Raw genomic sequence first — 230,686 nt, 5'->3', positions numbered from 1 at the left:
CGGGGAACAGGCCGAAAATCACTGCGCGCGGCCCGATTTCGTGGAAGATCTGACCGACGGGCTGCTGGTGGCGGAGCTGCTGGCCCAGCTTCCGGCGGCCCAGCGGGATGCCGTCGTGCAGGTCATCCTGCGCGATCGCGCCTACCAGGATGTGGCCGCCGAACTGGGAATTCCGGTGGGCACGGTCAAGACTCGCGTGCACTACGCGCTGCGGTCGCTGCGCCGATTGCCGGTGTGCGCCTGAACCGGTAGCGCCTCCCGCACGTCCAACAACTGTGACCGAGCCGCACCGGCTCGGCCCCGAGCGAGGAGTTACCGATGACCGACACCTTCCCGGGCCCCGGCGGATTCGCCGTGGACCGCCGCACCGCCCTGGCCGCCACCGCGGTCGCCGCCACCGCGCTCACGGTGGCCGGATGCAGCAGCACCTCCAGCCAACCGGCCTCGGCCGCGCCCACCGCCACCTCGGCCAAGGCCCCGGTTCCGGCCAAGAAGCAGGGCGGCGACGCGCTCGCCAATACCGCGGACGTGCCGGTCGGCGGCGGCGTCATCAGCGGCGACACGGTCATCACCCAGCCGACCGCGGGCTCGTTCCAAGGGTTCTCCTCGACCTGTACCCACCTGGGCTGCAAGGTGAACGAGGTGACCAACGGGTTGATCAAGTGCCCGTGCCATGGCAGCAGCTACCACCTGGACGGGACGGTCGCCAGCGGGCCCGCGCCGCGCGCGCTGGATTCGAAGGCCATCAAGGTCGACGGGGACAAGATCGTTTCGGCCTGATTCGTCACGTATTCGTCGGATCACCCCGGCGAGTTTCTGAGGGTTTCTCGGGCGCGTCGCCTCGGACCCAGCGGTCGCTTGCGAGATAGTGGGCGCGGTGGTCGTTTGCCCGCTGCGTGCGGCGGTGCCCTGAGCAGCGGGTTTGGGCGTCTGACCACAAGTAACGGTTCCATCACGGAGCTTGCCAGAAGGTAACTGATGTTGCCAGAGTGCTGTGTGAGCTCGAAGTGAATAGCTGGGTCTGGTGTTACTAGTGGGAAGGGAGGGGCGCTCCGCCCCGAGCGCCGTCCGCTTATGAAGCCAAGCATCACTAAGGCCGGAATCTGTACCGCCGTCACCGCGGCGGCCATCACGACCGTGACCGGGCTCGTCCCGGTCGCCGCCCTGGCCGCGCCCGCGCTGCCGGAACTGCCGCAGAAACTCGCCGGGAAGACCGTCTTCCTGGACCCGGGCCACCAGGGCCCCAACCACACTCAGGATGTGAACAAGCAGGTCAGCGATGGCCGCGGTGGCACCAAGGCGTGCCAGACCACGGGCATGACCAGCCTGCACGGCATGGCCGAACACACCATCAACTGGAATGTCGCGCAGCTGGTGCGCACCTCGCTCGAGGGGCTCGGCGCGAAGGTCGTCCTGAGCCGCCCCGACGACACCGGCTGGGGCGGCTGCATCGACGATCGTGCCAAGGCCGCCAATGCCTCCGGCGCGGATGTCGCCGTGAGCATCCACGCCGACAGCGGGCCCGCCGACGGGCACGGCTTCCACCTCATCGTGCCGCAGCTGCCGGTGCCCGACGCCAAGGTCAACGAGGTGCAGTCCGGTGCCGGGCTGATCGCCACCAAGGCCATGCGCGACGCCTACGTGCAGGGCGGATATCAGGCCGCCACCTACAACGGTGCCGTCGACGGACTGCAGACCCGCTCCGATATCGCCGGTCCCGCACTGACTTCCGTGCCGGACGTGTTCCTCGAAATGGGCAATGGCGCCAATGCCGAGGACGCGGCGCAGCTGGAGTCGCCGGAGGGACAGCTCAAGCACGCGGTCACCATTGTGACCGGGCTGGCGTCGTACCTGCTCGGCGTGCCGGTGCCCGCCGAGAGCGCGTCGGAGCCGGGAACTCAACCGGGACAGCAGGTTCCGGCCGAGCCCGCACAGGCGCAGGTGCCCGCGCCGAACCCGGCGCAGCCCGCACCGGCGGCTCCGGCCCAGCCCGCTCCGGCGCAGACTCCGCAGACGCCGCAGGCGGCGGTTCCGGCTCCGCAGGTGCAGCCGCAGGCTCAGGCCCCGCAGTCCCAGCCGCAGGCTCAGGCCCCGCAGGTGCAACCGCAGGCCCAGGTTCCGGGGCAGGACCGGACGCCCGCGCAGCCGGGACAGGTTCCGGCACAACCGGGTTCGGCTCCGGCGCAGCCCGCGCAGGCCCCGCAGCTTCCGACTCCCGCCGAGGTGAGTCCGGAGCGGGCGGGTACGCCGCAGACCGCGGACGGACTGCAGGTCTTCCAGCAGCTGGCCGATCAGTTCCTGAACTGGGAGCAGCAGGCCCAGCAGGGCGGCCCGGCCGCGCCGCAAGCCGCGGTGCCGCAACCCGCTGCGCCGCAGGCGGTTCCGGCGCAGCCCGGCAAGGAGCCCGCGAAACCCGGTGCGGCACCGGCGGTGAAGCCCATCGCCGATCAGCGCGCGCCGCGGCAATCGCCCGGCACTCCGGCTGCTCCGCAGACGCCGTCCCCGGCCGCGCCCGGCGCGCAGTCGAATCCGGGCGCGCAGGCGAATCCGGGGGCGCAGGCGAATCCGGGCGCGCAGTCCCCGTCGACCGACAAGAACTCCAAGTCCGACGGTTTCGACGTGGACACCATGAGCACGCTCGTGCAGTCGGCCCTCAAGTTCTTCGGCCCGCTGGCCAAGATGCTCATGGGCAATACGGGTATCGCCCCGGACCTGATCAATCTGGCCTACAGCGTGGTGTCGGTGCTCAGCTCGAACATGTTGAAGACGCCCACCACCGTCAACTGAACCCGCGAGGTCCGATCGCCCCCGCCCCGAATCCCTCGGGGCGGGGGCGATTGTCGTCGGCAGTCACATCCGAACCGTTCGGCACCTTCCGTCCCGTATCCGGCGAACCGACGAAGCCAGGCAAACATTGCGCGATCCGAACGCGCGCGGTCTATATCGCCCTCGTCTGCCTGGACAGCATGGTTGTAAGGACAAGGCGGCGCACGAGCGGACAACCTCGTGTCCGGTGGTTGGCAAGCATTCGGCGCAGGAGTTGCATGAATTGGGGTCGGGTCGGATGGCTGGCGACAGCGGTCATTTCACAGCGGGCTCGACCCGATGAGGGACTGGTAGATCGAGGTGGATGATGGCGTTCGGTGTGGGCTTGTCTATCGGCACGGTCAATACGGTTTGCTCCACGGCGGCCGATCGATCGGCGAAACATCCGCCCGGTCGCCGCGGCGGCGTCGGCGCTCCGCCGACCACTTGGCGCACCACCCTCACCTTCGATAGTTCGGGCACCGCGCGCGTCGGGCGGATTCCCCGGCACGGGCGGGTGATCACCGAATTCGCCGATCTCACCCAGCGTGGCGCACCGGTCGCCCGGGTCGGGCACCGCGCGCTCTCGGCCGCCGATCTGGTGGCGACCGTCGCCCACAGCGTGGTCTCGGAGGTGCTCGGGCAACCTCCGGCCGGACCGCTCGATGCCGGTGACGTCGGTATCGCGGTGACCCATCCGGCGGGTTACTCCGCCAATCTGGTCGCCGATCTACGCACCGCCCTCGACGGTGTCGGTCTGACTCACGCCGCCCTGTTGGCCGAGCCGATCGCCGCCGCCACCTGGTTGGCCGCCGAACGCGGGCCGCTCACACCGGGTTTGGCGCTGGTCTACGACCTCGGTGGGTCCGGGCTGGACATCACCCTGCTCCGGGTGGGCATGGGCGCGCCGAGCAATCCGGTCGTCGGATTGCCGCTGCACTCGGTCGAATACGGTGGCCGCGCCTTCGGTGACATGGTGGCGCGCAAGCTGCGGCGCACGGCCGGATCGCAGGTGGTGCCGCGCGGACTTTCGGACGCGGATTCGGGTGAGCTGCGCAGCGAGCACATTCGCCGCTCGCTGGGCTTGGTCTACAAATGCCTGCGCATCGCGGACGTGACCATGGCCGATGTGGATCGCATCCTGGTGGTCGGCGGCGCGGCCCGCCCGCCCGAGGTGGCGCAGGTCCTGGCCAAGGAACTCGCCCGCCCGGTGGTGGTGGCCTCCGATCCCGAACGCACCATCGCCGACGGCGCGGCCATCGCGGCCAAGCAGTCCCTGCTCGAGCACGATTCCTCGAACCACCGCCATCACTCGCTCTCCGGCCTGTTCCGGCGTGTCACCCGGGTGGCCGCGCTCTGAACTGATCATTTGCCCTGCTACCGGCGGGTTGGCATGGATTCGTGTGCTGACCCGCGCTAGCTCGTGCAAGCATTCTGCGAGCACGTTGTTGACGACTCTTCAGTTTGGTGTAACCATGGGGCACAGATAAAAGCTTTTCTACTGAAGAGGTGACGACGATGTCTCCGACCACGACGCCCGTTGACGACCCCGTGGTTGCCGAAGCTCAGGAGTACGCCAACAAGCTGCTGCTCCTCTCGGAGGGGTCGGTGAACAAGCACTTCGACCCCTACGAGGACATCGACTGGGAGAACCCCGATTTCGACGCCGATGCCCGCCCCGAACGCTGGATCCTGCCCGAGTCTGCCGACCCGCTCGGCCGTCATCCCTGGTACCAGGGCCTGAGCGACGAGCAGAAGATCGCGATCGGCAAGTACCGCCAGGCCAATATCGCCAAGGTCGGCCTGCAGTTCGAATCCATCCTGATCAGCGGCATGGTGAACCACACCTTCGGACTCGCCAACGGTGACCCGGAGTTCCGGTATTGCACCCACGAGATGTCCGAGGAACTCAACCACACCCTGATGTTCCAGGAGATGGTCAACCGCATCGGCGCGGATGTGCCGGGCATGGGTCCGCTGGTGCGCCAGCTGCGCTTCCTCGGTGTGCCCGTCGCGATCATGTTCCCGAATCTGTTCTTCATGGCGGTGCTCGCCGGTGAGGAGCCGATCGACCACATTCAGAAGCAGATCCTGCGCTCGGGTGAGGAGGTGCACCCGATCATGCGCGGCGTCATGTCGATTCACGTCGCCGAGGAGGCGCGCCACATCTCCTTCGCGCACGAGTTCCTCAAGCAGCATGTGCCGGAGGGGAACGTGGCCAATCGCTTCGTGCTCTCCCTCGCCATGCCGATCGTCATGTTCATTCTGGGCCGCTCCATCGCGACTCCGCCCCGGAAGTTCTTCCGCGAGTTCGACATTCCCGAGACGGTGCGCAAGGAGCTGTTCTACGGCTCCAAGGAGGCCAAGCAGGTCTTCAGCGACTACTTCATCGACGTGCGCGCGCTGGCCACCGAGATCGGGCTGATGAACCCGATCGCCAAGCAGGTGTGGAAGCTCTTCCGCATCGACGGCCCGGCCTCGCGCTACCGCTCGGAGCCGATTCGCTCCGGCAAGGCCGCGTAGGAAGGGGGAACGTCCAGTGCCGTACGTTGTCACCCAATCCTGTTGCAGCGACGCCTCGTGCGTCTACGCCTGCCCGGTCAACTGCATTCATCCGACGCCGGACGAGCCGGACTTCCTGACTGCGGAGATGCTCTACGTCGATCCGCAGGCCTGCGTGGACTGCGGGGCGTGCGCCACCGCGTGCCCGGTGGACGCCATTACGTCGTCGAAAAAGCTGACCTCGGAACAGCTTCCGTTCATCGAGATCAATGCCGACTTCTACCGGCAGGAGCGGCCGCGGCCGCTGCTGGCCAAGCCGGTTCCGGCCGCGGCCGTCAAGCCGGGGCGGGAACCGTTGCGGGTGGCCATTATTGGGTCCGGGCCCTCGGCCATGTACGCGGCCGACGAATTGCTCACGCAGCCGGGCGTTTCCGTGACGGTGTTCGACAAGGTGACCACGCCCTACGGGCTGGCCCGGTTCGGTGTCGCGCCCGATCACACCAAGACCCGCAAGGTGGGGCAGCTCTTCGATGTGATCTCGGCGCAGCCGGGGTTCGGGTCCTATCTGAATGTGAATGTGGGCGAACATGTTTCGCACGAGGAGTTGCTGGCGCACTACCACGCGGTGATCTACGCCGTCGGCGCGTCCTCGGATCGCAAGCTCGGGATCGCGGGGGAGGGGTTGCCGGGCAGCGCCTCGGCGACCGACTTCGTGGCCTGGTACAACGGGCACCCGGAGCAGGCGGGACGATATTTCGACCTGTCAGGGCGGCGCGCGGTGATCGTGGGCAATGGCAATGTGGCCCTCGATGTGGCGCGCATGCTGACCACCGATCCGGAGCTGCTCGTCGGTACCGAGATGTCGCAGCGGGCGCTGAATGCCTTGCGGCGCAGCGCTATCGAGGAGGTCGTGATCCTCGGGCGGCGCGGTCCGGCCGAATCCGCCTTCACCGTGCCGGAATTCGTGGGCCTGCTGGGCGCGGATGTCGACATTGTGGTGGAGGGTGAGATTCCCGAACCGGTCGAGGGCATGTCGCAGAAGGTCGAGCACAAGCTGAAGCTGTTGCGGGGCTTGGCGGATCGTCCCGTTCTCGGGCGCAAGCGCATTGTCTTCCGGTATCTGTCCGCGCCCACGGCCATCCTCGGCGTGGATCGGGTCACCGGGGTCGAGGTGGTGCGCAATGAGCTCGTCACCGGAGACGACGGCAGCGTGCACGCGGTCGCGACCGAGGATGTCGAGACGATCGAGACCGGGCTGGTGCTGGCCTCGGTCGGCTATCGCGGTGTCGCGCTGGCGGGGCTGCCCTTCGACGAGCGGGCCGGGATCATCCCGAACGCGGACGGCCGGGTGACCGAGGAGTCCGGCGGTGCGGTGGTGCCCGGTACCTATGTCACCGGCTGGATCAAGCGCGGGCCGACCGGGTTCATCGGCACCAACAAGTCGTGCGCGCAGCAGACGGTGCGTCAGCTGGTGGACGACTTCAATGCCGGTCGGTTGGCTCAACCCGTCCGCAGCGCAGGAGATTTCGACCGACTGGTCGGTGAGCGTCAGCCGCATGCCATTCGTGGCGGCGCGGTGAACCGCCCCCGACGGAAGCTACCCCTATTGGTGCGTCGCTGATCCACCCCCTCGGCGATGCCCACCGGAGGCCGCCGTACGCGAACCCCCTGCGCGTACGGCGGCCTTCGTCGTTCCGGTGCGTTTCTGGCCGGATTCCACCTCGGTGGCAGGGGACCCGGCCACAAGCATGCCGCGATGACCGGGTCGGGTAGCGCCGCTCCTGTGCCGCGGGGCTGACTTTTTGTGCCGGGCAACGTATCCGGTGGAGGGTCGGCTGCGAATCTTCGTCGCCCGTGCGTACGCAACGTACCGATGCTGTTGTGTGAGTTGTAATGCCGCGTTTGCTCGCGACGACATGATCGGTAGTAGAGAAGATTTCGTCGCGAATCACGGACGGTGCAGCGGCCCGCGTGGGGGATTCCCGGGTAGCTACCGACCAGTGATCGGTAATCCGCACTCCCAAACTGACGATGCGGTTTGGTTTTTCGGACACTCTTTGCCTACCGGTTGGTATGAATATTTTGTTCGCTGTGCTGTAGCCACCGAGAAAGACTGTTCGGTTGCTTTTGTCGCACAGTCGGATTCGATCTTGCTTGGAACATTGCCTGACCAGTAGATTCGCCACCTTCGCTACTGGACGCGAAATCTTTTCTCCCAATTCGATATTCATCCCCCGCTAACGCCAGCTAACCTGAACGCGCTGTTTGGAAAACGACCGCGACCACATGGTTGGTACGCCCGTGGAGGCCGTGGTCTCGGTGCGTTGACGGGATAGCGATGACAGTTGGCTTTGGCATGAGCATCGGCACAGTGAACTCCGTATGGGCGACCACGGCCGGTGATCGGAACCGGCCCGCGGTGCGCGTTCGCCGGACCGCCGTCACCTTCGACAGCGCCGGTGGGCCGCATATCGGGGGAATTCCCCGCTTCGCCCCGGTGGTCACCGACTTCGCCGATCTCACGGCCGAGCCGGACCCGGTGGTCATCAACGGTCGCATCTGGTCCCCGGCGGATCTGGTGGCGGCCGTGGTGAACGGGCTCATCGAGACCAATGCGCCCGAAGCGCCCGCCGTAAGCACCTATCCGGCTTGCTATTCGGACAAACACGTCACGCGATTGCGGCGGGCGCTGGACTGGTCCGGGGCCGCGGACGTCACCCTCATGCCCGAGCCGGTCGCCGCGGTGGAATGGCTCGACAGCGAATACGGCATCTCCGAATCCGGGCTGACCCTGGTCTACGACCTCGGGGGCAACAGTCTCGACATCGCGGTGGTGCGCACCGAGGCGGACCGCGAGGAACGCGGCATCCTCGGGCGGGCCGAGCGCTCCCACGACTACGGTGGCCGCCCGCTCGGCACCCTGCTGGCCCGGTACGCGCGCAGCATCGCACCCGGTGCGGCACAACCGGTTTCGGCCGTGGTGCCCGCTTCCGATACGAATCGGCTGCGCAGCTGGCACATTCGCAATTCGCTACGACTCGTGCGCTCGGTGGTGCACCGGGCCGGTCTGCACATGGAGGAGATCGATCGGGTCCTGCTCATCGGCGGTGCGGCCCGGCCCGCGGAGGTGGCGCGGGTGCTGGCCGATCTCGGTCGCCCGGTCATCATGTCGCCGGACCCTGCGCACACCGTGTCCGTGGGCGCGGCCATCGCCGCCTTTCGCAGCATCGACGCCGGATCGGCCATTGGACGCTATGCCCCTCGCGCCGCCGTGATCTCCGGTGCCGCGGTGGCTTCCGCGCTGGCCATGTCCGCGGCCACCGTGCTGGGCGGGCCGGTTGCCGGACCACCCGGCCTGCAAGCCGCACCGGAACCGACCGACCAGCCGGTGGGGACCGCCGCGCTCGGCACGGGGGACGTCATCGTCTACGAGGACGCGGGCGCGCCGCCCGGCACCCACACCCACGCCATCGCCACCGTGGCCGCGGTCCGCGCCTACGCCCCGATCGCCCCGACCGTCACCCAGACCTGGGTCCACGGCCGCCCGGTCGACACCACCAGCGGCGGCACCCACTGCGAAACCCGCATGCTCTCGGACACGGTCGTCACCTACGCCAACCCGGCCCAGTTCACCAACCCGCTGCCCTTCCAGAACCCGGCCCTCACCGGCTGGAACGTCGGCTCCTTCAGCGGCCAGGTCCCCACGGTCAGCGTCCCCGGCAATACCGCCCAACCGATCTCGGCCACCCTCCCCGGCGGCACCGGAACCATCCCCGGCGCAACCCAACCCGGCACGGGCCAGCCCGGCGCTACGCCGCCCGGCGGCAGCCAGCCCGGCACGACTCCCGGAAGCGCCACGGGCGGAACCCAACCGGGCACCCCCGGTGGCACGACTCCCGGCACCGGAACCCCGGCGGCGGGCGACCCGGGTTCCTCGGCCCCCGGCGGCAGCACCCCCGGAACCGGAACCGGCGGAACCGCCACCGGCGGAACACCATCCGGCGGATCGGACCCGGGCAGCGCAACCCCCGCGGGCGGCGGTTCGACGCCCGGCGGCACAACCGGCGACCCGGCCGGAGCGAACACCGGTGGCCAGGCACCCGGCGGATCCACCTCGGGCGGTTCGACGTCCGGCGGTACGGGCACCGGTGGCGGTACCGACACAGGGGGTGGAACGGGTACCGGCGCCGGAACAGGTACCGGAGGTACGGGTGCCGGAGGAACTGGTGCCGGTGCAGGTACCGGTGGAGGTACCGGAACAGGCGGCGGCGCAACATCTCCCGGCAGTTCCACCCCCGGCGGTGGTAGCCCCGGCGGCGCGAGCACAGGCGGCGGCACCCCATCGGGCGGAACCGGCGGTGGAACGCCCGGCGGTGGAACGCCCGGCGGTGGAACCGCGACCGGCGGTGGCTCTCCCTCCGGCGGTACCGCCACCGGCGGCGGTTCCACGGGCGGCGGCAACCCCGGTGGCTCCTCACCCGGCGGCGGCACCCACACCGGCGGCGGCATGGGCGGCGGCTCCATGGGTGGCGGGGGAATGGGTGGTGGCGGCATGGGCGGCGGCGGTGGAGCCGGAGGCGGCGGCAAGGGCGGAGGTGGCGGCGGTGCCCACCACTGAGAACCGAACCGTGTGCCGGGTAATGAGTTTCGGCTTGACCCGTAGGCGGCGTGCTGTCCCACACGCCGGTGCGGGTGGCGGGGGAGGCGGGGCGGTGGAGTCCCACCATCTGTCCCCTCCCCACGGCGACGCAGGTGGTCGGCGGGACTGACCACCCCGCCCCACCTCGTCCCCGATTCCGAGCGCGCCGGTCGCGGCGCGCTCCACGGTCCGGCGGCGGAAGCGTGAGGGACCTGCAACCCTCACCCTTCCGTCGTCGAAAGTGACCGGCCCACCCCGCGTTTCCAGTGCCCGGGCGCGGTGGTGGGCCTGTCGCGACTTCGCGATCGGGTGGGAGTCAGCGGGCGGTGAAGCCGCCGTCGATGGCCAGGGCCGCGCCGGTAATGAAACTCGCCTCGTCGCTGAGCAGGTAGGCGCAGAAGGCGGCGATCTCGTCGGGCCGGGAGATGCGGCCGAGCGGGTGCAAGGCGGCGATGGCGGCCTCGCCCTCGGGCGTCGCGCCCATGGAGTTGCGGAAGGCGGGGGTGTCGACCGCGCCGGAGACCAGCGCATTCACCCGCACCGACCGGTTGGCAGCCTCCAGCGCCACGGCCCGGGTCAGGCCCACCACACCGTGTTTGGCGGCCACATACGGCGCGACCTGCGCCATACCGACCACGCCCAGGTTCGAGGCATTATTGAGAATCGCCCCGCCCCCGCTCGCGGCCAACGCCGGAACCTGGTGGCGCAGACCGTAATAGACCGCCGTCAGATTGAGTTCGAGATCGGCGCGCCACCCGGCCTCGTCGATCTCCTCCACCGAGCCGAAGGCATTGACTGCCCCCGCATTGTTGAAAGCCGCGTCCAGCCGCCCGAATTCGGTGACCGCCGCGTCGGTCAGGCGCGCGACCTCGGCCTCGACCGTCACATCGGTGGGCACGAAGACCGCCCGGCCACCCGCGGCGCGAATCTCTTCGACCATCCGGTCCCCGGCCTCCTTGCCGCGCGCGCCGAGCACCACGCTCCCGTCCTCGGCGGCAATGCGCCGGGCCGCGGCCGCCCCGACCCCCGAGGTGGCTCCGGTGATCAGAACGACCTTGCCTGTGAAGCGAGCATCCATGACTGCATTCCCCTTGCGGTAGAGCCGATTTCGTTGACATGTCATAGTCAACGCCGCGCGGGGTGTGGTCGCTGGCGGAAAACCGCCGTCACATTTGATGCGTCATGTATTGGTGAATTCAGGCGGGCGACAGCAGATCCGGCAGTTCGTCGAGCCCGTCGATAATCCTCGCCTGAGCCGCCTCGGGCAGCTCGGCGGTCAGATAACCCCACGGCCCGCGCCGAATCAACACCGGCACCATGCCCGCCGCCACCACCGGCACCACATCGTTGTCGACCCGATCACCGACGTAGGCGATCTCCTCGGGTTCGACACCGGCCACCTCGATCACCCGCGTGAAGAACTTCGGATCCGGCTTCTCCAGATCCCATTCGGCCGAGGTGTACACCGCGTCCACCGGCAGCCGCAACCGTTCGAGGGCCGACTTCGCCTGCGGCGGTTGGTTCCCGGCGATGATGACGGTGATGCCCCGGCGCCGCAGTTCGCTCAGCGCCCGCCGCACATCCGGGTACAGGTCGTCCCCGTCGAAGTTGTTGCGCAGGCTTTCCGGCTCCTCGGCGGCCCACGCGGACTGCTCGGCCTCGAGATCCAGGCCCGGCCGCACCAGTTCGAAGGCGTCGGTGAGCGGTCGCCCGGTGGCGGCCATGCCGCCGATGACGCCCAGGAACGCGAAGCGCGGGATATCGAGCCGGTCGGCCCACCGGCACCAGATGCGCGTCTCGTCGATCAGCGTCTCGCCCACATCGAATACCGCAGCCTTGATCATTCGCCCAGCGTATCGGGCGGTCGATCGGGCGCGGGGATCAGCGCTGCGCGTTGAGGAAGCCGATGACCGTCGCGCCCCACCAGCACAGCTGCGACACCAATCCGGTGGCCGCGCCCCAGGCCAGCAGGCGACCGGTGAGCGGTGTGTCGCCGCGGGCGCGCAGTCGGCGGTTCAGTGCGCAGGCCTGAATCCCATTGAGCGTCAGCATCAGGACCAGGGCCAGCTTGGTGCGCGTCATGGTCGAGGCCAGGTTCGGTTCCAGCACGCAGCCGCTGGCCACCAGTCCGGCCAGTCCCAGCCAGATGGGGGCGTGCAATCGGCCCACGGCGCGCAGGGTCTCGGTCAGGGTGAGACGCCCTGCGGCCCAGCGCAAGACGAAGGAATCGGCCATGAGCACCCCGCCGAAACCCACCACCAGCGAGGCGAGGTGCACGAACAGTCCGCCGGTGTGCACGGCCGGACTGGCGGTGACGTGGGCGGCGATCCAGACGGCCGCGGTGAGGGTGCCGGTGGCCAGCAGGGCGTAGGCGGACACGATTCCCCAGGAATCGTGGGGTATTCCCGCGGTCCCGGTGCGATACCGGGCGCTGCTGGTCTGGAGCATGGTCGAGCCTTCTGTTAGGTAAGGGAATCCTAAATTACTAGGAAGGTCGGGCCGGTGGCAAGCCGGTGACGATCACATCGCGATCGGCGGCGGGGCACACTGGTGTGAGTCGCGAACCACGGGAGGGGAAACCTGATGGACGCCAGAATCCGGGGAACCGTCATGCCGGTCCTCGAGGTCGCCCTCGAACCGGGTGACAGTCTCATCGCCGAAGCCGGGCAGCTGTCGTGGATGACCGACTCGATCCGGCTCAATACCTCGACCCGGGGCGCGGCCGGTGGCATGTTCGGGGCGGTGCGGCGGGCGCTGGCCGGTGCCGGGCTGTTCATGACCGAATACACCGCCCACCGCGTGCCCGGCCGGGTGTCCTTCGCCGCCAAGCTGCCCGGCCAGATCATGCCCGTACAGATCGCGAAGGACCGTGAATACCTGGTTCATCGGCACGGATTCCTCTGTGCCGCAGGTGATGTGCGAGTGGCGCTCAGCTTCCAGCGCCGCCTCGGCGCGGGCATCTTCGGCGGTACCGGCTTCACCCTGCAGCGGCTCTCCGGCGACGGCTACGCCTGGGTGGAACTCTCCGGCGAGGTCGTCCCCTACGACCTCGCGCCGGGCGAGACATTACGCGTACACCCCGGCCACGTCGGATTGTTCGAAGGCTCGGTCAATTTCGACATCACCATGGTGAAGGGCATTCGCAATGTCCTCTTCGGCGGCGACGGCCTCTTCCTCGCCGCCCTCACCGGCCCCGGCCGAGTCTGGCTGCAATCCCTCACCATCACCAACCTCGCCCACTCCCTGATCCCCTACCTCCCCTTCCCCGAACCCGGCTCCCAAAACCGCTGAGGCGACCCGATGTTCACCGGCTTCCAAGAATTCGACATCCCAACAACGGCCGGGCACATTCACGGTCGGGTGAAGGGCACCGGCCCGCCGGTGCTCCTGCTGCACGGTATTCCCGAGACACACCTGATGTGGCATCACGTCGCATCGGAGCTGGCCGAGACATTCACCGTGGTCGCAACGGACCTGCGCGGATACGGCGACAGCGGCACACCACCGAGCGCACCGGATCACGGCCCGTACAGCATGCGGGAGATTGCCCGGGAGCAGGTGGAAGTGATGGTGGCACTGGGGCATCGGCGGTTCGCCGTCGTCGGGCACGATCGGGGCGCGCGGTGCGCCTACCGGATGGCGCTCGACCATTCCGGGGTGGTCGAGCGGCTGGCGGTCCTGGATGTGATCCCCACGGGCGACGTCTTCCGGGCCGAGCTCGGTAGCGGGTTCTGGGTGTGGTCGTTCCTCGCGGCTCCGGAACCCGTTCCGGAGCAGTTGATTTCGGGATCACCCGGGGTGCTGGTCGATCACATGCTCGACTCGTGGTCGAGCACCCCGGGAGTGTTCTCGGACGAGGTGCGCGACGCGTATCGGGCACAGTTCCAGGACCCGAAGCGAGTGCACGCCATCTGCGAGGAGTATCGGGCCGCCGCGACACTCGATCGCGAGCACGATGAAAACGACCGGGGCATCCGGAAGATCGAGTGTCCGACCCTCGTGCTCTGGGGTGAGACCGGCGGGATCGCCGACGGGGCAACAGATCCACTGCGGGTATGGGGAAAATGGTGTGACACGGTGACCGGGACGGCCTTACCCTGCGGACACTTCCTCCCCGAGGAAGCCCCACGCCTCACCACGGATGTGCTGTCGCGTTTTCTGCAGGCTTGACCGGTTCAACTCGGAGGTTCACCATGTCTCGACCGATTCGCGTGCTGGTCTGCGGGGGCGGCATCGCGGGCAATGCGGTCGCGCTCCAACTGCTGCGGGCCGGAATCGACACCACCGTCGTCGAACGCGCGCCCGCGCCGCGGCCGGGCGGGCAGGCCGTCGACCTGCGCGGGCCCAGCCGCAAGGTGGCCGAGCGAATGGGCCTCATGCCCGGCATCCGCAAGCGGCAACTCGACGAGCGCGGCATGGTCTTCATCGACGAGCGCGGGCGGAGCCGCGCACGCATGCCCGCCGAGATGTTCGGTGGCGAGGGGTTCGTCGCCGAGATCGAGATCGCGCGGGGTGAGCTGAACCAGGTCCTGCTCGACGAAATCGCCGGGCTCCCGGCCGAATCCGGAACGCTCGACTATCGCTACGGCGACTGGGTCGAGGACATCGATCAGGACGCCGAGACGGTGAAGGTCCGTTTCGCCTCCGGTGCGGTCGCCGAGTTCGATGTCGTGATCGGCGCCGACGGACTGAATTCCGCGTTGCGCGAGAAGGTCTTCGGGCCGCGCGAGCAATTCGTCGAATACCTCGGCGCGTATATCGGCTTCTTCACCATCCCCACCCCGCCCGGCACCACCCTCGAAACCGGTTGGGTCGGTGTCTATCCCGTTCCCGGCAGCACCGTCGCGCTGCGCCCGGACCCGGATCCGGCGACCTCCATGGCCATCGTCACCACCCGTATTCCCGCCGACCCCGCGCTGCGCGGCGATCTCGAAGCGCAGCAGCGGCTCATCCGCGAACGGCTGACCGGCTACGGCTGGGTGATCCCGGACATCCTGAACGCCATGGCCGACGCCCCCGATTTCTACTTCGACGAGGTGGCCCGCGTCCGCATGCCGCACTGGTCGAAGGGCCGGATCGTCCTGCTCGGCGACGCCGCCTGCTGCGGTTCGCCCATGACGGGCATGGGCACCGCGCTCGCCATTATCGGTGCGTACCTGCTGGCTGGTGAAATCGCCGCCACCCCAAACGATCTCACGCGGGCCTTCGACCGCTACGAGGAACTCCTGCGTCCCTTGGTCACCGAAATCCAGAAGGGCACCGAAACCCAGGTTCGCCTGCGTCACCCCGAAACGCGCTGCGGTGTCGCCATCATGCACATCCTTATCGAGACCTTGACGTCGCGGCCCTTGTCACCCTTGCGCGCCTTGCTGACTCGCCTGATCGGCAAGCAGGCCGAATACCCGCTGCCGGACTATCCCACCGCCGAAAGCTGATGCGAACTCAGGCCGAGAGCTCGAGTGGCAGGGCGGCCGTGGTGTAGCGGTCGAGGGCGACCTCGGCCAGCAGCGGGTGCGCGCCAATGGTTTCGGCATGCGTGACACCCGGAAGCGAGTCGCGCAACCGGTCGGTAAGCAGTCCCGGAGCCAGGAACCAGGGCGCGACCAGAATCCGCTCCGCACCCCGGGCCCTCAGGCGTGTGAACGCCTTGTCGAGCGTGGGATCGGTGGTGGCGAAGCAGATCTCGGTGTCCCAGCCCGTCAGTGCCGTGAGCAGGCGTGCGACATCGCCGGTGCGAGCGTTCGCGGCGGGGGAGGAGGAACCGACCGCGGCGACCGCGATGCCCAACCTCCTTGCCATGCCGGGATGGAAAGGAGAAGCGTCGCCGCGCAGCGCTTCCAGCACCCGATCGCGCAGGGCGAAGATCAGATGTGGATCGGGGCCCAAGACATCGGCCTGGGTCAGGCACAGGCGCGGATGCCGAGAGCGGGCCTCGTCCAGCAGACCGGGGAGGTCCACTCGCGCGTGGAATGCGCTGCCCAGCAGCAGCGGAACGACGATGGCGTGCGTATGCCCGTCGGCGGCAACGGCATCCACGACCTGATCCACCGAGGGCGTGCTCAGGTCCAGGAAGGCCAGGCGCACATCGAGATCCGGTCGCTGGGCCGCGATCAGCTCGACCACGGCCCGCATGGTGGCGGCCGAGCGTGGATCCCGGCTGCCGTGCGCCACGGCGATGAGCGCGGGTGCGTTCTGCCGCCGCGCGGGCCGGGGCGGGCCGCTGTATTTGGTCGTTATCGACCCGAAGGCCGGGCCGGGCAGGGGGCGGGCGGGCGCTCCGCCCGGCGGGACGGCCGGAAATGCGCCGTTGCCGGGCGGATTCATCGTCAGACCCCGGCTTCGGTGGCGAATTCGGTTTCGGTGCCGACCTCGACCGCGGTGAGGGCGTCGCCGACCAGGCCCGCGGCCAGGGTGTTGCCGCCCGCGGGATCGATGAGCAGGAACGAGCCGGTGTGGCGGTTGACGCTGTAGTCGTCGGCCACGATCGGGTCGGCCACGCGCACCGAGATGCGGCCGATGTCATTGAGCGACAGCGACTCCGGGTTCGGGTCCGCCGACAGGTGCTGCTCGTCGAAACGCTCGAGCAGCGCGCCCACGATCGCCTGGGTGGTGCGGGTGCCGTGCTTGAGCAGCAGGCGCGCGCCCGGGCGCAGCGGCTTGTCGCCGAGCCAGCAGACGGTGGCGTCGAAGGAGTCGATGGGCTCGGGGGCGCCCTTGGCGGCGGCGATCACATCGCCGCGTGAGACATCGACATCGTCGGCCAGGATCAGCGTGACGCTGCGGCCCGGCTGTGCCGACACCAGCTCACCGTTCGGGGTGTCGATGCGCTCGACGGTGGTGCGCGTGCCCGACGGCAACACCACGACCTCGTCGCCCTTCGAAACCACGCCCGCCGCAACCTGTCCCGCGTAACCCCGGTAGTCCGGGTACTCGGCGGTGCGCGGCCGGATCACGTACTGCACCGGGAAGCGCAGGCCGACCTGGTGGCGGCCGTGCGCGTCCGCGTCCACCGGCACCGACTCCAGGTGCTCGATGAGCGACGGCCCGCTGTAGTACGGGGTATTCTCCGACCGCGAGGCGACATTGTCACCGTGCAGCGCGGAAACCGGGATCTCCTGCACATCCTCGGCCGCCCAGCCGAGTTTGGTTGTCAGCTCCGCGAATTCGGACTTGATCTTCTCGAACACGCCCGCCGGATCATCGACCAGGTCGATCTTGTTCACGGCCAGCACCAGCTTCGGCACGCCCAGCAGCGCCATGACGGCGGCGTGGCGGCGAGTCTGCTCGATGACACCCTTGCGGGCATCCACCAGCAGGATCACCAGCTGCGCGGTCGACGCGCCGGACACCGTGTTGCGGGTGTACTGCACGTGCCCCGGGGTGTCGGCGAGCACGAAAGACCGCTTGGGCGTGGCGAAGTAGCGGTACGCCACATCGATGGTGATGCCCTGCTCGCGCTCCGCGCGCAGGCCGTCCACCAGCAGCGACAGGTCCGGGGTGGACAGACCCTTGTCGACCGACGCGCGGGTGACCGCGTCGATCTGGTCCGCCAGCACGGACTTCGTGTCGTAGAGCAGCCGCCCGACCAGGGTGGACTTGCCGTCGTCGACCGATCCGGCGGTGGCCAGTCTCAATAGGTCGGACATCAGAAGTAACCCTCTCGCTTGCGGTCTTCCATGGCGGCCTCGGAGACGCGGTCGTCGCCGCGGGTCGCGCCACGTTCGGTGAGCCGGGACGCGGCGACCTCGGCGAGGATCGCGTCATTGTCGGCGGCGTCGGAAATGATTGCGCCGGTAGTGGATCCGTCGCCGACGGTGCGGTAGCGCACCGACTTGATCAGCAGCTCCTCGCCCTCGGCCGGGCCGCCCCAGACGCCGGGGGTCATCCACATGCCGTCGCGCTGGTAGACCGGGCGCTCATGGGCGTAGTAGATGCTGGCCAGCTCCACGTCCTCGCGGGCGATGTAGCGCCAGATGTCCAGCTCGGTCCAGTTGGAGATGGGGAACACGCGCACGTGCTCGCCGGGCGCGTGGCGGCCGTTGTACAGGTTCCACAGCTCCGGGCGCTGCCGCTTGGGATCCCAACGCCCGAACGCGTCACGCAGCGAGAAGATCCGCTCCTTGGCGCGCGAACGCTCCTCGTCGCGGCGGCCGCCACCGAAGACCGCGTCGAAGCGGTTCTCGTTGATGGCGTCCAGCAGCGGCACGGTCTGCAGCGGGTTGCGGATGCCGTCCGGCCGCTCCTGTAGTCGCCCGTCGGCGAGGTAGTCCTCCACCGACGCGACATGCAAACGCAGCCCGTACTTCTCGACCACCTTGTCGCGGAAGGCGAGCACCTCGGGCAGGTTGTGCCCGGTGTCCACGTGCAGCAGCGCGAACGGCAGCGGCGCGGGCCAGAACGCCTTGATCGCCAGGTGCAGCAGGACGGTGGAGTCCTTGCCGCCGGAGAACAGGATCACCGGCCGCTCGAACTCGCCCGCCACCTCGCGGAAGATGTGGATGGACTCGGACTCGAGAGCCGCGAGAGTGTCGAATTCTGTCTCGAGAGAGGTCATGACGCGTGCAACCCGCATTCGGTCTTGGCGAGCCCGGCCCAGCGGCCGGATCGCGGATCGGATCCCGGTTCCGGCTTCCGCGTGCACGGAGCGCAACCGATGGAGGGATAGCCCTCTTCCACAAGGGGATTGACGAGAATGCCATTGGCCTCGATGTAGGCGGCCATCTCGTCATCCGACCAGGCGGCGATCGGATTGATCTTCACCAGGCCGAAGCCCTCGTCGTAGGAGATGAGGGGTGCGTTGGCGCGAGTCGGCGCCTCCACTCGACGGATGCCGGTCACCCAGGCGTTGTATCCGACGAGGGACTTCTTCAGGGGGACCACCTTGCGCAGGCGGCAGCATTCACCGGCGTCGCGGGCGAACAGATCCTTGCCCAGCAGCTGATCCTGTTCGGCCACAGTGTGTTCCGGCGTCACGTTCACGATGTTCACGCCGTAGACCAGCTCGACCGCGTCACGGGTGCCGATGGTCTCGGCGAAGTGGTAGCCGGTGTCGAGGAACAGCACGTCCACGCCGGGGCGGACCTGGGCGGCCAGCTGCACCAGCACCGCGTCCTGCATGTTGGACGCCACAATGTAATTCGAGCCGAAGGTGTCGTCGGTCCACTGCAGCAGTTCCTGCGCGGTGGCGTTCGGGCCGAGCTCGGCCGCGCCCTTCTCCGCGATGGCCCGCAGCTCGGATTCCGCGAGTTTCGTTGTGGTCATTGGTGCTTTTTCCATTGTTCCAGCCCCTACCTACCGCAGATCTGCTTCATCGGCACGAACAGCCCACTGCGCGAATCGCTCGCCCTCGTCCCGGTTCTTGACGAAATTGCGCACGACGCGCTCGATGTAGTCGCCGACCTCTTCGCCGGTCACCTTGTGCTGGCGCAACTTCCGGCCGAAGGCGGCATCGAAACCGAGGCTGCCCCCGAGGTGAACCTGGAAGCCCTCGATCTGATTCCCGTTGCCGTCGTCGACCAGCTGGCCCTTGAAGCCGATATCGGCGATCTGCGACCGACCGCAGGAGTTCGGGCAGCCGTTGATATTGATCGTGATCGGCACGTCCAGCTCGGCATTGATGTCGGCCAGCCGCTGCTCCAGCTCCGGCGCGAGTGCCTGCGAGCGCTTGCGGGTCTCGGTGAACGACAGCTTGCAGAACTCGATGCCACTGCAGGCCAGCAGGTTTCGCCGCCAGTGCGACGGACGCGCGTGCAGGCCCAGCGGTTCCAGCTCGGCGATCAGGTCTTCGACCTTGTCGTCGGGCACGTCGAGCACGATGAGCTTCTGGTACGGCGTGAAGCGCACCCGGTCCGAACCGGCTCGCTCGATGGCCTCGGCGGCCTTGGTCAGGATGGTGCCCGACACGCGACCGGCGATGGGGGAGAAGCCGATCGCGTTGAGGCCGTTGCGCAGCTTCTGCACGCCGATGTGGTCGATGGGCCGCTTCGGCTGCTCGGGGGCCGGGCCGTCGATCAGCTTGCGCTTCAGGTACTCGGTCTCGAGCACCTCGCGGAACTTCTCGATGCCCCAGTCCTTCACCAGGAACTTCAGGCGCGCCTTGGTACGCAGGCGGCGGTAGCCGTAGTCGCGGAACAGCGACACGACCGCTTCCCATACATCGGGCACCTCCTCGAGCGGCACCCACGCGCCGACGCGCTGGGCCAGCATCGGATTGGTGGACAGGCCGCCACCGACCCAAAGATCAAGGCCCGGACCGTGTTCGGGATGCACGACGCCGACGAAGGCGACGTCGTTGATCTCGTGCACCACGTCCTGCTGGCCGGAGATGGCGGTCTTGAACTTGCGCGGCAGGTTGGAGTACTCCTTCTTGCCGATGTAGCGCTTGACGATCTCCTCGATGGCCCAGGTGGGATCGATGATCTCGGTGAGCGATTCACCGGCCAGCGGGGAACCCAGCACCACGCGCGGGCAGTCGCCGCACGCCTCGGTGGTCTGCAGGCCGACCGACTCCAGCCGCCGCCAGATCTCCGGCACGTTCTCGATCTCGATCCAGTGGTACTGGATGTTCTCGCGGTCCGACAGGTCCGCGGTGTCGCGCGCGAATTCGGTGGAGATCTGCGCGAGCGTGCGCAGCTGCTTCAGGTTCAGGGCACCGGCATCGCAGCGCACCCGCATCATGAAGTAACGGGCCTCGAGGATGTCGATGTTCTCGTCGCCGGTCCAGGTGCCGTCGTAGCCCTGCTCGCGCTGGGTGTAGAGACCCCACCAGCGCATGCGGCCGCGCAGATCGCTCTTGTCGATGGAGTCGAATCCGGCCTTGGAGTAGATGTTCTCGATGCGCGCCCGCACATTGAGCGGGTTGTCGTCCTTCTTGCTCTGCTCATTGGCATTGAGCGGCTCGCGGTAGCCGAGCGCCCACTGCCCCTCCGACTTGCGCTTGACCGGACGGGCCGTGCGCTCGCGCGGGGCGACGGGCGCGTCCGAGCGCGGACGGTCCGGACGCACGCGTCGCTCCGAGGCGGGCTTTTCGGGCCGGGCGGAGTGAGCGTTATCGGAAGTGGCGTCGGTGCTCGACGTCATGGGGGTCGCTCCTGAAGGTCTTGCGGGCAGGCGGGAGGGGCTGGCTCACGCCTCCGATATCAGAGAACCGGCTCTTACAGCGTCAGAAGGACGCTGGATTCCGGGGAATGGGAGCCGATCTACCGGAGGCTTCCCGGCAGACAGCTCGCGCTGCAGACGCGCTTGAAGTCGACATGGCGACGCGCCACGAGTCGTACTCCAAGTCCAGTCATGTGGCTTATTGTGCCACGTCAGAAGGGTCGTTCCGACTGCCGGATCGAATTTTCCTCAGTTTCCCGGGAAATCCCCTGGATATATGTTCTGTTTTGTGACAGGTGTCATAGATCGCTGGTGCTGGACGTGAGTCGCGCCTTGGCGGATTCGATTCGGTTCAGTTCGTCCGCCAACTCGGGGGAGTACATCCAGTCCGGGCGATCGATGAATCCGGCCGGTAGGTACTCGGAGCGGACGGCCGTGCGATAGCCCAGATCCCGCGCCCAGCAGGACAGGGCCAGCAGCGGCAGCGAGAAGACGCCCTCCGGATCGTGTCCCCAGGTCGCGGTATCGAAGAACTCGCGATGCGAGCGCAGCGCCTGGGCCAGCTGGCGGTCGAACCCGTCGGAATCGCCCTCGGCCAACCGCACGAACACCTCGATGGCCGGGCGCAACAACAGATCCGTCACCCGCTGCGCCCCCACCCGGCTGCGGGTGTCCAACCCCCACGCCGCCTCCGCCACGCTGCGCGGCCCGAACCGCCAGGCGCTCTGCAACAGCCGAACCCACTCGTACTGGAAGTCGTCGAACGCCCCGTCGCCATACTCCCGGAGTCGATCGACGGGGTACTCGATCAACTCCCGCATGGCCTCCGCGTCCCGCGCGATCAGCGTCCACCAGAACGCCGCCCGCCACCCCGCCACCCGATCATGTCGATCGAACCCGTACTCGATCCCGCTGGCCCGAAACCGCCGCGTGATCGTCCGCTCCGTCGACCGTGCGAAATACCAGGTCCGCGACCGCAGCGCGGCCGGATCCGCCATCAGCATCCGAGCCAGCAGCGTCCCGTCCATCGACCGCGAGAAATTCGGCCCCTCCGGCCGGGGAGGCACCCGCACCCGCCCGACAACCGCCGCCACCGACCCCTCGTCCACCTCCCGAATCGACCTCGGGTCAATGGCATGCCGCGGTATCTCGATCATCGGACCGTCCCCAATCCGCCTGCGGAGCCTCCACCCGGCCCCTCGAAACCCCTTGGAATGTACTCGGATTCGAGCCGGTGCGCCGCGTGAGCGGGCGGCCCGCGCAGGCGGGTGAGCTGTGACGGGGGCAACCGGTCACACTGGAGGGGTGACCTCGACTGTTCCCGATCGGACCTCCGGCACCGCCGCGGCGGACGAATCGCCCGTGCCGGTGCTGCGTGATTTCGGGGGCGGGGCGTTCGGGATCTATGTGCACGTGCCGTTCTGTGCGACGCGGTGCGGGTACTGCGACTTCAACACCTATACGGCGGGGGAGTTGGGGAGTTCGTCCTCGCCGCAGTCCTGGTTCGAGGCGTTGAAGGGTGAACTCGCTACGGCGGCACGGGAATTCGATGCGTTGCCGTCGGAGACACCGGCGGTGGAGACGGTGTTCGTCGGGGGCGGGACGCCCTCGCTGTTGGGTGGTGACGGGCTGGCCGGGGTGCTGGACGCCATTCGCGACAACTTCACGCTCGCGTCGGGGGCGGAGGTGACCACCGAGTCCAATCCGGAGTCGACCTCGCCGGAGTTCTTCGAGCGGCTGCGGGGTGCGGGGTATACGCGGATTTCGCTGGGTATGCAGTCCGCCGCCCAGCATGTGCTGAAGATCTTGGACCGCACGCACACTCCGGGACGGGCGGTGGCCGCTGCCCGGGAGGCACGGGCGGCGGGGTTCGACCATGTGAACCTCGATCTCATCTATGGGACGCCGGGGGAGACCGACGCCGATCTCGATGCGAGCCTCGACGCCGTGCTTTCGGCGGGTGTGGATCACGTGTCCGCGTATTCGCTGATCGTCGAGGACGGCACGGCCCTGGCCCGCCGCGTGCGTCGCGGCGAGTTGCCCGCCCCCGACGACGATGTGCTCGCCGCCCGCTACGAACGCATCGACACCCGCCTCGAAGCCGCGGGCCTGCACTGGTACGAGGTCTCCAACTGGGCCGCCTCCGACGCCGGACGCTGCCGCCACAACCTCGGCTACTGGGACGGCGGCGACTGGCTCGGCGCGGGCCCGGGCGCACACAGCCACGTCGGCGGCGTCCGCTGGTGGAACCTGAAACACCCGGCGCGCTACGCGGATCGGGTCACCACCGGCCTCCTCCCCGCCGCCGGTTGGGAGTCCCTCACCCCCGAAGAGCGCTACACCGAACGAGTCATGCTCACCGTCCGCCTCCGCACCGGCCTCCCCCTCCCCGACCTGGACCCCTCCGGCCGCCGCGCCGCAGATCGAGTCATCGCCGACGGCCTCGCCGAACTAATGGATGACCACCTCATCCTCACCGATCGCGGCCGCCTCCTCGCCGACGGCGTGGTCCGCACCCTCCTCAGCTGAGTCGTATGGAGATTCCGAACGCCCTTTCCATGGTTGCGGACGTCCTGAAGAATTGACCTCCATGTTCCGGTTGGTGCGTGCCGCCGTCGTGACGGTGGCTCTCGTCCTTGGATCCCTGGTGGCCGCTGTACCCGCAACTGCCGCACCACTTCCCACAATCGTGCTGGTGCACGGCGCTTTTGCCGATTCCAGCAGCTGGGATGGGGTGGTCTCGCGGCTGCGTGACGACGGGTATCACGTTGTCACACTGGAGAATCCGCTGCGCGGCCCGGCATATGACGCGGCGGCGATCCAGCGCACGATCGATGGCATCGCCGGTCCCGTTGTGCTGGTGGGGCATTCGTACGGCGGCACGGTGATCAGCAATGTGCACGATGCGAAGGTCGAATCCCTGGTCTATATCGCGGCTTTCGCGCCTACGCAGGGTGAGTTCGCTTTGGAGGAGCTGAATCCGATCCAGTACCCGGGTTCTCAGCTGACATTGGCGTTGCGGCCCAAGATTGTCGACGACTCGCACGGCATCGCCGGGAAGAACCTCGACGCGTATGTCGATCCCGCGAGCTTCCACGATGTGTTCGCCCAGGACGTCGACCCGGCCACCGCCGCCGATATGGCCGCGCGCCAGCACTCCCTCGCCCTCACCGCGAATCTCGAACCCTCCGGCGCGCCCTCGTGGTCGGGCACCCCGAGCTGGTATCTCGTCTCCACCGCCGACCGCGTGATTCCCCCTGCCTCGCAATGGGATATGGCCAGGCGGATGGGTGCGCGCATCTCCTCGATCGACGCCTCGCACGCCGGGCTGGTGTCGCATCCGGCCGAGGTCGCCGCGGTGGTGGAGGCGGCCGCCGGTCGGTGAGAATGGGGTATGGCGCTCGCATCGTTCATGGTTCCGATCGGTACGCCCGCACCGGAATTCACCTTGCCCGCGGTGGACGGGTCCGAAGTCTCACTAGAGACTTTCGGCAAGGAGCCCGCGCTCTTGGTGGTGTTCCTGTCGAATCACTGTCCCTACGTGCGACGGATCGAGCATGGGCTGGCGGCGGTCACCGCGGAGTTGGCCGAGCGCGGGTTGGCCACGGTCGCCATCTGCAGCAATGACACGGCCAACTATCCCGACGACGACGCCGCGCATTTGCGAGATCAAGTGCGGCGGGCCGGTTTCCGCTTCCCGTACCTGATCGACGAGTCGCAGGCGGTGGCCCGGGCCTATCAGGCGGCCTGCACCCCGGACCTGTTCTTGTTCGACGCCGAACGGCGACTGGCCTACCGCGGCCGGTTCGACGCGGCCACACCCGGAAACCAAGAACCGGTCGATGGCTCGTCCCTGCGCGCCGCGGTCGAGTTGGTGCTCGCGGGGCAACCGGTCCCCGAGCCGCACACTCCGAGCGTCGGATGCGGCATCAAGTGGAAACCGGGCGCGGCGCCCGGCGGCTGGGTCACCTCGCGCGGCTGACCGGGCGGTCGCACAGCAACTTGCTAACGGGCCACTAAACTTGAGTGAATTGCTCCGGTAACCCGAAGGCGAGTAAGGAGGTGGGGCCATGTCGAGCACCGAACAGCGACGTCTAGAGGTCCTGCGGGCCATCGTGGCGGACTACATCGCGACCAAGGAGCCCATCGGTTCCAAAACCCTGGTAGAGCGGCACAACCTGGGCGTTTCCAGTGCCACCGTCCGCAATGACATGGCGGTGCTGGAAGCCGAGGGCTATATCGCCCAGCCGCACACCTCCTCGGGTCGCATTCCCACCGACAAGGGCTACCGCCAGTTCGTCGACCACATCTCCGAAGTGAAGCCGCTCTCCAACGCCGAGCGCCGCGCCATCATGGAATTCCTGGAGAGCGGTGTCGATCTCGACGATGTGCTGCGCCGCGGCGTCCGACTACTCGCCCAGCTGACCCGGCAGGTCGCCATGGTCCAGTACCCGACGGTGTCGGCCTCGACCGTGCGTCACATCGAGGTGGTGGCCCTGAACCAGGCGCGGCTGCTGCTGGTCGTGATCACCGACACCGGACGCGTCGATCAGCGCCTGGTCGATCTGGGCAATGTGATCAGCGAGGACGACCTGGCCGCCCTGCGCGGCATGCTGGGCAAGGCCATGGAGGGCAAGCGCCTGGCCGCCGCCTCCGCCTCGGTCGCCGAACTGCCCGAGCATGCCCCACCCAAACTCCGCGACGTCCTCATCCGGGTCTCGACCGTACTGGTCGAGACCCTGGTCGAGCATCCGGAGGAACGCCTCGTCCTCGGCGGCACCGCCAACCTCACCCGCAACGCGGCCGACTTCGCCGGGAATGGATTCCCCGGCTCGCTGCGTTCGGTTCTGGAGGCCCTCGAGGAGCAGGTGATCGTGCTGAAGCTGCTGGCCGCCGCGCAGGTGCCGGGTACGGTGACGGTGCAGATCGGCGAGGAGACCAAGCTCGAGCAGATGCGGGGGACGGCCGTGGTGTCCACCGGATACGGGATGCCCGGTACGGTGCTCGGAGGTATGGGGGTATTGGGGCCGACCCGCATGGACTACCCGGGGACGATCGCCTCGGTGGCGGCCGTCGCCCGATACATCGGTGAAGTACTCGCCGAACGATGAGCAAGTACGAGACGAAACAGGACTAGAGAGCGCACGTGGCACGGGACTACTACGCACTGCTCGGCGTCGCACGCAATGCGACCGACCAGGAGATCAAGCGCGCCTACCGCAAGTTGGCGCGTGAACTGCATCCCGACGTCAACCCGGACCCATCGGCCCAGGAGAAGTTCCGCGAGGTCTCCAGCGCCTACGAGGTGCTGTCGGACCCGGAGAAGCGACGCATCGTCGACCTCGGCGGCGACCCGCTGGAGTCCGGCGGCGGCATGGGCGGCGGGTTCTCCGGAGCCGGTTTCGGCGGCCTCGGCGACGTGTTCGAGGCGTTCTTCGGTGGCATGAACGCCTCCGGCGGCGGCGCCCGCAAGCCGCGCGGACGCGTGCAGCCCGGCGCGGATTCGCTGCTGCGCACGCGACTGTCGTTGCAGGAGTGCGCGGTCGGCGTCACCAAGCATCTGACCGTCGACACCGCCATCCTGTGTGATCTGTGCCAGGGCGCGGGCACCAATGGCAACTCCAAGCCGGTGCGGTGTGAAACCTGTGGCGGTGCGGGCGAAGTGCAGACCGTGCAGCGCTCCTTCCTCGGGCAGGTCATGACCTCGCGGCCCTGCCCCACCTGCCGCGGCGCGGGCGAGACCATTCCCGACCCCTGCCGCAAGTGTGGCGGCGACGGCCGCGTGCGTTCGCGCCGCGAGATCGCCGCGCCGATTCCGGCCGGTGTCGCCAATGGCATGCGGGTGCGCCTGGCCGCGCAGGGTGAGGTCGGCCCGGGCGGCGGTCCCGCCGGTGACCTGTACGTCGAGATCGTCGAACAGCCGCACGACACCTTCGTGCGCGACGGCGACGATCTGCACTGCACGATTCGCGTCCCCATGGTCGACGCCGCGCTCGGCACGACCGTCGTCATCGATACCATCCTCGATGGCCCGGTCGAGCTCACCATTCCCGCGGGCACCCAGCCCGGCGAGGCGTCGGTGCTGCGCGGCCACGGCATGCCCAAGCTGCGCGCCAGCTCGCGCGGCGATCTGATCGCGCACCTCGACATCGTGGTGCCGACCAAGCTCGACGCCAAGCAGTCCGATCTGCTGCGCAAGTACAAGGGCCTGCGCGCGGGCGAGCACACCGAGGTGATGACCGCTCAGTCCGAGCACAACTCGGGCCTGTTCGCGCGCCTGCGCGCGTCCTTCAGCGGACGCTGATCCCTTGGCCGCCACCGTCTTCTACCTCGACGACATCCCCGAGCCGGGCGCGACCGCGGTGCTCGACGGCCCCGAGGGCCGCCATGCCGCCACGGTCCGCCGCATCCGAGTGGGTGAACCCATCACCCTCTCCGACGGCCACGGCATCCTCGCCGACTCGGAAGTGGTTGCGGCCGCAAAGGATCGCCTCGACCTGAAGGTCCTGACCAAACGCATGGCGGAGCCCTGGACCCCGCAGGTCACGGTGGTCCAGGCCCTCCCCAAATCCGACCGCTCCGAACTAGCGGTCGAGCTCATGACCGAAGCAGGCGCCGACGCCATCGTCCCCTGGCAGGCCCTGCGCTGCGTTTCCAACTGGGAAGCCAAGGCCCGCAAGGGCGTCGAAAAATGGCGCGCCGCCGCGAAACAGGCCGCCCGCCAATCCCGCCGCGCCTACATCCCCGACGTAGCCGACCTCCACACCACCCGCGACCTCCTGGATCTGGTGCGTACGGCCAAGTCTCACGGCGCGATCGTCGCGGCCCTGCACGAGTCCGGCGAATCCCGTTTGACCGAACTGTCTTTCGACGGCGTCCCCGAAATCATCCTCATCGTCGGCCCCGAAGGCGGCCTCGACGACTCCGAACTGAAGTCCCTGGCCGACGCCGGTGCCGACATCGTGCTGCTCGGCCCGACCGTGCTGCGCACCTCCACCGCCGCGGCGGTCGCGCTCGGCGCGCTCGGCGCGCTCACCCCGCGCTGGTAGTCGCGCCTCACCCGGTTGCGGCACGGAATGGATTCGGGGGTGCGGCAGTTGCATAGCGTCGGGGTGTTTCGCCTGCTGGTAGCGGCTTATTCACTGGGCGGTGTCGGTGGGCGGCGGTAAACTTCTGTCAACGACGGCGGCATCGAGACCGGAAAGCAGGCCATAGGCACTTTTGAGAAACCCAGGCGAAATCGGCGATCAGAGCATCCCTACTGCCGCCATCGGGGGCGGCGGCAACGGTTCCGGACCAGCGGGGCGGACCGTTCGTTCCAGCATCGAATTGGCACCGGAGTCGGTATTCGGATTCCTGGGTTCGGCTGACGAGAACCTGCGTGAACTCGAGCGCCTCCTCGATGCCGACATCCATGTCCGCGGCAACTCCGTCACGCTGACCGGCAAGCCCGCCGATGTCGCGCTGGCGGAACGGGTCGTCGCCCAGTTGGTCGCGCTCACCGCGCGCAATCGGGTGGTCTCGCCCGAGGCGGTCCGGCACACCTACTCCATGCTCACCGAGGGCTCCTCGGATTCCCCGGCGGAGGTGCTGAGCCTGGACATCCTGTCCCGGCGCGGCAAGACCATCCGACCCAAGACGCTGAACCAGAAGCGCTATGTCGACGCCATCGACGCGCACACCATCGTCTTCGGCGTCGGCCCGGCCGGTACCGGCAAGACCTATCTGGCCATGGCCAAGGCCGTGCAGGCGTTGCAGACCAAGCAGGTCAATCGCATCATCCTGACCCGGCCCGCGGTCGAGGCGGGTGAGCGGCTGGGCTTCCTGCCGGGCACGCTCAACGAGAAGATCGACCCGTACCTACGCCCGCTCTACGACGCCCTGCACGACATGATGGATCCCGAGGCGATCCCGAAGTTGATGCAGGCCGGTGTCATCGAGGTCGCACCCCTGGCCTACATGCGCGGTCGCACGCTCAACGACTCGTTCATCATTCTCGACGAGGCGCAGAACACCACGGCCGAGCAGATGAAGATGTTCCTCACCCGCCTGGGCTTCGGTTCCAAGATCGTGGTCACCGGTGACATCACCCAGATCGATCTGCCGAACGGCTCGCGGTCGGGTCTGCGGGCGGCCACGGAGATCCTGCACGGCATCGAGGACATCCATATCGCAGAGCTCACCAGCGCGGATGTGGTTCGTCACCGGCTGGTCGGGGCGATCGTCGACGCGTACGACCGGTACGAGGCGGACTCCCGGCCACCGGCCGCGGTCCACTATCCGGGCAATCGCGCGCAGCGACGTGCCGCGAGCCGAGGAGAGCGACACTGAGCTCGCACTCTAGGCTGTTCGGGTGAGTATCGAGATCGCCAACGAATCGGGTATCGAGGTATCCGAAGAAGAACTGGTCAGCGTCGCGCGCTTCGTGATCGGTCAGATGGACGTCCATCCGGCGGCCGAGCTGTCGATGGTGCTGGTCGATCTCGACACCATGGCGGATCTGCACATGCGCTGGATGGACCTGCCCGGTCCGACCGACGTCATGAGCTTCCCCATGGACGAGCTGGAACCGGGCGGGCGGCCCGACGCCGCCGAGCCCGGTCCCTCCATGCTCGGTGACATCGTGCTCTGCCCGGAGTTCGCGGCCCAGCAGGCCGAGAAGGCCGGGCACTCCATGGATCACGAGCTGGCGCTGCTGACCGTGCACGGCGTCCTGCACCTGCTCGGCTACGACCACGCCGAGCCGGAGGAGGAGAAGGAGATGTTCGCGCTCCAGGCATCCCTGCTCGAGGGCTGGTACGAGCATGTCCGCCAGGAGATGCGCCGCGCCGAGCTGGCCGACCGCGATCAGCAGCTGCTGGGCAAGACCGGATTCACCGATTCGACCGGTGATCCGCTGGGCCCGGCGTGAATTCACTCGTTCTGCTCCTGCTGGCGATCGTCCTGGTCCCGGCGGGCGGTGTCTTCGCGGCGCTGGATTCGGCGCTGAACACCATTTCGCCCGCGCGCGTGGAGGATCTGGTGCGTGCCGATCGCACCGGGGCCGCGCGGCTGGCGCGCATCATCGCCGACCGGCCGCGCTATGTGAATCTCATGGTGCTGCTGCGGCTCACGTGCGAGATCACCGCGACCGTCCTGCTGGCGGCGGTGCTCATGGACTGGCTCGACGAGGCACCCGCGCTGCTCGTCACCGCGGCGGTCATGGTGCTGGTCGACTATCTGGTGATCGGTGTCGGCCCGCGCACGCTGGGCCGCCAGCACGCGTATTCGCTGGCGCTGGGCGCTTCGCTGCCGCTGCAGGCGATCGGCTCGCTGCTCGGCCCGATCAGTCGGCTGCTGATCCTGGTCGGCAATGCGATCACCCCCGGTAAGGGATTCCGCAACGGCCCCTTCGCCTCCGAGATCGAGTTGCGCGAGGTGGTGGATCTGGCGGGCGAGCGCGGTGTCGTGGACGCCGACGAGCGCCGCATGATCCAGTCGGTCTTCGAACTCGACACCACCCCCGCGCGCGAGGTCATGGTGCCGCGCACCGAGATGGTGTGGATCGAGGCGGAAAAGAGCGCCGCGCAAGCGATGTCGCTGGCCGTGCGGTCCGGGCACTCGCGAATTCCGGTGGTGGGGGAGAACGTCGACGACATTCTCGGCGTCGTCTACCTGAAAGACCTGGTGCCGTACGCGGATCGGAGCCGGAAGGTGAAGGTCCGGCAGGTCATGCGGCCCGCCGTGTTCATGCCGGACTCCAAGCCGCTGGACGCGCTGCTGGACGAGATGCAGCGCCGCCGCAATCACATGTCGCTGCTGGTCGACGAGTACGGCGGTATTGCCGGGCTGGTCACCATCGAGGACATTCTCGAGGAGATCGTGGGCGAGATCGCCGACGAGTACGACAAGGACGAGATCGCGCCGATCGAGCAGATCGGCAGCGGCCGCTACCGGGTCTCGGCCCGGCTGCCGGTGGACGACCTGGGCGAGCTGTTCGGCATGCAGATCGAGGACGAGGACGTCGACACCGTCGGCGGCCTGCTCGCGCATGCGCTGGGCCGCGTTCCGCTGCCCGGCTCCAAGGCCGTCATTCACGGCCTGCAATTGAAGGGGGAGGGCGGGGCCGACGCCCGGGGCCGCATGCGCATCCACACCGTGGTGGTGCGCAAGGCCCCCGAGAAGGCGAGAAGCGAACCCGCGGAACATGAGCCGGTCGGCGGCGCACACGAAGATGGAGAGACCGATGATTGAGTTGGATGCCGAGGACAACAAGCTGGCGGTCCTCGCTCGTGGCGCCATGGGACGCACCGGTGGCGTGGGCGGCGCGGCCGTGCGCGATACCGATGGGCGCACCTACGCGGCCGGGGCGGTGGAGCTGGCGGCCCTGAAGCTGACCGCCCTGCAGGCGGCCGTGGCGGCCGCGATCTCCAGCGGCGCCGAGGGTTTCGAGGCGGCCGTGGTGGTCGCGGGCAAGCTGTCGGATCTGGGTATTTCGGCGGTGCGCGAGGTATCGCCTTCCGCGCGAATCATTTTCACCGATGCCAAGGGCGCGGTGTTCGACGTGTTGGACGCGGCCGACACCTACGGCGTCGAGAATCCCATCTCGGCCCTGCGGCCCGAGGCCGACAATGCGGCAGGGGAACGTGATGTCCCGGCGGGGTTCGACCTCGACACCGAATCGGAGGTTTTCGAATGAGCGCTCAGGGCAAGGGTTCCGATCAGGGCCAGGTCGAATTCCGTTCCGGCTTCGTCTGTTTCGTGGGTCGGCCGAACACCGGCAAGTCCACGCTGACCAATGCCATGGTGGGGCAGAAGATCGCCATCACCTCCTCGCGTCCGCAGACCACGCGCCACACCATTCGCGGCATCGTGCACCGCGAGCACGCGCAGCTGATCCTCGTCGACACCCCCGGCCTGCACCGCCCGCGCACCCTGCTCGGCCAGCGGCTCAATGACCTGGTGCGCGATACGTATTCCGAGGTCGACGTGATCGCGGTGTGCATTCCGGCCGACGAGAAGATCGGCCCCGGCGACCGCTGGATCGTCGAGCAGGTCAAGACCATGGCGCCCAAGACCACCCTGCTGGGTGTGGTCACCAAGATCGACAAGGTGAGCCGCGACCAGGTGGCCCACCAGCTCATGGCCGTCTCCCAGCTGCTGGGCCCCGAGGCCGAGGTGGTCCCGGTCTCCGCGGTCAAGGGCGAACAGGTCGAGGTTCTCATCGACGTCATCGCCTCCCAGATGCCCGAAGGCCCGGCCTTCTACCCGGACGGCGAGCTCACCGATGAGCCCGAGGAAGTCCTCATGGCCGAGCTCATTCGCGAGGCGGCCCTCGAGGGCGTGCGCGACGAACTCCCGCACTCCCTCGCCGTGGTCATCGAGGAGGTCCTCGAACGCGAGGAGAACGAGGACACCGACACCGACGGCCGCCGCTCCACCGAGGGCATGCTCGACGTCCACGCCCTGCTGTATGTGGAACGCCCGAGCCAGAAGGCCATCATCATCGGCAAGGGCGGTGCCCGCCTGAAGGAGGTAGGCACCAACGCCCGCAAGCAAATCGAACACATCCTGGGCACCCGCATCTACCTTCACCTGCACGTCAAGGTGGCCAAGGACTGGCAGCGCGATCCCAAGCAGCTCGGCAAGCTCGGCTTCTAGCCCGCGGTCACCACCAGGCGGCGGGGCGGGTCTTGTGCCACTCCAGCTCTGATTCGAGTTGGGCGGCAACGGAAACCAGGAGGGGCTCGGAGTTGGCCGGGCCCATCAGTTGGGAGCCGACGGGGAGGCCGGTGGCGGTGAAGCCGGACGGGACGTTCACCGCGGGCCAGCCGAGGACGTTCCACGGCCACGTGTAAGGGCATGCGGCGGTGATGAGTTCGTCGGTGGCCCAGTTGCCGATGCCGTCGATCTCGGTGACGCCCGGGGGCGGGGTGGCCGTGGTGGGGGCGATTACCAGGTCGAAGTCGTCGAAGATGCGGCCGATTCGCATGCGCAGCAACGGTTCTGCCTGTCGGGCCGCGAACAGCAGTGGGGAGAGCAGGCGGCCGACGGCGGCATTGTGGGTGGTGCGGGGGTCCACCTGTGCGCCGGGGAGGCGTTTGAGAGCCTGGTCGACGCCGGTCAGGGACCGCGGGAGAAAGCTCACGCCCGCGAGGATTCCGTAGTGGACGTCGGCGATGGTGACCTGGTGGCCGAGGCGGCGCAGCGTGTTCGCGGTGGCGTGGACGCGGGCCTCGACCTCGCGATCGAGCCGGGTCTTGGTGGCGGTGAAGGGGATTCGCAGTGAGAGCGCGATGCGTAGACGGCCCGGATCGCGGCCGATGGCATCGGAGACGCGCAGGGCGGGCGGGGTGTGCAGGTCGCCCGGATGGGGTCCGGCGGCCGCGTCCAGCAGCAGCGCGGCGTCGGCGACGGTGCGGGCGAGCGGTCCGTTCACGGTGAGGCCGTAGAACGCCTCCGGCAGCGGCCAGGTCGAGATGCGGCCGCGCTGGGGCTTGATGCCGACCAGGTTGTTCCACGCGGCCGGAATGCGCACCGAGCCCGCGCCGTCGGAACCCAGTGCGGCGGGTACCAATCCGGCGGCCACGGCCGCGCCGGAACCGCCCGAGGAGCCGCCGGGGGTGTGGTCGGCACTCCACGGATTCCTGGTGTGGCCGAAGGCTTCTCCGCTGGTGAACGGCAGCTGGCCGAGCTCGCAGGTATTGGTCTTGCCGACGATGACGGCCCCGGCTGCGCGCAGCCGCCGAACCGCCTCGGCGTCTTCGGTTTTCACCGGGAACTCGCCGCCGCAGCCGAAAGCGGTTGGGGTACCGGCCAAGTCGGTGTCGTCCTTGATGGCCAGCGGCACGCCGAGCAGCGGGGCCCGTTCGCCCGCCGCGAGTTTCCGGTCCGCGTCCGCCGCCTCGGCGAGCGCCTCGGCGCGGCGCACGATCCGGAAGGCATTGAGCCCCTGCTGACTTGCCTCGATCCGGTCGAGGACGGCCGTCGTCGCCTCGACCGAGGTGAGCGTGCCGTCCGCCAGTGCCGCCGCGAGTTCCGCCAGCCCGAGCTCGCCAACCGACGCCAATGTCATGTGAACCCCGTCTCTTTCGTACCCGTGGGTAACGTAGCGCGATTCTGGTCACACGTCCAATGTTGGTCGGGTGGGGTGCACCGCCGTGAGATCCGGTGTTGGGCCCACCCCTCCGGGGTCGAACACCGGACCTCGGCACGGCTCATTCGCGATGGCGGTCGACGCACGCCGGAATCGGGCTCGCGTGCGCGAAGCCATCCGAACCGCGTGTGCCAGGCGGCGGCGTCGGACAGGGGCCGCCCGGTCGGCACGCCAGCCGGGCAGAGCGTGGCGCGGACGGGGCGGCCGCCCAGCGCGAACCGGCCCCCGGAGTGTGGCGAGTCATGAGTCCTCCTCCGAGGCGGTGCGCGGGCTTCCTGTTCGACGAGGTGAGCATGGAATCCCCCGCCAATCACCCACCAACGAACTTCTAATCGCCACACGCCCGCCGACTCGTCGCCACCCGGTCGGTCCCGCGTGCGAGACTGTTGCGGTGCGGTTGTATCGGGATCATGCGGTGGTGCTGCGCCAGCACAAGCTGGGCGAGGCGGATCGCATTGTCACGTTGCTGACCCGGCAGCACGGTTTGGTTCGGGCGGTGGCCAAGGGGGTTCGGCGGACTCGGTCGAAATTCGGTGCCCGGCTGGAGCCTTTCGCGTACGTGGATGTGCAGTTGCATCCGGGGCGGAATCTCGACACCGTCACCCAGGTTCACACCGTCGAGACCTTCGCCGCCGATATCGTCGCCGACTACGGCCGCTACACGACCGCCTGCGCGGTGCTCGAGACCGCCGAACGCTTGGCGGGCGAGGAGGGCGCACCGGCCCCTCGCCTGCACACCCTCACCGCCGGAGCCCTGCGTGCCATCGCCCTCGGCCGTCGCCCGCACGAGTTGATCCTCGACGCATTCCTGTTGCGCGCCATGGGTTTCGCCGGATGGGCCCCCGCCCTCGACGACTGCGCCCGCTGCGCCACTCCCGGCCCGCACCGCGCCTTCCACGTGGCCGCGGGCGGCGCGGTCTGCGTCCACTGCCGCCCGCCCGGCGCCGCCACCCCCATGCTCGGCGTCCTAGACCACATGAGCGCCCTCAACCGCGGTGACTGGACCGGCGTCGACGCCATCCCCACCACCCTCCGCCGCCAAGCCAGCGGCCTCATCGCCGCCCACCTCCAATGGCACCTCGAACGCCAACTCCGCACCCTCCCTTTGATCGAACGCACCCGCCCCCACGCGACCGTCGAACGTGTGGAGGCCGTCGACCCCGCCGCGGTCGCCGAGAGGCCCCGAGCCGCCATCGGTTGACGGTATGGCGAGGGTCGCTGATCCGGCCGTGAGCTCGGCGCGGACCGGTGGGGCGTGCGGCCGCGTCAATGCCCGCGGCGCTTGGCCTTTCGCTTGCGAATCGCCTCCGCGCGCTGCTGTTCCGCCGCCTCGGCGCGGCGGCGTTTGGCGGCGGCGCGATTTTCGTGTCCGGCCTGCTCGTGGGCGAGGCGCAGGGCATCCTGGGCGGCCGAGGTGAGGGGGCGGGCCGCCTGTTCGCGGGCGGCCATGCGGGCCAGGCGTTTCGGATTCACCGTCGCGGTGGGCCGGGTCCCGGCGGGGACGGCGGGTGCGGCCAGGGCGCGGTCGAACAGGGCACCCGAGTGCTTGACCGCGAACTCCTCGAGTTCGGCATTGGTCGGCTCCGCCCCGAAGACGTGGCGGGCCGCGCGCACGGATGAGCCGTCGGTGATCTCCAGGACCCCGACCCAGAATTGGCCGTCGTAGAACACGCTGAACGTGCTCGGCATCTGTACCTCCCATGGTTGTGGTGCGGCGTATGTCGCGATGAGAGGACGAACCGGACACCCTGGGAGGGAGGTTACTGACTCGCGCAGCGAGCGCCCGGACTACCGACCGGACCGTGTTTTCGCTCGTCCGGCAGGGAAGCCTAGTCAGGTTCGGTGCGATCCGAAACCGAGTTTTCGCCACCCGGGTGCGCGGTGGAGGAAGTGTGGAGGTTCCGGGGGAATGCCGTGGGGGGCGTTCGGGGGTTGGGGGCGTCGGGCAGGATGGTGGGCGTGATCGGTACTCGGAAGTCCTCCACTGAGCAGCTCGAGACTTTGACGGGGCAGCGTGTTGTGCGGCCGCCGTCGCCGCATCCGTCGGGGGCGCGGCCGCCCGCCATTCCGGCGGAGTTCGTGCCCAAGCATGTGGCGCTGGTGATGGATGGGAACGGGCGCTGGGCGCAGGAGCGTGGGCTGCCGCGCACCGCCGGGCACGAGCGCGGCGAGGCGGTGCTCATGGACACCGTCGAGGGCTGCATCGAGATGGGCGTGAAGTGGCTGTCGGCGTACGCGTTCTCGACCGAGAACTGGAAGCGCAGTCCGGAGGAGGTGCGCTTCCTCATGGGCTTCAACCGCGATGTGATCCGCCGCCGCCGCGACGAGATGCACGAGATGGGTGTGCGGGTGCGCTGGGCCGGGCGTCGACCGCGCCTGTGGCGCAGCGTGATCAAGGAATTGGAAGTCGCCGAGGAGCTCACCAAGGACAATACGGTGATGACCCTCACCATGTGCGTCAACTATGGTGGCCGCGCCGAGATCGCCGATGCCGCACGGGAAATCGCGCGCCGGGTGGCGGCCGGTGAACTCGATCCGGAGAAGGTGACCGAGGCGACCGTCGCCCGCTACCTCGACGAACCCGATATGCCGGACGTGGATCTGTTCCTGCGCCCCTCCGGTGAGCTGCGCAGCTCCAACTTCCTGATCTGGCAGGCCGCCTACGCCGAATTCGTCTTCCAGGAAACCCTTTTCCCCGACTTCGATCGCCGCAACCTGTGGGACGCGTGCCTCGAATACGCCAAGCGCGACCGCCGATTCGGAGGCGTGAAGTGACCGATCAGCTCACACCGGCCGAGGAACTCCAGGCCCGCGCCCGCGCGCTGCTGCTGCGCTACGGCGTGGAAGTGCGCGAGGAGGAGGGCGGTCTCGGCTTCGAATACGAGGGCGCGCTGTGCTCGCTGCGCGGTGTCAACCTCTCGCCCGGACTGGATGTGCTGGCGCTCATGTGCATCCTCGCCTGGGACCGTCCGCTGAAACCCCAGTTGCACAAGCGCGTCGCCGAGCGCAACGCCGCCCTCCAGTTCGGCACCCTCACCGTCGTGTCCCGCGAGAAGACCGCCGACGTCATCCTGCGCTACACCTTCCCCGCCGCCGGTCTCGAGGACGAGCCCCTGGCCACCATCCTGCTGCTGACCCTCTCCGGCGCGGGCCGCGCCCGCCAGGGCCTGCTGCCCTAGCCGATTCGACCCGCCCGCGCCGAGTCGCGTTCAGGCTCGGGCGGATTCGGCCCCGGTCGCCGCCGCGGCCGGGGTGTCGACCCGGATGCCCGGGGTGAGCAGCTGGACGCCGCGGTAGAGGGTGTCGGGGTCGATGTCGCCCATGATGAGGTGCTGCAGGATGAAGCCGGGCAGGATGCCGAGCATGGTCTTGGCGGCCGCGTCGGTATCGGAATCCGGTGGGAGCCAGCCGACTTCGCGCATGCGGACGGCGTAGTCGAACCAGAGGCGGCGGATGCCGCCCATGGTGGTGCGGACGTAGTCGGCGATATTGGGGTCGGTGAGGGCCAGCGACCACGCCTGGGGGATGAGGTGGACCGGGCCGCCGGGCACGCTCAGCCGGACGATGGCCTCCGCGACCGTGTGGATCAGTTCGGCGGGCGTGGGTAGTGGATTGGTGTGCACGGCCTCGTAGAGGGCGGCGTGTAGCTCGGTGCTCGCCTCGGTGGTGAGGGCGGCGATGATGTCGTCCTTGGACTTGAAGTAGCGGTAGACCGCACCGGCGGAGAGCCCGGATTCGGCGAAGACGTCCTGCATGGTGGTGGCGTGCAGGCCCTTGCGGGCGAAGCAGGATTGGGCGGCGTCGAGGATCTGCTGCCTGCGGCGTTCCAGGTGTTCCTCGCTGACTCTGGGCATGCGCCCAAAGTAAAACGAATATCCGTTCTTGACAAGGTGACAGCTGGATGTCAGCCTTGTCCCAACTTAAAAGAACGAACCTTCGCTTTCTTTGGGATTCGCCATGAACACAGTGCAGCGCGCCCTTGCGCTCGGTCTGGCCGCGGCCGCCATTCAAGCCCTCATGCTCATCGCGTTCGCGTGGCCCGCCGCGCGCATCGCGCCCCGCGATCTGCCCATTGCCGTCACCGGACCGCAGGCCACCGCGGTCGCCCAGCAGTTGACTGCTCGCGAGCCCGGCGGCTTCGATATCCGCACCGTCGCAGACGAATCCGCGGCTCGGGACGCCATCACGCACCGAGATGTCTACGGGGCCATCGTGACCGGTGGGCAGCCTCGGGTGTTGATCGCCTCGGCCGCGAGCCCGATTGTGGCCCAGCAGCTTTCGGGGTTCGCGCAGCAGTTGGGTGGGGTGCAGGCCGCTCCGGCGCAGGATGTGGTCGCGGCCGATCCGCATGATCCGCGCGGGACCGGGTTCGGCGCGATGGTGCTGCCGCTGGTCATGTCCGGGATTGCCGGGGGAGTGCTGCTCACGCTGTTGGTGCCGTCGGTCCGGGCTCGGGTGCTCGGGCTGGTCACCTTCGCGATTGTCGGTGGGCTGCTGAGCATGTCGGTCGTGCAGGGCTGGCTGCATCTGCTGCCGGGCTCGTATGTGACCATGGCGGCGATCAGCGGCCTGGTGTCGTTCGCGGTCGCCGGGACCGTGGCGGGCTTGGCCGCCGCCATCGGACCGGCGGGGATCGGCGTGGCCGCGCTGACCATGCTGCTGATCGGAAACCCGTTCTCCGGGGCCACTTCCGCGCCCGAGCTGCTGCCCAAGCCGTGGGGCGCCATCGGCCAGCTGCTCCCGCCCGGTGCCGCCGCGACCCTGCTCCGCTCGGCCGCCTTCTTCGGCGACGCCTCGATCGCGGGACCGCTGACGGTCCTGCTGTGCTGGGCCGCGGCCGCTCTCGCGCTGTTCGGCATCGGCATCGCGCGCACCTCGCGCCCGGCCGCAGCCGCGGCCGCTTCCGACCCGGTCCCGGCCGTGTGATCCCGAGGGTCATTCCGGCGAAACAGAGCGCGCCCCTGCGTATTACGCAGGGGCGCGCGGGTCGTTGCCAGCGATGTCAGCTCTTGCCGTGGCAGCAGTCCTTGCAGGTGCCGAAGATCTCCATGGTGTGGGAGATGTCGGTGAACCCGTGTTCGGCGGCGATCGAGTCGGCCCAGGCTTCGACGGTCGGGCCCTCCACCTCCACGGTGCTCCCGCACTGACGGCAGACCAGGTGATGGTGATGTCCGGTGGAGCACTGCCGGTACACCGATTCGCCGGTGTCGGTGCGCAGCACGTCGACCAGTCCGGCGTCGGCCAGCGATTGCAGGGTGCGGTAGACCGTGGTCAGGCCGATGCCCTCACCGCGCTTGCGGAGCTCGTCGTGCAGCTCTTGCGCGGAGCGGAATTCGTCGACGTCGGCGAGCAGGGCGGCGATGGCGCTGCGCTGCCGCGTGCTGCGGACTCCGACGGTCTTCTCGCTAGTTCCCACGGATCACCCTTCCTCGGCGTGCGCGACCGCGTCGATCACGATATGCGCCAGATGCTCGTCGACCAGTTCGTAGATGACCTCGCGCCCGGTGCGCTCACCGCGCACCACGCCCGCGGACTTGAGAATCCGTAGGTGCTGGGAGATCAGCGGCTGGGTCACCCCGAGGGTGTCTACCAGTTCGTGGACGCAGCGCGGCGATTCGCGGAGCTGCAACACAATGGCGATGCGTACCGGCGCGGCCAATGCGCGCAGGAGCTCTCCGGCGGAGTCGAGAATGGTGCGCGAGGGCACGGCCGGTGGCTGGGGTGACCGGTAGGGATACGGGTCGTGCGGGATCGCGGCCGGGGTCTCCGTCGCGATCTGCGAGCGCCGCAGGGGCGCACCGCTCTCGGTGGTCATCGAACCAACTCCTTATTGGAAACCGATGCCATTCTTATATGCATGCTTGCGCATGTCAAACACGACACGACCCAACTCTCCGGGACCTCTCAGGGCTTCGCCCCGAACCCCACGAATACCCCGCCCCGCCGCACCCTGCGGCGGGGCGGGGTTGTCGCACCGGGCATCGGTGTAAATCGGCTCGCACCGTGCAGATAGTCTTGACTCAATCCTTTGCAATCTTCCGGACACGGATGGAGAACTGTTCAGTGGCACCCAAGTCGAAGGTGGACACCGTCGCCAATCTCGCCAAGCGTCGGGGTCTCGTGTACCCGAGCGGTGAGATCTATGGCGGAACGAAGTCGGCCTGGGATTACGGTCCGCTGGGCGTGGAGCTCAAGGAGAACATCAAGCGGCAGTGGTGGCGGTCCATGGTGACCAGCCGCGACGACGTGGTCGGCCTGGACTCGTCGATCATCCTGCCGCGTCAGGTGTGGGTGGCCTCGGGCCACGTCGCGGTGTTCAACGACCCGCTGGTGGAGTGCCTCAACTGCCACAAGCGGCACCGGCAGGACCACCTGCAGGAGGCGTACGCCGAGAAGAACAAGATCGACGACCCGGATTCGGTCCCGATGGACAAGATCGTGTGCCCGGACTGCGGCACCGTCGGCCAGTGGACCGAGCCCAAGGACTTCAACATGATGCTGAAGACCTACCTGGGCCCGGTCGAGTCCGAGGACGGCATGCACTACCTGCGCCCGGAGACCGCGCAGGGCATCTTCGTCAACTACAAGAACGTCGAGACCACCGCGCGCAAGAAGCCCCCGTTCGGCATCGCGCAGATCGGTAAGTCGTTCCGCAACGAGATCACCCCGGGCAACTTCATCTTCCGCACCCGCGAGTTCGAGCAGATGGAGATGGAGTTCTTCGTCAAGCCGGGCGAGGACGAGCAGTGGCATCAGTACTGGATCGACACCCGCATGGCCTGGTACACCGACCTCGGCATCGACCCGGAGAACCTGCGCCTGTACGAGCACCCGAAGGAGAAGCTCTCGCACTACTCCACCCGCACGGTGGACATCGAGTACCGCTTCCAGTTCCAGGGCAGCGAGTGGGGTGAGCTCGAGGGCGTCGCGAACCGCACCGACTTCGACCTGAAGACCCATTCCGAGCATTCCGGAACGGATCTGAGCTTCTTCGACCAGACCACGGGCGAGCGCTTCGTGCCGTACGTGATCGAGCCCGCGGCGGGTCTGACCCGTTCTCTCATGGCCTTTTTGGTCGATGCCTACCACGTCGAGCAGGTGCCGACGGCCAAGGGCGGGGTGGAGGATCGCACCACTTTGCGCCTGGATCCCCGGCTCGCTCCTGTCAAGGCCGCTGTCCTTCCGTTGTCCCGAAACGCGGACCTCTCGCCGAAGGCGAAGGACCTCGCCGCGCAGTTGCGCAAGAACTGGAACGTGGACTTCGACGACGCCGGGGCAATCGGCCGCCGCTACCGTCGCCAGGACGAGATCGGCACCCCGTACTGCATCACGGTCGACTTCGACACGCTGGAAGACCAGGCTGTCACCGTGCGTGAACGGGACTCGATGGCCCAGGAGCGCGTCGCTCTTGATCAAGTAGAGGGCTACCTGGCTACGCGCCTCATCGGCGCCTGATACCGCCCCCACTGGAAAGACCGGTCAACACCTGACCGGTCTTTTCTTTATTCCATTGCCCCCGAAATTCGGGGCGCTGTAGAGAAATTGGGTACATCACTACTCGTGTTAACGGCCCATGACCGGGGGAGTATTTAGGTGTATGGGCAACGGCGCCTTCTTCTGCCGTAGCTCGATCATCCGAGGTGAGTCATGAGCGAGCGTGTTATCGGCCCCCGCTCGGGGCTGCAATGGGTCTCATTGGGGGACACCGGATCATCGTGCCCCGCCGCCAAGTCCACGGTGGCGGCTTTTCGATCTTGGGCTGATTCCTTTCTGACCCAACCCAGTGATGAACTGGGTCGAGACGGGCCGGTGTGCCCGTATGTCCGACCATCCATGCGACGCGATCTGCTGTGGCTGGCGCAGGTGCCCGCCGCGGAGCCGCGTCCGATGTGGGTGCGTGCCATCATCAAGGACGCATTGGAGGTTTATCCCGAACTGCCCACGGGGAACGGCAGTTCCACTTCCGTGTTGCGCGCGATGATCACCGTATTTCCTAATTTGAAGGATTATACGCTGATCGACGAAATGCACGCGGAATTCAAGAGCAAGTTCGTCGAACGCGGCACCATGCTCGGGCAGTTTTATCCGGGCTGTGACCAACCGGGCTTGTGGAACAAGGATTTTCGGCCATTGGACGCGCCGCTGCCAATGTTGGTGGTGCGCAGCATGATGACGACCGATTTCGCGTTCCTGCTCGACAAGCCGGAATGGGCCGACGCGTACGTGCGCAAGTTCGCACCGACGCTGCCCGCGCACGTGCGCTCGGTCATGGTGGGGCGCTTGACGTCTCGCCCCGCGTCCTGGTTGCCCGCCTACGAGGCGGTACCCGACGAATCCTGCTCGACCAGCAGTTAGGCAGTGCGTGATGACGCGCGAACTCTCGGCGGAATCGACCGCCGTCTCGAAGGAAACCTTCCCGCTCTCCCCGGCGCAGCTGGGGATGTGGTATGCGCAGCAACTGGATCCGGCGGTGCCGCTGTCGGAGGCCCAGTACATCGAGATGCGCGGACCACTGGACGTGGCGGCACTGCGCCGGGCGGCCGCGCGGGCGGGGCGTGAATTCGGTTCCGGCGTGCTGCGATTCGTCGAGCTCGAGCATCGGCCGTATCAGGTGGTCGATCCCGAGATCGAACCGGCCATCGGGTTCCTGGATTTCCGGGACCGACCCGACCCGGTTTCACACGCGCTGGAGTGGATGCGCGCGGATGTGGCGGCACCGATCGACATGCTCGGTGCGAAAGCTGGAGTATCTACGGTGATCCGGGTCGGGGAGTTCCATCACCTGTGGTACACCAGAGCACACCACATCCTCATCGATGGATTCGGTTCGGTGACCATGCTGTATCGGGTCGCCGAGCTGTACAACGCCGCGGTGCGCGGGCAAACGGCGCCTCCCGGCACCGCGGCCTCGCTGTTGGAAGTGCACGAGGCGGAGATGGCGTACCGGGAGTCCTCCCGGTACGCCACCGACGAGCACTACTGGCGCGAGGCCACCGCGGGCATGCCCGACCGGTGCAGCCTGGTCGCGGCCACCGCGCCCGCGAGCGCGCTGGGTCGCGAGGCCCGCGCGCAATTGGGTGAGGCGACGGCCGCGCGCCTGGCGGACGCGGCCCGCCGCTTCGACACCAGTTCGGCGACCGTGGTCATGGCCGCGGTCGCGCTCTACTACGCCCGGCTGACCGCCACCGAGGACGTGGTGCTGAGTCTGCCCGTCTCCGGCCGCACCACCGCCGTGCTGCGGCGTTCCGGCGGCATGATCGCCAATGTGGTGCCGCTGCGCGTGCCGGTGCCGCGTGCCGGGCGGGTGGGGGAGGTGCTCGATGCCGTGCGGGTGGCCGCGTCGGGGGCCCTGCGGCATCAGCGCTTCCGCCACGAGGACATGCGGAGCGAGAGCGAGCGGTCGGAATTCGGCCGGGGCATGATCGGGCCGGTCATCAACATCATGCTGTTTCCGGCCGGGATCGATTTCGAGGGCGTGGAATCGAGCCTGCACGTGCTGACGTCGGGGCCGATCGAGGACCTGTTCGTCAACTTCTACCAGCATGGTTCGGACGCACCGATTCACGTCGACTTCGCGGCGAATCCGCGCCTGTACGACGAGGATTCGCTGAGCAGACATCATCGGAGATTCCTCACGCTGCTGGATTCGCTGCTCGACGCGGATGCCGAGACCCCGGTCGGGGCGTTGGAATACGCGGTGGCGGACGAGAAATCGCTGCTCGCGGGCGTGCACGGCGCGCCCGCGCCCGAAGCGCGGTTACTTCCGGAGATTCTCGCGGACGGTCTGCGCCGCGCCGGGCCCGACACCCTCGCCGTCATGGGCGGAGAGCGTCGCCTGACCTACGGGCAACTCGATGCCGCGTCGAATCGACTGGCGCGCAGGCTCTTGAGCGCCACGGCCGTGCGAGACGATGCCGGATCCGATTCCGCAACCCCGGAGCTTGCGGCCATCGGACCGGAATCGACCGTGCTGCTGGCGCTTCCCCGCTCGATCGAGGCCATGGTCGCGCTATGGGCCGTGGCCAAGACCGGAGCCGCCTTCGTGCCGCTGGGCACCGCGCTGCCCGCCGATCGAGTCGCGCGGATCGCGGCCGAATCCGGGGCCGCGGTGGGGCTGTGCTTCGCGGAAACCGCGGCGGTGCTACCGAATTCGGTCCACTGGATCACCCTCGACGATCTGTTCTCCGACGCGGCCGAGATCCGCCAGGTGTCCGATGCGGCGCTGACGGCTGGCGAGTTGCGTGGGCGGCCGCGCATCGAGAATCCGGCCTACGTGGTCTTCACGTCCGGGTCGACGGGTGTCCCCAAGGGCGTGGTGGTGACGCATGCCGGTTTGTCGGGGCTGGCCGCCGCGATCGTGGACGCCTATCGGGTCGAACCCGGCGCGCGGGTATTGCAGTGCCTGAACCCGAGTTTCGACGCCTCGGTGCTGGAATGGCTGATGGCGTTCGCCTCGGGGACGACGCTGGTGGTGGCCGAATCCGACCCGGTGGTGGGCGCGGAATTGGCCGCGCTGGTGCGGGAGTACGGCATTACGCAGGTGTGCTCGACCCCGGCGGTGCTGTCCACGCTGGAACCGGATGCGCTGAACGGTGTGCGGGCGGTGTCGTCGGGCGGGGAGCCGACGCCGCCGGATATCGTGGCGCGCTTCGGAATCGGGCGGGATCTGCTGAATTCGTACGGTCCCAGCGAGACCACGGTGGCGGTCACCTACACCAAGGGCTTGGTGCCGGGCGTGAATGCCGGGATCGGTGATCCGATTCCGGGTGCGGGCATGCTGGTGCTGGATCGCTGGCTGCGGCCGGTGCCGATCGGGATGGCCGGGGAGCTGTATGTGACCGGGCCCGGGGTGGCGCGCGGCTATGTGGGTCGGCCGGGTTTGACGGCCGAACGCTTCGTGCCCGCGCCCGATGGTCCGGCCGGTAGTCGCATGTACCGCACCGGTGATCTGGTGCGCTGGACCGAATCCGGAGTGCTCGAGTACGTCGGGCGCGGTGACTTCCAGGTCAAGTTGCGCGGCATGCGCATCGAGCTGGGTGAGATCGACGCGGTGTTGAACGCGCACCCGGCCGTCGAGATCGCGGTGACCGTGGCGCGCCCGGGTCCCGGTGGCAGCACGGTGCTGGCCGCCTATGTGGTCCCGCACGCCGGGTACGACATCACCGAGCCCGAGCTGCTCGACCACGCCACCCACCGGCTGCCCCCGTACATGGTGCCAGGCACCGTCACCGTGCTGGGCGCGCTGCCGCTGACCGCGAATGGCAAGGTCGATCGCCGCGCCCTGCCCGAACCGGTAGTGGCGCAACCGATCCACCGCGCCGCGGCGTCGGAGACCGAGCGGCTGCTGTGCACCCTGTTCGCCGACGTGCTGGGTACCGCGGAGGTCGGACCCGACACCGCCTTCTTCGCCCTCGGTGGCGACTCGATCATGGCCATCACGCTGGTCTCGCGCGCTCGTGCCGCCGGTCTGGTCTTCTCCGCGCGTGAGGTTTTCGATCATCGGACCCCCGCCGCCCTGGCCGCGGTGGTGACCCGGGTCGAGGACCGCCCGCAGCGGCTGGCCGAGCTACCCGGCGGTGGCGTCGGTCGCATGCCGTTGACCCCGATCGCGGCCTGGCTGTTGAGCCGTCCGGGGTGGACGCACTTCGCCCAGTCCATGGTGGTGCAGGTCCCGGTCGGCGCGGAGTCGGCGGCGCTGGTGCGCACCGTGCAGGCACTGCTCGACGGGCACGATATGCTCCGCGCCCGGGTGGTCGAGACCGACGAGGGACTGCAATTGGAGGTGCCACCAGCGGGTTTCACCGATGCGACGCAGCTCTTGACCCGGATCGACTGCGCCGCAACCGAAATCTCGGACGAGGCGATCGACCGCGCCCTGAACGCGGCAGTGGACAGGTTGGATCCGCGTGCGGGCGTGATGCTCACCCTGACCTGGCTGGACGCCGGTCCGGGGCGCTCGGGCCGTTTGGCCATCGCCTTGCACCACCTCGCCTGTGATGCCGTGTCCTGGCGAATCCTGCTGCCCGACTTCATGTCCGCCTGGGCGCAGGCTTCGACCGGTGCGGAGCCGACGGTGCGGGAAACCGGAACCTCCATGCGTACGTGGGCTTACGCCCTGGCCGACCTGGCGAACCAGGGTGGTGCCGCGACCTGGCCGGTGCGCGAGCTGCCGTACTGGCGCGGGGTGCTGCGGGAGGACGCGTTGGTCGGGCGGCGCAGGCTCGACCATGCGGTGGATACGCGGCGGACCGCTCGGACTGTCGATATCGAAGTGCCGGAGCAGGTTTCGGCGGCACTGGTTGGCCGGATCGCCGCGACCTATCGCTGCGGTGTCGAGGATGCGCTGCTGGCCGTGCTCACGCTGGCGCTGGCTCGCTGGCGGGCTCGGCGCGGCGAGGCGGCCGGGAGCACGGTGGTCGCGGTGGAGCGGCATGGGCGTGATGAGGCCGCGGTGGCGGGAGCCGATCTGTCGCGAACCGTGGGGTGGTTCACGGCGCAGGTGCCCGTGCGACTCGAACCCGTTGCGGTGGCCGAGGATTCCGATGACGACCAGCTCATCGACGCGGTGCTGAAGGCGACCAAGGAGCGGCTGCGCGCCGTGCCGCGCGGCGGATTCGGGTTCGGGTTGCTGCGCTACCTGAATGCGCGAACGGCCGCCGAACTGGCGGCGCTGCCCGAACCGCAGGTCGGGTTCAACTATCTCGGCCAGATCCCCGATGTGGTGGCTGAAGGGGAATGGCTGCCGGTGTCGATGGCGGATCGGCTGGGCGGACACGCGGACCCGGATATGCCCTTGGCGGCCGTGGTTTCGATCGACGCGGTCGTGCTGGAATCCGAGAGCGGGCCGCGGATCAAGGCCGTGTGGCAGTTCGCCGCCGAGGCCATCGAAGCCGCCGATGTGGAAGCGCTGGCGCGGGAATGGCTTTCGGCCGTCTCGGAGCTCGCGGAGCTGGTTCGGCGTCCCGATGCCGGTGGGCTCACACCCTCCGATCTGCCATTGCTGAATACCTCGCAGAATGAAATCGACTCGTGGGAGCAGAATTTCGGCGCGCTCACGGATGCTTGGCCGCTGACGCCGTTGCAGCGTGGACTGCTGTTCCAGGCTCAGCTCGCCGAAGGCGGACCCGATGGCTATTCGGTGCAGGCGATCATCGACGTAGAAGCGGATCTGGATTTCGAGCGGCTGTCTGCGGCCGCCGAGGCGCTGGTCCGTCGTCACGATGTCCTGCGTGCCGGGTTCGTCCCCTTGGATACCGGTGCGGCGCAGGTGATTCCGGATCGAGTGATGGTCCCGTGCGCCTACCGCGAGGCTTTCGGTGCGACGTCCGAGGAACTCGACGCGATCGCGGCCGACGAGTTCCGCACCCCGTTCTCGGTCGATGCCCCACCCCTCATCCGATTCCTCTGCGTCGCGGCCGGGGAGCGGCGGTTCCGGCTGATCATCACCAATCACCACCTGATCCTCGACGGCTGGTCCATGCCGCTGCTGTTCGCGGAGCTGATCGGCCTCTACGAAACCTCCGGTGACGACACCGGATTCGCGCCGCCGGTCCCGTTCCGCACGCACCTGGAATGGTTGGCATCCCGCGATGCCGACCGTGCCCGCGCGGCGTGGTCGGAATCCCTCGCCGGACTCGACGGCCCGACCCTCATCGCGCCAAACGCCCCGCGCGCCGACGCCCCGGCCACCCCGGTCGCCCACGCGGTGCCGCTCCCGGAGGAGCTGCCCGACGCGCTGCGCCGCACGGCCGCGACCTGCCAGGTCACCGTCAACACCCTGGTCCAGGTGGCGTGGGCGCTGCTGCTGGCCGAGCAGACCGGCTCGACCGATATCGTCTTCGGCGCAACGGTTTCCGGCCGCCCGCCGGAGCTCCCCGGCTCCGATCGCATGGTCGGCATGCTGGTGAACACCGTCCCGGTCCGCATCACCCTCGATCCGGCCGAATCTGTCGCCGACCTCCTGTCCCGCATCCAACGCGAACAGGCCGCCCTCGCCGAACACCAGCACGTGGGCCTCGACGAGATCCAGGCGACCACCGGCCTCGGCCCCCTCTTCGACACGGCCACCGTCTTCGAGTCCTACCCGGTTGACGCCGCCACCCTCACCGCCGCCACCCGCCAGGCCGACCTCACCATCACCGGCCTCCGCGCCAATGACGGCACCCACTACCCCCTCTCCCTGGCCGCCTACGCCAATAACGGCCTCCGCCTCGAACTCACCCGCTCCCCACGCCATTTCGACGCCGAGCAGGCCGATGCGCTCGCCGCATCGCTGTCCCGCCTCCTGGTGGCCCTGACCGGCGACCCCACCCGCCGAACCGTCCACCTGCACGGCACCGACGACCGCGACACCGCCGCAATGCTGCACGGGCCCGCCGCCCGGAAGGTCCGCCTGCTCCCGGACCTCCTCTCCGCCGAAGGCTCGCCAGAGGCGTTCGCGGTGATCGGTTCCATGCTCTCGCGGCGAGGTGTCTCCGAATCCCCGTCCACCGTGGCTCCCTACGGCCAGGCGGCCCGCGTTGCTGGCGCGGTGCCGGACGGGCTGACCTACGCCGAGCTCGAGATTCTCTCGAATCGGCTGGCGCGCAGGTTGATCCAAGCCGGTGCGGGGCCGGAGCGAGCCGTACTGGTGGCGCTGCCGCGGTCGGTGGAGGCCATGGTGGCGGTGTGGGCCATCGCCAAGACCGGTGCGGCGTTCGTGCCGGTGGATATTGGCCAACCGGCCGCGCGGACCGCTGCCATCGCGGCGGAATGTGGTGCTGTGCTGGGCATTACCGCAGAATCGACGGCTGCACTCGCGGCCGAGTCGGCGGGTACCACGGCCGACTCGGTGGAATCGATCGACGACGTCGAGTGGCTTCGGATGGACGACCCCGCGCTGGTCGCGGCGTGTGCTCGGCTGTCGTCCGAGCCGGTGACCGATGCGGACCGGTTGGCGCCATTGCGACTCGAGCACGCGGCGTATGTGGTGTTCACCTCGGGTTCCACGGGGACGCCGAAGGGCGTCGTGGTCTCGCACGCTGGGCTCGCGAATATGGTTGCGGCCACGGCGGAACGCGGGCGGATCGATCGCGAGTCGCGGGTGATGCACTGTCTCAACCCGGCTTTCGACGCGGCCATGTTGGTGTGGATGTCCGCCTTCGCGGCGGGGGCGACCTTGGTTGTCGCGCCGCCGGAGGCGAGTGCCGGGGCGGAACTGGCGCGCGCGATTCTGGCCGGGGGTGCCACGCATCTGACCTGCACCCCGAGCGTTCTCGCCACGCTCGACGAGAGCGATCTGCGAGATGTGCGCGCGGTCGTCCTCGGCGGTGAGCCCTGCCCGCCCGCACTGGTGGCGCGGCTGAGTGAGGGCCGGACGCTGGTGAATTCGTATGGTCCGGCCGAGACCACGATCGCGGCGAGCTTCGGTGACCCGATGACCACCGAGACCTCCGCGCTACTGGGCGAGCCCGTACCGGGGGCGAGTCTGGTGGTGCTGGACGGCTGGCTGCGGCCGGTGCCGCCGGGCGCGGTGGGCGAGCTGTATGTGCGCGGTGCGGGGTTGGCGCGCGGTTATGCCGGGCGCGCAGCGCTTTCCGCGAGTCGGTTTGTCGCGGATCCCTTCGCGGTCGGCCAGCGCATGTACCGCACTGGCGATCTGATGCGCTGCACCGCAGCCGGTTTCGAATACGCGGGCCGCAGCGACTTCCAGGTGAAGATTCGCGGCATCCGGGTGGAGCCGGGCGAGGTCGACGCGGTGTTGCTCACGCATCCGCACATCGACGCCTCGGTGACCGTCGCGCGCCGCAATCAGGCCGGGGCCATGACGCTGTGCTCGTATGTGGCACTGTCGTCGCCGATTTCGGTATCCGAGCTACTGGACTGGGCATCGGGTCGACTGCCGCGCTACCTGATGCCCTCGAGCCTGCAAATCCTCCCGGAACTGCCTCGGACCGCGAGCGGCAAGGTCGATCTCCGCGCGCTGCCCGAACCGCAACTGGCACAGGCCGAATACGTCGAGCCGACCGGCTCCGAGGTGGTCGTCGCACAGACCTACGCCGAGGTCCTCGGCCTGGACCGGGTCGGTGCACGCGACGACTTCTTCGCCCTCGGCGGCGATTCGCTCATCGCGACCCGCGTCGCGGCCCGCCTCACCGCAGAACTCGGCCGCACGTTTCCTGTGCGCCTACTGTTCGAGGTCCCGGTCGTTGCCGACCTGGCCGCACGCCTGACCGCGAGCGAAGCCGAAGAGTCCGGTCCGGCCCTGGTACGCACCGAGCGCCCCGACCTCGTCCCGCTGTCCCCGGCTCAGCAGCGCATGTGGTTCGTCAACCGCTATGACCCGGCATCCCCGGCCTACAACGTGCCGGTTGCGCTGCGCCTTTCGGGCCACCTGGACCACGTCGCCCTGCATGCCGCCCTGCGCGATGTGATCGACCGGCATGAGACCCTTCGCACCGTCTACCCGGACATCGACGGCGTGGGGATGCAGCGCGTGCTCGCGGCCGTGGACGTCCCGCTCGACCTCGATCCGGTCCCGGTGACCGGCGCTCAGATCCCCGAGGTCATCGCCGAGGTGATCGGCCGTGGGTTCGACGTCACCGCGGCGGTCCCGCTGCGGGTGCGGGTGCTCCGCGTGCGCCGGACGGCTGAGCGCGAATCGACCTCACCCGTCCGGAGTTACGGACCGCGTGCCGCCACGACAGACTCGCGGCCCACCGATCAGGCCGAGCCGTGGACCGCGGTCGGGATCTCGGGCGAGGGCGAGGAGTACGTCGTCGTCCTGGTCGCCCATCACATCGCGACGGACGGTTTCTCCATGGCCCCGCTGACCCGAGACGTGGCCGCCGCCTACGCCACCCGCGCGGCCGGAGCCACACCGAGGTGGGAGCCGCTACCGGTGCAGTACGCGGATTACGCGCTGTGGCAACGGGATCGGCTGGGTTCCGAGGAGGATCCGGAATCGCTGGCCGCCCGGCAGCTCGCGTACTGGGAGCAGGCGCTGGCCGGGGTACCGGATCTTCTGGAGCTGCCGACCGATCGCCCCCGTCCAGCGCGGGCCTCACACCGGGCGGCGGAATGCACCGCGCGAGTGGATCGGCGGCTCGCCGACGCCATCGACCGGTGTGCCCGCGAGCATCGGGCGACGCCGTTCATGGTCGTGCACGCGGCCTTGGCGGTGCTGCTGGCCAGGCTGGCCGGTACCGGCGACGTCGTCATCGGCACCCCGGTGGCGGGACGCGGGGTGCGCGAACTCGACGATCTGGTCGGCATGTTCGTGAATACGCTGGTGCTGCGCACCGACATTCGGTCCGGTGAAGGCTTCGGAGCCCTGCTGGGTCGGGTGCGCGACACCGATGTGGCGGCCTTCGAGCGGGCGGATGTGCCGTTCGAGCGTCTGGTCGAGGTGCTGGCACCGGCCCGTTCGGAGGCACGGCATCCGCTGGTTCAGGTCATGCTGGTGTTCCAGAACCTGGCCATGCCGGAGCTGCGACTGCCCGAGCTGACCGTGTCGCCGCTCGAATTGCCGCAGACGAACAGCCGTTTCGACTTGAGTCTCACGGTCATCGGCGACACCGACGGCATGGAGTTGCGCTGCTGCTACGCCACCGATCTGTTCGATGCCACGACCATGTCGGCCTTCACCGATCGGCTGGTCCGCATCCTGGGCGAGGTCACGGCCGAATCGGCGAAGCCGATAGGCGATCTCGACCTGTTGACGGCCGGGGAGCGGGAGCGGTTGCGGAGTGCGAACGAACCCGTGGCCACCGAGCGCACGCTGGCCGAGCTGATGGCCGAGGCGGTCGCGGCCAACCCGGACGGCGTCGCGGTGGTGTGCGGGGACCGCAGCCTGACCTACCGTGAACTCGATGCCCGAGCCGAAAAGGTGGCGCGACGACTCACCGCCTCGGGTGCCGGACCGGAAACCCTGGTGGCCGTGGGCATTCCGCGATCCATCGAATCCGTGCTGGCGGTGTGGGCCGTGGCGCGCACCGGGGCGGCATTCGTGCCGATCGACCCGGCGTACCCGCCCGATCGTATCGCCCGCATTGTCGATGTCTCCGGAGTATGCCTCGGGCTGACGGTGACCGCGCACCGTGACCGTCTGCCCGCCACGGTCGATTGGTGGTATGTCGACGACGGCGACCACGACGACTACCCGCCCTCGATCCGCGAAATCCCCAGGAACACGGCACATCCGGCCTACGTCATCTTCACCTCGGGTTCGACGGGCGCACCCAAGGGCGTTGTGGTCTCCCACGCGGGACTGGCGAACCTCGCTGCCGCGCAACGGGATAGGGATCGGATCACCTCGGAGTCCCGTGTCCTGCACGTCGCCTCACCGAGTTTCGACGCCTCGGTGGTCGAACTGCTCATGGCGGTGGGCGCGGCCGCCACCTTGGTGATCGCGCCGTCCACCGTGTTCGCCGGACCCGATCTCGGGGAACTCCTGTCCCGCGAACGGGTTTCGCATATCGCGCTGACCCCTTCGGCACTGTCCACGGTGGACCCGACCGGCCTCGACGACCTGCGCGTGATCGTCACCGGCGGCGAACCCTGCCCACCCGAACTGGTCACAGCGTGGGCCGCCGCGGGCCGCGACCACTTCAACGACTACGGCCCGACCGAGGCCACGGTGTGGGCCGCCGGAGCCCGCGTGCGCCCCGGCGAGCCGATCACCATCGGCCACCCCGCCCCCGGCACGCGCGCCCTGGTCCTCGACGACCGGCTGCGACCCGTCCCCGACGGTGTCGTCGGCGAACTGTACCTGGGCGGAATAGCCTTGGCCCGTGGTTATTTCGGCCGCTTCGATCTCACCGCGAGCAGATTCGTCGCCGACCCGTACGGCGAGACCGGGCAACGCATGTACCGCACGGGCGATCTGGTCCGCCGTCGGAATGGAAACCTGGAATACCTGGGCCGCACCGACACCCAGGTCAAATTGCGCGGCCTGCGCATCGAACTCGGCGATGTCGAGGCCGCGCTGACCGCCGAACAGTCGGTCGCCCGCGCCGTCGCGGTGGTCCGTGACGACGGTCGCGGCGGCATGCTGGCCGCGTACGTGGTCGCCGCGCCGGGTGCGGAGCCGGACCCATTGTCGCTGAAGAAGGCGGCGGCACAACGACTCCCGTCCTACATGGTCCCCACCTCGATCATGGTGCTGGACGATCTGCCCCGCACCGCCAACGGCAAGCTGGACCTCGACGCCCTGCCCGCCCCGTGGCCGGTGGCCGGTGCGCAGCAGCCGCCCGAAGGACCCGTCGAGACCGCCGTCGCGCACGCCTTCGCCGAGGTCCTGGGCATCGACCAGGTCTGGCGCGAGGACGACTTCTTCGCCCTCGGCGGCAATTCGCTGATCGCGACCCGCGTCGTGGCCCGACTGGGTGCCGCACTGGACACCGCCGTACCCGTCCGCGCCCTCTTCGACGCCTCGACCGTGGCCGAGCTCGCCGCACTCGTCGCCACCGGTGGCGCCTCGGATCGCCCGCGTCCCGGACCGCGCCCACGTCCCGACCGCATCCCACTGTCGGCCGCACAGCAGCGCATGTGGTTCCTCAACCGCTACGACCCCGGCTCACCGCTCTACAACATCCCCGGTGCCTTCGAAATCACCGGCGCACTGGATGTTTCGGTGCTGCGCGCCGCCATCGACGATGTGGTGGCCCGGCACGAGACCCTGCGCACCGTGTATCCGGCCGGACCCGACGGGCTGCCGTATCAGCGGATTCTGCCCGCCACCGCGGGGTCCGCGCCGATCACCGAAATCGAGGTCGGCGCACCAGAGATCGGCGAGGCAATCCGCACCCAGTTGTCCCGCGGATTCGACATCACTCGCGAAACCCCGCTGCGCGTCGGTATTCTCCGCGTCGAGCCCGAGCGCACGGTCCTGGCGCTGGCCGTGCATCACATCGCCGCCGACGGCTGGTCCATGGCCCCGCTGGCCCGAGATGTCATGTACGCCTTCGCCGCTCGCACCGCGGGCACCGCACCGCAGTGGACCCCGCTCCCGCTGCAATACGCCGATTACGCGCTCTGGCAACACGAATTGCTGGGCTCCGACAACGATCCGGACAGCCTGGCCAACCGTCAACTGGAGTTCTGGCGCACCCACCTCGACGGCATCCCGGAGGTCCACGCCCTACCCACCGACCGCCCCCGCCCCACCACACCGTCGGGCACCGGCGACCGCATCGAATTCACCGTTCCCGCACCGGTTCACGACCGCGTCCAGGTTCTGGCCCGACGCCACGGCGCGAGCCCGTTCATGGTCGTGCACGCCGCCCTGGCGGTCCTGCTCGCCCGGCTGTCCGGTCGCACCGATATCGCCATCGGCTCGGTCGTCGCGGGCCGCGGTGACGGCGAATTCGATGATCTCGTCGGCATGTTCGTCAATACCGTCGTCCTGCGCACTCGGCTCGACCCCGCCGCCGGGTTCGCCGACACCGTCGACGCCGTCCGCCGCTCCGACCTCGCCGTCTACGGAAATATGGATCTTCCCTTCGAACGTCTGGTGGAGGCCCTGGCTCCGACCCGGTCCACGGCGCATCACCCGCTGTTCCAGGTGCTGCTGGCCTTCCAGAACGTCGGCACCGAGGCAACGAAGCTGCCCGGCCTGGAGATTCGCCCGTTGGATGCTCCCGCGCCCGGCTCCAAGTTCGATCTCGAATGGATGCTGGCCGAACAGTTCGGCGCGGCCGGGGAACCGGCGGGCATGACCGGCTCCCTCACCTTCGCCACCGACCTGTTCGACCGTTTCACCGCCGCCGCCATGGTGGACGGTTTCCTCGCGCTGCTGGACGCGGCGAGTGCCGAGCCGCTGGCGGCGGTCGGCAGCCTCGAGGTGCCCGGGGCCGAAGTGCCCGCGCTCACGGTGAATCCCCAGGACGAGGCGACCTCCACGGTGCAGGCCCGCCCGACCCCGGCCAGACGCGTCTACCGGGCACCGCGCACCGACGCCGAACGGACCCTGGTCGCGGCCTTCGAGACCGTCCTGGAAGACCCGCGAATCGGTGTGGACGACAACTTCTTCGACATCGGCGGCAATTCCATGGGCGCGGTGCGCCTGGTCACCCTGGTGCGCGAGCGGACCGGTATCCCTATGCCGCTGCAATGGATGTTCCTCGATCCCACCCCCGCCGCGCTGGCGGTGCGGTTGACCGAGGCCGCCGACCAGCCCGGCATCGACCCGTCGCTGCGGGTCCTGCTGCCCATGCGACCGCAGGGCGACGCACCGGCCCTGTTCTGCGTCCACCCGGCCATTGGATTGGCCTGGTGCTACGGCGGATTGGTGCAGTACATCGACCGGGCGCGCCCGATCTACGGCCTCCAGTCCCCTGGCGTCGCCGACGGCGGCACCGCCGACCGCACCGTGCGGGATCTGGCCGTGCGCTACGTCGAGGAGATCCGGCGCGTGCAGCCGGAGGGTCCGTATCACCTGCTCGGCTACTCGGCGGGCGGCCCGCTCGCGCACGCCATGGCCGTCGAATTGCGCCGCCGCGGTGCCGAAGTGCCCGCATTGATCATGATCGATTCGCGCGCCGATGTGGCCGTGCCCGACGACAGCGCCCTGCCGCCGCTGTCCATGCTGCTGTCGGAGTTCGGCGGCATCGACGTCCCGCCCGAACTCGAACACCTCACCGCCGCGCAGGCCGCCGACCTGCTGGCGGGTTCCGGAATTACCTTCACCGCAACCGAACTGGAGAACTTCTACAGCGACCTGCAACACCTGCTGCGCCAGATCGCCGCGCACGAGCACGAGGTGTTCGATGGCGACCTGCTCTTCTTCGCCGCCGCCTACAATCCGGACCCCAACCCGAACGTCACCACCTGGCGGCCCTATATCGCCGGAACCATCCACGACCGTCCGCTGCCCTACAGCCACAATGAGATGATCACCGCCGAGGCGCTCGCCCTGATCGGTCCGGCTGTCAATGCCTACCTGGCCCGATAGCGGCCTCCCGGGAGCAATGCCGGGTGGTCGCCCCGTCGGGTGAGGAACAATGGGCCCGGAAACCCCGTCGACTACGGAAGGTTCGGGCAAGTGGCGGTGAACGGGCGGGTGTCGGTGGAGAAGAAGCGGCTGTTGGGGTCGGCGGCGGTGGGGCTGGGTGCGCTCGGCGCGGGCGAGTTGCTCGCCGCGGTCCGGGGCGGATCGGTGCTCGACGGGCTGGGGCGGTTGGCGGCCGATTACGCGCCGACGCAGGTGGTCGAGACCATGGTCGCGCGGGCCGGTGAGCACGACAAGGAGATGACGCGGCTCGGCGTCGCCCTGGGCGGGGTCGCGGCGGCGGCCGGAATCGGCTTGCTGCCGCGTAGATTGCGGACACCTGCGGCGGCCGTCTTCGGTGCCGGAGCCGCGTCCGCGGCCCTTCGTAGTACCAACCGGTCGGTACCGGGAGCCTTCGGCGGCATTGCCGCGGCCGCCGTGCTCCGCGCGGGACTGCGTCGCCAGCCCACCGGCCTCGGCGGCGAATTGCTGTGGGCGGCAGCGGGAACCGGCCTGCTGGCCGCGGCCGAGGCGCTGGTCCGCCGCGAAGACCTCCGCCACCGCGAACGCGTCCGCCGCGTCGGCGCGATGGGCGCGCACGCCCCGGTCCCCGAGGACGGCCTGGGCCTCGAGCCGGGCCTGACACCGCTGATCACACCGACCAGCAAATTCTATGTGGCGGACGTGAATTCGCGTCCACCGCGCATCGATCCCACGCAGTGGCGGCTGTCCATCGGCGGCAAGGTCGCCCACCATCTGCGCCTGTCACTGGCCGATCTGGCCGAGCAGGCGGTGGAATTCGACGCCGTCATGGTGTGCGTGCACAATACGGTCGGCTCCGGGCGCTGCGGCAATGCCCGCTGGTTCGGCGTCCCGCTCACCGCGCTGCTCGACCACGCCGTCCCCGAGCGCGGGGCCACCCGCCTGGTCACCCGCGCCGTCGACGGCTACACCATCTCGCTGCCGCTGGAGCCGCTGCGCACCGGCGAATGGCCCGGGTACCTGGTCATCGGCATGAACGGCGAGCCGCTGCCGCCCGAACACGGTTTTCCGGCACGGGTTTTCGTGCCGGGCATCTATGGCCAGTACTCGGGCGCGAAGTGGATCACCGAACTCGAGCTCGCCGACGACTCGCACGTCGACTACTGGTGGAAGCGCGGCTGGCCCGCCGAACCGCTGTGGGTGCGGCCGCAGGCGCGCATCGACGTCGCGAATGGCGGCGGTTCGGGCTCGGGGAAATTCACCGTGGCCGGTGTCGCCTGGGCCCCGCCGCACGGCGTCTCGGGTGTCGATATCCGCATCGACGACACCGAATGGGTCCCGGTCGAACTCGGCTCCGAACTCGCCCCGGCGGCCTGGCGACGCTGGCGCACCATCGTGGATCTGCCGCCGGGCACGCACACCATTGCGGCCCGCGTGACCAGCCGCTCCGGCGAGGTCCAGGACGCCGACGACCGGCCGCCGTTCCCGATCGGGCCGGGCGGGCTGCACACGGTAACCGTCACCGCCTGACCTCGGTTCCATGACATCTGTCATGGCCGAGTGATGACGGACGGGGGAGGTGGCGCGCGCCCGCGCGGCCGACAGTAGGGGTATGAACGCTACCGCCCATGACATCGCCGCGGGTCGGGCCCGGCACGCGGCTGTCCCGGCCATCGAAATACGGAGCCTGGTCAAGACCTTCGGCTCGCCCGGCGGGATCGTGAGGGCCGTGAACGGCCTGGAGTTGACGGTGCGGCCGGGGGAGATCGTCGCCTTCCTCGGCCCGAACGGCGCGGGCAAGACGACCACCATCGACATGCTGCTCGGCCTGACCCGCCCCGACTCCGGAGAGATCCGCGTGTTCGGCGGCACACCGTCGGATGCCATTGCGGCGGGCCGGGTTTCGGCGGTCATGCAATCCGGTGGGCTGCTGCCGGATCTGACCGTCGGCGAGACCGTGCGGCTGATCGCCACCCTGCACCCGAACCCGCGACCGGTCTCGGAAGTCCTGATCCGGGCGGGCATCGACGATATCGCCGACCGACCGGTGGGCAAATGCTCCGGCGGACAACAACAGCGACTGCGCTTCGCCCTGGCCCTGCTGCCCGACCCGGAGCTGCTGGTGCTCGATGAGCCCACTACCGGCATGGATGTCGAAGGGCGGCGCGACTTCTGGCACGCCATTCGCCACGACAGCAGCCGCGGCCGCACCGTGCTGTTCGCCACCCACTACCTCGACGAGGCCGATGCCTACGCCGACCGCATCGTGCTGGTGCGCTCGGGGAAGGTGGTGGCCGACGGCAGCGCCGCGCAGATCAAGAATCTGGCCGCGGGCCGCACGGTCAGCGCCACCCTCCCCGACGCCGATCCCGCGCACTTGTTGACCCTGCCCGGCGTCGATCAGGTCGAGCAGCGGGGCGACCGAATCATTGTGCGGGCCAAGGACTCCGACGTGGTGGCCCGCTACCTGCTGACCGCCACCCCGGCCGTCGACCTGGAGATCTCCGCCCACAATCTCGAGGACGCGTTCCTCGCCCTGACCACCGAGGGGGAGCACCGATGAGCGTTCTCGACACCCGCCCGACGGTCCGTTCCGGCGGTCTGAACGCCGGTTTCCTGCGCATCGAACTGCTGCGCATGCTGCGCAATCGGCGCACGGTGATCTTCTCGCTGATCATGCCGCCGCTGTTCTTCGTCATCTTCGGCACCACGTCCGGCTACCGGAACGAATCCTTCGGATCCGGCAATGTGACCGGCTATGTGATGGTGTCCATGGCCGTGTACGGGGCCATGCTGGCCACCACGAGCGGCGGCGCGATGGTCGCGGTGGAGCGGGCGGTGGGCTGGAGCAGGCAGCTGCGACTGACCCCGCTGCGGCCGCTCGCCTATGTGGCCACCAAGATCATTATCGCCATGGTGCTCGGATTCTTCTCCGTCGCAGTGGTTTTCGCCGTCGGCTCGGTACTCGGCGCGCACCTGTCGGCCTCGGCGTGGGTGGGCTGCTTCCTCATCGCGTGGATCGGCTCACTGGTCTTCGCCGCCTTCGGACTGTTCATGGGCTACCTGCTGCCGTCGGAGAACGTCATGCAGCTGCTCGGTCCGGTGCTGGCGCTGCTGTCGTTCGCGGGCGGGCTGTTCATGCCGCTGCACGGGTGGTTCGAGACGGTGTCGAAGGTGATCCCCACCAATGGCGTCGCGGTGCTGGCGCGCGCTCCGTTCGCCGAGCCGAGCGCCGGGGCGATCCTGCTCGCGATCGTCAATGTGCTGGCCTGGGCGGCGGTCTTCGCGGGCGGTGCCGCGGTGCTGTTCCGCCGGGACACGGCGCGCTGAGGTAGCGTCCGGGTTCGTGAACAGGTGGAACGAGGTCGGGGACCGATGACATCGCCTCTCTCGAACCGGGTGTCGACGGTGCTGGACTCGATCGCGGGCGTCGATTCGGGTGGCAAGAGCCAACTGCGCAGCGGATTGTTCAGCAGCCTCATATCGATCCTGTGGCTGATCTACCTCGTCGGGCCGCTGCACGATGCCTGGGTCGACGGGCAGCGCCTGCGTGCGACCCTGGGCACCGCCGCGGTGGTGGTGTTCGGCGCGCTGATCGTGCTCGCGTTCGTGGCCTTCCGGCAGCCGGATTCCGAGACCGAGCCGGACCGATCGCCCCCGGCGCGATCCCGGGTGTGGCTGCTGCTGGGGACCATGGCGGCCCTGAGCATCGCGATGACGGCGATGCTGCCGGGTGGCAATGGGATTCCGACCTTCATCTATGTGGGTGTGGTCGCCGCCATCGTGCTGCCGAGTCGGCAGTCCGCCGTGGCGGTGCTGTTCGTGGTCGTCACCATGCTGCTCGCCACCTTCGCACTGGTCGGAATGCATGGTCCGCCGTTCTACCTGGCGTTCATCCCGCTGGTGGTGTGGTTCGGCCGCGACCTCGGCCTGCGCGCGCAGCGACTGCAGGCCACCGCCCGGCGACAGCGCGCGGAGTTGGCGATTATCGAGGAACGCAATCGGGTGGCCCGCGACGTGCACGACATCCTCGGGCATTCGCTCACCGTCATCACCGTGAAAACCGAGCTGGCGCAACGGCTCCTGGACATCGACCCGGAGCGGGCGCGCGCCGAGCTGGCCGATATCGAGAAGCTGGCGCGCGAGTCGCTGGCGGGCGTGCGCAGCACCGTCGGCGGCCTGCGCGAGGTGTCGCTGGCGGGCGAGCTGGCCAATGCCCGCACCGCCCTGAGCGCCGCCGAAATCGAGGCCGAGCTACCGGATTCCGACGAACTCCCGATCCGGCACGGCGCGGTGTTCGGCTGGGTGCTGCGCGAGGCCATCACGAATGTGGTGCGGCACAGCGGAGCCCGGCACTGCTGGGTTCGCCTGACGCCCACCAGCATCGAGGTGTCCGACGACGGCGTCGGCATGCGCGGCTCGCCCGACCCCGACGGTTCCGCACCCCGAACCGGCTCCGGCCTGTCCGGACTGCGCGAACGCGTGCAGGCCACCGGCGGCACCCTCACCCTCGCCAATCGCCCGGAGGGCGGATTGCGGGTCCTGGCAAGCTTTCCGGCGACGACCAAGGAGGCGGAATGATCAAACTGCTGCTCGCCGACGACCAGGCCCTGGTCCGCGGTGCCCTCGCCGCCCTGCTGAGCCTGGAACCCGACCTCGACGTGGTGGCCGAGGTCGGCCGCGGCGACGAAGTCCTCGCCGCCGTCGAACGCACGTCGCCCGATGTCATCCTCATGGACGTGGAAATGCCCGGCCTGGACGGCATCTCGGCCGCCGCCCAGGTCCACGCCGCGCATCCCGAGGTTCGCATTTTGGTGGTGACGACGTTCGGCCGCCCCGGCTATCTGCGCCGCGCGATAGACGCCGGAGCCAGCGGCTTCGTCGTGAAGGACACCCCCGCCCGCGAACTCGCCGACGCTGTCCGCCGGGTCCATATGGGTCTGCGCGTAGTCGATCCCGCGCTGGCCACCGAGACTCTTACGGCCGGAACCTCACCCCTGACGGCGAGGGAGCGCGAAGTTCTGGCCGCAGCAGCCGACGGTGCGACCGCGGGCGCGATAGCGAAGAAACTCCACCTGTCCGAGGGCACAGTCCGCAACCACCTCTCCTCGGCTATAGGCAAGACGGGCACCCGCACCCGAGCCGAAGCAGTCCGAGCCGCCGAACGCCAAGGCTGGCTCTAACCACGAGCATGCAATTCAGCAGGGAAACGCCGAGAAGACACCTGCCAGAATGCATGTTCATGGGCTGGAACACCTAGAAGCGGCCGCCGCGGCTGATGCGGCGGGAGCCCTCGGAGCCGCCGTAGGAGCCGGGGCCGTAGCCTCCGCCGAAGCCGCCTCCGCCGCTGCGGTATTGGGTGCCCATGCCGCGGAGCATGCCGTCGATCAGGATGCCGCCGAGGATTGCGCCGGACTGGGAGCCGGAGGGGGCGGTTAGGCGTTGCTGTTGGGCTTGCCAGTCGCGGACGGCGGCTTGGGCGGAGAGGAGGGCTCGGGAGCCGAGTTCGGCTGCGCGCTGGGCGGATTGGAGGGCGGCCGCGGGGTCGGTAGGGGAGAGTTGTTCGGCTTGGTCGAGGCTTCTTTGGGCTTCGGCGAGGCGGGTGCGGGGGTCGGCGTCTATGCCGCCGCGGCGGGTGCTGATGAAGTCGGCGGCGGCGTTTATTTGGCTGCGGGCGGCGGTGAGGGTTTGGGTGAGGCGGCGGCGGAGTTCGTCGGCGGCGCGTTTGCGGTCGGTGGCGTTCGCGATCGCCTGGTCGAGGGCGGTGTCGGCGGCGACGGCCTGGCGGAAGACGCCGAGGGGGTTGGTGGTGGCATTGGCAGTCGCCTGGTCGAGGGCGGTGCGGGCGGCCGCTGTGGCAGTTGGCAATTCGGTGCCGCCGTGTTCGGTGAGTTCGGCCGCCGCGGCGAGGTCGCGGCGCAATTCCTCGACGATTGCGGGCAATCCGGCGCGGGCCTGGTCGATATCGGTGGCGGCGGTGTCCACCGCGTCGAGCAGGGTGCGCGCGGCGTCCACGGCGGATTCGGCCGAGCGGATGTCGGCGACCGCCGCGCCCTGCTGGCCGACCGGTTTGGCGATCGCGTCGCGGCCGCTCTCGATGGTCTGCTCGGCGAAGCCGATGCGCTCCTTGGCCATGGTCACGTTGTCGCGGACCGGTGCCAGCACCGACGCCGGATGCTCGGCGACCAGCCGGGTCAGCGTCTCCTGCGATTTGGGCAGTCGCGCCGTCAATTCCACGACATCCCGGGTGAGCGCGTCGAGTCGGTCACCGGCATTGATGAGCAGATTCCGCATCGCGTCGAACTCGCCGACCTTGGCGTCGAGATCGCGATCGGCGCTGCCGCAGCTGCTGATCAGCTCGATGAGCATGCTCTGCTGCTGGTCGGGCGTCTCGGGAATGTCGTCGTCGAGTTGCTGGCGGATCGAGAACGCCTTGGCGAGCGCCCTTTTCGCGGCCTCGAGCGCGGCGGTGAAGGGCGCGGTGGCGGTCGCCCCGAATTCGTCGGTGGCCAAACGCAATTCCTCGGTGCTGGTGCGGATCGCATTGTCGGTGTCGACCAAGGTCTCCTTAGACAGGGCGTCCAGGACCACCAGGGGCAGGGCTTCGAGTGCGGCGGTATCGGTGGGGTCGGTCTTGCGCGCGGATTCCATGACGGCGCGCTGCCGCCGCATCTTGCGTCGTCGCGTCCACAGCCAGACCGCGAGGGCGATCAGCACGACGATGAGCGCGAGGAGCAGCAGCTTCCCGAGTCCGATACCGCCGGAACCGCTCATGGCCTTCGACAACCCGCTCGCCGTCGCCAGCCCGGCCCCGGCCCAATCCCCGGCCCGCAGCTTCGGTTCGACCTGATCGGTGAGCAGCCGGTCCAATTCCTTGTCGCTGACCGAGGGCGGAACCGTCCCCGTGAACGCGTACGCCCGATCGTCCACGGCCACCGACAGCAGCACGTCCCGATCCCCGAACCCGGACAGGCGCGCGGTCTGCTCACCCCACGAGTTCGAGTCTATCCCACTGAAATTCCGCACGTAGACCACCCACAGCCGCTCGTGCTCGCGCGAATACAGCGCATCGATGGCCTGCTGCAGTTCCGCGGTCTGCCCGCGATCCAGCACGCCCGCGGTGTCGGTGACATAGCTGGGCAGTCGCTGCGGGTCCTCGGCGAGCGCCGGTGCGGCGCGCCCGCCGACCAGGGCCAAGGCCAGGAGCAAGCCGGTCATGAGGAGGCACAGCTGCTTCGGTAGCCGCATGCTCTGAATCTAACGGTGGAATGCGCGGGGTCGGTTTCTTCCGCACACTGTGTCGGCCGCCATGACTACGATCGGTGACGTGATCACGATCGATTCCCCGTACACGGGACACGTCGCCCCCGGCTCCAACCCGCAGCAGCGTGAGGTCCCGGGCGCGCGCATCGTGAAGATGTCCGTCGGCGGCATGGACAACAATGTCTATCTGGTGCAGTGCGCGAACACCGGCGCGACGCTGCTCATCGACGCCGCCAACGAGGCGGACCGGATTCTCGAGCTCATCGGTCAGGAGGCCGACGGTAACGTGGAGCTCATCGTCACCACGCATCAGCACCCCGACCACTGGTGGGCGCTCTCGGATGTGGTGTCGGCGACCGAGATTCCCACCGCCGCGCACACCCTGGACGCCGAGCCACTACCCGTCAAGCCGGACCGGTTGCTCGCCGATGGCGACAAGATCCAGGTCGGCGACCTCGAACTCGAGGCCATCCATCTACGCGGCCACACGCCGGGCTCGGTCGCCCTTGCCCTGACCGACGGCGCGGGCCGCACCCACCTGTTCACCGGTGACTCACTGTTCCCGGGCGGCGTCGGCAAGACCCACTCGCCCGAGCAGTTCACCTCGCTGCTCGGCGATGTCGAGACCAAGCTGTTCGACCGCTACCCGGACGACACCGCGGTGTACCCGGGCCACGGCGACGACACCACCCTCGGCGTCGAGCGCCCGCAGTTGTCCGAGTGGCGGCGACGCGGTTGGTAAACTCCGGAGCCGCCCCACCGAACCGGATTGGCTGGTTCGAGACATGACCGACCGCACCCCCGCGGCCGGATGCGTCAGCGGCACTTGGCGCTGGACACGGCGACTGCTGCTCGGCGCGCTCGTCATGGGCATTCTGGTGGTGGGCGGTACGGCCGTGCGGGTCTGGCAGGTGGCCCGCATCGACGACTACACGCCCGCGGACGCCATCGTGGTGCTGGGCGCGGCCCAGTACGACGGCACCCCGTCGACGGTGTTCCAGGCGCGACTGGACCAGGCGTCCAAGCTGTATCGCAAACAGATCGCGCCCATGATCGTGACCGTCGGCGGCAAACAGGTCGGTGACAACTACACCGAGGCGGCGTCGGGCAAGCTCTACCTGGAAAACCTTGGCGTGCCGGACGATCGGATCCTGGCCGTCGAAACCGGTTCCGACACCCTGCAGAGCGTGGAAGCGGTCTCACACGCCCTGCTGGCGCGCGGCAAGACCTCGGTGGTGTTGGTCAGCGACCCGTGGCATTCGCTACGCACCCGCACCATGGCCCGCGACGCCGGGCTGAAGGCGTGGACCGCCCCGACCCGCACCGGACCGGCCGTCTACACCCGAGAATCACAGGCGCACGGCATCTTCCGCGAAACCTTCGCCCTGCTCTGGTACCAGCTGACCCACTTCTCGGCGGATTTCAAATACACGGCAGATCAGTGAGCTATGAACGCGCGCATCGACTATGACCGGGTCTACTCCGAGGCCGATCGGGAGCGCATGGTGCCCGAAACCGATCGGACCGCCGGACTGAGTTGGTCGCCGTGTCCCGCGCGCCGCAGCGAATTCGCCCGGGACCGGGCGCGCGTGCTGCATTCCGCGGCGCTGCGGCGGCTGGCGGACAAGACGCAGGTCATGGGTCCGCGCGACGGTGACACCCCGCGCACGCGGCTGACCCATTCGCTCGAGGTCGCGCAAATCGGGCGCAGCATCGCCGACAGTCTGGGCTGCGATCCGGATCTGGTGGATCTGGCCGGGCTCGCGCACGATATCGGGCATCCGCCCTACGGGCACAATGGCGAGAAGGCGCTCGACCAATTCGCCGACAAGCACGGGGGTTTCGAGGGCAATGCGCAGAACCTGCGGATTCTGACCCGGCTCGAGCCCAAGGTGATCGACGATCAGGGTCAGAGCTTCGGGCTCAACCCGACCCGGGCCGCGCTGGACGCCGTCATCAAATACCCTTGGGGCAGAACGGGTCCCAGCTCCAAGTTCGGGGCCTACGACGTCGACATGGATCGGCTGGACTGGGTGCGCAAGGGCGCGCCGGACCGTCGCCAATGCCTGGAATCGCAGATCATGGACTGGTCCGACGATGTCGCGTACTCGGTGCACGATGTCGAGGACGGCGTCATCGTGGGCCGCATCGATCTGCGCGCCCTGGCCGATCCGATCGAGCAGGCCGCGCTGGCCGAACTCGGTGCGCGCCAGCATCCCTCGCTGAGCGTGGACGAGTTGGTGGCCGCCGCGCAGCGGCTGTCCGAAATGCCGGTCGTCGCCGAGGTGTTCCGCTACGACGGCTCGCTGCGTGCCTCGGTCGCGCTGAAGCGACTGACCAGTGATCTGGTGGGCCGTTTCGCCACCGCCGCGGTCGAGGCCACCCGCTCGGCCTGGGGTGGTCGCCAATTGTCGCGCTACGCCGCCGATCTGGAGGTGCCGCGGGTCGTGGCCGCCGAGGTCGCGGTGCTCAAGACCATGGCCTTGCGCTACGTGCTCTCCGACCCGATCCACCGGGTGCGCCAGGCCGGGCAGCGCGAACGCATCCTGATGGTCGCCGATCGCCTGCTCTCGATCGCGCCGCGCGGGCTGGACCGGTTGCTGCTGCCGTGGTGGGAGAGTGCGGGCGACGACACCGCCCGCGTCCGCGTGATCGTCGACCAGATCGCGTCCTACACCGAGAGCCGTCTGGAACGCGTCGCCGCCGCGATACCCTGAATCCGGCGAATTCAGCGGCAGGGGGCGCGATGACACGCGAGGTGGACGGCATTGTCAACCTGGACAGATACCCGCTGGACCGGAGATCCGTCGCGCGGCTGCGCGAGGTGATCGAGCGGTCCCAGGCGGACTTTCTGGTCAGCGGTGTCACCGTGCTGCCCGACTTTCTGCGCGCCGCCGCGGTCACCGAGATGGCCGCGGACGTGCTCTCCGACGGGCTCGGCGACGCCATGCGGTTCGAATACACCGTGGCCTGCGACCGGATTCCGGACTCCTCGCCCTTGAAGCAGCTCTATTACTGGGAACCATTGCGGGAGTTCGTGTCCCAGCTGGTGGGGGAGCAGGCCTACCGCTCCGCCGACGAATTGGGCGCGATGACCGTGCAGATCCACGAGAGCGGGGACGTGCAGGACTGGCATTACGACATGTCGGATTACACGGTGATGCTGCACATTGTCGCCCCCGAACGCGGCGGCGGGCTCGAATACATTCCGCTGCCGGGTGCGTTCATCGAGCGCGGCGGCGGGCTGCCGATGCGGCACCGGCACATGGTGAAAATGCTGCCGACCGTGCCGGGGATGATGGTGCTGCACGCCGGGCGGCGGTCCCGGCATCGGGTGACGCCGGTGCAGGGGGAGATTCCGCGGGTGAGTGTGCACATGGCGTTCAACTCGCGGCCGGGGCAGCGGCTGAACGCGCATGTGCGGCGGCATTTGTTCGGGCGTGAGGAGTAGGTCAGTTCTCGTGCAGGGCCACGTACCGCTCGATGCTGGTCGCGGGCGGGCCGTCGGCGATGAGGCGGCCCTCGTCGATGACGAGCACGCGATCGAAATCGGCGATCAGGTCCAGGTCGTGTGAGATGACGATCAGCTGCTGCGGAAGTTCTTGCAGCAGACGCGAAATGCGGCGCTTGTTGCGCAGGTCCAGCAGGGTCGTCGGCTCGTCGAAGACGATGTATTCGGGTCGGACCGACAGCACCGCCGCGATGGCGAGCAGCTGCTTCTGCCCGCCGCTGAGCAGATGCGCGGGGTGATCGCGGAATTCGGCGAGTCCGTAGTCGGTGAGGGTCCGCGTGACCCGGTCCGGGATCTCGGATTTCGCGACGCCGTGGTGTTTGAGGCCGAAGGCCAGGTCCTCGGCGACCGTCGGCATGACGATCTGCACATCCGGATCCTGGAAGACGAATCCGACCAGTTTGCGAACGGCCCTGCCCTGCTTGCGGGTATCCAGGCCGTCGACGGTGACGCGACCGGCGGTGGGCACCTGCAGGCCGTTGAGCAGGCGCGCGAAGGTGGATTTGCCCGAGCCATTGGCCCCGATGACGGCAATCCGCTGCTCGCTCAAGGTCAGATCGAGGTCACGCAGGACCTCGCGGTCACCGAAGCGGTGGGACACGCCCGCGAGTTCGATCATGCGCGCGCCGGAATCATCGGATAGGCCTTGCGGACCGCGACCGCGGCCAGCGAACCGATGACGGTCTTGAGAATATCGCCGGGGATGAAGGCCACCGAGGTGGTGAACGCCTTGGTCAGCGAGATGTGCGCGGCCGCGGCCATCCACGGAATCCCGATGGCGTACAACACGATCGCGCCGCCGAGGAAGTTGATCGCCAGGGCGATGGGCAGGTTGTAATGCCGCCACACCCGCTCGGTGAGCAATCCGATCACCAAGGCGCCGATCGGGTAGGCGAGCACGAACCCACCCGTTGGGCCCATGATCACCGACAGGCCGCCGCGTCCGCCCGGCAGCACCGGCAGACCCACGAAGACCAGGACATCGAACAGCAGAATCGCCAACGCGCCGCGCTTCGCGCCCAGAATCGAACCGGCCAGGATGACGCCGAGAGTTTGCGAGGTGAACGGCGCGAACGCGCCCGGCAGCTGGATCAGTGGAAAGAAGCCCAGAACCACCATGATTGCCGCGAACAGCGCGATCTGCGCCAAATCCCTACTACGCACCGAGGCATCCTAAATGGGTGTGGTTCGCACGGGTCAGTCCAGGCCGCGTGCGTCGAGCGCCTCGCCGACGCCATCGGCCATGCGCAGTGTGCGGATCAGTAGCGGGACCAGGAAGACCGTGCTGCGTTCGATGCCGCGGGCGCGCTGGGCGGCGCGCACGAGTTCGGCCTGTTCGCGAATGACCGGGATGAATCGGATGGTCATGGCGACCAGCAGGCCGACGCGCTCCGGCCGCACACCGAGCGGTCGCAACGGCCGCAGCACCCGCTCGATGGTGTCGATCATGGCCGAGGTGCGTGTGGTCAGCGTCACCAGATTCGCCAGCAAGACCAGCGTGAGCAGTCGCTCGCCGACGAGGATCGCCGAGTGCCAGCCGGTGAAGATCACCTGCGCGACCAGGATCAGCGCGAGGAAGGGCAGCAGCGCGAGTATCTGCCTCGCGGTCGTGCGCCACGGAATCCGAGCCAGCCCATACAGACCCAGCACCACCGCGAGTGCGATCGCCAACCAGGTGATCGACGGCACGAAGAACAGTGCTGTCCCCGCCGCCGCCAGCACCAGCAGCTTCGCCCCGGCGGGCACGGTATGCACCGGCGTCCGGGCGTCGTGGTACAGGCTGAGCACCGATAGATCCTGGCATGCGCTCGAAAGATCATTCGGTCCGGCGTCCAGCCGTGCGTCCCGGTCGAGCGTGTCGGTGTGGCGAGGCTAGACTTCGTGCCGTGGCTGGCCGACTTCCGGACCGCGATATCGCGGCGATTCGTGAACGTGTTCGGATCGAGGATGTCGTGGGTGAGTATGTCGCCCTCAAGCGCGCGGGCGCCGACTCGATGAAGGGGTTGTGCCCCTTCCACGATGAGCGGACCCCGTCCTTCCATGTGCGCCCGAATCATGGCGTCTTCCACTGCTTCGGCTGCGGTGAGGGCGGTGACGCGTTCGCCTTCCTGCAGAAGATCGAGCACGTCGGCTTCGTCGAGGCCGTCGAGCAGTTGGCCGACAAGATCGGCTACAAGATCACCTACGAGGGTGGCGGCACTTCCGTCCAGCGCGACCGCGGCACCCGCTCCCGCCTGGTCGCCGCCAATGCCGCCGCGCACGAGTTCTACATGGCGCAGCTCGGCGAGCCGCAGGCCGAGGCGGCCCGCAAGTACCTCACCGACCGCAATTTCGACCACAATGCAGCCCGCCAGTTCGGCTGCGGCTACGCCCCGAGCGGCTGGGACACGCTCACGAAACACCTGCTGCGCAAGGGCTTCGAATTCAAGGAGCTCGAGGCCGCGGGTCTGTCCAAGCAGGGCCAGCGCGGCCCCATGGACCGCTTCCACCGCCGCCTGCTGTGGCCCATCCGCAATCTCGGCGGCGAGGTCATCGGCTTCGGCGCGCGCCGGTTGTACGACGACGACACCATGACCGCCAAGTACATCAACACCTCGGAAACGTTGCTGTACAAGAAGTCTCAGGTGCTCTTCGGCCTCGACCACGCCAAGCGCGAAATCGCCAAGGGGCATCAGGCCGTCGTCGTCGAGGGCTACACCGACGTCATGGCCATGCATCTCGCGGGCGTGAAGACCGCGGTCGCCTCCTGCGGCACCGCCTTCGGCGACGAGCACCTGGCGATCCTGCGCCGCCTGCTGATGGACGACAACTTCTGGCGCGGCGAGATCATCTACACCTTCGACGGCGACGAAGCGGGCCAGGCCGCCGCCCTCAAGGCCTTCTCCGGCGACCAGAAACTCGCGGGCCAGACCTACATCGCCGTCGCCCCCGACGGCCTCGACCCCTGCGAACTCCGCCAGCGCAGCGGCGACGGCGCGGTCCGCGACCTCGTCGCCCGCCGAGTCCCGTTGTACGAGTTCGTCATTCGCGGCCTGCTCGCCGAACACAACCTGGATTCCCCCGAGGGCCAGGTCGAGGCCCTGCGCCGCGCCGTCCCCGTGGTCGCCCAGATCAAGGACTTCGCCCTCCGCAAGGCCTACGCCACCAAACTGGCGGGCTGGGTCGGTTGGGACGACATCCAACAGGTCGTCCGCCGCGTCGGCGACGAGGCCCGCAAGGGCGCCCGCACCGGCACCAAGCCCGGCATCCCCGAACGCCAAGCGCGCCAGGACGTTTCCGCGGCCCCCGCCCCCCGCCCCAACCCCGCCGACCCGACCCTGCTGCCCCAACGCCAGTCGCTGGCCGCCGCCCTGCAATACCCGGTCTTCGCGGGCCCGGTCTTCGATTCCCTCGAACCGGAAGCCTTCACCCACCCCGCCTTCATCGCCGTCCGCGCCGCCATCGCCGAAGCGGGCGGCGCCGCCGCGGGCCTGACCGGAGCCGAATGGGTCACCGCCGTCGCCGATAACACCGACGACCTCACCCTGCGCGCCCTGGTCTCCGAACTCGCCGCCGAACCCCTCCCCGTCAAGTCCGCCGACGACATCCCCCGCTTCGTCACCGGCGTCCTCGCCCGCACCCAGGAAGCCTGGGTAGGCCGCCAGATCGCCGAACTGAAGTCCAAACTCCAGCGCATCTCCTCCACCGAACAACCCGACGCCTACATGGCATTGTTCGGCGACCTCGTCGCCCTGGAGCAATACCGCAAGAGCCTGCTGACCCAAGCCATGGGCAACTCCGGCGACTTCGCCGGACCCGGCTCAGCCGCCTGATCGAATGGGCAGGCGGCGAAGCCCGCCGCCCAGGGGCAGGGGTCCGGGGGCGCAGCCCCCGAAGGGGGCAAGGGGCGGAGCCCCAATCCCTCAGCGGCGCAGTTGATCCTGCGGCACGAGGATGGTGGTGCGCTCGTCCAGCGGCACCATTGGTTCCAGCTTCGGCTGGGTGCTCAGCTTGTCCGCGAGCTTCTGGCGACCGATCATCACGACCTTGCGTGTGACGGGGCTCTCGCTGATCGCACGGGTCGTCTTGCTGATCTGTTCATACCGAGCCCGTCCGGCCTTGGCGCCCAGCACGTACCCAGCCGCCACACCGATGATCAACCGCAGCATCCCGAGAAGCTCCTCCCATAGGCAAGTCCGCCCCCACATCCTGCCCGACCCCACCCCCGCCTGTCGATCCGGCACCCCGTACGCCCCACCCCACTATTCCCGCAGGTAGGGCCGCGATTTGGGAACTGTACAACCGATACGCTAAAGTTTTCTCCGGCCGGTCCGGAAGGGCCAGCCAGGGAAACAATCCCCTATAGCTCAATTGGCAGAGCAGCCGACTGTTAATCGGCAGGTTTCTGGTTCGAGTCCAGATGGGGGAGCGCAAACCCCCGATCGGTGTAGCCGGTCGGGGGTTTTCTCATTCCATATAGCTGTGCGGAGTTCGATCGTGAATCACATCCCGGCAACCACGCTGTGGCGACCCACCGGCCCGGAGGAACTGGACTTGGTCGCGGCGTCGGGTTGGCGGGAATGGCCGCCTCGTCTGCCGGACCAGCCGATCTTCTACCCGGTCCTCACCGAGGAATACGCGATCATGATCGCCCGTGACTGGAACGTCCCCGCCTCCGGTGCGGGCTTCGTCACCCGCTTCGACGTTGACACCGCCTACCTGAACCAATACGAGGTCCATCAGGTCGGCGGACGCGAGATTCTCGAATACTGGATCCCCGCAGAGGATCTCGAGGAATTCAACGCCCACATCATTGGCAACATCACAGTCGTCCACCGCTTCCCCTGACGAAAGAATCGCTTGCCCTTCGCGATAGCGGCACACGGGGTTGTGCCCGGGCTACTAGCAGACGGCGGCCTGGATGGAATTGGCCGGCGGGAGAAGAGGGCTGGATGCTCCGCCGGTCGCTTCGATCAGGAACACCAGTGGGTAGGAGACGATGGCGCACTGGGGCGAGGCGGGCGGAGGGGTGGCCCCGGCGGTTCCGGCACCGGCGATGATGGCTCCGGTGGTCAGTGTGCCTGCAATGACAGCAAATATCGATCTTCGCGCGGCGAGTATTTCGTCATCGGCTGCCGGGATGACCTATGTCTCGAAGCGAGTCGCGTCGAGTCCTCGATCACACCGATCCCGGAATGAGCCTCGACCGAACACGTACAGGGGCGCGTGCGCGCGCTCGCGCGGGTTAGGATCTCGAGGCCGCATGGTCGTGCGGGGGGATTTTCTCGCCCGGTGTTCCGGGTGTTCGTTTCATATTCGAGGAGAAAGTGATGCCGTACGCGGCGTTTGGATTCATCACGCTGGCCCTGTGGGTGTACAGCCTGATCGACATCATCACCTGCCCGGAGTCCGGTGTCCGCCACCTGCCCAAGGGCGGCTGGCTGCTGATCGTCATCCTGATCCCCACCCTCGGCGCCCTCCTGTGGCTGATCCTCGGCCGCCCCCTCCACGAAGCCCCCCGCCGCCCCACCACCCGCTACTCCGAATACGACCGCCCCGGCCGCTACATCCCCGCCGACCCCGCCGCCGACGAGGCCTTCCTCCGCGGCCTCCGCGAACGCGCCGAACAACAACGCGCCGAAGCCCGCCGCCAGGAAGCCGAACGCCAAGCCACCCTGGACCGCCGCCGCGAACAAGGCGAACAGCTCTAACCAATCGACCCGGATCCGGCGGAGCCCCACCAACTTCGCCGAAGAGCTGTAGAGAGGACCAAGTTCCCTGCCTTGGATCACCGCCCGGGGGAAGACTGTTTCAATGAGCGGTTTGCAGTGGGGCACCGTCCCGGCTTGGGTCGCGGCCTTCGGGCAGATGTCGACAGCATTGATCGCTGCCTACATTGCGTACATTGCGTTCAAGCACTCCAAGCGGAGCATCGAGGCCACGTGCCAAAAGAATTTGGCGGACCTGGTCAATGAATTCAATCGGATGATCTTGCAGCCCGAAGAGCACGTCGCTGCGGCTGCGAAGCTGAGGGATCCAGTGCAGACCCATCTCGAAGATTCGATCATCTTCTGCTACTTGAACTTCATTCAAACAAGCTTCGAAATGGTCAGGAACGATCTGATCCCGAAGGAGCCCGGAGACGCTTCGATTCGCAACGGAGTTGCCTGGCTCGCGCGGATGGATCGACGAATGCTTGCCGAGTATCTGAGCCGCGGCTACGGCACCGATTTCCGGGACCACGTACTCGTCGAATACGACAAACTGCCGCACTGATCCCAGATTTCATGGTCGATCAGGGCCCGTCGTCTACGACCGTGTTCGGGCGTACATTCGCTGAGCTTGTTCGCGTTCGTCGGTGATGAGTTGCCGCCGTTGGGTCATTGCTGCTCCGACGTTTTCGCCCGATTGGATTGCGTGGTGGATGGCTGCGGCGTCGTCGATTGCTTCACGGGCGCCGCGGGCGGCGGCGGGGGTGATGGCGTGGTCGGCGTCGCCGCAGAGGATTATCGGGGGTTGCGGGGGTGCGGCGTGGGTGAAGGGCACGTTTCTGGCGTTGGAGGCGTGGAGGGTGTCGGTGGCGTCGAGGAGGGTGTCTACGAGGTCGGGGGCGTCCGGGGCCGCCGATCGGACGGTCTCGGACCAGGCGGCAACCGGGTGAAAGCCGATGTCGGAGTTTGGGATTGGGGGTTGGGTGAGGCGGGCGAACCAGAAGGCGGTGGTGGAGTTCCAGAGGTGGCCGAAGGTGGTGGTCGGGAGGAATCCGGTGCCGAGTTGGCCGTGGAAGTGGAGGACTTCCGGTTCCGTGGGCAGGTCGAGAGAGTGGTCGATACTGCCGTAGATGACGATCTGGTCGGCGTATTCGGGCTTCCGCTCGGGTTCGAGGCGGCTGCGAGCTACGGAGTCGATTCCGTCCGATGCGATGAGGAGGTCGTCGCTGGGAAGGGTTTCGGTGCCGCTGTACAGGGTCCCCATGGTGGGGTCGATGTCGGTGATCGTTGTGTCGTAGTGGATGTCAGCGGTTGTGGCGGAGGCGAATTGGGTGAGCACGCGCATGAGGTCGATGCGGCGGTAGAGGCGGTGGCCGCGGGCGCGAACGTCGGTCTTGTCGGGCAGGTAGTGGAATCGGAAGCCGTGGATCTGGTGTGAGGCGGCGGTGAGGTCGGCGGGGGAGACGTCGTGGTCGGCCAGGACCTCTTGGGCATGCCCGTCGAGGGCCATGAATGCTCCGGTGCCCGCGGCGGATTGACGTTCATAGACCGTGACCGGTTGGTCGTGGCGAGCGAGGGATCCGGCGAGAAACATTCCGGCGATGCCGCCGCCGATGATCGTGACCATCTGGGTGCTCCTAGGTTCGACTATCCATCCGAAGGTAGTTCGTCGCCGAGCCCAGGATCGAGGGTGACGATCCGGGTTCGAGCCAACGCCAGTGCGTGTGCTTGCCCGGGGCAGGCGTGCCGTCCTTCGCCGAAGGGACTACCCGCCAGGCTGACCTCGATCACGTTCCCGTCGCCGTCCACGCGGCGGGTGAACGGGACCGGTGGATTGCGGCCCTCGATCAGTGCGGCCGTCGCATCACATGCCTGCACCAGGATGCCGATTCTGTTGGCCGTCAATTCATCCGGAACACCGCCGCACGCGGCGATGAGCCGGTCGATCGCGGCATCGGCTTGTTCGGTGACCGGGATGTGGGGCTGGTAGCAGGCGGCGACCGCCTGCACGTCGGCGACGGCGACGGTCAGACCCATCGCTTGCGCCAGACTCTCGACGTGATGGCCGTCGGCCCAACGCAGTTCGGCGGGATCGATGGCCGCCAACTCCCGCTCGACCAGTGCCCGCCTGCGAGCGTGATCCGATCCCTCGCTGAACCGTGCCACGCGAGCGCGAAGCCACGCCATGCCGCGCTCGCCGTCCGGGACACCTGGTACTGGAAGATCCAACATGGATTCGACAGTAAGTCCATTACACTTCGGCACCCGCCGAATCATCGGTCAAGAGTCCCACGCACGGTCAGTGGGCGATTTCGGCCTGTGCGCGTGGGGGTCGGGAGGGAGCTTTCGGGGGTAGGGCTTGGGAGCAGGCGACCAAGGTTAGGGCGGCTGCGCCGAGTAGGGCGGCGATCCAGGCGAGGGAGGGGTAGTTCATGCCTGCGGCGAGGGCTAGGCCGCCCAGCCAGGGGCCCGCGGTGATGCCGATGTTGAAGGATGCGACGTTGCCTGCTGCGCCGAGGGTGGTGGCGGTTGGGGCGAGCGTGAACACTCGGGTGTTCAAGACCGGGTTGGTGCCGAAGCCGAAGGCGCCCAACAGGAATACCAGGATGGTGACCGGGGCGATGTGGGCAGCGGTGAGGGCCAGGAGTATCGAGGTGGCGATCACGCCCGAAATCCCTACCAGGAGAGTGCGAATCGGGTAGGCGTCGGCGGTTCGGCCGCCGACGGCGATGCCCAGCAGGCTGCCCGCGCCGTACACCGCCAGTACGACCGGAACCCATTCCGTGGCCAGCCCCGTGGTGTTGGTGAGGAGGGCGCCGAGGTAGCCGAAGGTAACCAGCAGGGCCGCGGTCGCCAGCACGGTGGTGCCGAACAGCAGGAGGACCGGTCCGTTGGCCATGGCGCGCAGTTCTTCTCGAATCCGGGGTGTGGTGGTCGAGCGGGTGTCGGGCACCTTGGCTAGGACGCCGATCATCGCGGCGATCGACATCAGCGCCACGGCCCAGAACGCGCCGCGCCAACCGAGGTGCTGGCCGATGAAGGTACCGGCGGGCAGGCCGATGATGGTGGCCACGGTCAGTCCGCCCGCGACAATGCTCATGGCGCGACCGCGCGCCGTCTCCGACACGAGACCGATGGCGGTGGCCGCGCCCACCGACCAGAATCCCGCGTAGACGAAGGCACCGACCACGCGGGTCGCGAACAGTACCCGGTAGTCCGAGGTCAAGGCCGCGATCACGTGCGTTGCCGCGAATATCGCGAGAAAGGCGAGCAGGGCTGTGCGCCGCGACCAGCGCTGGGTGAGGACGGCCAGGATGGGCGCGCCAAGCAGCATGCCGATGGCGAAGGCCGAAATGAGCAGTCCCGCTTGCGGAATGGAGACGCCGAGGTCGGCGGCGATATCGGTGAGCAGTCCCGCCAGCATGAGTTCGGAGGTGCCCTGGGCGAAGATGGCCAAGCCCAGAATGTAGACGGCCATTGGCACGGCGGTCCCCTTTCGGGTTTCGAATCAGTTTTGGATCGTTTAGTTCAAAACGTGGATATGTGAAAAGTGCAGTGCGACAGCGCTGTCGGCTAAATCCTCACAGGCAATCCAAGGCGGTGTTCGCGATGGCCTCCAGCGTCCGCCGGTCGGCGCCACCACGGGCGGCCACGCGCATCCCGCCGATGGTGGCGATCATGAAATGGGCGAGTTCGGTTGCGTCCCTGCGTTTGTCGATGTCGCCGTCGCGCTGCCCGGCGGCTATCGCGGCTGTCAGCGCACTCAGCCGCCGCTCCTGATCGAGCCGGAGCAGCTGTGCGATCTCCTTATCGCGCTGCCCCAGCTCGACGGTCGCGTTGACCACCAGGCAGCCCAGCGGGTCGTCGTCTGGCGCGTCGATGACCTGCCAAAGCAGTGCCCGCAACCGCTCCCGCGCCGAGCCCGGCCCGTCCAGCACCGCGAAGGTACCCGCGTTCTTGTCGGCCATGTAGCGCCGCAGCGCCCGCTCGAACAGGTCCTTCTTGCTGCTGAAGGTGTTGTAGATGCTGCTGCGCCCCAATCCGGTTGCGGCGCAGAGGTCTTGCGTCGAGGTGCCCTCGTAGCCAGCGGTCCAGAATGCCCGCATCGCCGCATCCACCGCGCGGTCTTCGTCGAACTGCTTGGGTCTGGCCATGGTCGCCACCGTAACACTTTTTGAAACGATTAGTCCAAAACGGGGTTCAGCTCGGCCGTGGTGGGCGGTGCGGATCGTGCTGCGAGGGCGGAGCCGGTGACCACGGCGAGGAGGCCGATCAGGGTGGTGTGGGTGAGGGGTTCGTGCCGGAAGAGCCAGCCGACCATGACACTGACCGCCGGGCTCAGGTACCAGGCCAGGGCTGCTATCGACGCGTTCGCGCGGGCGATCAGGTGGTAGTAGAGCACCAGTGGGGCGGCGGTCAGCATGGTGCCCAGGGCGAGAAGGGCCATGAGCGGGGCTTGCTCCGGCAAACGGTCCTGGGGGAACAGATGGATTCCGGGGATGAGCATGACCACGGCGGTGGTGGACAGGGTGGTCGCGGCCATGCCCAGGGGCGGGATATGGGCCAGGTGCCGTTCGACCAATAGCGCGCCGACGGCGTAGCTGAGGGACGCGCCGATAACCAGGGCCCCGCCGAATAGGGCACCGATCGATCCGGCGACGTCGAATCCGACGACCATGGCCAGACCGACGAACCCGATCAGCAGTCCGATCAGGCCGCTCGGGTGGCGGGGGCGCTCATTGGGGGCGAGGGCGATCATCCACAGCGGCTGAAAACCGATCAGTATCGCGCTCAGGCCGGTCGGCAGGAATTGCAGGCCGTAGGTGAGCAGGAGTAGCGGCATGGCGGACTGTACGAGACCGATTGCCAGAATTCGTCCGGGGCAGCGCGTCAGATCGGGAAATTCGCGGCGGTGCACGGCAATTGGAATGAGAATAGCCGCCGCGAGCAGTGTGCGCGTGGCTACGACGACAACCGGAGGAAAGCTTCGCAAAGCGATTGCTGTGACCGGATACGCCAATCCCCAGGCTGCCGAGAGAACGCCCAGTTCCAACCAAATCGTTCGGTTCACGGCTATTGCCGATTAGCACCAAGATCGATTCCCGATTGAAGATACCACCGCCGCGGAACTCCCGGGAAGGTTCAACCACTACGGGCGATTACCTGCCGCCTCACCCCGGCGGTTGGATGCGGGGTTCGCGCGCGGGTGGTCTGGCCCGAGGAGGGCAACTGCTCGGTCAGTGTTACGGCGCGGAAAGTCGCTGAGTTCGAGTCTCTTCGGGGTGGTGGGATTCCTCGAATAATGGTTTCCCGCAGAGGATCTGCCCGAGTTCAGCGCCACATCGTCGGCGAGATCGCAGTGGTCGGCCGGTTTACCTGAGGGCGGGAGGATGGATTCGCCCGCGGTTGAAATCTATGCGGGCTGAATGGAATTGGGGATGGGGAGGGTGGTTGCCCAGTCGCGGGCCATGTCTTTGGGGCGGATGGGGGTCGAGGCGTCGTGGCGGGCGTGGTCGCCCACCTGGGTCGCGCCTAGGGCGGTGAGTTTTTCGGCGGCTATGTCGCCGCCGTGGTTGAAGGAGTCGCCGTAGACCGAGTCGCCCAATCCGAAGATGGCGAAACGCAACCCGGTCAGGTCGGGGGTGGTGGCGTCGAGGAGGTCGAAGAAGGGTTCGGCTCCGGTGGGGAGGTCGCCGTCGCCGTAGGTGGAGACGACGATGATGTGGAAGTCGGCGGGGTCGAGGTCGCCGGGGTCGAAGTCGAGCATGTCGTAGACCGAGACGTCGTGGGCGGACAGTTCGTCGGCCAGGGATTCGGCGACGGTTTCCGACGTTCCCATTTCCGACCCGAACAGAATGACGATGCGCACCACAGCTCCTCTCGATGAGGAAGTGAGGCTACCCTAATTTCCACTCTAGCGGGGCTTTGCCGCCTCTGACCGGCCGAACTGTCGCGCCTACGGCTCGCTCAGCGCCAGTCCGGCGGTCCGTCGAAGTGGACGTCGAAGCGGTCGTGCAGGTCGTCCATGGTGGACCAGTCGGCTTCGCCGCGGGCGATGCGTCCCAGTTGGCGGAAGTAGTCGAAGCGGGGGATGCCCGGGGTGAGCAGGGCGAGGAATTCGGCGGGGCCCGCGGAGGAGGCGCCGAAGGCGTGGGTGGTATTGGGCGGGATGGAGATCAGGGTCCCCTGTCGAGCCTGGTGCAGCGCACCCTCGACGAGGAATTCCATTGTGCCGCTCAGGATGTAGAAGATCTCGGTGGATCGGGTGTGGTGATGGGGGCGGGTGCCGTCGGCTCCGGCGGGGAGTAGCAGGCGATTGGCTCCGAAGAGGCCGTGCGAGTTCTCGGCGTCCTCGAGCAGCCAGAAGGCCCCGCCGCCGGGCAGTTGCACGGCTTCGACGTCACGTTCCTCGACGATGAAAGGCTTTGTCATGGCGACCATTCCGATACGAAGGGGTTTCGAGGTGTAACCGGACCGTGGTCCGTTCTATTCCGTCGTGGGTTCGTGGGTTCGTGGGTGCGGGCGTGTGCTTGCAGGCGGTATGACATGGGCCGAATTACCTTGGCGCTCTGCATAGAATCGAGGATTGGCGAGCAATTGTGGTTTCCCGATTGTCTACAATTCGGTTCGCCGCGTGACTATTTCGCAGTTTCTTCTCATCGCTGATGACACGCGTTTCACTGGGATCTACTGGGGCGCTGGAACTTTGGGCTGGACAGTCGAGTTCGTCTCCGCTAGCGTTACTGCAACGTTTCAAGTCATTCGCATCGCCGGTTGGATTGCGAGCAATTTCGCATTTCCTGAAAATGCTGTTGTTGCAATACTTTTGTGCAGATCAGAAGGTAAATGATATGGGTTTGAGTGACGTCGAATCACGTGCGTACGAGCAGGCTCGTTATGCTGTTCCGCACAATGTTCTTCGGTCCGAGGAGATTTACGGGCACGGCTTTCAAAGCCCAGGCGGCCTGGCCGGATTCGAGAAGATCCTGCTGTCGGGGATGTCGATATCCCCCGGTATGCGGGTGCTGGACATCGGCTCGGGGCTGGGCGGAGCGGCCTTCCACGTCGCCGCCGTCACGGGGGCCGACGTGGTCGGGGTGGATCTGGCCGAGGTGATGGTGAACCTGGCCAATGAGCGGCGCAATGGCGATTCGAATGGCCACGTGCGATTCATCCTGGGCAGTGCGTTCGCCGAGGAGCTGGAGAAGCACTCGTTCGATGTGATCTACTCGCGCGATTCCCTGCTCTACGAGCACGACAAGCCGGGTCTGTTCGCCCGTTGTCGCGAATTGCTCAGGCCGGGTGGACGTTTGCACATCAGCGACTTCTGCGCCGGAGTACGCACGCCGGAGTTCGAGGAATACATCGACGTCTCCGGATATTCGCTGCCGACGATCGAGGGCTACGCGCAGCTGCTCTCCGACGCCGGATTCGTCGAGGTGACCCGCATCGATCTGTCCGAACTGACCGGCGAATTCCTGCGCGCCGATCTCGAGCGCTACCGCGCCAAGGCGGCCACCGACGACACCATCGCGCCGGAGGACGCCGCACACGTCATCGAACGCTGGCAACGCAAGATCGACTTCATCGCGGCGGGCTCCCTGAAGCAGGGGCTGTTCGCGGCGACGGCCCCCGCGGAATGAGGCGAGATGACCACCCAGCATGCCCAATACCTTTCCGCCGACCTGCCTTCCGGCCGCGTCGCGCATTTCCACTGGGTGTGGCTGCGCGATTCCTGCCTGTGCGATGAGTGCCGAAACGTCCACGCCAAGCAGAAGTACTTCGACTCCGCGACCATCCCCACCGACATCACCGCGAGCACGGTGAGACGCACCGCGGAGCAGGTCGAGATCGTCTGGCCGGATGGACACCGAAGCAGCTACCCGACGCGCTGGCTGGCCGAACGCGAGGAACACCGCAGCGCGCGACCGCCCGAACCGCGCGACCGCATCCCGTGGACCTCCCCGGATGTGGTGGCCGATAACCGCTTCGGGTCTCGAGACATCCTCGTCGACGACTCCGCCCTGGTCACCGCGCTACAACGCCTGTTCGGTCACGGGATTGTGGTGATCAGTGGACAGCCGGGGGTGGACTCGAACACCCTGTGCGATCGCCTGGCCGGATTCGTGGACCGCTCGTACTTCGGCGAATACTTCGATCTGGAGACCAAACCGGACGACAAGACCGACAGCATCTCGTTCAGCACTCGGCCGCTGCCGATGCACACCGACATCCCGTACTACACCACGCCGCCGGATTACCAATTCCTCTACGGCCTCGACGTCAATGCCGCCGCGACCGCGGCCACCGGCGGCCGCACCCGATTCGCCGACGGATTGGCCGCGGCACAACGGCTTCGGGACGACGACCCCGATGCCTTCGGGGTATTGACCACCACCCCGGTCACCTATCGGGCCGAGTACCCCGCCGCCGAGAAGATCTATCAGAACGAAACCACTATCATCCGCACCGACCCCACCGGCGAGATCACGGGTCTGATCAACAACCCGACGAAGATGTACTTCGACAAGGTGCCCTTCGAATCGACAATGCCGCTGTACCAAGCGTATTCGAGGTTCAAGGGTCTGCTCGGCGACGAGGTGTCGTACTTCCACTCCTGGCATCCGGGCGACATGATCGTGTTCGACAATCGGCGAATCTTCCACGGCCGCGAGGAGTTCAGCGCTTCGACCATCACCCGCACACTGCGCGGCGGCTACTTCAGTGAAATCGAGCTCGCGGCCAGGATGCGGTTCGTCGCCGAACGGATCAGCTGACGGTGTCGGCCGGTGTGGTCGGACTCGTGCTGGTCGCCGCCGTCCTGCACGCCGGTTGGAACGCCCTGCTGCACGGCGGCGGCGACCAGTTGCGGATGGCCACGCTGATGAGCATCGCGACCGCGGTGATCGCGCTGCCGTTCGCGCTGCTGCTGCCGCTGCCGGACCGGGCCAGCTGGCCCTATCTGCTGATCAGCGCGGCGGTCCAGGTGCTGTACATCCTGTTCCTGGTCCGGGTCTACCGGGTGGCCGATCTCGGCTCGGTCTATCCCGTAATCCGCGGCAGCGTACCGCTTTTCGTCACCCTGGGCGCGACGATCGCCGTCGGCGAGCAGCTGAGCCCGCCGATGCTGCTCGGCATCGGTCTGGTGTCCTTCGGCACCATGGCCATGTTGGGCGGCAAGGACAATGGCGGATTGAAGGCCATGACGCTCGCCGTGGTCACCGGCGGAATCATCGCGCTGTACACGGTGATCGACGGCGTCGGCGCGCGGCTGGCGGGCAATCCGCACGCCTATACCGCGTGGATCTTCCTCGTCTTCGGTGTGTTGATGCCCGCGGCTTTCGTGGCCCTGCGCGGCATTTCGCCGCTGGGTTACGCGCCGGAGCTGCACACGGCGGTGCTCGCCGGGGTGATCCAGATCCTCACCTACGCGGTGGTGATCTGGGCCTTCACGCTCAGTCCGCTCGGACCGATCTCGGCGCTGCGGCAGACCAGCGTGGTGGCGGCCACGCTGATCGGCTGGCGCTTCCGCGGCGAGTCGCTCTCGGCGCTGCGGCTCGGCGCGTGCGCGGTGATCCTGGCGGGCGCGGCCCTGCTGAGCTGAGCGGACTTCACCAATTCCCTTGTGCCGCGTGAGATATCGAGTCCACGCCCGGAAACGAAAGGTTCGGTGCCCGGATATGTATCACGATGGAGGGGCCGATCGCCCGGTCCTGCTCAATCCCGGTCCGGCGGGTACCTCGGAGCGTGTCCAGAACGCACTGCTGCGCGGCGACCTCTGCCACCGGGAACCGGAATTCGACGAGCTGCTGCAGCGGCTCCGGGCGGCACTGCCGCGAGCCCTGGAATTCCCCGAGACGTACGAGTCGATCCTGGTCACCGGTTCCGGGACGGCGGCCATGGAAATGGCCGTCACCGGCTCGGTGCGCTCCGGACGGGAGATCGTGGTGCTGAGCAATGGCGTCTACGGCGAGCGGCTGCTCGCCATCGCGCGGGCGCACGGCATCACCGCCCACGAGGTGGCACCCGAGGGCGACCAACTGGAACGGTGGACCACCCCGATCGACCCCGCGCGCGTCGATCGGGCGCTCGCCGCGCATCCGCAGGCGGACGCGGTGGTCTGCGTCCACCACGAGACCACCACCGGTCTGATCAACCCGGTCCGCGAAATCGGCGAGGTCGTCGCCCAGCACGGGGCGCTGTTCGTGGTCGACGCGATCAGCAGCACCGGAAACGAGGAGCTGAACCTCGCCGACGCCGGCATCGACATCCTGTGCGGCACAGCCAACAAGGGCCTGCACGGGCTGCCCGGCATCTCCTTCCTGCTCTGCGGTCCGGCCGGACTGGATCGAATCGCCGAGGTGCCCGCCCGCGGGTTCTACAACCACGCGGCAACGCATTTGGCGGGCCAGCGCCGGGGCGAGGTGCCGTTCACCCCGGCGGTGCAGGTCTGCTACGCCCTCGGCGAGGCGCTGGCGGAGTACACCGAGCGCGGCGGCCGCCGCACCCGCGTCGCCCTGTATCGGGACCGGGCCGCCCTGGTGCGGGCCGGCTTCGCCCGCCTCGATCTGAAGATCCTGGTGGATCCACCGCATCGGGCGAATTCCGTGTCGACTCTGCGACTTCCGGAGCGCGTCACCTATCCGCGACTGCATGACGAACTCGCCAAGCGCGGCTACATCATCTACGCGGGCCAGGGCGGACTGGCCGCCGGACATTTCCGAATCTGCACCTTCGGGGAGATCCCTTGGCACCGTCTCGAGGCCCTGGAGTCCGCGCTCGGGGACGCGCTCCACGCCGCCCGCGACTGACACACGAAAAGAACTACAGCCATGATCTCTGCGGCGGAATTCTGCGCCGAACTCGACCGACGTGGTTTCACCGTGGCCAGCGGTGTGCCCTGCTCCTACTTCGGCGGACCGATCGCGCTGCTCGGCGGCCGCCCGGGCCGCTACCTCCCGGCCCCCAATGAGGGTGCGGCCCTGGCCATTGCGGCGGGCGCGGCCCTGGCCGGTGGACGTCCCTACCTGATGCTGCAGAACTCGGGACTGGGCAATCTGATCAACCCGCTGACCTCGTTGACGATGACCTACCGAATCCCGGTGCTGGCCTTCGTCAGTCTGCGCGGTTGGCCCGATCCGGCCCACGACGAACCGCAGCACGAGGTGATGGGCACCGCCACGCACGCGCTGTTGGACACCCTGCGAATTCACCACGGCACCATGCGATCCGACGCCGATCCGACCGAATTCCGCGCCCTGCTGGATGCCGCGCACACCGAGCTGGCGGCCGGAAGGCCCGCGTTCATCCTGGTGGAGAAGGGCGCGGTCGGCTCCGTGCCGGTGCCCCCGGCGCTGGGTCGCGAGGCCCTGAACAGCGCCGAGGTGATGCGCCTGGCCGCGCGTGCCGCGGGCGAGACCGGCCTGATCGTGGCCAGCACCGGTTACACCGCGCGCGAATTGTTCGCGGTCGCGGACCGTCCGGGCAACTTCTACATGCAGGGCTCGATGGGCCACGCCCTGGCAATCGGCCTCGGCCTCGCACACACCGACCCCGGCCGACCGATCATCGTGATCGACGGCGACGGCTCCGCGCTCATGCACCTGGGCACCTTCTCGGTGGTCGGACATCACGCCCCGGCCAACCTGATTCACCTGGTGCTCGACAACGGCATGCACGAGTCGACCGGCGGCCAGCCCTCCACCTCCGGCACCACCGACTTCGCCGCGGTCGCGACCGCCGTCGGCTACCGCACCGCGGTGAACTGCCACACCGCGGGCGATCTGGAGCTCTTTCTGCGCATGGCACCGAGCTCGCCGGGCCCGCATCTGGCCGCGATACCCACCGGCCGACGGGCCGGACAGGCCCCGCCCCGGGCCACCAGCAGCGCCGCGCCGCACATCCTGGCGGCGCGCTTCGCGAACACCGCCCAGCGAAAGGGACTCGAATCATGACCCGCACCACGCTGCGCGACAGGTTGCGCGCCGGAGATCGCCTGCGCCTCATCGGTGCTCACGACGGTCTGTCCGCGTTGCTCGCCGAGCGATTCGGTTTCGACGGGACGTGGGCCAGCGGCCTGGGCATCTCGGCCGTGCACGGCCTGCCCGACGAAGGTCTGCTCACCATGACCGAATTCCATGCCGCCGCCGTACACATGCGGCAGGTCAGCTCATTGCCGATCGTCGCCGACGTGGATTCGGGCTTCGGCGATGACCCGGTGGTGCGTCGAATGGTCCGGCTCTACGAGGAGGCCGGGATCGACGCGGTCTGCATCGAGGACAAGCGATTCCCCAAGCGCAACAGCTTCCAGGACGGCAACCAGCTCGAGGACCGCGAGGTGGCCGTGCGCCGAATCGAAACCGCCAAACGCGCCCAGCGCGGCGAGGATTTCATGGTGATCGCGCGCCAGGAATCCATGATCGCCGGAGCCGGACTGGACGACGCGATCGCCCGCGCCCACCGCTACCGCGACGCCGGAGCCGACGCGCTGCTGATCCACAGCCGCCGCAAGGATGTCGGCGAGGTGGCCGCCTACTGCGCCCGCGTGCGCGCCGAGGGCATCGGGCTGCCGCTGGTCTGCATTCCCACCACCTACCACACCACCACCGCCGAACAGCTGTGGTCCCACGGGATCAGCGCTGCGGTCTACGCCAACCAGCTGGTTCGCGCCTCGACCCGGGCCATGGAAATGGTCCTGGAGTCGCTGGCCGCCGCCGACTCCACCACGGACGTGGAGGCGCGAATCGCCTCCCTCCGCGACCTTTTCGAGCTAGTCGGAATGAATCAACCCGCCATCACCCACTGAGCGCCACTCGGCGATTGGGTGGGGTTTGGTGGCTTGCGGTCGCGAGAATGTAAGGGGGGTAGGCAGACTCGGGGCATGGATCTTGGTTTTTATGCGGGACAGGTTGTTGTGGTTACCGGGGCGGGGGCCGGGATCGGGAGGGAGATGGCGGTGCGGTTGGGGCGGGCCGGGGCGAAGACGGTGCTGGTGGATATCCAGGAGGAGAAGCTCGGCGAGGTGGCGGCCGAGATTCGAAACGCGGGCGGGCAGGCCTTGGCGATGGTGGCGGACGCCGCGGAGCAGGAACGAATGAATGAGGTTGCGGGGGAGACGCTTCGGGAGTTCGGAGGCGCGGACGTGTTGATCAACAATGCGGGGCGGCTCTTCTACGGCGGTGTGGCCGAGTCCGAGATGGCCGACTTCGACGCGGTGATGCGGGCGAATTTCGGTGCGGCCGTGGCGAGTACGAAGGCCTTCCTGCCCCATATCGTGAAGTCCGAGCGGGGACGGATCGCGAATCTATCCTCGGCGTACGGACTGATCGGACTGGGCGGGGCCGCGCCGTACACGGCGGCCAAGTTCGCGGTCAGAGGGTTCACCGAATCGCTGCGATCCGAGTTGCGCGACCGTCCGAATGTGGCTGTGAGCTGCGTTTATCCGGGCGGTGTCAAGACCGGGATCGCCTGGTCGGCCTTGGCGGCCGCGGGTGTGGACGCCCAACGCGCGGCGGAGCGGTTCGATCGGCAGGTGGCGCGGACCCAGCCGGGTAGGGCGGCCGAGGTCATCTTGAACGGTGTTGCGCAGGGCCGTGCTCGTGTTCTCATAGGTGCCGACGCGATCCTCGCCGACACCGTCGCCCGGGTGGCGGGTGGCCGGTACGAGGGGCTGATTCGGCTTGTGATCAGGGGATGATGAGGGGAAGGCGGAATGGCCGGTACGCGATGGCTTTTGATCGAAACGTTCGGGGGCGGCGAGCCCTCGGTGATCGGACTGGGCAGTGCGCCACGGAAATTCGTGCCGCTCGGCCAGATGTTCCGGCAGCGTGAGACATTGGCGACGCTGAAGAGCGCGATCGCGGCCACCCAGGCCGCGCTCGCCCCGGTGGAGATGATGAGCGAGGACGGCCGCCGCCGCACGCTCACCCATCCGCTGCTCATCACCCCGGAGCGCATGCATGCCGTCCTGGTGTGGTCCGGTTCCCCGGAGGAGACGGTGCCGCCACGAGATCCCGTCGGCGCGTGGTACTTCAACCTCTCCACGTCGAAGTCGACCCGGTCCGACGACCTCCTGGACCTCTACGGCGTCGCCCCGGAGAACCGCGCGCGCGAGCACGCCATCGCGGGTGTGTTCACGCGCGTCATCACCAATAGCGACGAGTCCGACGCACTCGCCAAGATCGTCCGCTCGGCCCCGGGCACCGAACATCAGGCGGTGTGGACCGTCCGGCGCGACGATGGCGCGCTGCGCGCCGCGCACTTCTCCTGCCGACTGCTCGAAGAGCCCAGTCCCACAGGCGGTTCGGAGACCTTCTTCCGCGGCGTCACCCACGACATCGGTGACGCGACCAATGTCAGCGCCGCCCCGCCGCCGGTGATCCTCGAGCACCGCGTGCTCGACGCGGCCGCGGAGGAGGGCGAGTTCCGCGCCATCATGGACCTGCGCACCCTGCGCCTGCTGCGCTGGATGGGGCCGCCCATGCCGCAGATCGCCTGGCAGTCGCTCGCGGGTGAGCCGGAGCCGGAGATCCACCCGGAGGACCTGGATACCGCGAAGGCGATGAGCCGCAACCTCGCCCACCAGCGCACGAGCGGCACCCTGCGGCTGCGCACCCTGGACGGCGGCTGGAAACCGGTGCACGCCCGCGCCGTGCTCATGGCCCTCGATCAGCACACGACGGCGGCCCTGGTCACCATTCGCGAGCCCGACCGGGATTAGCCGCCGCCAGCAAACAAACCGCCGGTAAGGTTTGTTGTCTTTCTAACACCCGCGGCACCCCCGCGCGCCGTCCGCCGCAGGTCACGTCGATCATGCTCGAAATACCAGGTAGACCAATGAATTTGCTCGATTGCCGACGAAATTCACCACTGACTAAAATCCCGCCCACACGCACCCGCTAGCGGGAATCTCGTCGGTCCTCCCCGTGAGGCCGCCTGGCGCGTCGATGGTAGGCCCTGGTCCGGAAACGCTGTGGCGTTCACCGGAATTCGGGCTGCTCGACGGACGGAGGGCGGCTGTCATGTTCGAACCAACTCGGTGGACGACGCGGGGGATCGGCGCGTTCGACAGGCTGCGGGAACGGTTCGTGTACTGGCTGCTACGCCCGGGCGAGGTCACCACGCCACCGGAACTGGCCGACGCCGAACTCGTGCGAATCCCGCTCTACCGCTTGCGCATCGACAATCCGGTCCGCATCTCGGGCGAGAACGCCCGCTACATCGACGCCCTGGCCGAGGTCGCCGCGGCCCTGCCGCCCGTCGTCGTGCACCGCCCCTCCATGACCGTCATCGACGGCGCGCATCGGGTACGCGCCGCCCAGTCCGCGGGCGGCCAGTGGATCGACGCCCTGTACTTCGACGGCGATGACGCCCAAGCCTTTCTGCTCGCCGTCCGCCTCAATACCGGCCCCGGGCTGCCCCTGTCGGCCGCCGAGCGCAAGGCCGCCGCCGCGCGGGCCCTGTCCTACTTCCCCGACTGGTCGAATCGGATGCTCGCCGAGGAGATCGGCCTGTCCGAGCGCACCGTCGCGAGCATTCGGAAACGATCGGCCGCCAAGCCCCTCCGCATCCGCACCGAGCATCGCTCGCTCCCCGCCCGGACGGCCGACGACGATTTCGTCCCCGCGTGACACACTGAAGCACCAATCGATCGTGGTGCAAGGTGTCTGGAGTGGCTGGGTTGTCGGGGGTTGAGCGAGTCGAATTCCGCATGGGGGAGGGCGAGCGCTCCGGGCAGGTGTTCGAGCGCTGGGAAGCCGGGCTGAGCGAAGCGTATGTGCCGCTCGCGGTTTCGCCGAAGGCCGCCCCGGAATTCCGCGGTTGGATCGCGCTCGGGAAGTATCAGGACGTCGAACTGTCCACCCTCGGCGCGACCCGACAGCGGGTGGACCGCACCAAAACCCTCATCGCCCGCACCGACATCGAAATGCTCCACACCAGCATTCAGATCTCGGGCCACGGCCGCCTGTATCAGGACGACCGGGTCGCCGAGGTCGGTCCCGGCGAGATGGTGTTCTATGACAGCACCCGTCCCTATCACTGGGAGTTCGACGGTGAATGGGAGATGGCCGCCGTCCAGGTGACCCTGGGCCGCCTGCGCGACCGCGCGGGAATCACGACATACCCACAGCCACGACCGTGACTCGCACCAGCCCGGCGGGCCTGGTCTCGAGCTTCCTGCTGGATCTGGCGACCCTGCAGAACACCGCGCCGGAACAGGCCGCGACCCTGGCGAATTCGGCGGTGGACCTGCTGGTCTCCGCGATCGCACTGACCGCCGGACGCTCGATTCCGGGTGCGACCGCCGAGGCCCTGACCATGCGGCGCGTGGTGGAGTTCCTGCGCCGCCACTGCGCGGACCCGAACCTCACCGTCGACGGCATCGCCGCGGGGTGCGGTGTCTCGCGCCGCACCCTGTACCGCGTGCTCGAACAATTCGAGGACGGACCCGCGACCTTGCTGCGACGCATGCGGATCGAACGCGCATGCCAATTGCTCACCGCGCGACCGGATCTGCCGATCACCGCCGTCGCTCACGCCTCCGGTTTCGCCACCGAGCGACAGTTCTACCGCGCCTTCCGCCTCGAAAGGGGCACGACCCCGGCCGCCTACCGGTCGACCGGAGCCTGATCGCGCGGCACGGCCCGCATGAGCAGCGGCTTGTCCGGTGCCCCGATGAACGAAAGCTGCGGGCGGATGGGCTCATTCGTGGCGAGCCGCAGATCCACCTGCTGAGCGATGGTGGCAATGGACAGCACCACCTCCATGGTCGCGAAGTTCTGCGCGATACAGATGCGCTTGCCCGCCCCGAACGCCAGCGACGCCTCTCGATGCGGCCGCGTCATGTTCTCCGGCAGGTACCGCGTCGGATCGAATTCCCTTGCGCGATCCCATACTCGGGGATTGCCGTGCACCCCGTGCATGCTGATCATGAGCGTGGTCCCGGGCTTGATCCGGTATCCGGCCAGCACGTCCTCCGCCACCGCCACCTTGCTGAGCGCCATGATCGGCGGATGCAGCCGCATGGTCTCGAGGAAGATGGCCTTGGTCCACACCAGCTTGTCCACATCGGCGGCGGTGGGCGTGCGCCCGGACAGCACGGTGTCCAGCTCCTCGTAGAGCCGCGCCCGCACCTCGGGATGCTCGTCGAGCAACTTCCACACCCAGGTCAGCGCGGTGGCCGAGGTCTCCATCCCCGCGCCGATGAAAGTCATGAGTTCGTCGCGGATTTCGAGATCGGTGTAGCTGTGCCCGGTCTCGGGATCGGTGGCCGCCATGAGCAGCCCGAGCAGATTGTCCTTGCGGGTGATGCGCCCTTCCCGGTGGTCGGAAATGATTCCGGCCACAGCCTTCTCGATGCCACGCAGCTCATACATGATGTGCGGGGCCATCATCCAGGAACCGACCCGCATGACATGGACGGGAAGCCGTGAGCCCGCCCGCCGTTCGGGCTTCTCGGTGCGGCGCACCAACCAGGTGGACAGGGCGCGCAGCGGCCGACTCACATTGGTGGCCACGCCCACGCCGAACAACTTCAGCAGTCGCTCGAGCTTGAACTTCGAGATCGGCCCGTCCACATCGGTCCCGAACATGGTGCGCGCCACGATGTCCAGCATGAGCCGCGTCATCTCCACGCCCACGTCGACCGGCTCGCCCGCGGCCCGCAGCCGCCGCACCGTCTCCTGCGCGGCCTCCACCATGGGCACATCGAACTGGTCGATGGCACTGCGCGCGAAGATCGGCTGCACCAGCCGCTTGTTGCGGTGGTAGAGCCGGTCGTCGCGCTGGGTCACCAGCCCCTGACCGAAAACCACCGCGAGCATGTCGAACTCGGCCCCGCGCACGTACTTCTGATGCTCGGTCACCAGAATCTGCCGCACGAGTTCCGGGCTGCGCACGATCACGAACTTGGCCATCGGCAGCCGGGCGACGAGCACATCGTCCTGCCCGGGCAGATCCGCCGCCAGATACTGCATGATGGTGCGCTCGCGCACCCGTTTGGGCAGTCCCAGCGCCAGCCGCCAGGACTCCCTCCAGGTGACCGGCGTGTTGTGCCACCGCATGGGTGCGGGCTGCCACCGCGGCGGGTGGAGTTCGGTGCTTCCTGTGGCCGACGCTGTCATGGACCATCCCGTGCTGTCGAAAGTCGTTCACCCCGAAGGACTTACGCTCGGATGCTACTGAACAGTAGGAGTTCGCGCAGCCGAGTGGACGTCACGACGTCATGGTTGCGTCACATTTTCCCGATTGATTCTTGAGGGATCGTTCAAGTAAGTTGAACCCATGGCCCGCAACCGTGAATTCGAACCCGACGACGTGGTGGAAGCCGCCATGCGCCGGTTCTGGGAGCGCGGTTACCGGGCCACCTCGGTGGAGGAGCTGGTCAAGGCGACCGGGGTCAAGCCCGGCAGCCTGTACAGCGCCTTCCCCGGCGGCAAGCACGCGCTGTTCCTGGCGTCGCTGCGCCGGTATTCGGATCTGATCGTGCCGCAGAAGCTCGGCGAGCTCGATGATCCGAACGCCTCGGTGGCGCAGGTGCGCGGTTATTTCGACGGACTGGTCGCCGATCTGCTCTCGCCCGAGGGCCGAATGGGCTGCCTGCTGGTGAACACCGCCATCGAGAACGCCGCCACCGATGACGCGGCCGCGGCGGTGGTGCGGGGGCATCTGCGGCGGTTGGAGGACCGCATGCGGGATGCTCTGCAGAACGCGCTGCGTCGCAAGGAAATCCGCGAGACGACCGATCCCGTCGCGGCCGCCAAAGGGTTGGTGGCCACCTCGCAGGGATTGATGGTGGTCGGCAAGGCGAATCCGGACGAGCAGGTATTGCGGGCGATCGTCGACAATGCCTTCGCCGGATTGACGCCTCCCTAGCCGCGACGAAAACCGTTGCGGGGCCGTCCGGTATGGACGGCCTTTCTTTCTCCCCAATAGTTGAACACTCACTCAAGAATGAGAGCTCTGTCATGAAGGCGATCATCATCTCCCGCTACGGTGCGCCCGATGTGCTCACCACCGCCGAACTACCCGATCCCATCCCGGCCGAGGGTGAAATCCTGCTGAGAGTCAAGGCTTTCGGCCTCAATCACGCCGAGACCTATATGCGCTCGGGTCAATGGGGTGAGGTCGCCCAGGTCACGGGGATCGAGGCCGCGGGCGTCGTGGCCGACGATCCCTCCGGGAGGCTCGCACCCGGAACTCCGGTCGTGGCGATCATGGGCGGCATGGGCCGCACCCGCAACGGTGCGTACGCCGAACTGGTCACCGTGCCCGCGCCCAATGTCGTGCCGGTCGAAACCGGTTTGGACTGGACCGATCTCGCCGCCATACCCGAGGTCTACGCGACCGCGTGGACGACCCTGAACGACAACCTCGCCGTCCAGCCCGGCCAGACCGTCCTGGTGCGCGGTGCGACATCGGCGCTGGGCCAGGCCGCGGTGAACATCGCCGCAGACCTCGGCGCGACGGTGCTCGCCACCACACGGTCGCAGCGGAATGTGGCTCTCCTCGAAAAGATCGGCGCGACCGAGGTTCTCATCGATGACGGCAGGCTCGCGGATCAGCTCCACGCGCGCGGGCGAGCCGTCGATGCCCTGCTCGACCTGGTCGGCAATTCCGTCCTCCGCGATTCCCTCGCGACCGTCCGCCCGCGCGGCCGCGTCTGTCAGGCCGGATTCCTCGGCGGCCTGGCCCCGGTCGCCGACTTCAATCCGATTGCCGATCTACCCAGCGGCGTTCAGCTCTCCTTCTTCGGCAGCTTCACCCTCGGTACCCCGGACTACCCGCTCTCGTCCATCCCCTTCGCCGACCTCATCGCCAAGGCCGAGGCGGGCGTCTTCCACGCGAAACCGGTGCGCACCTTCGCTTTCGACGAGATCGTGCGGGCCCACGAGGTGATGGAGTCGGGGACCGCGGGCGGCAAGATGACCGTCGCGGTCGGATAGGTCGTCGGCGGACCGCTGAGCGCCGTCGCTTGCGCAATCGCTCGGCAATCGGTTAGGTTCTACGTATCTACTAAGTAGATCCGTAGAAAGCTCGGGCCGTGGACCACGCGCGGCCGAGGGCGCCGTGGGACCGGCGTCGTGGCGGCGGGTTTGTGCGACCCCTCATCTCGTACGAGACCGCCGACACACCAGGGGCGGGGCCGCAGGTCAGCGGCCCCGCCCCGTTGTGGTGGGTTCGGTGGGTGCGTTCAGGCGCTCAGACGCGGGCTCTGATCCACTTGTAGATGACGAGCACGATGATCGCGCCGACGATGGCGCCGAGGATGGCGTGCTTGACCGGGGGATGGACGTCGAAGTGGTGGGGTGCGAAGACCAGGCTGCCCAGGGTGCCACCGACGTAGCCGCCGATAATGCCGAGGACCGCGGTCCAGATGATGCCGAAGTCTTCCTTGCCGGGAACCAGGAGGCGGGCGATCGCGCCCGCGATGAGGCCGATGATGATCATCGTGATGATGCCCATGGCATGCTCCTTGCGTTGAGATACCGCTTGTCGAAGGTAGCAGTGCTGCGGTCGCCGGTGAGCGTGTCGCAGTGTACGTGTCGCAATACAGCGGATACCGCTTTCTCCGGCAGTGAAACGCCCGCCGACGCTCCGGTTTCGGGTTCATGATGGATTTCGGACGACTTCCCGACGGCAGCGTGGCCGCGAAGTCCTGCACCTCGGCCCCTTCGAAAGGCGCAGCGCATGACCCAGAATGCGCCCGAAACCCCGAATCTCAGCGGCCAGGGTGATCTGGCCCGCACCATTGCCGCCCGCGGCGGATTGGCCGCCCCCGAGCAGCCGTTCGTCATCGAACACCGCGAGGCGCTCATCTACATGCTCTGCCAGGCCGCCGAACTCGAGCACGGCATCATGTGCCAGTACCTGTTCGCGGCGTTCTCGCTCAAGACCTCGGCCGACGAGGGATTGAGCGCGGACGAGCTGGAAAAGGTCACGCGCTGGCGAAAACTGGTGTCGCACGTGGCGACCCAGGAGATGTTGCACCTGTCGCTGGTGCACAATCTGCTCTCCGCCATCGGCGCGGCCCCGCATATGGCCCGCCCCAATCTGCCGCTGCCCGCCGCGCACTATCCGGCGGGGGTGCAGCTGGCACTGCTACCGTTCGGCGAACAGGCGCTGCGGCACTTCATGTTCCTGGAACGCCCCGAGGGCATGGACCTCGACGATGCCGAGGGCATCGAGAATGTCGGCCGCGCGGCGGCGCACATGGAAAAGGGCGAGATCGTGCCCCGGCTCCAGGATTTCGCGACCGTCGGGCATCTGTACCGCTCCATCGAGAACGGCATCGTGCATCTGGCGGAGAAGTACGGCGAGCCGTGGCTGTTCGTCGGTCCCCGCCGCGCCCAGGCAACCCAAAAGCATTTCCGCTGGCCCGAATTGGTGGCGGTCACCGATGTGGCCTCCGCCAAACGCGCCATCGACACCATTCTCGAGCAGGGCGAGGGCGCGCGCGGCGACTGGCGGAATGCCCACTTCGGTCAGTTCGTCAAGATCCTCGACGAGTACGAACAGGCCCGGCGCGACAATCCGAACTTCGATCCGGTGCGGCCGGTGCTGGCGGCGAATGTCCGTGCCCCGGAACGGGAATTCCCGGTCCCGCTGATCAGCGATCCGGACACCGCCCGCGTCACCGACCTGTTCAATGTCGGCTACGAGATCCTGCTGCAGATCTTCGAACGCTTCTTCGCCCACACCGAGGAAACCGACGCGCAGCTGCAAACCCTCGCCGACGCGACGGTCTCGCTCATGTTCGGCGTGATCCGACCCCTGGGCGAACTGATCACGACCCTGCCCGCCGGTCCCGACCATCCGGGCCGCACCGTGGGACCCAGCTTCGAATTGTTCTACGAGACAGACTATTTGATGCCGCACCGGGAAGCGGCGTGGACGCTGCTGACCGAACGCCTCGGCGAGGCCGTGGCCCTGACCGAGGCCATCCGCGCCGACCTGCCCGCGACGGTGGGGCAGCAACTGGCCCCGATCAGCAAGTCCTTCGGCGATATCCAGGCCACCCTGGCCGCCCACTTCCCGAGCTGGAATGCCCACGCCCGCCCCGAAATCCTCGGCATCGACCCCGCCGTCCAGGTCGCGGCCCGCCAGCGCGCCGACGAATTCGCGGCCCGGGTGGCCGGAATCGACAGCGACGGCGAACTCGCCGAGCTGTTCCACGCGGCGTACGACCTCACCGCGCGCCCGGCTCCGGCCGCCGTGGTTCCCCGGCTGGCCGACAGCGTGCTGCGGCCGCTGTCGGAGGCGCTGGTGCGGCGCGGGCTCGGTGCACCCGGGGCAGTGGCCGGACCCGATGGCGGTGCGGCCCCGACATCTTTGGCCGCAGCCGATGTCGACAGCGGCAAATCGGCACTGCCCGAGGAGGATTGGAATCTTCCCGATCGGCTGTGGGCACTCGCGGTCGCGGCCACACAACTGCGCGGGAGTGCCGATTCGCCCGAACTCGCCGAGGCCACCGCCGCGCTGCAGGATCTCGCGTGCGAGGTCCGTCCGGCGGGTGAAAGACGCAGGCTACGCGAGGAATTCGGGCATCTGCAGGCCGAGCTGCCGCGCTCCATCCGGGCGGCGAAGAACGGCCCGTACCTGGTCACGAATGCCGCTGTCATCGATCACCTCGGCCTGCCCGTCGAGGTCGGGCCCACCGTCGCGCTGTGCCGGTGCGGTGCTTCGGCGCTCAAACCGCTGTGCGACGGCAGTCATGCCCGCATCGGTTTCAATGACGCGAAGGATCCGGCGCGCGTCGCCGATCGGCGTGACACCTATGTGGGCGAGCAGATCACGATCTTCGACAATCGCGGTATCTGCCAGCATTCCGGGCTGTGCACCGATCGGCTGTCCACCGTATTCCGCACCAACGCGGAGCCTTTCGTCGCGCCCAATGGCGGCCGCATGGACGAGATCGTGCGCGCGGTCCGGGCCTGCCCCTCCGGTGCGCTGGGCATGGCCTTCGACGGCATCGAGGCCCGCGACCTCACCGACTGGAGCGGCACCCGCGCACCGGTCGTCGAGGTGACCAAGGACGGTCCCTACCGCATTCGCGGCTCGATCCCGCTCGCGGCGGCCGACGGCACCGACATCGACCGCGCGGCGGGTGCGTCCCTCGAGCACTACGCGCTCTGCCGCTGCGGCCAGTCCCAGAACAAGCCGTTCTGTAGCGGAATGCACTGGTACGTGGGCTTCCAGGATCCGGTACCCGCACCGGGACAGGAACCGACGCTGTTCGAATGGTCCGGCGGCTACCCGGCATTGCGCCGCATGACGGCACTGCTCTACGACAAGCTGATCCCCGACGATGAGCTGCTGGCACCGGTTTTCGCCGATGCCGACGCCGATCGCGCCGACCGCGAGGCCGAGTGGATCGCCGTCGCCTTCGGCGCACCCCGAAACCCCGACGCGCCCCGCACGCGCCCGATCCTGAGCGAAGCACAGCGCGAACGCTGGACCCAGCTACTCCTCCGCGCCGCCCGCGACTCCGGCCTCCCACCCGACACCGAATTCCGCTCCGCCTTCGCCGCTTTCGCCGAATGGGCCGCCTCCGCCGAAGGACCCGCCCCGGACTGGGATTGGGGACCGCTCGGCACCCCGTCCCCCCAACCCGCCGAACCGACCACCGAGCCGACACCCGTCGTCCTACCCGCCCCCGACGAGACCGTCAGCTTCGCCGCCCACATCAAACCCCTGTTCCGAGAAAAGGATCAACGCTCCATGGGCTTCGTCTTCGACCTCTGGTCCCTCGACGACGTCACCAAACACGCCCCCGAGATCCTCGATCGGCTGGCCGCGGGCACGATGCCCTGCGATGGCCCCTGGCCTCCCGAACGCATCGACGTCTTCCGCAGATGGGCCGAATCCGGCATGACCCCTTGATGATCGTGGACTGATCCGACAACGGCCCACCGGGATTCCGGTGGGCCGTTCTCGTTGCTGGAAAATACCGGAAACACCCGGGAAACAAAGGAAATACGAATAATTCCATTCCGGTTGACAGGCGTTCGGACGCGGCGGAGCATAGTTGCGTATTACGGCACATGGTGCGCAATACGCAACAGTCTGGAGGCTCGGGTATGCAGCCGCGGGTTGTCATCATCGGTGCGGGAATCGTGGGGACCGGGCTGGCCGAGGAGATCACTCGGCTCGGGTGGACGGATGTCACCGTGCTGGATCGCGGGCCACTGTTCCGTACCGGCGGATCCACTTCGCACGCACCGGGTTTGGTGTTTCAGACCAATCCGTCGAAGACGATGGCCGAGCTGGCGCGGTACACCGTGGACAAGTTCGGTGAATTGGACGCCTTCGATGCGGTCGGCGGATTGGAGGTCGCCACCACCGCCGAGCGCTGGACCGATCTGCACCGCCGCCACGGCTGGGCGCGGGCATGGGGAATCGAGGCGCGGGTGGTCGATGCCGAGGAATGCGCTCGACTGTTCCCCCTGCTCGACCCCGACCGAATACTCGGCGGATTGCACACTCCCACAGACGGTCTCGCACACGCGATGCGTGCCGCCGAACGGCAGGCGCACGCCGCGGCCGAGCGCGGAGCCCGCTTCATCGGGTACTGCGAAGTGGTCGAGGTGCTGTCGAAGGACGGTCGGGTCACCGGCGTACGGACCGCTGACGGGCAGGAGCTGCCCGCCGACATCGTGGTGAGCGCCGCCGGGTTCTGGGGTGCCCGGTTGGGGCGCACCGTCGGGCTCACGGTGCCGCTGGTGCCCATGGCGCACCAATTCGCCACTACGGGTGCGGTGCCCGCGCTTGGCGGGGACGAGCGGCTGCCCATTCTGCGGCATCAAGACGCCGACCTGTACTACCGCACCTACGGCGATCGCCTCGGCATCGGCTACTACGGGCACGCCCCGCGCCCGGTGGACATGGACACCCTCACCCGGGACACCGCGGGCGAACCCATGCCGTCCATGTTGCCGTTCACCACCGCGGAATTCGCCCCGGCCTGGGCCGAGAGCTCGAAACTTATACCCGCGCTGGCGGATACCGAGGTGGCGGAGGCATTCGACGGCATCTTCTCCTTCACCCCGGACGGCTTCCCGATCCTCGGCGAGCATCGAGAGCTGGCCGGGTTCTGGGTGGCCGAGGCGGTGTGGGTGACCCATTCCGCGGGCGTGGCACGCGCGGTCGCGCAGTGGATCGTCGAGGGCGGCACGGAGATCGACCTGCACGAGGCCGATCTGTACCGGTTCGAAGAGGCGGCGCTGAGCCCGGAGTTCATCGAACGCACCAGTGTGCAGGCCTTCGTGGAGGTCTACGACATCATCCATCCACACCAGTACCGCACCGCCCCGCGGAACGTGCGCACCAGTCCGTTCCATGCGCGGCAGCGGGAACTCGGCGCGTTCTTCTTCGAGGGCGCGCTGTGGGAACGCCCGGCCTGGTACGAGGCCAATGCCGGGCTGCGGGACGAGGTGGCCGCGACCGGGGTGGAATTTCCGGTCCGCGACGACTGGTCGGCGCGGTTCTACTCGCCCATCTCCATTGCCGAAGCCGCCTGGACGCGAACGCATGTCGCCATGTACGACATGACACCGCTGACCCGCTACGAGGTCTCGGGACCGGGGGCGGCGGCATTCCTCCAGGAACTGACCACCAATGACGTCGACAAGAAGCCCGGCGCGGTCACCTACACGCTGCTGCTCGACGCCAACGGCGGGGTGCGCAGTGACCTCACCGTGGCCCGCCTGGGCGAGCGACATTTCCAGGTGGGCGCGAACGGCCCGCTCGACTTCGACTGGTTCACCCGCCATCTTCCCGGCGACGGCAGCGTCGTCCTGCGCGACATCACCGGCGGCACCTGCTGTATCGGCCTGTGGGGGCCGAAGGCGCGGGAGGTGGCGCAACCGCTGTGCCCGGATGACCTGTCACACAAAGCATTCGGATACTTCAAGGCGATCCGCACATACCTCGGCACCATCCCGGTGACCATGCTGCGCGTCTCCTACGTCGGCGAACTCGGCTGGGAGATCTACACGAGCGCCGAACACGGTGCGGCACTGTGGGATCTGCTCTGGACGGCCGGGCAGCCGCAGCGCGTCATCGCGGCCGGTCGACTGGCCTTCAACAGCCTGCGCCTGGAGAAGGGCTACCGGTCCTGGGGAACCGATATGACCACCGAGCACACCCCGGCCGCCGCGGGTCTCGGGTTCGCGGTGCGCATGAACAAACCGAGCTTCCTCGGCAAGAAGGCCCTGGAATCCGCGCCACCCCCGGACACCGTGCTGCGCACCCTCGTTCTCGACGCGCCCGACGCGGTGGTTCTGGGCAAGGAGCCGGTCCGCGTCGACGGCACCGTCATCGGATACACCACGAGCGCGGGCTATTCCGCGACGCTCGGCCGGACCCTCGCCTACGCCTGGCTCCCGGCCACCGTCCAACCCGGCGACCCGGTCGAGATCGCCTATCTGACACAGCTATTCACCGCGCGGGTGCACACCGATCCGGTGGTCGACCCCGACATGGCCCGAATCAAGAGGTGACCGCCATGACCGAAACCTACGACGTCATCGTCCTCGGTCTGGGCGGCATGGGCAGTGCCACCGCCTACCGCCTGGCCCGCGCCGGGCATCGGGTGCTCGGCCTGGAGAAGTTCACACCCGCCCACAATCGCGGTTCCAGCCACGGCGGCTCCCGCATCATCAGGCAGTCCTACTTCGAGGACCCGGCCTACGTGCCCCTGCTGCTGCGCGCCTACGAACTGTGGGAGCAACTGGCCCGCGACGCCGACGACGAGGTCTATCGACTCACCGGCGGCCTGTACGTCGGACCGCCCGACTGCGTGACCGTCGCGGGCAGCATCCGGGCCAGCCGGGAATGGTCGCTGCCCCACGATCTTCTGGACGCCAAGGAAATCCACACGCGCTTCCCGAATTTCACGCCGGAACCGCACTTCATCGGCCTCTACGAGGAGATGGCGGGATTCGCCCGCCCGGAACGCACGGTGGCCGCCCACCTCGAGCTCGCGGCGGCACACGGTGCGACTCTGCGCTACGGCGAGGCCGTCGAGCACTGGCGCGACACGGGTTCGGGTGTCACCGTCACCACCGGCTCCGCCACATACAGCGCGGGTCAACTGGTGATCTGCCCCGGCGCGTGGGCTCCGGCCCTGCTCGCGGACCTGGGTGTGGCGCTGGAGATCGAACGTCAGGTGATGTACTGGCTCGACCCGGTCGTCGGCACGGCCAAGTTCGAGCGCGACCCCATCTACATCGCCGAAAACGACTCGGGCGCACAGATATATGGTTTCCCCGCCATCGACGGCCCCGACGGCGGCGTGAAGACGGCCTTCTTCCGCAAGGGCATCCCCTGCACCCCCGAGACAATCGACCGCCAGGTGCACCCGGAGGAAATCACCGAAATGCGCACGCGGGTCCGCGAATTGCTGCCCGCCCTGGTCGGCAAGGCCGTGCACGCCGCCACCTGCATGTACTCCAATACCGCCGACCAGCATTTCGTCATCGCCCGCCACCCCGCCCACGACCGCGTCACCGTGGCCTGCGGATTCTCCGGGCACGGCTTCAAATTCGTGCCCGTGGTCGGTGAGATCCTCGCCGACCTCGCCATGACCGGCACCACCGCGCACCCGATCGACCTGTTCGCCCCGCAAAGGCTGGTATCCCTGTGAGTTCGGCTCTGATTCCCACCCTCGGCGGTGAGTACTACTGCGACCCGGCGATTTTCGTCAAGGAACAGGAACGCGTCTTCGAACGCATGTGGTTCTGCGCCGTCCGCGCGGGCGATCTCGCCGAACCGGGTGCGTTCCGCCGCGTCCAGATCGGCCGGGAGAGTGTGCTGGTGGTGCGCGGCCACGACGGCGAACTGCGCGCCTTCCTCAATGTGTGCCGCCACCGGGGGGCACTGATCTGCACCGAGAACGAAGGCCAGGTACGGCGGACACTGCGCTGCCCCTACCACGCGTGGACCTACGCGCTCGACGGCAAACTGGTGGCGGCACCGAATATCGCCACCCTGCAGGATGACTCGGGCGCGCCCATCGATCGAGTCGCCTACGGTCTGATCCCGGTCGCGCTGCGGGAATGGCTCGGCTACGCCTGGCTGTGCCTGGCCGACGAGCCGCCGTCCTTCGAGACCGATGTCATGGGCGCGGTCACCGGCCGACTCGGCAATCCCACCGCCATCGACCACTACGGCATGGACCGTCTCGCGGTCGGCAAGCGGGTGGTCTACGACGTGGCCGCCAACTGGAAGCTCATCGTGGAGAACTTCATGGAGTGCTACCACTGCGCCAGCATTCATCCGGAGCTGGTGGAGGTCCTGCCGGAATTCGCGAAAGGCTATGCCGCGCAATACTTCGTTGGTCACGGCGCGGACTTCGGGGAACGCATCGACGGCTTCACCGTCGACGGCCGCGCCGGTTTCGAAGCGCTGCCGGGGCTCGCGCCGGAACAGGATCGCAAGTACTTCGCCATCACCATCCGGCCCACCGTCTTCGTGAACCTGGTCCCCGACCACGTCATCTTCCACCGCATGTACCCGATGGCCCACGACCGCACGATCGTCGAATGCGATTGGCTCTACGCGCCGGACGTCGTGCGATCCGGTGGCGCGCTGGACCATTCGGTGGAACTGTTCCATCGGGTGAACGAACAGGATTTCGCCGCGTGCGAACGCACCCAGCCCGCCATGTCGTCGCGGGCGTATCGGCACGGGGGAGTGCTGGTTCCGGCCGAGCACCACATCGCCGAATTCCACGCCTGGGCCCGGGATCGAATCGAGGGCCCGCAATGCTGACCGATGACGAACTCTGTTGTCCGCCGAACCTTTACATCGACGGCAAGTGGGTCAACGCCCTCGGCGGCGCGACCCGCGACATCGTGAATCCGGCGGACGGCACCGTCATCGCCACCGTCGACGAGGCCGATCGCGCCGACGCGGTGGCGGCGGTGGCCGCGGCACGGGCGGCCTTCGATACCGGTGACTGGCCCCGGACACCGGTCGCGGAGCGCATCGCCTACCTGCTGCGCATAGCCGACCTGCTCGAGGCCGACCGCGACCACCTTGCCCGCATCGAAACCCTCGACACCGGAAAGACACTGCGCGAGAGCTATATCGACGTCGACGATGTGGTCTCGGTCTTCCGCTACTACGCGCACCTCGCCGCCGCCGGAGCGGACCGGCTCGTCGACACCGGAGACCCGGCCGTCATCAGCCGGGTGGTTCGCGAGCCCGTCGGCGTCTGCGTGCTCGTCGCGCCTTGGAACTACCCGCTGCTACAAATGTCGTGGAAAATTGCGCCCGCGCTCGCGGCGGGCTGCACCATGGTGGCCAAACCCAGCGAGGTCACGCCGCTGAGCACCATCGCGCTGGTGCGGCTCATCGACCGGGCGGGCGTGCCGCCGGGCGTGGTGAATCTCGTTCAGAGCAGCGGTGCCACCGTGGGTTCGGCGCTCACCGACACCCCCGACGTGGATTTGATCTCGTTCACCGGTGGCGCGGCGACCGGGGAGGTGATCGCGGGGAACGCCGCCAAACACATCACGCGCGTCGCCCTCGAACTCGGCGGCAAGAACCCGCACATCGTGTTCCCGGACGCGGATTTCGACAGCGCCGTCGACGCCGTCCTGACCGGGGCGTTCCTGCATTCGGGCCAAGTATGTTCGGCGGGAACGCGTTTGATCGTCCACGAATCCATGGCCGACGAGTTCGTCGCGGCGCTCGCCGTCCGCGCCCGGGGCATCACGGTCGGACCCGGTCTGGACCCCGCGAGCGAGACCGGCCCCCTGGTGTCGCAGGCGCATCGCGCGAAGGTCGAAGCCTATGTGGCGCTGGGCATCGCGGGCGGCGCGCGGCTCGTCACCGGCGGAGCTCGACCGGACGATCCGGCGCTACAGGCCGGAAGCTTCTACCTGCCAACGATTTTCGACCACTGTCAGCGGTCCATGCGCATCGTGCAGGAGGAGACCTTCGGCCCCATCCTGACCGTCGAACGCTTCACCACCGACGCCGAGGCCCTGGCCCTGGGCAATGACACGGCCTACGGGCTGGCGGCCGGTGTGCGCACCGCCGACCCCGCGCGCGCCGAACGGTTCGCCCGCGGCCTGCGCCACGGCACCGTGTGGCTCAACGATTTCGGCTACTACACCCCCGCCGCCGAATGGGGCGGGTTCGGCCGCTCGGGCATCGGTCGTGAACTCGGCCCGAGCGGCCTGGCCGAATACCAGGAAACCAAACACATCTGGCTCAACACCGCGCCCGCGGTCGGTGGCTGGTTCACCCACAACTGAATATGGTTCTGCGCGTTAATTTCTGAAAGTTGGGCCGTCATGACGACTACCCGTCCCCCCGCACCCACCAGCGCATCCACCCCCGATCACGGCGTCGCCGAATTCGGCTACCGGGAATCCCTGAGCCGAAGTATCGGCAAATTCTCGAGTTTCGCCGCGGGCGTCAGCTATATCTCGATTCTCACCGGCACCTTCCAGATGTTCTATTTCGGCTTCGGCACCGCCGGACCCGGCTACCTCTGGTCCTGGCCGCTGGTATTCGTGGGGCAGCTCGCCGTGGCCCTGTGCTTCATGGAGCTCTCGGCGAAATATCCGGTGGCGGGCTCGGTCTACAACTGGGCGAAGAAGCTCGGCAGCCGGGTCGTCGGGTGGTCGGCGGGCTGGCTCATGCTCACCGCGTCCATTGTCACGCTGTCGGCGGTGGTGCTGGCGTATCAGCTGAATCTGCCCAAACTCTGGAGCGGATTCCAGATCGTGGGCGACGGCACCGGAAGCCACGACTACGCCACCAATGCGGTGCTGCTGGGCACGGTGCTCATTGTCTTCACCACGGTCGTGAATGCCTTCGGGGTGCGGCTGATGGCCATGATCAATAGCGCGGGCGTGTTCATCGAACTCATTGCCGCCGTGCTCATCGCCATTATTCTCGGCGTGCACGTGACCCGTGGGCCGAGCGTGTTCTTCTCCAGCAACGGCTACGGCGCGGGGCAGAGCGGCGGGTACCTGAGCGCCTTCCTCGTCGCGTCCCTCGCCTCCGGGTATGTCATGTACGGCTTCGACACCGCCAGCTCCCTCGGCGAGGAGACCGTGGAACCGCGCCGCACCGCACCCAAGGCGATTCTGCGAGCGCTCTTGGCGTCCTTCGTCATTGGCGGGGCGATCCTGGTGTTCGCGGTCATGTCCGCGCCGAATCTGGGCGACGAGAAGCTCGGGACGGCCGACGGCGGACTGCAGTACATCGTCGAACAGGTCATGTGGGGCTGGCTGGGCAAGGCGTTCCTGGTCTGCATCGTGATCGCGGTGACCGTCTGCGCGCTGGCCGTGCACACCGCCGCCATTCGGCTCACCTTCGCCATGGCCCGCGACAATGCCTTGCCGTTCGGGGAGAAGCTGGCGCGGGTCAGCGAGAAGCACCGGTCTCCGGTGATTCCGGCGGTCGTGATCGGGGTGCTCTCGGCGCTCATCCTGGTGATCAATATCGGTCAGCCGCAGGTGTTCACGGTGCTGACCTCCATCGCGGTGATCATGATCTACCTGGCGTACCTGCTGGTCACCGGGCCCATGCTGTGGCAGCGGTTCAAGGGCGGCTGGCCGCCCGCGGACCTCGCCGAGAACGGGTACTTCTCGATGGGGCGCTGGGGTCTGCCGGTGAACATCGTGGCCGTGGTCTGGGGGCTGGGCATGGCGATCAACCTGGCCTGGCCGCGCCCGGCGGTCTACGGCGGGCCCTGGTACAACACGTGGGGCGCGTTCCTCTACATCGGCGCGATCTTCCTGGTCGGACTGATCTGGTACGCGCTGCGGGGAGTTCGCGTCATCGGCATCCTCGCCGCGCATGCCGCGGAGGTGCCCGCGTCATGAGCGACACCTTCGATTACGTGATCGTCGGCGGCGGCTCGGCCGGGTGCGTGGTGGCCGCACGGCTCAGCGAGGATCCCGCCGTGACCGTCTGCCTGCTCGAGGCCGGGCCCAGCGATGTCGGCGACGACCGCATTCTGCGGCTCGAGGACTGGATGCTGCTGCTCGAATCCGGGTACGACTGGGACTATCCGGTGGAACCGCAGGACAGCGGCAACAGCTTTCTGCGGCACGCGCGGGCCAAGGTGCTGGGCGGGTGTTCCTCGCACAACTCGTGCATCGCGTTCCATCCGCCCGCCGAGGGGCTCGCGGAGTGGGAGGCCATGGGCGCGACCGGGTGGGGGCCGGACGGACTGCTGCCGTATCTGCCCAAACTCCAACAGGCCGTGGAGATTCGGGACATCCCGCCGAAGGATCCGTGCGGGGACGCGGTGCTGGCGGCGGCCGCGCTGGCCGGGCTGCCGACGGTCGCGTTCAATCGCGGGACCACGGTCACCAATGGGGCCGGGTGGTTCCGGATCAATGCCGATGCCGACAACGTGCGTATGTCTTCCTCGCACGCGTACCTGCATCCGATTCTGGATTCGCGGCACAACCTCGAGGTCCGCACCGGATGTTGGGTGTCGGAAATTCTTTTCGACGAACAGAATTCGGCCGTCGGTGCCACATATCGGCGTCCGGATCTCACCGGTTTCGACACGGTGCGGGCGCGGCGGGAAGTGGTCATCAGTACGGGGGCGATCGATACGCCCAAGCTGCTGATGTTGTCCGGCATCGGTCCCTCGGATCATTTGCGGGACATGGGGATTCCGGTTCGCGTCGATGCGCCCGGTGTCGGGTCCAATCTCGACGATCACGTCGAGGGCCTGGTGTTCTGGGAATCCGCGCGCCCCATGGTCACCGCCTCGACCCAGTGGTGGGAGATCGGGCTGTTCACCACCACCGAACCCGGTCTGTCCCAACCGGATCTGATGATGCACTACGGCAGCGTCCCGTTCGATATGAACACCGTCCGCTGGGGCTATCCGACCACCGAGAACGGCTTCTGCCTCACACCCAATGTGACGCAAGGGCATTCACGCGGCACCGTCCGGCTGCGCTCCCGCGACTTCCGGGACAAGCCGCGTGTGGACCCCCGCTACTTCAGCGATCCCGACGGCCACGACGAACGGGTCATGCTGCACGGCGTCCGTCTGGCCCGACGCATTGCCGAGCAGGCACCGTTAAAAGAATGGGTGGCAAGGGAATTGGCTCCGGGACCCGATGCTGTCAGCGACGACGAGCTCCTCGACTACCTGCACAAGACCCACAACACCGTCTACCATCCGGCCGCCACCGCCCGCATGGGCGCGCCCGACGACCCGATGGCGGTGCTCGATCCCGAACTCCGGGTCAAGGGGGTGCGCGGGCTGCGGGTGGTCGACGCCTCGGCCATGCCGAAGCTGCCCGCGGTGAATCCCAATATCACCATCATGGCCATGGGGGAGAAGTGCGCCGACTTGATCCGGAGTGCCCGATGACCGCCGACCGCGCGGAAAACGCTGTGCCGCATAAACTGGACGTGTTATGGCGAAACAACCCGAGTCCGGCATCCCAGTCCAGTCGGTGGATCGCGCGCTGACGGCACTGGAGATCGTGGCCAAGCTGGGTTCGGCCGGGATCACCGAGATCGCGGCCGAACTCGGCGTGCACAAGTCCACCGTGTCGCGGCTCATGGCCGTGCTCGAGGCGCGCGGCTATGTCGAGCAGCTGTCCGAGCGCGGCAAATATCGGCTCGGGTTCACCGTGGTGCGGCTCGCCGGATCCACCAGCGCCCATATGGATCTGCCGCGCCAGAGCCAGGACATCTGCGACGAGCTGGCCGCCCGGGTCGGCGAGACCACCAATATCGCCATTCTCGACAGCGACCGCATTATCAATGTCGCCGAGGCCGTCGGCTCCGCGGGCATCGCGCTGCGCACCTGGGTCGGTCAGAGCTGCCCCGCCCACGCCACCTCCAGCGGCAAGGCCCTGCTTTCAGAGCTGCCCGTCACCGACCTGCGCTCCCGGCTGCGCAAGCGCCTGGAATCCTTCGCCCCCAACACCATTACCGACCTGTCCGTCCTCCAGGCCCAACTCCAGCACGTCCGCGCCGACGGCTGGGCCAGCTGCGAAGAAGAACTCGAAATCGGCCTCAACGCCGTCGCCGCCCCCATCCGCGACAGCGACGGCCGCATCATCGCCGCCCTCAGCGTCTCCGGCCCCACCTACCGCCTCCCCGCCACCCGCTTCCCCGAAATAGCCCGCCAGACAATAGATTCCGCCCAAGCCATCTCCCGCCGCCTGGGCCACCACCCCTAACCTAATTCGGCGGCGGCAGCGCCCCCGGCGCATAAACCCCGAGCAGCGTCCCCACCATCACCCCAACGGCCATCGCCACCACCAAACTCAACGGCACCCCCACCAGCACCAGCACCCGCCGCACCACCGGATTACCCCCCGCCCGCCTGTGTTGCCCAGCCATTGCCACGCCAACCCTTCCCCATACGCCCGAACCATCACCGGTTTCAAACGTATCATTTTCGGTTCGGGTGGCACGGGAGTGGGGTGGGCGGGACCAGGAATTACTTGGCGTTCTGGACCTTTTGGACGGCGGCGGTGAAGAACTTGTCGAAGGTGGTGGGGTCCGGGGTGTTCGTGAGGGCGGAGACTCGGACGCCGACGGTCATGCCGCGTACGGTCGCGTAGCCCTCGTAGGTGGTGCGGTTCATCGGCTGGGTGTCGCCCACCGTGCTCGAGCCGGTGGTTTTGTAGGCGATGGCGTCGGTGCCGGACAGGTCGGCGGGGACGGCGAGCTTGGTGATCGTGGTGGTGGCGTCGACCTGTTGGCCGTTGGCGGTCGAGGTGGCCTTCAGCTCGGGGCATTTCGCGTAGTTGTCCACCATTTTCGACAGGTCCATGACCTGGCTGGAGACGTAGTCGACGTACATGGTCATGTCCTCGGTCGCGGCCAGCGCGATCGTGGATTTCGACATGATGTCCTTCGCGGCGGCGGCCACATCGACCTGCGGGCCCTTGCAGTCGGCCGGGGTGATGGTGGTGTTGGCCATGGTGTCGCCGAGATCGGTGAGGGTGGACTGCAGCTTGTCCTGCGGGATGTCCATCTTCTTGGTGCCCGCGGGGAACTCGGATTCCGCCAGGACCAATTGGTCTCTCGGCGTACTCGGAGCGCTGTCGGACTTGGTCGAACCGCCGCTCGAACCGCATCCGGCGAGGAGCAGGACCGCGCATGCGGTCGCCGACGCGAGAACACCCTTGGTCATCACTCGGCAGAGTTTGCCAGGGGTTGTCGCGCGACCGCACGCGCGGGTGCCCGAACCGGTGTCAGCTCAGCCGGAGTGGGAGGGCGGCGATGTCGTTCTGGGTCATGACCGGGAGGTTCACGATCTGGTCGACCGGGGTGGCCAGGGTCAGGGTGGGGAAGCGGTCGAAGAGGGCGGGGAGGGCGATGGCGGCCTCCAGGCGGGCCAGGGCCGCGCCGGGGCAGATGTGCGGGCCGTAGCCGAAGGAGATATTGCGGCTCGCGGTCGGGCGGGTGATGTCGAATTCGTCGGCGTCGTCGCCGAATACGGCGGTGTCGCGGCCAATGGCGCGGTAGGACATGACCACGCCCTCGCCCTGCTCGATCACGGTGTCGCCGACCGTGATGTCCTCGGTGGCGAAGCGCATGAGCAGGTGGGTGACCGGGCCGTCGAAGCGCAGCGTCTCCTCGATGACCTGCTTCCACTCGACCTCCCCGGCGCGCACCCGCTCCAGCTGCTCCGGATGGGTGAGCAAGGCGCGCACCGCGTTCAGGATCAGGCTGACCGTGGTCTCGTGCCCGGCCGCCACCAGGGCCTTGAGATTGCCGACCACCTCCTCCTCGGTGAGCGGCTCGCCGCCCTCGTCGGCAAGAATGAGCGCGCTGGTGAGATCGTCGGTGGGCGTGTCGGTCTTGCGGCGGACCATCTCGGTGAAGTAGACGTCCATGTCCTCGATGATCCGCAGCCGCTCGTCCTGCGGGGTCACCATGGAGAAGAACTTCTTGTACCAGTCCAGCAGCATGGCGTGGTCGCTGCGCGGCACACCCATGAGCTCGGAGATCACCCGCATGGGCAGCGGGTAGGCGAAGACCGCCTTGAGATCCACGGGCGCGCCGTCCCGATTCGCCTCGTCCAGATCGTCGAGAAGCTCCTTGGTGAGCCGTTCGACGGTGGGCCGCAACTCCTCCAAGCGACGCGGCGTGAGCGCCTGGGTGGTCTTGATGCGCAGGCGGCGATGCTCGGGGCCGTCCACGGTGAACATGGAGCGGCCCGCGTCGATCATGCCGATCAGCGGCCACTGCCGGGTCACGACACCGTCGCGCCACAGCTTCCAGGCATTGATGTCCTTGACAAGCCTTGCGTCGGTGAGCAATTGGCGCGCCACGGTGTGATCGGTGATCGTCCAGGCGGGAACGCCCAGGAGCTCGATCCGGGTGACGGCCTCGGCGGCGGCCAGGCGTGCGGTCTCACCCGCGAGATCGCCCACCATCGGATCGATGGCGATGGCGTGTGGGCATGCGGAACTCACTGGAAACCCCCTAGGGAACGAACTGGTGTGAAAACAACAGGCAGAGAAGTCATTCCGCGCAGAAACGGCGAGGGCCGCCGCACCAGGTTCTGCGCGGGCACCGCCAGATCGATATCGGGCAGCCGATCCAACAGCACCTCGATACCGGTCCGGGCGATCGTCTCGGCGATCTGCTGCGCCGGGAACGGGCAGCGGTATTCCCCGTGGCTGAACGCGAAATGCGCGCTGTTACCGGTGTGGGTGGCGGCATTGCCGACCGACTGGCGCACATGCGGATCGGTATTGGCCGCGGCCAGCCCCAGCAGCAACAGGTCACCCGCGCGAATCGTCTTGTCCGCCAAGCGGGTATCGCGTGCCGCCCAACGCCCGGCCAGAATCGCGGTGGGTGCGTCCTCCCACAGCACCTCGTTCATGGCCTGATCCACGCTGCGGCGACCACCGCCCAGCGCGGCGGCGAAGCGGTCGTCGGTGAGCATCAGGCGCACCGAGTTCACCAGCCAGTCCGCCGTGGGCAGGTGACCGGCGGCGGTGACCGCCATCAGGTCGTTGACGTATTCCTCATCGGTGAACGGCGCGGGGTGGGCGAGCATGCGCGAGACCAGATCATCGCCCGGCGCGGCCTTCTTCCTGGCCAGCAGATGCTGCATGTACTGCATGAACCGCAGATGCGCGGCCTGGGCGTCCGCGCCGCCGTCGGCGAGCAGCTTCATGGCCCGGGCCAGCCCGGGGCCCTCGGCGTCGGGGAAGCCCAACAGCCAGGCCAGCACCAGCACCGGCAGCGGTTCGGCGAAATCGGCCACCAGATCGGCCTCGCCGCGACCGCAGAAGGAATCGATCAGCCGATCCGCCAAACCCTCACAGACACGGCGCAATTCGAACGGATCCACCGACTCCAGCGCCGGTTCCACCATCGCCAGATGCCGTCGGTGCTCCGCGCCCGCCGTGAAGTAGATCGACGGCATGGGGGAGCCGACCATGGGCAGCAGCGGCCAGTCCGGGGGAATATTGGGCCACTGATTCCACAGGCTGACATCGCGCGGGAACAATTCCGGGGAATTGGTGACCTGATGCATCTCCCGGTAGCCCAGCACCAGCCACGCCGGAATGCCGCCCGGCAACTCGACCGCCGCGACCGGCCCGTGGTCCCTGCGCATTTCGCGGTACAGCGAATGCGGATCGGTGTGGAAGCGGGGGCCGCTCAGGGGGACGACGCCGACCTCGTGAGGCACGGGGCAGCCGGGCGCGGACGAGGTCATGACACTGTCTCCGGATGGTAGAGGTATTCGACCAGGGTGATCAGGACGTTCTTGCAGGAATCGCGGTCGCGGGCGTCGCAGTCGACCAGCGGGATGTGCGGGTCCAGGTCGAGCGCGTCGCGCACCTCGGTCAGCGCCGAGCCGGGGCCGAAGTTGTTGCACGCCACCACGAATGGGGTGCGCTGGTGTTCGAGACGATCGATGGCGTACCAGGAGTCGGCGATGCGGCGCTGATCGACCAGCACGATGGCACCCAGCGCCCCGGCGAACAGGCGATCCCACAGGAACCAGAAGCGCTCCTGCCCGGGCGCGCCGAACAGGTAGAGCACGTGCTCGTTGTCGATGGTGATGCGGCCGAAGTCGAAAGCCACCGTCGTGGTGGTCTTTTCGGGCAGACCGGCCAGGTCGTCGACGCCGCGGCCGACCTGGGTCATGGTGGCCTCGGTGTCCAGCGGCCGGATCTCGGAGATCGAGCGCACCATGGTGGTCTTGCCGACACCGAAGCCGCCGACAATGACGATCTTCAGGCCGTGGCGGGCATCGGCGTGCAGGGGCGCGTCGGCGCGGGCGGGACGGGTGTCCCCGAGGTATCGGGTATCAGAGCTTGCGGAGTCCAACGAGCACCTTTTCCAGCGTATTGGTGTCGGGGGTCCAATTCCATTGCCGCGACGCGTGATCCGGATGGCGCACCGTGATCTTGCCCGCGTGCAGCAGGTCCGACAGCAGAATGGTGGTGATGCCGACCGGCAGGCGCAGCTCGGCCGCGATCTCCACCACCGCGGTCGGCGCGCGGCACATATCGAGGATGGCGACGTGCTCGGATTGCATGCCGCGCACCGGATCACACTCGCTGACCACCAGGGTCACCAGATCGAACGCGTCCGAATCCGGTCGACTGCGACCGCCGGTCAGCGTGTAGAGCCGATCCGGATCCTCGTCTGGCCTGGTCACGACACGCTCGCCCCCGAAACCCGCGGCGCGGTGGAGGTGACTCGCGGTGCGGTGGCGGTGACTCGCGGCGCAGCGGCCAAATGCTCCCCGAGCTGTTCGACCAGCTCGCGCATCTGGAACCCGACCAGCCCCGCATCGGCGTCTTCGGCGGCGACCACCGCAATGTGCGTACCGACACCCGCCTCCACAATGAACAGAATCCCCCCGTAGAACTCGGTCATGGACTGCCGCACCCCGCCCCGGGCATCCCCGAACTCCACCGAGGCCCCGTGTGAAAGACTCTGCATCCCAGCCGCAATGGCCGCCAGCTGATCCGCGCTATCGGCCGACAACCCCGCCGTATGACAGATCTTCAGCCCATCCCCCGACAGCAGCAGCGCATGCCGCGCCCGCGGCGTACGCACCAGCAACTGCTCCAACAACCAACCCAACTGTGTCGCGGACGCTGTCATCGATCGGTCTCCCATGAGGTAGCAGGGGCGGGGAACTCGCCGGTGGGGTACTCGCGCGGCGAGGGGGAAGGCGTTGTACCGCTGAGCTTTTCGCGCCGCAGATCACCGCGGCGGATGGCATCGGCGATGGAGGAGGGCAGCAGGTTGGTGCCGCTGTCGTCGGGGGCGGGGAGATCCTCCGATGTGGCGGCGAGATTGGTGAGCGCGGGTGTGGTCACGCGCGGGTAGTCGCCCGTGCGTGGTCCGGCGTACTGCTCGGAGAGTGATGCTGGCTTCTCACGGCCGCTGGCGGCGCGCTGGAATGCGGCCATGGCCGAGGGCGGCGACGCCGGGCGGGGTGACGCGGGCGCAGTGGTGGGCGCGGCCAAGCCATCAGGGTGGACGGCGGCGAGCGTGCTACCGCGACGGCGCTTGGGCAGGCCGCCGGAAGTCACTGCGCCCTGGGCGGTTTCACCGAGCCCCTCCGAGTCTGTCGCAGCGGCGGACGGTAGATCGACCGTCGGTCTGGAGGACACCGTGGGCGCGGGAGACCCTGTCGGCGGGGGAGTGGGGACGGCCGCGCCGAAGGGGCTCTGGGCCGACTCGAGCGGCTCGCTGCGGTGCGCCGACGTAGTCGCGGTATTCGCCACGGGCACAGCGATATTCGGTGCAGGGGCATCGGGTCGGTGGCTGGGAGCGTTCGGCGCTCGTTCGCCGGAGCCCGGGAGGACCACCGGGGTCGAGCCGGTGTTCACCGGGGTCAGGCGGCTGAGGGTGTTGGATTGGCGTTCGAGGCGGGTGGTTAGTTCGCGGGGGACGACGACTACGACGGCGGTGCCGCCGATGGCGGAGGGACGGTAGCTGACGGTGAGGTCGTGTTTGCGGGCCAGGTGGCCGACGACGGCGAGGCCCAGGCGGGTGCCGGAGAGGGAGGAGAGGTCGGAGTCGCTGTCGCGGGAGACGGCGGATTCGGCTCGGCGCAGGGCGGATTCGCTCATGACCAGGCCGCTGTCCTCGATGGTGATCACCACGCCCGCCGGAACCTCGGCGGCGTACACGTGCACCTCGGTGGTGGGCGGGGAGAAGTTGCAGGCATTGTCGAGCAGTTCGGCCAGCGCGTGCATGATGCCCTCGGCGGCGTGGCCCGCGATGGCGATCTCGGTAATGGCCCGCAGCCGCACCCGCTGATAACCGGCCACCCGGCCCATGGCCCCGCGCAGAATCGATTCCATCGCAATGGGTTTGGCCCAGCGGCGACCCGAGCGCGCGCCGCTGAGCACGGCAATGCTGTCGGCCAGGCGACCGGCCTGGGCGGTGCGGTGATCGAGTTCCAGCAGATCGGCCAGCACCTTGGGATCGGCGTGCCGATGCTCCATCTCGCGCAGCTCCGCCAGCATGCTGGTGCTCATGGCCTGCATGCGCCCCGCCGCCCCGGCGAAGGCGGCCAGCGCGGCGGCCCGGCGATTCTCACTGTCCTTGGCCGCCCGCTCCCGCTCGCCGAGCTGTTCGCCGAGGCTGTGAATCCTGGCCTCCGCCTCCACGATTCGCGCCTGCGCGGCCGACACGGTGGCCGCCACGTGCGCGTCGGCCCGCGCGGTATGGGCCAGCGCCTCCCGTCGAACCTCCTCGACGCTGGCCCGATAGTAGGCGGCCGCGGTCAGCGCGGCGGTCAGCGCCAGCGCCGCCACCAATCCACCAACGGCGAGAGGTATCCGGAAGTCGGTGGGGGCGAACACTACCGCCACCCCCACCGCACCCACGGAGATCACCAGCGAGCCCGCCGGTATCGGATACGGCAGGCGCTGACGCCGAACGGCATGTTGCTCCCCGCTCGGCGGATTCACTGATTCCGACACGCTCCGCACTTCCGCATTCCGTCCACCGGGGCGAACGCCCCGATGCCCCCGACCGGATCCGCGAGCCGTGCCGAATGCGCGGCCCGACAGGCGGATTCGGATCTGCGGGACCGAGCATAAGCGCCCCGGACGGGCCGCGCTACCCGAGCACGAACCCGCTGGCGAACCCCGGTCCCGCTGGCCGGGAACGGATTCAGCCGTGCGAGAGCACGTGATCGCGCGTACTGGTGTAGCCGTAGCCGAGCACCGCCACCAGATACAGCAGCAGCGCCGCCGCGGGCAGCAGCAGGCCGATCGCCGCGATCACGTCGAACAGCACGAAACCCACAATGGCCTGCATGCTCTCGCGCCGCGCGTACGCCACGTCGTATCCGGGTGCGAGCAGGTCCGGATCGCGGCGCAGCGCCATCCACATCACGAACCAGGCCGCCGCCTGCACCGCGCCCACCACACCGTAGAAGGCCGTGGCCACCTTGGCATTCCAGCCGCCGTCCTCGAGATGGTGCGCGAGCACGGTGGTCGGGAACGGCAGAAACGCCACCGCGAACAGCAACAGCAGATTCCCAGTGTGCAACAGCCCGTCCATCTTCCGGATCCGTCCGAAGAACCGGTGATGGCACAGCCAGATCACGCCGATGGTGAGAAAGGAACCGGCATAGGCCAGATAGCTGGGCCACAGCCCGGTCAACTGGTGCCAGAGATCGCCGCCCTCGGTCTCGGGGAGATGAACCTCGAGGACTAGCAGGGTGATGGCGATGGCCATGACGCCATCGCTGAACGTCTCCACCCGGGTGGTGTCGGTCAGCCGTGCGTCGCGGGCGCGTGAATCGCCGCCGGAGGTCAGGGAATCGGGGTGGTGCATACCGGCATTGTGCGCAGCCGGGCGATCATTTGCGCAGCTGTGGGATCAGCCGTCGATGTCCTGCAGCGCGTACTTGCGCATGCGCGCGCTGGCGATCAGCGAGCCCAGGGCGAAGCCGAAGATGGGGATGCTCACCATCGGCGACCACGAATTCACCTGCGGGCCTTCCGGCCGCAGCAACGTCACCACCCGGAGCACCGCCAGCGCCAAACCACTCAGACCGCCGAACATGAACAGCGACAACGGTAATCGGAACGGCGCGGGGACGGTGCGATAACTCAGCGTCGACGCGACCAGCACCGCCCCGTTCACCGCGATGCCCGAGAGCGCCAGAATCCAGTTGTGGGTCTGGATGGTCACATACGACGGATGCAGCGGGTCGTAGGTGAGCAACAGCGCCGCTTCCACGGCGATCAGTCCGAGGTAGAACGCCCGCTTGAGCAGTGCGCGGCCCCACGCGTCGGCGACCGTCACCCCGATCAGGGCGCCCGCGCCGACCAGCGCCACGTCCGCGATCAATCCGGGAATGGATTCGAAATGCCCGCTCGGCAGGCTCATTTCATTGGCCGACCCATTGATCGCCGGGGTGCGCAGCATCGCCCACACCGCCAGCAGCGCCAATCCGATGGTGAACGGCCGCGATTCGGCGGCCTTCCAGCGCGGTAATCGGGCCACCGCCGCGGCGAGTGCGCACACGGCGGCCAGGATCGGCACGAGATCGCTCACCGGAACAGCCTCGCGCCAGCCTCCCCGCGGGAGGGTTTGCGCCGCGCCGTTTCCTCCGCCTCTTTATCCCGCCGCAACAACTCCGTGAGCAATTGCCGCGTGCTGGCCTGGCGGATGGCGCTGCCGGATCCGGCGCGCTGGGCCTCGGACTCGGTAATGATCCCGGCCACCACCTGTACCTCCACCGGATTGGCGCTATAGGCCCGGGCGATCTCGATCAGCGTCTCCACGGGCGGGGTCGCCAGCGCCAGATGCCGCGCCAGGGTGGCCTGCGGAATTCCGGTCGCCACCGCCATGGCCCGAGTGCTGTCCCCGCCCGTCAGCTCCTCGATCCACTGTTTCAGCTGATCATGCACGCGCTGATTCTCGCACGAACCGAACCATCTTCGAGACACGCCGCACAACTTCAGAGTTGATGTGGTGTCTCGGTTGCCGAGCGGTGGTGTGGCTAGCGGCTTCCGGTGCGAACGCCGTCTCGGATTTGGTACACGCGGGAGGTGGTGATGTCCCCGGCCGCCTTGGCGATGAGGAAGACGCGTTCACCGGCCTGGGTGGCGTCCTTGATCTTGTCGCGCCAGACGGCGTCCGCGGCCTGAGCGGCTCGCTTGGCGGCCTCGCGGGCGCGGGTCGCTTCGCGGATCTCATCGAGGAGCGGGGTCGGCATGTCACACCTTTCGTCGTCCCGGTGGGGGCGGCGGGTCTCGCCGCGCTTTCCAAACTAGTTGGTCTAGTGAGTCGGAGTCAAGGCTGCTTGCCTCGAAAATGAATCACACAAAAATTCGCTCTCGATGAAATTCGCATCTCGCCGCTTGACCTCAACATATGTCGAGGTTTGAAGCTGGAGACATCGACGCGAAGTCGAAAGCGACAGGGAGGCAAGGACATGCGAGTGGTACAGGCGAAGGAATTCGGCGGGCCCGAGGTGCTCACGGTGACCGAGGCCCCGGACCCGGTCGCGGGTCCGGGGGAAGTGGTGGTGAAGGTCGCCGCCGCGGACGTGATGTTCCTGGACACCACGCTGCGCAGCGGCTGGGCCGTCAACTTCTTCCCCGTCGAGCCGCCCTTCGTGCCCGGCGGCGCGGTGGCGGGCACGGTCGAATCGGTCGGGCCCGACGTGGACCCGTCGTGGATCGGTCGGCGGGTGGCCACCCCGACCGCGGCGAGCGGCATCGGCGGCGGCCTGCCCGTCGGCGGATATGCCGAGCGGGCGGCGGCCAAGGTCGCCACACTGGCTCCAATTCCGGACGGGTTGAGCTTCGAGCAGGCCGTGGCCGTCGCGCACGATGGGCGCACCGCGCTGGCCGTGGTGGACCGCGCGGGGATCGAGCCGGGGCAGACGGTGCTGGTCACCGCTGCCGGGGGCGGGCTGGGCACACTGTTCGTCCAGTTGGCGCGGGCGGCCGGTGCTCGCGTCGTCGCCGCCGCGCGGGGAGAGGCGAAACTCGCGCTGGCGCAACGTCTCGGCGCGCACGAGGTGGTCGACTACTCGCGATCCGACTGGGCCGAGCGGGTGCGCGAGCTCACCGGCGGAGTCCAGGTGGTCCTGGACGGCGCGGGCGGTGAGATCGGTCGCGCCGCACTGGCGGCCATGGCTCCGGGCGGCCTGCTCATCGCCTACGGCAACTCCGCGGGCGGTTTCGCGGCCGTCGATGCGGAATCCGCTGCGGCTCAGGGGATTACGATCGTCCCCCTGTTCGAGATCGCGACCCCGGACACCGACTGGCTGGCCCTGCAGATCCGGGCCCAGGAGGAGGCCGCGGCCGGACGCCTGGAAGTCGTCATCGGCCAATCGTTCCCGCTCGAGGAGGCCGCGGCCGCGCACGCCGCCATCGGCGCCCGCACCGCGCTCGGCCGGACCATTCTCACGGTCTGATGCCCATCGGCGTGTCGTGAACAACCGCCCAGTCTCCCGGCGCAAGGTGGACTGGGCGGAATCGGACACGGAGGTGGCGATGGGCTGGCGGACCGGAGTGATCGGGGCGGTGATCGCCGGAACCTGCCTGGGCGGAACCGGAGTCGCGGCGGCCGTGCACTCCGGGCCCATCGAACCGGCCATGCACTCCGTGCCCACGGAACTCCGACAGGTGCTCGCCCAGGTGCAACCCGTACCGACCGATATCCAGCCCCTGGACGTGCCCGAGCGCACCTCGATCTCGGTGCGCACCATGGTCCCGGGCGTGGGTTGGGGCACCGCGAACGAAACCGAAGAGCGTGCGGCCCTGTCCATTTCGAAGCTCTACATCGCCGACTACGCGCTCCGCCACGGCGACGGCTCGACCGCCGACCGCGACCTGTGCGAGCGCATGATCCGCAAATCCGACGACGCCGCCGCCGACCGGTTACAGATCAAATACCCGACCGCCATCGACGCCACCGCCGCCGAATACGGCCTCACCGCCACCCACGGCCAAGGCGACTGGGAACTCTCGACCACCAGCACCGCCGATGTCGCCGAGTTCCTCGCGGCCAAGGTGCGCAACGAACCCGACAGCCCGATCCTCGCGTGGATGGAGGAGCCCGCCGACCGGGCCGCCGACGGCACCCGCCAGGACTGGGGAACCGCCCGGCTCCCACAGGTGCTCGGCACCAAATGGGGGTGGTCCGATCTCGGCGAACCCGAGGTCGCCTCGGCCTCCTTCGGTTCCGGCTTCACGGTGGCCGCGCACACCTACGGCACCGCCGAGGATCAGACCCAGGATGTGCTGGGCGTGCTCTGGGGTGTGATCGCGGAGCTGCGGCCACCCCGACACTGACGTGACCTGCGCCACTCGCGCTACCCCTTGCGTTCGGAACAGTTGTGAAACAACAATCATTGTGTGCTTACAACTGTCGAGGGTCTGACCGCGCGCCGGAAGACGATCGTCCTGATCACCTGCTGCCTGAGCCTGCTGATCTCCTCCATGGACGCGACCATCGTGAATGTCGCCATCCCGGCCATTCGCTCCGATCTAGGCGCGCCACTGTCGAAACTGCAGTGGATCGTCGACGTCTACACCCTCACCCTCGCCAGCCTGCTCATGCTCTCTGGCGCGACCGCCGACCGCTTCGGCCGCAAGCGCGTCTTCCGCATCGGCCTGCTCACCTTCGCGGCCGGATCGCTGCTGTGCAGCCTCGCGCCCACCATCGAGGTGCTCATCGGCGCGCGGTTCGTGCAGGCCATCGGCGGTTCCATGCTGAATCCCGTTGCCATGTCGATCATTACGACCGTGTTCACCGGCAAGGTGGAGCGGGCCCGCGCGGTCGGCGTATGGGGCGCGGTGGTCGGCATCTCGACGGCCCTGGGGCCCATGGTCGGCGGCGTGCTCATCGACACCCTGGGCTGGCAGTCGGTGTTCTGGATCAACCTGCCGATCGTGGCGGTCGCCTTCGCGCTCACCAGTATCTATGTGCCGGAAACGAAGTCGGCCACCCCGCGCGGCATGGACCCGATCGGGCAGCTGCTGGCCATGGCGGTGCTGTTCACCCTGGTGTTCGGGCTGATCGAGCAGCGGCCCGCGGTCTTCGTGCTCTCGGCGGTGGCGCTGGCCGGATTCCTCTGGCACGAAGCGCGCCACCCCTCGCCGTTCATCGATCTGCGCTTCTTCCGCAGCTTCCCGTTCTCCTCGGCCACCGTCATCGCGGTCTGCTCGTTCGCCGCGCTGGGCGCGTTCCTGTTCGACATGTCGCTGTATCTGCAAGGGACACGGCACTTCTCGGCCGTGCACACCGGCCTGCTCTACCTGCCGATGGCATTGGGCATGCTGATCTTCTCGCCGCTGTCGGGCCGCTTGGTCGGACGCTCCGGCACCAAGCCGTCGCTGCTCATCTCCGGCGTCCTGATGGCCGTGGGCGCGATCGGCCTGACCCTGCTGCGCGCCGACACCCCGATCTGGCAGCTGATCATCACCTTCACGGTGTTCGGTATCGGCTTCGGCATGGTCAACGCGCCCATCACCACCACCGCGGTCAGCGGCATGCCCCTCGACCGGGCCGGGGCGGCCGCGGCGGTGGCCTCCACCAGCCGACAGGTCGGCGTGAGTCTCGGTGTGGCACTGTGTGGTGCGCTCACGGGTGCGGGCCTGTGGTGGACCATTGCCGGTTTCGCCGCGGCCGTGACCGCGCTGGGCGCCGCCGCCAATACCGACTGGGCGTACCGTTCGCGAGATCGCATCGCCCCCTTGCTGGAACAGAAGGTCCCCGCCCATGCCGGATGACACGCCCACGCCGGACGAAGTCTGGCGGCAACTCAGCCACATCGCGTGGTACACCCGCGATACCTGGCGACGGGCCGTCGTGGAGCGAAGCGGCCTGCCGTTCAGCCGAATTCGGATCATGCGGCGGCTGCTGAACGGCCCGCTCACGGCCAAGCAGCTGGCCGCCGCCGCCACCATGGACGCACCGGCCACCACCGTCGCGGTCAACGATCTGGAGGATCGCGGCCTGGTGGTCCGCCAGATCGACCCGACCAACCGTCGCTCCAAACTGATTTCGCTCACCGACGCCGGGCGTGCGGTCGTCACCGACGCCATCGCCACGCCCGATCCGGCACCACCGGAATTCGCCACCCTGAACCCGGATGACCTGCGCACACTCCGCGAGATCCTGAGCAAACTCGAACACTGACTTACCCGTTCGTGATTGAACCGTTATCGTTGGGCCCGTGCGACACCGACACTGGAAGTCCCTGGCGGCCCTGTGCGGCGCCCTGCTGATCGTGGGGTGCGGCCAAGGTCTCACCACCACACCGGTTTCGGCGTCCGAACCGCGCCCGGCCCCGGCCCAGCCCGTGATTCCACTGTCCGGGCGGACCGTGGTCATCGATCCGGGCCACAATGGCGGCGGCGCAGCGCATCCCGACGAAATCAACGCCCAGGTGCCCGACGGTCGCGGCGGCTCGAAGCCCTGCAACACCACCGGCACCAGTGGCAATGACGGGTACACCGAACACGAATTCAATTGGGATGTGGGCCAGCGCGTGCGGGATCTGCTCGCCGCCCGCGGCTTTCATGTGGTCATGAGTCGCGACAGCGACACCGGTGTCGGTCCGTGCGTCGACGAGCGTGGCACCCTCGGCAATCGCGTCGGCGCGGCGGCCGTGGTCTCCATTCACGCCGACGGCGCGCCCGCGGGTGCGCACGGCTTCCACGTCGCCTACTCCTCGCCCGCGCTCAACGACGCGCAGTCCGGGCCCTCGGTGCAACTGGCCACCACCCTGCGCGACACCATGGTCGGCGCGGGCTTCACCACCTCCACCTATATCGGCTCCGACGGGATGAACCCGCGCGCCGATCTGGCCGGACTCAATTTCTCCGAGGTCCCGACCGCACTCATCGAGTGCGGCAATATGCGTGATCCCGGCGACGCCGCGATCATCGAATCGCCCGACGGCCGCGCCCGATTCGCGCAGGCCATCGCCAATGCCATCGCGGCCTATCTCGGCTAGCACATCGGACCGATCGACTCACGGCGCGGGGTGCGACTGCGCCCGGTTTGCCGTGAGTAGATTCTTCACGTCATTTACGGAATATTTCGGGCTGCAACCCAGGCAACCGGACCGCCGAGTTCCGGGGAGGACTCCTTGACCACGACCGACATACGGCCGCGCTCGCGCTTCGCGAACTGGCTCCTCGAGGATGCGGGTGAACACCACTCGCAGATCCAGGGGCCGATGGCCAAGAAGGCTCCCAAGGAGCATCAGCATTCCTGGTGGAAGGTCATGTGCCTGACCGGTGTCGACTACTTCTCGACACTGGGTTATCAGCCGGGCATCGCCGCGCTTGCCGCCGGTGTGCTGTCCCCGATGGCGACCATCGTGCTGGTGGCGCTGACGCTGCTGGGCGCGCTGCCGGTCTACCGGCGGGTGGCCAAGGAGAGTCACGATGGCGGCGGGTCCATCGCCATGTTCGCCAAGTTCCTGCCCAACTGGTGGGGCAAGATCTTCATTCTGGTGCTGCTCGGCTTCGCGGCCACCGACTTCACCATCACCATGACGCTGTCCGCGGCCGACGGCGCGGCGCACATTGTCGAGAACCCGTACGTGCCCTCGTTCCTGCAGGACCAGAACATGACCATCACGCTGGTCCTGCTGGCCCTGCTGGCGGCGGTGTTCCTCAAGGGATTCAGCGAGGCCATCGGCATCGCGGTCGCCCTGGTCGGCGCGTATCTGGCGCTGAATGTGGTGGTCGCCGTGACCGGCATCGTGAAGGTGCTGCAGGCCCCGCACCTGGTGACCGACTGGACGCATCTGCTGACGGCCAAGCACGGCAATGTCTTCGCCATGATCGGCGTCGCGCTGCTGGTGTTCCCGAAACTGGCGCTGGGTCTGTCCGGCTTCGAGACCGGTGTCGCGGTCATGCCGCAGATCAAGGGGAATCCGAGCGACCCCAAGGACTTCCCGCGCACCCGCATCATCGGCACCCGCAAGCTGCTGACCAGCGCGGCGTTCATCATGAGCGGGTTCCTGATCGTCACCAGCTTCATCACCACCGTCCTGATTCCGGAGAAGGAATTCGAGGAGGGCGGGCAGGCCAACGGGCGCGCACTCGCGTATCTGGCGCACGAGTACCTCGGCAACGCGTTCGGGACCGTCTATGACGTCAGCACCATCGCGATTCTGTGGTTCGCGGGCGCGTCGGCCATGGCGGGTCTGCTCAATCTGGTGCCGCGCTACCTGCCGCGCTTCGGCATGGCTCCCGAGTGGGCGCGCCAGATTCGGCCGCTGACATTGGTATTCGCGCTCATCTCCTTCGGCATCACCTGGTACTTCGACGCCAATGTCGATGCGCAGGGCGCGGCCTACGCGACCGGTGTGTTGGTGCTCATCACCTCCGCGGCCGTGGCCGTGACCATCTCGGCGTGGCGCAAGGGGCAGTACACCCGCGTGGTGGGCTTCGGCGTGGTGTCGCTGATCTTCGTCTACACCACCATCGACAACATCATCGAGAAGCCCGCCGGTCTGCACCTGGCCATTTTGTTCGTGGTCGCGATCATGGTGGTGTCCTTCGCCTCACGCGTGCGACGGGCCTTCGAGCTGCGGGCCGTGGACGTGATCTTCGACGAGAAGGCCTGCGCCATGATCGATCTGCTGGCCGAGCACGGTGAGATCCGCATTGTCACCCACGACATCAGCGATGGGCGTTCGGTCGAGGAGTACGCCGAGAAGGAGGCCGATCAGCGGCGCGAGAGCCACATTCCCGAGCGCGATCCGATCCTCTTCCTCGAGGTCATCGTCAAGGATCCTTCGGAGTTCAGCACCACGCTGAACGTGACCGAGGTGGATGTGGAGGACTACCACATCCTCACCGTCGAGGCGGCGGCCGTGCCCAACTGCATCGCCTCCATCCTGATCGCCATTCGCGACCGGACCGGGGAATGCCCGCACGTCTACTTCGAATGGACCGAGGGCAACCCGCTGGTCAACCTCATGCGGTTCATGTTCTTCGGTGAGGGCGAGGTCGCGCCGGTGACCCGCGAGATTCTGCGCCGGGCCATCCCGCGGCGGTCGCAGCGGCCACATGTGCACGTCGATAGCTGATTCGGGGTCAGAAATCTAGGTGTAACTCCTGGTTTCATACATAGGTAGAATATTGCTACGCTCACGCAGCAAACGCGATATGACACCAGGAGTACCGATGAAGCTACTTCCGACGCTGGGCCGCCGACCGGTGACGGAACCCGGAGAGGTAGCCCTGCATGCCCGGAATGTCCGATTCGATTGGTCTCGGACCGAGCCGGTCTGGATGAAGAAGGAACCGATCGCCTCGCACGTGCTCAATGCCCTGAGCATGCTGCTGCCCGAGGGCGAGCGCATGTTCCTGGTGACCTTCGGTGAGGCCCTCGAACTGGTCAAGGACGAGAAGCTGCGGGAAGCCATGATCGGCTTCATCGGGCAGGAGTCCATGCACGCCGAGAGCCACAACGGGGCGCTCGAGGAGGTGCTGGCCACCCACGGGATCGATGTCGAACCCTATGTGCGGCAGGCGGAATTCCTGTTCCGCAAGACCCTCGGTCCGCGTCAGATGGCGAACGCGGCGGCTCAGCAACAGCAACTGGTGGAACGCCTCGGCGTGATCGCCGCGCTCGAGCACTTCTTCGCCTGGCTCGGCGACTGGGTGATCAATGCCGATCTGGAGCGGTTCGACGCCGACCCGCAGATGCTGGACCTGTTCCGCTGGCACGGGGCCGAAGAGGTCGAGCACCGCATGGTCGCGCACGACGTGGCCGAGTATTTCGAGGTCGGGTACGTGCGACGGTGCGCGCTCATGCTGATGGTCTTCCCCATCTTCATCGCGCTGCTGCTGCGCGGCACCAAGTTCCTGGTGCACGCGGACCCGTCGCTGCCCAACCATCGCTACCCGATGCTGATCCTGCGGGTCTTCGCGGCCATGTGGCGCGGGTCGGTGCCGGGGGTGCCGTCGCTGCTGATCAGCGCGCTGTCCACGTTCAAGCCCGGCTACAGCCCGGAGACCGTCGGGTCGACCGCGCAGGCCGTCGCGTATCTCGCGCAGTCCCCGGCCGCGCGGGCGATGGCCTCGTGAACCGGCCGGTACCGGTCGCGCCGCCGCGGGATCTGTTCGGCAAGGAGCGTGCCGACCGCGCCACCCGCGTGCTGGACTTCATTGCCGAGAGTCGGTTGCGCTGGACCACATTCGTGAATCGGCGCGAGCCGAAGGTGCGGGTGGACGACTGGCGGATTCCGCTGGTCGTGGTGGAGCGGCGGGTCGAGGCGCACGACACCGATGTGATCAGCCTGCTCATGACCGCGCCGGACGGGCGGCGGCTGCCGGAGTGGCGGCCCGGGGCCCACCTGGATCTGGAGTTGCCCTCGGGGCGGGTGCGGCAGTACTCGCTGTGCGGGGATCCGGCCGATCGGCACGCGTATCGCGTTGCGGTGCGGCGGATTCCGGAGGGTAATGGGGGATCGCTGGAAGTGCACGATGCGCTGACCGTGGGCACCACGCTGACCGTGCGCGGGCCGCGCAACGCGTTTCCGTTCGTGCTGCCCGGACACGGATCTGCCGCCGCGCGAGTGCATTTCGTGGCGGGCGGCATCGGGATCACGCCGATTCTGCCGATGATTCGGATGGCGGAGCGGCTGGGCGTCGAGTGGAGCATGGTGTATGTCGGGCGATCTCGCGACACCATTCCGTTCCTGTCGGAGGTGGAGTCGTTCGGGTCGCGGGTGACGGTACGCACCGATGACGAGCACGGGATTCCCACCGCCGCCGACCTACTCGCAGGGGTCGGTTCGGATACCTCCGTCTATTGCTGTGGCCCGGTCGTGATGACCCAGCTCATCGCCGACCGCATACGCGAAATGCCCGGTGTCGAACTGTATTCCGAGCGCTTCTCCCCGCCGCCCGTGGTGAACGGCACCGCCTTCCAGGTGGAGCTCGCGCGCACCGGCGAGGTCATCGACGTGCCCGCTGACAAGTCGGTGCTCGAGGAAGTGCTGAAGGTCCGTCCGGACAGCTCGTATTCGTGCCGTCAGGGCTTCTGCCGCACCTGTGTGGTGCGGGTGTGCTCCGGCGACGTCGACCATCGCGACACCGTGCTCACCGACGCCGAGCGCGCGGCGGGCGACATGCTCATCTGTGTATCCCGTTGCGGCGGGGAACGTTTGGTGCTGGACATCTAGCGCCGTCTCAATGAGGAGAAGATCGTGACCGATCACCCCACCGTCATTCCCGCCGCGGAGCGCATGGTGCGCAGTGGCGAGTTCGATATCGCCGTGTACGAATACGGCGAGCCGTCAGCCGAAACCATTGTGCTGGTGCACGGTTGGCCCGACGACAACCACCTGTGGGATCGTGTGGTGCCGCTGCTGGCCGACCGCTTCCACGTGGTCACCTACGACACCCGCGGGCACGGGCGTTCCACCCGTACCGACCGTACCGAGGACTACCGGCTCGAGCACTTCGCGGCCGACTTCTTCGCCGTGGCCGACGCGGTGAGTCCCGATGCGCCCGTGCACATTCTGGCCCACGACTGGGGTTCGGTGGAGATGTGGGAGGCGGTGTGCGAGCCGCAGGCCACCGAGCGGATCGCCTCGTTCACCTCGGTGTCCGGGCCGAATTTGGATCACCTGGGTGCGTGGGCGCGGTCGAACCTGTCGCGCGGCAAGGTGTGGGGGCCGTTCACGCAGCTGCTGTCCTCCATGTACACCGGGTTGTTCATGACCCCGGGTGTGCCGCGCGTGGTGTTGAAGCCGCTCGGCACCGAGAAGATGTGGTCGCGGTTCGTCGGCCTGATGAACGAGACCTCGCCGGAGAACATCAAACTCGGGCCGGAGTTCCGCCGCGACTTCTTCGACGGCATGCGGATCTACCGCGCGAACATCCTGCAGCGCATGGCCGATCCGCGCGAGCGTCGCACCGAGGTGCCGGTGCAGCTGATCATCGCGCGCCGCGATGTCGCGGTGCGGCCCGCAGGGTACGACGACACCAAGCAATACGCGCCCAACCTGTACCGGCGTGAGGTCGGCGGCGGGCACTGGCTGCCCTTCTCGCATCCGGAACTGCTGGCCACCTCGACGGTCGAGCTCATCGACGCGCTGCGCACCGGGGAGACCTCGCGCGCGCTGCGCCGGGCCGAAGTCGGTGCGCCGCAGCGGGCTTTCGAGAATCAGCTGCTGGTGATCACCGGCGGCGGTAGCGGCATCGGGCGCGAGACCGCGCTGGCATTCGCGCGCGGCGGGGCCGAGGTCGTGCTGAGCGACATCAACCTCGACTCGGCCAAGGAGACCGCGGAACTCATTGCGCGCGAAGGCGGTACGGCGCACGCCTATCAGCTCGACGTGTCCTCCGAGGCGGCCGTCACCGAGCACGCCGCGGCCGTCATCGCCGCCCACGGCGTGCCCGACATCCTGATCAACAACGCGGGTGTCGGCGCGGCGGGCGACTTCTTCGACACTCCCGCGGCCGAATTCGACCGGGTGCTGAACATCAACCTGCACGGGGTCATCAATGGCTGCCGGGCCTTCGGCAAGGCCATGGCCGACCGCGGACTGGGCGGGCACATCGTCAACCTGTCCTCCATGGCCGCCTACACCCCGCAGCGCGGGTTCGCCGCCTACTCCACCTCGAAGTCGGCGGTTTTCATGTTCTCCGACTGCCTGCGCGCCGAACTGGCGGGCAAGGGCATCGGCGTGCACACCATCTGCCCCGGCATCGTCCACACGAATATTGTTGCCACCACGCGCTTCTCGGGAGTTTCGGCCGAGGAGGAGGCGGCCAAGCAGCAGCGCTACGACAAGCTGTACGCGGCGCGGCGCTACGGGCCCGAGAAGGTGGCGGCGCAGATCGTCAAGGCGGTCGAGAACAATCGTGATGTCGTGCCGGTGACGCCGGAAGCCTGGCTGCAGTACCGCTTCAACCGTTTCGCCCCGGCGGTGGCCCGCTTCTTCGCGGCCCGCGTCAAATTGACGTAGCCGAGTACCCGGTGCGAGGGGGGCTCACACCTGCGGTGAGCCCCCCAGAAAACGGGTTTGTCGGACCGATTCTCCCGGCGTAGCTTTCGGCTATATCTCGTGGTGGAGGGGCCGCGAGGCGGGGAGGAGGCCAACGATGATGAGCGTGATCTTCGGTACGATTTTCGGGGTCGTCTTCGTGACCGTTCTGGTCGTCGCGACGGTTTCGTCGATACGGGACGAGCGCGGTCGTCGCCGTGGAAGTCAGCGCGGTCGTCGCCGTGGAAGTGGCAGCAAGAGCTGGGGTTACGGCGCGGTCGGAGGCTCTTCGGGCACCGGTAGCTGCACCTGCGGAGGCTCCTGGGCCGGTGGCGGCCACGGCCACGGCGGCCACGGGCACGGCGGACACGGTTGCGGCGGTGGGCACAGCGGTTGCGGTGGTGGCAGCAGTTGCGGCGGTGGCGGATGCGGGGGTGGCGGTGGCGGATGCGGGGGTGGCGGCGGAGGTTGTGGCGGCGGCAGCGGCAGTTAGTCGGCCGTCCGCAGCGCCGCCTCGATGGTGTGGACCCGTTCGGCCGGAATGCCCCACGGATGCTCCACTCCGACAACGGTGTCCAGATCCCACAGCACGCACCGCTCGCCCGGTCGGGCCACCATGGACCAGGCCACCACGGTGCGACCCAGCTGGTCGCTCATGGAATCGGCGCCAGCACCGGGCACCGCGTCGCCAGCGGGGAAGTGGTGCAGGAAGCGGCCGTACGCGGCGTCGCAGAATCGCGCATATCGCTTGGTGCAGAGAATGAGCCCGTGCCAGGCCTCGTCCACCGCGTGCGACGGCATCCCGATCACCTGATCGTCGCGCATGGCCGCACCGGCGCACCGCAGCCATTGCCGCAGACCGGTCTCCACCAGTTCGCGCGGCTGCCACGGGCAGGTCTTGAACACCGCCTCCGGCAACACCAGCTCATCTACGGCCCGATTGACCCGATCGACATCCGGTCGTCGGAAGCGCTGCAGCATCATGCTTTACGGTAGCTCGGCTTCGGCCTCGGCGCGTTGGCCGCGGGTGGCGCGCAGGCTGGTGAGCGTGACCGTCGCCAGCACCGCCACGATCACGAGCAGCGATGCGGCCGTGGGGATCTGCGGGACGCCGCTCCAGATGCCGTGCGCCCAGTGCAGGACCAGCTTCACGCCGATGAAGGCGAGGATGGCGGCCAGGCCGTAGGCCAGGTGCACCAGGCGGGACAGGGCGGCGTGCAGGACGAAATACAGTGCGCGCAAACCGAGGAGGGCGAAGGCGTTGGTGGCGAAGACCAGGAACGGGTCGCCGGTGACGCCGTAGACGGCGGGGACGGAGTCGACGGCGAAGACCAGGTCGGTGGCCATGACGGCGGCGACGACCAGGGCCAGCGGGGTCAGGGCGCGGCGCAGGACGCTCGGCCGGTCCGGATCCGGTTCGGTCACCACCATGGCGGTGCCGCGGTAGTCGTCGGTGACGGGCCAGAAGCGACGCAGCAGGCGCACCGACTTCATGTTCGACACATCGACGTTCTGCTCGTGTCCGCTCAGTGCGTCCGACAGCAGCTTCACGGCGGTGACCAGCAGGATCAGGCCGAACAACAGGAACGCCCAGTCGAGGGTGGCCAGGGCGGCCGCGCCGAGGGCGATGAAGATGCCGCGCAGCACCAGCGCGCCCGCGATGCCGTAGAGCAGCACCCGCTGGGCCAGTGCCTTCGGGACCGCGAAGGCCGAGAGCAGCAGCATGAAGATGAACAGGTTGTCCACCGACAGCGACTTCTCCAGCAGATAGCCGGTGAAGAACTCCATCGCGGGAGTGCCGCCATTGTGGAACCACAGGAAGAAGCCGAAGGCGATGGGCAGCGCGATATAGAAGACGGTCCAGCCGAGCGCCTCCCGCATGGACACCTCGTGCGGGCGGCGGGTGAGCGCGAAGTCGAAGACGAGCAGCGCCAGCACCACGGCGATGGTCGCGCCCCACAGCCAGGGCGTGCCGACGGTATCGATCGATGGGGAACTCGCGAAAACGGACAGGGTAGGACTCATGGGACCTCCTCGGGCATGGGAAACCAGCCGAGGTCTCCTTCACCCTGTCCTGGGGCAACCACCCGGGGGACGCGACGGCGCGACCCGTACTGACCGGAATGATTCTTGGGAAGTACTCCCCTCTGCGCGACAGGATAGCCGAACCTTACCCGCGCGGTCCACTCGACACGCGTCGGCGTCGGGTTCTCTCAGCGCGGTGTGAGCACAACCACGGCAATCGGCCGCTTCGTCATCTTCTGATACTGCGCGTACCGGCCCTTGTTCACCTTGTCGGCCAGCGCGAAGCGCCGCGCGTACTCCGGATCGTCGGGATAGGTGGCCGTCGCCGTCACCGGAATCCTCTTGGTCCCCACCTGAATCTCACAGTCCCCCTTGGCCTTCACATTCGCCAGCCACCCCGGCGGCCGCGGCGACCCGCCATTGGACGCGGTCACCAGATAGTCTTCGCCGTCCTTGGCATAGGTCAGCGCATTGGTCCGCGGCTGCCCCGACTTCCGCCCAATCGTCCGCAGCAACAGCGTCGGGTTACCGAACAGCAGCCGGTGCCCCACCAACCCATTGCTGTTCTCGTAGATCCACTGATGCCCCTTGAGCACATTCACGAACAAGCCCGCCATCACACGCCTCCTGCCGTCGTGGTCGCCCCTACATTAACGCTTCACGATTCGATCACGATCTCGTGGATACCGTCGCCGCGTCGGCTCACCGGCCCCCGAAACCCGCACCCCACCAAAAGGATTCACACCCATGACCACCGCCCTGGCCACCCCCGTCAAACCCCGCAACCCGGTCCTAGTCTGGCTGGTCTGGCCCCTAATCACCCTCGGCATCTACTTCTTCGTCTGGTACTACAAAATCCACAAAGAAATGGCCGACCTCCGCCGCGACCCCGAAGCCCCCGTCGTCGGCCCCCTCCTAGTAATGCTCTTCCTCTCCTGGACCGGCATCGCGGCGATCATCAGCTTCTGGCGCACCGGCACCCGAATCCGCCAATCCCAAGAATCCGCCGGTCTCGCCCCCTCCTGCTCCCCCCTGGTCGGCTTCCTCCTCAACTTCCTCTTCGGCCTAGGCATCCTCTACTACCAGCTAGAACTCAACAAGATCGCCACCCGCTTCGCCTAACCCCAAGTCCTGCCCCCTCCCGGGGCAGGACACTCCGACAGCCTTCCCCGAGCCCAAGTAGGCATTCCACTTATGGTCGCGGTAACATCGCGACGCCCGCGCGTAGCCGCGGTCAGGGGCGGTAGCTCAGTCGGTTAGAGCCGTGGACTCATAATCCATTGGTCGCGGGTTCGAGCCCCGCCCGCCCCACTTTCGGTGCTTGAACTGCTGATATTCATCGATCGGCAGTCGGATCGATCCAGAACGAAGCTCGTAGAGCAATGGATTTCCGACCACCGGCCGGAGGTCACCCGCGACCACATCGGCGCGTACATCGAGTCACTGCTGACCCGAGCGAGCAAACGCACCGGCAAGCCGCTCACCGCGAAGTACGCGCGCAGCCACTACCGGGCCCTGCAGCAGTTCTTCAAATACCTTGCGGCCGAGGGCATCATCCCTGCCGATCCCTTCGACAAGATGGCCCTTCCCGACGCGCCGGAGCGGCTCGTCGAGGTGCCCGCCGACGATGCGCTCCGCCAACTGCTCGCCGAATGCGCCGGTACCGACTTCAACGACCTCCGGGACACGGCCATCATCCGTATGTTCGCGGACACCGGTTGCCGTGCAGGAGAAATCGCCGGACTCGATATCGACGGCATCGACTTCGCCGAGAACACCGCACTGGTCGTCGGCAAGGGCCGCAGACCACGGACCACACCGTTCGGCGACAAGACCAGAACCGCGCTCCGCAAATACCTTCGAGCCCGCGCCAAACACCCGAAAGCCAGGCGAGACGAAACCTCGCTCTGGCTCGGCTATCAGGGCCGAATGACCGCCGTAAGCAGGCAATCGGCACTAGGCCCCTCCACCCGCGATGGCTACGGATCCTTCGATGCGGCAGCGTGATTGGTGAGTCACTGGGGTTCATCTGTTATGTGCGCAATGTGTCGGTCCCGTCGCCTATGGTGTCGGCGTGGCGCCCCTCAAAGACCTCACCCGCGACGCGGTTCTCCTGACAATCGACGAATTCGACCGGCTCGGCCGCGAGAGCTTCCTACAGAAATACGGATTCAAAGAGGCACAGGGCCTATTCGCTGTCTACCAGGGCAAATTCTATGATTCCAAGGCTCTCGCAGGTGTAGCGCACGGCTATCTGCCGGGACGACGGCCACTGAAGTCCAGCGAGTTCTCTGGTGGCTGGGGCGTTCACGCGGCAGGTGTGCTGAAACGCCTGGGATTTCAAGTGATCGATACGCGCACCGAGACGACTGTGCACGATGTGATCGGTGCTATCACCGGTCTGCGGCCTGCGGTCGTGGCGGATGGCCCCATGCTGAAACAGGCGGTCGTGTTGCTGTGGGCTATTGGGCGTGCTCGCCGCGGCGAGGCACGGGTGTTGTCGTGGGAACACACCCACGCCGAACTCGCGCCGCTGCTGGGAAGGTATCGACGCAACGGGGAGCGTTCCGATGGTCGCCCCGATTACCCTGTCGCCGCCCTGTATCGCGCGGGTTTGTGGACACTTGATCCCGATTCGGACGTACCGACTGCGCATGGCGACACGGAACTGCGCCGATGGTTCGACCACAACCGTCCGGCGGGCGGGCTCCCGGAACCGTACTTCGAGCTGATTCGTTCGTCGGGTCTCGCGCGAGTCCAGGTGATCGACACAATCGTCGGCAAGTTTTTCGACCACTACGACGCCTACGACGAATTGGCCACGGCGGTAGGACTTTTCGACGAGCACATTGCCGATGACGAGCCCACATCGATCGACAATCGTGAGGGAAACGCCCGGGACCTACACGATGTCTACCGAGACTGGGTCACGGCCGTCGAGAACTCCGAAGCCCAGGTCCGTGGGAGTCGGCGAACCGGGATCAGCCGCGACCCCGTCCGACTCGCAAAGGCACGCCGTGCCGTGCTGGCACGCAGCCGAGGATTCTGCGAAAACCCTGATTGCGGAAACAAGGCACCCGATGTCACCGACCGCGGTGAACCAGTTCTGGAAGTGGACCACGTAGCCGATATCGCCACGGGCGGACGTGATCACCCGGTCCAGATGATCGCCCTTTGTCCGAACTGCCATGCGGTGAAGACCCGAGGGCGTTCGCGGCATGAACTCCGTGAGCGTTTCCTTCTCGCAGCGCAAGAACTCCATCAGGTGTGCATGAGCACTCGATCACTCGATGCCTAACTTGGCTACCGCGCTGACCTAGTGGTTGGACCCGCGGGACCGCACACGATGACACGGTCTCCTTTCGGCGGTGTGCCCGGTGCGGTCTTCCCCTTGCGGCGCAGGGTCGTTCAACCACGCCCACCCCGCGGCACCGCAGCCAATCCGCTCGATCCTGGCGCCATCGCGTCGGCCGCGGGGTGGGCGTGGTAGACCCGTACGCGTCGCAAGGGGAAGACCGCACCGACACCGCACCACTCGCGCGGCCATCCACCCGGTCAGCGCCCTGAGTCTTCCCCGCAGCGGTGTCCGCCGGAGGCAATCCACCAGCGGATCAGCCTGACCACATCGGCGTCGGGGCGCACCCGATACTCAGCCAATTCAGTACGAGCGTGCCGATTTTCGGCGTTGTCGCCTACGGATCGGTGACCGGAACCAGCCCTGAAAAGCCCAGGAAAGAAGCCCGAAAATTCCCTGAACCGCCAGTCGGTCTGTTTTCAGAGCGAGTGTTCCTGCTGACCTGCGGGTTTGGGAGGGAGGAGAGAGTGAAGCAGGTCAGCAGGAACAGAGAGAGAAGAAGATCAAGAAGAGGGAGGGAGAAGGAGAAGAAAAGAACAATTGGTTTGGGTTGAGAGGTGGGTCGGGAGGATTCGATGTAGGTGGCGGATGGGTTGGGGCAAATCGGAGTGGGCATTGTGAGAGTTCAGGTTGATCACGTCCTGGTGCTGGACTGGTTCGGCCGAACCGAGCTGGGAGTGGGATTCGAAAGCGCTGGCGCCATCTTGTGAGATATCAAGGGAGACAGTTGGTTTGGTAGTAGATGTGATGTCGGTGCCGAGTGTCATGCTGCGGTGATGGTGAGTGAGAAGGTTCTGTCGGCCAAGCAGGCGGTGCGCGTGGCCGAGCAGTACGTCAAGGACAGCATCGAGGTCATGAACCAGGGGCGCAGCAACCCTGCCATGGCGGAAGTCATCGATCAGCTGCGCAGCGCCATGACCAGCGGCAGCCGGGATGGTTTCGTGCGGGGTAAATCGTTGCTGAGCGAGCTGAGCGCGTCGTACGGACGTGAGGGAGCGAACTTTGTGGGGGTGACGGTCCAGACCGCGGAAGCGGCCCGGATGTGGCGGCGGCATCGCGTGGTCTACCGCGTGCACCCGGGATTGGCCGAAAGCTTGATCGACACCGATACCCGTGCCGAAGTCCCGTGCGAGGTGTTCAAACGACTGCCGCATCCAGAGCCGTTCGTGGTGTTCCCGGTGCCGATCCCCGCACCGATCGCCAAGAATCACTTCGGCCTGACTGTCGTCGGACAACCCGCGTATGTCGGGATGCTGATCACCGGAGTCAACGAGTACGAACAGCTCTGCTCCACCGCCGATCCGGACGTTCGTCAGCTGTCGGTCGCGCTGGCCAGCACCATCGAGTACGAGGGGCAGGCTCCCGGGCACGACGAGACCATCGCCTTGGTGCCCTTGGCGGGCAGGTTCAGTATCGATAGCCTGATCGAGCGGAACACCCAGTACGAAAGTCTCGGAGAGTTTGCCAACGACGAGCAACGAAGGGTCTACAACCTGGCGTTCAGCCTGCTGCTCTACCTGTGCAGTGATCAGCGCGACGCCCGTGAACACCAGCCCGAGACGAACAAGCGTGCCCGGAAATCAGGCCGAGGCGATAGCACGATCATTGATGTGGGATTCGACATCGGACCGGAACTTCAAGCCGCGCGAAGGGATTCATCCACCGAAACCGCTGAGGGTGACGAGGGGAAGCAGGTTCGGCCACATCTCCGACGTGCGCACTGGCACACCTACTGGACCGGGCCACGGAACAGTCCGACACCGGTGGTCAAATGGTTGCACCCGATCGTCGTGCACAAAGAAGACAAGCAAGATCGGCCGACGGCCATCCAGGTCAGGTCACCGAATCCTCGCTGAGTCGGGGTTCGAGTGCGCGCCGCCGCCAAGGCCGTTGGCACAACCAGCGATTCCGCGACCTCGGCGAAGAACTCGGCCTCGCCCTCGCCCACGACGACCAGATTGGCTGGCCACTGACCACTGTGCCCGACCCGACCCGCTGCATCTATCGGCACGTACTCGACGAGCTTGACGTCGCGTTGGTCGCCTACCGTCGGCCCGAACCTGCGCGAGGTGGGAAGGGCGGTAACAATGGCGTCGCTGCAACCTGCAGGTGCGGTCGCAGGATTAGAGTTGCGGTGGGCACCTTCGCAATCGCGGTCCGATCATCTGTGGAATGTGTAGCACTCTATTTGAGATTGCTTGAAGTTCGAATAAGGCCGACATCAAGGCCCGGTATTTACTACGATTTCTGTATGTCTCGAGTGAGCTGGATAAGAAATTCAACCGATTTCTTTACTTTATCATTATCGAGATCGGCAGGATTGCCATCCATTTGAAGGTTGCGCTTCTGGAACGACATTTCGGATACCCATTGACCAACCTGCGTGCGGAACTGGTCGTCGTTCGTCATCCATACTTTCTCGCTGAAGCCCTTGATGGGCTGGAAATCCGATTGAGCGGGCTGGATAGTTCCATTGCGCTGCGGATTATATACTGAGAGCGATCCAATGATCCGCAAGTCGCTCCGGTACACGTGACATCCGGAACTCCATTCGATAGCTTTTCCGTTCGCGTCTTCCGTTGAATTCTCCAGATGCGCGTCGGACGCCTTGAGTTCATCGGTTACGAATGACAGAAACCTCTGACACAGATCTTGGCGTGAGTAATTCGATGGCTTGGCATCGATATTTACATAGTCGCCTTTGTGTGGAGAGCTGCACGCGACGAGCGCGATCAGCGTCGACAACGTCACTAATGCTAATCGCCTACTCATCATTGATAGTACCTATCCGATTTTACCGACCAATTGGCATGGCCGTCTGCAACGGAAGCGTCCATGAAGTTTTGGCAGCCGGGATCCGGCCACAGCTGATTCTTCAGTCCAACTTGCGTGAAGTTCTGCTCGATGACATTCAATCCGATTTGCACATTCTTCGTCACGTCGATGGCCGACAAAATTGCGTTGAGGATCATCTTCGCCCCCGACGTGATGATATCAGAGATGTGTTCGGCGGCACTTACGACCTCAGGGCCCGTCATGGCCGCGACATTTACTATGATATTGCTTACAAAATCCGCAACGCCGTTCGCCATTTCAATATAGAATTTGAGAATATTCCGTGCCATGTCATTGATATTGTCGGCAATCGTTCCGCAGATCTTTGACGCAGCTTGAAACGCATCGGCCTGGGTCTTCCGGGCAGTCTCGTAGGAGTCTGCCCCTGGGCTCTGCCAACGGGCTGTTATGTCGGCATAGTTACAGTTGGTGTGCCCTTCGTCTATGTTGCCCTGGATGCTCATCCATTGATTGGCAATATCTATGAGCACAACCGGTAGGTTGAAGGACTTGATGAAGTAGACGATACCAATGTAGTGGATGTCGCCTACGTCGCCACCGTAAAGAACGGTTCTTATCCACTTCTTGGCGGTATCTTCATGGTCTTTGAGCCAAAACGCGCCCAATGCTCCAGCAAATGCCGAACCTCGTTTAAAGGCGGCCTCCACTGTGGGGGAGAGGTCATCGAAGTGTTTCTGGTTGGAGATAACGGAATTGATGTTGCTCTCGAGATCGTCTTTGGTCGCCACTGTCAATCCTAATACAGGTTCTTGAAAGAATGGAGATTTTGCTGCTCCTCTTTCTGGTAAGTATCATGTGCCCATTCCAGGGTTGCGGCGATTGCATTGGCAACACCCTGACCATCGTCTAACAGTTTGTAGACATGCCCAGGAACGTCCTTGTACCTGTTGTAAAGCTCGGTGAAATAGAATTCATAATCTTGCGACAGGCCGACAGTCGAAATAAGATCTCTAGCCGCAGTTAGATTGTCCTTGGCTGTGTCCCAGTTTGCCGAGGCGTCGTGTAGTGATTTCAGGGCCAGATTGATTGCATCCCCGGTGGGTGTTCCTACCACTTCACATCTCCCTAGTATCTCGAAAGTTGAATTCGGTGCTGGCGATGCCACTCTTCAAGTTGATCATCCGAGTATTGCGAATAATCGCGCTTGAGTTCAAAACTTGGTCGAGCAGATCGAATCTTGTCAGCGCAGGCTATGATTTCACTTTCCAGTACTGAAGCGTCGGTGCAGCCGTACCATTGGGGCCATACGCGGATCGATTTGATCGAGAATCGATCGGCGGCCATTGTTACGACAGGTTCGTCGTGCTCCAGGTGCTGACCATGCACGTGATATTCACCGAAGGTGGCGAATGATCTCATTGTTTGCTGGTATTGCTCCCACGTTGAGGTTTCTAGCAGGAGACCCAATTGCTTTCTTCGGGGTGTCGCCGATGCATGGGTGGGCAGACGTTCTGGCCAGCCACCGTTTGCCCGTATAGCCTGTTCGAGCAACCGTCGACGAGCGAGTCCGTATGCGGCGAATAGCTCACGGCTAACCGCCGACCGAGCCACCTGCTGGTTCCACAGAGCGCTGAACTCGAGTCGGACAGGTAGGTGACCGCTATCGAGATGCATAATGACAGGCGCTGATCCGGGCGAGCTCGTCACCGTCGCTTGTCGGACTGCCGGGGGAGGTGCCGCTGGCGTGGACGGTGCTGGCGGCTTGTGGTGATCATCCCAGTCATCGTCGTCGAAGTTCCCAAAGTTCGTGTACTGAATCACCATCGCGGTGAGCGATACCCCCTGACAGCCCCAAGATCAACTTTGCGACAAGGTATCAGGTGGCCAGCAACCGAACAATCCGACCGACTAGTCTTGTCGTGCTTACGGAAAGCTCTCGGGGGCAGCTTCGGTGAGCGGGGGTCACAAGTCCGCTTTATGCATGATGCTGGGGAGTGTGTCTAGGAGACCGATAGCTCGGAGCGCTAGCTGGGATCCAAGGGCAAGATCACTGCAGGCCATGCTGTAGACCAATGTATTTTGCCGCTTTGAGATCATCTAGCGCTGTTTTCGCAGGTCAGGACACTGTTTGGCTTCTTTGATCTCATAATCCATTGGTCGCGGGGTCGAGCCTCGCCCGCCCCGCCTCAAAGGTCTGGTCCGCGAGGCTGGGCCTCAACTTCTTCGACACGGTGCTATCGGGCAAACGGGGCGTGTCCGAGTGGATTCAGAACATGTGTTCGAGGCGGTCGTTATGGTCGCTTCGTGCCGTCGATTCGTCACGAGATTCCGTTGCAGTTGTTGCGCCATCGTCCCGAGGTCGCGGCTTTGATTGCCCGTACTGTGCTTGGGTTGCCAGTGCCTGATCTACCTTGTTGGCGGCCGGGGCCGGAAACGGTCACGCTGTTGTCGCCGGGGGAGTTGCATCTGGATGTCGTGTTGGTCGGCACGGTCACCGAGAAGCCCGAGTTCGCGGTCATTCATGAAGTTCAGAATTCTTGTGGCGTACCGGATCTCGAACGTATCGCGCTGAGTTGGCCTGCGTATGTCACTCATGTGCGCCAGCGTTTGGGGTGTCCGGTGGTGTTGCTGGCGTTCTGTCCCGACGAGCCGACCGCCCGGAAGATCGCGGCACCGGTCGAGACCGGTCACCCCGATTTCGTCTTCCGGCCTCGGACCTACTGGCCGGGCATGTTGCCTGCGATCACCACCGTTGCCGAGGCTGACCGGTGGCCGGAGCTGGCGCTGTTGTCCGCGCCTGGTCATCTGGCCGATGACGAGCGTCGCAGCGTGCTCGCCATGGCGCTCGAGGCGATGCAGCATCTCGAGCCGGATTGGCGTGTCCACTACCATGACTACATCAGCAAATGCGTACCGGCTCGGTACCGGAAGGAGTGGGAGGAGCTCGTGGCCATCGCGATCGAGAACTACCACTGGGAGAGCGATTTCGCGCAGGAACACCAGGCTATCGGCCGAGCCGAGGGGAAGGCTGAAGGGAAGGCCGAAGCGCTGGCGGGGTCGGTGTTGCGGGTGCTGAAGCGGCGCGGGGTCCACGTCGATGATGCCGTTCGTGCCCGGGTGACCGCGTGTTCCGATCTGGATCAGCTGACGCGCTGGCTGGACCTGGCCGTGATCGTGGATTCCGCTGAGCGGATCTTTGATGACGGTGCCGACCCCCTGGCGGAACCGGAGTAACGGATCGGCGCGGTCATACGCTTGTCCGCCCTCCGGTGGAAGCTGCGGGTCTGATGTCAGAGTGAGCGGTGCTGCGCGGAGGTCTCGCCGTGGTTGGCACGTAATGGGTGTCGGAGCTCAGTTGTCTGTGCCAGCGTGACGGTCACTGCTTGGCTCTCCGGGTCGAGAGGGTGATGGCTGTGGCGATGGCTACGGCGAGCGTGGAGGCGAGAGTTGTTGGGGGCCAGCCGAAGTAGGTTGTGGCGGTGGCGCCGAATGCTGTGCCTGCGCTGCCGCCGAGGAAGTAGATGAGCATGTAGGCGCTGTTGAAGCGGGCTGGGGTCGACGGGGCGAGGGCTAGGACGGTGCTTTGGTTGGAGACCTGGGCGGCGAAGAGGCCTGCGTCGAAGAGGGCCAGGCAGAGGAGGGTGACGGTGGGGGTGGAGAGGGTTACGCCGAGGAGGAGGGTGGCGGTGGCTGCGAGGGTTAGGCCGGTGAGGATTACTCGGCGGGGGCCGACTCGGTCGGTCCAGGCGCCTGCGATGCGGGTGGCGGGGATGCCGAGGAGTCCGGCGCTGGCGTAGAGGCCGATGCGTTCGGGGGAGTAGGAGAACGGGGGCTGGGAGAGGGCTACGGCCAGGCCCGACCAGATTGTGCAGAAGGCGAAGAACCATAGGGTGCCGCGGGTGGCGGCCAGGCGTAGCACGGGGAAACGGGCGTAAAGGTTTGGGAGGCTGCGGAGTTGGGATAGGTAGCCGGTGGAGGGGGTGGTGTACTCGGCGGGCAGAAGTGCCCGAGCCGCTACGGCGGTCGCGGCGCTGGCTGCGGCCAGGAGGAGGAGCATGGGGCGCCAGCCGAGGGCGTCGGCTAGCCAGCCGCCGAGGATGCGGCCGAGGAGGATGCCCGCTGAGATGCCCGCGGTGACGACGCCCAGGACGGTAGCTCGGCGTGCGGGGTCGGCGAATCTGCCTGCTATGGAGCTCAATTGGGCTCCGACCGCGGAACCGGCTCCGATGACGCCGATGGTGAGGCCGAGCAGCCAGGGGGAGCCGACCGCTGCGGCCGCGGCCAGGGCTACGGCGAGGGACCAGAATTGCGCCGATATCACCGTGCGCGGCGGTAGTCGATCCACCAGTGGGACCAGGAAGGCGAGGCCCAGCATGTAGCCGACCGGTCCGCACGCCAGCGCGGTGCCGATTTCGGCGACGGAGGCGCCGAGCGAACCGGCCACCGCTGCGATGGCGGGCTGCAACGGATAGATACTCGCGGTCCCCAAAGCGGCGGCGACTGCCATGAACCACACCACCGGTGTGCGCAGGCGCGTAACCCGTTCGACGGCAACAAGTTCGGATGTCATTCCCCGACGCTACGAACGCCCCGGGGGTAAGGCTGGCGGGATGCGGACATTACCGTGGGGTGCGGGTCGCTCCGGAATGATCGATGCCTGTCAGCGAAGAACCCCGGGTCGATGCCCCGGGGTTCCACGCGGGTTACCGCCGGAGCGTGTCTCGATCCAAAGTCAGGGCGACCTCGTACAGGCCGGGGTTGGCCTCGCCGAATGCCTTGTTGCCCTGGATCATGCCTTTCGCCAGGAGATGTTCGATGACGCGTTGGGCGGCATCGAGGTCGGTGCTCTGCGCGTAGTTGACGACCCGGGTGCCGTCCAGGCTGCGGTGCAGACTGGCGGACAGCCAGCCGGGCACCTCGGCGGCGACCCGGGCAGCCCGAGCCAGATGCTCGATCAACGGTTGCTGCCGACCGGGTTCGACGGTGAAGACGTTGATCTGGGTCACGGTCCCGTCGACGCGAATGATGGGCATTGCTACTCCTCGAATCGATTCGAGGCGAGGGCAACCGAGAGGTCGACGAACCCGCAAAAAGCCGCGCCAAACTCTCGGCGGTCTCGCCGATTGCTTGTCGCGGGTTCGCCACCGTGGTGGCGATACGGAGCCTCACAACGAGGGGGTTGGGCTTACCGATGCCAACCCAGGTCCTTTCGACCTCCCCAGACTATCTCGACGCCGATTCGAATCAACCCCGGGTCGATGACCCGGGGTTCCGTGTGGATTCGCTCAGAAGCAGTAGGGGAACTTGCATTTGGTGGGGTCGTTTGGGCCGAAGATGAGGGTGATGAGGCCGTTGATTACCGCGTCGGCTGCGGCTGAACCGGTGTTGAAGGCCACGTTCTGCGCGGAAGCCACGGGGGCGGTGGCGATTTCGGGCTGGGGTGCGGCGGTCGCGGTGGCGGGGGCGGCAACGAGTAGGGCCGCCGCGGTGGTCAGGAGGGTCTTGCGGAGCATTGTCTTGCCTTTCGGAATCGCGGGGCGGCTAGAGGACCAGGCAGGAGCTGCCGCCGTTGATGCCGGTGCCGACGGCCAGGACGATGGTCTTGGAATCGTCGTTCTGGGTCACCAGGATGGTGTGGGTGCCGACGGTGGTCGGGGTCCAGCTGGCCACGTGGGTCTTCGGGGTGGGGCTGTCGTCGGTGCGGGCGAACCACACGCCATTGTCGAAGAAGTTCATGCCCGCGCCCGAGCTGCTGTTCGCGATGACCGAGTAGGTGCACCCGGTGCCGAAGCCGTTGCTGAGGCCACCTCCCGCGATCAGGACCTGGGTGCCGATTTCGGCGGAGGCCTGGGGCGCGGCCAGGATCAGACCGGCGGCGGACAGCAGGATCGCGGCCGACGCCGAGTTCCGAAGACTGCTCATCTCAAATGACTCCTCAGTTAGCTTCAGGCGAACTTCAGTCATGTTGCCAAATAACAGCTTCCGGCTATATCGGGCGGATGCCCTATTCGAGCACCGATTCAGAAACCGCCCCAAGTTTTCGGGGGTTGCTCGGGGGCCGCCGAAGGTTCGCCGGTTGATCGCCTCCGGTTCATATCCCGCCGATATAACGACTCGCGATCTATTTGTGAGACGCGGTGACACGCGTGCCTCACGCGTGAAGAGGAGTTTGTTGGTGTCAGTTTCAATGCGGCGCAGCGGGATTGTCGTGCTGGTCTCCGCGGGTCTGCTCGTGTCCCCGTTCCTGGGTTCGGCGGTGACGGAGCACGCGGCGACGATCGCCATGCCGGTCGCGTCGGCCAAGCCCGCCAAGGGGCAGACGGCGGACGCCCCGCGCCTGCAGAGCGTGGTGAACTTCCGGGATCTGGCCGGAACGGGCGAGGGCTACCAGGCGCAGGGCAGCCATCACCTGAACAAGGGTGTGTTCTACCGCTCGAACGCGCTGACCCCCAATGACGCCGACCTGGCCACCCTCGACGGCCTGCACCTGAGTTCGGTCTTCGATCTGCGCAGCGCCGACGAGATCGCGCAGAAGGCCGACCGTGTGCCCGCGGGCGCGGCGTACGTGAACATCCCGATCTTCTCCGGGAACCTGTCCACCGGTATGCCGAACCTCACCTCCCCCGACGCGGCGCGGAAGTTCATGCAGGACATCAACAAGTCCTTCGTCACCGACGCCGGTGAACGCGGCAAGTTTGCCGACCTGCTCACCCAGCTGGCCGAACAGCAGGGCCCGGCCGTGTTCCACTGCACCGCGGGCAAGGACCGCACCGGCTGGACGGCGTACCTGCTGCAGAGCATCGCCCGCGTGAGCGACGCCGACATCATGAGCGACTACCTGCTCAGCAACGATTATCTGGCCGCCAGCAATGCTGCCACCCTGGCCCAGATCAAGGCCGCCAAGGGCGAGCAGGCCGCGGCCATCTACGCGCCGCTGCTCGGCGTCGACCGCACCTACCTGCAGGCCGGAATCGACCAGCTCACAGCGGATTACGGCTCGGTCGACAAGTATCTGAAGGATGGCTTGGGCCTCAACGGCCACACCATCGAACAGCTGCGCCACAAGCTGACCAAGTAGTCACAAGCTGACCAAGTAAGTGTGCGGCGGGGCGACGGACGCTGCCGATCCATCGCCCCGCCGATTACCGATACCTCCTCGACGTGGCGAATTCGCGCGGGCGACTAGGAGATCGACGCGCCGACGAAGGCACCGATGACCGCGCCGACCGCGCACCCGACGATCGCGCCGACCAGGAAGAACCAGATGCCGATAATGATTCCGATGACGCAGCCGATCACCGCGCCAGCGAATATCGCGCCACCCTCATCGGCGTCGACCTGGTGCATGAACGGCAGATCCTGCGAGCTGGTCGCCGCCACCGTGGGCCCGCCCACCGGTGTGAGGGTCAGCGAGGTATCGCTGTTCAGGGCGGGAGTGACCTGGAGGACCTGACCGGTATTCGCGGTGAGCGTCAGCGGAATCGACCCGACGATCGCGCCGTCGTCAGCGACTACCTGCACCGAGTCCGGTGCGAGCACAAAGTGACCGGAGGCCAGGGTTACCAGGGCATTGGAGTGGTCGGCCGCCAATGTGGTGGAGTATCCGACCGAACCATCCACCCCGTTGACCGTGACATCGGCGAGCCCCGCCTCGCCGTGCGCCGTGGCCATGGTTATTCCGGTGGCTGCGATGGCGAACATGGTTGTCGCCATCATCTTCTTGGTGAACATTTCCTTTTCCCATCCGTTCGGGGTTTTCCTTTGACGTTCCCCCGACGAACGGCACCGGATGTGTGATCAATAATGCGCTCGAACGCGGCCGCTGTCCATGGGCATAGCCGCTGCTGAGGCAGGTTTTTCGAGGCTGCGACGCTCGAGTTCGCGCAGCAGCGCGGCCACCCGCGGATCGTGGGCCAGACCGAAATCCAGCACCCGGTTGATCAGCCCGCGCAGCAACGCGTACGGAATCCAGGGAACCGGTGAGATGGACTGCGGCGCACGCTTTTCGATGGCGTCGGCCACGGTGCGTGCCGCCTGCTCGGCGGTGATGCGGGCACTCAACGGCCAGGGCAGCAGCGCCTCGATCCGGCGGCCGAGGTCATCGCGATCCAGCGTGGCATGCGTCATTTCGGTCTCGACGATCCCGAAATACGCGATCCCCGCCGAGGCCCCGTGCGGCGCGAGCTCCACCCGCAGCGCCCGGCCCAACTGCTCGACCGCCGCCTTGCTGATCATGTACGGCGCGCCGCCCATGCCGGGCGCGAAGGCGGCGCACGAGGAGACGACCACGACATGCCCACGGGCGGCGATGATGTCGTCGAGCGCGGGGTGCACGGTATTGAACACGCCGGTGAGATTGATGCCGAGGACGCGATCGAAGTCCGCGGGATCGATGGTCCGCAGGGTCGCCGGTCGCGGCACCACCCCGGCATTCGCGACGACGATATCCAGATGGCCGAAGTACGCGGCCACCTGGGGAATCGCCTCGGCCATGGCGGCACGATCGGCGACATCGGCGATCACCGGCAGCGCCCGCTCGCCGAGCGCGGCGGCCACCGAGGTGGCGGCCTCGGCATCCACATCGACCACGGCCACCGACGCGCCCCGCCGGTACAGCATCTCGGCGAGTGCGCGCCCGATGCCCTGCCCGGCACCCGTGATCAGCGCGACCCGACCCTCGGGCCGGAAGGGGCTCGGGCAGGGCAGACAGCGCGGGGTGGACATCAACGGCTCATTTCGGTGATGGCGGCGGGGGTGAGGGCGTAGGACTCGGCATCGAATCGTCGGGTGCGCCTGCGGTATTCGAAGCTCCAGTTGGGATACAGCCCGGCATTGCGGCCGTCGGCGGTGGTGTAGTAGCTGCGGCACCCGCCGGTCAGCCAGACGCTGTCGGCGCTGCGGCGGTCCATCTCGTCGAGGAAGTCGTCCTGCACCTCGGGCCGCAGTTCGATGCGGCCGATTCCGTTGTCGCGCATGGTCTTCAGCGCGTCGACGATGTAGGCGATCTGAGACTCGATCATGTAGATGGCCGACTGGTTCCCGGCCGCGCCGAAGGGCCCCAGCGTGCAGAAGAAGTTGGGAAATCCGGCGACGGCGGCACCCAGATAGCTTTGCGGCTCCAGCTGATACAGGTCGGCGAGGGACAGCTTGTGGCGGCCGATGTAGCGGTGATAGGCCGACGGAATCGAGGTGAATCCGGTGCCGAAGATAATGGTGTCCACCGTGTGCTCGGTGCCGTCGCGCAGCACGAGGGAGTGCGGGCGGACCTCGGCAATGCCCTCGGTGAGGACATCGACATTCGGCTGATCCAGTGCGGGCAGATAGGCATCGGAGAAGATGGCCCGCTTGCAGCCGATGATGTAGTCGGGGGTGAGGGTCCGGCGCAGCCGCGGGTTCCGCACCTGCCGCCGCAGTTGCAGTCGGCCCAGCGCCTCGTAGGGGTGGCGGAACCGCTTGTCCACCAGCGAGATCAGCCCGAAGCCCTCGATGGCCGCGTACCAGCCACCGCGTATCGCCTTCTGGGCCAGTGGAATCCGGCGCAATAGCAGGCGTTCCAGCCCGAGGATGGGGCGATCCAGGCGCGGGACGATCCACGGTGCGGACCGCTGGAACAGCAGCAGCCGATCGACCTTCGGCTGAATCTCCGGCACGAACTGCACCGCCGACGCCCCCGTGCCGATCACGGCCACCCGCTTGCCGGTCAGGTCGTGCTCGTGATCCCAGTGCAGCGAGTGGAATGCCTTGCCCTCGAAGCGATCCAACCCCGGCAGTTCCGGATACTTGGCCTCCGCGAAGATGCCCGCCGCCGAGATCAGGATGTCGGCGGTCAGATCGCCGCGGCTGGTCCGCACCCGCCACAGCGAGTGTTCCTCGTCCCAGCGGGCATCCAGGAGTTCCGCGCCGAATCGAATGTGGCGCACCACATCGTGCTCGTGGGCGACCCGGCGCAGGTACTCCAGGATCTCCGGCTGCCTGCCGTAGGTCCGTGACCAGTCCGGATTCGGTGCGAAGGAATAGCTGTACAGCTGGGACGGCACGTCGCAGGCGCAACCGGGATAGGTATTGGCCCGCCACGTCCCGCCCAGGTCGTCGGCGCGTTCGAGGATCACCAGATCCTCGAAACCGGCCTCGCGCAGCTTGACCGCCAGGCCGATGCCGCCGAAACCCGCCCCGACGACGGCGATTCCGACGTGTTCGACCGCGCCCGAATCAGTTTCGGCCGCACGTGTTTCCGTATCAATCGACATGTATGTTCCCGAGGTTCTACAGATCGAGCACGAGCGCGTCGCCCGCGGCGCGGGAAACGCAGAGCAGCATGTGGTCCGTCCGCTCGGCCGGGGTGAGCAGGCGATCGCGATGATCGACCGCACCGGCGCGGACGCCGACCTTGCAGGTGCCGCAAAAGCCCTGGCGGCATGAGTAATTGACAGTGGGCAGCACCCGTTGGACCGCCGCCAGTGCGGTTTCGGTCGCGCCGACCCGCAGGGTCCTGCCGGTGCGAGCGAGCGTGAGATCGAAGCCGCGGCCATCGACGACCGGCCGGGCCGAAAAGCGTTCCGTATGTAGCGATCCCGTCGGATCCAGCGCGAACCGACAGCGTTGCGCCGCCTCGATCATGGCGGGCGGTCCGCACACGTACACGGCCGCACCGCGCTCGGCCGTGGCGATGATCGCCGCCACATCGGGCGCACCGACCTCGTCATCGGGCCGAATCTCGGCGTCGGGCAACTCATCCAGAAACGGCATCGACGCCCGCGATCGCCCCGCGTAGACCAGCCGCCCGCGCGAGCCCACCGCCTCCACCATCGGCAGAATCGGCGTGATCCCGATCCCACCGGCGAGAAACAGATACGACGGCGCATCGACCAAGGTGAACGCATTGCGCGGCCCGCGAATCCGCACCCGATCGCCGACCCACAGCGCCTCGTGAACCTCCCGCGACCCGCCGTCGCCACCCGGAATCAACCGCACCGCAATCCGATACCGCCCCCGATCGCGCGGATCACCGCACAGCGAATACTGCCGCTGTCGACCCGACGGCAGAAACACGTCCAGATGCGCCCCGGGCCGCCAACTCGGCAACTCCCGCCCATCGGCCGCCCGCAATGTCACCGCGAGCACATCGGGCGCGACCCGCTCCAGCCTCTCGACCACGGTAGACAGCTCGAATCCACTGCGCCGCAACGGCTTCGGCGGTGAAAGCACCGGCGCTGCAGCACTGGCAGTGAACACCCGCTTGTAGACATCCATCGCCCCGCCCAATACCCGCAGGCCCAGCGGCGGGGCAGTCGGTCCTCGCCCGGTTCGAGAAACGTCGATGCTCATTCGGCTGCCGCCCGGGCCGCGGGGGAGTGGGCGAGGTAGCGCAGGGCGGTGTCCATCGGGCCCAGTTGGGAGGGATGGAATCCCGGTCGTAGATAGCGCGGGATTTCTGTGAAGAAGACGGTCCAGCTCGGGATCACGCCGCGTCGAGTGGCGTTCAGGAACTGCCAGCCCCAGAATCGACCCTTGTTCGGCGACGGGTCCTTTCGATAAAGGTAGCCCGCCGAGAGGACGAACAGTGGCAGCAGGGTCAGGCTGGCCAGCACGCCGGTGCGGGCCTTGCGCAGGTAGCCGCCGTCCAGATACATGTAGGCGTCGTAGACCACGCTGCGGTGCTCGACCTCCTCCGCCCCGTGCCAGCGGACCAGGTCCAGCATGGCCGGATGCATGCCCTTGGCCTCGAGAATGTCGGCATTGAGCAGCCATTCGCCCAGGACGGCGGTGTAATGCTCCATTCCGGCGAAGAGTCCGAGCCGCTCCTTGAGCCACTCCTCCTTGGCCCGCCCGGTCAGCCCGTGCGCGCCGAGGATCCGATCCACCAGCCACGCAACGCTTTTCACGTACGAGTCGACGTCCAGGCCGAGGGCTTGCAGGTGTCGTCGCGCGGCCTCGTGGCTGCTGGCGTGCATGGATTCCTGCCCGATGAAGCCGGTCACCTCCTCGCGCAACCGCTCGTCCTCGATATAGGGCAGGGCCTCCGACAATGCCTGCGCCATGGCCCGTTCGCCCTCCGGCAGCACCAGGTGCATGACGTCGACAATGTGCGTGGCCAGCACCTCGCCCGGAATGTAGTGCAGCGGAACGGATTCGAAATCGAACCGGACATCGCGCGCGGAAATGGCATGTGCTTCATCGCTGTAGTGGCGCTGCGGTGCGCCGACCGTGTCAGCCATGAACGAACCGTACAGCGCAACATTTTGTATGGCAATGTTGCAGCCACAAAATGGTCGAGATTGTTGCATCGAGCGTCGTGCCTGCTAGCGTTGGTCCGGTGACGACCGCGCCGAAAACCCCGCTGACCCGCGCGGATGCCGCCGATGACATCGAGACCCGCATCCTGGACGCGGCGCTGGCGCAATTCCAGAAGTTCGGGTTCAAGAAGACGACCATCGAGGATGTGGCCAAGCAGGCCGGGGTCGATCGGGTGACCGTCTACCGCCGCCTGGGCTCACGCGACGACCTGGTGCAGGCCGTCGTCAGCCGCGAGGTCGCCAACCTGCTCGCCGAGCTCGCGGGCATGCCCGAGCGGCACACCGATCTCGCCGATCTGATCGCGGACATCTTCGTCACCGTCATTACCGGTTGGCGGGCGCATCCGCTGGTGGAACGGCAGCTCGCGCTCGAACCCGAACGCATCGTCACCAAACTGACCGTCGACGGCGAGACGGTGTTCGCCATGACGGTCGCGGCCACCGTGCAGATCTTCGAACAAGCCGCGCGCAAGGGGATCTTCGAAGCTCCGAAGGATCTGGCCGCGCGCACCGAAGTCGCCTGCCGCGTTGTGCATTCGCTGATCCTGGTCCAGGGCGGGGCGGCCGCCCTGGAAACACCCGATGAGCTCGCGCAATTCGCGCGCACGTACCTGGTGCCGGTGATCGCGGGATAGCGCTACAACACCGCCTGGGTCTGCGTCACCTTGGCGACGAGTTTGTCCGCGTCATCACGGATTTCGGTCTCGACGACAATGAAGCTGCGCCCCTTGTGCAGCGGCGTGGCGGTCGCGGTGGCATGACCCGACCGCAGCGCGCGCACGAAATTCGTCTTCGACTCCACCGTCGTCGTGCCCTGCGCACCGTCGGGCAGGTTCAGGAACGCGCAGACCGCCGCCGTCGCATCGGCGAGCGACATGAGCGCCCCGCCGTGCATGGATCCGCCCAGCGTGCAGAGGTTCTCGCGCCACTCGAGCCGACTGCGCACCCGCTCCGGGCCGCACTCGAGCACCTCGATGCCCAGCTCGGTGCTGAACGGCATGGTGGCGAACAACTGCGTACCCACCGAATCGATGGCGATCTCCGTATCGGTCATGAGATCAACAGTGCCCGAGGAAGCGAGCGGAGTCGATTACTTCTCGAGTAATGGCAGACTCGGCGCGTGCAGGTTGGTGTGTTGGGGCCCGTCCGGGTCCACGCGGACGACGGGACGCCGGTGGAGATACCGGGGTTTCGGGTGCGCATGCTCTTGGCGCGGCTGGCCTTGGAGTCGGGGCGGGATGTGCCGGTGTCGGCGCTCATCGACGGGCTGTGGGGTGAGCAGCCGCCGGAGGATGCGGCGGGTGCGTTGCAGGCGGCGGTGTCGCGGCTGCGCAAGGCGTTGCGCGGGGTGGGGACGGTCGAATTCGGGACCGGTGGGTATCGGCTGCCGGGGATCACCGTGGACGCGGATCGGTTCGAGGAATTGGTGCGGCAGGGGCGCGGTGAGCTGAACGCCGGGCGCGCGGAGGCGGCCGCGCGGATGCTCGGTGAGGCGCTGGGATTGTGGCAAGGTCCCGCGTTGGGTGATGTGTTGGACGCGCCCTTCGCGCAAGCCACCGCGACCCGATTGGACGACCTGCGTTCGTCGGCGCTCGAGGACCGGTTCGAAGCCGAGCTCCAGTTGGGTCGGCATGCCGACGTCCTCACCGATCTCGAGAGCGCTGCTGCCGACCATCCTTTGAGTGAGCGCCTGGCGGCATTGCGCATGCGCGCGCTGGCCGCCGCCGGACGGCAATCGGACGCGCTGGCCGTGTACGAGGAGATGCGGGCGCGACTCGACGAGGAACTGGGCATCGACCCCTCGGCAATCCTGCGCGACACCCACCTGGCCCTGCTGCGCGGCGAGCTCGAAAATCCGACTCCGCGTGCGGAACCCGCATCCCGGACGCTGCCGGTCCGGCTCACCGGATTCGTCGGCCGTGCGGAGGAACTGACGGAACTGGCCGGGCTGCTGGCCGATTCGCGGCTGGTCACCATTGTCGGCCCCGGCGGCGCGGGCAAGACCCGGCTGGCCCTCGAAACCATGGATCGCCACACCGGCGGCCCGGTGTTCTTCGTGCCGCTCGCCGAACTGGGCGCACCGGATCAGCTCGCCGACGCCGTGGCGGGAGCGCTCGACAGCGAGACCGCCGACCGCCCCGACAAGACCGCCAGGCTGATCGAACTGCTGGATGTCGGCCCGGCCGTGCTGGTTCTCGACAACTGCGAGCACGTGATCGCCGCGGCGGCCGCGCTCGCCGAGCACCTGCTGGACCGACTGCCGCACCTGCGCGTGCTCGCCACCAGCCGAGAGCCTCTGGCCATCACCGGTGAGGTGCTCTGCCACCTCGGGCCCATGGACCTTCCGCCGGAGACGACGGATCCGGCTGTGGCGCAACGATCGTCGGCGGTGCGCCTGTTTCTCGACCGCGCCGCCGCCATCCGCCCGAACTTCGTGCTGGACGACACCACCGTCACCCCGGTGGTGGAGATCTGCCGCCAACTCGACGGCCTGCCACTGGCTTTGGAGCTCGCGGCCGCCAAGCTTCGGGCCATGAGCGTGGACCAGGTGGCCCGTCGACTCGACGATCGATTCCGCCTGCTCACCTCGGGCAGCCGCACCGCGCGACCTCGCCAGCGCACCCTGCTCGCCCTGGTCGAATGGAGCTGGGATCTCCTCGAGGAGCCCGAAAAGGTCTTGGCTCGAAGGTTTTCCGCCTTCGCGGGTGGCGCGACGGTCGAAGCACTCGAGGCCGTCTGCGCCGACGACGACCTCCCCGCCGGCGACATCCACTACATCCTCGATGCCCTTGTCGAAAAGTGCCTAATCACGGTCACTCCCGACGATCCGCCGCGCTACCGCATGTTGGAAACGATCCGTGCCTATGCCGCCGATCGGCTCACCCGCTCCGGCGAGGATCTCACCGCGCGCTTCACCGAGTACTTCCTCACCCTCGCCGAACACCACGAACCCCGCCTGCGCACCGGCGAACAACTCGACGCGATAGCCCTTTTCGACGCCGAGCACGCCAATATGGCGGCAGCCTTACGCGCCGCGCTCGGGGAGTCGTCGGCCCCCACCGTCTCGGTCGCCGCCCGACTTGTCCGAGCAATGTTCTGGTACTGGGGAATTCGCGGCATGAGCGCCCAGTTCGAGACGGCGCTGACCGCGATCCTGCGATTCGAAGCCGAGTTGAGCGCACAGGCGCGCACGGCATTCCGTGTGATCGCGCTCATGGCCGGGGTGCCACCGGCCGGGCGCTCGCTCTCGGCGCTGATCGAGGACTGTGTGCGCGCGGGTGGGCTGGACTTCCATCCGGCCATGCCGCTGTGGGCCGCGCTGATGGCGGCCCGGGCCGACGACGAGCCGCTCGCCGAACGCCAGCTCGAGCAGGCGATAGCCTGGCCGGATCCCTGGGTGCGGGCCAGCGCGTACCTGGCCCGCGATATCGCCCTGACCGGGCAGGGGCGGTTGCCCGCCGGGGCCGACGCCCGACGCGAGGCCCTGCGCGGCTTCGAAACCGTCGGTGACCGTTGGGGTCTGGGCATGACCCTGCTCGCCATCGGCCGCGCGCACTCGCTGCGCGGCGAGCACGATCGGGCGCTCACCGCCTACGGCCGCGCCGTCGCGCTCGCCTCCGAACTCGGTACCGAGGACGACATGTACGCCGCGCGTACCGCCCTGGCCGAGGAGCGGATGCGGGCGGGGGATCCGGCCGAGGCCGAGCGGGATATCGAGGCGGCCCAACGCCTGGCCGCCGACCAGGGCCTCGCGCGGCTGGCGGCCGTCATTCTGCTGTCGGCCGCCGAATTGCACCGCCGCCGTGGCGATATCGCCCGCGCCGACCGGGAGCTCGACAACCTCGTCACCCGCATGCGCCGCCTGCCCTACCCGGAAGCGATGGCCGCCGACCACATAGCGGTCGCCCGCCTGCGCAACCGCCTCACCGAGGCGAACCCGGTGGCCGCCCGCGCCCTGCTCCCCGAGGTGATCGAAGGCGCTCTCCGCCACGGCGACTCCGCCTCCGTCGCCCAGGCCGTAGCCCACTGCGCCGAATTCCTGGCAAAACTCCGCTTTCTTGAGAACGACCCCGCCGGTGCCGCCACCGCCCTCGGCCTGAGCGAGGTCCTCCGCGGCGTCTTCGACCACGGCGAGCCCGAACTAGCCACTCTCACAACCGAACTCATCGAACAACTGGGCACAACCGAGTACAGCCTCGCCTACCGCCGCGGCAGCGAGATACCCCGCACCGAAGCGCTGGACCTTCTCGCGCGGGAGGCCGCCCGCTAACCCGGTCTTACCGCTTTTGGCCGGAATCCACTGTGCTGAGGTGGATTCCGGCCGGTGGAGCGAGTCAGGAGACTCGGGTGAAGACGCGGCCCGCCAGGTCCAGGGCGGTGATCTCGCCGTGGTTGTCGCGGGTGAGGAAACCGCGCTGGCCCTGGAAGGAGCCCGCGGTGACGATGTATTCGTCGTTGGGCAGCAGGCCGATGGGGAAGGCCGGGTGGTCCTGCGGGATCGCACCTTCCGGTGCGGCGGCGCGGATCTCGGGTTTGACCTTGCAGTCCAGCAGCAGCTGGCCGTCCTCGACGAGGAAGGTCGCCGTCATGGCGTCGATCTCATACTCGCCCAACAGTTCCCGGACGCGCTCCGCGTCGAAGGGCAGCGGCTCGGGATCCTTGTCGATCACGCCGAGGTAGTGCTCGAGCGCCCAGCGGACGATGGCCTGGTTGGCCGGGATGCCCTCGGGGCTGGCATTGGACAGGACCGCGATGGCGAAGCCGCGCTCCGGCACCAACTGGAGGTCCGCGAACTGGCCGAAGCCCGAGCCGCCGTGGCCGACCAGGTGGACACCGTCGACCTCGCGCAGCATCCAGCACAGGCCGAAGGCGTCGGCAAGCGTGCTGGCGCGCAGGGTGACGGTCGGCTGTTGCATCCGCCGGAGCAGTTCGGTCGGCAGCACGGTCTCGCCGGATGCGGTGCGGCCGTCACCCAGGTGGAATCGGCCCCAGCGCAACAGGTCCGACACCGTGGTGCCGAGTCCGCCGCCCGGATTGTTGGCGCGCGTGCCCTTCCAGGTCCGCGCCACCGCCAGCGTCCCGTCCTCCTGGCGTTCGTGCCCGACCGAGAAGCGGCGAGTCATGATGTCGTCGCGGAAGTAGAAGCTCTCCGCGAGTCCGACCGGCGCGAAAACCGTGTCGGCGACGACCTTTTCGAACGGCTCACCGGTCACATTCTCGATGACGCGACCCAGCAGATTGAAACCCGCCTGACTGTAGGACGCCCGCTCGCCCGGGGCGGCGATCAGCGGCAGCTCCGACAGGGTCGCGACGAACGCGGCCAGGCCGTCGTCGCCCTCGCCGGTGTTGTTGATGATGTTCCATTCCAAACCGGCGGTGTGATTGAGCAGGTGCCGCACGGTAATGGTGGCGGCGTGCTGCTCGTCGAGCAGCTTCAGCTCCGGCACGTAGGTGCGAACCGGGGCGTCCAGGTCGACCTTGCCCGCGGCGACCAGTCGCATGAGCGCGGTGGCGGTGAAGGTCTTGCTGGTCGAGCCGACGGCGAAGACCGTGTGCTCGGTGACCGGAACCGGGTTCTCGATGCTGGTCACGCCATAGTTGGCGATGATCTCGCGGCCGTCGATCCAGATGCCCACGGCAATGCCGGGCAGGTCGTGTTCGGTGGCGACCTCTGCGATGAAGTCGGCGAGGGCGGTGTCGTGGTTCGGGGTGTCGTTCATGTCCATGACGATGCCGACCAGCGCTGACAGCTCACCGACAGTGCGCCGACGGCCACCGACTGTGCGCCGACAGGACCTACAGCGGCGGTGAGTCAGCTCACGCCGCCTCTCAGCACGAGCTCAGCTTCGGGCCAGCAATTGCTCAGAGCGCGACGGCAGGGTGGTGAGCTGAGTCTTACCAAGTGGAAACAACCTGCTGAAGGAGATACGGCGTGCGTTCGACGAAGATCTTGGGCGGCGCCGTTATGGCGTTGACCGCTACCGTCCTGCTACCGATGGCCGCGGGCACCGCCTCGGCAGAGACGGGCTCTTCGCTGAACTACGCGGGCACCTCGGCCGATGGCTCCAAGATCGCCTCCAGCACGGCGAAGGACGCGCGCACCATCAAGCTGCAGGTCTACTCCGCGGCCATGGACAAGAACATCGAGGTCGATGTGCAGCGCGCCGCCGACACCTCCCAGCCCACCCCGGTGCTGTACCTGCTCAATGGCGCGGGCGGCGGCACCGACTCCGCGACCTGGCAGAAGCAGACCGATGTGCTGAACTTCCTGGCCGACAAGAACGTCAATGTGGTGCAGCCGATCGGCGGCGGCTTCAGCTACTACACCGATTGGCGCGCACCGGATCCCGCGCTGGGTGTGAACAAGTGGAAGACCTTCCTCACCGAGGAACTGCCGCCGCTCATCGACAAGGCGCTGAACACCAACGGGCGCAATGCCATCGCGGGCCTGTCCATGGCGGGCACCTCGGTGCTGCAGCTGCCCATCGCCGCGCCGGGCCTGTATCAGTCTGTCGCCGCCTACAGCGGGTGCGCGCAGATCAGCGATCCCATCGGCTACAACTTCGTCAATACCGTGGTCGCCGCGGGCGGTGGTGACAGCAAGAACATGTACGGACCCCAGGGCGATCCGATGTGGGCCGCCAACGATCCCTACGTCCACGCCGACCTGCTGCGCGGGCTGAATCTGTTCATCTCCAGCGGTTCCGGCCTGCCGGGCCAGTGGGACACCCTCGACGGCCCGCACACCCTGCCCGGCACCGGCGGCTGGATCAATCAGATGACCGTCGGCGGCGGCCTCGAGGCAGCCACCAACTACTGCACCCACAACCTCAAGACCAAGCTCGACGGCCTGGGCATCCCGGCCACTTACGACTTCACCCCCACCGGCACCCACTCGTGGGGGTACTGGCAGGACGCGCTGAAGGCGTCCTGGCCGGTGCTGGCCACCGGACTGGGCCTGCCCGCCTGATCCGGTAACGACGAAACCGGCACGCCTCCAGGGGAAGCGAGCCGGTTTCGTTCGTCGTGCGGTCAGGCCGTGAGCTCGAAGTTTGGATATCCGTTGTCGCGCTCCTCGTCGCAGTAGCGGCGGTAGTTGCCGAAACCGCCGATGTAGGGCATGAATACGCGCTTCTTGCCCTCGATGTTCGCGCCCATGTACCAGGAGTTCGCCTTCACGAACAGCGTGCCCTCGGCGACCTCGAGCAGATGGTCGGTCCACTTGATCGCGGCGTCCTCGCGGGCCTGCGCGGTGCGAATTCCCTTGGCGCGGCAGTGCTGTACCAGCGCGAGCACCCAGTCCAGCTGCTGCTCGGAGTGCAGCACCATGTTCGCCATCACCGACGGCGTGCCAACGCTGTTGATGCTGAACATGTTCGGGAATCCGGGGATGCCGAAGCCGAGGTAGGTGATCGGCCCGTCGGCCCAGGTGTCACGCAACCGTGCCCCGTGCGCGCCCTGGAGATCGATGCGCAGCAGCGCGCCGGTCATGGCGTCGAAACCCGTGGCGTAGACCAGTGTGTCGAGTTCGATGAACCGCTCCGCGGTGCGAATGCCGGTCGGCGTGACCGCCTCGATCGGCTTCCGGCGCAGATTCACCAGCGACACGTTCTTCCGGTTGAACATCTCGTAGTACCCGGAATCGGTGCAGATGCGCTTGGTGCCGATGGGGTGGTCGTAGGGGATCAGATCGTCGGCCACCGACTGGTCGTCGATCTTGGCGCGAATCTTGGCCACCGCGAACTCGCGCACCAGCTCATTGGCGGCCAGATCGCTGTTCTGGTCCGGGAACACCTTGTTGAACAGCACGCCGCCACCGTTCCAGCGCTCCTCCATGGCCCGCTCGCGCTCCTGCGGCGACAACTCGAGGGCCTTGGTGGTGAGCGAGGCGTGCGGCGTGGCGGCCCCGGCGTAGTAGGACTTCTCGCGCCGCTCCCGATAGGTGGCGCGAATCCGCGCCTGCTCTTCCTCGGTCCACGGCCGATTCGGCACCGGCACACTGAAATTGGCGGACCGCTGGAAGACGGTCAGCGACCGGGCCGCCCGCGCGATGATCGGCGAGACCTGAATGCCCGAGGACCCGGTGCCGATCACCCCGACCCGCTTTCCCTCGAAGGCGTAGCCCTCCTCCGGCCACTGGGCGGTGAAAAGCTCGTCACCGGCGAAGGTTTCGATGCCCGGCAGCGTCGGCTTGATCGGGGCGGACAGGCATCCGGTCGCGAAAACCACGAACTGCGCACGGAATTCGTCCCCCGTCTCGGTGCGCAGCGTCCACAGTGCCGCCGCGTCGTCGAAGTGCGCCGCGACCACGCGCTGCCCGAATCGATAGTGCCGCTTGAGATCGAAGCGCTCGGCCACATGGTTGATGTAGGCCAGGATCTCCGGCTGCGCGGCGAAACGCTCGGTCCAGGTCCAGCTCTGCTGCAACTCCTCGTCGAACGAGTAGGAGTAGTCGACGCTCTCCACATCGCAGCGCGCGCCCGGATAGCGATTCCAGAACCAGGTGCCGCCGACGTCGGCCCCGGCTTCGAGGCCGAGCACGGTCAGTCCGGCCCGTGCCGCCCGATGAACGCCGTAGAGTCCGGCGAATCCGGCGCCGATGATGATCACATCGAAGGGGCTGCCCTGCTCGGGATGCATGCGTGACCTCTCAACATTCGTCCAGCGATATTTCGAATAGGCATATCGTCGAGGCGAATGCGGGCAGTCGGCGACCATCGGTCCCACTGACCAGGAGGAGGAAGCGCGCGGCTATTCGTGCGCGGGTTCGCCGGTCACGATGTGATCGGCGTGGTTCAGACCCTCGCGGACCAGGCGGGCCAGGTGACCGTCCCGAATCCGATAGATGATGCGGCGACCGTCGCGCCGGGTGTCGACCAGACCGGTGAAGCGCAGCTTGGCCAAATGCTGGCTGACCGCCGTGCGGGACGCGCCGCAGGCCGCGGTCAGCGCGGTGACATCGGCCTCGCCGTCGGCCAGGATCCAGAGGATGTGCAGCCGGGTCGGATCCGAGAGCATGCGGAAGGTGGCGGTGGCCGCGTCGAGGCGGGCCTGATCCGGATCGGCGGGATGGGTGAGGCTGGGCGTGGCGGGTAGCCGTTTCGCCTTGCTCACTTCGCCTCACCTTCCTGCCGCTGTCACCGCCTCGATGCCCACCGGGGCGGATGCGGGCCACGCGCGGGCCGCCATCGTAGCTGCCAGTGTAGCCAGCCCGGCCAGCGTGATCGCCGTGGTCGGCAAACCCGCCAGCGCGCCCAGTTTGCCCGCGATCGGGTAGGTGATCAGGAAGCAGGCGTGCGACAGCGAGAACTGGGCGGTGAAAACGGCTGTGCGGGTGGCTGGTTCGGACTGCGCGCGCAGCAGACGCGCCGACGGGGTATTGATCAGGGAGGTGCCCGCACCGAGCAGAACCCAGGTCAGCCCGAGCACGACCGCACCGGTGGGGCGGGGGAGCAGGGGCGGCAGGGCCGCGGCGAGCAGGCCGAGGGGCAGCAGCACGCAGCCGGTCAGCATGACGCGGCGGTCCGCGATCGCGCGCAGCAGCCGCGGTGTCGACAGCGCCACCGCCATCGAGCCGAATCCGAAGCAGCCCAGCGCGAGCGCGACCCCGGCATTGGAGCCGCCCAGCCGATCGCGCACGTACACAACGGTATTCACGATCACCAGCGCGGTGGCCGCGGCCACCACCAGGTTCATGGCCAGCAGTCCGCGCAGGACCGGGCGGCCCATCATCAGGCGCGCGCCCTCGGTAATGCGTTCCAGCAGTGGGGCGGAACGCTCGGGCGGAGCGAGACGCGGCAGCCGAGTGGTGACCACCAGCAGTGCCGAGGCCACGAAACCGGCCGCGGTGCCGACGAACAGCGCGTGGTAGCTGATCACCGTCAGCAGCGCGGCCGCCAGCACCGGGCTCAGCAGTGACTCCAGGTCGTAGGCCAGGCGCGACAGGGACAGGCCGCGGGTGTAGTCCTCCTCGTCGACCAGCACCGACGGGATCAGCGACTGGAACGCCGGGGTGAAGGTGGCCGAGGCCGACTGCAGCACCGCGATCAAGACATAGATCTGCCAGGTGTGCGTGACGAACGGCAGCGCCAGCGCGATCGCCGCGCGCACCGCGTCGGCCGAGACGAGCACCAGCCTGCGCGGCAGGCGTCCGGTGAACGCCGAAATCACCGGTGCCACAGCGACATACGCCACCATTTTGATGGCGAGTGCGGTGCCGAGCACGGCTCCCGCCTGACCGCCCGCGATCTCGTAGGCGAGCAGGCCGAGCGCGACGGTCAGCAGTCCGGTGCCGATCAGGGCGACGATCTGGGCGGTGTAGAGCTTGCGGAAGGACGGGTGGCGGAGCACGGCGAGCACACCGCCACTATAGGCCAATAGGTGCGCAGCTGTGCACATGAAGGCGCATATATCCCGACTTGCCCGAATCTGCCGACGGTCATTGGGCGATTCGTCGCTATCCTCGGTCCCATGGGGAGGAAACTCGCGGCCGGTGTGCTGGCCGCCGCGACGCTGGCGGCGGGCGGATGCGCCCGGCACGCGGCCACCGCGCCCATGGCGGGCAATCTCGGCGGGCCGCCCACCGAGCATGCGCCGACCGGCACCACACCGGTCACCCCCGTGTCCACGCTGCCGCCGTGCGGCGATATCGCCTCCGCCGCAACGCCTCCCGACTGCTATCTGCAATCCCGGGACCCGGCGGGCCTGACCTTCGAGGTGCGGCACAGCGGAAGCGGGCAGCGTGCCTCGGTGTCCATCACGGTGCTCGACCCCACCGGCGCGCAGGTGCAGACCCTGACCGAGCAGGGTGTCGGCACCACCGCGCCGCGACTGCGCGACCTGGACAACGACGGCCGCGACGAGCTGATCATCCCGATCATGGTGGCCAGCGCCAATACTCGCTACGTCATCTACCGCGCCACCGGTGACAGCACGCGTTTCCAGCGCGCGGGCGAACTGGCGGGCATCGGCATCGACACCTCCGCGGCGGGCTACACCGTCGTCACCGCCCGCGACAGCTACGAGCTGTGGAAGGTCGAATTCTGGGTCTTCGACGCGGACAAACTCCAGCCGCTCGTCACCGCCCAGGTCCAATTCCTCGACGACGGCACCGGACACATCGGCGGCAGCCAGTGCACGGTCACCGACACCGGCGGACTCTCGCGCACCGGGCTCAGCCTGGAACAGGCCACCGCGCAATTCTGTGCCGAACCGACCGTGCTGCGCGTCCGGCGCTGAGGTACGACTCAAGGCAGCGGCGGAATCCGGGAATCCTCAGGGGAGTTCCCGATACCGGCCGATCACCGCGGGCGGGAGCATGAAGACAGATCAGCTCACCGGCTTCGCATACCGCCGGTGCAGCCACTCGGCATAGTCGTACGACACGGCCTCGCCAGCGGAGTCGAGGCACAGCGCAGCGTCGCGCACCCGTCGCGCGATCCGGCCGACCGGCGGCACCGGCAGGGGGATCAAGGTCTGGCCGAGCGTGCGACGACGCACATCGGCCAGCTCACCGAGGGTCTGCACGACCGGCCCGCCGATATCGCGGATGCGGCCCGACGGCCCGGCCTCGACGGCGTCGGCCAGGCGGGTCGCCACCGCGTTCACATCGACGGGCTGGAAGCGCAGACTCCCGCGCGGTGCCAGGCGGAATTTCGCGCTCGCGCCCAGGATTTCATCGATGAGCTCGTGAAACTGGGTGGCGCGCAACAGGGTCCACGGTGTCGGCCCCTGCGTGACCACCCGTTCCTGCGCGACCTTGGTGCGGTAGTAGCTGAACGGCACCTGCTCGCAGCCGACGATCGAGATCTCCACGTGGTGGCCCACATCGGCGCGCTGCTCGGCGGCCAGCAGGGTGTGCACGCCCTCGACCATCACCCGCGCGCTGCGCAAGCCGCGGTGACTCGCGGCATCGACCACCGTGTGCACGCCCGCCAGCGCCGCGTCCAACCCGGACCCGGTCACCAGATCCACCGCATGGTGCTCGCTCCCCGCGACCGGATTCGTGGGTGCCGACCGGCTCAGGACGCGCACGCTGTGCCCGCGCGCCACGAGATCCCGCACCACGGGCACCCCTAGCGTCCCGGTACCCCCTACCACCGCCACCTGCATGTCGAATCCCCTTCCACGACGAGCCTGCCTTGGACGCTAGAACCACAGCGACTGCCCCTCAACATGATTCACGGCATGGCGTCGGATTCCTCACATTCGGTGGATACCCGCGCGTCGATGGGGTCAGAGATGCGCGCCCTTGGTGCGGTTGCAGGCGCGGCAGAGGATCTGCAGATTGGCCGGACTGGTCGCGCCGCCGATGCTGATCGGGATGATGTGGTCGAATTCGAGGTAGTGGCGCTCACCGCATTCGACGCATTTGCCGCCATCGCGCTGCCAGACGATGGCCTTCACATCCGGTGGGATGGTGCGGGTGTCGCGACGGCCGGGGGTGAGGGCGAGGCGTTTGGCGATCCGCAGCGCGCCCTCCATCGCGGCGGCCACATAGTCCGGATCGGCGACCTCGAGCAGCGCGCCGCCGCGGGCCGAGGTGGCCGAGACCTCCACCAGCCCGTCCACCGATGTCACCGAAACGACACGGGCCCAGGGCATTTCGGTGCCCGCGCCGGACCCGGTGAAGCGGAGCTTGCGGTTGCTGACGATCAGGCGGCCCTCGGTGCGTTTGGGTCCACGGGCCAGCTGCCGGATATGGGCGGCGGGGAGGTTGAGGTGCACGCGTTCGTCGGGGTCCAGGTGCAGGCCGGTGGTGGGGGCCAGCGGGAGTTCGCCGGAGCGCAGGCGGGTGAGCAGGCGGCCGCGGTGCAGGCGGCGACGCAGATCCTCGGTGAGCGGGCCGGTCAGGGACAGTTCCTCGACCGTGTCCTCGAAGTCCTCGATATCGGTCTGCTCGACCACGCCGTCGGCGCAGGCGAAGGCCACCAGGCGTTCCAGCTGCTCGTGCGCCACCGGCCGCAGCAGGTCGAGGGCGGCCGCGCGATCGATGCGTTGATAGCGCAGGGCGGCCCACAGGGTATCCCACTCCTCGTGCGGGGTGGCCCGCCGCAAGATGCGTTCGGCGCGGGGCCGCCAGGCGGCGAGGTATTCGGCTGTCTCGGCGGCACATTCACGGCAGAGATGCGCGGCGGTGAAGAGCCGACGGCGACGGACCGCGCCGCAGCGTGGGCAGTGCCGGGAATCTTGTACGGGCACAGGGCGTGTCGCGGCCGTCCACGCGGTGGCATCCCACCAGCGCAGTCGGGCCGGATCGCGCGGGTCCGGATGCCAGTCCGCCCGTTCCGGATTCGGCGGCGGTGCGGTGCGGCGTGGCTGCTCGAACTCCCGCGCGGGATCCATCCGCACCCCGAACTCCCGAACCAGTCCGGCCAGGCTGACGCCGCCCTCGGCCGCGGCCCGGAACTCCCAGCCGTCGGTCTCGGTGCGCGTGAACTCTCCCACCACCATGGCGGGCACCGATTCCGCTGTGGCCACCTCGTATTCGGCCACCGGTCGATCATGATCGAAGACGGTGACCCGCAGCCCCTTCACCTCGGCGAAACCGCCCGCCACCGACCCGATGACGACGATCCCGGCCACCTCGGCCTCGGTGCGCGGCAGGGATACCGACAGCCGCGCGGTCCCCGGCTCGGGCTCGCGGTCGACCGTCACCGCCTGCGACACGTGTCGGGGCGCGTCGAAGTGGACGAAGTCCCGGTCGGACCGCGCCCGCCCGTTCTCCGCCACCAGCACCGCCTGTGCCCGTACCTCGCGCCCCGAGTGCCACGAAAGCACCACCGTCAGAAGCGATGTCGGAACCGCCGTATGCCCGCCCTTGGTCAGTTTCATCGTGCCCGAATGATGCCACGCACCACCGACACAAGATCGTGGCCGACCCTGCATCGGAATCTGAAAAACGTCCTGCACAGTAGAGGCATGAGCAACCCCAAGGGTTCCGGCCGCCACAACCCCGAGCCGCGGCCCAAACCCGCCACCCCGCGCCCCAAACCCGCCACACCGCGAGTCCCCACCGCGGGCGATATCCTCGCCGCTGCCCAGGCCGCCGCCCAAGCCGCCCAGAACGCCGCCGGTCAGGCCTTCGACTCCGCCCAGGTCACCGCGTCCACCGCCTTCGACACCGCGGTCCGCCTCCCACCCGCCTCCATCCAGCTGGCGGCCCAGCTTCCCGATCTCATCGAAAACCTCACCGTCGCCGTCGAACGCCTCAACTCCACCATCGACCGCCTCGACCGCACCCTGGCCCTGGCCGAACCGGCCTTCGTCGCCTACGACAAGCTGCTCACCCGCCTCGAATCCCTCACCGCCCTCGGTGAAGAGGTCTTCGCGCGCCTGGACAAACTCCCCGGCGTCTCGCTGCTGGGCCGCCTCGCCGGTACCCGCGAGAAATCCGATGAGAAGCGATGAGTTTCGAGCGCCCGGGAGGTCTACCCGAGCATGAGGAAACTGATCTACGGGTTCACCGTGTCCCTGGACGGTTACATCAATGACCGCGTCGGCAATATCGACTGGACCGGACCCGACGAGGAACTGCACCAGTTCCACAATGACCGATACCGCGAGTTGGAACTCTCCCTGCACGGCCGTCGCCTGTACGAGCTGATGGCCGACTTCTGGCCGCACGTGCCCGCGGACGCGCCCGGCTTCGTGCGGGAGTTCGGCGGGCTCTGGACCGAAAAGCCGAAGGTCGTCTTCTCTCGCACGCTCACCGAAGTCCAGTGGAACAGCACACTTGTCAGCGAGAACGCCGTCGAGGAGGTCCGCAGACTCAAGGCCGAGGGTGACGGCGTGATGGAGGTCGGCGGCGCGAATCTCGCGGCGTCACTGCTACCGCACGGGCTCATCGACGAATATCAGGTGTACGTCGCGCCCGTGATCCTCGGCGGCGGCACGCCGATGTTTCCGTCCCTGCCCGAGCGCATCCCACTCCGCTTGGTCGAGACGCAGCACTTCAGGACCGTGGAGCTGCTGCGCTACCTCGTCGACTGAGGTCGTCGACTCCGAAATCGGATATGGCCTGCGGCGGAATGCCCAGGCCGGGAAGCGCGCGCAAGGGAGCGGCGGCCTTCCAGAGCATTTCGCGGTATTCCTCGACGGGATCGGAGTCGAGGACGATCGCGCCGCCCGCGCCCACCCGCCAGCGACCGTGATGGCGCACCGCGGTGCGGATGACGATATTGAGGTCGGCGGTGCCGCCCAGGCCGAGGAAGCCGATGGTGCCGGAATAGATTCCGCGGGCCTCGGTTTCGAGGGTGTCGATGATTTCGAGGGTGCGGAGTTTGGGTGCACCGGTCATGGAGCCACCGGGGAAGCACGCGCGCAGACAGTCGATGGGGGTGAGGGTGGGGCGCAGGGTGCCTCGGATGGTGGAGACCAACTGGTGGAGGGTGGTGTAGGTCTCCACCGCCATCAGGTGCGGGACGTGAACGGAACCGATCTCGCAGACGCGGCCCAGATCATTGCGGAGCAGGTCGACGATCATGAGGTTCTCGGCGCGGGTCTTGGGGCTGCTGGCCAGGTCGGCGGCGAGGCGAGCGTCCTCGGCGGGGGTGCGGCCGCGTGGCGCGGTGCCCTTGATCGGCTTGGTTTCGACTGTGCGAGAACGATTCACCTTCAGGAAGCGCTCGGGGGAGGAGCACGCCACCTCGAGGTCGGCGAAACGCAGGAACGCGGCGTAGGGGGCCGGATTCGAGCGGCGCAGCGTGCGATACACGGTGAGGCCGTCGGCATCGCCCGGCGGAGAAGCGCTGTCGGTAATGCAGATTTCGTAGGACTCACCCGCGAGCAACTGCTCTTGGCAGGCGTCGACATCGGCGAGATAGCGCTCGCGGCCGCGCGTCAGCAGGGGAGCCACCGCGTTTTCCTCCACGTGCAGCTCCACCGGTGGCGGATTCTCCCATGTCGGAAGGGTATTCACGAGGGCGCGGGAGGTAGCGAGCCAATCCCGCGCGGCGGCAGGCGATTCCGGCTCGCACAGCGCCAGCAAGTGGGTGCGACCCGCCTCGTGGTCGACGACAATGAGGCGGTCGGCGAAGATCCACTGCGCGTCGGGGGTGGGCGCGCGATGCACCGCCCGCGCGCCGCAGTCGGCCTTCATCTCGTAGCCGAGGTAGCCGACATAGCCGCCGACGAAATCGAAAGGCACATCCGGGAAGTCGATCTCACGGCGGCGTAGCTCACTGGATAGGTACTCGAGCACTCCACCCGCAACGGTGCGGTGGCCGGTCGCGAAATCGATCTCGACCCGGCCGCTCCCGACCCGATAGCGCACCACCTCGGCCAGGGGGCCGGAGGCGTCACCGAGGAAGGAGAATCGATCCAGGCCGGGCTCCACGTGCTCGCTGTCGAGCCAGAAGGCGTGCGGGGAGGTGGAATACAGGGCATCGAAGATGGCCTCGGTGTCGACGGCCCGCTCGATCACCACCTGCTCGACCCGATAGCGAACGGATTCGGCGACTACGTGAGCAGCCGCGTCCGCGATCGGCTCATGCTCGGCCGAGGCTCGCACGGACTTCCGCGAAATGCCGTGCCGCCGCTGCCATTCGGCGGTCAGCTCGGCGAAATTGCGCAGCAGCACCTCGCCGTACTCGCTGGAAATCGACTCCGGATGGAACTGCACACCCCACTGCGGCCGAGTCCGGTGGCGGACACCCATGATCACGCCGTCCGGCGCGGTCGCGGTCACCTCCAACTCCTCCGGCAGCGGTCGCGCCGCGCGCAGCGAGTGGTAGCGGACCGCCGAGAAGTCCTGCGGCACAGCGGCGAACAGCTCGCGCCCGTCGTGCGTGATGCGATCCGGATACCCGTGCCGGGCCCGCGGCGCGGCGACCACCGACCCACCCGCGGCGAGCACGATGCCCTGATGCCCCAGGCATACGCCCAGCAATGGCAGCTCCGCCCGCGCGATCAACTCCGCCGAGATGCCGAAATCGCGAGCGACGTCCGGCCGCCCCGGCCCCGGAGAGATGACGATGTTGTCGAACCCCTCGAGATCCAGCTCCGCGATCGACCCCACCTCGTCGTTGCGCACGACAACGGGCTCGACCCCGTTCACCTCACTGATCAGCTGATACAGGTTGTAGGTGAACGAGTCGTAGTTGTCGATCAACAGGGTGCGCATTTGAGCACGAACACTACGCCTGTGCTTGCCGAACACCGCGCTCCGACCTGCGTGAACGAGGCCACCGCCACTACTGCGGGCGGACGCCTTCAGTTCCGCCCGTGGTCTACGGCACAATGGGCGGCATGTCTGTAGCGCAGCCGGTCGAGGTGGATCGTGAGGTCGTCGATTTCGCGATCGTCGGTCAATGGATGGAAGAGCAGGGCCTGCCCGGCGGGCCGTTCGAGGAGGTGACCCCGCTCGGCGGCGGCACCCAGAACATCATGCTGCGTTTCCGTCGCGGCGGCCGCGAGTACGTGCTGCGGCGCGGACCCAAGCATCTGCGCAAGGCCAGCAACACCGTCATCAATCGCGAATCGCGGATCCTCGGCGCGCTCGGCGACACCGAGATCCGCGCGCCCAAGGTGATCGCGGCCTGCACCGACGAAACCGTGCTCGGCGGTGCGTCGTTCTATCTGATGGAACCGATCCACGGCTTCAATCCGCAGACCGAACTGCCCGCACTGCACGCCGGTGACCCGGAAATGCGTCGGCAGATGGGGCTTTCGGCCGTCGAGGCCATCGCCCGCCTCGGCTCCCTCGATCACGAGGCGCTCGGCTTGGGCGATTACGGCAAGCCGGAGGGGTTCCTGGAGCGCCAGGTCCCGCGCTGGCTCACCGAGCTCGAGTCCTACGGCGTCAACGAGGGCTATCCCGGACCGGAGATCCCCGGCGTCGAGCAGGTCGGCGACTGGCTCGACCGCAATCGGCCGGTGCAGCCGAAACCCGGCATCCTGCACGGCGACTGCCATCTCGCCAACATGATGTTCTCCTTCGACGGCCCCGAGGTGGTGGCCATGGTCGACTGGGAGATGTCCACCATCGGCGACCCGCTGCTGGATCTGGGCTGGCAGCTCGCCACCCGCCCGGAACCCGGCACCTCGGGTTCGGGACTGTTCGGATTGCTCGGGCAGGCGGGTGGCCTGCCCACGCCCGAGGAGATGATCGCCCACTACGGGAAGTTCTCCGACCGCGACCTGAGCCACGTCACCTGGTACACCGTGCTGGCCTGTTTCAAGCTCGGCATCGTGCTGGAGGGCACGCACGCCCGGGCCTTCGCGGGCAAGGCGCCCAAGCAGACCGGCGACTTCCTGCACGCCATCACCCTCGAACTGTTCGAGAAGGCGCACCGGCTCATGCAGTAATCGGCACCGGCTCATGGAGTGAACGGCGAACTTGTCGCCATCTTGGCGGCAAGTGGCGGAATATTTGTGGACGGCAATCTAGCGCCAACCGTAAGTTGTCAGCCATGCCGATCGTTCCTGACGTCAAAGACTGGACCTGGGTGCTCGAACGCGCCTGCGCCGAATGCGGATTCGACCCCGACACCACCGCCTTCGAGGCTGTGCCGGGGTTGACCCGCGACAGCGCCGCTCGCCTGGCCGTCGCCCTGGAACGCCCGGACGCCGCCGTGCGCCCCGACGACTCGACCTGGTCGACCGTGGAGTACGCGGCCCACGTCCGCGACGTGTGCCGCATCTTCACCCACCGCCTCGATATCGCCCGCACCGGCACGGCCCGGCCGGGCCCGGTCATCGCGGCCTACGACACCACGGTCACGGTGGGGGACAACGGCATTCCCATGTTCTCCAACTGGGACCAGGACGCCACCGCCCTCGCCGAGAACTACGCGGCCGCCGAAACCGCCACCGTGGCAGCCGAACTCGCGAGCGCCGCCGAAACCGTGGCCCGCGCCTTCGAGGCCGTGCCGGTCGCCGAACGCGATCGGGCGGCACTGCGCAGCAACGGTTCGGCGTTCACCATCGACTCCATGGCCCGCTACTTCATCCACGACCTGGTGCACCACGCGCACGATGTCGAGCGCTGAGCCCGCCCGCGCGGCGCGTCAGCCGCAGCGCAGCAGCGCCTCGCGGAGATTGCGGGAGCGGACATCGTCGAGCACCGCCATGCCCAGGCGGTTCATCACATAGCCGAAGCCGAGACCCGTTGCCGGATCGGCGAATCCGAACGAGCCGCCGTAGCCGGTGGTGCCGTAGGCGCGCTTGTCGGTCCCGAACCGGAAGCTGCCGCGGGACTTGCGGAAGCCCAGGTGGTAGCGACTCGGCGTGAGCAGCACCAGATCCTCGGCGGGGACATCGTCGGCGGTGTCCGCGAGAGCCAGGCGGTCCAAAACCGCCGCGTCGATGGGCAGTTCGCCGGTCTGCTTGGCGGCCGAGCCGTACACCCGCGCCAGCGCCCGCGCGGTGCCGACGCCACCGGCGGCCGGACTCTCCACGGAAAGGAATTCGCGCCGCGTCGCGCGGGCGGGGGCCCCGACCTGGGGGCTGTTCAACGCGCGGAAGGACAGTCCGCGCTTGCTGTAGAGCTGAATCCCGATGCGCACCGGCAGATCTCGCTCGTAGCGCAGGATGTCGAGGCCCGCGGTGGCCGACAGCGTCGCCACCCGGTCGAGTGAGATCTCCTCCGGCAGACCGATATAGAACTCCGCGCCCAACGGTGTCGCGATGTCCTCGGCGAAGATCCGCCCCAGCGTCCGGTGACGCGGATCCACCCGCCGCAGCAACTCGCCCTGATACAGCCCCGCCGTGATCGGGTGGTACCCGTGCCGAGTTCCCGGCCGCCACAACGGTTTCTGCTCCGCCAGCACCACCGCCATGCGATCCAGATCCGCCATGTCCGTGAGCCGGAACGGCCGATCCAGCGCCGCCAGCCCGGCCTGATGGTCCAGCAGTTGCCGCACGGTGATCGATTCCTTGCCGTGTGCGGCGAACTCCGGCCAGTGCATCGCCACCGGATCCTCGTAGTCCAGCCACCCGCGCGAGACCGCCGAGGCCACCGCGAACGCGGCCATGCCCTTGGTCGACGACCACACCGGGGCCATGGTGTCGCGCTCCCACGCCACCCGCCGCGCGCGGTCGCGGTGCCCGGCCCACAGATCCACCACCGGACGATCTCCGTCGAACACGGCCACGGCCGCACCGATCTCGCCGTGCCGGAGGAAATTGCGACGGAACGCGTCGGCGACCGGACCGAAACCCGAATCCACCTCGCCGTGGATCGTGACCTGCTCACTCATGATGGGTCCGATCGTAACCGGGCGTACCGACCGTGCGGGAGGCCCGCGACGCCGGTGCATAGCTGTGAGCAGTGCGAATACCGATGGACACGACACCCTGATGTCCGGAATGCGGTTCTGACCAGGTAGCGTGGCCGTACATGCCCGGAATCCAGCGGATTACTTCGACATTGCTGCGAACCAAACCCGTGGAGCAGCTCGCCTCCGACGGCGAACACACCGCCCTGCGGCGCAGCATGGGTCTCATCCCGCTGATCGCGCTCTCCGTCGGCGCGACCCTGGGCACCGGCATCTTCGTCGTCCTCGGCGAGGCCGCGCCGCTGGCCGGACCGGCCGTGGTCGTCTCCTTCGTCATCGCCGCGCTGGCCGCGCTCTTCTCCGCGCTGTCGTACGCCGAACTCGCCAGCGCCGTGCCGGTGTCGGGGTCGGCCTACTCGTATACCTATGCGACGCTGGGCGAAATCATCGCCTGGGTGTGCGGCTGGTGCCTGCTGCTCGAATACGGCGTCTCCGTCGCGGCGGTCGCCGTCGGGTGGGGCGCGTACCTCAACGAGTTCCTCGGCTCGACCATCGGCTGGCGCATTCCCGATGTGCTGGCCCAGCCGCCCGGCGAGGGCGGGGTGTTCAATCTGCCCGCGGCCATCGTGGTGCTGCTCGCGACCGCGGTGCTGCTGGGCGGCATTCGTGAGAGCGCGCGCGTCACCACCGTCACCACCATGATCAAGATCGCGGTGCTGGTGTTCTTCGTGTGCGTGGCCGTCACCGCCTTCGGCTCCTCGAATCTGCACCCCTTCGCGCCCTACGGTGTCTCCGGCGTCGGCGCGGCCGCGTCCATGGTGTTCTTCTCCTTCATCGGCTTCGACGCCGCCTCCACCGCGGGTGAGGAGGCCAAGAACCCGCAGCGAGATCTGCCGCGCGCCATCATCATTTCGCTCGGCATCGTGACGCTGGTGTACGTGGCGGTGGCGCTGACCGCGGTCGGCGCGGTCGGCATCGACGGTGTGAGCAGCTCGGGCGCGTCGCTGGCCACCGTGCTGCAACAGGTGACCGGGCGGGACTGGCCCGCCACCATTCTCGCGGGCGGCGCGGTCATCGCCATCGCCTCGGTCGTATTGACCGTGCTGTACGGGCAGACCCGCATCCTGGTCGCCATGTCACGCGACGGGCTCATGCCCAGCGTGCTCTCGCGGGTCGGCAAGCAGCGGGTGCCGACGGTCAACACGCTCATTGTCGGCGGTGTGGTGGCTGTGCTCTCGGCGCTGGTCCCGCTCGGAGAATTGGTGAACGCCACCAATATCGGCACGCTGGTGTCCTTCGCGCTGGTGAACATCGGCGTGCTGGTGCTGCGCCGCACCAAGCCGGAGCTGCCGCGCTCGTTCCGGACCCTGGTGCCGCTGGTGCCGGTGGTCGGCGTCGCCATGTGCGTGTGGCTGCTCATTCACCTGCCGGGCGTGACCTGGCTGGCCTTCACGATCTGGTCGGCCGTCGGGCTGGTCGTGTACTTCGGCTACGGTCGCCGCCGCTCGGCGCTGAACCGGGCCGCGAAGGCGGATTCGGTTGCCCTAGGCTCATAACGTGCGAGCTCTCGATCAGATGCGACAGTGGCCGGTGCGGAACGCGGCGGCGGGCGTCGTCGTCCGCGGCAAGGGCGTGGTGGACACCGAGGGCGATACCGCGCGGGTCTTCCCCCTCGCCTCGGTGACCAAACCCCTTGTGGCATACGGCGTTCTGGTCGCCGTCGAGGAGGGCGCGATCGAGCTCGACCAGCCCGCCGGGCCGCCCGGAGCCACGGTCCGGCACCTGCTCGCCCACACCTCCGGGCTGGCCTTCGACACCACCGACGTGCTGGCCAAGCCCGGCGCCAAGCGCATCTACTCCAGCGCCGGCTTCGAGGTGCTCGCGGATTTCGTTGCGGCACAGACGGGTATCCCGTTCGACCAGTACCTGCACGAGGCGGTTTTCGAGCCGCTGGGCATGAATTCCTCGGCGCTGGTGGGTTCCGCCGGGCATGCCGCTCGCTCCTGCGTCGCAGATCTGCTGCGTTTCGCCGAGGAATTGCTGGAACCGTCCGTCGTGAGTGCGGAATTGGTTTCCGAAGCAAGCACAGTGCAATTCCCGGATCGCAATGGTGTGCTTCCCGGATACGGCTCGCAGCGCCCCAACGACTGGGGCCTGGGATTCGAAATCCGCGATCACAAGAAACCGCACTGGACCGGCGGCGCGAACTCGCCGCGGACTTTCGGGCACTTCGGGCAGTCCGGCACCTTCCTCTGGGTGGATCCGGACGTCGGCATGGCGTGTCTCGCGCTCGCGGACGAAAATTTCGGGGACTGGGCCCGGGCCGCGTGGCCGCCCCTCAGTGACGCCGTAATCGCGGAGTTTGCGTAATAGTCGACACGGGCATTAAGTAACACACGCAACACCGGGCACTCCAGTAAACTCGGGCAACGCCGAGCTCACATCAGGGGCCGTTGGGGAAGACGTCCCTCGTCGAGCCGGAGGTGTCAGTGGTGCGTGCGTCTAGTCAGTTCGCGGAGGCGACGTCTGGAGTCGTCTACATCCATTCATCGCCCGCCGCGCTGTGCCCGCACATCGAATGGGCGCTCACCTCCACCCTCAAGGCGCCCGCCAAACTGCGCTGGACCGCCCAGCCCGCCGATCCCGGACACCTGCGCGCCACCACCGATTGGTTCGGGCCGGTCGGCACCGGCGGCAGATTAGCCAGAGCCTTGCGGGATTGGCCCGTCCTCTATTTCGAGGTCACCGAGGACCCCAGCGAGGGCGTCGACGGCGAACGCTTCTCCTTCGTCCCCGGCCTCGGTCTCTGGTCCGGGCTCACCAGCGCCAGCGGCGACATCATGGTCGGCGAGAACCGCCTGCGGACCATCGTCGCCGAGGCCCGCGCCCACGGCCGCGGCTCGGCCGTCGAGATCGCCGCCGAGATCGACCGCGCGCTCGGCACCGCCTGGGACGACATCCTCGACCCCTACCGCCTCGGCGGCGACGGCGCGGAGGTCACGTGGCTGCGCCGCGACGTCGGCTGACCCGTTCGCCTCGCTACTGACGCGGCGCGCCAAACCACGCGGGCCTACCCTCGCGATCACCGCGAACCGGGCAGAATGCCCAGGGGGAGGGGTACCGACGAGGAGGGTTTCGTGCGGACCACAGCGAGGTTCACCGGCCTGACGGCCAAGATCGCCGGTGTGACAGCGAAAATCGCGGGCGCGACACTGGTCATCGCGACCGCCCTGGTCCTCGGCGCCTGCAACGACAATTCGTCGTCTTCCTCCTCGGCGACCTCCACGCATCCCAAACCCAACGCGACCTCCGCGGCCCCCTTCCCCGCCGCGGGCCACGACGCCATCCAGTGCGGCACCGGTCCCTGGGGACTCGCCGTCGTCGTCTCCACCGCCCACGGCACCGACTTCTGTCCCACCGCCCTCTCGGTCGTCAACGCCTACGCCGACGAACGCGCCAAACAGTCCAACGGCGACATCGCCGTGGTCGTCGACACCATCCGCTGGGTATGCGGTGAGCGCCAAGGCAACCCGAACCCCTACCAGGAGTGCGCGAGCCAGAACGAGTCGGCCGACCGGGTCCGCCTGCTGTCCTGACCCGCTCCGGTCACACCGACGCGGGCTCGGCCATCGGATCCGGATCGGTCAGCGGTTCCACCGGCTGCCGATCCAGCACGCGGCGCAGTCGCTCGGTATCCAACTGCCCCTCCCACTTGGCGACCACCAGGGTGGCGACGCAGTTGCCGAGCAGGTTCACCGTCACTCGCATGGAGTCCATGAGCCGATCCGCGCCCAGCAGAATCGCCACGGCCGCAACGGGAATCGAGCCGTGACCGATGGCGCTGACCGTCGCCGACAGCGCCAGGAAGGAGGAGCCCGGCACACCGGCCATGCCCTTGGAGGTGAGCATGAGCGCGGCCAGCGCGGTCACCTGCTCGCCGACGCTCAGATCGACGCCGAGTGCCTGCGCCAGGAACAGCACGCAGATCGCCAGATACAGCGTCGCGCCGTCCAGATTGAACGAATACCCGGTCGGCACAACCAATCCCGTGGTGGCGCGGGAACAGCCCGCGTCCACCAGCTTGGTCATGATGCGCGGCAACACCACCTCGGTCGAGGCGGTACCCAAGGCCACGAACAGCTCATCCTTGATGTAGCGCACGAACTTCCACAGGCTCGCCCCCGCGAAGACCCGCGTGATGGCCGCCAGCACCAGAATGAACAACACCGCCGCCCCGTAACAGCAGGCGATCAATTTCCCGTACGTGCCAAGGGTTTTCATCCCGTACTGACCGATAATGAACGCCATCGCCCCGAACGCGCCCAGTGGCGACAACCGCATGATCCAGCCGATCACGATGAACAGGATCCGGCTGACGTGGTCGATGGCTTCCAGGACCACCGGCGGCCCGTTCTCCCCGAACTTGGCCAGCGCCAACCCGAACAGCACCGACACGAACAGCACCTGCAGCAGCTTGTTCTCCGCGAACGCCGAAACCAGTGACGTCGGAATGATGTTCAGCAGGAAGTCGACGGTGTGCGGCAGCTCCGCCTTCTGCGTCGTCTTGGCGATCTGATCGGCACCGGTCGCCAGCGTGTGCGCGTCGATGCTGAATCCCGCGCCCGGCTTCACCAGATTGCCGACCAGCAGCCCGAACAGCAGCGCGAAGGTGGTCACCACTTCGAAGTAGATCAGCGCCTTGACCCCGATCCGCCCCACCGACTTCAGATTCCCCACGTGCGCGATCCCGAGCACCACCGTGCAGAACACGATCGGCGCGATCACCATCTTGATCAGCTTGATGAACCCGTCCCCCAACGGCTTCAGATCCGCCCCCAGCCACGGCCAGAACTTGCCGACCACGATGCCCGCGACCACGGCGATGAGCAGTTGCGCGAACATGGAGCGATACCAGGGTGTTCGCCGGACCGTTGTCGCCCCGGCTGCGAGCGTCTCTGACATGCCCCGCACGCTAGAAACCCGCGGTGTCCACCCCGTATCGGGGACGTGTCAACTAAATTTCGTAAGTTTTGTACACGCCCGCCAATGACGGCGGGCGGCCTCCGAGGAGACCGCCCGCCCATGCCATGTCCGAAGCTACAGCGGAATGTTCTTGTTGTGCTGCGGCCGGGCCGGGGCCGCAGCGAGCGCCGCCGCGATGGTGGAGCGGGTCTTGGCCGGGTCGACGACCTGGTCCACGACGCCGATCGCCATGGCGCGCTCGACGCCACCGGCAATGCGCTCGTGCTCCTCGGTGAGCCGCTCGAGCATGGCTTCGCGCTCCTCCTCCGGGGCGGCCGCGAGGGCCTTCTTGTGCAGGATGCCGACCGCGGCCTTCGCGCCCATGACCGCGACCTCGGAGCCCGGCCACGCGTAAACCGCTGTGGCACCGAGGGATCGGGCGTTCATGGCGATGTAGGCGCCGCCGTAGATCTTGCGGGTCACCAGGGTGACGCGCGGGACGCGGGCCTCGGCGAAGGCGTGCAACAGCTTCGCGCCGCGGCGCACCACGCCCTCGAACTCCTGCGAGACACCCGGCAGGTAGCCCGGCACGTCGGTGACCACGATCAGCGGAATGCCGAAGGCATTGCACAGGCGCACGAAACGCGAAGCCTTCTCGGCGCTTTCGGAGTTGAGGCAGCCGCCCAGGCGAATCGGGTTGTTGGCCAGCACGCCGACGGTGCGACCGCCGAGGCGACCCAGACCGACCACCATGGAGCGGGCGTAGCCGCCCTGCAGTTCCTCGAAAGTGCTTTCGCCGTCGACATTGTCGAGCAGCTCGTGAATGATCGGCTTCACGTCGTAGGCGCGCTTGGCCGACTCCGGCATCATGGCCTTGAGGTCGACATCGCCGTGCGCGGCCGCGGCCAAATCGAATTCGCCCTGCTCGGCGAACATCGAGACCAACCGGCGCGCCCGGTGCATGGCGTCCTGTTCGTCATCGGCCACGATGTGGCAGACGCCGGACTTCTTGCCGTGGGTGATCGGCCCGCCGAGCGTCTCCATGTCGACGCTCTCGCCGGTCACCGTCTTCACGATGTCGGGTCCGGTGACGAAGACGCGGCCCTCGGGGGCCATGATCACGATGTCGGTCAGCGCCGGACCGTAGGCGGCGCCACCGGCCGCGAAGCCGAGCACCACCGAAATCTGGGGGACCTGGCCGGACGCGCGGACCATGGCCTCGAAGACCAGCCCGACCGCGTGCAGCGCCTCGACGCCCTCGGCCAGGCGCGCGCCACCCGAATGCCACAGGCCCACAACGGGAATCTGGGAGTCGATGGCGGTATCGATCGCATCGACAATGTGCTTGCAACCCTCGACGCCCATGGCGCCGCCCATCACGGTCGCATCGGAGCAGTAGGCGACGGTGCGCACACCGTCGATCTCACCAATGGCGGCGAGCACACCGGACTTGTCGCGGGGGTGCAGCGGCAGCACGGTTCCGGGATCGAAGAACCGCTGCAACCGACCCAGCGGGTCGCGCGGATCGGTCGTGGTATCCGCGTGTGCGGGAGCCATGATGGTCATCGCAAACTCTCCTCTGAAGGAAACGCGGTCGCCGAAGCGGCTGCGAAATGTCGAAAATCCCGGCAGGGGAACGGGTCTGGGATCTCGACCCGAGATCCCCTGCCGGGACCGCTTGTCTTACTGACCGGTTCTAGAAGTGCGCGGTTCTTCTGAGTGCGCCGTCAGTACCGGCCGAAGGCGAGCGCGACATTGTGCCCACCGAAACCGAAGGAGTTGTTGATCGCGTACTCGATGTCCTGATGGCGTGCGGTGCCATGCACGATGTCGAGATCGATCGCCGGATCCTGGTTCTCGAGGTTCAGCGTCGGCGGGACGACCCCGTCGCGAATGCTGAGCACCGTGAGCACCGACTCGAGGGCGCCGACGGCACCGATCGAGTGGCCCAGGGCCGACTTGGGCGCGTACACCGAGGCGTGCTGCACGCCTGCCTTGTGAATCGCGTTCGCTTCCGCGGTGTCACCGATCGGGGTGGCGGTCGCGTGAGCGTTGACATGGGTCACGTCCTTGGCGGACAACCCGGCGGTCTGCATCGCGCGCTGCATGGCGCGAGCCGCACCGCTGCCCTCCGGATCGGGAGCCACCAGGTGGAATCCGTCGGAGGTGATACCCGCGCCCATGAGTCGGGCGTGGATGGTGGCGCCGCGCGCCTTGGCGTGCTCCTCGGTCTCGATGACCATGAGCGCGCCCGCTTCGCCGAAGACGAAGCCGTCGCGGTCCTTGTCGAAGGGGCGCGAGGCCGCCTTCGGATCGTCATTGCGCGTGGACATGGCCCGCATCATGGAGAACGCGGCGATCGGAACGGAGTCGATGAAGCCCTCGACACCACCGGTCACGACCATGTCGGCGTCACCCATGACGATCATGCGCCACGCGTTGGCGATGGCCTCCGAACCCGACGAGCACGCCGAGACCGGAGTGATCACGCCCGCACGGGCTTTGAGTTCGAGACCGACGACGGCGGACGGACCGTTCGGCATGACCATCTGAACGGCCAGTGGCGAAATCTTGCGATAGCCACCGTTCTTCAGCTTGTCCACCGAATCGATCAGTGCGTCGCCGCCGCCGAGACCGGTGCCGATGGCCACACCCAGCCGAAGCGGGTCAACCTCGGGCGAGCCAGCGTTCTTCCACACCTCGCGACCGAGCACGGTCGCCAGACGCTCGACGTACGCCATGCGACGGATCTCGACCCGATCGAGCAGCGTGTCCGGCGACACCTTCAGGTGGCCGCCGATTCGAACCGGAAGGTCGTACTCCGCAATGAAGTCGTCCTCGAGAGTGTCGATGCCGCTCTCGCCATTGAGGAGGCCCTTCCACGTCGCATCGACGTCACCGGCGATCGACGTGGTCGCCGCCATGCTCGTTACGACGACGTTGGGAAAGTTCCCGTTCAAGGTGGAAGGAGTGGTCACGGTGTCGGTTCCTACTCGCCCTCGGCGCCGAACTTGGCCTTCAGCTCGGCGGCCGCGTCCTGGTTCTCGGCCTCGAGCTTCTGGATGTACGCCACCGCGTCGCCGACGGTCTTCAGGCTCGCCAGGTCCTCATCGGGGATCTTGACGCCGTACTTGTCCTCGGTCTGGACGGCGATCTCGACCATCGACAGCGAGTCGATGTCCAGGTCGTCGACGAAGGACTTCTCGATGGTGACCTCGGAGGGCTCGATACCGGTCACCTCTTCGATGATCTTGCCGAGCTCTTCGACGATCTGTTCCTGGGTCAGAGCGGCCACTGTGGTGGCTCCCTTCTTGTTTCTGTGGAGGGGTTGGGATTTTCAGTTTGCGGCCAGATTGCTCCCTCGCCGTTGAGGGATCGGGCCGCGAGCCAAGCTAGCTTGCCGCGGTGAGTTCGGCGAGCGCGGGGAGATCCGCCGGGGTCTTCAGCGCCAGATTCGGGGTGCCCTTGAGCTCCCGCTTGGCGATGCCGACCAGGGTGCCCGCGGGCGGCAACTCCGCCACCGCGGAAACCGCTGCCGTACGGATCGTTTCGGTGCACAGGTCCCAGCGCACGGGGCGCGTGACCTGGGCAGCGAGCTTGTCGATCGCATCCTGGCCGGAACCGACCGGCTGCCCGTCGAAGTTCGAGAGCAGGGTGCGGACCGGCGCACTCGGATCGATCTTGGCGATGGCCTCCGCAACGGCGTCCTGGGCGGGTGCCATGAACGCCGTGTGGAAGGCGCCAGCGACCGGCAGGGACCGGATGCGGGCCTTTTCGGGCGGGTTTGCGGCAAGGGCTTCGAGCGCCTCGAGCTTACCCGCTGCCACGATCTGACCCACCGCATTGCGGTTGGCCGGAACGAGTCCGAGTTCCTCGAGGCGGGCGAGCACCTCCGCTTCGTCACCACCGAGCACCGCGGACATACCGGTCGGCTCGAGGGCGCAAGCTTTGGCCATCTCCGCTCCGCGGATGGCGGCCAGGGCCACCGCGTCATCGGCGGAGATGACTCCGGCGACGGCAGCGGCGGCGAATTCGCCGACCGAGTGTCCGGCGACGATGGTATCCGCGGGCAGCGAGTCCTGCGGGATTTCGGCAAAAGCAAGCAGAGCGGCCGCGACGACGAGCGGCTGGGTGACAGCCGTGTCCACGATTTCTTCCGCGGTCGCAGTCGTACCCAAACGCAGCAGGTCCAACCCCGAGGCCTTCGACCACAGCGCGACGCGATCCGCGGCGCCGGGAAGTTCGAGCCAAGGGGTGAGCATGCCGGGTGTCTGAGAGCCCTGTCCAGGGGCGAGCAATGCGATCACGGGTCTAAGAAAACACTGTGACTGCACTCTCACGAGATGTCGGCGCGAATGAAGCTTGGTTGGCTCTTTTGTTAGGTGTCTACAAAAGACCAAGTGGGTTGCCCGGATCGCCCGATCCGCGAATCTCGTTACACACCCTCGGCAGGGTCTGTGACGGGAGTCACATCTGTGGCAGGAGTGGGTGATTCGTTACGAGTTCGAGTCAGCCGACCTACTGTGGCCGCGATACGTAACACATAGGCATCGCGCGGATTCATGGGATCCCGGCCCGTGATGTCGGCGATTCGTTTGAGGCGATAGCGCACCGTATTTGGATGAACGAACAGCTGACGGGCGCAGGTCTCGACCGCTCCGCCGCAGTCCAGATAGGCGTCCAGGGTGTCCGACAAATCGGCGCTGGCGGCGGCCAACGGTAGCACGAGATGCTCGTTCAGGGCCTCCACCGCGGCCCGGTCACCCAGCAGCGCGCGCTCGGGTAGGAGCTCGGACGCGTGCACCGGGCGCGGCGCGCCACGCCAGCCCACCACGGCCTCCATCCCGGCCATCGCCTCCACCGAGCTGACGTGCGCGGCCGACAGTGTGCGCATGGTCGGACCGATCACCACCGGGCCCTCGGAGAAGGCCTCGGCGAGCAGGTCGGCCAGGAACTGCGAGGGATACAGCGGGTCGCCAAGATGTCCGCTGACTACCATGACGAGCCGCGAACCCTGCACCACGGCGAGCGCGTTTCGATTGTGCCGACCGGCGACACTATGTACGGAACTGACAACGGCCACCTGATCCTTGGGGGGCGTTCCCACAAGCACGGTGGCGGGCGCGGTGGCATCCCAATTGAGAGTGGCCGCGCGCGAGAGCATCTCGGGACCGGTGTCGCCGCGCACCACGGCGTCGACGACGAGGGCCTCCAATCGGGTGTCCCAGGCGCCGCGCGACTCGGCGGCCGAGGCGTACACCGAGGCGGCGGCGAATCCGAGCTCGCGCCCGTAGCGCAGCACCGCCTCGGTGAGGGCCACCAGCTGACGATCGTTGCGCGCCAACGCCGGGAGCCACTGCTCGAAGAACTCCATGGCCACCCGGACCATGTCGACGGTCTGGCGCAGCGTGAGCCGCCGCGCCAGATCGTCCGGAATCACCTGGAAGGCATCGAGACTGAATCGAATATCCGATTCCGGGTCCTGCAGCCATTCCAGGAAGTTCACCACCGCCGTCTGCACCAGCATCTGGACCCCGGCCCGCTGGGCGGCGTCCAGATTGGCGAAGAACGGCAACCGATCCTGCATCGAGGCCACGGCCTCGGTCGACAGGCGACCGGAGAACTGCTTGACCCGTTTCAGGAGGGTGTCCGGAAGCGGGTCGCGCGTCTGCCGATTCGGGGAGAGCGCGCCGGTCGGGAGATAGACCTCGTGCGAAGAGGTGCCCTCTTCATTGATCCGGCGCGGCCTCGGCGGTTTACGTTCCACGGTATTTATGGTGGGCTACGCGTCCCCGCCTTCGGTACCGGGTGCCGCCTTCGGCGCGGCGTTCACATCGTCGATGGCGTAGCGGCGGGCCGCCTCGGCGGCCGTCGCGGGCGCGATCTTGCCCTGGGCGGCGAGTCCCTGCAGGACCGCGACCACGATGGACGCGGCATCCACATTGAACACGCGGCGCGCGGCCGGACGGGTGTCGGAGAAACCGAACCCGTCGGTGCCCAGGGTGATGTACTCGCCCGGCACCCACTGGCGGATCTGGTCGGGCACCGCGCGCATCCAGTCGGAGGCGGCGACGAACGGGCCCTGCGCCCGCGACAGCACCTCGGTGATGTAGGGCAGGCCCGGATCCTGGTCCGGATGGCGGAGTTTGGCGATCTCCTTGGCCAGGGCCTCCTTGCGCAGCTCACCCCACGAGGTCACCGAGTAGACGTCGGCCTGCACGTTCCACTCGTTGGCCAGCATCTCCTGCGCGCGCAGACCGTCGGGCATGGTGACGCCCGCGACCAGGATGTTCGCGCGCAGTTCGCCCGCGGCACCGGGCTTGTAGAGATAGATGCCCTTGAGCAGACCCTGCACGTCCAGGCCCTCCGGCTCGGCGGGCTGCACGTACGGCTCGTTGTAGAGGGTGATGTAGTAGAAGATGTCCTCGCCACCGAATTCGTGGTGCTGCGAATGCGATTCGGGGTCGGTGCCCGGCAGCGCCTCCTGGAAGCCGCTGGCCAGGCCGCCGCCGTACATGCGGCGCATGCCGTCGCGCACGATGTGGGCGATCTCGAAGGAGAAGGCCGGGTCGTAGGCGACGCACGCCGGGTTGGTGGACGCCAGCAGCAGCGAGTGACCGTCGTTGTGCTGCAGGCCCTCACCGGTGAGCGTGGTGCGCCCGGCGGTCGCGCCGAGCACGAAGCCGCGGGCCATCTGGTCGGCCGCCGCCCACAGGCCGTCGCCGGTGCGCTGGAAGCCGAACATCGAATAGAAGATGTAGAGCGGGATCATCGGCTCGCCGTGGGTGGCGTAGGAGGTGCCGACCGCGGTGAAGCTCGAGGTCGATCCGGCCTCGTTGATGCCCTCGTGCAGGATCTGGCCGACGCTCGACTCCTTGTAGGCGAGCATCAGTTCCGCGTCGACCGAGGTGTAGAGCTGGCCGTTGCGGTTGTAGATCTTCAACGACGGGAACCACGAGTCCATGCCGAAGGTGCGGGCCTCGTCGGGGATGATCGGGACGATGCGCTTGCCGATCTCCTTGTCGCGCAACAGCTCCTTCATCAGGCGCACGAAGGCCATGGTGGTGGCCACCGGCTGCTTGCCCGAACCCTTGCGCACGCTGCGGTAGGCCTCGTCGCCGGGCAGTTGCAGCGGCTTTGCCGCCGTGCGCCGTTCGGGCAGGTAGCCGCCCAGCTGCTTGCGGCGGTCCAGCATGTACTGGATCTCCGGGGCGTCCTGGCCGGGGTGGTAGTACGGCGGCAGGTACGGATTCGCCTCGAGCTCGGCGTCGGTGATCGGAATGCGCTGCACGTCGCGGAACGCCTTCAGATCGTCGAGGGTCATCTTCTTCATCTGGTGCGTGGCGTTGCGGGCCTCGAAGTGCTTGCCCAGGCCGTAGCCCTTGATGGTCTTGGCGAGAATGACCGTCGGCTGGCCCTTGTGCGCCATGGCCGCGGCGTAGGCGGCGTAGATCTTGCGGTAGTCGTGGCCGCCGCGCTTGAGGTTCCAGATGTCGGAGTCCGACAGGCCCTTGACCAGTTCCTTGGTGCGCGGGTCGCGGCCGAAGAAGTGTTCGCGCACGTACGCGCCGTCATTGGCCTTGTAGGTCTGGTAGTCGCCGTCGGGGGTGGTGTTCATCAGGTTCACCAGCGCGCCGTCGCGGTCGGCCTGCAGCAGGGCGTCCCATTCGCGGCCCCACACCACCTTGATGACGTTCCAGCCCGCACCGCGGAAGAACGACTCCAGCTCCTGAATGATCTTGCCATTGCCGCGGACCGGGCCGTCGAGGCGCTGCAGGTTGCAGTTGATGACGAAGGTCAGATTGTCCAGGCCCTCGTTGGCGGCCACCTGGATCAGGCCGCGCGATTCCGGCTCGTCCATCTCGCCGTCGCCCAGGAACGCCCAAACATGCTGATCCGAGGTGTCTTTCAGGCCGCGGTCGTGCAGGTAGTGGTTGAAGCGGGCCTGGTAGATGGCGTTCATCGGGCCCAAACCCATGGAGACCGTGGGGAATTCCCAGAAGTCGGGCATCAGGCGCGGGTGCGGGTAGGACGACAGGCCGTGGCCGGGGCCGCCGTGGCTGTACTCCTGGCGGAAGCCGTCCATCTGATCGGTGGTGAGGCGGCCCTCCAGGAAGGCGCGGGCGTAGATGCCCGGCGAGGCGTGGCCCTGGATGAAGATCTGGTCGCCGCCGCCCGGGTGGTCCTTGCCGCGGAAGAAGTGGTTGAAGCCGACCTCGTAGAGCGCCGCCGAGGACGCGTAGGTCGAAATGTGGCCGCCCACACCGATTCCGGGCCGCTGGGCGCGGTGCACCATGACCGCGGCGTTCCAGCGGATGTAGGCGCGGAAGCGGCGCTCCACCTCTTCGTCGCCGGGGAACCACGGCTCGTTCTCGGTGGGGATGGTGTTGACGTAGTCGGTGGAGGTCAGCGCGGGGATGGCGACGTGGCGCTCACCGGCGCGCTCCAGCAGGCGCAGCATCAGGTAGCGGGCGCGGCCGGGGCCCTCGCGGGTGAGCATCTCGTCGAACGAGTCGAGCCATTCGCTGGTCTCTTCCGGATCGATGTCCGGCAGGTATGACGCCACCCCCTCGCGAATCACTCGAACCCGGCCCCCCGCCGGGCTTTTGCGTGCCGATCCGGCGTTCGGTCCCGGGGAACCATTGGCGGAATTCGACGAAGTCGGGTGCATCAAGTCGGTCAAGACGTTTGCTCCTCGTACACATGGGGTGGGACATCTGGTGTGGCGTCAATACCCCGGATATCCGCCGGTCGGCGGCATACCCGTAACGATTGGTCTGGGGCGCATCTCACATCCTTGCCGATGATGCGGCCCAGGTCATCATGTCAGCCGGAAATCCAGTACGGTTGCGCAGGGAACCGCCGGGCTGTGATCGGGGAGGAACCAAGTGAAGCTGCTGAACCCCCGGGGGTTCGGGTTGGTGTGCGCATCCGCGGCCGTGGCCGCGGGATTGGTTCTGGCCGGATGTGCCAACACGGTCGAGGGTACCGCGACCGTCGATCAAGCCCAGGTGACGGCGTACAAGGCCGAGGTGGCCTCGTCCTCGGCGGCGGCCAGCTCGTCCAAGGCGGCGGCGGACATCGCGAAAGCCACTGCCGACAACTGCGATCCGTTCCGCAAGAACACCGGCACCGCGGTCGACCGCTACAACGAGTTCGTGGACGCGCACGACGCGAGCGCCGCCGACCAGAACGCCAAGCGCGATGCCGCGGCGACCGCGCTCGAGGACGCGGCCAAGGCGATCGAGACTCAGGTGAGCGCCTCCGGTCCGGCCCTGCCCGCGGATCTGGCGGGCAAGTTCACCGATTACGTGACCGCGGCGCGCGCGTTGGCCGCGGAGATTCGGAAGATGTCGGCCGGGTCGTCGGTCGCGCCGCTCAATGACGCGAGCAAGAAGGTCAACGACGCTCTGACGGCGGTCCGAAACGCCTGCCCGACCAAGTGAACCCGCCGTGTCCGGGTGGCCCCTCGGGTCTCACATACGACATTTAGGGTGCGATTTCGGCCGATCGGCTTGCGCTGAGGGCTTTTACCATGTTCGCTTGCAACTACCTATTGTCGGGAGTTGAGGAGGACACCACCGTGGTCGCCGCGGCGGACGCGCAGAACTACGCTCAGAAGCTTGGCATTGCACACGGCATGGTGGTTCAAGAACTGGGCTGGGACGAAGATACCGACGACGACCTGCGGGCGGGTATCGAGGAAACGATCGGGTCCGAGTTGCTTGACGAGGACACCGACGAGGTTGTCGATGTCGTACTGCTGTGGTGGCGGGATGGGGACGGGGATCTCGTCGACGAGCTGATGGACGTGGTGTCCCCGCTCGCCGACGACGGCATCGTCTGGGTCCTGACTCCGAAAACCGGTCAGCCCGGCCACGTGGACCCGAGCGAAATCGCCGAATCGGCCACGCCCGCCGGTCTCACCTCGACCACACCGGTCTCCCTGGGCACCTGGACGGGCACCAAGCTCACCCAGCCCAAGACGCCCTCCAAGCAGCGCTGAGACCCTCCACTAAGGTTTCAGCTCGAACCGAGTGGCACCGGTGGATGCCTTGCGGCCCGGTCAGGGTCGCCGCGTCTCCACCACGGGTCGCTCGGTGCTGGGCCGTCTCACGCCCGGCGCTGCTCTTGTTCGAGCCCGGCCCCGCGCCGGGACACAGGATGGAGGGGTAGGTATGCCGCTCGAGGTCGGTACGGTCGCACCGGACTTCACACTGAAGGACCAGAACAACCAGGACGTCACGCTGTCGAGCTTCCGAGGCGAGAAAAACGTCCTGATCGTCTTCTACCCCTTGGCCTTCACCGGCATCTGCCAGGGCGAACTCTGCAAGGTCCGCGACGAACTCCCCAAGTTCCAGAACGACAACGCCGAAATCCTCGCCATCTCGGTCGGTCCTCCTCCCACCCACAAGATCTGGGCAGCCGAACAGGGCTACACCTTCCCCCTGCTCTCCGACTTCTGGCCCCACGGCGCGGTAGCCCAGTCCTACGGCGTCTTCAACGAAAAATCCGGCTACCCCAACCGCGGCACCTTCGTCATAGACAAGGACGGCATCATCCGCTTCTCGGAGATGAACGGCCCCGGCGAGCCCCGTGACCAGCAGGCTTGGGAAAAAGCGCTAGCCACACTAGATTCATAACCCGTCGCCCGGCACGCCCGGGCACTCGGGGCGTATAGCTCAGCGGTAGAGCACTGGTTTTACACACCAGCGGTCGGGGGTTCGATCCCCTCTGCGCCCACCCAGAGAGAAGTCGCAGGTCAGAGACTTCTTCCTCTCTAAGTCAGGTGCGAGCGCGGCGACACAATCCTTTGAGCTGCAGTGATTAGGGCGGTCGGCGGTTCGAACTTCTCAGGGCCCTTGGGTCTGAAGTCAACTGAACTGATTGGTGTGGCCAGTGTGGCTAGCGCGGGTTGTTCGGCTCCTGTTGTGAACCTGTCCGCTTGGGGCGACGGGCCGCGCGGGTTTGGTTGCTCTTCCGAAGGGCGTCGGTTTGGTCCTTGGGCAATGGCGATGATCGCCCGACTGAGTTTTCGCAGGTCGGGAGGATCCCTGAGTTCGCTGGTAACGGCGATGTGGTGTTCGCGTCTGGGCATGTCCGCCTCCATGAACGCTGGTCCGAGTGAGACTTGTGCACTTGGCTACGCCTGTTCTGAGTAAATGTCAAACAAGCATATTGGTATGAGCTCTTGTAAGCTTGTTTGACACAATTCTTTCGATAGGTTAAGGGGGCCGTAGTGGAGCGCGAGGTGCTTGCTCGGCTACTGCCATTGCTGCGGCGGGCCGGAGTCACAGTCGTAGCGGGAACTCAGAAGGATCTGGTGCTGAGGGTGCCGGGAGATCTGTCTGCCGCCCAGGTAGATATGAAAGCAGTGCGGCAACGGCTCTCACCGAGTATGACGAACCGCGGGATCGATGGCATCCGGACGTTGTATGTAGCGCCGTCGGCCGCGCCCGATGTCATTGCCGCTGCCGCCGCCGGACGCTTCGATCTGGTCACGGACGATCCCGAACTGGTGATCGTCGGCGGAGAGGTCTTGCTCCAGTCGGAAGAGCCGAAGCGTCGTCCCGGCAGTGGTAAGCCTGCCTGGGGGCGTAATGCGATCCTGCGGGTGCTGGCCTTGGCCTCCCGGCCGCTGCAGCAGTCCGAACTTGCGGCGGCGGTCGGCGTGAGTCAACAGGCCGTTTCTCTTGCCCTGAGCCGACTTTCGTCCTTCGTGACTCGTGACGAGCATGGTTGGAGCGCTCTCGATGGAGCGCTCGAGTCTTGGGTGCGTGAGTATCCGGGCCCGGGTGGGACTGTCGGCTACTGGTATGGCCTGGACGATCCCGCGACGCAAGCGAGTACCGCATTGAAGTTGCTCGACGAATTGGGTTTGAACGCTGTGGTGTCCGGTGATCTCGCTGCTGACACCTACGCGCCGTGGCAGCTGCCGACCACTGTGCGAATGTATCTGCCCGAGATCATCGATTTCACCGTCGTCGGGTTCTCTCCGGTCGAGCCGAACGACGCGACGATGACCATCGTGGTTCCCGAGGATCCCACGATCGCACACGTTGCTGCCGCCTTCGGCACCCGCTACGGCGCGCGGCACTTTCTCGCTGACGCCGCAATCACCTTGTGGGACTTGCTCAATATCAGCACCGCACCCACCGCCGGGGAAGCGGCCGACCGGCTGCGGGACGCGATCCGCAGTGGAGGGCTCGGTGCCTGATCACCGTCGTGCACAGCTGCACATCGTCTCCACATCGAACGCGGCTGATCGCGGTTTCCTGGCTCTTGCCGATCTTGCGGCCGCGGCTGAGGGGCTTCCCGAAGCCAGCTATCGAGTCATCGGTGGGCACATGGTGCAGATGCTCCAGCACATCTACCCGCTGGACGGCTGGCGGCTACGTGGCACAGCCGACGCCGACGCCGGAATGGACAAAGAGGCCCTCGTCGCCGCTGAACGCCAGTTGCACGAGCAGATGGTCGCCCTCGGCTATGAACTGGAATCGGGCAACCGCTACACAAGGGCCAGCGACAAGGGACGGCTGGATGTGGATATCCTCGTCGCGACGTTCGGCAGCGCAGCCCAGAGCGAGATTGTCGGCCGTGCGTTCGACTCGGCGCCCGGCCTGCATCTGGCTGTGGCTGGTGACGTGGTCATCGCCAACGCCCGCGTGGATCTGTTCGTCGGCGGGACTATCGAATTCACTGTTCCCGTACCGGATGTCGAATCGGCTGTGGTTCTCAAAGCTCTCGCTTGGCGAAAACGGCTCGCCGACAAGGACGTTGTCGATCTGGCCACGCTGTTCGAAGTCGTTCATCAGCACCGCTCCGAGATCCGGACCTGGCGACTTGCCGACCCCTCGCTCATCGGTGCGCGCAGAGACGCAGTGGCCGCACTCGCCATGCTCGTCTCGAACATCGACCAAGGCAGATGGCGGAGCGCTTTCACCGGCTCCGCGAACTACGCCAGATTCACCGCCATCATTCGTCGAAACGTCGGGATCTGAGCTCGCGTTGGTGACGAGTGGGTGCTGAGCCATGATGTGCAGCTATGACTGGACTTGATGGCGATGACGTTGCATCGCATTCCGATACGCTTGATGGTTGGTTTTGGTGTTCGGGCAGTCCCGCGCGGCGTGGCGCGGGCTCGCTGACCTGTGCGCGGGGTGCTCGTCCTGTGCTCATCCTCGACCGCCCGGTTGTCGATGAACCGGGCGTTCGATTCGAGGTATCCGCTACCGGGATGATGATTACAACCAGCGGACAAGTTGAGGACCGTGTTGCCGCATGGGAGCCGATAGACTTCCATGGAGAACTTGAGAACGGCAAAGCGGTCACCGTGCTTGGGGCACAAGGTGGTTACGATCGTGGACTCGCCGTACTATTCGGCCACCGATACGAGGCGCGATTCGTTTTGCTGGGTGCCAGGGTTTCTCCCGATCACCGCTACGACGGTGTGAGGTTCCGGCTCGCCAACCACGAAGGCTGGCGCGGACTTACTCCTCATGACTGTGCAGCGATTGATGACCGCTCCGAGCTGTCGGTTCATCGCGACGAAACCGACGATGAGAACACTGAGCTGTGGCTGCTCTACACATGTACTGCTCCGAAAACCCTACGCGAATTGCTGGATTCGGTCGTTGGAGGATCGCAGGCCTTAGCTCGTCTCATTACGGGTTCGTCGGTTCCGGTCACTGATGTTCAGGTGCATGCCGTCGGCGGGGACTGGCTTCAAGTATTCAGTGAGCACACCTACGAGAACCCTGAACTGGCTGGGCGGGCGAAGCTGCTGGGGCCTGACGTGTTAACAATCGAGGCACTGGCAACTTGGATGCGGATATATGACGACCTAGATGGTTTGCCTTGGGGCGTGATCGAGCCGCCCCAAGGCGCGGCGCAGGTCGAATTACTCACCGTCGCCTCCATCGCTGAGGGACTCCACAGGCGTCTAGGGAAGCGGCAGAAGCGGTTCCACCTCTCCAATGGTGCAATTGCCCGTGTGCGGCGAGCCGCTCGCGAGGCTGGTATTGCGCAGTTCGATACCGAACAGTTGGCGGATCCGTCGTTGGCGCACCAGATCCTTACCGAGAAGCTTGCCCACCTTGAGGACGTTACTTTCCGTGATCGGCTCGACGAGTTGGTGGCTCGTGCGGTCGCGATCGTGCCAGAAGCGATTGAGTCGATCCCTGATTTCGTTGGGAACACCTCTCGCGCACGCGACGAGCTTGCCCACCATCTGGTGAAGTTGGGTGAACCGTTGGATGTGCGCGTGCTCAGGTGGGCGACGCTGACGATGACCTTGGACTGGGTTCTGCGGATATTTCTGTTGGATGTAGCTGGTATACCTGCGGACCGGATTCGTACTGATCTGCTGGGCGTCCGCCGATTCCAGTTCCATCGAGCGAACGTCCGCTCCCACGCTCGCCAAATTGGCTGGCTACCAGTGCTAACTCCTGAAGCGGCGGGCCACGCCGCCGGGGGCCCGTCAGACCGATCTCAGGACTAGCCAGATTGATGGGACCCCGTGACTTCGGTCCAGATGGACCGAAATCACGGGATCCCATCACGACAGTCCGGATGCTGAGCTGTGGCCAGCCGGGGTTGAGGTTCCTGCCGATTCGGAATGCTCGGTGTTGCGGCCTGACGTTATGAGTCTAGTAGGCATCGAAACCGTTGCGATTCTCGCCGCGCTGGAAGGTTCGGCGCTGTGCTGGAGGAAGCGGTCAGGTTCTCGAACAAATGAGGTTCAGGGGCAGCTGGGCTGTTTCGGCGCGTGCGGAAATTCTGGTCGCGCTTAGGGTTCTGCGTGCCGATACCCTCGGTAGCCGCTCATGCTCCGTCTCGGCCACGCGCGTCCCAGATGCTGTAAAGACGAGTCAGCCAGGCAAGGAATGGAATTACACCGATCGAGCTGGCGATCGTGGGGTGCCCGAATATCAGTGCCACCCCGGCAAGCGCGAGTACTGCCATGAACGCCACGAGTCGCGTGAGGTCGGAGCGGATAGGGGTCGCGCCGGGGATGGGGTCGCTCTCCAGCGTCGGGATCGTTGTAAGCCCCTCTTCCCGTGGAAGATTCACGTCGAGATCCGGATTGTGCTGCTCGGCACCGCCATCATGATAAGCGTTCAGCATCGTGAATATCCTTAGCGCATATAAGAATTCTGGTACGTCAACATGCAATACGGATGCAGGCTAGCGAGCTGTCAAGGTGCCGCGGTGAGAAACATCAAAGGATACCGTCAGGAATGCCATCCCTACGAACTGAGCATGGGTGTGGCGAGGTCGGGACCGTCCAGAGCTCTTGTCGGTAACATAGGGTTCCGGTATTGCAGCCTCCTACAGGCTGAGGATCTCAACGTAGGCATGGACCTGCTCACGGTGAACTGTCACAGTGTCCCTTGGGCGTACAGGTGGTCGGACTACCCGTACGCCCAGCTGTGGCGATCCACCAGTCAGCTGATGAGTTTCGTCAGATCTACACCAGATGGCAGATCGCTGGCGTCGATGTTGACGACATAGTCGCCGAATTTTCGTGGGGGAATGGCAGTGTGGTGCTGGAGGATCCGGGGTTGCACACGTTCGGTGAGCTTGTGTGCCGGTGCGGAGCCGAAGGCATTGGCATGGGAGAAGACATACAGGCCGCGGGGTGCGAGGGTGCCTCGGGTGGCTGCGCGGTCGTGGTCGAACATCATGGTGAGGCTTGAGTAGAAGAGTTCGAGATCGCGTGTGGTGACGCCGGTTTGGATGCCGCGGGTGGCGGAGTAGTAGATCTCTACCTTGTAGAGTGCGTAGGGGATGGTCCATTTGCTGCCCATCTCGGTGGATTCGCCCTTGTCGATGTCTTCTTGCCGGGTTTGTGTGACGCGGGTGATGGCGTGGTCGACGGGGACGGCGGGGTCGATGCTTCGGGCCATTCCTACCTGGAGCGGGCCGCGTACTTGTCCGAGCGCTCCGGTTTTTCCGACGGACATGACTGCCCCGAAGAGGCGGATGTCGACGTAGTGGTCGCACAGCCATGCCCTGGCTCGTGCGGCTTCTTCTGGGGTGATCTTGCCGAGTTTGAGACCGGTTGCCTCGTAGGACGCTTCGAGGCGTGGGTTGAGCGCGTATCCGGCTTGAACGAAGATGCCGTAGCGTGGGTCGTCGCCGACGGCCAGTGCGATGGTGTCGCGGATCTTGCGTTTGAGGGCGACGTCGGTGACCAGGCCGTGTCCGCTTTCGTCGTCGGTGCGGGGTCGGTTGCCTGCGTCGGGATCACCGTTGGGGTTGCCGTCGGTGACATCGAAGAGGAAGACGATGTCGTGGCGGACTTCGGGATTCAGGTGCGGGGTGGTCATTTGGTGGGCTCCTCGGGAGACGGACCGGCGCTGGGGTCGGGTTTGTTGGCGGCGATGGCGGCGAATCGGTTGGCGCGCTGGTGGTGGTAGCCGAGCAGGAACCACGCCTGCTCGTCGATGCTGCCTCGACCTGGAATGCCGCCTACTTCACCGAGTTTCACGAAGAGCTGGTCGAGGTTCTTCTCATGGTTGATTGCTGCGCCGGGTCGGGTGCGCCGCAACTTCTTGAGCCAAGCGGTGGCGTCGCGATGTCCGGCAACAAGCGCGATCCGCGGGTTCGCGACCGCGCTGGAGAGATAGCGATCACCGTAGGTGGTGTTGAGTTTTCCTCCGGACGAGTCGTATTGAAGTGCTTCGAGGACGGCGAAGACGCGGCCGGCCAGGTATGAGGCTTTGTCGTTGTGGTCGTCGAGTTCGAGCATGGGCTTCTCCGTCGTGGAGGGGGCACGGGTCAGTGCCAGTCGGACGAGGGCGGCTCGAGAGTCGTCGAAGTGGTTGTCTCGTCGCACGCGGTGGATCAGATGTGCGAGCAGTGATGTGGGTAGTGGCCGGTTCAGCAGCGCCGTGTGCATGAGCTGTCGGAAGACATCGTTGGGACGATCGGCTCCCTTGACGCCGAACTCGGCGTAGCTGGTAGTGCCGGGGAGCCATCGCCCGGTGGCTGCGGCGAGACGCGTGATGCCGTAGTACGGGGAGTTACCCGGCCGCAGGGAGACCATGGCGTGATCGTCGAACCACGCGATGACATTGTCCAGGACCTTCGATACAGGCATTTCGATCCAGTCGCGGACCATGATGCGTGCGACATTGCCACCGACTGTCAGTGAGCAGAACAGTTCAGGATCGACGTCGAAGTTGGGTTCACCGCGTTTGGGAGAGCGCATGAGGTTGCTGACGTCTTGTGGTTTGGGTGCCTTCAGTACGTCCATGACGGTGAATTCGCTTGCGTGTGTCAGCCACCAGGACATCCGACTGTCTTGGCCGGAAAACGTTGTGGTGTAGGGAGGCTGAAGCACCGCCAGCAGACCGGAGTTGATTGCTTCGCCGCAGGCCACACAGATAGGTGAGCAGCCCAGCTGGGTGGTGAGGTCGTACCCGAACACACGCTCGTTCACGCTCACCAGGGCGGCGTCGTTGCTCGCGCCCGGCACCAGGCGGGCAGGAATCTTGCCCGGCAATGTGTCCAGGAGTGGGTTGACTTGACCGCAGACGATGCAGAACCCCTCGACGCCACCGCCTTTGCGGCGAACGACTTCCGCGGTCCAGAACGGCACTACCGAAGTCCCTTCGTAAGCGGGAATGTCGTCGACGGTGATGAGAACACCCTGTTTGGCGAAGCCTTTGGCGAGTTCTCCCGGGTTCTTCTCGGATTCGGATCCTTCGGGGTATCGGATCTTGTGGATCGCGTCGCTGCGGTAGAAGCTGGCAACGGCCTGTGCGATCTGGTCGTTGCGGCCATGTTCGCTCTCGGCCCACCGCAGGGTCAGCTCGGTAAAAGCGTTGGCACATTGGGCAACTCGTGCCGGGTTGCTGTCCTCGTCGGTCCATCCCAGAACGTATTGGACGTCGTCGGCGGTCAGCGCTGGCGCGACACCGACCGTGCGTACCGCGGCAGGGACCGTATGCGCGATACCTCGGGTTCGACCTTTACTGTCGGTGTCCACCAACGGAATCAGGGTGTCGAGTCGCGGTGCGCCCTCGGCGTCGAGATCGAGTTGCCAGGAGAACAGCCGTGATCGGTGAAAGGGCCTGCTGGAGTCGCGTGCGGCGACCTCGACCAGGCGTTGCAGCAGCATCAGCTCACCGGTCCGGTGCCGGGGATCCCTTGGGCGGGCACACGCATGACCCCGTGATCGAGGAATGCGGTGAACCAGCGGAACGACGGAGGAGTGGTCGAGTGGTCGATGCTATGGAGCATGACTCCGAGTTCCTCGGTGAGATCGTGGCACGCTGGCGTGTCGTCGGGTTCGCTGAAGTATGCAGAGAACTCCCGAACACCGAAATAGGGTTGGCTGAAGCAACTTCCACGAGAAACTCGCCGCTCGAATTGCTCGCGGTAGGCGATCTCGGGTTTGTCGGCATGGGCACACAGCACGGTGTGGGCGTGGATCCGGTAGGCCACATCGTGCAGACAGACTGAGTTGCGCTGTACGCGGTTGGCGACCGTGTTGATCCGTCGTCGCCCCGACGCGGCGTCGGCCAGGGAGGCGAGATCGGTGGTCTCGTTGCGGCGTTGGGTGAACTGCTGGATCGGCTTGAGCACCTCGATCGCCACTATTCGCCAATCGAATTCGGGCTTCCAGTAGATCGCCTGGAGCACCCCGACCGCAGCGGTCGGAGTCATCACGGGATAGGTGACGCGTTCGGCCTTCAGTTCGGGCCGGGTGAAGAGCGCGGCCTCACCCCACACCTGCACGACAACTGGTGGCCTGCCTTGTCGTGATTCAGGCAACCGTAAATTGGTCACCTCGCCTCCTCAACTGTTCTGGTTTTCATCGATACCGACGCCGACCCGGTCATACGGTCCTTGCCAGCGGTAGAGTTCCCCGACGACCTGGCTCAGCAGCCCCGCTTCCAGGCACGCTGTGACCAAGCGCGTCGGAAACGACACGGTGTACGGCTGCAGGTCTCGGAACACCTGTCGGCTGCGGCCGTTGGAGTGCAGCGCTCGCTGCAGCAGTCGTTCGGCATGACCGTGTTTGTCATAATTGGTCACCACCACCGGAACCGAGTCGTCATCGAGCATCCGGAAGGCCAACGCGGGATCGCGGCCCCCCGCGCCGCCGTCTACTTCCGGGCCGTCGGCGACTGCGGGGAAGTCGAGGCTCCCGCGGTTGGCCTGGATCACCCTGGCGCGCTCACCCGACTCGATATTCGATCGTCGATACAGATGCAGGTAGTAGCGTCGTAGCGCGACGATACTGTCCGGATCGGCTCGACCTGGTCCGAAGTACACACGGGTGGATCCCACTGCGGTCCGGTAGAACTCGGGAATTGGTGCGTCCGCGGCGTCGAAGACCACCACCCGGCCCATCGCGAGTCTCCCTTCCCTATTCGCCCGTCCGGCAGCCTGCTGCAGCGACTCAGCAGGCGCCAGAGCTCGATAGACGATCGGGAAGTCGATATCGACGCCGGCCTCGATCAGCTGTGTCGCAACGACAATCACCGGCTTGCGGTCCTTCAGAAGCTGATTCACCCGGGCCAGGACTGCTACTCGATGGGCAGGGCACATACGGGTCGACAGGTGCAGTACTGGCACTGTCGCGCAGTCGCGCAGCAGTCGATACATGCGGCGCGCGTGCTCGACGGTGTTGACGACGACCAATGTTTGATCGTGTTCGGCGATCTCGACGGCCAACTCGGCCGTCGTCGGTTTCGGATCCACACGCCATTCGTATTCGGCGCGCCGCAGCGCGGCGAACAGTTCCGGCGCGTCGGGAACCAGCTCCGACGGTCGAAGCCGCTTCCACACGTCAAGGGTCTCGAACGGAGGCTGTGTCGCTGATGTCAACAGCACCGTCGTCCCGAAATGCATGCACAACAGCCGTAATCCGTCAAGAATCGGCACCAGCAACGGCAGGGGCAGAGACTGAACCTCGTCGAGGACGACCACCGCATTGGCCAACCGATGTAGTTTCCGGGAACGTGAAGGCTTGCGGCCGAACAGCGAATCGAACAGCTGCACGGTCGTCGTGACCACGAACGGTGCATCCCAATTCTCTGCTCCCAGCCGAGCCCAGCGGGCGTCCAACTCCAGGTTCGAGTGGTGTTCGAGTACGACATCGTCACCCAGCATGTTCCGGTAGATCTGGGCGTTCTGCTCTGTGATCGTGATGAACGGGACAGCGACGATCACCCGTCGCATCTCATGGCCCGGATCCTGATGCTGCGCGGCATGTTTCAACGCAAATCCGGCCGCGATATAGGTCTTGCCGGAACCTGTTGGTGCTGGCAGGCGGTAGACTCCGCGTGGTCCACCCGCTCGCGCCAGCACCGAATCGTACAGTTCGGAGCGGACCTTATCGATCGACGAGGGCTCTCGTTCTTCGAGCGCTCTGGTTCGTGCGACTTCGAAGCGTCGGAAGAGCGCCGCCATATCGGCCGGCACCGAGACGTCTGGGGCAGGTGCATCATCGAAATGCGCGGCAGTATCAAGGTGGTCTGCATCGACTAGGGCGGAAAAGGTCATCCGCAACCCCATCTCCGCAGCCAGAAAGTCCTTCTGCCAGCTCTCCGGGATTGTCACGCCTGCAAGGAGATTCCTCGCCTCGGCTACCTCGTCGTAGAACCGCTTCAGGGTCAACTCGTCGTCAGGCTGCGGTCGCAAATGGCGCAAAGCGTCCACCTCCGGCAATCCACCGTGATGCCCCTCGACAGGAAGAGCGAACGGCCCAATGACATCCCGAAGCATCCGTGCGCCCAGGGACCAGTGATTGCCGCCCACTGGACTATTCGGACCAGCAACCAGAAGACGCTCCTGCCAACCACATTCACACTTGCCAGCGTCGTGCCACAGCCCCAACGCCTCTGCCAACTCACCTGCTCCGAAACGCTCAGCAAAGCTTCTCGCCAACCGGGCAGTCGAGCGTGAATGCTCGGCGAACCCATGCCAAACCTGCTGGCCTCTAGATGAGCTGTGAGCCCACATATTCCCCTCATCGTGGATCTGAACGAGGATAACTCGGCGCTATCGACGTATGCGTCGACCACCGGAAACCGTTTGTATCCAACAGAACTCGCACGCGATGCCCGCCGCCGCCCACACTTCCCGTCAACCCTCGGCGCCTGTCGATCTCATCATCGTTGCCGCCCCGGATACGACGTCGAACTGATAGAACAGCATCTTGTGCGGCGACTGTACTCTGAGGGACCGACATCCACGCGTGAGCGGCGAACTTCGGCAGTACGGCAGGTAGGGGGAGCGATGTGTCCGGCGAGGATCTCAACATCGACCACTGCTACCTGCCCGGTGTGAAGCTCGTATAGCGCCGGACTGCCGTGCCAGCGAGAATCGCAACGTGTGGATTCGCGCAGACAACTCGCGCCGAACGGGCAGCGCCGGATCGCACGGTCCGGCGAGGATCTCAACATGTCGGCGGCGACGAGCGGTTTCTGGCCTTGGGCGCTGCGCCGGATCGCAAGGTCCGGCGAGAATCTCAACACCGTCATGACCGCGTTGCCTGAGATGGTCCGGATGCAGCGCCGGTTCGGAGGATCCGGCGAGAATCTCAATGAGGAGCAGGCGCCCGGGAGCCTCGGGCAGCGGCCCGGGCGGCGCCGGATTGCAAGGTCCGGCGAGAATCTCAACTCCGGAGGTGTGTCGATGAGGATGTAGTCGTAATGCAGCGCCGGATTGCAAGGTCCGGCGAGAATCTCAACGGCACTCACGTGGTGGCGCGGTCTGTACCCGCCTGAGCATCGCCGGATCGGAAGGTCCAGCGAGAATCTCAACTACCGCTCCCACATCGACGCCGCCGAGGCGGTGGGCGGCGCCGTGATCGTAGGGTCTGGCGAGAATTTCAACGTCCTACATGCGCCGATCAAAAGCGATCGCGCGGGCGGTGTCGGATTGCAAGGTCCGGCGAGAGTCTCAAGAGGCTCGCCTGCCGGTCCCGCCAGGATCGTTGATATCTCTCGGTTTTGGGTGGTATGCCGGTGGCCGGGCGCACCATCCAACTGCGTGAGTGCATTTGACCCCACGGTGCCCGCCAGCATCAAGAATGCCCGGACCGTCGACCGGCCGGACTGGGAGCGCTGATCAGGTTCCGTGGTCCTTCACGGTCCGACATACAGAGATGGAGGAATTCGACGAAGGGGGACTGCGAAGCAGCGCTGGACTGCTGGTTCGGCGAGAATCTCAACACCGAGCACTGCTACCTGCCAGGCGACCTGTTCAGCCGTAGCGCCGGATCGCAGGGCCTGGCGAAGAATCTTAACCAGCCAAAGGCGGCGGTGGTGGGCTGGCAGGAGTTCAGCGTCGGACTACAGGGGTGAGCATCTCAACGGGGTGTGGCTGACCAAGAAGGAACCCGAGATCGGGAAGCGCCGGACCGGAAGGCCCGGCGAGAATCTCAACATCCAGACAGCGTAAATTCCCCGCTGGCCAGTGGGAGCAGCGCCGGATCGTAAGGTCCAGCGAGAATCTCAACGACGAGCAGTTGCTGACTCCGGCGTGTATGGCGTTAGCAGCGCCGGATCGCAAGATCCGGCGAGAATCTCAACCACCAAAACGCGGCCTGCCCCGGTCGGCCAGCGGTGTAGCGCCGGATCGGGGGTCCGGCGAGAATCTCAACACGCACATGTGACCGGGGATGCATCACATCAGTAAGTGAGCATCGCCGGATCGCAAGGTCCGGCGAGAATCTCAACGACACCAGAGCACGCTGCACGCTCGGGCTGGAGGACGAGCGCCGGGCCGCAGGGTTAGGCGAGAATCTCAACCGCGAGATGAGCCCGGAGCAGCAGGAGCTGCGCTCGCAGCGCCGGACCGGAGGGTCCGGCGAGAATCTCAACGTCCCCGGAACGCCAGCGCCGCAAGGCAGCAAGCGGCAGCGCCGGGCCGGAGGGTCCGGCCAGCGAGAATCTCAATAACGCGATGTAATCGCGCACGGTCATGAGCACGAAGTAGCGCTGGATCGCAACGCTCGGCGAGGATCTCAACCAGTTCGATAGGAACCGTGGCGAAGATGGATGCTGCAGCGCCGCTTTCACTCGCCGATGTCTGTTGGCATGGAGCCACGGTCGACGACTCTCCCGAGCAGCGTCAAGCCGCAAGGCTCGACGAGAATCACAACGACTGGTCGAGCTGGCAAGTCCTGATCAAAGCGGCGCAGTGCCGAGCCGCAAGGCTCAGCGAGAATCGCAACAAGCCGATTCAGATCCTGATCGGCGCTGGCGGCCCCGCAGCGCCGAGCCGCAAGGCCTGGCGAGAATCGCAACATCACGGTGACGCGGGGTGCCGTTGGCAGGGGCCGTCGGGCAGCGTCGAGTCGCGAGGCTCGGCGAGAATCTCAACAACTGCTGGGTATTCGGGTGGACTGAGAACCCGGGCAGCGTCGAGTCACAAGGCTAGGCGAGAATCTCAACGACCTGCTGATCAACGCGGTGAAGGCGAACGCAGATGCAGCGTCTAGCCCCAAGGCTCGGCGAGAATCTCAACGACGTCGAGTACCTCGGGCCCGGCGATTGGCCCCTGCAGCGTCGAGTCGCGAGGCCCGGCGAGAATCTCAACAAGACCGTTGTCTTGGGTCGCTCAGCCAACCCTCGCATCGCCGGATCGCAAGGTCCGGCAAGAATCTCAACAATTTCGGCGGAACACAGGCATTGGACGGTGGGGGCAGCGCCGGATCACAATGTCCGGCGAGAATATCAACATTGGTGCTTGAGCCGGGCGGGGGTGATCGACCTGGGGCCGCGCTGGGTCGGAGGGTCCGGCGCGAGTCTCGACGTCATAACGACCGTTCTACTGCAGATGTGGTGGATTGATTCCAGCGCCATTCCCGAGGGCTCCGAACGAGGCCATTGATGCGGACGCGCGAAATATTTGCACCGCTTGACATTGGCAGTCGGCCATCCGCGGCCTACGCACGGCGGCCCGTTCCTCGGTATGGCGACCAAAGCGGTGCTGAGGTGACGGTATCGATCACGCGGGAGATTTGCGGAATATGCCAACACGGGAGACGAGAACGAAGCCGCCGCGATCAATTGGGTGCAGGGCTCACCCCGCACGCGCGGGGAGCGTACTTCTTGACCAGCATCTTCTCGTGCGGATCCACCCAAATTCCAATCACTTTCCTTTGCACACCGACCGTGTCACACTGACCGCGCATGCCGACGAGCCGAGCAGATCGACAGGCACACTGCCGTCGGACATCCGCGCTCGGTGTAGTGCTGCCTTCTTGGCTTCAGATTCGGAACAGATTGCTCAGCAACCGGTTTGCCGCCGTGAGGGTGTGATCGGCGGAGGGAAACGCAGTGTTTACCGGTAGACGCCGTAGTCGGATTGATCTTCGTATGCTGGGAGTGTGCCTGTACCGAGCGGGTGGGTGGGTTTTTCCGGCAGCGTTGGGTGCGCTGGTCGCGTTTGTCGGCTGCCCTCCTGACCCTGGTGGTCGCGAGTCCGTTGACGGGTAGGCGCTGGCACCTGTGGCGTGCGAAGCAGGTCGCCGACCAGGTCGCAGCTGCTGGCGAGCATTGCCCACTCCTGATCATCCTGATGAGGGGCGGCAGTCTCGCTCGTGGGTCCCGTGGCCACGATAGGGGGCGCTTACTGCTTGGAAGGGCAGTCAGGAGCTGCTGTGCCGGGTTAGATCGGCAAGTCGTGTGTCTTGTATCCGCCATAGAGTGTTCATAGCAATGTGTCCGAACTTGCGGATGTAGTCCAGCTCGTCGCCGACGAGCGGTAGCAGAGTGATCAGCCGGATGAGTTGGTGACCGGCTGGCGCGCGTACGGTGCCGAAGTCTGCGCCGAAGTAGGGGTGCTCATCGGCGACGATTCCGTAGATGTTGGTGCCGGAGACTAGTGGTGTCTGGCTGAACATTCGGTGCCCGGTGACCAAGGCGTAGGACTGGACGAGGGCCGTCATCGCGGTGACCTCGAGCAACTGGCGTGCGAGCTCGACCTGATTCCTGTATGCAGTGACGGCGATTTCCGTGTCGGGCGATGGTGTGCAAAATCGGAGTCCTGTCGTCACCACGGTAACCAGGGGGTAGGTCGGATGTTCGCAAACGAGAACGGTATAGCCGCCGGTATTGCCTGAGAGGTCACGTGATTCGATGCGGTCGATGATCGGTCCGGCGTGCTGGTGTAGGTGGGCAGCAAGTTCTTGTGATGACGGCAGTTGATCGTGGATCGTCGCACGGGGGGTTTCGCTTCGGATTGCCGAGGTTGATGATCGGGCAGGTGGCGCAGATGCTTGGCGGCGTGGTAGGTAGTTGTCGATCCAGGCTAGCCCGGTGCGGTCTAGTCGGCGTTTGGCGCGGGTGACCGCTACATAGGCGAGCATGGCGTCCGCGCTGGGGATCGGTCCGGGGTTGCCGTCGTCGTCGGGTTGTGGTTCGCGGTAGTCCTCCGCGACGGTGACCGTATCCCATTCCCGCCCTTTGCTTTTGTGAGCTGTGGACACGACCACGTCGGCAGTCGTCTCGTCGGTGGCGATACTGTTGATGGTGCTCAACACCGTTTCGACGCCGTGCTCGTCGATGAGGTCTACGAAGGGTTTGAGGTCTCGTCCGCTGTCCTCGTTCTCGGCGTAATCCTGTACCTCGCCCCAGGTCTTGAAAGCGAACAGTTCGCGGTGGCTGGCGCGCTGCCCGCTCTTGAGCTGGCGGGCTGCTTCGGCGAGATTCTTGATCGCGTCCCCGCCCCCGGCCAGCGCGGGCCTGCGGCCGGTCTGCAGGATGTCCATCAGCTGCTTAACTGCCTCGACATTGGTTCGGCACAGGATGGCGTCCGGGTGCTGGACCCGACCGACGGTCGAGTTCCGTGCGGGATTGCCGATCAGCCGCAGTTCGGCGCCGAGGACGGTCAGCCATCGGTTGGCTTCGTCGGCGATGGCTTGTCCGAAGCGCCACGACTGCTGCAGTGTGAGGCGGATGACGTCGCCTTCCCAGGTGTCGAGTGCGTCGACGGCTCCACGCCAGGAGTAGAGCTGCTGGTTGGAATCGCCAACGAGGATCTGCTGGGCGTCCTGAGCGGCGATCACAGCGGCGAGTGCTGGGTTGGTGTCTTGGGCTTCGTCGAGCATTATCACGTCGAATGGCAGCCGCGGTTTGGACAATGCCCACATCTTGAAGTAGAAGTCGTGTTCGAACTTCAATCGGCCGTTGATGTTTCGGATATCGGCCCACGCAAGCTGTGCGTAGGGGAGTACGACGTCTGCGAGTTCGGCCAGTTCACGTTCGTCGATCCCGGTTTGGTGAGGAATGTGGTGGTGGCCGATCTCCTCGTGGTCGGAGTGGCAGTACCGGGTCACCGTTTCCATTGCGATTCGGGCGAGGTCGCGGGGGAGCAGCAGCGTGGAGGAGAGCTCGACGCACCTGCCGATACCGAGGATCTGGGCCTGTTCGTGGGCTCGTTGCCGTTGGGTATTGTCCAGGCGATGTTGGTACCGCTCTCGGTGGGTGCGGGCAAGCCCGTGGGAAGTGGAGCTACGCACGTGGCGGGGGAAGCGGCTCCGCGCCTCTCCTGCGGTGACGCGGTTATAGGCGATGTAAGCCACTTTCCTCCCGGTCAGGGCGTTGCCGACCATCTCCAAGGTGCTTGTCTTGCCGGCCCCCGCGCCAGCTTGAACAACCATGTTCCGTTGCTGGAGGGCGGCGTCGATGACGCGCTGCTGTTCCTCGGTCGGTTTGTGCTTCGGGCGTGATGTCCTCGCATCCGTCGGAGCATGTGCCCGGTCAGTTCCGGTCACGCTTGGATTCTCATCGGAGGGGTGAGAGTTCCTGCGCAGCTGGGGATATGACGTATAGCCCAGATCGCGCATCTCGTAGGCATGTTGGCAATCGGTACAGATCAGTGCGGTATATCGGAGCGTTTTCCCGTTGCGTTCGTAGGGCTTACGGACGACATGCAATGGTGCGTGCCCGTCCGGACATTCGACCGTGAGGGATTCCTCGTAGGACCAACCAGGTTCGTTGAACCGATCTGCGGCCACGGTGCAGTCTCGAATTCCCCACTCCGTCAACGCTAGATCCGGAACAGTGTTTTCGATCATCACGCACCTCGCCTGATCGCTGTAGCCGCCGACGAGCTGTGCGGGTTCGTCGAAATCCCAAGATAGCCGGAAGGAACGACACCACTGCGGTGTCCCACCGTGTGGGCGATCCCGTCCCTCTCCTCCGGTCGGCACGGCGCGACGGCATCCGGCTTGAGACTCGGCGGACACAGCGTGCCGCACCGGGCGCAGCGCATGGCGCGCGGTTTCGTCGGTGGCAGTGGTAGCTGTGGGGCGTCGTGATAGTCGATGACGTGGCCAGCAGCATGCAGCGCGTTTTGCAGAATGATCCAGTCCAGGTGGGCTTGCGCAGCAGCATCCAGGGATTGTTCGCCCGGGAAGGACTTCCGGTTGCCAGCAGTGTGCGGGACGGGTCGGCTGTTCGCCAGTCCGGGCGCTGGGGCGAGACCTGCAGGAGCGTGCAGCGCGGAACTCGACCGATCGATGAACTGCGAGTTGTCCGGCTGTTGCTTCAGCTGATCCGCCAGCTGGCTTTCGAGTTCCTTCGGGACCGCGATGCCCTGCGGGGTCAGAACGAGGTCGGACAACGGGAACTCGAAGGGAATCAAGTCATCTCCAGCACACGGAGGAAGATGTTGAACGTGGCGCATGGGGTCGCGGTCGGACGTTAGCGGTTGTCGGACATGCGGTGCACCGACCATCAGCGTGATCGACTCGCGCCAGGGATCGAACATCCATAACTGTTGCGGGTGGTCGTCTACCTCGAGAACCATCCACGGGATGGGACTTTCGGGATGCCATAGCCACACATCGAGGACACCGTTGCCCCAGTAGTCGTCATGCCGATGCCTCCAGTCGGCATCGGTCAAGCGGGAGGCTTGTGCCTCGAGCGCGAGCTGGCAACCGCTGACGAATGCGACACGAACATCGCAGCGCCGCTCATGGTTCGGCAGCCAGACCTCGGTACGGACATTGACGACATCTGGCTGCGTGCGAGCCCATGTCGCGAGCGCCATCTTGCTGGCCAGATGCCAGATCGATTCCGGCTCATGCGGCCCCTTGGCGGGTCGTCGACCCGGCGGGTGCGCGAAATGTGGCCGCCGCTCACCTCCGATACGGCCTTTCACCACTACAGGCACCGTTGTTCCCGCTTGTACGCCGACACCGGCGAAGCACAGCGCGCACACCAGTGTCCCCGCACCGCGGTAACCGGCAGCACGCAGCTCATCCATGCGTGGATCGGCGGGATCTATTGGCATGCAGACATACTCGGCACGCGCGATGTCGAGCGCGACCGTGAGGTTGTTGACACTCACTTGGAACATCCTTCGAGGAATAGGCGGAGGCGCTCCGGCCGCGACAGATGTCCAGCGGACGGAGAGCACTTGCGGGGTCGCGCTATTCGACTTGGAATGTTTGCTGAGATCCGGCTAGAAGATCAAAGGAGGAGCGCGAAGCTCTGGTGAATATCTCAGTTATGTTGAGCGCCGGAATTATTGAGTTCAGAAGTATAGTTATGGCAACCTTGCGACCCGTATCGATCCTACGGCGGTTCGAGGCAGATGTCGACGGTCGCGTCGAAATTGCGGCCGACGTTGCCTGGACTGGCGTCCGGTGCAACTCCACAGCATCAGTCGCTAGTCGTTTGCTTACAGTCGAAGGAGTTCAGGGAGTTCGACTCCGTCCATCGAATCATACTGTGCTGCAGTGTAATTTTCGGTGTCCTTTCGTATGCTCGTCGCCATGACTTGATCGTCTGGGCTGGTGGCCATGCAATGGGCCGAATCTCAAAAGGTTCTTCCTGCAGTCGGTTTCGCTGATGCGCGAACAAGGCGAGTCGGATCGTCGCCTGTCGCAATCCTGAGTGGCACCAGCAGCACGGTCAACACCGAATCACCCAACTGAATGCTCCGATATGAAAGCTTGCATTCTGAATGATGGTTGCGTTGAGCAAGTTTGGCTAGGGCGGTGGTGGCGTCGCCAGTTGGCGTCCGACTGTTAAGCCCCCTGGTCTGCGGGCGGACGGCATCACATTATCAACCGACTCGAACCTGAGTGATGTCGTACTAGGGCAGCGTATTACCGGCTGTATCCCGTACGGGTGGGTTGCCTGAGTGCAAGGGCAACCGCGGCCGTTGCCCGGAGCGACTCCTCCGCGCCGGGCAACGGGTAGCCGCCTCATCGGATGCACAGGGCGCATCGAGTTGGTGTCCCTATCGAGTTCGTCAAGTGCAGGCAGAGAAGGGCGGCAGCTGGTGCTATGAGGGTGGGGTGCAGGTGGTAATGCAGAACGGATGTCCTGCCGGGTCGAGCAGTACCCGCCAGCGTGGGTCGGGTTGGTCGGAAAGTTGTGTGGCTCCGCAGCGGAGTGCGCGCTTCTCGCACTCGTCAAGGTCGGCATTTGCGGCCAGGTCGAGATGGACGATCGAGGTTCCCGGCCAAGGTGGTGGGGTGTATCCGGTGACCTTCTGAGCGATGATCGTGAGTCCCGAGGGGAGCCGTATCCCTGCGCTGCGCTCGTTGTTCCACACCATTTGGCCGCCGAGAAGGTCTTTGTAGAAACGTGCCAGCAGACCGGGGTCGTCGCAATCCAGAGATATTCCAGCTAGTTGAAAGCTCTCCGTCATTTTTGTCGACTCCTGGTCATGCTGGTTGGACGGGTTGGTCCGCGTCATGGTGACATCACGTGGTTGTCGGAGCTAGCCGATTTCGGTAGCGCTCTTTGCACTTGAGCATCACGTAGGTGTCACAGGTGCTCGGATTTGCACGGAGCCCTGGAGTTTCGACGAGGTCGGGGGAGCAAGGCGCTCGCCGGAAATAGATCCGGCTCCACGGCTACTTGCCCGTAACCGCGCGAGTCAGGAGCCGTTGCAAAGTCTGTTGCTCATGCCGAGTGAGCGGTTGGAGCGGAGAATCGTCGGTCAGGACCGCGAGTAGTTGCTTGCGTCGGTCCTGGCCGTCGCGGGTTAGAACGATTTGTTTGATGCGGCGGTCTCCGGGGAGCGGTCTGCGCTCGACGAAGCCCTTCTCCTCGAGGCGATCGACGACGAAGGTCGCGTTGGAGGGTTCGCAGCTCATTCGATCGGCGAGCTCTCGCATGGTCATCGGGCCGGTCAGCTCCCGCAGTGCTACCGCCTGCGCGGCGGTCAGCCCCAGCGCGGTGGCGCGGGTGCGGACGTGCGCCTCGATCCGACGGGCCAGCGCGTTCACCAGCCCGCACACTTCTCGTTCGGCCTCTTCCCCGGTGTCAGACGTGCTCACACTGGCCAGCTTATCAACTCATCGAACTGAAACCATTGCAACTTTAATAGTTACAGCTTTAACCTCCTTGCGTGGTCGACCACCCGTTCCAGCTCGCACAACCGACAGGACCACCACCATGACCACATTCAGGATCCCTTTCACCGCAACCACTTCCATGACGGGTGATGCGCGATTGCGACGACCTGCCCGCATGCGCTCGATTCGCCTTGGCCAGCTTCGCGTCACCTACATCCCCGACGGCTCGGTCGCGCTCAAGCCACACGGCGCACTACCGGCGGCGACCGACCGAGATTGGACCGCCCACGCCGACTACCTCGACCTCAACGGAAATCTGCCTGCCGGGATCGGCGGGCTGCTGATCGAGTCCGGCGATCGGGCACTGCTGATCGATGCCGGGATCGGGCCGGTCACCGTGCCCGACGACCCGGACAATCCGTTGATCGGTGCGATCGGCGGCGGCAGCCTGCTCGAAAAACTCGCGAGAGTAGGCCGCACACCGGATCAGATCGAGGCAGTCGCGTTCACCCATCTCCACGTCGACCACCTGGGCTGGGCCCATCACCCGGTACCCGGCAGCACCGCACCCGCCTTCAAGAATGCGGATTACTTTGTGACAGCAAAGGAATGGGAGCATCGGCACCTGGCCGAGCACGGGGTGACCCTGGAGATGCTGACCGCCATGGTGCCAAAGGTCCGCATCATCGACGAGGGGCAAGAAGTCTTTCCTGGCGTCCATGCCCTGGTGATCCCGGGCCATACCGCTGGTCATACCGCGTTCGTTATCACCTCCGAGGGGGAGCGTCTGCTCGCCTTCGGTGACGCGCTGCACTCACCTTTGCAGGTCCGACATCCACACTGGGCGTCCGGATTTGACCACGATCCAGACTTGGCGGAGCGCGCTCGTCGGCATGTGATCGACGAACTTGCTGCCACCGGTGATCTGGGCTTCGGCATCCACTTCGCCGATGTTGTATTCGGCACTGTGGCCCGCGAGGCTGACGACACCACCTGCTGGGTTCCATTGCCCTGAAATCCACAGTCGGCAGCGGACATTCGCACTATCGGAGAACACAATGGCAGTAGCCCGATTGGGCGCGATAGCGCTCGACAGCGACGACCCGATCCGGCTCGGGCGCTTCTACAGTGAACTACTCGACCTCACAACGATTTTCGAGTCCGAAGAGCTGGTGGTCTTACGAGCCGGTGGTGTGGCTATCACCGTCGAGCGAGTTCTCGATCATCAACCGCCGGATTGGCCCGACAGCACGATCCCCAAGCAACTGCACCTCGATCTGTTAGTCGATGACCTCGACGAATCGGAGCAGGCCGCAATAGCGCTCGGGGCCCGGAAGCCGGAAGCCCAACCAGCGCCAGGGAAGTGGCGCGTACTGCCGGACCCAGCGGGGCATCCGTTCTGCCTCACGGTGCCGCCATCGGCGTGACCACCAGAACCCGCGCTCATTCCTGCTGACGTCGCGGAGCACCGGCCAGCGGAGAAGCGCCATCGGGCATTCCAGTGGTCGGCTGCGGTGTATTGCAGTTGTCGACGCTGGCGTGTTCGGCGTGGCGCAGTGCCATGGCGCTGCGCCACGGTCGGCCCACGGGCTGACCCTCATGCCGATCAGCCGACGGCCGGGTCCGCGCTGGAAACGTCGTTGACAAGTGAAGGGTGGAAGAGAGGGTGTAGGCGCTCACCCAGTTGGGGCTCGCCCACAATATTGAGTAGTACTTTAACCATGTTCTCCCAAGTCTGCAGCTTCGTAGGATCATCGTGCACCCGATCGACCAGGGTTGAGATCACCTCCGCGACAACCACTTTCAAGTCTTCGTTGCGGCTGGAGCTATCGATCAGGGGGGTGATGTGCTTATCGAACGTGGACCAGTCGAATTGGGCATCGCCCGTTTGGTCTATCTGACTCGAAAGCCACCAGAGCTTCGCTCGACGCAGATCATCGAGTATGTATTCGCCGAGATATCGCAAGCGCTCTTGCCGCATCACCGCTTCCACGTGTGCAGCCTGGCGTGCTAGCGCATACTCCTGGGCTCGCCGCTCGTACTCTGGCCCGAGAGACAGACGCAGATTCGCCCTGAACTCGATACGCTGGTCTACTTTGGCGCCGACCCACTGACCCAACGCGATCGCCAGGCGCTGCTGGGCCTCGAACAACGACTCGGGCGCTGTTGCGGTCGTTACTTCGCTCGCCGCTGCTCGCGCCGCGAGCAGCGCAATGGCACGCGTGATCCGAACCGGAACCTTCGGTCCATCGCCCGGCAATCGCCGGAACCACACGCGCCCTCGCGCTGTCATGAAAACGTTAGGGCTACTGGTAGGAAGGTCAGCGAGGAACTTCGCTCTGCGTACCCGTAGGGGTCGCCAAGCCCGAGTTCGCGGAGGCACTAGCCGTGGTTCCATAGAGGTTCGGTCGCCTTGGCCAGTACCCCCGCCCAGAAATTCTTGTCGTCGAATCGATCCGGAACGAAGAACCGCTGAAGGATGTTATCTTTCAACCGCGGGGCCAGCACCACACCGAACGTCTGTACGGTGGCCTCCCAATCCAGAGCCCCCTCTTCTGCATAGTCGGCCCATCGTTCCAATACGACGTTCAACACCGGTTCGCAGTCCGGATAGCGCAAGGCAGTCCGGAAGTAGCCAACCAGAACATCAGTCCCTACAAGCGATTCGGATTGAACAGCTAGCTGACCCGATAGTAGCCGCGCGCCCTCCTTTTCCGATGCCAGCGCGAGAAAGGCGCGGACACCGGAGATTTCGGCCGCGGGTTCCTTCATCCACGCGGCGATCGCCTGCAGGGTCTTCGTGGGTTGGACCTCAGCCAACCTGCTCAATGAGCGGGCCAGAATCGCACTCCCTGGGATCGAGCGCTGTGCAGTGTGCCGCAGACGGACCAGCGCGCGTTCGGGCATCATTTCTCCGAACTCTCCGCCACAGATCTCGGTCACCAGATCAACATCAGAGCTGGACGTGGACTTCGCCCAGGCGTTGAGACAGGCCCGCATGTGTGGGCCGAATCGCTGGTCCAGAGCGCCTTTGGTGAAAGCCTCGACTGCCAGCGACCTGCGCTGACCGACGAGAGCATCGCGCAATTTGCGTAACAGCAGGTCGTCCTGAAAGTTGACAACAAGATCGAAGACCCCGTCGACAACTCGTTTCGCATCCTCGGTCGGCAGCGCACTGACCTGACCCACGATCCATTCGGTCAAGGACCCGGTCTGGTCGTTGTACTCCTCCCACAGATGGCGCCGCACCGCAGCGGCGAATCCGGGACGACCTGATTTGAACGTCACGCCCCTGTCCCTGCTCTCAAGCTCCGCCGCAGCCAGTCGGCGTGTGGTTGGCAGGTCGGTCAGAACATCCAGGGCTGATCGTGATTCACCTAGCTGCTTACGTAGGGCCTCGGCCATCCCCAAGATCGAGGTCTGACTGCCGCCATTGCAGAAAGCGCACGACCACCACAAGGCTCGCGAACCCAAACCGTCCGGGATCTCCTGATCGATCAACCCACGCCAGTCTGTGTACTCAGCGACGATGTCTCCGGCATCGGCACCTGGACGGCGGCGAATAATCTCCACCAGCCGACAGGCATCTGCTGCGGTGGGATTGGAATCGAACACCTCCGAGAATCGGTGATCGACAAGAATCGACATCGGATCTACGAAGCCACCTTCACGTAGCTCGTTGGCAACGAGTTGCTGAGCGGACGGCGACGTTAGGTCAAGCGTCACGTCGTCCACACCCGCGGTCCACGCGCCCGACCACGCCGCCGCGGTGGTGGTGACTACGAGATAGATATTCTTGTTCTCGGCATACTGCTGCAGCTCCTTTGCGAAATCGTCTGCGGCCTGCTCTTCGGTCGGCTCGGACATGTCCAGCAGGTAACCCTCGCCGCTGCGAACTGAGTTGGGCAGCAATTGCTTTCGCGGGCGAGTCCACTCTGGATTGAGTGCTGATATCCGACCGATACCGCACAACTGCTCCAATAGCCACAATGCTGCCGTCTGTCGGCCGGTGCCGCGCTCGCCGCGCAGCACCAGTAATCTGTTCGCCTCCAACCGGCTGCGGGCGGTAGCCCATTCACCTGCCCGAGGAACGAAACGCTCCTTCGCGCACGCGGCGAACTTGGTCGGTGCGATCGGGTCGGTTTGTACGAAACCGTCGACGTAATGCGAGGTATTGAAAATCTGGTCTCGTTGTGCCAGGTACAGATTGCCTTGATGGTCGATATTCATGCCGATGTCGGTCACCGACGTACCCCCGATCTATTTGCTTGCATAATGATCCTGACTTTCCATGCCCGAAAAGTCAGAAGTTGAAGGTGTTTCCGTGGAAGAGTTGATCGCCCTCGGCCATGATGGTTGGGCCGTTGCCATAGTTGTTGACCACAATGCCGACGCTCCGTGGCGCTGCGTGTCCGAGCCTCGGCAACCGTAGGTCGACACCGACACGACTTCGCATCGCCGCACGCAGGTGAGGTGCATCGACATCCCCGCTGCGGGTACCGTACTCCTCGGCCAGCTCGCGCAGGCTCGCGAGCAGGTTTGCTGGCGTGATTCCCGATCCCGTCGTCAGGCCAATTAGTCCGTCGAGCTCTGCACGCCAGTCCCGATTGTCGTGCCCCACATCGACCTGCCAGACATGCAGGGCCTTGAGTACCCGATGAGTCATACCGTCGATGTCGGACTTGTCCTGCAGCGAGCAGACCCGGGCAACGACGTCGGCGATCTCGTCCAGGCGGTCTCGTAGCGGCTTCTTGGTGACCCTTGGCCGGAACAGATCCCCGAACGTCATGGTGGCGGCATGCGCCCGGGCGATCGAGGTCAACTCAGCCAACCCGGCCAAACCCGGCGTTGATTCGGCAGCGACTAGTCCCAACTGCCGCGACCCGTCCGCCACCTGTAGGGGGTATCCACATACAACCGCGCACGCCGAGCGCATTACCTCAGCGAAGTCCGGATCACCCGCTGTTACTTGCAGCCTCCGCTTCACCTGGAACTCGAGGGAGACTGATGAACCCTGCGAGTCGGCAAACGCCACCACATCATCCAGCGGGAATCCACGGTTACGTTGCTGCAGTGCAACGCGAGATAGGGGCAAATCGATCCCAACCGGAACGTGCGCCCCGCGCAGCAGTTTGCTGAACAACAGTGTCGCCACGTGATACTCGAACACGAAACCGGCACCCCCCGTAGCCTGGGGAGAAACCAACTGGTCAGTCATATTGTCCTATCCCGCAACATGATTCGTATCATGGAGGCTAGCTGAGCCTACCGACAAGCCGGTGAGGTCTCGCCGCCGCGGCGCGCGAATTCTGCGGCATCGTTGAGGATTCGGCTGATGGCGGATCGGCTTCGGGTGATCTCGCGGGCGATTTGAGAGGGTGTTCGACCGTCGTCGTGGTGGCGGGCGAGGATGAAGGCTACTTCGGTGGGATCACAGCGGTGCGCATGGTCGCGGGCGCAGATGCTCGCCGTGAGTTCCGTCCAGGTCTCGGCGGTCAGCGGTGCGCACGCGGGTGGGCAGAGTTATTTGGAGTCGTGGGGTGGGAGAAGAGGCGCGGCATCGCTAAGGATTCTGCTGATGGTGGATCGACTTCGTCGGAGGTCGTGGGATATCTGGGTGGGGGTCTGTCCGTGGTCGTAGTGGCGGGCGAGGATGGTGGCGACTTCGTTTGGGTCGCGGCGGTGGGCGGGGTCGCGGTCGCAGATCGTGGCCGCGATTCGCGACCATCTCGGCGCGGAGGGTCCGCTCGCGGCGTGCGTGCGCACGTCCTCGAGCGCGGAGTCCGCACGCTTGTCGGCGTGCGCTCGGGTTCCGTTCCGGAAGTCGGTTCCGTGATCGGTTGTGTCCGTGGTCAGTTCGTCGGATCCGGTGCCAGTGATGCGTGTATCCACGCCAGATTGTCCTGGTGTGAGCGGGAGTCGGCGGTGTGCGCACGCGAGCAGGGCGATGGTTGCCTGAGCCATGGACCCTTCGACGATGACGGGCCACAGCCAGGCTTGCTGCTCGGGCACTGCGGCGGAGATGGCGAGGTCGCGAAGTGCGGTGAACGAGAGCCGGAACGCGCCGGCGGCGATCAGCATGGTCATCAGCGTGGCGAGCAACTGTGCGAAGCGTGCTCGCGCGTGCGCACGCAGCAGGATCGTGGCTCCATGAATGGCGCCGAGCAGCGCGATCGGCGGAACCACCGCGACCACTGCCGCCACCGTCGGCAGTGCACTGACATGCAGTACGGCGTGCGCCGCATTGCCGGTGATGCTCACCGCCGCCGAGAGGGCAAGCATCGTCCAGAAGAATCTCGTGTGCGCACGCTGGTGATGGGGGTGGCCCGTGCTGGCGTCTGTGGGCGCATCGCTCGACGTGGTATCGAGCTGGTCGGTGGTGAAGGTGGTGGTGATCGGCATCGTTTAGTCCTCTTTTGACATGAAACTGAGAGTTGCTGATCGATTGCCAGAGTTGGGAAGATTTTGTTCGGCGCGGTGCGTCGACACGCCGACTGCTGGACTAGCGAGTGGTGCGGGGGCGTCCGGCGGGGCGCATGGGGGTGCCCCGTTTGTTGAGGGCGCGGTTGATGCTGCTGGCGGGAAACCCGGTGAGCGCGGCGCAAGCGGTGAGGGAGTGTCCGGCGAGGTAGAGCCGCTCGGCGTGCTCGATGTCGGCGTCGGTCATCGACTGGTAGCGCCGGGGGATGCGGTGCTTCGTCAGTAGTTCGAGGATCGCGCTCTTGGACGCGTGGTAGCGGCGGGCGAGTTCGGCCGCGGAGGCGCCGTCGCGGTATGCCTGGATCAGCTCGGTTCTCTCGGTGCGTGAGAGGCGGCGTTCGAGCCGTTGGGGCGTGCGGGTCGCGGTCGGCGTACGTTTGGAAGGACGGCGTCGGCGAGAAGCCGTTGGGATGTCTCGAACCTGAGATTTTGTTAGGGCTGCTTCGAGTTTCTGCAGGTCAGTGCGGTTCGAATAAGATCCCGCTAGGTCCACCACCAAAAACCCAGGTCAAACCTGGGTTTTCGGGTATCAGCGACGATCTGGTTGGCGGTGTCTGATAGTGAGACGGTCCGAGGGCGACGTCGTGGCTTCCGCTTGTTGGCGGTATCAGTCGCTGAGCCGGGCTATGGTGAGGTATGGCTTCCCCCGCGCCGCTCCCTCTGCCGCCGCAGGTTCCTGCGGCTGACCCCGAGGCGTTGCGGGCCGCGCTACCTTCCGCTTTGCGGGAAGAGTTCGATGCGGAATGGGTTCTCGTGCTGGATCGGGCGAAGCAGTCGCATTCGCTTCGGGAGATCCACGACCTACTGAACAAGTGGCAGCACACCGCGGCGATGGAGCTACGCGAGCCGGGTTCATATGGTCGGGTGCTGGAGAAGGCCGCGCAGATCGAAGCGGCGGGTGGCCGAACCACCGGCGTTTCGATCGAGGACATGCGCGCGCTGATTCAACAGCGCCTACAAGCTGGCTGAGGTTGTATCGAATCGTTCCGGATCCGCAAACCGCTGAGCAGGTTGCCGCGCTTCCGGTCGATGTGCTGCTGGATTACGCCCAGGTGCTCAGTGTCCTCGAGGTCTCACCGTGGGCGGGCGCGCTCCGCAGAATAACGCCAATCCTGAAGGGGCCGTGCGCCGTTGGGCGTACGGGCCGGGATTGGCTGCCAAGTCATCTATCTCGTGCTTGAGCGGCAACGCGAGGTGCACCTGTTAATGGTTCAGTGGCTCGGCACGTCCTGAACGGTTCGATCCCCTCTGCGCCACTGCGGGTCGTCTCGCGGATGGTGTGTAGTCGTTGTGGATTGAAGAAGGTTACGTCGTATGTATGAGATAGGGCATGTGCGGTGCGACTCAATAGCAGAGGACAGGTGACCATCCCCGCCGACCTGCGCCGGAAGTACGCGCTGGAGGCGGGGGATGAAGTCGACGTCGTCGAGATCGGCAATACGTTGCAGATCAAGCGTCGGGACAGGCCGCCTCGGCGGGGCAAGCGGCTGACCGGGCATATGAGTGGGCGGGCGACCACGTCGGTGAATACGGATGAGTTGATGAAATTGTTCCGTGGCGAGTAGCGGCAGGTTGCCGGACCGACTTCATGTATCAACCTCGATCTTTCGCCGCCAAGGAGAGCCCTGTGGTCGAGTACCGCCTACCTGAAGGCATCAACGCCTGGATTCCGGATTCGCCGAACTAGCTGGCGCGCAACATAGTTGACGGCGATATCGGTTGGTGGATCCGAAATCAGTGCGCGATCGCGGTCGTCGGAATAGTGGGTGCTCGGCTATCGAACCGTGGATGGTCGGTGGACGTAGCTGCGGAATTCGTAGGTGAGGCCGGGGTTGCTGGATTCGCGGGGGCCGATCGTGTAGGCGAGCATGAAGTCGCGGACCGGGATGTGCGGTGCGCTGGTGTCGCCGTTCGCGTGTGCGGAGATCTCGGTGACGGCGAGGGTGGTGGCGAATGGCATTGCTTGGCAGAGGGTTTCGCCACCTCCGATGATCCAGGTTTCTCTCGGGTAGGTCAGGGCCAGGGCTTCCGCGAGGGTGGTGGCGGTCTCGACCGGACAGTCCGATTGGTCGGGGGTGTGGGTGAGGACGATATTGCGGCGGGTCGGGGAATGGCGGACCTGTTCGGGCAGCGAATTCCAGGTGTGGTGGCCCATGATGATCGGGCGACCATCGGTGACATCGTGGAAGTGTTCGAAATGTTCGGGGATCCTCCATGGGAGCCCACCGTCGACGCCGATCGTGCGGTTCCTGTCCTGAGCCCAGATCAAACCGATAATGCGCTCGCCGGTTCCGGTCATCGGTCCACTTTCCTTCCTTGCGGAACGTCATGGTCGATCAAAAGCTAAGCGGAGAACTCGTCTCCATATTAGCTGGGGCTCCCGACGGTGTCACCAAAAGATTCCGACCGCTCTACGCGGCAGACGGACTTCGCCCGCCAGGCCGGGCTGAGCGTGTTGGAAATCGCGAAATACCTGCGGACGCGGATTCTGTTGCTACTCAAGGATTGCGGGCGTGCCGTCGGAGTCGGGGGAATCGTGGTCGCCCGGTAGGGTGCTGTGCCAGATCGCGGTGCAGGTCGCGGCGGTCCGGGAAAGCTGGCCGGGGTCGTCGACGTAGGTGCGGTAGAAGTTCCGCTCGGTCATCCAGCACATGGCGTGGGCCAGAGCCTCGGCGTCGGTTGGGCCGGGGCCGGAAGGCAGACCTGCCCGGATCAGGATCGGCGTCATGGCATCGCGGGCGACCGTGATTGCGGCAGACCAGATTTGCCCGATTTCCGGGACGATCGCGGAGTACTCGACCGCCGTGCGCATGACAGGGCCGTGTTCGTGCCAGATGCGTTCGGTAGCTGCGACCGCGCGGGTGACCACCTCGCGTGGAGTGAGCCCCGCGTCGGCGGTCGGGATCAGCGCGGTGTCGCGCAGTCGCATCACGGTACGGGTGACCAATGCGGTCAGCACCTCGTTCTTGGATCCGAAGTAGAAGTACAGCGATCCCCGGGAGATGCCCGCGCCACGGGCGATGTCCTCGACCGTCATCGTTTCCGGGCCGGGATCGGTGAGCAGCGTTTCGGCGGTGTCGAGAATGGCCTGTTCGCGGAGGTCGCCTTTGCGCGGGGCTTCACGGTGTCGACGGCGTGTTCGTGGCGTGCTGGCCATGGACCGAGATTACCGTTTCAGGCACAAAAATCTGCACGGTGTTGAAAATTAATCGACACCGCGTAGACTTTTCGCAGGGCGAAGCCATCCACGATCGTTGGGGTTGGGAACGACATCGGCGTCGCTCCCGGCCCCAACCCCAACCCCAACGCCTCGCACGCACGGGGCGGGGCAGGTCGCCGACCGAAGGATCTCGACCATGGGCAAGCTTCTTTTCATCACCGGCGTGAGCAGCGGGTTGGGCCGCGCGTTCGCCGAAGGCGCATTGCTGGCCGGCCACCGCGTGTGCGGTACGGTCCGCAAACCCGAGGACGCCTCCGCCTTCGAAGCCCTCGCGCCCGGACGGGCACACGCCCGATTGCTGGACGTCACCGACGACCGACAGGTGTTCGAAGTGGTCGCCGAGGTCGAAGGCACACTGGGTCCGATCGAGGTACTGATCGCCAACGCGGGCTACGGTGTCGAAGGGACCTTTGAGGAAACACCGTTGCAGCTCCTCCGAAATCAATTCGAGGTCAACGTGTTCGGAGCCGCTGCGACCATTCAAGCCGTGCTACCGGGTATGCGGAGACGGCGGCGCGGACACATCCTGGCGGTCACCTCGATGGGCGGGTTGATGACCGTGCCCGGCATGTCGGCCTACTGCGCCAGCAAATATGCCCTCGAAGCCATCCTGGAAACCGTCGGCAAGGAAGTCGCCGCCTTCGGAATCCATGTCACCGCAATAGAACCCGGTTCCTTCCGCACCGACTGGGCAGGTCGCTCCATGACCCGCGCTCCCCGCATCGTCGCCGACTACGACGAGCTGTTCGACCCGATCCGCGCCGCCCGCCACGCCGCACACGGAAACCAACTCGGCGACCCCGCCAAGGCCGCCGCCGCGGTTCTCGCCGTGCTCGACACCCCTGACCCGCCCGCGCACCTGCTCTTGGGCTCCGACGCCCTGCGTCTGGTCACCACCGCCCGTGCGGCCCTCGACCGCGACATTCAGACCTGGGAAACCCTCACTCGCTCTACCGATTTCCCCAACGGCGCGCAAATACGCCAGTCCTGATCATTAGCCGCACCCGTCAGCAGTTGCGATGACCCGGCCGGGATGAACTCTGCTTGTGCTGGAGCGCGGCGACGATGGGTTGGGAATGTCAGATCATGGTTATGGTGAGGTTTCGGTCGAGGCGGGGGAGGCGGGGGTGTAGGGCGGAGTTGTCGATGTGGCCGATGTTGACGACTAGGAGGGATTCGTAGGTGGTGTTGGGGAAGAGGGCGGTGTTGAGGGCGGGGCGGTCGAAGCCGCCTATGGGGCCGGCGGAGAGGCCTAGGGCGCGGACGGCCAGGATGAAGTAGGCGCATTGGAGGGTGGCGTTGAAGAGGCCCTTGGTGCGGCGTTCTTCGGGGTTGGTTTCGTAGTGGTGTTGGAGGGTGGGGTTGTAGGGGGTCAGGGTTTCTAGATGTTGGTGGTAGCGGGTGTCGTAGGCCAGGACCGCTACTACCGGAGCGGATTTGGACTTGATGGCGTTGCCTGCGGCCAGGTGGGGGAGGATGCGCTCGCGGGTTTCGGGGGTGCGGGCGAAGACGGCTCGGAGGGGTTGGCTGTTGTGGCCGGTGGGGGCCCATCTGGTGAGTTCCCAAATGGCTTGCAGCTCTTCGTCTGTCACCGGGGTTGGTAGGAATCTGCGGGGTGTGCGCGATTCGGTGAACAAGATGCCCAGCGCCTCGGTCGAGAGGGGGGATCGGTGCGGAGTGGGGGTGATCGGCTGGTTCGACATCGGATCCGTCTCCAATTGAGCTTCCGGTAATTAGCTTACTGGTAAGAAGTTTCCGGGTGTTAGGCTAGCTCGGTGAAAACCGAAGGGCAAGGCCGTGATCGCGTGGATGTGATCATCGATCAGATCGCGGCGAATACGGCGGATGACGAAAACGCTTATGGGCGTGAGGATCTCGCAGTCAAGGCGTTGTGCTATCGGCTGCGGCGGATCGCGCATCATGTGGAGACTCAACTGCGCAGGGAGCTGGCGTCTTTCGGGATCGAGTTGTGGGAGTTGGAATTGTTGGCCTACCTGCATCGCAGTGGGTCGCCGTTCGAGGCGACGGCGGGTGCGTTGCAGGACGCCATGCAGTTGACGACGGGCGCTGTCACCAAAAGGGTTTCGGCGCTGGAGCGTCGCGGGTGGGTGGAGCGCAGTATCGATCCGCGGGATCGGCGCCAGATTCTGGTCCGGCTGACCGATGAGGGGGAGAGTCGGGCGATGGAGGTGTTTCGGACCAAGACCGAGACCGAGTCACGCCTCATCGCGACACTGACGCCTCAGCAGCTCGAGCGCCTGAATGCCGAACTGCACCAGTTGCTGCTGGACATGGAGGGGCCCATTGCGGATTGATAGCTGATCTCGGCGCGCCGTCCGCATGCTGCCCGGGACGGATCTACGATCGGACTCGTTGGTTTTGTTGACGAGGGTCGGGGATGAGGGGTGTAGGGCTATGAAGCGCATGGTTCTTGGGGCTACCGCGGCGCTGGTTTTGGGTGCTGGTGTGGCTGTTGCGGGTCCGGCTGCTGCGGATGGTGGGAGCCGTGTCAGTTGGGGTGGTCGAATGTGGGGCCTCGGACCTGTGCCAAGGCCGACTTCAATCTGAGTCCGGTGCTGACACTGGGGAATGGGATTTGCCCGGCGCTGCTTTCGGCAGGCGGGACCGCTTTCGATGGGCCGCTTTATCAGTACTCGGAAGCGCCCGGCGCGGAGCATTCGGTGGTTTTGCGTGTGACGCAGGGGTTTTCGCCGGTGGGGGAGTGGGGGCCGCAGCTGCTGGCCTGTGATGTGACGGCGGTTGTCGATTGGCGCAACCTCGATACCGGGCAGGCGGGTAGCGTGAGTCGGTTTGTTCCGGCGGGGCAGCGGTCGACTCCGGCGATCATTCTCGCCGAGACGGGGGCCGGGCGGGTGCAGCTCACCGTGCGGACCGATCGGCCGAATCTGCCCGCTTCGACGGAAGTTGTTGTGCCGTAGGGGAAGGGGCATTTCCTAGTAGTCGAGGGCGTGCTCTGGCTGGCAGACGTCCATCGGGGACGGGAGGTAGCGGGTGATGGCGTCCAGGAGTGGGGGGATGTCGTCGGCTGTGGGGGCCGTGCTGCACAGGACGGGGACGATGTCGCCGATTCGGGTGAGGGTGCGGATGCGGTGATGTAGCTGGTCGAGGGGGATCGTTCGAAGCGGGGTGCCTGGACTCAGGGGCAGAACGGCTTTCGCGAGGGTGCGGTACCACGCTTCGGCGGTCTCCCAACCGATGCCGTGAATCTCGGCGGCAAGCGGTGCGACGTCCCAGGTGGTGATCAGGTCGAGGACGCCTGCGAAGTCGGATCCGGTGCCGAGCGGGACCTGGACTGCGACAGGGGTCGCGCCGCGGATGTCGGCGAGGGTGCGGACGCAGCGGGGGAAGTCGGCGGTGGGGCGGTCGAGGGCGGTTACCAGGCAGAGGCGGGCTACCTGGTGGTCGTCGGCCACGCCCAGCGCGGTCTCCAGGCGAGCGCTCGGGATGGCGGCGTGGGCGACCGCTATCAGGCTGTCGGCCAAGCGGATCGATCGCTCCAGCGCGGCGAGTGGGGCGTGGAGAGGTAGCGCGGTGATGCGGATCGTGTGCGCGCCACGGTCCGTCGACCATCGCACCGTGGCCGACGAGCCGGATCCGGCGGTGCCGCAGCGGCGGTAAACCCGGTGCACCAGCCGCGAGGTCTCGTCCGGGTCTCCGATGATCGTGACGTTGCGGATCGACCGCGGGTCAATGGCTTTGGTGCCCACCGCTCTCACCGTACCGCCGGGGGCGAAACGGCGGAGCGGATTTCGCTCCCAAAATAGAACGTGTTCCTATACCGTCGGGGCTGTGCAGAAAGAACAACGCCCCGCCATCGCGGACTGGTTCACTGCGGACGACGGAGTGGTGCGGCTCAAAGGCAGCCGCTGCGAGGTTTGCGGCACACCGTATTTTCCGCGCAATGACCTGGCCTGCCGGAATCCGCGGTGCGCCGGGCCCAAGGACGGCTCCGAGCTCGCTGAATACCTGTTTTCCACGCGCGGCCGCATCTGGTCGTACGCGGATGCCCGCTACAAGCCGCCCGCGCCGTATGTCTCGGCCGACCCCTTCGAGCCGTATGTGGTCGCGGCCGTGGAGCTCGAGGTCGAGCAGATGGTGATTCTCGGGCAGGTGGTGCGCGGGCTCACCGTGGACGATCTGGCCGTCGGTATGCCGGTCGAGTTGACCCTCGGGACGCTCTACGAGGACGAGGAAGCCGAGCACACGGTGTGGATGTGGAGGCCGGTCAATGACTGAGACGAATCGCGATATCGCCGTCCTCGGCGCGGGCATGCACCCGTGGGGCAAGTGGGGACGCAACTTCGTCGAATACGGCCTCGTAGCGGCGCGCGCGGCGCTGGCCGACGCCGGGGTGAGCCACCTCGATGTCGGGTACATCGCGGGCGCGGACACCATCCGCAATGGATACCCGGGCTTCGTCGCGGGCGCGACTTTCGCTCAGGCGCTGGGCTGGTCGGGGGCGCGCATCTCCAGCAGCTATGCCGCGTGCGCCTCCGGTGCGCAGGCCATCGCGAACGCGCGCGCCCAGATTCTGGCCGGGCTGACCGATGTCGCACTGGTGATCGGTGCGGACACCACGCCGAAGGGCTTCTTCCAGCCGGTCGGCGGCGAGCGTCGCGACGATCCGGACTGGCTGCGCTTCCACCTGCTCGGTGCGACCAACCCCATCTACTTCGCGCTGTACGCTCGCCGGCGCATGGCACTGCACGGCGCCACGCTCGACGATTTCGCCGCGGTCAAGGTGAAGAACGCGCGGCACGGCCTGAACAACCCGAATGCCCGGTACCGCAAGGAGGTCTCGGCCGAGGAGATCGCGGCGTCGGCCATCGTCTCGGATCCGCTGCGGCTGCTGGACATTTGCGCGACCAGTGACGGTGGGGCCGCGCTGGTGCTGACGTCGATGGATTACGCGCGCCGCCACGGCATCGTCGATCCGGTGCGCATCAGCGCGCTGTCGACGGTCACGCCGACCTTCCCGAAGACCGTTCTCGACCTTCCGGATTTCTCGACGGATTCCGCCGTGGCGGTCGAACCGCCTTCGCGCGCTTTCCGTTCCGCCATCGCGCACGCCGCCTACGAGGAGGCCGGAATCGGCCCGGAGGAGCTGTCGTTCGCGGAGGTCTACGACCTCTCGACGGCCCTGGAGCTGGACTGGTACGAGGACATCGGCCTGTGTGAAACAGGTGCGGCCGAAGCGCTGCTCCGCAGTGGCGCAACGACTTTGGGTGGTCGGATACCGGTGAATCCGAGCGGCGGCCTGGCCTGTTTCGGCGAGGCGATCCCGGCGCAGGCCATCGCCCAGGTTTGTGAGCTCACCTGGCAGCTGCGCGGCCAGGCCGACGGCCGTCAGGTCGAGAACGCCCGCGCGGGCATCGCGGTCAACCAGGGCCTGTTCGGCCACGGTTCGGCGATCATCGCTACTCGCTGAGCGCGGCGCGCAGCGCATCGGTCCACGGCAGCCAGCGTGGATCGGGTCCGCCGGTGTCGTCGCCGATCATATTGGTGCAGGTGTAGCCGACCGCGACGCCGGATTCGGGGTGGGCCATGGCGATTCGGCCGCCATTGCCCACCTGACCGAACGCGCCCGCGCCGAGCAGTTGTTCGGGGCGGGTGAGTTCGTAGCCGTGGGCGAAGTGGTTGCTCCGGGGCATGATGTTCAGCGGCACCGGATGGTCGAGCCCCTCGGTTTGAGGTCGGCGGGCTCGGTCGACCGCTTCCGGGGTGAGCAGCCGGATGCCGTCGATCTCGCCGATGGTCGCGGCGAACATGCGAGCCAGGGAGCGCGCGTTCCCGATTCCGTTGCCGGACGGAACTTCCGCCTCGTGCCCGGACCGGGTATTGAGCAGCGCGAGTCCCTCGTCCCGCGTCGCGAGCGTGGCGAGGGTCGCCCGCACCAGCCGGTCGTTCAGATCGACGCCCATGCGGGTCAGCACCGCCTCCACATCGGCGACGCCCGGCATGTGCCGACGGGTGAACTGCGGAACCACGCGGTGCTCCTGGTCCTCCGGCAGCCCGATCCACAGGCTCAGCCCGAGCGGCTCGGAGATCTCCGCGGCCAGGAATTCCCCGACGCTCTTCCCCGACACCCGGCGGATGAGCTCGCCGGCCAGGTAGCCCCAGGTGAGCGAGTGGTAGTAGAAGGCGGTGCCCGGCGTCCACAGCGGCGTCATGCCCGCGAGGGCGTCGACACACTTCGACCAGTCGGTCAATTCCTGTGCGCCGATAGCGGATTCGGCGTCGAAGCTGGCCAGTCCGCCGCGATGCGACAGCAGGTCCGCGACCGTGATCTCGCCCTTGCCGCCCGCCGCGAACTCCGGCCAGTAGTCGCGAACCGGGGCCTCGAGATCGAGCAGGCCACGATCGACCAGCATGTGCACGCAGGTCGCGGTCATCCCCTTCGAGACCGACATGAGAACCGTCAAAGACTCTGCGTCCCAAGCCTTCCCGGACTCCGGATCCTCCCCGGTCCACAGATCCACCACGACCCGCCCCTCGCGATACACGCACAGTTGCGCCGCACCCGGATCATCGGCCTGCGCCCGGGCAAACCCGTCCCGAACCGCCTCGAACCCGCGCTCGACAAATCCCTCCGCCAACGCCTCCAGCCTCCCTGCCGAAATTCCACGGGCACACCGTCGAGGCGAAACCCCTTCCCGCCCTGCACGATATTCGACACCCGCCGCCGGGCCAGGCGCGGCCCGACCGGGACGGCCTATGCCGCCGACCGCCTCAGGGCAGGACGTTCGGAATCAGCTGAGGCGCCTGCTCGGCCACCCAGGTGCCGACGAAGGAACCGGCGTAGTAGCCGATGTAGGTGCCCGCCACACCGCCGAGAATGCCGCCGCCTATCACGCCGACGGGTGCGGCCACGCCGGCGGTAAGCGCGGTGGCAAGTGCCCCGCCTGCGGTGCCGCCCAGCACGGCTCCCGCTACACCGCCGATGATTTGGCCCGCGGCGGAGCCGATATAGGTGGCGTTCTCCATCGGACTGGCGATCGGAGCCGCGTAGGCGACCGGGCTCGCATCGGGCACCGGAGACGAGTTAGCCGCCGAGGTCTCGGAGGTCGCCGGAGTTGTAGGCATGGCCGGGATGGACACGGCCGCAATGGATTCGGCGGGGTGGATCTCCGGGAAGGTGATGGCCGGTGCGGACTCGGTCGGGCTGGCGTCCGTGCCGGGCTGGGGTGCAATAGCTTCGACGAGGTCGATGGCCGGGGCCGTGGTGGCCGCCTCGGGTGCGAACCTTGTCAGCGTCGGTGCGAAACTCGGCGGGGTCGAGGCGGGAGTGAATGCTGCGGACTCGGCTAGGTCGGCGATGTCGGGTGAGGCAGGGGTCGCGATGTCGGTTGGGGCCGGGGCGGCAACGGGGGTCGGGGCGGAGTTGGCGATGTCGGCGGTGGCGGTGCCGGAGGCGGTCAGGCCGACCGCGGCGGGGAGGGCCACTGCTACCGGGAGTCCGCGGAGGAACTTGCCGCGGCTGTTTACTGCGCGATGCCGACCTGCCATGCGTATCTGCCTTTCCGAAGGTTGCGTGTCGTGTTCACCATCGTTGGCGGGTGCTGGGGCACAACAGGATTGTGAGTGGGCTCGCAGGGTGGTCTCCGCGGCTATGAGGGATCTCGGTGGGTGTGAGATTCGGCGCGACAGGAGACCAAACGGTTCAAAACGGTCATCTGAATAAGAGATGTTTCATATGCTCTGGCGCGCGGAGTGGGGGACTGCACCTCGCTTCGGCGCATGGATTAGAGGACTGATTTATGAAACGAACCATTCTTGTGGGTGCGGCCGCGTGTGCGCTGTTCGGCGCGAGCTTCGGAACGGCTGCGGCAGACGGGATTCCGCTCACCAACGCGCCGCTGGCCGATGTTGATATCTCCCCGGGTTCGGCCGCCGACCTGGGGCATGCCGTGGGCGCGGGATCCGTGGACGCCGGGAGCGCCGCGGTCGTGCTCGGCAGCGCCTTCGGCGGCGGGTGGGCCGGCGGGGCCATCGGCGAGATTCTCAGCAGCCTGTCGGCGCATTAGCCTCGATTGCCGAGCGGTCGCCGTAGCGAGGAATTCGCGCGGCGGCCGCTTTCGCCGTGTCCGGAGAATTATGCGACCACCGGCCCGGCTTCGGGCTCGCTGAGATGGGCGCACAACCCCCTTCGTTGTGCGCGCATCTCACCGAGCCCGACGCAGCGGAGGAAGGGGTTGATCGAAAACCTGGTACCCGTGGATGCGTATGCGAAGGGAACCCGTTCCCGCGCAGGGCGGTTCGGGTGCATCCGGCGTCTGGTCATGGACCGGTACCGGGGAAGGTGGCCACAGCTTAGCAGCGCTGTCCGAGACGGAGAAGGGGCTGACGGGCCGTTGGTCTCACTTCAGCGGGTAGCGCGGATAGCGGGGATCGTCGAGGCCGGGATGGCCGGCGTCGGAGGGCTCGACCGGGTCCGGCTCATTGGAATAGCCGGTCACATTGAACTGCACGAGCAGTAGTTGCGGGGACCCCGGCGGGGTGCGCATGAGCGATCCGGTGCAGTCCACGACGACCCAGCCGCCGCCCTTGCGCCGCAATCGAATTCCCGGGACGGTCGAGACCTCCACGCGGCCGGTGAAGATGCCCTCCGCGGCCGCGAAGATGCGCTTCACATCGTCGGGATGCGGTGTGTCCCGCTGGTCGACCTGTCCCTTCCATTGGACATCGGTCATGGGGTCGGTGATCCAGCGCAGCATCCGCATCTTCGCGACATCGAACACGGCCAGGTGGACCGAGGTCATGCGCGGGATCGCCGCCAGCGCGGCGGCCTCCAGACTGTCGGTTCGAATCCCTTCCGCGACAGGGGTTTCGAACAGAATGCCGCGCCACAGGTGTGAGTCCGACGCGGTGGACCCGGCCGTCATCACCAGCCGCGCCGGGACCTGGTTGCCGTGCACGGCAACCACCACATCGCCGTCCCAGTGCGCGCCGGGCCGTTGCGAGAGCAGGGTTTCGAACAGCGAGAGCGCGTCGGCCGGGCTCGGTTCCAGAAAGCGGAACACCTCCGGCGCGGTCAGTCGTGTGCGCGGTGTTCCTGCGGCCAGTGCGGGCGGGATCTCCGCGATCCGCTGCCGGGAATCCCAGCCGAATCCGAAGGCCGACAACGGAGTAGCCGACGGCGGCGCGGCCATCGAGCTCAGCCACAGGTGGACCCCGTGCAGAGTCGCGTCGGGACCGACTACGGGCAGCATGCGGGCGGTGAGGTTCTGGCCCGACCGCAGGGTGATCGACGCGCTGCGCGGGCCGGGCCGCTCGCGCATCTCCGCGAGCAAGGCGCGCATCCGGCGCGCGGCCTCGGCCCCCGGCGCCTTGCCCGCGCCGACCAGATCGGTCACGGTCCGATCGAACGAGGTGCGCGCACGCGGTTCATGCTCCCGCGCTATGACACTGGGCCCCTCGGGCCCGAGCGTCTCGACCAGCGTCCATCCCTGCTTTGCCACCGACGACCCCCACGCAGCTCACGGCGGTCCTGTGATCGTGACCATGGAACCGCCGCAAGGTTTTTCGTTAGATTCCTGCGGTGCACACTACCCGCGAAGCCACGGTGGCCGATCTGCGCGCGAGTGCCGAAGTGCTCGCGCAAGCCTTCGCCGACGATCCGCTGATGGCCGCCATCTGGCCCGATCCGGCCCGGCGGCACGCCGCGCTACCGGCGTATTTCGCGGCCTCGCTACGGCATTTCCACCTGCCCGCGGGCGGTGTGCAGATCGCGACCGATCGCGACGACCGGATTTGCGCTGTGGCCGTGTGGGATCCGCCGGGGGCCTGGGATCAACCCCTGGGCCAGACGCTGCGCGCCTTGCCGGATCTGCTGCCCGTGCTGCGGACCCGGGTCCCGGCGGCCATCACGGTCCGCCGCACGCTCGAGCAATGGCATCCGCGTGAACCCGCGCACTGGTATCTGTGCAACCTCGGGACGCTGTCGAGCCATCGCGGCCGGGGGTACGCGGCCGCGCTGCTGGCCGACCGCGCCGACACCGCGCCGACCCGGGCCCAGTACCTGGTCTGCACGCGATACGAGAATGTCGCGTACTACGAGCGCTACGGGTTCTCGGTCACCGGTGAGTTCCAGCTTCCGCTCGGCTCCCGGCCCACCATGTGGTCCATGTGGCGGGACCCGTCGTTCCCCTGAGACCCCGCCGGGAGCGACCTAGATCTCACATGCGGGGAGCCGCGGATTGTGATACATCCGCGCTGGTTAGCATCGCTTCACGTACGGATCGACCGGAAACCCCGAGGACTTGTGTTGACTACCGACCATCTCGACCGCTGGAATGCCCACGAGGCCGCGGCGGAGGCGATGATTCCGATCATTGGGAAGCTCTATCGCGATAAGGGGGTGACGATTCTGCTGCACAGCCGGTCGCTGGTGAACAAGTCGGTGATCAGCATTCTGCGGACCCACCGGTTCGCGCGGCAGATCGAGGGGGAGGAACTGTCGGTCGACGAGACGCTGCCCTTCCTCGAGGTGCTCAGCGCGCTGGACCTGGGCCCGAGCAAGATCGACCTGGGCCGCCTGGTCATGGCCTACCGCGCCGACGAGCGCGGGCTCTCGGTGCCGGAGTTCACCGCCGACGTGCTGGCCGACATCATCGACGGCAACAAGGCGCAGGCGCAGGGACCGCGCGATGTGGTGCTCTACGGCTTCGGTCGCATCGGCCGCCTGGTGGCGCGACTGCTCATCGAGAAGGTCGGCTCCGGCAATGGCCTGAACCTGCGGGCCGTCGTGGTGCGCAAGGGCGGCGAGGAGGATCTGGTCAAGCGGGCCTCGCTGCTGCGGCGCGACTCGGTGCACGGCCAGTTCAACGGCACCATCAAGGTCGACGCCGAGAACTCGACGATCATCGCCAACGGCAATGCGATTCGATTCATCTACAGCAACGACCCGTCGGAGGTCGACTACACCGACTACGGGATCAAGGATGCGATCCTGATCGACAACACCGGCAAGTGGCGCGACCGCGCGGGCCTCGAGAAGCACCTGCGGCCCGGCATCGCCAAGGTCGTGCTCACCGCGCCCGGCAAGGGCGATGTGCCGAATATCGTGCACGGCGTCAATCATCGCGATCAGGATCTGTCCGCGCGCATCTACTCGTGCGCCTCCTGCACGACCAATGCGATCGTGCCGCCGCTCAAGGCGATGGACGACGAATTCGGCATCGTGCGTGGGCATGTCGAGACCGTGCACTCGTTCACCAATGACCAGAACCTGCTGGACAACTACCACAAGTCCGATCGCCGCGGCCGATCCGCGCCGTTCAACCTGGTGTTGACCGAGACCGGCGCGCAGTCCGCGGTGAAGAAGGCCATGCCGGACTTCGCGGCCAAGATCACCGGCAGCTCGATTCGCGTTCCCACGCCGGATGTTTCGGTCGCGATCCTGAATCTGCAGCTGCGCCGCGAGACCACCCGCGAAGAGGTGCTCAAGTACCTGCGCGGGGTGTCGCTGTCGGGCCCGCTGAGCCGCAATCTCGACTTCACCGCGGCCACCGATGTGGTGTCCAGCGACTTCATCGGGTCGCGGGCAGCGTCCATCGTGGATGCCAATGCCACCATCGTCGACGGGGACACCGCGATTCTGTATCTGTGGTACGACAACGAATTCGGCTACTCGTGCCAGGTGGTGCGGACGGTGCAGTACATCTCCGGCATCGAGTACCCGACCTATCCGCAGCTGGGCGAGGATATGCTCGCGCCGGTGGCCGTGGGGTAATTCCCAAGCGCACAGGCGTAATTCCCAAGGCGCACAGACGAATCGGGCCCCGGCGGGATCATCCACCGGGGCCCGCTCGCGTGATTCGGCCGATTGTGTTGTGGCCGAGGCTAGCTCGGTGTGGTGACCGGCTGCCAGCACACCACGCGCGCCGGTTGCGGGGTGACCGTCGCACCCGCCGGGATCGGGCACTGGTTGGCGTCGGTGCTGCCGTCGAAACGGCCGCCGATCTGCACCGTAATGCCCGGACCACCCTTGGCCGCGCAGTCGATGGGGGTGATCTGGTTGACGTCGGCCTGCATGGAATAGCAGTCGCCGACCCGCACATTGGGGGCGAAGCACAGCGAGTGATTGCCGTCGGTCAGCACGAAATAGCCCGCATCCCTGAGCTTTCCGTCCGGACAGGTGGCGCCATTGGTGACCGAGGCGGCCAGCTCGTAGACCGCGGCGTGATCGTCACAGGAGGTCGGGTGGATCTTGCCGATCTGGGCGGCGCGATAGTCCTTGGACGTCACGCAGTTGCCGACGGCCAGCTCCGGCTCGTGGGCGGCCGTGGTGGTGTTGGACTTCGTCACGCTGGCGAGCAGTCCGAGCGCCAGGATCAGCACACCGACGATGGCCACGAACATGCCGCTGTTTTTGGGCAGCCGGTTCGCACCCGCGGGTGCGGCGCCCTCGGCCGGTGCCGGTGTCTTCGACCGGGTTCGCAAGACGAGTCCCGCGACCAGCAGGACCGCTCCGACCGCCGGAATCACGATTTGCCCAATGCTCACTGTCTTCCAATTCCTTCCGGTCCGCTGACGGACTGGGCAGGAAATTACCTCGTGAGGGGCACCGATCGGGCGGTTTTAAATGAACTCGTTCCAGTTTTTTCGGGTTTACTGGTCGGCCAGCTTGCCGGCCGGGTACCGCAGATGGTCGGCGGCGTTGGTCTTGGCCCGCCACTTCATGAGGTTCACGACCGTCAGGATCATCGCGACGGCCAGCGCTGTGAAGAGAAAGCGCTGGTCGCGCGGATCGAGAACGGCCAGGATGCCCAGACCGACCAGGAAGGTGACGATATTGACCATCGCGAACCCCACCTGCTGATTCGGGTTCAGGGCCTTCGCCGACATTGCGACTCCTCGGATCACGTGCTGCGACATGAAAAGCTGACCGATCCGACGCTACTGACGCCTCGAGGCCGCGCTAAGGGACAAACGCCCTCTAAACACGCCCGGTGACGAAGAGGAGCAGGGCGGCGATGGGGGCTTCGACCGGGCGGCCGGTGCCCGCGGTCCAGGGCGTGTCGGTGGCGGTGAGGCGGTGGGTGGACAGGGTGGTTCGGATATCGAAGGTGCCCGCGGTGCGGATCCGGTCGAGTGCCAGCCGGGCCGCGAGGATAGGGATTTCGCGGGTGATGCCGAGGGGGATGGCGATGTCCTGGCCGTGGACCAGCAGATCCATCAGGCGGTCGGCGGGGGTGGTGCCGAGGGCGGTGGAGCGGAGGTGGGTGGTGGCGCGCAGTTCGGTGAGGAGTTGGGCGGGTGGGGTTTTGGCGGCGTGGCGGATGGCGGTGTCGCGGATCATGGCGTGCAGGTTGCCGCGGGAGCGGAGCAGTCCGAACAGGATCGAGCCGAGGGCGGGGTTCGCGGAGAGGATGACGTGGGCTACCACGTCGCGGATTCGCCAGCTCTCGCAGAGAGATTGGTGATCCCAGTCGGACTCGGACAGGGAGCACAGCAGGTCGGCCAGGGTGGCGCGTTCGGTGGCCACGGCCTGCCAGATCTGGTCGGTGGTCATGGATTCGGTGGTGGGCATCGGGGACTCCGAGGGTGGTGGGTGTTCCCGTACCGTAGAAACTCCAGCCGGGTGGAGGTTCAAGTGAATGTGACCCAGGGCACACGCGGGCGGCGGATCGGCATCGGGGAGTTGTCGCGGCGCAGCGGGGTATCGGTGCGGACGATCCGGTTCTACTGCGATGAAGGGGTTTTGGCGGCCGAGCGGACCTCGGGCGGACATCGGGTGTTCGACGCGGTCGCGGTGGAGCGGCTGACGATGGTGCGGCGGCTGCGCGGGCTGGGGCTCGCGCTCGGGGTGATCGTGGATGTCCTGGATGGGGGACGCGCGGTGACCGACGCGGTCGGGGACGCGCGGCGGGTGGTCGATGCCGAATTGGACGCCCTGACCCGGCGGCGGGAACTGCTGCTCGCGGTGGAGGATCCGCGGCGCGGGTACGAGGCGGTGGTGGCGTTCTGGCGGGGGATCATCGGGGCGCTGCCCGCCGATATGTTCGACGAGTTCATCGCCATGCATGTGCCCGTGCCCGTGCCCGGGGCCGAGGCGGATGCGCGGCGGATATTGGCCCTCACCGATCTCGTCGGTTCGGTCGCGGATCCCGGTCTGCGCGTGGCCGTGTCGCGTCAGCTGTGGCTCGCCGAGCCGGAGGAGATCCGGTGGCCGCGGGCGCTACTGGTCGGCTTGGCGGAGGCCTGTGCGGCCGTCGGCGGGCTGCTCGAGGCCGGGGTGCCGCCGCGGCCGGGGCCCGAGCTCGATCTGCTGGTTGCGGCGCACGCCTCGGCGCGAGGCGTGCGCGACACCGTCGAGTTCCGGCGGCGATTGCTTTCCGGCGGCGCAACAGATTCCGATCGGCGGATCCAGCGCTACTGGCAGCTGACCGAGGAAGCCACCGGGACCGTTACCGCGGGTGCGGCCCAGTACTGGTTGTACCGGGCGCTCGCAGAGCCTTTCGCGGGGGTGGCGCGGTGAACTACCGGTGGCAGTCGTGGGTGATCGGCAGCTTGTTCGACCAGCGCTGCGAGTTCGGGTCGTACACCTGGTAGTAGGCGTCCTCGACGACCTTGCACGGGTAGAGGACACCGCGCGTGGGATCCCAGAGGTCGGTCTTGTAGCCGAAGGATCCGCCCGCGTAACCATCGTGCTGGCCCGCGGTCGTCGTGTAGGTCGCCAGCCGAACACCGTCGTAGCGATTGAGCGCGATGGTGACGGTGCCCTTGTTGAAGTGGTCGCCATTGATCACGTATTTGAGGCCGCCGTCGTCGACATGGGTGCAGGTGGTGGCGTCGCACTTGTCTCCGGGGTTGTACCAGTCGAGCCAAACATTCAGTGACGCCTTGCGATCGGCGGCCTTGGCGTTGTCCTCCTTGGCCTGGGTGCGGGTCGCGGTGAGGACGCAGACCACGTCGCCGTCGTATGCCTCGCGCCAGACATACCCGTTGACGCAGGTGTCGGGGCCGTACGCACCGCCACCCGCCTTGCGGGATCCGGCGGCGGCATTGTCGGCGCGGGTCTGGTCGCGGGTGGCGGAGCTGACGCAAACATGGTCCGCCGCATTGGCTTCGCGCCAGACGTAGCCCTCCAGGCAGGTGTCGGGACCGTAGTCGCCACCGGCATTGGCGATGGTCAGGCTTCCGAAGAGGCCGAAGCTGGCGGTACCGACCACGGCCGCGGCGAGCGCGGCGCGGACGGCGGTACGGACGGGGGTGGCGATCATCGGTGGGGTCCTTCATCTCAGTGCTGATCGAGTGCACTGAGACTGCGGACCGCCACTAACGGTCGACCAACGGAAAACTCATCGTCACAGCGGGTTTCAGGGGGTTTCGTTGGCGGTGTCGGAGAGCCAGTTGCGGAGCCAGGTGGTGGCTGTCGTGCCGTTGGCGTCGACGACGTAGCGGGGGTAGGACTGGTGGACGCCGGAGGCGAGGAATTGCTGGACCTGGCGCAGCCACTGTTCCCCGGCGGGGTCGTCGGCGGGGGCGGACATGATGGCCGACCAGCCGGGCATGAGGGCCTCGCCGAGAATCGACTGGAAGGTCAGCAGGTAGCTGGGGATCTGGAGGGGGTCCTGGGCGGTGAGCTGGGTGAGCAGGCCCGCGGAGCGTCCGGCCAGATCGTCGGTGGGCAGCGCGCAGTAGAGGTCGCCCGCCGCGCAGAAGGTGCGGACCTTGGGGCTGAGCCAGCCGAAGCCGCCCGCCCGGGCGCCGCCCGCGCCGGTGCCGGGCACGCGCGGGCCGACGATGGGGTCGCTGGGGGAGCGGCGCGGGTCGGAGACCAGGCCGACCGCGGCCACCCGCTCGGGCTTGACCACACCGAGGCCGGTGCCGATCTCGGAGGCCAGATCGCCCGCCGCGTCCGCGCCCTGGCTGTAGCCGATGAGGGCGAAACGCGTTGCGGGGCAACGGGATGCCATGGCCGACAGCATGCCGCGGGCGGCATCGACGGCGGCGTGCTTGGAGCGGCCGTAGATCTCGCCGTCCCACGGGAAGGCCGAGGCCGGGTAGCTGACGTAGTCGGTGCGAACGGTGCCCGGCAGGCCGCGGGTGACCTGGGCGAGCATGCCCTGGTGCGGGTCGTCCTTGGAGGTCTCCCAGGTGCCCGGCACGGCGATCACATTGAGGCCGGGGCAGTCGGCGGGCGCGGCCGCGGCGCGGGGTGCGCCGGTGGCCGTGAGGATTCCGGTGGCCGTGAGGATTCCGGCCGCGGTGGCCAGGACCGCGGCGAGCGCGCCGCCCGCCAGCTTTCCGGATCGCACTGTTCGAAAGGACAAGGCCCACACCCCTTGTTCGGATCGTTCGGTCGACTTCTCCACACTGCAGGGTTCGTGCCCGTGCGCGTCCCCCACGCCGGGGCAATTGGGCGATAACGATGCGTTTGCCCGATGCGGGGGTGGCACGTCGAGGGCAACATACCAAAGGAACTGATCGGTCCGGCGGTGGTTGCTGGAGAAACGCCGAGAGTCGGACAAACGGGATTTATGAACTGTGCGAAGGGCTTCGGGGTGTCACGCGCGATGCACGGCGTATCCCGGACGCCTCACGACGCGCCGGGTGCGGGGTGCAGGATGACGACCGGGATCTCCCGTCCGGCCCACGCCTGATAGGTGTCGAAGTCGGCGTACGCCTCGACGAGCCGGGGCCAGAGTCGGGCGCGCTGTGCGGCGTCGGCGGTGACGGCGTGCACGGCGAACCGCCGTGGGCCGATCTGAATGTGGGTGTCCGGGGTGGCGACCAGGTTTCGATACCACTGCGGGTGTTTGGGCAGCCCGCCCTGCGAGGCCACCACGACGATGTCCGGGCCGTCGGTGATGTACAGCAGCGGAACCGTATAGACGGTCGCGGTCTTGCGGCCGCGGTGTTCGAGCAGCAACGTCGGCACCGGTTTGCGGAACCCGGCCCCGATCCGCCACTTCCCGCCGATTCGGCCGCCGGTGCGTCGATAGAGCCAGACCTGGGCTCTGCCAACGTATTTGAAGATCTTGGGCAGCATCGGGGAGTCGAGCTGTGCGGGGCGGGGCGGGATCGTGGTCATGGTCTTCCTTTCGCGCACCTTGACCATACAGTCACGCACATGTGTATGGTCAAGACCGACCGGTAGCCTCGGCACGACTGATCGCGAGCGAAGGGATGGCGATCCGGTGCGTACGCATGGATGGTCCGGGGCGGCACCCGCCGACGACGCGGAGGCCGTCGACCGCATCGTGGCCGCGGCCCGGCGGGCCATCGATCGCTCGGGCGACGAGTTCAGCATCGCGGAGTTCAGCATTGCGGAGGTGGCCCGCGACCTCGGCGTCACCCGGCAGACGGTGTATCGCTATTTCCCGAGTGCGGAAGCGCTTTTGACGGCGACGGCCATCGCGCAGACGGAGCATTACCTCGATGCGATGGCCGCGGCGCTGGGCGGCATTCACGATCCCGCGACCGCGGTGGTGGAGGGCATCGCCTACACCCTCGAACGCCTGCCCGAGGAGAAGTATCTCGGGCTGCTGCTGCGGCCGGGGCGCGCGAGCGCTCTCTCGGCGGGCGTAACCTCCGATACCGCACTGACTTTCGGCCGGTCGCTGCTGGAGCGACTCTCCGTGGACTGGGCCGCGGCCGGAATCGTGGGCTCGGATCTGGATGAACTCGTGGAACACATGTTGCGGATAGTGCAATCGTTCGTCATCGATCCGGGGCGACCGCCGCGGCGCGGCAAAGAGATTCGCAGCTATCTCTCGAGATGGGTTGCGCCCGCGCTGGGTTCATTGTGAACCTCGCACACTGAAGCCCCGCGCATTACATGCTGAAGCCCCGCGCGCCATTTTCGGCGTACGTGGAGCTGAAATTGTACGACCAACGGTATGTTTTTTAATTCCTTTGGAGTTCACCGTTTTTCGACCGGGTAAACCCTACCATTGCCGTGGGGACGACAACGGAAGGATCACACCATGTCGTTGATACCCGGCGCCTCGGCTATTGGGCGCGGATTCAATATTCTGGGAACCTATGATGCGAAGTCGCTCACGTGGCAGATAGTCAATCTTGGTCCGACGAGCAAGACCTGGGAATTCAAGCCCACCGGGATCACCTATGACGTGCCGGTCAATGCCCGGCCGATCGAGTGGACCCACACCACGGGAACGTCCTACGTGTACAACACGGTCGAGCAGTTCCAATCGCACTTTTCGCAAAAGGCCGGAGTCAAGGCATCTTACGGTGGGTTCAGCGGTCAGTTCGATCTGGCCTACAACAAGACCGTAAATACCGACCAGTCATACTATTACGGCGGTTTCGAGGCCGAGTACACCGCCTGGGAACTCGCCGTGGAAAATGCGTCGCAGTCCTGGCTGACTCCGGAGTTCACCGACGATCCGGATGTGAAGAATCTGCCGTCGACGTTTACGCCGGAGAATCAAGAGCAATTCTTCGCGGTGTTCCGAAAGTGGGGAACGCATCTGGTCACCCATGTCGTCGTGGGCGGCAGCCTCGACTACTACGAGGCGGTGCAGACCAGCTAC

214 protein-coding genes and 3 tRNA genes (2 of these 217 cut by a window edge) are annotated in these 230,686 nt (G+C 66.8%); 116 read left to right on the top strand and 101 right to left on the bottom strand.

What is annotated here, in order from left to right:
* The 7 genes from VMT40_RS16175 to VMT40_RS16145 form a co-directional block, all read left to right on the top strand.
* Window positions 1-244: the 3' end of a sigma-70 family RNA polymerase sigma factor gene (locus VMT40_RS16175; protein WP_326358994.1), read on the top strand. 317 nt of this gene lie to the left of the window's left edge; the window shows 244 of its 561 coding nt (coding positions 318-561); its start codon lies beyond the left edge, outside the window; its stop codon occupies window positions 242-244.
* Window positions 245-318: 74 nt separating this feature from the next.
* Window positions 319-780 carry a QcrA and Rieske domain-containing protein gene (locus tag VMT40_RS16170; protein WP_326358992.1) on the top strand — a complete coding sequence of 154 codons (462 nt, stop codon included), beginning with the start codon at window positions 319-321 and terminating at the stop codon, window positions 778-780.
* A 294-nt stretch (window positions 781-1,074) separates the two neighbouring features.
* Window positions 1,075-2,787, top strand: a complete 1,713-nt coding sequence (locus tag VMT40_RS39375; RefSeq protein ID WP_442789991.1) for an N-acetylmuramoyl-L-alanine amidase — start codon at window positions 1,075-1,077, stop codon at window positions 2,785-2,787.
* Window positions 2,788-3,145: 358 nt separating this feature from the next.
* Window positions 3,146-4,165, top strand: a complete 1,020-nt coding sequence (locus tag VMT40_RS16160; protein WP_326358991.1) for an Hsp70 family protein — start codon at window positions 3,146-3,148, stop codon at window positions 4,163-4,165.
* A gap of 158 nt (window positions 4,166-4,323) precedes the next feature.
* Entirely contained in the window at window positions 4,324-5,328 is a 1,005-nt protein-coding gene (locus VMT40_RS16155; RefSeq protein ID WP_326358990.1) for an AurF N-oxygenase family protein, read from the top strand.
* Between the two features lie 16 nt (window positions 5,329-5,344).
* Window positions 5,345-6,928: an FAD-dependent oxidoreductase gene (locus VMT40_RS16150; RefSeq protein ID WP_326358989.1), complete on the top strand. Its 1,584-nt coding sequence runs from the start codon at window positions 5,345-5,347 to the stop codon at window positions 6,926-6,928.
* A 735-nt stretch (window positions 6,929-7,663) separates the two neighbouring features.
* Window positions 7,664-9,925: an Hsp70 family protein gene (locus VMT40_RS16145; protein WP_326358988.1), complete on the top strand. Its 2,262-nt coding sequence runs from the start codon at window positions 7,664-7,666 to the stop codon at window positions 9,923-9,925.
* A 337-nt stretch (window positions 9,926-10,262) separates the two neighbouring features.
* Here the strand turns inward: VMT40_RS16145 and VMT40_RS16140 are convergent, their stop codons facing one another.
* From VMT40_RS16140 to VMT40_RS16130, 3 genes are all read right to left on the bottom strand, one after another.
* The gene (locus VMT40_RS16140) at window positions 10,263-11,024 is read right to left on the bottom strand and encodes an SDR family NAD(P)-dependent oxidoreductase (protein ID WP_326358987.1); all 762 of its coding nucleotides are present in this window, start codon (window positions 11,022-11,024) and stop codon (window positions 10,263-10,265) included.
* Window positions 11,025-11,142: 118 nt separating this feature from the next.
* Window positions 11,143-11,790 (bottom strand): HAD family hydrolase, encoded by a 648-nt coding sequence (locus VMT40_RS16135; protein ID WP_326358985.1) that lies wholly within the window; start codon window positions 11,788-11,790, stop codon window positions 11,143-11,145.
* Between the two features lie 37 nt (window positions 11,791-11,827).
* Window positions 11,828-12,394 (bottom strand): hypothetical protein, encoded by a 567-nt coding sequence (locus tag VMT40_RS16130; RefSeq protein ID WP_326358983.1) that lies wholly within the window; start codon window positions 12,392-12,394, stop codon window positions 11,828-11,830.
* A gap of 135 nt (window positions 12,395-12,529) precedes the next feature.
* On the opposite strand from VMT40_RS16130, the gene VMT40_RS16125 reads away from it, so the two are divergent.
* From VMT40_RS16125 to VMT40_RS16115, 3 genes are read left to right on the top strand one after another with little or no spacing between them, the layout of a single operon-like run.
* Complete coding sequence (locus tag VMT40_RS16125) at window positions 12,530-13,237, top strand: TIGR00266 family protein (protein ID WP_326358981.1); 708 nt, start codon at window positions 12,530-12,532, stop codon at window positions 13,235-13,237.
* 9 nt (window positions 13,238-13,246) lie between these two features.
* Window positions 13,247-14,116 carry an alpha/beta fold hydrolase gene (locus tag VMT40_RS16120; protein WP_326358979.1) on the top strand — a complete coding sequence of 290 codons (870 nt, stop codon included), beginning with the start codon at window positions 13,247-13,249 and terminating at the stop codon, window positions 14,114-14,116.
* Window positions 14,117-14,139: 23 nt separating this feature from the next.
* Window positions 14,140-15,381: an FAD-dependent monooxygenase gene (locus tag VMT40_RS16115; RefSeq protein WP_326358978.1), complete on the top strand. Its 1,242-nt coding sequence runs from the start codon at window positions 14,140-14,142 to the stop codon at window positions 15,379-15,381.
* Window positions 15,382-15,388: 7 nt separating this feature from the next.
* Here the strand turns inward: VMT40_RS16115 and VMT40_RS16110 are convergent, their stop codons facing one another.
* The 7 genes from VMT40_RS16110 to VMT40_RS16085 all read right to left on the bottom strand — a co-directional run bounded on the left by VMT40_RS16110 (window position 15,389) and on the right by VMT40_RS16085 (window position 22,200).
* A complete protein-coding gene (locus VMT40_RS16110) occupies window positions 15,389-16,270 on the bottom strand; it encodes a sirohydrochlorin chelatase (protein ID WP_326358976.1) in 882 nt (293 codons plus the stop codon).
* Between the two features lie 2 nt (window positions 16,271-16,272).
* The gene (locus VMT40_RS16105; RefSeq protein ID WP_326358975.1) at window positions 16,273-17,592 is read right to left on the bottom strand and encodes a sulfate adenylyltransferase subunit 1; all 1,320 of its coding nucleotides are present in this window, start codon (window positions 17,590-17,592) and stop codon (window positions 16,273-16,275) included.
* A complete protein-coding gene (gene cysD / locus VMT40_RS16100; RefSeq protein ID WP_326358974.1) occupies window positions 17,592-18,518 on the bottom strand; it encodes a sulfate adenylyltransferase subunit CysD in 927 nt (308 codons plus the stop codon). The genes VMT40_RS16105 and cysD overlap by 1 nt, the downstream gene beginning before the upstream one ends.
* The gene (locus tag VMT40_RS16095) at window positions 18,497-19,207 is read right to left on the bottom strand and encodes a phosphoadenylyl-sulfate reductase (RefSeq protein WP_326358973.1); all 711 of its coding nucleotides are present in this window, start codon (window positions 19,205-19,207) and stop codon (window positions 18,497-18,499) included. Before VMT40_RS16095 ends, cysD begins: the two co-directional genes overlap by 22 nt.
* Window positions 19,208-19,237: 30 nt before the next feature.
* On the bottom strand, window positions 19,238-21,025 hold the full coding sequence (locus tag VMT40_RS16090; protein ID WP_326358972.1) for a nitrite/sulfite reductase: 1,788 nt from the start codon (window positions 21,023-21,025) through the stop codon (window positions 19,238-19,240).
* A 119-nt stretch (window positions 21,026-21,144) separates the two neighbouring features.
* A complete protein-coding gene (locus VMT40_RS39370; protein WP_354835468.1) occupies window positions 21,145-21,237 on the bottom strand; it encodes an Ms4527A family Cys-rich leader peptide in 93 nt (30 codons plus the stop codon).
* A 105-nt stretch (window positions 21,238-21,342) separates the two neighbouring features.
* A complete protein-coding gene (locus VMT40_RS16085; RefSeq protein ID WP_326358971.1) occupies window positions 21,343-22,200 on the bottom strand; it encodes an immunity 49 family protein in 858 nt (285 codons plus the stop codon).
* 148 nt (window positions 22,201-22,348) lie between these two features.
* Between VMT40_RS16085 and hemW the strand changes: the two genes are divergently transcribed.
* From hemW to era, 11 genes are all read left to right on the top strand, one after another.
* Complete coding sequence (gene hemW, locus VMT40_RS16080; RefSeq protein WP_442789990.1) at window positions 22,349-23,572, top strand: radical SAM family heme chaperone HemW; 1,224 nt, start codon at window positions 22,349-22,351, stop codon at window positions 23,570-23,572.
* Between the two features lie 61 nt (window positions 23,573-23,633).
* Entirely contained in the window at window positions 23,634-24,428 is a 795-nt protein-coding gene (locus VMT40_RS16075; protein WP_326358970.1) for an alpha/beta fold hydrolase, read from the top strand.
* A 9-nt stretch (window positions 24,429-24,437) separates the two neighbouring features.
* Window positions 24,438-25,025, top strand: a complete 588-nt coding sequence (locus tag VMT40_RS16070) for a thioredoxin family protein (protein WP_326358969.1) — start codon at window positions 24,438-24,440, stop codon at window positions 25,023-25,025.
* 88 nt (window positions 25,026-25,113) lie between these two features.
* Complete coding sequence (hrcA, locus tag VMT40_RS16065) at window positions 25,114-26,154, top strand: heat-inducible transcriptional repressor HrcA (RefSeq protein ID WP_326307063.1); 1,041 nt, start codon at window positions 25,114-25,116, stop codon at window positions 26,152-26,154.
* 35 nt (window positions 26,155-26,189) lie between these two features.
* The gene (gene dnaJ, locus VMT40_RS16060; RefSeq protein WP_326358968.1) at window positions 26,190-27,347 is read left to right on the top strand and encodes a molecular chaperone DnaJ; all 1,158 of its coding nucleotides are present in this window, start codon (window positions 26,190-26,192) and stop codon (window positions 27,345-27,347) included.
* Window positions 27,348-27,351: 4 nt separating this feature from the next.
* Window positions 27,352-28,092 carry a 16S rRNA (uracil(1498)-N(3))-methyltransferase gene (locus VMT40_RS16055; protein WP_326358966.1) on the top strand — a complete coding sequence of 247 codons (741 nt, stop codon included), beginning with the start codon at window positions 27,352-27,354 and terminating at the stop codon, window positions 28,090-28,092.
* Between the two features lie 220 nt (window positions 28,093-28,312).
* Window positions 28,313-29,374, top strand: coding sequence for a PhoH family protein (locus tag VMT40_RS16050; protein ID WP_326307468.1), 1,062 nt, complete (start codon window positions 28,313-28,315; stop codon window positions 29,372-29,374).
* A gap of 22 nt (window positions 29,375-29,396) precedes the next feature.
* Window positions 29,397-29,954, top strand: a complete 558-nt coding sequence (gene ybeY / locus VMT40_RS16045; RefSeq protein ID WP_326307067.1) for an rRNA maturation RNase YbeY — start codon at window positions 29,397-29,399, stop codon at window positions 29,952-29,954.
* Window positions 29,951-31,276, top strand: coding sequence for a hemolysin family protein (locus VMT40_RS16040; RefSeq protein ID WP_326358965.1), 1,326 nt, complete (start codon window positions 29,951-29,953; stop codon window positions 31,274-31,276). The genes ybeY and VMT40_RS16040 overlap by 4 nt, the downstream gene beginning before the upstream one ends.
* Window positions 31,269-31,721, top strand: a complete 453-nt coding sequence (locus VMT40_RS16035) for a cytidine deaminase (protein WP_326358963.1) — start codon at window positions 31,269-31,271, stop codon at window positions 31,719-31,721. Before VMT40_RS16040 ends, VMT40_RS16035 begins: the two co-directional genes overlap by 8 nt.
* Window positions 31,718-32,683, top strand: coding sequence for a GTPase Era (era, locus tag VMT40_RS16030; RefSeq protein ID WP_326358961.1), 966 nt, complete (start codon window positions 31,718-31,720; stop codon window positions 32,681-32,683). The genes VMT40_RS16035 and era overlap by 4 nt, the downstream gene beginning before the upstream one ends.
* Window positions 32,684-32,690: 7 nt before the next feature.
* Here the strand turns inward: era and VMT40_RS16025 are convergent, their stop codons facing one another.
* Window positions 32,691-34,097: an amidase gene (locus VMT40_RS16025; protein WP_326358960.1), complete on the bottom strand. Its 1,407-nt coding sequence runs from the start codon at window positions 34,095-34,097 to the stop codon at window positions 32,691-32,693.
* Between the two features lie 472 nt (window positions 34,098-34,569).
* Between VMT40_RS16025 and recO the strand changes: the two genes are divergently transcribed.
* Window positions 34,570-35,379, top strand: coding sequence for a DNA repair protein RecO (gene recO, locus VMT40_RS16020; protein ID WP_326358959.1), 810 nt, complete (start codon window positions 34,570-34,572; stop codon window positions 35,377-35,379).
* A gap of 65 nt (window positions 35,380-35,444) precedes the next feature.
* Here the strand turns inward: recO and VMT40_RS16015 are convergent, their stop codons facing one another.
* Window positions 35,445-35,867: a YjdF family protein gene (locus VMT40_RS16015; protein WP_326358957.1), complete on the bottom strand. Its 423-nt coding sequence runs from the start codon at window positions 35,865-35,867 to the stop codon at window positions 35,445-35,447.
* Window positions 35,868-36,128: 261 nt separating this feature from the next.
* On the opposite strand from VMT40_RS16015, the gene VMT40_RS16010 reads away from it, so the two are divergent.
* Together VMT40_RS16010 and VMT40_RS16005 are read left to right on the top strand one after the other, a co-directional pair.
* Window positions 36,129-36,953: an isoprenyl transferase gene (locus tag VMT40_RS16010; RefSeq protein WP_326358956.1), complete on the top strand. Its 825-nt coding sequence runs from the start codon at window positions 36,129-36,131 to the stop codon at window positions 36,951-36,953.
* Window positions 36,950-37,357, top strand: coding sequence for a hypothetical protein (locus VMT40_RS16005; protein WP_442789989.1), 408 nt, complete (start codon window positions 36,950-36,952; stop codon window positions 37,355-37,357). The genes VMT40_RS16010 and VMT40_RS16005 overlap by 4 nt, the downstream gene beginning before the upstream one ends.
* Before the next feature lie 30 nt (window positions 37,358-37,387).
* On the opposite strand, the gene VMT40_RS16000 is transcribed toward VMT40_RS16005, so the two are convergent.
* Window positions 37,388-38,032, bottom strand: a complete 645-nt coding sequence (locus VMT40_RS16000; RefSeq protein ID WP_326358955.1) for a TetR/AcrR family transcriptional regulator — start codon at window positions 38,030-38,032, stop codon at window positions 37,388-37,390.
* A 103-nt stretch (window positions 38,033-38,135) separates the two neighbouring features.
* Here VMT40_RS16000 and VMT40_RS15995 point away from each other — a divergent pair, with 103 nt between their 5' ends.
* Window positions 38,136-39,104, top strand: a complete 969-nt coding sequence (locus tag VMT40_RS15995) for a hypothetical protein (protein WP_326358954.1) — start codon at window positions 38,136-38,138, stop codon at window positions 39,102-39,104.
* Window positions 39,105-39,180: 76 nt separating this feature from the next.
* Here VMT40_RS15995 and VMT40_RS15990 read toward each other — a convergent pair whose 3' ends face one another.
* A complete protein-coding gene (locus tag VMT40_RS15990) occupies window positions 39,181-39,594 on the bottom strand; it encodes a Fur family transcriptional regulator (RefSeq protein ID WP_326358953.1) in 414 nt (137 codons plus the stop codon).
* A gap of 3 nt (window positions 39,595-39,597) precedes the next feature.
* Window positions 39,598-39,993: an ArsR/SmtB family transcription factor gene (locus VMT40_RS15985; RefSeq protein WP_326307079.1), complete on the bottom strand. Its 396-nt coding sequence runs from the start codon at window positions 39,991-39,993 to the stop codon at window positions 39,598-39,600.
* Between the two features lie 248 nt (window positions 39,994-40,241).
* Here VMT40_RS15985 and VMT40_RS15980 point away from each other — a divergent pair, with 248 nt between their 5' ends.
* From VMT40_RS15980 to VMT40_RS15945, 8 genes are all read left to right on the top strand, one after another.
* A complete protein-coding gene (locus tag VMT40_RS15980; RefSeq protein WP_326358951.1) occupies window positions 40,242-41,633 on the top strand; it encodes a glycine--tRNA ligase in 1,392 nt (463 codons plus the stop codon).
* A gap of 192 nt (window positions 41,634-41,825) precedes the next feature.
* Window positions 41,826-42,533 (top strand): DUF6875 domain-containing protein, encoded by a 708-nt coding sequence (locus tag VMT40_RS15975; protein ID WP_326358950.1) that lies wholly within the window; start codon window positions 41,826-41,828, stop codon window positions 42,531-42,533.
* 10 nt (window positions 42,534-42,543) lie between these two features.
* Entirely contained in the window at window positions 42,544-56,109 is a 13,566-nt protein-coding gene (locus VMT40_RS15970) for a non-ribosomal peptide synthetase (RefSeq protein WP_326358948.1), read from the top strand.
* Window positions 56,110-56,199: 90 nt separating this feature from the next.
* Window positions 56,200-57,657 carry a molybdopterin-dependent oxidoreductase gene (locus tag VMT40_RS15965; protein ID WP_326358947.1) on the top strand — a complete coding sequence of 486 codons (1,458 nt, stop codon included), beginning with the start codon at window positions 56,200-56,202 and terminating at the stop codon, window positions 57,655-57,657.
* An 82-nt stretch (window positions 57,658-57,739) separates the two neighbouring features.
* Window positions 57,740-58,690: an ABC transporter ATP-binding protein gene (locus VMT40_RS15960; protein WP_326358946.1), complete on the top strand. Its 951-nt coding sequence runs from the start codon at window positions 57,740-57,742 to the stop codon at window positions 58,688-58,690.
* Window positions 58,687-59,457, top strand: coding sequence for an ABC transporter permease (locus VMT40_RS15955; protein WP_326358945.1), 771 nt, complete (start codon window positions 58,687-58,689; stop codon window positions 59,455-59,457). Before VMT40_RS15960 ends, VMT40_RS15955 begins: the two co-directional genes overlap by 4 nt.
* 45 nt (window positions 59,458-59,502) lie before the next feature.
* Entirely contained in the window at window positions 59,503-60,708 is a 1,206-nt protein-coding gene (locus VMT40_RS15950; protein ID WP_326358944.1) for a sensor histidine kinase, read from the top strand.
* Window positions 60,705-61,310: a response regulator transcription factor gene (locus tag VMT40_RS15945; protein ID WP_326358943.1), complete on the top strand. Its 606-nt coding sequence runs from the start codon at window positions 60,705-60,707 to the stop codon at window positions 61,308-61,310. Before VMT40_RS15950 ends, VMT40_RS15945 begins: the two co-directional genes overlap by 4 nt.
* 73 nt (window positions 61,311-61,383) lie before the next feature.
* On the opposite strand, the gene VMT40_RS15940 is transcribed toward VMT40_RS15945, so the two are convergent.
* A complete protein-coding gene (locus VMT40_RS15940) occupies window positions 61,384-63,375 on the bottom strand; it encodes a TPM domain-containing protein (RefSeq protein WP_326358942.1) in 1,992 nt (663 codons plus the stop codon).
* Window positions 63,376-63,436: 61 nt separating this feature from the next.
* Here VMT40_RS15940 and VMT40_RS15935 point away from each other — a divergent pair, with 61 nt between their 5' ends.
* The 4 genes from VMT40_RS15935 to VMT40_RS15920 are packed head-to-tail and all read left to right on the top strand — an operon-like array spanning window position 63,437 to window position 66,841.
* Window positions 63,437-64,132: an MBL fold metallo-hydrolase gene (locus VMT40_RS15935; RefSeq protein WP_326358940.1), complete on the top strand. Its 696-nt coding sequence runs from the start codon at window positions 63,437-63,439 to the stop codon at window positions 64,130-64,132.
* 43 nt (window positions 64,133-64,175) lie between these two features.
* Complete coding sequence (locus VMT40_RS15930; RefSeq protein ID WP_326358939.1) at window positions 64,176-64,835, top strand: YdcF family protein; 660 nt, start codon at window positions 64,176-64,178, stop codon at window positions 64,833-64,835.
* 3 nt (window positions 64,836-64,838) lie between these two features.
* A complete protein-coding gene (locus VMT40_RS15925) occupies window positions 64,839-66,107 on the top strand; it encodes a deoxyguanosinetriphosphate triphosphohydrolase (RefSeq protein WP_326358938.1) in 1,269 nt (422 codons plus the stop codon).
* 29 nt (window positions 66,108-66,136) lie between these two features.
* Window positions 66,137-66,841, top strand: a complete 705-nt coding sequence (locus tag VMT40_RS15920; RefSeq protein ID WP_326358936.1) for a HalD/BesD family halogenase — start codon at window positions 66,137-66,139, stop codon at window positions 66,839-66,841.
* Between the two features lies 1 nt (window position 66,842).
* On the opposite strand, the gene VMT40_RS15915 is transcribed toward VMT40_RS15920, so the two are convergent.
* Genes VMT40_RS15915 through VMT40_RS15905 form a run of 3 tightly spaced genes read right to left on the bottom strand, consistent with a single transcriptional unit; the run spans window position 66,843 to window position 68,689 of the window.
* The gene (locus VMT40_RS15915; RefSeq protein ID WP_326358934.1) at window positions 66,843-67,520 is read right to left on the bottom strand and encodes an energy-coupling factor ABC transporter ATP-binding protein; all 678 of its coding nucleotides are present in this window, start codon (window positions 67,518-67,520) and stop codon (window positions 66,843-66,845) included.
* The gene (locus VMT40_RS15910; protein WP_326358932.1) at window positions 67,517-68,065 is read right to left on the bottom strand and encodes a biotin transporter BioY; all 549 of its coding nucleotides are present in this window, start codon (window positions 68,063-68,065) and stop codon (window positions 67,517-67,519) included. The genes VMT40_RS15915 and VMT40_RS15910 overlap by 4 nt, the downstream gene beginning before the upstream one ends.
* 33 nt (window positions 68,066-68,098) lie before the next feature.
* Complete coding sequence (locus tag VMT40_RS15905; RefSeq protein WP_326358930.1) at window positions 68,099-68,689, bottom strand: energy-coupling factor transporter transmembrane component T family protein; 591 nt, start codon at window positions 68,687-68,689, stop codon at window positions 68,099-68,101.
* 98 nt (window positions 68,690-68,787) lie between these two features.
* On the opposite strand from VMT40_RS15905, the gene dnaG reads away from it, so the two are divergent.
* Complete coding sequence (gene dnaG, locus VMT40_RS15900) at window positions 68,788-70,713, top strand: DNA primase (RefSeq protein WP_326358928.1); 1,926 nt, start codon at window positions 68,788-68,790, stop codon at window positions 70,711-70,713.
* A 90-nt stretch (window positions 70,714-70,803) separates the two neighbouring features.
* On the opposite strand, the gene VMT40_RS15895 is transcribed toward dnaG, so the two are convergent.
* On the bottom strand, window positions 70,804-71,049 hold the full coding sequence (locus VMT40_RS15895; RefSeq protein ID WP_326307098.1) for a hypothetical protein: 246 nt from the start codon (window positions 71,047-71,049) through the stop codon (window positions 70,804-70,806).
* Between the two features lie 187 nt (window positions 71,050-71,236).
* Here VMT40_RS15895 and VMT40_RS15890 point away from each other — a divergent pair.
* The 4 genes from VMT40_RS15890 (at window position 71,237) to VMT40_RS15875 (ending at window position 73,156) form a co-directional block, all read left to right on the top strand.
* Window positions 71,237-71,309: transfer RNA gene (locus VMT40_RS15890), tRNA-Asn, on the top strand.
* A 68-nt stretch (window positions 71,310-71,377) separates the two neighbouring features.
* Window positions 71,378-71,728, top strand: a complete 351-nt coding sequence (locus tag VMT40_RS15885; protein WP_326358927.1) for an ADP-ribosylation/crystallin J1 — start codon at window positions 71,378-71,380, stop codon at window positions 71,726-71,728.
* Between the two features lie 482 nt (window positions 71,729-72,210).
* The gene (locus tag VMT40_RS15880) at window positions 72,211-72,591 is read left to right on the top strand and encodes a PLD nuclease N-terminal domain-containing protein (protein ID WP_326358926.1); all 381 of its coding nucleotides are present in this window, start codon (window positions 72,211-72,213) and stop codon (window positions 72,589-72,591) included.
* 103 nt (window positions 72,592-72,694) lie between these two features.
* The gene (locus tag VMT40_RS15875) at window positions 72,695-73,156 is read left to right on the top strand and encodes a hypothetical protein (RefSeq protein WP_326358925.1); all 462 of its coding nucleotides are present in this window, start codon (window positions 72,695-72,697) and stop codon (window positions 73,154-73,156) included.
* 33 nt (window positions 73,157-73,189) lie between these two features.
* Here VMT40_RS15875 and VMT40_RS15870 read toward each other — a convergent pair whose 3' ends face one another.
* The 7 genes from VMT40_RS15870 to VMT40_RS15840 all read right to left on the bottom strand — a co-directional run bounded on the left by VMT40_RS15870 (window position 73,190) and on the right by VMT40_RS15840 (window position 79,023).
* Window positions 73,190-74,218, bottom strand: coding sequence for an FAD-dependent oxidoreductase (locus VMT40_RS15870; RefSeq protein ID WP_326358924.1), 1,029 nt, complete (start codon window positions 74,216-74,218; stop codon window positions 73,190-73,192).
* A 20-nt stretch (window positions 74,219-74,238) separates the two neighbouring features.
* The gene (locus VMT40_RS15865; RefSeq protein WP_326358923.1) at window positions 74,239-74,823 is read right to left on the bottom strand and encodes a hypothetical protein; all 585 of its coding nucleotides are present in this window, start codon (window positions 74,821-74,823) and stop codon (window positions 74,239-74,241) included.
* 67 nt (window positions 74,824-74,890) lie between these two features.
* Complete coding sequence (locus tag VMT40_RS15860) at window positions 74,891-76,069, bottom strand: Cmx/CmrA family chloramphenicol efflux MFS transporter (protein WP_326360206.1); 1,179 nt, start codon at window positions 76,067-76,069, stop codon at window positions 74,891-74,893.
* Window positions 76,070-76,172: 103 nt separating this feature from the next.
* Window positions 76,173-76,745 carry a TetR/AcrR family transcriptional regulator gene (locus VMT40_RS15855; protein WP_326358922.1) on the bottom strand — a complete coding sequence of 191 codons (573 nt, stop codon included), beginning with the start codon at window positions 76,743-76,745 and terminating at the stop codon, window positions 76,173-76,175.
* Window positions 76,746-76,774: 29 nt separating this feature from the next.
* Window positions 76,775-77,662, bottom strand: coding sequence for a DMT family transporter (locus tag VMT40_RS15850; protein WP_326358921.1), 888 nt, complete (start codon window positions 77,660-77,662; stop codon window positions 76,775-76,777).
* Window positions 77,663-78,004: 342 nt separating this feature from the next.
* The gene (locus VMT40_RS15845; protein ID WP_326358920.1) at window positions 78,005-78,460 is read right to left on the bottom strand and encodes a flavodoxin domain-containing protein; all 456 of its coding nucleotides are present in this window, start codon (window positions 78,458-78,460) and stop codon (window positions 78,005-78,007) included.
* Window positions 78,461-78,558: 98 nt separating this feature from the next.
* Window positions 78,559-79,023, bottom strand: coding sequence for a cupin domain-containing protein (locus VMT40_RS15840; protein WP_326358919.1), 465 nt, complete (start codon window positions 79,021-79,023; stop codon window positions 78,559-78,561).
* A 202-nt stretch (window positions 79,024-79,225) separates the two neighbouring features.
* Between VMT40_RS15840 and VMT40_RS15835 the strand changes: the two genes are divergently transcribed.
* The 12 genes from VMT40_RS15835 to VMT40_RS15780 all read left to right on the top strand — a co-directional run bounded on the left by VMT40_RS15835 (window position 79,226) and on the right by VMT40_RS15780 (window position 89,220).
* The gene (locus VMT40_RS15835) at window positions 79,226-79,441 is read left to right on the top strand and encodes a hypothetical protein (RefSeq protein WP_326358918.1); all 216 of its coding nucleotides are present in this window, start codon (window positions 79,226-79,228) and stop codon (window positions 79,439-79,441) included.
* A 1-nt stretch (window position 79,442) separates the two neighbouring features.
* A complete protein-coding gene (locus VMT40_RS15830) occupies window positions 79,443-80,234 on the top strand; it encodes a methyltransferase domain-containing protein (protein WP_326358916.1) in 792 nt (263 codons plus the stop codon).
* Between the two features lie 6 nt (window positions 80,235-80,240).
* Window positions 80,241-81,368, top strand: a complete 1,128-nt coding sequence (locus tag VMT40_RS15825; RefSeq protein WP_326358915.1) for a TauD/TfdA family dioxygenase — start codon at window positions 80,241-80,243, stop codon at window positions 81,366-81,368.
* 2 nt (window positions 81,369-81,370) lie between these two features.
* Window positions 81,371-82,195 carry a hypothetical protein gene (locus VMT40_RS15820; protein ID WP_326358914.1) on the top strand — a complete coding sequence of 275 codons (825 nt, stop codon included), beginning with the start codon at window positions 81,371-81,373 and terminating at the stop codon, window positions 82,193-82,195.
* Between the two features lie 76 nt (window positions 82,196-82,271).
* Window positions 82,272-83,402, top strand: coding sequence for a pyridoxal-phosphate-dependent aminotransferase family protein (locus VMT40_RS15815; protein WP_326358913.1), 1,131 nt, complete (start codon window positions 82,272-82,274; stop codon window positions 83,400-83,402).
* Window positions 83,403-83,423: 21 nt separating this feature from the next.
* Window positions 83,424-84,545 (top strand): phosphonopyruvate decarboxylase, encoded by a 1,122-nt coding sequence (gene aepY / locus VMT40_RS15810; protein ID WP_326358912.1) that lies wholly within the window; start codon window positions 83,424-83,426, stop codon window positions 84,543-84,545.
* Complete coding sequence (locus VMT40_RS15805) at window positions 84,542-85,396, top strand: isocitrate lyase/phosphoenolpyruvate mutase family protein (protein ID WP_326358910.1); 855 nt, start codon at window positions 84,542-84,544, stop codon at window positions 85,394-85,396. The genes aepY and VMT40_RS15805 overlap by 4 nt, the downstream gene beginning before the upstream one ends.
* A 75-nt stretch (window positions 85,397-85,471) precedes the next feature.
* Window positions 85,472-86,287, top strand: a complete 816-nt coding sequence (locus VMT40_RS15800; RefSeq protein WP_326358909.1) for an SDR family NAD(P)-dependent oxidoreductase — start codon at window positions 85,472-85,474, stop codon at window positions 86,285-86,287.
* 15 nt (window positions 86,288-86,302) lie between these two features.
* Window positions 86,303-87,310, top strand: a complete 1,008-nt coding sequence (locus VMT40_RS15795; RefSeq protein ID WP_326358907.1) for a GAF domain-containing protein — start codon at window positions 86,303-86,305, stop codon at window positions 87,308-87,310.
* Between the two features lie 301 nt (window positions 87,311-87,611).
* Window positions 87,612-88,220: a ParB/RepB/Spo0J family partition protein gene (locus tag VMT40_RS15790; protein ID WP_326358906.1), complete on the top strand. Its 609-nt coding sequence runs from the start codon at window positions 87,612-87,614 to the stop codon at window positions 88,218-88,220.
* Between the two features lie 41 nt (window positions 88,221-88,261).
* Window positions 88,262-88,732, top strand: a complete 471-nt coding sequence (locus tag VMT40_RS15785; RefSeq protein WP_326358905.1) for a hypothetical protein — start codon at window positions 88,262-88,264, stop codon at window positions 88,730-88,732.
* Window positions 88,729-89,220 (top strand): helix-turn-helix transcriptional regulator, encoded by a 492-nt coding sequence (locus VMT40_RS15780; protein ID WP_326358904.1) that lies wholly within the window; start codon window positions 88,729-88,731, stop codon window positions 89,218-89,220. The genes VMT40_RS15785 and VMT40_RS15780 overlap by 4 nt, the downstream gene beginning before the upstream one ends.
* On the opposite strand, the gene VMT40_RS15775 is transcribed toward VMT40_RS15780, so the two are convergent.
* On the bottom strand, window positions 89,199-90,713 hold the full coding sequence (locus VMT40_RS15775; protein WP_326358902.1) for a cytochrome P450: 1,515 nt from the start codon (window positions 90,711-90,713) through the stop codon (window positions 89,199-89,201). The two genes, VMT40_RS15780 and VMT40_RS15775, sit on opposite strands and share 22 nt — an antisense overlap.
* Window positions 90,714-90,873: 160 nt before the next feature.
* On the opposite strand from VMT40_RS15775, the gene VMT40_RS15770 reads away from it, so the two are divergent.
* Window positions 90,874-91,464, top strand: a complete 591-nt coding sequence (locus VMT40_RS15770) for a TetR/AcrR family transcriptional regulator (protein ID WP_326358900.1) — start codon at window positions 90,874-90,876, stop codon at window positions 91,462-91,464.
* 92 nt (window positions 91,465-91,556) lie between these two features.
* Window positions 91,557-92,534, top strand: coding sequence for a zinc-binding dehydrogenase (locus tag VMT40_RS15765; protein ID WP_326358899.1), 978 nt, complete (start codon window positions 91,557-91,559; stop codon window positions 92,532-92,534).
* Between the two features lie 256 nt (window positions 92,535-92,790).
* On the opposite strand, the gene VMT40_RS15760 is transcribed toward VMT40_RS15765, so the two are convergent.
* Window positions 92,791-93,054 carry a GlsB/YeaQ/YmgE family stress response membrane protein gene (locus VMT40_RS15760; RefSeq protein ID WP_326358898.1) on the bottom strand — a complete coding sequence of 88 codons (264 nt, stop codon included), beginning with the start codon at window positions 93,052-93,054 and terminating at the stop codon, window positions 92,791-92,793.
* Window positions 93,055-93,279: 225 nt separating this feature from the next.
* Between VMT40_RS15760 and VMT40_RS15755 the strand changes: the two genes are divergently transcribed.
* The 8 genes from VMT40_RS15755 (at window position 93,280) to VMT40_RS15720 (ending at window position 106,772) form a co-directional block, all read left to right on the top strand.
* Window positions 93,280-96,471: a ferritin-like domain-containing protein gene (locus tag VMT40_RS15755; RefSeq protein ID WP_326358897.1), complete on the top strand. Its 3,192-nt coding sequence runs from the start codon at window positions 93,280-93,282 to the stop codon at window positions 96,469-96,471.
* A gap of 197 nt (window positions 96,472-96,668) precedes the next feature.
* A complete protein-coding gene (locus VMT40_RS15750) occupies window positions 96,669-99,089 on the top strand; it encodes a GcvT family protein (RefSeq protein ID WP_326358896.1) in 2,421 nt (806 codons plus the stop codon).
* A gap of 5 nt (window positions 99,090-99,094) precedes the next feature.
* Window positions 99,095-100,234 carry an N-methyl-L-tryptophan oxidase gene (gene solA / locus VMT40_RS15745; RefSeq protein WP_326358895.1) on the top strand — a complete coding sequence of 380 codons (1,140 nt, stop codon included), beginning with the start codon at window positions 99,095-99,097 and terminating at the stop codon, window positions 100,232-100,234.
* A complete protein-coding gene (locus VMT40_RS15740; protein WP_326360204.1) occupies window positions 100,225-101,361 on the top strand; it encodes an aromatic ring-hydroxylating oxygenase subunit alpha in 1,137 nt (378 codons plus the stop codon). The genes solA and VMT40_RS15740 overlap by 10 nt, the downstream gene beginning before the upstream one ends.
* The gene (locus VMT40_RS15735) at window positions 101,355-102,854 is read left to right on the top strand and encodes an aldehyde dehydrogenase family protein (protein ID WP_326358893.1); all 1,500 of its coding nucleotides are present in this window, start codon (window positions 101,355-101,357) and stop codon (window positions 102,852-102,854) included. Before VMT40_RS15740 ends, VMT40_RS15735 begins: the two co-directional genes overlap by 7 nt.
* A gap of 39 nt (window positions 102,855-102,893) precedes the next feature.
* Window positions 102,894-104,435 carry an APC family permease gene (locus tag VMT40_RS15730; RefSeq protein WP_326358892.1) on the top strand — a complete coding sequence of 514 codons (1,542 nt, stop codon included), beginning with the start codon at window positions 102,894-102,896 and terminating at the stop codon, window positions 104,433-104,435.
* The gene (locus VMT40_RS15725; RefSeq protein ID WP_326358891.1) at window positions 104,432-105,952 is read left to right on the top strand and encodes a GMC family oxidoreductase; all 1,521 of its coding nucleotides are present in this window, start codon (window positions 104,432-104,434) and stop codon (window positions 105,950-105,952) included. Before VMT40_RS15730 ends, VMT40_RS15725 begins: the two co-directional genes overlap by 4 nt.
* Before the next feature lie 46 nt (window positions 105,953-105,998).
* Window positions 105,999-106,772: an IclR family transcriptional regulator gene (locus VMT40_RS15720; RefSeq protein WP_326358889.1), complete on the top strand. Its 774-nt coding sequence runs from the start codon at window positions 105,999-106,001 to the stop codon at window positions 106,770-106,772.
* Window position 106,773: 1 nt separating this feature from the next.
* Here the strand turns inward: VMT40_RS15720 and VMT40_RS15715 are convergent, their stop codons facing one another.
* The 12 genes from VMT40_RS15715 to VMT40_RS15660 all read right to left on the bottom strand — a co-directional run bounded on the left by VMT40_RS15715 (window position 106,774) and on the right by VMT40_RS15660 (window position 115,768).
* Window positions 106,774-106,935, bottom strand: coding sequence for a hypothetical protein (locus VMT40_RS15715; protein WP_326358887.1), 162 nt, complete (start codon window positions 106,933-106,935; stop codon window positions 106,774-106,776).
* A gap of 100 nt (window positions 106,936-107,035) precedes the next feature.
* Window positions 107,036-107,734: a hypothetical protein gene (locus VMT40_RS15710; protein ID WP_326358886.1), complete on the bottom strand. Its 699-nt coding sequence runs from the start codon at window positions 107,732-107,734 to the stop codon at window positions 107,036-107,038.
* 61 nt (window positions 107,735-107,795) lie between these two features.
* Window positions 107,796-109,022: a cytochrome P450 family protein gene (locus tag VMT40_RS15705; RefSeq protein WP_326358884.1), complete on the bottom strand. Its 1,227-nt coding sequence runs from the start codon at window positions 109,020-109,022 to the stop codon at window positions 107,796-107,798.
* The gene (locus VMT40_RS15700) at window positions 109,019-110,278 is read right to left on the bottom strand and encodes a cytochrome P450 (protein WP_326358882.1); all 1,260 of its coding nucleotides are present in this window, start codon (window positions 110,276-110,278) and stop codon (window positions 109,019-109,021) included. The genes VMT40_RS15705 and VMT40_RS15700 overlap by 4 nt, the downstream gene beginning before the upstream one ends.
* Window positions 110,275-110,805, bottom strand: coding sequence for a GTP-binding protein (locus tag VMT40_RS15695; protein ID WP_326360202.1), 531 nt, complete (start codon window positions 110,803-110,805; stop codon window positions 110,275-110,277). The genes VMT40_RS15700 and VMT40_RS15695 overlap by 4 nt, the downstream gene beginning before the upstream one ends.
* 70 nt (window positions 110,806-110,875) lie before the next feature.
* Window positions 110,876-111,229, bottom strand: coding sequence for a DUF742 domain-containing protein (locus VMT40_RS15690; protein WP_326307140.1), 354 nt, complete (start codon window positions 111,227-111,229; stop codon window positions 110,876-110,878).
* On the bottom strand, window positions 111,226-111,681 hold the full coding sequence (locus tag VMT40_RS15685; RefSeq protein ID WP_326358880.1) for a roadblock/LC7 domain-containing protein: 456 nt from the start codon (window positions 111,679-111,681) through the stop codon (window positions 111,226-111,228). The genes VMT40_RS15690 and VMT40_RS15685 overlap by 4 nt, the downstream gene beginning before the upstream one ends.
* The gene (locus tag VMT40_RS15680) at window positions 111,678-113,516 is read right to left on the bottom strand and encodes a sensor histidine kinase (RefSeq protein WP_326358879.1); all 1,839 of its coding nucleotides are present in this window, start codon (window positions 113,514-113,516) and stop codon (window positions 111,678-111,680) included. Before VMT40_RS15680 ends, VMT40_RS15685 begins: the two co-directional genes overlap by 4 nt.
* Window positions 113,517-113,709: 193 nt before the next feature.
* Window positions 113,710-114,378 carry a TMEM175 family protein gene (locus VMT40_RS15675; protein WP_326358878.1) on the bottom strand — a complete coding sequence of 223 codons (669 nt, stop codon included), beginning with the start codon at window positions 114,376-114,378 and terminating at the stop codon, window positions 113,710-113,712.
* A 45-nt stretch (window positions 114,379-114,423) separates the two neighbouring features.
* The gene (locus tag VMT40_RS15670) at window positions 114,424-115,104 is read right to left on the bottom strand and encodes a hypothetical protein (RefSeq protein WP_326358876.1); all 681 of its coding nucleotides are present in this window, start codon (window positions 115,102-115,104) and stop codon (window positions 114,424-114,426) included.
* A complete protein-coding gene (locus VMT40_RS15665; RefSeq protein ID WP_326307147.1) occupies window positions 115,101-115,460 on the bottom strand; it encodes a hypothetical protein in 360 nt (119 codons plus the stop codon). The genes VMT40_RS15670 and VMT40_RS15665 overlap by 4 nt, the downstream gene beginning before the upstream one ends.
* 92 nt (window positions 115,461-115,552) lie before the next feature.
* Entirely contained in the window at window positions 115,553-115,768 is a 216-nt protein-coding gene (locus VMT40_RS15660; RefSeq protein WP_326358874.1) for a hypothetical protein, read from the bottom strand.
* A gap of 219 nt (window positions 115,769-115,987) precedes the next feature.
* On the opposite strand from VMT40_RS15660, the gene VMT40_RS15655 reads away from it, so the two are divergent.
* The 9 genes from VMT40_RS15655 to VMT40_RS15615 all read left to right on the top strand — a co-directional run bounded on the left by VMT40_RS15655 (window position 115,988) and on the right by VMT40_RS15615 (window position 126,511).
* Window positions 115,988-116,977 (top strand): zinc-binding dehydrogenase, encoded by a 990-nt coding sequence (locus VMT40_RS15655; protein WP_326358873.1) that lies wholly within the window; start codon window positions 115,988-115,990, stop codon window positions 116,975-116,977.
* A gap of 16 nt (window positions 116,978-116,993) precedes the next feature.
* Complete coding sequence (locus VMT40_RS15650) at window positions 116,994-117,857, top strand: hypothetical protein (RefSeq protein ID WP_326358871.1); 864 nt, start codon at window positions 116,994-116,996, stop codon at window positions 117,855-117,857.
* Between the two features lie 63 nt (window positions 117,858-117,920).
* On the top strand, window positions 117,921-119,297 hold the full coding sequence (locus tag VMT40_RS15645; RefSeq protein WP_326358870.1) for an MFS transporter: 1,377 nt from the start codon (window positions 117,921-117,923) through the stop codon (window positions 119,295-119,297).
* Complete coding sequence (locus VMT40_RS15640) at window positions 119,287-119,706, top strand: MarR family winged helix-turn-helix transcriptional regulator (RefSeq protein ID WP_326358869.1); 420 nt, start codon at window positions 119,287-119,289, stop codon at window positions 119,704-119,706. The genes VMT40_RS15645 and VMT40_RS15640 overlap by 11 nt, the downstream gene beginning before the upstream one ends.
* A 37-nt stretch (window positions 119,707-119,743) precedes the next feature.
* Entirely contained in the window at window positions 119,744-120,526 is a 783-nt protein-coding gene (locus tag VMT40_RS15635) for an N-acetylmuramoyl-L-alanine amidase (RefSeq protein ID WP_326358868.1), read from the top strand.
* Between the two features lie 225 nt (window positions 120,527-120,751).
* On the top strand, window positions 120,752-122,617 hold the full coding sequence (locus VMT40_RS15630) for an amino acid transporter (protein ID WP_326360201.1): 1,866 nt from the start codon (window positions 120,752-120,754) through the stop codon (window positions 122,615-122,617).
* Window positions 122,618-122,714: 97 nt separating this feature from the next.
* Window positions 122,715-123,620 (top strand): metal-dependent hydrolase, encoded by a 906-nt coding sequence (locus VMT40_RS15625; protein WP_326358866.1) that lies wholly within the window; start codon window positions 122,715-122,717, stop codon window positions 123,618-123,620.
* Window positions 123,617-124,720 (top strand): PDR/VanB family oxidoreductase, encoded by a 1,104-nt coding sequence (locus VMT40_RS15620; protein WP_326358865.1) that lies wholly within the window; start codon window positions 123,617-123,619, stop codon window positions 124,718-124,720. The genes VMT40_RS15625 and VMT40_RS15620 overlap by 4 nt, the downstream gene beginning before the upstream one ends.
* A 63-nt stretch (window positions 124,721-124,783) precedes the next feature.
* Entirely contained in the window at window positions 124,784-126,511 is a 1,728-nt protein-coding gene (locus tag VMT40_RS15615) for an SDR family oxidoreductase (protein ID WP_326360200.1), read from the top strand.
* A 507-nt stretch (window positions 126,512-127,018) separates the two neighbouring features.
* Here VMT40_RS15615 and VMT40_RS15610 read toward each other — a convergent pair.
* The 3 genes from VMT40_RS15610 to VMT40_RS15600 form a co-directional block, all read right to left on the bottom strand.
* On the bottom strand, window positions 127,019-127,513 hold the full coding sequence (locus VMT40_RS15610) for a hypothetical protein (protein WP_442789988.1): 495 nt from the start codon (window positions 127,511-127,513) through the stop codon (window positions 127,019-127,021).
* Between the two features lie 3 nt (window positions 127,514-127,516).
* Window positions 127,517-128,554 (bottom strand): TerC/Alx family metal homeostasis membrane protein, encoded by a 1,038-nt coding sequence (locus tag VMT40_RS15605; protein ID WP_326358862.1) that lies wholly within the window; start codon window positions 128,552-128,554, stop codon window positions 127,517-127,519.
* 188 nt (window positions 128,555-128,742) lie between these two features.
* Window positions 128,743-129,171 (bottom strand): nitroreductase family deazaflavin-dependent oxidoreductase, encoded by a 429-nt coding sequence (locus tag VMT40_RS15600; protein ID WP_326358861.1) that lies wholly within the window; start codon window positions 129,169-129,171, stop codon window positions 128,743-128,745.
* A 130-nt stretch (window positions 129,172-129,301) separates the two neighbouring features.
* Here VMT40_RS15600 and VMT40_RS15595 point away from each other — a divergent pair, with 130 nt between their 5' ends.
* The 6 genes from VMT40_RS15595 (at window position 129,302) to VMT40_RS15570 (ending at window position 133,765) form a co-directional block, all read left to right on the top strand.
* A complete protein-coding gene (locus VMT40_RS15595; RefSeq protein ID WP_326358860.1) occupies window positions 129,302-129,676 on the top strand; it encodes a DUF4234 domain-containing protein in 375 nt (124 codons plus the stop codon).
* Between the two features lie 115 nt (window positions 129,677-129,791).
* Window positions 129,792-129,865: transfer RNA gene (locus VMT40_RS15590), tRNA-Ile, on the top strand.
* Window positions 129,866-129,871: 6 nt separating this feature from the next.
* On the top strand, window positions 129,872-130,561 hold the full coding sequence (locus tag VMT40_RS15585; protein WP_326358859.1) for a tyrosine-type recombinase/integrase: 690 nt from the start codon (window positions 129,872-129,874) through the stop codon (window positions 130,559-130,561).
* Between the two features lie 67 nt (window positions 130,562-130,628).
* Window positions 130,629-131,852, top strand: a complete 1,224-nt coding sequence (locus tag VMT40_RS15580; protein WP_326358858.1) for an HNH endonuclease signature motif containing protein — start codon at window positions 130,629-130,631, stop codon at window positions 131,850-131,852.
* 371 nt (window positions 131,853-132,223) lie between these two features.
* Window positions 132,224-132,463 carry a hypothetical protein gene (locus VMT40_RS15575; protein ID WP_326358857.1) on the top strand — a complete coding sequence of 80 codons (240 nt, stop codon included), beginning with the start codon at window positions 132,224-132,226 and terminating at the stop codon, window positions 132,461-132,463.
* Between the two features lie 222 nt (window positions 132,464-132,685).
* Window positions 132,686-133,765 (top strand): hypothetical protein, encoded by a 1,080-nt coding sequence (locus tag VMT40_RS15570; protein WP_326358856.1) that lies wholly within the window; start codon window positions 132,686-132,688, stop codon window positions 133,763-133,765.
* 382 nt (window positions 133,766-134,147) lie between these two features.
* On the opposite strand, the gene VMT40_RS15565 is transcribed toward VMT40_RS15570, so the two are convergent.
* From VMT40_RS15565 to VMT40_RS15550, 4 genes are read right to left on the bottom strand one after another with little or no spacing between them, the layout of a single operon-like run.
* Complete coding sequence (locus tag VMT40_RS15565) at window positions 134,148-134,654, bottom strand: hypothetical protein (protein ID WP_326358855.1); 507 nt, start codon at window positions 134,652-134,654, stop codon at window positions 134,148-134,150.
* 26 nt (window positions 134,655-134,680) lie between these two features.
* On the bottom strand, window positions 134,681-135,493 hold the full coding sequence (locus VMT40_RS15560; protein WP_326358854.1) for a hypothetical protein: 813 nt from the start codon (window positions 135,491-135,493) through the stop codon (window positions 134,681-134,683).
* 8 nt (window positions 135,494-135,501) lie between these two features.
* A complete protein-coding gene (locus tag VMT40_RS15555) occupies window positions 135,502-135,819 on the bottom strand; it encodes a hypothetical protein (protein ID WP_326358852.1) in 318 nt (105 codons plus the stop codon).
* An 11-nt stretch (window positions 135,820-135,830) separates the two neighbouring features.
* A complete protein-coding gene (locus tag VMT40_RS15550; RefSeq protein WP_326358851.1) occupies window positions 135,831-136,529 on the bottom strand; it encodes a hypothetical protein in 699 nt (232 codons plus the stop codon).
* 480 nt (window positions 136,530-137,009) lie between these two features.
* Here VMT40_RS15550 and VMT40_RS15545 point away from each other — a divergent pair, with 480 nt between their 5' ends.
* A complete protein-coding gene (locus tag VMT40_RS15545; RefSeq protein WP_326358850.1) occupies window positions 137,010-137,939 on the top strand; it encodes a hypothetical protein in 930 nt (309 codons plus the stop codon).
* Between the two features lie 142 nt (window positions 137,940-138,081).
* On the opposite strand, the gene VMT40_RS15540 is transcribed toward VMT40_RS15545, so the two are convergent.
* The 4 genes from VMT40_RS15540 to VMT40_RS15525 form a co-directional block, all read right to left on the bottom strand.
* Entirely contained in the window at window positions 138,082-139,275 is a 1,194-nt protein-coding gene (locus VMT40_RS15540) for an MFS transporter (RefSeq protein WP_326358849.1), read from the bottom strand.
* Between the two features lie 133 nt (window positions 139,276-139,408).
* Window positions 139,409-139,738: an antibiotic biosynthesis monooxygenase gene (locus VMT40_RS15535; RefSeq protein WP_326358848.1), complete on the bottom strand. Its 330-nt coding sequence runs from the start codon at window positions 139,736-139,738 to the stop codon at window positions 139,409-139,411.
* Between the two features lie 252 nt (window positions 139,739-139,990).
* Complete coding sequence (locus VMT40_RS15530; RefSeq protein ID WP_326358847.1) at window positions 139,991-140,218, bottom strand: hypothetical protein; 228 nt, start codon at window positions 140,216-140,218, stop codon at window positions 139,991-139,993.
* 28 nt (window positions 140,219-140,246) lie between these two features.
* On the bottom strand, window positions 140,247-140,627 hold the full coding sequence (locus tag VMT40_RS15525) for a hypothetical protein (protein ID WP_326358846.1): 381 nt from the start codon (window positions 140,625-140,627) through the stop codon (window positions 140,247-140,249).
* 253 nt (window positions 140,628-140,880) lie between these two features.
* Between VMT40_RS15525 and VMT40_RS15520 the strand changes: the two genes are divergently transcribed.
* Entirely contained in the window at window positions 140,881-141,783 is a 903-nt protein-coding gene (locus VMT40_RS15520; RefSeq protein WP_326358845.1) for a tyrosine-protein phosphatase, read from the top strand.
* A gap of 104 nt (window positions 141,784-141,887) precedes the next feature.
* Here the strand turns inward: VMT40_RS15520 and VMT40_RS15515 are convergent, their stop codons facing one another.
* The 5 genes from VMT40_RS15515 to VMT40_RS15495 form a co-directional block, all read right to left on the bottom strand.
* On the bottom strand, window positions 141,888-142,436 hold the full coding sequence (locus VMT40_RS15515; RefSeq protein ID WP_326358844.1) for a hypothetical protein: 549 nt from the start codon (window positions 142,434-142,436) through the stop codon (window positions 141,888-141,890).
* Window positions 142,437-142,502: 66 nt separating this feature from the next.
* Window positions 142,503-143,429 carry a short-chain dehydrogenase/reductase gene (locus tag VMT40_RS15510; protein WP_326358843.1) on the bottom strand — a complete coding sequence of 309 codons (927 nt, stop codon included), beginning with the start codon at window positions 143,427-143,429 and terminating at the stop codon, window positions 142,503-142,505.
* Window positions 143,429-144,952: a flavin-containing monooxygenase gene (locus VMT40_RS15505; RefSeq protein ID WP_326358841.1), complete on the bottom strand. Its 1,524-nt coding sequence runs from the start codon at window positions 144,950-144,952 to the stop codon at window positions 143,429-143,431. The genes VMT40_RS15510 and VMT40_RS15505 overlap by 1 nt, the downstream gene beginning before the upstream one ends.
* 16 nt (window positions 144,953-144,968) lie before the next feature.
* Window positions 144,969-146,030, bottom strand: a complete 1,062-nt coding sequence (locus tag VMT40_RS15500) for a PDR/VanB family oxidoreductase (RefSeq protein WP_442789987.1) — start codon at window positions 146,028-146,030, stop codon at window positions 144,969-144,971.
* Window positions 146,027-146,920: a metal-dependent hydrolase gene (locus VMT40_RS15495; protein WP_326358837.1), complete on the bottom strand. Its 894-nt coding sequence runs from the start codon at window positions 146,918-146,920 to the stop codon at window positions 146,027-146,029. Before VMT40_RS15495 ends, VMT40_RS15500 begins: the two co-directional genes overlap by 4 nt.
* 98 nt (window positions 146,921-147,018) lie before the next feature.
* Between VMT40_RS15495 and VMT40_RS15490 the strand changes: the two genes are divergently transcribed.
* Window positions 147,019-147,633: a TetR/AcrR family transcriptional regulator gene (locus VMT40_RS15490; RefSeq protein ID WP_326358836.1), complete on the top strand. Its 615-nt coding sequence runs from the start codon at window positions 147,019-147,021 to the stop codon at window positions 147,631-147,633.
* Window positions 147,634-147,635: 2 nt separating this feature from the next.
* Here VMT40_RS15490 and VMT40_RS15485 read toward each other — a convergent pair whose 3' ends face one another.
* A complete protein-coding gene (locus VMT40_RS15485) occupies window positions 147,636-148,052 on the bottom strand; it encodes a PaaI family thioesterase (RefSeq protein WP_326358835.1) in 417 nt (138 codons plus the stop codon).
* A 66-nt stretch (window positions 148,053-148,118) separates the two neighbouring features.
* Here VMT40_RS15485 and VMT40_RS15480 point away from each other — a divergent pair, with 66 nt between their 5' ends.
* The gene (locus VMT40_RS15480) at window positions 148,119-151,268 is read left to right on the top strand and encodes a BTAD domain-containing putative transcriptional regulator (protein ID WP_326358834.1); all 3,150 of its coding nucleotides are present in this window, start codon (window positions 148,119-148,121) and stop codon (window positions 151,266-151,268) included.
* A 64-nt stretch (window positions 151,269-151,332) separates the two neighbouring features.
* Here VMT40_RS15480 and VMT40_RS15475 read toward each other — a convergent pair whose 3' ends face one another.
* Window positions 151,333-152,718: a serine hydrolase domain-containing protein gene (locus VMT40_RS15475; protein ID WP_326358832.1), complete on the bottom strand. Its 1,386-nt coding sequence runs from the start codon at window positions 152,716-152,718 to the stop codon at window positions 151,333-151,335.
* 245 nt (window positions 152,719-152,963) lie between these two features.
* Between VMT40_RS15475 and VMT40_RS15470 the strand changes: the two genes are divergently transcribed.
* Window positions 152,964-153,968, top strand: a complete 1,005-nt coding sequence (locus VMT40_RS15470; RefSeq protein ID WP_442790021.1) for an alpha/beta hydrolase — start codon at window positions 152,964-152,966, stop codon at window positions 153,966-153,968.
* Between the two features lie 62 nt (window positions 153,969-154,030).
* On the opposite strand, the gene VMT40_RS15465 is transcribed toward VMT40_RS15470, so the two are convergent.
* From VMT40_RS15465 to VMT40_RS15455, 3 genes are all read right to left on the bottom strand, one after another.
* Window positions 154,031-155,638 (bottom strand): flavin-containing monooxygenase, encoded by a 1,608-nt coding sequence (locus tag VMT40_RS15465; RefSeq protein ID WP_326358830.1) that lies wholly within the window; start codon window positions 155,636-155,638, stop codon window positions 154,031-154,033.
* A 111-nt stretch (window positions 155,639-155,749) separates the two neighbouring features.
* Entirely contained in the window at window positions 155,750-156,112 is a 363-nt protein-coding gene (locus VMT40_RS15460) for an ArsR/SmtB family transcription factor (protein WP_326358829.1), read from the bottom strand.
* A gap of 6 nt (window positions 156,113-156,118) precedes the next feature.
* On the bottom strand, window positions 156,119-157,357 hold the full coding sequence (locus VMT40_RS15455) for an MFS transporter (protein WP_326358828.1): 1,239 nt from the start codon (window positions 157,355-157,357) through the stop codon (window positions 156,119-156,121).
* Between the two features lie 111 nt (window positions 157,358-157,468).
* Here VMT40_RS15455 and VMT40_RS15450 point away from each other — a divergent pair, with 111 nt between their 5' ends.
* Window positions 157,469-158,236: a hypothetical protein gene (locus tag VMT40_RS15450; protein WP_326358826.1), complete on the top strand. Its 768-nt coding sequence runs from the start codon at window positions 157,469-157,471 to the stop codon at window positions 158,234-158,236.
* Window positions 158,237-158,326: 90 nt separating this feature from the next.
* Here the strand turns inward: VMT40_RS15450 and VMT40_RS15445 are convergent, their stop codons facing one another.
* Both VMT40_RS15445 and VMT40_RS15440 read right to left on the bottom strand, forming a co-directional pair.
* Window positions 158,327-159,109, bottom strand: a complete 783-nt coding sequence (locus VMT40_RS15445; RefSeq protein WP_326358825.1) for an SDR family oxidoreductase — start codon at window positions 159,107-159,109, stop codon at window positions 158,327-158,329.
* Between the two features lie 123 nt (window positions 159,110-159,232).
* On the bottom strand, window positions 159,233-160,831 hold the full coding sequence (locus VMT40_RS15440) for a TerD family protein (RefSeq protein WP_326358824.1): 1,599 nt from the start codon (window positions 160,829-160,831) through the stop codon (window positions 159,233-159,235).
* An 87-nt stretch (window positions 160,832-160,918) separates the two neighbouring features.
* Between VMT40_RS15440 and VMT40_RS15435 the strand changes: the two genes are divergently transcribed.
* Both VMT40_RS15435 and VMT40_RS15430 read left to right on the top strand, forming a co-directional pair.
* Complete coding sequence (locus VMT40_RS15435) at window positions 160,919-161,407, top strand: hypothetical protein (RefSeq protein WP_326358823.1); 489 nt, start codon at window positions 160,919-160,921, stop codon at window positions 161,405-161,407.
* A gap of 30 nt (window positions 161,408-161,437) precedes the next feature.
* The gene (locus tag VMT40_RS15430; RefSeq protein ID WP_326358822.1) at window positions 161,438-161,989 is read left to right on the top strand and encodes a dihydrofolate reductase family protein; all 552 of its coding nucleotides are present in this window, start codon (window positions 161,438-161,440) and stop codon (window positions 161,987-161,989) included.
* Here VMT40_RS15430 and pabB read toward each other — a convergent pair.
* Window positions 161,952-164,120 carry an aminodeoxychorismate synthase gene (gene pabB, locus VMT40_RS15425; RefSeq protein ID WP_326358820.1) on the bottom strand — a complete coding sequence of 723 codons (2,169 nt, stop codon included), beginning with the start codon at window positions 164,118-164,120 and terminating at the stop codon, window positions 161,952-161,954. The genes VMT40_RS15430 and pabB overlap by 38 nt on opposite strands.
* Before the next feature lie 116 nt (window positions 164,121-164,236).
* Here pabB and VMT40_RS15420 point away from each other — a divergent pair, with 116 nt between their 5' ends.
* The gene (locus tag VMT40_RS15420; protein WP_326360198.1) at window positions 164,237-165,304 is read left to right on the top strand and encodes a phosphotransferase family protein; all 1,068 of its coding nucleotides are present in this window, start codon (window positions 164,237-164,239) and stop codon (window positions 165,302-165,304) included.
* A 104-nt stretch (window positions 165,305-165,408) separates the two neighbouring features.
* The gene (locus VMT40_RS15415) at window positions 165,409-165,987 is read left to right on the top strand and encodes a DinB family protein (RefSeq protein ID WP_326358819.1); all 579 of its coding nucleotides are present in this window, start codon (window positions 165,409-165,411) and stop codon (window positions 165,985-165,987) included.
* 18 nt (window positions 165,988-166,005) lie between these two features.
* On the opposite strand, the gene VMT40_RS15410 is transcribed toward VMT40_RS15415, so the two are convergent.
* A complete protein-coding gene (locus tag VMT40_RS15410; RefSeq protein ID WP_326358818.1) occupies window positions 166,006-167,196 on the bottom strand; it encodes a serine hydrolase domain-containing protein in 1,191 nt (396 codons plus the stop codon).
* Window positions 167,197-167,336: 140 nt separating this feature from the next.
* Between VMT40_RS15410 and VMT40_RS15405 the strand changes: the two genes are divergently transcribed.
* The 4 genes from VMT40_RS15405 to VMT40_RS15390 all read left to right on the top strand — a co-directional run bounded on the left by VMT40_RS15405 (window position 167,337) and on the right by VMT40_RS15390 (window position 170,810).
* Window positions 167,337-168,770 carry an amino acid permease gene (locus tag VMT40_RS15405; protein WP_326358816.1) on the top strand — a complete coding sequence of 478 codons (1,434 nt, stop codon included), beginning with the start codon at window positions 167,337-167,339 and terminating at the stop codon, window positions 168,768-168,770.
* A 1-nt stretch (window position 168,771) separates the two neighbouring features.
* Window positions 168,772-169,584, top strand: coding sequence for a serine hydrolase domain-containing protein (locus VMT40_RS15400; RefSeq protein ID WP_326358815.1), 813 nt, complete (start codon window positions 168,772-168,774; stop codon window positions 169,582-169,584).
* 122 nt (window positions 169,585-169,706) lie between these two features.
* Window positions 169,707-170,240 (top strand): DUF3145 domain-containing protein, encoded by a 534-nt coding sequence (locus VMT40_RS15395; RefSeq protein ID WP_326358813.1) that lies wholly within the window; start codon window positions 169,707-169,709, stop codon window positions 170,238-170,240.
* Between the two features lie 111 nt (window positions 170,241-170,351).
* The gene (locus VMT40_RS15390; protein ID WP_326358811.1) at window positions 170,352-170,810 is read left to right on the top strand and encodes a hypothetical protein; all 459 of its coding nucleotides are present in this window, start codon (window positions 170,352-170,354) and stop codon (window positions 170,808-170,810) included.
* A 10-nt stretch (window positions 170,811-170,820) separates the two neighbouring features.
* Here the strand turns inward: VMT40_RS15390 and dctA are convergent, their stop codons facing one another.
* From dctA to aceE, 7 genes are all read right to left on the bottom strand, one after another.
* Window positions 170,821-172,176 carry a C4-dicarboxylate transporter DctA gene (gene dctA / locus VMT40_RS15385; protein ID WP_326358810.1) on the bottom strand — a complete coding sequence of 452 codons (1,356 nt, stop codon included), beginning with the start codon at window positions 172,174-172,176 and terminating at the stop codon, window positions 170,821-170,823.
* A gap of 135 nt (window positions 172,177-172,311) precedes the next feature.
* Window positions 172,312-173,742 (bottom strand): acyl-CoA carboxylase subunit beta, encoded by a 1,431-nt coding sequence (locus VMT40_RS15380; RefSeq protein WP_326358809.1) that lies wholly within the window; start codon window positions 173,740-173,742, stop codon window positions 172,312-172,314.
* A 161-nt stretch (window positions 173,743-173,903) separates the two neighbouring features.
* Window positions 173,904-175,154, bottom strand: coding sequence for a KasA/KasB family beta-ketoacyl-ACP synthase (locus VMT40_RS15375; protein ID WP_326358807.1), 1,251 nt, complete (start codon window positions 175,152-175,154; stop codon window positions 173,904-173,906).
* 11 nt (window positions 175,155-175,165) lie between these two features.
* Window positions 175,166-175,471: a meromycolate extension acyl carrier protein AcpM gene (gene acpM / locus VMT40_RS15370; RefSeq protein ID WP_326358806.1), complete on the bottom strand. Its 306-nt coding sequence runs from the start codon at window positions 175,469-175,471 to the stop codon at window positions 175,166-175,168.
* 97 nt (window positions 175,472-175,568) lie between these two features.
* A complete protein-coding gene (locus tag VMT40_RS15365) occupies window positions 175,569-176,483 on the bottom strand; it encodes an ACP S-malonyltransferase (RefSeq protein ID WP_326358805.1) in 915 nt (304 codons plus the stop codon).
* Between the two features lie 128 nt (window positions 176,484-176,611).
* Window positions 176,612-177,913 carry a PucR family transcriptional regulator gene (locus VMT40_RS15360; RefSeq protein ID WP_442790020.1) on the bottom strand — a complete coding sequence of 434 codons (1,302 nt, stop codon included), beginning with the start codon at window positions 177,911-177,913 and terminating at the stop codon, window positions 176,612-176,614.
* Between the two features lie 45 nt (window positions 177,914-177,958).
* Window positions 177,959-180,859, bottom strand: a complete 2,901-nt coding sequence (aceE, locus tag VMT40_RS15355; protein ID WP_326358804.1) for a pyruvate dehydrogenase (acetyl-transferring), homodimeric type — start codon at window positions 180,857-180,859, stop codon at window positions 177,959-177,961.
* Between the two features lie 205 nt (window positions 180,860-181,064).
* Here aceE and VMT40_RS15350 point away from each other — a divergent pair, with 205 nt between their 5' ends.
* From VMT40_RS15350 to VMT40_RS15320, 7 genes are all read left to right on the top strand, one after another.
* Window positions 181,065-181,622 (top strand): hypothetical protein, encoded by a 558-nt coding sequence (locus VMT40_RS15350; protein WP_326358803.1) that lies wholly within the window; start codon window positions 181,065-181,067, stop codon window positions 181,620-181,622.
* Window positions 181,623-181,759: 137 nt separating this feature from the next.
* Window positions 181,760-182,182: a DUF3052 domain-containing protein gene (locus VMT40_RS15345; RefSeq protein ID WP_326307475.1), complete on the top strand. Its 423-nt coding sequence runs from the start codon at window positions 181,760-181,762 to the stop codon at window positions 182,180-182,182.
* A gap of 172 nt (window positions 182,183-182,354) precedes the next feature.
* Window positions 182,355-182,819, top strand: coding sequence for a peroxiredoxin (locus VMT40_RS15340; protein WP_326307209.1), 465 nt, complete (start codon window positions 182,355-182,357; stop codon window positions 182,817-182,819).
* A gap of 28 nt (window positions 182,820-182,847) precedes the next feature.
* Window positions 182,848-182,919: transfer RNA gene (locus tag VMT40_RS15335), tRNA-Val, on the top strand.
* Between the two features lie 496 nt (window positions 182,920-183,415).
* Window positions 183,416-184,393, top strand: coding sequence for a hypothetical protein (locus tag VMT40_RS15330; RefSeq protein WP_326358802.1), 978 nt, complete (start codon window positions 183,416-183,418; stop codon window positions 184,391-184,393).
* A complete protein-coding gene (locus VMT40_RS15325) occupies window positions 184,386-185,177 on the top strand; it encodes a hypothetical protein (RefSeq protein ID WP_326358801.1) in 792 nt (263 codons plus the stop codon). Before VMT40_RS15330 ends, VMT40_RS15325 begins: the two co-directional genes overlap by 8 nt.
* A gap of 44 nt (window positions 185,178-185,221) precedes the next feature.
* Entirely contained in the window at window positions 185,222-186,676 is a 1,455-nt protein-coding gene (locus tag VMT40_RS15320; protein WP_326358799.1) for a HEPN domain-containing protein, read from the top strand.
* Window positions 186,677-186,999: 323 nt separating this feature from the next.
* On the opposite strand, the gene VMT40_RS15315 is transcribed toward VMT40_RS15320, so the two are convergent.
* The 5 genes from VMT40_RS15315 to cas3 all read right to left on the bottom strand — a co-directional run bounded on the left by VMT40_RS15315 (window position 187,000) and on the right by cas3 (window position 193,155).
* On the bottom strand, window positions 187,000-187,302 hold the full coding sequence (locus VMT40_RS15315) for a hypothetical protein (protein ID WP_326358797.1): 303 nt from the start codon (window positions 187,300-187,302) through the stop codon (window positions 187,000-187,002).
* Between the two features lie 320 nt (window positions 187,303-187,622).
* Entirely contained in the window at window positions 187,623-188,507 is an 885-nt protein-coding gene (cas7c, locus tag VMT40_RS15310; protein ID WP_326358796.1) for a type I-C CRISPR-associated protein Cas7/Csd2, read from the bottom strand.
* On the bottom strand, window positions 188,504-190,303 hold the full coding sequence (locus tag VMT40_RS15305) for a type I-C CRISPR-associated protein Cas8c/Csd1 (RefSeq protein WP_326358795.1): 1,800 nt from the start codon (window positions 190,301-190,303) through the stop codon (window positions 188,504-188,506). Before VMT40_RS15305 ends, cas7c begins: the two co-directional genes overlap by 4 nt.
* Entirely contained in the window at window positions 190,303-190,917 is a 615-nt protein-coding gene (gene cas5c, locus VMT40_RS15300) for a type I-C CRISPR-associated protein Cas5c (protein WP_326360197.1), read from the bottom strand. The genes VMT40_RS15305 and cas5c overlap by 1 nt, the downstream gene beginning before the upstream one ends.
* A gap of 66 nt (window positions 190,918-190,983) precedes the next feature.
* Window positions 190,984-193,155 carry a CRISPR-associated helicase Cas3' gene (gene cas3 / locus VMT40_RS15295; protein WP_326358794.1) on the bottom strand — a complete coding sequence of 724 codons (2,172 nt, stop codon included), beginning with the start codon at window positions 193,153-193,155 and terminating at the stop codon, window positions 190,984-190,986.
* A 372-nt stretch (window positions 193,156-193,527) separates the two neighbouring features.
* On the opposite strand from cas3, the gene VMT40_RS15290 reads away from it, so the two are divergent.
* Window positions 193,528-193,842 carry a hypothetical protein gene (locus VMT40_RS15290; RefSeq protein ID WP_326358792.1) on the top strand — a complete coding sequence of 105 codons (315 nt, stop codon included), beginning with the start codon at window positions 193,528-193,530 and terminating at the stop codon, window positions 193,840-193,842.
* A 1,088-nt stretch (window positions 193,843-194,930) separates the two neighbouring features.
* On the opposite strand, the gene VMT40_RS15285 is transcribed toward VMT40_RS15290, so the two are convergent.
* The 5 genes from VMT40_RS15285 to VMT40_RS15265 all read right to left on the bottom strand — a co-directional run bounded on the left by VMT40_RS15285 (window position 194,931) and on the right by VMT40_RS15265 (window position 202,444).
* Window positions 194,931-195,218: a hypothetical protein gene (locus VMT40_RS15285; RefSeq protein ID WP_326358790.1), complete on the bottom strand. Its 288-nt coding sequence runs from the start codon at window positions 195,216-195,218 to the stop codon at window positions 194,931-194,933.
* 1,574 nt (window positions 195,219-196,792) lie between these two features.
* Window positions 196,793-199,222 (bottom strand): UvrD-helicase domain-containing protein, encoded by a 2,430-nt coding sequence (locus VMT40_RS15280; protein WP_326358789.1) that lies wholly within the window; start codon window positions 199,220-199,222, stop codon window positions 196,793-196,795.
* Entirely contained in the window at window positions 199,222-200,499 is a 1,278-nt protein-coding gene (locus tag VMT40_RS15275; protein WP_326358788.1) for a competence protein CoiA family protein, read from the bottom strand. Before VMT40_RS15275 ends, VMT40_RS15280 begins: the two co-directional genes overlap by 1 nt.
* A 942-nt stretch (window positions 200,500-201,441) precedes the next feature.
* A complete protein-coding gene (locus VMT40_RS15270; RefSeq protein WP_326358787.1) occupies window positions 201,442-201,858 on the bottom strand; it encodes a VOC family protein in 417 nt (138 codons plus the stop codon).
* Between the two features lie 160 nt (window positions 201,859-202,018).
* Complete coding sequence (locus tag VMT40_RS15265; RefSeq protein WP_326358786.1) at window positions 202,019-202,444, bottom strand: MarR family winged helix-turn-helix transcriptional regulator; 426 nt, start codon at window positions 202,442-202,444, stop codon at window positions 202,019-202,021.
* Window positions 202,445-202,562: 118 nt separating this feature from the next.
* Between VMT40_RS15265 and VMT40_RS15260 the strand changes: the two genes are divergently transcribed.
* Both VMT40_RS15260 and VMT40_RS15255 read left to right on the top strand, forming a co-directional pair.
* Window positions 202,563-203,477 carry an MBL fold metallo-hydrolase gene (locus VMT40_RS15260; protein WP_326358785.1) on the top strand — a complete coding sequence of 305 codons (915 nt, stop codon included), beginning with the start codon at window positions 202,563-202,565 and terminating at the stop codon, window positions 203,475-203,477.
* 43 nt (window positions 203,478-203,520) lie between these two features.
* Window positions 203,521-203,889, top strand: a complete 369-nt coding sequence (locus VMT40_RS15255; RefSeq protein ID WP_326358783.1) for a VOC family protein — start codon at window positions 203,521-203,523, stop codon at window positions 203,887-203,889.
* A gap of 179 nt (window positions 203,890-204,068) precedes the next feature.
* Here VMT40_RS15255 and VMT40_RS15250 read toward each other — a convergent pair whose 3' ends face one another.
* From VMT40_RS15250 to VMT40_RS15230, 5 genes are all read right to left on the bottom strand, one after another.
* Complete coding sequence (locus VMT40_RS15250) at window positions 204,069-204,755, bottom strand: hypothetical protein (RefSeq protein WP_326358782.1); 687 nt, start codon at window positions 204,753-204,755, stop codon at window positions 204,069-204,071.
* An 89-nt stretch (window positions 204,756-204,844) separates the two neighbouring features.
* Complete coding sequence (locus tag VMT40_RS15245; RefSeq protein ID WP_326358780.1) at window positions 204,845-206,707, bottom strand: hypothetical protein; 1,863 nt, start codon at window positions 206,705-206,707, stop codon at window positions 204,845-204,847.
* Window positions 206,708-206,765: 58 nt separating this feature from the next.
* Entirely contained in the window at window positions 206,766-207,680 is a 915-nt protein-coding gene (locus VMT40_RS15240) for a hypothetical protein (protein WP_326358779.1), read from the bottom strand.
* Between the two features lie 305 nt (window positions 207,681-207,985).
* Entirely contained in the window at window positions 207,986-208,864 is an 879-nt protein-coding gene (locus tag VMT40_RS15235; RefSeq protein ID WP_326358778.1) for a DUF2637 domain-containing protein, read from the bottom strand.
* Window positions 208,865-208,964: 100 nt separating this feature from the next.
* Window positions 208,965-209,129: a hypothetical protein gene (locus VMT40_RS15230; RefSeq protein ID WP_326358777.1), complete on the bottom strand. Its 165-nt coding sequence runs from the start codon at window positions 209,127-209,129 to the stop codon at window positions 208,965-208,967.
* 449 nt (window positions 209,130-209,578) lie between these two features.
* On the opposite strand from VMT40_RS15230, the gene VMT40_RS15225 reads away from it, so the two are divergent.
* Window positions 209,579-209,911, top strand: a complete 333-nt coding sequence (locus VMT40_RS15225) for a DUF6247 family protein (RefSeq protein ID WP_326358776.1) — start codon at window positions 209,579-209,581, stop codon at window positions 209,909-209,911.
* Between the two features lie 368 nt (window positions 209,912-210,279).
* On the top strand, window positions 210,280-210,507 hold the full coding sequence (locus tag VMT40_RS15220) for an AbrB/MazE/SpoVT family DNA-binding domain-containing protein (RefSeq protein WP_326358775.1): 228 nt from the start codon (window positions 210,280-210,282) through the stop codon (window positions 210,505-210,507).
* Between the two features lie 209 nt (window positions 210,508-210,716).
* On the opposite strand, the gene VMT40_RS15215 is transcribed toward VMT40_RS15220, so the two are convergent.
* On the bottom strand, window positions 210,717-211,241 hold the full coding sequence (locus tag VMT40_RS15215; RefSeq protein WP_326358774.1) for a dihydrofolate reductase: 525 nt from the start codon (window positions 211,239-211,241) through the stop codon (window positions 210,717-210,719).
* A gap of 195 nt (window positions 211,242-211,436) precedes the next feature.
* Window positions 211,437-212,099 carry a TetR/AcrR family transcriptional regulator gene (locus VMT40_RS15210; protein WP_326358773.1) on the bottom strand — a complete coding sequence of 221 codons (663 nt, stop codon included), beginning with the start codon at window positions 212,097-212,099 and terminating at the stop codon, window positions 211,437-211,439.
* A 199-nt stretch (window positions 212,100-212,298) separates the two neighbouring features.
* On the opposite strand from VMT40_RS15210, the gene VMT40_RS15205 reads away from it, so the two are divergent.
* Window positions 212,299-213,153, top strand: a complete 855-nt coding sequence (locus VMT40_RS15205) for an oxidoreductase (RefSeq protein ID WP_326358771.1) — start codon at window positions 212,299-212,301, stop codon at window positions 213,151-213,153.
* Window positions 213,154-213,241: 88 nt separating this feature from the next.
* On the opposite strand, the gene VMT40_RS15200 is transcribed toward VMT40_RS15205, so the two are convergent.
* Complete coding sequence (locus VMT40_RS15200; protein ID WP_326358770.1) at window positions 213,242-213,865, bottom strand: malonic semialdehyde reductase; 624 nt, start codon at window positions 213,863-213,865, stop codon at window positions 213,242-213,244.
* Between the two features lie 102 nt (window positions 213,866-213,967).
* Here VMT40_RS15200 and VMT40_RS15195 point away from each other — a divergent pair, with 102 nt between their 5' ends.
* Both VMT40_RS15195 and VMT40_RS15190 read left to right on the top strand, forming a co-directional pair.
* Window positions 213,968-214,477, top strand: coding sequence for a MarR family winged helix-turn-helix transcriptional regulator (locus VMT40_RS15195; protein ID WP_326358768.1), 510 nt, complete (start codon window positions 213,968-213,970; stop codon window positions 214,475-214,477).
* Between the two features lie 366 nt (window positions 214,478-214,843).
* The gene (locus VMT40_RS15190; protein WP_326358766.1) at window positions 214,844-215,101 is read left to right on the top strand and encodes a hypothetical protein; all 258 of its coding nucleotides are present in this window, start codon (window positions 214,844-214,846) and stop codon (window positions 215,099-215,101) included.
* Window positions 215,102-215,116: 15 nt separating this feature from the next.
* Here VMT40_RS15190 and VMT40_RS15185 read toward each other — a convergent pair whose 3' ends face one another.
* Window positions 215,117-215,890: a hypothetical protein gene (locus VMT40_RS15185; protein WP_326358765.1), complete on the bottom strand. Its 774-nt coding sequence runs from the start codon at window positions 215,888-215,890 to the stop codon at window positions 215,117-215,119.
* Window positions 215,891-215,972: 82 nt separating this feature from the next.
* Between VMT40_RS15185 and VMT40_RS15180 the strand changes: the two genes are divergently transcribed.
* Together VMT40_RS15180 and VMT40_RS15175 are read left to right on the top strand one after the other, a co-directional pair.
* Window positions 215,973-216,419, top strand: a complete 447-nt coding sequence (locus VMT40_RS15180; RefSeq protein ID WP_442789986.1) for a Zn-ribbon domain-containing OB-fold protein — start codon at window positions 215,973-215,975, stop codon at window positions 216,417-216,419.
* Window positions 216,412-217,611: a lipid-transfer protein gene (locus VMT40_RS15175; RefSeq protein WP_326358764.1), complete on the top strand. Its 1,200-nt coding sequence runs from the start codon at window positions 216,412-216,414 to the stop codon at window positions 217,609-217,611. Before VMT40_RS15180 ends, VMT40_RS15175 begins: the two co-directional genes overlap by 8 nt.
* Here the strand turns inward: VMT40_RS15175 and VMT40_RS15170 are convergent.
* Both VMT40_RS15170 and VMT40_RS15165 read right to left on the bottom strand, forming a co-directional pair.
* Window positions 217,601-218,779, bottom strand: coding sequence for a serine hydrolase domain-containing protein (locus VMT40_RS15170; protein ID WP_326358762.1), 1,179 nt, complete (start codon window positions 218,777-218,779; stop codon window positions 217,601-217,603). The two genes, VMT40_RS15175 and VMT40_RS15170, sit on opposite strands and share 11 nt — an antisense overlap.
* Before the next feature lie 133 nt (window positions 218,780-218,912).
* Window positions 218,913-219,689 carry a hypothetical protein gene (locus tag VMT40_RS15165; RefSeq protein ID WP_326358761.1) on the bottom strand — a complete coding sequence of 259 codons (777 nt, stop codon included), beginning with the start codon at window positions 219,687-219,689 and terminating at the stop codon, window positions 218,913-218,915.
* A gap of 251 nt (window positions 219,690-219,940) precedes the next feature.
* Here VMT40_RS15165 and VMT40_RS15160 point away from each other — a divergent pair, with 251 nt between their 5' ends.
* Complete coding sequence (locus VMT40_RS15160; protein WP_326358760.1) at window positions 219,941-220,207, top strand: hypothetical protein; 267 nt, start codon at window positions 219,941-219,943, stop codon at window positions 220,205-220,207.
* A 333-nt stretch (window positions 220,208-220,540) separates the two neighbouring features.
* Here VMT40_RS15160 and VMT40_RS15155 read toward each other — a convergent pair whose 3' ends face one another.
* A complete protein-coding gene (locus VMT40_RS15155) occupies window positions 220,541-221,641 on the bottom strand; it encodes a GAF domain-containing protein (protein WP_326358759.1) in 1,101 nt (366 codons plus the stop codon).
* 80 nt (window positions 221,642-221,721) lie between these two features.
* Here VMT40_RS15155 and VMT40_RS15150 point away from each other — a divergent pair, with 80 nt between their 5' ends.
* Window positions 221,722-222,333, top strand: coding sequence for a GNAT family N-acetyltransferase (locus tag VMT40_RS15150; RefSeq protein WP_326358758.1), 612 nt, complete (start codon window positions 221,722-221,724; stop codon window positions 222,331-222,333).
* 114 nt (window positions 222,334-222,447) lie between these two features.
* Window positions 222,448-223,914 (top strand): glyceraldehyde-3-phosphate dehydrogenase, encoded by a 1,467-nt coding sequence (locus tag VMT40_RS15145; protein WP_326358757.1) that lies wholly within the window; start codon window positions 222,448-222,450, stop codon window positions 223,912-223,914.
* Window positions 223,915-224,024: 110 nt separating this feature from the next.
* Here the strand turns inward: VMT40_RS15145 and VMT40_RS15140 are convergent, their stop codons facing one another.
* From VMT40_RS15140 to VMT40_RS15130, 3 genes are all read right to left on the bottom strand, one after another.
* Window positions 224,025-224,687, bottom strand: a complete 663-nt coding sequence (locus VMT40_RS15140; protein WP_326358756.1) for a hypothetical protein — start codon at window positions 224,685-224,687, stop codon at window positions 224,025-224,027.
* A gap of 105 nt (window positions 224,688-224,792) precedes the next feature.
* Complete coding sequence (locus VMT40_RS15135) at window positions 224,793-225,029, bottom strand: hypothetical protein (RefSeq protein WP_326358754.1); 237 nt, start codon at window positions 225,027-225,029, stop codon at window positions 224,793-224,795.
* A 91-nt stretch (window positions 225,030-225,120) separates the two neighbouring features.
* Window positions 225,121-225,714: a maleylpyruvate isomerase family mycothiol-dependent enzyme gene (locus tag VMT40_RS15130; protein WP_326358753.1), complete on the bottom strand. Its 594-nt coding sequence runs from the start codon at window positions 225,712-225,714 to the stop codon at window positions 225,121-225,123.
* 63 nt (window positions 225,715-225,777) lie between these two features.
* On the opposite strand from VMT40_RS15130, the gene VMT40_RS15125 reads away from it, so the two are divergent.
* On the top strand, window positions 225,778-226,662 hold the full coding sequence (locus VMT40_RS15125; RefSeq protein ID WP_326358752.1) for a MerR family transcriptional regulator: 885 nt from the start codon (window positions 225,778-225,780) through the stop codon (window positions 226,660-226,662).
* Window position 226,663: 1 nt separating this feature from the next.
* Here VMT40_RS15125 and VMT40_RS15120 read toward each other — a convergent pair whose 3' ends face one another.
* The 3 genes from VMT40_RS15120 to VMT40_RS15110 form a co-directional block, all read right to left on the bottom strand.
* Entirely contained in the window at window positions 226,664-227,407 is a 744-nt protein-coding gene (locus VMT40_RS15120) for a hypothetical protein (protein ID WP_326358751.1), read from the bottom strand.
* Between the two features lie 96 nt (window positions 227,408-227,503).
* On the bottom strand, window positions 227,504-228,445 hold the full coding sequence (locus tag VMT40_RS15115; RefSeq protein WP_326358749.1) for a cutinase family protein: 942 nt from the start codon (window positions 228,443-228,445) through the stop codon (window positions 227,504-227,506).
* A gap of 281 nt (window positions 228,446-228,726) precedes the next feature.
* Entirely contained in the window at window positions 228,727-229,221 is a 495-nt protein-coding gene (locus VMT40_RS15110) for a nitroreductase family deazaflavin-dependent oxidoreductase (protein ID WP_326358748.1), read from the bottom strand.
* Window positions 229,222-229,327: 106 nt separating this feature from the next.
* On the opposite strand from VMT40_RS15110, the gene VMT40_RS15105 reads away from it, so the two are divergent.
* Complete coding sequence (locus tag VMT40_RS15105; protein ID WP_326358747.1) at window positions 229,328-229,939, top strand: TetR/AcrR family transcriptional regulator; 612 nt, start codon at window positions 229,328-229,330, stop codon at window positions 229,937-229,939.
* A gap of 177 nt (window positions 229,940-230,116) precedes the next feature.
* A protein-coding gene (locus tag VMT40_RS15100) for an MAC/perforin domain-containing protein (protein WP_326358746.1) crosses the window boundary here: on the top strand, window positions 230,117-230,686 show its beginning. The gene runs 1,035 nt beyond the window's last position; only the first 570 of its 1,605 coding nucleotides appear in the window; it begins with the start codon at window positions 230,117-230,119; its stop codon lies beyond the right edge, outside the window.

The organism is Nocardia sp. CDC160, from assembly GCF_035818795.1.
Taxonomy (GTDB): Bacteria; Actinomycetota; Actinomycetes; order Mycobacteriales; family Mycobacteriaceae; genus Nocardia.
The sequence above is the reverse complement of the archived record's forward strand: the minus strand, read 5'-3'. Positions and strand labels throughout refer to the sequence as shown.

Coding starts and splice junctions, on each gene's coding strand:
- VMT40_RS15935 (WP_326358940.1), top strand. CDS start 63,437: ATGACTACGATCGGTGACGTGATCACGATCGATTCCCCGTACACGGGA.
- VMT40_RS15760 (WP_326358898.1), bottom strand. CDS start 93,054: ATGGGCATCATCACGATGATCATCATCGGCCTCATCGCGGGCGCGATC.
- VMT40_RS16095 (WP_326358973.1), bottom strand. CDS start 19,207: ATGACCACAACGAAACTCGCGGAATCCGAGCTGCGGGCCATCGCGGAG.
- hrcA (WP_326307063.1), top strand. CDS start 25,114: ATGTCGAGCACCGAACAGCGACGTCTAGAGGTCCTGCGGGCCATCGTG.
- VMT40_RS15790 (WP_326358906.1), top strand. CDS start 87,612: ATGTTCGAACCAACTCGGTGGACGACGCGGGGGATCGGCGCGTTCGAC.
- VMT40_RS15465 (WP_326358830.1), bottom strand. CDS start 155,638: ATGCATCCCGAGCAGGGCAGCCCCTTCGATGTGATCATCATCGGCGCC.
- VMT40_RS15720 (WP_326358889.1), top strand. CDS start 105,999: ATGGCGAAACAACCCGAGTCCGGCATCCCAGTCCAGTCGGTGGATCGC.
- VMT40_RS16120 (WP_326358979.1), top strand. CDS start 13,247: ATGTTCACCGGCTTCCAAGAATTCGACATCCCAACAACGGCCGGGCAC.
- VMT40_RS15925 (WP_326358938.1), top strand. CDS start 64,839: ATGAACGCGCGCATCGACTATGACCGGGTCTACTCCGAGGCCGATCGG.
- VMT40_RS15970 (WP_326358948.1), top strand. CDS start 42,544: ATGACGCGCGAACTCTCGGCGGAATCGACCGCCGTCTCGAAGGAAACC.
- VMT40_RS16145 (WP_326358988.1), top strand. CDS start 7,664: ATGAGCATCGGCACAGTGAACTCCGTATGGGCGACCACGGCCGGTGAT.
- VMT40_RS15240 (WP_326358779.1), bottom strand. CDS start 207,680: ATGACTGACCAGTTGGTTTCTCCCCAGGCTACGGGGGGTGCCGGTTTC.
- VMT40_RS15315 (WP_326358797.1), bottom strand. CDS start 187,302: ATGCTGAACGCTTATCATGATGGCGGTGCCGAGCAGCACAATCCGGAT.
- VMT40_RS15940 (WP_326358942.1), bottom strand. CDS start 63,375: ATGCGGCTACCGAAGCAGCTGTGCCTCCTCATGACCGGCTTGCTCCTG.
- VMT40_RS16025 (WP_326358960.1), bottom strand. CDS start 34,097: ATGACATTGGCGTCGGTTGGCGAGCTCGGGCTGGCGGAACTCGCGGCG.
- VMT40_RS15750 (WP_326358896.1), top strand. CDS start 96,669: ATGCAGCCGCGGGTTGTCATCATCGGTGCGGGAATCGTGGGGACCGGG.
- VMT40_RS15725 (WP_326358891.1), top strand. CDS start 104,432: ATGAGCGACACCTTCGATTACGTGATCGTCGGCGGCGGCTCGGCCGGG.
- VMT40_RS15715 (WP_326358887.1), bottom strand. CDS start 106,935: ATGGCTGGGCAACACAGGCGGGCGGGGGGTAATCCGGTGGTGCGGCGG.
- VMT40_RS16140 (WP_326358987.1), bottom strand. CDS start 11,024: ATGGATGCTCGCTTCACAGGCAAGGTCGTTCTGATCACCGGAGCCACC.
- VMT40_RS15270 (WP_326358787.1), bottom strand. CDS start 201,858: ATGACGCGGACCAACCCGTCCAACCAGCATGACCAGGAGTCGACAAAA.
- VMT40_RS15120 (WP_326358751.1), bottom strand. CDS start 227,407: ATGATCGCCACCCCCGTCCGTACCGCCGTCCGCGCCGCGCTCGCCGCG.
- VMT40_RS15605 (WP_326358862.1), bottom strand. CDS start 128,554: ATGAGTCCTACCCTGTCCGTTTTCGCGAGTTCCCCATCGATCGATACC.
- cas7c (WP_326358796.1), bottom strand. CDS start 188,507: ATGACCACCCCGCACCTGAATCCCGAAGTCCGCCACGACATCGTCTTC.
- VMT40_RS15860 (WP_326360206.1), bottom strand. CDS start 76,069: ATGGCCGTCTACATTCTGGGCTTGGCCATCTTCGCCCAGGGCACCTCC.
- VMT40_RS15445 (WP_326358825.1), bottom strand. CDS start 159,109: ATGCAGGTGGCGGTGGTAGGGGGTACCGGGACGCTAGGGGTGCCCGTG.
- aepY (WP_326358912.1), top strand. CDS start 83,424: ATGATCTCTGCGGCGGAATTCTGCGCCGAACTCGACCGACGTGGTTTC.
- VMT40_RS15870 (WP_326358924.1), bottom strand. CDS start 74,218: ATGGTCACGATCATCGGCGGCGGCATCGCCGGAATGTTTCTCGCCGGA.
- VMT40_RS15475 (WP_326358832.1), bottom strand. CDS start 152,718: ATGAACGACACCCCGAACCACGACACCGCCCTCGCCGACTTCATCGCA.
- VMT40_RS15815 (WP_326358913.1), top strand. CDS start 82,272: ATGTATCACGATGGAGGGGCCGATCGCCCGGTCCTGCTCAATCCCGGT.
- VMT40_RS15825 (WP_326358915.1), top strand. CDS start 80,241: ATGACCACCCAGCATGCCCAATACCTTTCCGCCGACCTGCCTTCCGGC.
- VMT40_RS15255 (WP_326358783.1), top strand. CDS start 203,521: ATGGCAGTAGCCCGATTGGGCGCGATAGCGCTCGACAGCGACGACCCG.
- VMT40_RS15340 (WP_326307209.1), top strand. CDS start 182,355: ATGCCGCTCGAGGTCGGTACGGTCGCACCGGACTTCACACTGAAGGAC.
- VMT40_RS39375 (WP_442789991.1), top strand. CDS start 1,075: ATGAAGCCAAGCATCACTAAGGCCGGAATCTGTACCGCCGTCACCGCG.
- VMT40_RS15865 (WP_326358923.1), bottom strand. CDS start 74,823: ATGTTGGATCTTCCAGTACCAGGTGTCCCGGACGGCGAGCGCGGCATG.
- VMT40_RS15225 (WP_326358776.1), top strand. CDS start 209,579: ATGGCTTCCCCCGCGCCGCTCCCTCTGCCGCCGCAGGTTCCTGCGGCT.
- VMT40_RS15880 (WP_326358926.1), top strand. CDS start 72,211: ATGCCGTACGCGGCGTTTGGATTCATCACGCTGGCCCTGTGGGTGTAC.
- VMT40_RS15250 (WP_326358782.1), bottom strand. CDS start 204,755: ATGACAGCGCGAGGGCGCGTGTGGTTCCGGCGATTGCCGGGCGATGGA.
- VMT40_RS15805 (WP_326358910.1), top strand. CDS start 84,542: ATGACCCGCACCACGCTGCGCGACAGGTTGCGCGCCGGAGATCGCCTG.
- VMT40_RS15215 (WP_326358774.1), bottom strand. CDS start 211,241: ATGACCGGAACCGGCGAGCGCATTATCGGTTTGATCTGGGCTCAGGAC.
- VMT40_RS15430 (WP_326358822.1), top strand. CDS start 161,438: ATGAGGAAACTGATCTACGGGTTCACCGTGTCCCTGGACGGTTACATC.
- cysD (WP_326358974.1), bottom strand. CDS start 18,518: ATGCGGGTTGCACGCGTCATGACCTCTCTCGAGACAGAATTCGACACT.
- VMT40_RS15625 (WP_326358866.1), top strand. CDS start 122,715: ATGAAGCTACTTCCGACGCTGGGCCGCCGACCGGTGACGGAACCCGGA.
- VMT40_RS15875 (WP_326358925.1), top strand. CDS start 72,695: ATGAGCGGTTTGCAGTGGGGCACCGTCCCGGCTTGGGTCGCGGCCTTC.
- era (WP_326358961.1), top strand. CDS start 31,718: ATGAGCGCTCAGGGCAAGGGTTCCGATCAGGGCCAGGTCGAATTCCGT.
- VMT40_RS15530 (WP_326358847.1), bottom strand. CDS start 140,218: ATGCTCCGCAAGACCCTCCTGACCACCGCGGCGGCCCTACTCGTTGCC.
- VMT40_RS15210 (WP_326358773.1), bottom strand. CDS start 212,099: ATGGCCAGCACGCCACGAACACGCCGTCGACACCGTGAAGCCCCGCGC.
- VMT40_RS15205 (WP_326358771.1), top strand. CDS start 212,299: ATGGGCAAGCTTCTTTTCATCACCGGCGTGAGCAGCGGGTTGGGCCGC.
- VMT40_RS16075 (WP_326358970.1), top strand. CDS start 23,634: ATGTTCCGGTTGGTGCGTGCCGCCGTCGTGACGGTGGCTCTCGTCCTT.
- VMT40_RS15930 (WP_326358939.1), top strand. CDS start 64,176: ATGACCGACCGCACCCCCGCGGCCGGATGCGTCAGCGGCACTTGGCGC.
- VMT40_RS15640 (WP_326358869.1), top strand. CDS start 119,287: ATGCCGGATGACACGCCCACGCCGGACGAAGTCTGGCGGCAACTCAGC.
- VMT40_RS15280 (WP_326358789.1), bottom strand. CDS start 199,222: ATGATCGAAAACACTGTTCCGGATCTAGCGTTGACGGAGTGGGGAATT.
- VMT40_RS16070 (WP_326358969.1), top strand. CDS start 24,438: ATGGCGCTCGCATCGTTCATGGTTCCGATCGGTACGCCCGCACCGGAA.
- VMT40_RS15595 (WP_326358860.1), top strand. CDS start 129,302: ATGACCACCGCCCTGGCCACCCCCGTCAAACCCCGCAACCCGGTCCTA.
- VMT40_RS15920 (WP_326358936.1), top strand. CDS start 66,137: ATGACACGCGAGGTGGACGGCATTGTCAACCTGGACAGATACCCGCTG.
- VMT40_RS15795 (WP_326358907.1), top strand. CDS start 86,303: ATGGCCGGTACGCGATGGCTTTTGATCGAAACGTTCGGGGGCGGCGAG.
- VMT40_RS15955 (WP_326358945.1), top strand. CDS start 58,687: ATGAGCGTTCTCGACACCCGCCCGACGGTCCGTTCCGGCGGTCTGAAC.
- VMT40_RS16000 (WP_326358955.1), bottom strand. CDS start 38,032: ATGCCCAGAGTCAGCGAGGAACACCTGGAACGCCGCAGGCAGCAGATC.
- VMT40_RS15160 (WP_326358760.1), top strand. CDS start 219,941: ATGAAACGAACCATTCTTGTGGGTGCGGCCGCGTGTGCGCTGTTCGGC.
- VMT40_RS15380 (WP_326358809.1), bottom strand. CDS start 173,742: ATGACCATCATGGCTCCCGCACACGCGGATACCACGACCGATCCGCGC.
- VMT40_RS15420 (WP_326360198.1), top strand. CDS start 164,237: ATGGGCGGCATGTCTGTAGCGCAGCCGGTCGAGGTGGATCGTGAGGTC.
- VMT40_RS15110 (WP_326358748.1), bottom strand. CDS start 229,221: ATGACCACGATCCCGCCCCGCCCCGCACAGCTCGACTCCCCGATGCTG.
- VMT40_RS15770 (WP_326358900.1), top strand. CDS start 90,874: ATGGCCCGCAACCGTGAATTCGAACCCGACGACGTGGTGGAAGCCGCC.
- cas3 (WP_326358794.1), bottom strand. CDS start 193,155: ATGTGGGCTCACAGCTCATCTAGAGGCCAGCAGGTTTGGCATGGGTTC.
- VMT40_RS15165 (WP_326358761.1), bottom strand. CDS start 219,689: ATGGCAGGTCGGCATCGCGCAGTAAACAGCCGCGGCAAGTTCCTCCGC.
- VMT40_RS15525 (WP_326358846.1), bottom strand. CDS start 140,627: ATGAGCAGTCTTCGGAACTCGGCGTCGGCCGCGATCCTGCTGTCCGCC.
- VMT40_RS15675 (WP_326358878.1), bottom strand. CDS start 114,378: ATGCACCACCCCGATTCCCTGACCTCCGGCGGCGATTCACGCGCCCGC.
- pabB (WP_326358820.1), bottom strand. CDS start 164,120: ATGCGCACCCTGTTGATCGACAACTACGACTCGTTCACCTACAACCTG.
- VMT40_RS15135 (WP_326358754.1), bottom strand. CDS start 225,029: ATGTCGGCGAAGGCCCTGAACCCGAATCAGCAGGTGGGGTTCGCGATG.
- VMT40_RS15535 (WP_326358848.1), bottom strand. CDS start 139,738: ATGCCCATCATTCGCGTCGACGGGACCGTGACCCAGATCAACGTCTTC.
- VMT40_RS15485 (WP_326358835.1), bottom strand. CDS start 148,052: ATGACCGATACGGAGATCGCCATCGATTCGGTGGGTACGCAGTTGTTC.
- VMT40_RS15130 (WP_326358753.1), bottom strand. CDS start 225,714: ATGCCCACCACCGAATCCATGACCACCGACCAGATCTGGCAGGCCGTG.
- VMT40_RS15630 (WP_326360201.1), top strand. CDS start 120,752: ATGGCCAAGAAGGCTCCCAAGGAGCATCAGCATTCCTGGTGGAAGGTC.
- VMT40_RS15600 (WP_326358861.1), bottom strand. CDS start 129,171: ATGGCGGGCTTGTTCGTGAATGTGCTCAAGGGGCATCAGTGGATCTAC.
- VMT40_RS15550 (WP_326358851.1), bottom strand. CDS start 136,529: ATGGTGATTCAGTACACGAACTTTGGGAACTTCGACGACGATGACTGG.
- VMT40_RS15710 (WP_326358886.1), bottom strand. CDS start 107,734: ATGACCAAGGGTGTTCTCGCGTCGGCGACCGCATGCGCGGTCCTGCTC.
- VMT40_RS16085 (WP_326358971.1), bottom strand. CDS start 22,200: ATGATCGAGATACCGCGGCATGCCATTGACCCGAGGTCGATTCGGGAG.
- VMT40_RS15775 (WP_326358902.1), bottom strand. CDS start 90,713: ATGACAGCGTCGGCCACAGGAAGCACCGAACTCCACCCGCCGCGGTGG.
- VMT40_RS15655 (WP_326358873.1), top strand. CDS start 115,988: ATGCGAGTGGTACAGGCGAAGGAATTCGGCGGGCCCGAGGTGCTCACG.
- VMT40_RS15855 (WP_326358922.1), bottom strand. CDS start 76,745: ATGGCCAGACCCAAGCAGTTCGACGAAGACCGCGCGGTGGATGCGGCG.
- VMT40_RS15700 (WP_326358882.1), bottom strand. CDS start 110,278: ATGACCTCGTCCGCGCCCGGCTGCCCCGTGCCTCACGAGGTCGGCGTC.
- VMT40_RS16090 (WP_326358972.1), bottom strand. CDS start 21,025: ATGACGTCGAGCACCGACGCCACTTCCGATAACGCTCACTCCGCCCGG.
- VMT40_RS15175 (WP_326358764.1), top strand. CDS start 216,412: ATGACTGAGACGAATCGCGATATCGCCGTCCTCGGCGCGGGCATGCAC.
- VMT40_RS15730 (WP_326358892.1), top strand. CDS start 102,894: ATGACGACTACCCGTCCCCCCGCACCCACCAGCGCATCCACCCCCGAT.
- VMT40_RS15685 (WP_326358880.1), bottom strand. CDS start 111,681: ATGACAGCGTCCGCGACACAGTTGGGTTGGTTGTTGGAGCAGTTGCTG.
- VMT40_RS15995 (WP_326358954.1), top strand. CDS start 38,136: ATGAACACAGTGCAGCGCGCCCTTGCGCTCGGTCTGGCCGCGGCCGCC.
- VMT40_RS15500 (WP_442789987.1), bottom strand. CDS start 146,030: ATGAGCATCGACGTTTCTCGAACCGGGCGAGGACCGACTGCCCCGCCG.
- VMT40_RS15840 (WP_326358919.1), bottom strand. CDS start 79,023: ATGACAAAGCCTTTCATCGTCGAGGAACGTGACGTCGAAGCCGTGCAA.
- VMT40_RS15515 (WP_326358844.1), bottom strand. CDS start 142,436: ATGTTCACCAAGAAGATGATGGCGACAACCATGTTCGCCATCGCAGCC.
- VMT40_RS15230 (WP_326358777.1), bottom strand. CDS start 209,129: ATGACCGACGCCGACATCGAGCACGCCGAGCGGCTCTACCTCGCCGGA.
- VMT40_RS15915 (WP_326358934.1), bottom strand. CDS start 67,520: ATGATCGAACTCGCGGGCGTGTCCCACCGCTTCGGTGACCGCGAGGTC.
- VMT40_RS16105 (WP_326358975.1), bottom strand. CDS start 17,592: ATGTCCGACCTATTGAGACTGGCCACCGCCGGATCGGTCGACGACGGC.
- VMT40_RS15410 (WP_326358818.1), bottom strand. CDS start 167,196: ATGAGTGAGCAGGTCACGATCCACGGCGAGGTGGATTCGGGTTTCGGT.
- VMT40_RS15975 (WP_326358950.1), top strand. CDS start 41,826: ATGAGCGAGCGTGTTATCGGCCCCCGCTCGGGGCTGCAATGGGTCTCA.
- VMT40_RS15305 (WP_326358795.1), bottom strand. CDS start 190,303: ATGCTGCTGCAACGCCTGGTCGAGGTCGCCGCACGCGACTCCAGCAGG.
- VMT40_RS15415 (WP_326358819.1), top strand. CDS start 165,409: ATGCCGATCGTTCCTGACGTCAAAGACTGGACCTGGGTGCTCGAACGC.
- VMT40_RS16135 (WP_326358985.1), bottom strand. CDS start 11,790: ATGATCAAGGCTGCGGTATTCGATGTGGGCGAGACGCTGATCGACGAG.
- VMT40_RS15985 (WP_326307079.1), bottom strand. CDS start 39,993: ATGACCACCGAGAGCGGTGCGCCCCTGCGGCGCTCGCAGATCGCGACG.
- VMT40_RS15505 (WP_326358841.1), bottom strand. CDS start 144,952: ATGTCGATTGATACGGAAACACGTGCGGCCGAAACTGATTCGGGCGCG.
- VMT40_RS16130 (WP_326358983.1), bottom strand. CDS start 12,394: ATGCTCCAGACCAGCAGCGCCCGGTATCGCACCGGGACCGCGGGAATA.
- VMT40_RS15470 (WP_442790021.1), top strand. CDS start 152,964: ATGGCGTTGACCGCTACCGTCCTGCTACCGATGGCCGCGGGCACCGCC.
- VMT40_RS15495 (WP_326358837.1), bottom strand. CDS start 146,920: ATGGCTGACACGGTCGGCGCACCGCAGCGCCACTACAGCGATGAAGCA.
- VMT40_RS15800 (WP_326358909.1), top strand. CDS start 85,472: ATGGATCTTGGTTTTTATGCGGGACAGGTTGTTGTGGTTACCGGGGCG.
- VMT40_RS15945 (WP_326358943.1), top strand. CDS start 60,705: ATGATCAAACTGCTGCTCGCCGACGACCAGGCCCTGGTCCGCGGTGCC.
- VMT40_RS16035 (WP_326358963.1), top strand. CDS start 31,269: ATGATTGAGTTGGATGCCGAGGACAACAAGCTGGCGGTCCTCGCTCGT.
- VMT40_RS15660 (WP_326358874.1), bottom strand. CDS start 115,768: ATGCCGACCCCGCTCCTCGATGAGATCCGCGAAGCGACCCGCGCCCGC.
- dctA (WP_326358810.1), bottom strand. CDS start 172,176: ATGTCAGAGACGCTCGCAGCCGGGGCGACAACGGTCCGGCGAACACCC.
- VMT40_RS16115 (WP_326358978.1), top strand. CDS start 14,140: ATGTCTCGACCGATTCGCGTGCTGGTCTGCGGGGGCGGCATCGCGGGC.
- VMT40_RS15540 (WP_326358849.1), bottom strand. CDS start 139,275: ATGACATCCGAACTTGTTGCCGTCGAACGGGTTACGCGCCTGCGCACA.
- VMT40_RS15405 (WP_326358816.1), top strand. CDS start 167,337: ATGCCCGGAATCCAGCGGATTACTTCGACATTGCTGCGAACCAAACCC.
- solA (WP_326358895.1), top strand. CDS start 99,095: ATGACCGAAACCTACGACGTCATCGTCCTCGGTCTGGGCGGCATGGGC.
- VMT40_RS15615 (WP_326360200.1), top strand. CDS start 124,784: ATGGTGCGCAGTGGCGAGTTCGATATCGCCGTGTACGAATACGGCGAG.
- VMT40_RS16110 (WP_326358976.1), bottom strand. CDS start 16,270: ATGAATCCGCCCGGCAACGGCGCATTTCCGGCCGTCCCGCCGGGCGGA.
- VMT40_RS15610 (WP_442789988.1), bottom strand. CDS start 127,513: ATGATGCTGCAGCGCTTCCGACGACCGGATGTCGATCGGGTCAATCGG.
- VMT40_RS16155 (WP_326358990.1), top strand. CDS start 4,324: ATGTCTCCGACCACGACGCCCGTTGACGACCCCGTGGTTGCCGAAGCT.
- VMT40_RS15895 (WP_326307098.1), bottom strand. CDS start 71,049: ATGCTGCGGTTGATCATCGGTGTGGCGGCTGGGTACGTGCTGGGCGCC.
- VMT40_RS15960 (WP_326358946.1), top strand. CDS start 57,740: ATGAACGCTACCGCCCATGACATCGCCGCGGGTCGGGCCCGGCACGCG.
- VMT40_RS15830 (WP_326358916.1), top strand. CDS start 79,443: ATGGGTTTGAGTGACGTCGAATCACGTGCGTACGAGCAGGCTCGTTAT.
- VMT40_RS15510 (WP_326358843.1), bottom strand. CDS start 143,429: ATGTCCACCCCGCGCTGTCTGCCCTGCCCGAGCCCCTTCCGGCCCGAG.
- VMT40_RS16015 (WP_326358957.1), bottom strand. CDS start 35,867: ATGCCGAGCACGTTCAGCGTGTTCTACGACGGCCAATTCTGGGTCGGG.
- VMT40_RS16010 (WP_326358956.1), top strand. CDS start 36,129: ATGGTGGGCGTGATCGGTACTCGGAAGTCCTCCACTGAGCAGCTCGAG.
- VMT40_RS16170 (WP_326358992.1), top strand. CDS start 319: ATGACCGACACCTTCCCGGGCCCCGGCGGATTCGCCGTGGACCGCCGC.
- VMT40_RS15435 (WP_326358823.1), top strand. CDS start 160,919: ATGAGCAACCCCAAGGGTTCCGGCCGCCACAACCCCGAGCCGCGGCCC.
- VMT40_RS15320 (WP_326358799.1), top strand. CDS start 185,222: ATGACTGGACTTGATGGCGATGACGTTGCATCGCATTCCGATACGCTT.
- VMT40_RS15950 (WP_326358944.1), top strand. CDS start 59,503: ATGACATCGCCTCTCTCGAACCGGGTGTCGACGGTGCTGGACTCGATC.
- VMT40_RS16125 (WP_326358981.1), top strand. CDS start 12,530: ATGGACGCCAGAATCCGGGGAACCGTCATGCCGGTCCTCGAGGTCGCC.
- VMT40_RS15200 (WP_326358770.1), bottom strand. CDS start 213,865: ATGTCGAACCAGCCGATCACCCCCACTCCGCACCGATCCCCCCTCTCG.
- VMT40_RS15235 (WP_326358778.1), bottom strand. CDS start 208,864: ATGCCGATCACCACCACCTTCACCACCGACCAGCTCGATACCACGTCG.
- VMT40_RS15735 (WP_326358893.1), top strand. CDS start 101,355: ATGCTGACCGATGACGAACTCTGTTGTCCGCCGAACCTTTACATCGAC.
- VMT40_RS15765 (WP_326358899.1), top strand. CDS start 91,557: ATGAAGGCGATCATCATCTCCCGCTACGGTGCGCCCGATGTGCTCACC.
- VMT40_RS15260 (WP_326358785.1), top strand. CDS start 202,563: ATGACCACATTCAGGATCCCTTTCACCGCAACCACTTCCATGACGGGT.
- VMT40_RS15570 (WP_326358856.1), top strand. CDS start 132,686: ATGGTGAGTGAGAAGGTTCTGTCGGCCAAGCAGGCGGTGCGCGTGGCC.
- VMT40_RS39370 (WP_354835468.1), bottom strand. CDS start 21,237: ATGACTGGACTTGGAGTACGACTCGTGGCGCGTCGCCATGTCGACTTC.
- VMT40_RS15755 (WP_326358897.1), top strand. CDS start 93,280: ATGACCCAGAATGCGCCCGAAACCCCGAATCTCAGCGGCCAGGGTGAT.
- VMT40_RS15450 (WP_326358826.1), top strand. CDS start 157,469: ATGGGGAGGAAACTCGCGGCCGGTGTGCTGGCCGCCGCGACGCTGGCG.
- VMT40_RS15440 (WP_326358824.1), bottom strand. CDS start 160,831: ATGAAACTGACCAAGGGCGGGCATACGGCGGTTCCGACATCGCTTCTG.